Consider the following 230,686-nt stretch of genomic DNA (forward strand, 5'->3'; position numbering starts at 1 on the left):
TTCATAAACTTATTGTTTAATAAAATTAGATGATTGCGGATAATTCTAAAGATTTTGATTTAAAAAGTTTCTTGGCAAACTTAACCACACACTCTGGTGTTTATCGTATGCTTGATAAGCACGGCGAGATAATCTATGTTGGTAAAGCAAAGAATCTTAAGAATCGGGTAAATAGTTATTTTTCTAAAGGCGCGAAAGATAGTAAAACTCTAATGATGGTAGAGCAAGTAGCTAGAATTGAGATAACTATTACTCCTAGTGACTATGAAGCATATTTGTTAGAAAATAATCTCATTAAGCAACATCGCCCTAAATATAATATTTTATTTAAAGATGATAAAAGTTATCCATATCTAGTAATTTCTCGTGATAAATTTCCTAGAGTATCTTTTTATCGTGGTAAATCAGCATATAAAAAAGGTCAATGTTTTGGACCTTATGTATCTATATCATCAGTTAAGAATACTCTAAATATTATCCAAAAAATTTTTCCAATTCGTCAATGTGAAAACTCATACTATAAGTCTAGGGTTAGGCCATGTTTGCAATATCAAATTAAACGCTGTCTAGCACCATGTGTAGGCTTGGTTTCTCAAGAGCAATATGATGAACAGCTAGCTATTTTGAAGAAGTTTTTAGCTGGGAAGTTTAGTAGTGTTTTAGAAGAAATTTCAGCTAAAATGTATCAGGCTTCTGAAGATATGGAGTATGAAAAGGCTCAAGTATATCGCGACCAGTTAGTGATATTACGCAAACTACAGCAGCAGCAAATAGTCGATATTCAAGAAGATAAAACATTTGATGTAATCGGTATCTATATGCAAGATAGCTATGCAAGTATAGCCTTATTACAAATTCAAAATGGTGATGTTGTCGCAGATAGACATTGGAGTATCGATGCCAAAGGGCAGGATAAAACTTCAATAATGCATGCATTCTTATCACATTTTTATTTAGGTGATGAAATTCGTAATATTTGGCCTAAAAATATAATCATATCAAAAGTTGAGTTTGCTGATATTACTGATCTTATGAATAGTATCTCTCAAAAAATTGGTCAAGCCATAAATTGGATAGTTGTACCAGCTGCTGACAATCTTAAGTGGTTGAAATTAGCTGAGGTAAATGCGCGACAAAAGTTAAGCATCTACACAAGTTCAAAATCTCAGTATCAAAAACGCTTAGAATCACTCAAAGAATTTCTTGAGTTAGAAAAAGATATTAAGCGTATTGAGTGTTTTGATATTTCACATTTCCAAGGTGAGGCAACTATAGCGTCATGTGTAGTATATACAGATGAGGGTGAAGATCGTAAATCTCATCGCAGATACAATATCAAAGATATCAAAGCAGGTGATGATTATGCAGCAATTCATCAGGCAGTATCGCGTCGAGTTAGTTCAGGATTAGAAGCTGATAATCTTCCTAATGTTATGATAATAGATGGTGGTAAAGGGCAGATTCATCAAGCAGAAGCAGTTTTTAGAGAGTATGGAATTCAAGATAAAGTCCAGCTTGTAAGTTTAGGTAAAGGTGTTGAGCGTATAAGTGGTAAAGAAAAAATCTACAAAGGTTTTGATGATACCGAATATACATTAGATGAACACAATCCAGGGTTTTTATTATTACGACAAGTTAGGGACTCTGCTCATGATCATGCAATTAAGGGTCAGCGTAAAAAAGTAAGTGCAAATAGACAATCATCAATTATTGAAGAAATAGAAGGAGTTGGACCAAAGCGCCGTAAAGCTTTGATAATGTATTTTGGAGGCTGGCAAGAACTATCTAGAGCTTCTGTTGATGAAATCGCAAAAGTCAAAGGGATTAGTAAAAAACTAGCTCAAGAGATTTGGGAATGTTTTCATTAAAAAATACTAAACATCAGCAACATAATGGCGTAGAATATTCGCATTTTAAAAACTATCAAATTAAAAAAATGAATAAAAAAAGTTTGCTATTAGTTATTTTAGGAATATTTTCAATATTCTTCTGTTATTTCTTTGTCGATAGACAAATTGTTTGGTTTCTATATGAGCATAATTCTCGACAATATACAATTATGAAGTTTTTTTCAGATGATATTATTTCATTTATAAAAGTTTTGGTATTTGTATTTTATGTATACTATTTCATTAAGCTTATACTCAAAAAAGTAGTAGATACTGACACAAAATTTTTGCTAGTAGCTAATGCAATTATAATTGGACAATTTATTAAAGATATTCTAAAGGGGATTTTTGGTAGATATTGGACGGAAACTTTTAAGAACAATCCTTCTTTGATTAGAAATGATTTATATGGATTCAATTGGTTTACATTTGATAATATAAATAATTCTTTTCCATCTGGTCATGCTACATTTATATTTTCATTTAGTGTAAGTATGTGGATTTTATTTCCAAAGTATAGATGGCTTTGGACATTGTTGGCATTTTTAGTCGTGGTTACGCAATTGCTACAATACTTTCACTTTGCTAGTGATTTAATTGCTGGATCAATGCTTGGATCAATAGTTGGGTATTATGCAGCCCAGTCTTATAATCAGAAATTTAAACAGTCTAAATAAAAATACAAATCTTACAAAACTATAGTTATAAAATGTCGATATGTTAGAATTATTACAAATATTTAATATTTGATTTAATTAGACAAAAATAATAATGGAAAAGAAACAAGTTAAAGCAGTATCACTAATCTCTGGTGGTCTTGATTCGATGCTTGCAACAAAGATGATGCTAGAGCAGGGTATACATGTAGAAGGCATAAATTTTTTTACTGGTTTTTGTGTTGAGGGACATACTCACGCAATTCGTAAGCAAGATAAAGAAAAGCAAAAACGTAACAATTCACTATGGGTTGCTGAGCAGTTAGGGATTAAGTTACATATTATTGATGTGATTGAAGAGTACAAAGATGTCTTACTAAATCCTAAATATGGCTATGGTGCGAATATGAATCCATGTTTAGATTGTAAGATTTTTATGGTTCGTAAAGCAAAAGAATGGGCAAAGGAAAATGGCTTTGATTTTATAATTACAGGTGAAGTAATAGGTCAAAGACCAATGTCACAGCGTAAAAGTACAATGCCAGTTGTTCAAAAACAATCAGGAGTAGATGATTTATTACTTAGACCTTTGAGTGCTAAAAACTTACCAGAAACAAAACCTGAAAGAGAAGGTTGGGTTGATAGATCTAAGCTGATGGGAATCAAGGGGAGAGGCAGAAAAGATCAAATGAGAATGGCGCGTGATTGGGGTATAGAAGATTATGCATCTCCTGCTGGAGGATGTTGTTTTCTTACTGATAAACAATACTCTGATAAACTAGTTGATTTATGGCAGGCGCGTAACTCAAAAGAGTATGAATTTGATGATATCATGCTTCTTAAAGTAGGTAGACATATTCGTTATAAACCTGAATATAAACTTATAATCGGTCGTGAAGAAGGTGAAAATAATTATTTAAATGGCTATAAAAATCAATTTACTCATGTATACTGCTCATCTCATCAAGGTCCTTTAATTCTTATTGATGGCGACTTTGACAAGGCTGATGAAGATTTTACGGCACAAATTTTAGGCAGATTTACTCAGGGTAAAAATGCTGAAAGCGTAACAATGGTGTTTAACTATCTTGACAGTACTAGTAAGGAAGTTGTAGTTAAGCCAATGCCTGCTGATGAAATTCAAAAAGAGTGGTATATATAATGCAACAATTAAATTTAGAAAGACTTCTTTGCCCGATGCCAGTTATCAAAACACAAAATACTTTGAAAGCTATGCAGACAGGGGAACAACTAAAAGTAGTTTGTACAGATCCTGGGACTATGCATGATATTCCAGCATGGTGTAAAGTGAATGATTATATACTTGTAAAAGCAGAACAAGTAGCAGATAAATATGAATTTATAATAGAGGTGAAATAGTGGATCATTCAGTTTTAAATGTATTAGTTTGTCCAGTTTGTAACTCAAGCTTACATTATGACAAAGAAAATCAACTCTTAATTTGTAAGGCTGATAAATTAGCCTATCCAATTCGTGAGAATATTCCAGTAATGTTAGTTGAAGAAGCCAAAAAACTAACTCTAGAAGAGGTGAAAAAATATGGTTAATATTCATGTTGTAATCCCTGCTAGGCTTAAATCAACACGCCTACCTGGCAAGATGCTTGCAGATATTGCTGGTAAGCCAATGATTCAAAGAGTATATGAGCAGGTAGCTAAATCAAAATTTAAGAGCATAATTATAGCTACAGACTCTCAAGAAATAAAAGAAGTTGCAGAAAATTTTGGTGCAAAAGTAATATTGACAAGAGATGATCATGAGTCAGGTACAGATAGGATAGCTGAGGCTGTTACTAAGCTAGGTTTTGCTGATGAAGATATTGTTGTTAATGTACAGGGTGATGAACCTTTGATCCCTGTTGAAAATATCGAACAAGCAGCACAATTATTAATCGAAAAGCCAGAAGCAGTTGTCTCAACATTATGTGAGAGAATTACTGAAGCAGAAGATATATACAACCCAAATAATGTCAAAGTTGTTTTTGATAGAAATAATTATGCTTTGTATTTTAGTAGAGCCTCAATCCCTTTTGAAAGAGGTTTTTCAGAGAATCATCAAGTTAGTATATCTGAATTCTTTAGGCATATTGGTATATATACTTATAGAGTTGGCTTTTTGAAGCACTATGCGGAGCTTGCAATATCACCAATCGAAAAATATGAAGCTCTTGAGCAATTAAGAGTATTATATAATGGTTATAAAATTGCTGTTGAACAATCAGCTAAACCAACTCCTGCAGGTGTTGATACGCTTCAGGATTTAGAAAAAGTAAGGAAACTATTTGATGTTTAAACTAGATTCTCGTTTAGAGGCAGATACTTTTGAAGTTTGCGAATACTTAGATTGTAAAATTTTGCTAATGAATAATTCTATAGTACCTTGGTTCATAGTTGTACCATTTACAGATAGAACAGAGTGGTATCAGCTTGATGATTCACAGCAATATAATATCAATAAGATTATTAATAAAATATCTAACTTTATAGTTAACGAATATAAAGTAGATAAGTTAAATGTAGCTACTATAGGTAATGTGGTTAAGCAAATGCATATTCATGTAGTAGGACGTTTCGAAAATGATCCTGTATGGCCAGCTCCTGTGTGGGGTAATATTCAGTCCAAACCATATACTGAGCAAGAAATAATTAAGTTATTAGAAAAAGTCAAAGATATATTCTAGTTAAATTAATCCTTATCTATTACCTACTCTAATTAACATTTAAATTATTAATTAGTTATAATGATAATCAAACATTTTTTATTTTAAATGAGCTTGAATTTCTATGAAATTAAACAAGATATTAATAGCAGTCTCAGTTTTATTTATTCCTATACAGTTTTGTTATAGTTTTGCTCTAACAACTGGCGGGCAAATTAAAGATATTGCTCAAAACTATGCTGAGAAAAAATACGATAGACAATATAAGGTTGAAAGAACATATGATCGAGGGTTATCAGTAGTTCTAGGAGAGTATGTCGATACTGGTTGGCTATCAAGTAAAAAAGTGAATGAGTGTACTGTGTTTGTAGCTAATCAACTTGATAATAATCTTATAAATGCCAATCCAACTGTACCTAGCATAGATGGGAAGTATAATGTAAATAGTGATAATTGTGGCGAGAGTATATTGATGCCCAAGATTGAAAAATACATAGATAGTAATTTTATAGCTAACTACTATGATTTGAATACTGTAAATTTTCGTATAAAGATAAGCTATAACTCATCAGAGGATCATCGTGACTATGAGAGGTTATCATATAATAGTGAGCGAAGTTATGAGATCTTTAATCAAGATAATAACTGGAATTTGAGTGCAAAAGAGTGGTTTGATAAATATAAGGGTCAAATTAAGATTGAAAATGTTGTCATAGATATTTACGATCAACCTGAAAATCCTAAAAGTATAATAAAAGCTATAGAGTTTAGCTACAATCTAGATTCTTATCTACGTTACTTGACAAATAGCAACAATTTAGAAGGAATGTATATTCATGTAACTTCTTTAAGTTCTCAAGAGATAAAAGATAAAGGTGGATCAAAAACTAAAGTTGAGATATCGAAAGAACATCCTAGAGGAGTTATCTATAATTACTATCTAGGGATTGCTAATGCAAAAAATGAGCCACTCACAATTTCAAATATATTTGAACATGCTTATCTTACAGATTCTAATAGTGATACTGGCTATATACTTGTTAAAGATTCAAAATATTACCAGCCAATTCAGAAAATATTAGCTAAGACAATTAATAATTAGTTGTTATTCAACTATTTTTCTTAAATATTATTTATCGGAGATTTTGTGTGTCCCTTGACAAGCTTTTGAAATATAAAAAGTAGGCTTTATATTAAACTTTTTAGAATAGTTTTTTTCTAAGTACTCAGTATAATCCTTCAAAAGTTTGGTTGGCAAAAGGTGTATGGTTGAGCCTCCAAAGCCACCACCGGTCATTCTAGCTCCATATACTCCAGCAAAACTTTGAGATAGCTCGACTAAGTAATCAAGCTCATTACAACTAACTTTATAATCATTTTTTAAAGAGTTGTGAGATTGGTACATTAGTTTACCTAAATTACTCCAATCTTTAGTTGTCATTGCACTAGTAGCATCTACCACTCTTTGATTCTCTGTGTAAACATGTAATGCCAGTTTATAGTCTGCTTCGTTAAAATTAGCTTTAGTATGCTCTAATTTTTCTATATTTAGCTCGCGTAAGGATTTTATATTATTAAATTTAGCTATATCTTCACAGACTTGACGACGTTTATTATAAGCAGAATCTGCTAGATTGTGTTTAATATTTGTATCACAAATAAGCACCGATAGGTTATCAAGCTCAAAAGGTATGTTGTCACAATGATTATCATTACAATCAATCATTGTTGCAGCACTCTGCTTTGAAAATAAACAAGCCATCTGATCCATAATTCCACATTTTGTACCAATATATTCATGCTCAACTTTTTGAGCAATTTTTGCAAGCTCAAGCTTAGATATGTTTAGCTCATAAATCTCATTATAAGCATAAGCTAATGCAGTATTTAATGAAGCAGATGATGAAAGACCAGCCCCGAAAGGTAAATCACTAAAGATATAAATATCTGCTCCTTTGATATCTTTATAGAAATCTAATTTAATTATATTTATAACGCCTTTTATATAGTTTTGCCATGTGTTTGATACTTCTTGCTGTATTTCATTGATATTAAAAGAAGTTGAGTCATCAAGATTTTCACTATAAACATTTACAATATTGTCACTTCTTGTTGCGATAGATATAAAAGTACCTTTGTTGATAGCAAATGGCATTACATAACCATTATTATAATCAGTATGTTCTCCAATTAAATTTACTCTGCCAGGCGAGAAAAAAACTTTGGGGTCTCTATCATAAAGTCTAACGAAACGATTGATTAGATTATCTTTGATACAGTCCATCATAATTATAGCTCTCTTAAAACTTGTGCTGCTAACTCTGGAGTAATATCTCTTTGTGATTCTCCAAGCATTTCAAAACCAACCATGAACTTTTTAACCGTTGCTGAACGTAATAATGGCGGATAGAAATGTGCATGAAGCTGCCAGTAATCAGACTCTGTAGCATTTATTGAACCATGCCAACCCATTGAATATGGGAAAGAGGTATCAAATAGCTTATCATATTTTACTAATAGTACTTTTAGAGCATTAGCAAGTGATTTTCTTTGCAAATTATTCAGATGATTAATATGAGCACATTTGAATTTTGGTAGTAATAATGTTTCATATGGCCATGTTGCCCAAAATGGTACAACAATTAACCAGTCATCATTTTGATAAACAATTCGGTCTTTTTCCTTTATTTCTCTATCGGCGTAATCTATCAGCATACTAGATTTGTTTTTCTCAAAATATTGTTGTTGCGACTCATACTCTTTTTGAGCTTCTGTAGGTAAGAAATCACAAGCCCAAATTTGTCCATGAGGATGAGGATTTGAGCAACCCATAATTGAACCTTTATTTTCAAAAACTTGTACCCACTGATATTTTTTACTGAGTTGATTGACTTCAGTCGCCCATAAATCTACAACTTTAGTTATATCTTCTTCTTGCATTGACGCCATTGTTAGATTATGTTTAGCAGAAAAACAAACAACCTTAGCAATACCTGCAGCACTACTTAATTTAAATAAATCATCATTTATTTCAAGTTTAGGATCTATTTTTTCTTTAGAAAGTGCTGAGAAATCATTCTCAAATACAAAAGTTTCTTTGAAGTCAGGATTTACTTCTCCATTTGCTCGAGTATTAGTTGGACAAAGATAACATTTATCATCATACTCAGGAAGGGTGTTTTTTTGTGTTTCTTCTGATTGACCTTGCCAAGGTCTATTTAATCTGTGAGGGGACACTAATACCCATTCGTTAGTCAAAATATTTTTACGACGATGGGAGGATTTTAGTTGTGAGACTGTAGCTGAAATCTTCATTTATAATTAAAAAAATGTTGTTTTGTATTTTGAGTATAGTATATCATGAGTAACTGGAGTATTTAGTAAAAATTAATATAGGAAGTTTGTATGCAGAGTGAAAAAAAAATTAATTTTGTAGTCATTCGTGTGGCTATAATAGCAGCACTTGCTGGTCTACTTTTTGGTATGGATATTGGCTATGTAAATGGTTCATTACATTTTATATCCCAGACATTTGACTTGAGCGTAGCTGAGAGTGGCCATGTATCTAGTGTGTTATTATTAGGTGCTGCATGTGGAGCATTGTGTAGTGGCTTTTTATCAAAGCATTATGGTCGTAGAAAAGTCTTATTAATTGCAGCAGCTATATTTTCTATATTTACAATTGTGGGAATTTTGGCACCTAATTATGAAGTATTTATTTCATCAAGATTTATTTTGGGTATAGCAGTAGGTATAGCTTCATTTATAGCTCCATTATATCTATCTGAGATAGCACCTAAAGAGTTTAGGGGAGCACTTATAGCCTTGTATCAGTTAATGATTACTATTGGCTTATTTTTGGTTTTCTTGACAAACTCTGCATTAGAAAGTACTGGTTCATGGAGAATAATGTTAGCAGTATTAGCAGTTCCATCTGTGATAATGTTTTTTGGGTGTTTGACATTGCCAAGAAGCCCAAGATGGTTGGTATTAAAGGGTAATAATGAAGAAGCTGCGTTAGTTCTTAAGAAGATAAGATCAAGTGAAGCAGAAGCTCTAGAAGAGCATGAAGAGATTAGACAAACAACTCATACAGGTGTTAGTGTTTTTTCTCTACTAAAGCAAAAGTTTTTTATAAAAGTAGTATTACTAGGTATTGCTCTACAAGCATTTCAACAATTTACAGGTATGAATGCTTTTATGTATTACTCAACTGATATTTTTAAGTTAGCAGGATTTACTAATCCTTCAACATCTACAATAGTAATTGGTTTACTTAATATGTTGACTACATTCTTAGCGATTAAGTACGTTGATAAGTTTGGACGTAAGCCTATTTTATACTTTGGTTTAAGTCTACTTATTACATCATGCCTAGTAGTAGGGTTTATATTTAAAGCTCACTTTGCATATGGTCAGCCAATGGTTTTATCTCAGACACTACAATGGACTGCGTTAATTTTTTGTCTATTATTTATTTTTGGATTTGCGATATCTATGGGGCCTGTGATTTGGATTTTATGTTCTGAGATTCAACCTATTGAGGGTAGAGACTTTGGTGTAACAGCTTCAACTATGAGTAACTGGATTTGTAATGCTATTATTGGTAACTTTGCACTAACTTGGTTAACTTTCCATCCTGATAGTACATTCTTTGGATTTGCTATATCTTGTATAGTTTGCTTACTATTTGTGAAGTTTTTTGTACCAGAGACAAAAGATGTTTCATTGGAAGAAATTGAAAATAATCTAAGAGCTGGCAAGCGTCTAGCTAAGATTGGTAGTTAATTTTGTAAATTATTGAGTAACTAGAGAGGTTGAAATATGGATGCTCATCAGGAATATAAAAAGATAGTCTATCTAATAGCAACAATAGCTGCATTAGGAGGTTTACTATTTGGTTTGGATCAGGGTTTTATCGGTAATGCAGGTGATACTCTTAACAAACTTTATGGTTTGGATGCAAAGGCTGCTGGTAGCTTCAATGCTATATTAGCAACTGGAGGTATATTAGGTACTATTTGTAGTGGTTTTTTTACTAAATTTTTTGGTAGAAAAAACACGCTAATGATTGCAGGATTTGCTTTTCTTGTTGGGGCTTTAGTATCATCATTTTTGCCTCCAATAAACATACTAACATTTTGTAGATTTCTACTTGGTTTTGGTGTTGGTTTAGCATCTTTTGCTACGCCATTGTATCTTGCCGAAACTGCTCCAACAAAGATTAGAGGATCAATTTCAACATTATTCCAGTTGATGATTACTTTTGGTATATTATTAATTTCTCTAACTAACATAATTATCGTAATGTGGTTAGGTCATGAAAAAATTTCATTATCCATGATGTTTAGTGTTATTACTGTTTTTGCATTTTTGATGTTTGTTGGGTGTTTTTTCTTGCCTAAAAGTCCAAGATGGTTATTATCAAGAGGTAGAGACCAAGAAGCTCATAAAGTTCTGACTAAACTAAGAGCTGCTCATGAGATTGATGCTGAAATAGCAGAAACTAAAAAAGTTCTTAATACAGATCATGGCTCTGTAGTAGAAAGTTTAGCTAAGAAATACTTTTGGAAAATACTAATTGTTGGTGTAATCATTCAAATGTTCCAGCAGTTAGTTGGTATTAATATGATGATTTATTATGCACCACATTTTCTATCAGATGTTGGACTTAATGTATTAGTCGCCGCATTAGCAGTATATTTAGTTAATTTCTTATCTACATTCCCAGCTATCAAATGGGTTGAAAAATGGGGTAGAAAAAAACTTTTAACTGTTGGTGCTGTTGTAATGATGTCATCACTAATAGTTTCTGCGGTTTGTTTCTATTTCATTAAACATACTCAAGATCCAGCTGATTTTATTAAGTATGTATTACTTATATCTTGTTTGGTATATATTTTTGGTTTTGCTTGTTCATGGGGGCCTGTTGCATGGACTCTTTGTTCTGAAATTTTCCCTATTAAAACTAGAGAAATAGGTATGACTGTTACAACTGTTGTTAACTGGACGTTTGCAGGAGTTGTGATTGCTAATTCAAATGTTATTATGACTAAAGTAGCATTCGGTGATGTTATTATTTTCTTAGTTTATGCTGCATTCTGTTTAGCTTCTATATTCTTCTTAAGAATGTTTGTACCTGAAACAAAAGGTACTAGCTTAGAGAAGATTGAAGATAATCTTATTTCTGGCAAAAAACTACGCAATTTGGGACAGTAGTGCCCTTTAATAAAGTTGTATATTTTTATCAAATAATGTATTCTTTACTTTGTAATTACTGATAGTTAAATCAAAAAATAAGGAACTATAATTATGAAAGCTTCAGCTAGACATTTATTAGTGCAATCAGAATCTGAGTGTCAACAAATCAAAAAAGATATATCTGAAGGTAAAATAACTTTTGAAGAAGCAGCTAAAAAACATTCTCTATGCCCATCTGGAGCTAGAGGCGGTGATTTAGGCACTTTCTCTCAAGGTCAAATGGTTCCTGAGTTCGATAAAGTTGTATTCAACGATGAACTTCACAAAGTTCACGGTCCTGTTCAAACTCAATTTGGTTATCATTTATTAGAAATTACATCTCGCGGATAATTTTAAATTTCTCATAATTTTCAAATTATTTAAATAAATTTCTCATATAAAAATTTACGGATAAAAATGAATTCTGAAACTAAAAAAGATTTTAGTCAGCTTGGGCTGAATCAAGATATTATAGATACTGTTATAAAATTAGGATACGAAAATCCAACACCAATTCAACAGTATGCTATTCCATATATCTTATCGGGTAGAGATGTGCTTGGTCAAGCACAGACGGGTACGGGTAAAACAGCAGCTTTTGCATTACCTTTAATAAATAATATGGACTTAGAATCTAGAGATAGAGCTCCACAAGTTTTGGTATTAGCTCCAACAAGAGAGTTAGCTATCCAGGTAGCAGAGCAATTTCAAGCTTTTGCTAAGAATATACCAAACCTAGATGTTGCGTGTATCTATGGTGGACAAGAGTATGGTTCTCAAATAAGAGCACTTAAGCAAGGAGTAAAAGTTGTCGTTGGTACTACTGGTCGTGTGATGGATCACATCGAAAAAGGGACATTACAGCTTGATAATCTAAGAGCATTAGTATTAGATGAAGCTGATGAGATGCTTAGAATGGGCTTTATTGATGATGTTAGATATGTTCTAAGTCATGTATCAGATGAATGCCAAAGATTGCTTTTCTCAGCGACTATTCCTACTGATATAGCAGATATTATCCAAGAATATCTAAGAAATCCTTGTAAGATACAAGTAAAAGCAAAAACAAAAACTGCAAATACTGTGACACAAAAATTCATAGTAATAAAAGGCTTTAGAAAGATAGATGCCTTAGATAGATTGCTTGAAGTTGAAGAAACTGATGGTGTTATTATCTTTGTTAAAACTAAGACAAGCACTATTGAAGTAGCTGATAATCTAAAAACTCTTGGCTATAGAGTGGCAGCTATTAATGGAGATATGCAACAATCTCAACGTGAATATATAGTTGATCAATTTAGAAGCGCTAAATCTGACGTTTTAGTAGCTACAGATGTTGTTGCCAGAGGTATAGATCTTGAGCGTATTAGTCATGTAATTAACTATGATATGCCTAATGATTCTGATACGTATGTACATAGAATTGGTCGTACAGGTAGGGCTGGACGTGAGGGTATTTCAATTTCTCTAGTTCCATTAAAGGAAATGAGATTTTTGCGTACTTTAGAGAGATTTACAGGCTCTCCAATGCAAGAAGTGTTTATGCCAAGTGCAAAAGACTTAGCACAAAGTAGAATAGATCATTTCAAGACTCGAATAGCTTCAGCATTAGATAAAAATAAATCTTTGGATAATTATAAAGAAATTATTACAAGTATACGTGATGAGCTAGAGTTAGACTCTGATGAGCTTTTGGCTGTACTTACACTATTAGCTCAAGGTAAGAAATCATTCTTCCCGAGAGAAATCCAAGCTAGAGATGATAGACCTCAAAGAGATAGAAATTTAAGAGGTAACTCTAGAGATGGCGGTAGAAATGATAGGTTTGAGCGTAGAGGTGATCGTAATGATAGAAATAGTCGTTTTGATAGATCTGATAAATTCGACAGATCAGACAGGTCTGATAGAAAGCCTCGTAGAGCTGTAAATATTGATTTGACTACATATAAACTTGAAGTTGGTCGTGATAATGATGTTCAGCCAAGAAATATAGTAGGTGCTATAGCTAATGAAGGAAATATTGATAGCAAGCATATTTGTAATATCTCTATCCAAAAAGATCATACATTAGTAGATTTACCAGCTAATTTATCTCCAAAAGTTATAAGTCACCTTAGAAATGTTTGGGTTGCGGGTAAAAAATTAAATCTTACAGCTCAATAATACTGGTTTCTTATATTCTCAAATAAATAATTTCTTGTGTATTATTCTATTTACCTATCTAAAGTTGTATAATTCATCGAACTATCTATACAATAATTTTTTCTATAAATGAGTAACTATATTTTTATAGTTTCTGCGCCTTCTGGTGCCGGCAAAAGCTCCTTATTAAAAGCTTTTTTAGAAACTGAAATTGGCAAAGAAAATTTTGCTGTGGCAACATCACATACGACCAGAGATCCTCGGATAGGTGAAACCAATGGTAAAGAATATCATTTTGTTTCAATTATAGAGTTTGAAAAGATGCTAGACGCTAATGGCTTTATTGAATATGCTAAAGTTTTCAAAAATTACTATGGCACATCTAAATCTGAAATAGATAAATTACTTGCGCAAGGCAAAAATATAATTCTTGAGATTGATTGGCAAGGTGCCCAACAAACAAGATCTATATATGGAAACAAGGCAAAGAGTATATTTATTTTACCTCCATCTATGGATGAGTTGAGAAAGCGTTTAGAAACTAGAAATACAGACTCTAAAGACATTATAGACTATCGAATGAGTCAAGCAGAGTCTGAAATCTCTCATGCAGATGAATATGATTATCAACTCGTAAATGATGATTTTAGTCAATCATTAGAGCAACTATGTAAATATTTCGAAGAAAATATCCAAAGCTAATAACTAAGGAGACATTTGGATGTTAAATCAAAAACTTATAAAAGACAAAATATCACAAGCTAGACAAGAATTACCTAGTTTGAAAATAAAAGATACTGAAAAGCAACAATATATGCATGAAATACAAGAGCTATTGAAGCAGAATAATGCTTGCTTGGTAGCACATTATTATGTTGATGCAGAAATACAAGAGTTAGCAGAAAAAACTGGTGGTTTCGTTGGAGATTCGCTTGCTATGGCAAAGTTTGGTCTTGAAAGTGAATGTGATACTCTCGTGGTTGCGGGTGTTAGATTTATGGGTGATTCTGCTAAGATCCTTAGTCCTGAGAAAAAAATTCTTATGCCAACTTTAGAAGCTGAGTGTTCGCTAGATTTAAGCTGTAGTAATGATGAGTTTAAAAAGTTTATAGAAGCTAATCCTGATAGAGAGGTTGTTGTGTATGTCAACACATCTGCAGAGATTAAAGCTCTAGCTGATTGGACGGTGACATCATCAAATGCTTTGGAAATATGCTCATATCTGCATAAGCAAGGTAAAAAATTACTTTGGGGACCTGATAGATTTCTAGGAGATTGGATTATAAAACAAACAGGGGCTGATATGCTACTATATGATGGTAGCTGTATAGTGCATGAAGAGTTTAAGGCACAAGCGCTGGATGATCTGATGCTTGAGCATCCCGATGCTGCAGTTTTGGTACATCCTGAGTCACCTGCTGAGATTATAAAAAGAGCAGATGCGGTAGGATCAACTTCTCAATTAATAGCTGCAAGTAAAGAGATGGACAATGATAAGTTTATCGTAGCAACTGATACAGGTGTGTTTTATAAAATGAAACAGTTATCACCTCATAAACAATTTATTCCAGCACCTACTGCAGGTCGTGGTGCAACATGTCAATCATGTGCAAAATGTCCATGGATGAAGCTAAATCAGCTTAAGAATCTAAAAGATTGTTTGATTAATCAAGATAATGAGATATTCGTAGAAGAAACAGTGCGCCAAAAAGCTCTTATTCCTCTAAACAGAATGATAAATTTCTAAGGAAGTATTATGTCTGAAATAATGTTAAATACTAATCAGATTAATAGTGTTCCAGGGAGTGTTATTAAAAAATTAGTAGCAGAATCTTTAGTCGAAGATATTGCTGATGGTGATATTACAGCACAACTTGCCGAAGATGTAGATACGACAGCATTTTGTATTACACGTGAAGATATGGTTTTATGTGGTCAAGAGTTTGCTAATGAAGTTATAAATCAAGTAGATAAAAATATCCAGATAATATGGTTTTATGATGATGCAGACAAAATATCTGCTGGTGAGAAGATTTTTGAGCTTAGAGGTAATGCTCGGAGTATTTTAACAGCAGAGAGAGCAATGCTTAATTTTATTCAGATGCTTTCTGCTACAGCAACAGCAACAAATAATTTAGTTAAATTGATTGCTGATTATAAGACAAAGCTTCTTGATACGCGTAAAACTATTCCATGCTTTCGTATGGCTCAAAAATATGCTGTTACATGTGGTGGTGGATTTAATCATCGCATAGGCTTATTTGACGCATATTTGATCAAAGAGAATCACATCCGCTCAGCTGGCGGCATTGCAAAAGCTGTTTCAAAAGCTGCTGGTTTACAACCTACAAAAACTATAGAAGTTGAAGTGACTAATCTTGATGAGTTAAATCAAGCGATTCTAGCTGGTGCTAATATCATTATGCTGGATAATTTTTCGATTGATGATATAAACAAAGCAGTCGAGATTGCTAAAGATAAGGTAGCGCTTGAAGTATCAGGTAATATAGATAGTAACTCTATAGTCGAAATAGCTAAAACGGGTGTGGATTTTATATCTGTAGGAGCAATTACTAAACATATTACGGCGATAGATTTATCTATGCAGGTTCAATTATAACAATGATTACTAGAAAGCATGATGTAGTTATAGTTGGTGGAGGATTAGCTGGTATAGTAGCCACTATTGAGTTAGCTGAGCATGGATTAAATGTGGCTTTGATTTTTGATCAAAAATTAAGCCATAGCGCAAGCTCGTATGCTCAAGGTGGAATCGCAGCAATAGTTTCTCAAGAAGATACAATACAATCACATGTCAACGATACATATATAGCTAGTGGAAAGATTGCAAATCTTGATAGTATTACAAAAGTAGTGACAGAATCTAACTCCTCAATATCGTGGTTAGAAGAACATGGTGTGGATTTTGATAGAAAGTCAGATGGTAAATATAGCTTACATTTAGAGGGAGGACACTCTTTAGCAAGAATCTTGCATATCAAAGACTATACTGGTCGAGCTGTTATTACTAAGTTATATGAAAATCTAGATAGATTAAAAAATATCACTATATATTCTGAACATAATGTTATTGAATTGATTAAAAAAGATAATAAATGTATAGGCTTATATACTCATGACATAAGTCATAATGTGACTAAGTTTATTGCAAAAAAAGTAATATTAGCTTCAGGAGGTGCTTCAGGACTATACAAATATGTAACTAACGCAACAGCTGGAACTGGTAGTTCTATGATAATGGCTTATGATATTGGTTGTGAGCTTGAGAATTTAGAATTTACACAATTTCATCCAACATGTTTTTTTGCTCGAAATGGAGATCCTGTATTAATATCAGAAGCTATTCGGGGTAGTGGAGCAATACTAGAAACTGAGAAAGGCTTGCGAATAATGAAGTCAGTTCATGAAAGACAAGACTTAGCTCCTAGAGATATTGTTGCACGACAAATATACATAAATATGCAAGCTGGAAGAGATATTTACCTAAATGCTACTCATTTGAGCTCTAGTCAATGGCAAGAAAATTTTCCGTACATATATCAGAAGTTATTAGATAATAATATTGACCCTACAAATGATAGAATCCCAATATCTCCGGCAGCGCATTATAGTTGTGGAGGAATTAGTGTAGATAAATATTCCCAAACAAATATCGATGGACTTTATGCAGTTGGTGAGGTTTCTTGTACTGGTCTTCACGGAGCAAATAGACTTGCGAGTAATTCACTATTAGAATGTATTGTGTATGCACTTGCAGCAAGTAAACATATTTTAATAAATATAAAAGATACTTATCTAGAGGACAATCAACAGTTAAAATTAGTTGAATCTAATTATGATTATACAAAACAAATAACTCATATACGCCAGTTAATGTGGGATAGTGTTGGATTAGTCAGAAAGCAAAACGAGTTAATAAATGTTTATAAAGAGCTAGAAGTATTAGAAAAATCTATTGCCCATAATCATGATTTAGAAAATTACGACCTAAAATTAGAAGCATATCGTAAAGTACTCAAGTTAGCTAAGCTCTCTGTAGAACAAGCAATAAGTAGAAAATATAGTGTAGGAAGCCATTTTCTTAGAGTGTAATATTAGTTACTTTAATAATACCGTATCTTATTTAAATTATTTCTTATTCATTTTCCATAGTAGGCTACTAATGTAAGCTCGTCTATTTTCTTTACAAGCTACCATTAGCAATTTAGTAATTTTTAGATTATGTGCATCAGAAAATAAAATAATCAGCATTTCTCTAATATAGTTAGTATCTAAAGTAATGTAGTTATCCGTACCAATACCTAGTTTGATACCTTTTTTCTCCCACCAGCTGAAAGGGTGGTCTTTGTAGTCTGGGATGGCTGTAGTTAATTTGAGGTTAGAAGAAGGAAGACCAACAACACCAATATTTTTACTGATAATTCTATTTAGAACATCATGTTGATATCTTTCTATTTCAATAGCTGTATGGAATTTTATTTTTGTAAATTCTAAAATTTCATCAGAATTTAGTTTTATTCCATTTGTGATTTTATCTCTAATTGAAGAGTTATTTTCATTCCAATGAATTTCTTGTATCTCTCGATATTCCATAGATTTGTCATCAAGAGGCTGAGAGTTCTGATTAAGTTTTAGAACCTTTTGTAGTAATCTTTGAAAGTAATAGTTCGGATTGATACCAATTGATAGACCATGTTCTAGTGTATCAATATTCCAAATATTTAAAGCATTATCAACTGCTTGCACGCCTTTCTTTAGTGTGTGGAAAGTCTCTCCATGATGTGAGCGAATTTTGAAACCATAATATTGTAGTTTTCTAATTCCTTGTTTTAATGTTTCAAAATGGGCTTTTTTGTAGATATTTTTTTCATCACCAACAGTATCTATATCCTTCATTACATTCTGTAGAAATGGATACTTTTCTAATATATCGATTAGACAATTTACTTGGTATTCAAAACTTTCTTTTTTTGTTTTAAACTTTGTAGCATCAAAAAAATTAGCTTCTTTTCTAAATGATGGAGAAAGCACATAACCAAAATCTGGATATTCTTCTTTGAATTTTTCAAAACCTTCATAAAGTCCAAGAACTACATCTTCTTCTGTTGCCAAGTCCTCATTTAAAATTGCTTCTTTTTCATCACTTGTAGAGCGTGATAGTGTGAATTTAAGTCTAATACTTCCAACATTATATTTATGATATAGTTCACTAGCCATGTGATAAGCGGCATCTATATGATCTTGTTTTGTATTGAGAATAATTTTTGCAAGATACAAAAGATCTAAATATCTTGAGAATTTTTCACCGTCTTTTAAAACTATAAGTTTTTCAACATCTTCTACAGAATTTATTGGTAGTGCATTTTCGCCATAGATATTTACTATTTTTTGACTATAGATATTACCATTTTTACCATCTAAAAGTTTCTTGAGGCGCGTATAAATAAACTCTGCTGAGAGAGAGCCTGTTAGGTGGATATGCTCTTCATGATATTTAAGAGGAAAACTCTTTAAAAAGTCATAAAATGCTATACCAATAGGGTGATTTAGTAAGTCTTCTATATCTAGCTCATCATTATTGAATAATTTGAGTTTTTTTATGAAATCTTGAAGGCATTGCGATTCATGTTCATCTAGATTCTCATAACTTAGTAGTTCAAGGGTGTTAAATATTGATAAACCATTTGTTTCAATAATTATTTTATTTAACTTTTTATTTAGAGAATTAATTTCAGACATTGATTAATTTAGTTAAAATCTTTTTTAATCGTGTAATTATAAAGTTATTTTTATCTATGATAAAGTAGAATTATTAGCAGCGTTTAGTTTGAGTGGAGTTAGACAAATGAAAATAAATTTAAAAGATATCAACCTTGAAGCATTTAAGCCAGGAATTTCTAAAAAGTTATTAGCTAGAGATGATTCAAGAAACTTTCAAATAGACTTTATTAGATTGGAGCCAAATGCAAGATTAAGCCAACATAGTCATCCAGATGTTGAATGGGTATATGTTATAGAAGGTTCTATGTGTGATGAAAGAGGAGAGTTTAGTAAGGGTGATTTTTTTATCAATCCTATTAACTCACAACATTCTGTTGTTTCAGGAGCTAATGGTTGTGATATTTTATGTTGTTGGTGTGGAGAAATTAAAGATTGTTAATATGATTTAAAACTTTTTGGAAAACTTCTTCGATAGATAGGTTGCTAGTATCAACTAAAATAGCATCATCAGCAGGTTTCAAAGGAGCTACTTTTCTATTTCTGTCTTGAAAATCTCTTTGTTCAATATCATTTTTGATTTTATTAAAATCAGGGTTTTCACCTTTTGTCAGTAGCTCATCATATCTTCTTTGGGCTCTAACTTCTGAACTAGCATCTAAGAAGAATTTGTATTTAGCATCAGGGAAAACAACTGTACCCATATCTCTACCATCTGCTACAAGTCCAGCATCAGTTGCAAAAGAGAGCATTTTATCATGTAACATTTGGCGTACTTTTGGATATGCAGAAGTTTTTGATGCTAGCATCCCAGTTTGTTCAGTACGGATAGCTTTAGTCACATCAGCATTATTTAGAAGGACTATTATAGAATCATTTTGAACTTTAAACGATATGTTTAGTGATTCAAGCTTACTACAAACATCATCTTGATTATCTAAATTAGCACCAGCATTGTAGCAGTGTAATGCTGCTATTCTATATATTGCACCACTATCCAAAAGCTTATAGTCAAAGTACTTGGCTAATTTTTTTGATAATGTTCCTTTACCGACACCACTTGGTCCATCTACAGTTATTGTTTTAGAGTTGTTCATTCTCAAAGCCTTGCATAAATTGTATTAATTCTTCAACATCTTCTAGACTAACAGCATTATAAAGACTAGCTCTACAGCCACCGACACTTCGATGTCCTTTTAAGCCATAAAAACCAGCTTTACTAGCTTCACTTAGAAACTTAGCAGTTAAATCTTCGTTTGATAAATGAAATATAATATTCATGTTAGAACGATATTCTGGCTTGATATCATTTTTGAAAATTTTTGAACTATCTATAGCTGAGTATAGTAGGTCTGCTTTTTGGTTACTAAAAGTTTCTACATTTTTCAAATTATCAAATTTGTTAATTAAATATTCTAGAGTCAACTCAAAAGTAACCCATGAGATTACAGAAGGCGTGTTGTAAACTGAATTTGATTTTTTGGTAACTAGATAGTCAAATACTACTGGAATATTATCTTTTGCTTTGATTAAAGAATCTTTGACGATAACTATAGTCAAACCTGGTATACCAGCGTTTTTCTGCGCACCAGCATATATCAAACCGTAATCACTAATATTGATCGGCTTTGATAGAAAGCTTGATGACATATCACAGACTATTTCAGTATTGCAAGACTTAGCAAGTTTGTTAATCTGAAAACCATCTACAGTCTCATTATCTGTGTAATATATATAGTCGTATGTATCAGCTTGGAAACTTTGAGCAATATTATCATCATATTTCACAGCATCTACAGAGATGAATTTAGCAGCTTCTTGAGCAGCTTTTTCTGACCATTGCCCACTACATACATACAATGCTTTATTATACTTATCTGCTAAATTCATAGGTATAGCAGCAAATTGTGCCGTAGCTCCAGCTTGCATCAGAAGCACAGAGTAGTTATCCGGAATATTAAGTAAACTTCTGAGATTTTTTTGAATAGAGGCATGCACTTCATCAAAAACTTTATCACGATGTGAAATAGATAATAAAGATACGCCAGTATTTTTATAATCAATCATCATTTGTTGTAACTGTTCTATTATAGATGTAGGCACAACAGCAGGACCCGCACAAAAATTAATTTTCATAATCTAAAAAAACCTCTAATAATTTGAGCTTATTGTAACATAATTATTTTTACATAAATGATATGTTTTTTACTTGTGAACACTATTTAATCCAATCTCTTGGCTTTATATATTCATATACTTTTTCTTCTTCAGAACCAGGCTCAGGTTGCCAGTTATACTTCCAAGTAGCCATAGGTGGCATTGATGATAGTATTGATTCTGTGCGCCCACCACTTTGAAGGCCAAATATTGTACCTCTATCGAAGACTAGATTAAATTCGACATATCTACCACGACGGTAAAGTTGAAAATCTTTATGCTTTTGTGAATATTCGATATTTTTTCTTTTTTCTACTATTGGTATATAAGCATCTAAGTATGAATTTGCACAATCAGTCACAAATTTAAAACATTCATCAAAAGATTTATCATTTAAATCATCAAAAAACAAACCTCCAACGCCTCTACATTCATCACGATGTTTGAGATAAAAGTATTCATCACACCATTTTTTGAAACTAGGATAGTAGCTAGTGTCATGTTTATCGCAAATATTTTTTGCAGTCTGGTGCCAGTAAATAGCATCTTCCTCAAAAGGGTAGTAAGGGGTTAGATCAAAACCACCACCAAACCACCATATAGGATTATCTGTATCAGCACCAGCAACGAAGATTCTAAAGTTAGCATGAGATGTTGGCACAAAAGGATTGCGAGGATGAATAACTAACGAAACACCTGTGGCAATAAATGATTTACCAGCAAGTTCTTGTCTTTTTGCTGTAGCAGATGGTGGTAAAGCATCTCCGTGTACTCTAGAGAATGCAACGACGCCTTTTTCAAAGATTTCACCGCCCTCTATAATCATAGAGTTACCATAGCCTTTGAGTTTTTGTTCAGGAGTGTTTGGCTTTTGCCATTTATCACTAATAAATTTAGCTGAGCTAGTTTCAGATTGCTCAAGAGTAGATGTGATTTTTTGTTGTAGTTGAGTTAAAAAGTTCTCAAATTGTGTGATTTTTTCTTGCATAAGAGTTATAGCCTTTTATGTTGAGAATTTTATCTTAAAAGAAATATTTAAATATATTATATTTTAACAGTAGGAGTATAAAATTGCTTGTAAAAATATGATTTGAATTTTGATTGTTTATAAGTAGAAGTTAAATTTCACTTTTTGCTTTTTTACGAGCTATTTCTTTTGCTTGTTGTTTTTGTTGTTTATTTAATTTTGCTAATTTTTTGGCATCATCACCAACATGTGAAAACCCTCTTTCAGCAGCTAGTTGAGATTGTTTTTCACGTTCAGCAAAGCGTGCTTTTTGCTCTTCTGTAACTTTATCATAACAATGATGACAGCTTATACCTTTGACATACTCTGGACGTTTTTTGTCCTCTTCGGTGATAGGCATACGACAAGCAAAGCATTGATCATAGCTTCCTTTCTCAAGATCATGATTTACAGCTACTCTTGAGTCAAATACAAAACATTCACCTTCCCACATGGATTCTTCTTTTGGTACTTCTTCTAGATATTTTAAGATACCACCTTTTAGGTGATAAACCTCATCAAAACCTTTAGCTTTCATTAAAGCCGTAGATTTCTCACATCTAATCCCACCGGTACAAAACATAGCTACTTTTTTGTGCTTTTTAGGGTCTAGGTTTTTATCGACATATTCTGGAAATTCTCTAAAAGTCTCTGTACTTGGATTAATAGCATTTTTGAATGTACCTATTTCTATCTCATAATCATTACGAGTATCTACAAGTATAGTCTCTGGATCAGATATAAGAGCATTCCAATCTTTAGGCTCCACATACTTTCCGCAGACTTTATTTGGATCAATTTCTTCGATACCAAGAGTTACAATCTCTTTTTTAAGTTTTACTTTTGAACGATAGAAAGGCATTTCTTGATGATAAGACTCTTTGTAGTCAATATCAGCTAATCTAGAATCAGATTTTAGATATGCTAATAACGCATTTACACCTTCACGAGATCCTGCTACTGTCCCATTAATACCTTCATTAGCAAGAAGTAGTGTACCTTTGACATTGTTTTTTATCATAGTATCAAGCAGAGGCTGGCGCATAGCTTCATAATCTTCAAGCGTTACAAATTTGTACATTGCGCAAACAACTATTTGTGACATATTTATTCCTAGAAATTCATAATTTATATAACTAAAGATTTGCTATTATAACAAATATTACAATTTTTGTTAGAATGAGTTAATAATTGTGTCATCTCATAAATATAGTGTTTGGCTAATACCAGCACAGAAATATCTCCTAGCTCTAGCTAGATGTATAAACTATAATTCTTATATTGCTAGACAACCATCATTTATACCTCATTTGACATTATTTAGCTCTGCTAAAAATATTGTTGAAGATTTTGGGTGTTGGGCGTGTCAGCTTAATTATCAGAATATTTCATTAGATATTGATGATACAACTATAGATAGAGACTCTTATTTTATGAACTATTATCTCAAGTTATCAAAAGCTATACGGCTAGATAATCTTTTTGCTAGTGTAAGAAAATTAGATACAGAAAGTGAGTATAATTTAGATCTTCATGTTAGCTTAGTGTATGGTGCTACTAATCATGACAAGCTTTTGAAATATCAATTTTCTAAAAAAATTATCTTTGACAAAGTAGCTATAATCAAATATCTCCGAGCAGATACAGCAACAACAGTCATGAGTTTTGAGATAGTTAAATCATTTAAACTATTAAATTTGTAGTTTAATAGTTTTACTTTATGATTAGATGTTTTATTATTTTGAGACAGTTTTATTATATTTAATCGTTTTTTATGTTTTTTAAAAATCTTACAGCATTCAAAATTACTGATATTAATATAGATATTTTTGAAGATTCGATGAATAAACTCGCATTTATTCCTTGTAGTAATTCTCAGAAATCTTCGAGAGGTTTTACAAACCCATTTATAAAAGATGAACAATGCCTTTTTAAGTTTAATCATTTAGCTGCATTTTGTTTACTTACTGAAGAAAAAATCCTTCCTGCTCAAGTTATCAACCAACAAGCACAAGAATATATTCAAGAGTTAGAGCTCACTAGATATGTGAGTAAAAAAGAAAAAACACAAATAAAAGAAGATATGGAGCAAAAGCTACTACCTCTAGCATTTAGTAAGTTTAGAAAGATTCATGGCTATTTGGATCTGACTAATAACTATCTAATAATTGATAGTGTTTCAGAAAAGCAAATTACAGAAGTTTTAGATCTATTGCATAGATGTGAAGCAAGATTTGAACCTGTCATCAAAGAAGAGACAGATATTTTAACAGAGTGGCTTGTCGAAGATACTTATCCGGTAGATATTGAAATAGCAGAAAAATGTAAGCTCACAAGTGCTATAGGAGATAGTATTGCAAATATCTCATGTCAAGGTAGTTCGATGTTGAATGATAATATCAAATCATTTATTGATAGTGGAGGGTACATTACAGAGTTAGCTATAACTTGGAAAGAGCAGCTTGCTATGACATCAAATACTAAGTTACAGTTTAAAAGTATTAAATTCTTAGATGGTATAAAAGATCTAAATAAAGAAGATAATGTTGGTCATGAAGTTGATTTATTACTAATGGCAGATATTTTTGCTGAGCTTATTACAGCTATGCAAAGTTGGATCAAAGAAGATGAGAGTTTGTAAATATGACATTAAATGATAATCAATTAAAAGCATACGAATATGGTCTAGCACATCACCCAAGTTTAAAAGAAGGGTGCAAAATTTTTCTAGAAAAAGATTTTTTGAAAGTTCAGCTGACTGAAAATGACGCTACGATAGAAAAAATATTCAATCATGATAATACTAAAGCAGGCTTAGTAGCGTTGCTAAAAAGTGATGAAGTGAAAAATTTATTAGGTTTTGATTTTTCAAATTTGATATCGATTATGTGTATTAGATAGTCGAGATGAATTACTGGTACTCGCAACTGGATTATACCTATTTAGTGAAACCTTTACAAGCAAAGGCTTTGAGCTTTTTTAGAATTAGTTTGGATACCTTCATGGATACCATTAAGAAAATAAATCCTATATTTTAACCTAAATCATCCATCCATGTACAATTTATTGAAATAGCTAAACCTAGAGTATTAGCAAGATATAAAACCTTACCTATTTGAGATGTCTCTTTGCCATTTTCAACCTCGCTAATAAAACGAACTCCTAAACTAGAAATACCAGATACATCTAGTTGCGTTAGCTTTTGGCTTTTTCTGGCTTTTTTTATTATTTTACCTAATTCTTTTATAGATGAGATATTTTGATTCATACAATTTTACCGTACAGTAATATTTATTATCATTTTATATATTTTTCTTATAAATACTACCGATAGGGAATATTTATACCACTCGTCGTTTTAGTCATTTAATTCGTGACACCGTGACAATGCTTAACTTTTCAAATATGTATAGAGGCGTACCCATCAATATAAATATTGTGACAAAACCAATAGCGAAACTTGTGAGAATGTTTGAAATTTTTAATTTCTAATATTCGCAACAAGTAAAGACCGAAGGTCGCTATAAAAAATTAATTTGCTGGAGAAAAATAATATTTTTTTGAGACCAAATCATTTGTTATATAAGGGTTTATTATGTCAATGACAATTTTTTTAAATTTTTTGTCATCCAAATTTTAAAAAAATATTTGCATACTTATCACTGTGATCACAACCATTAGTAATTAACCAAGTCCTAGGCAAAACAAAAGGATTAAAAAATGAAAAAAATAATAAGAATAAAAACAGTAATAGAAATGACAGGATTATCAAGATCAACAATTTATGACTATATGGCAAGAGGATTATTCCCCAGACAAATTACTTTAGGAGAAAATTCTAGAGGCTGGTTATATTCTGAAGTCGATGAATGGCTGGAAACTCGTATTCAAAAAAGAGATCAAGAGGAATGTCATGAGTAGTTTAAAAGAAGCTCAAGTAATATTTGAAGAATTATCTAAATTAGATGATCTTCAATATGAGAGAGTTTATAGAGATAAAGCTAAAGAGCTTGAAGTAAGCACTCAATTTTTAAATAAAAAAGTTGAACAGATTAAAGCTCAATCTGTAAAAGAAAATGATAATATTGTTGAGAGTATTGATTGTTTTGATGGTTCTGTTTGTGGTGTTGAGCTAGCTAATCAAATTGAGAATATATTTGATAGATATGTATTTCTACCTGAGGGTGGTAATACAGCTATTACATTATGGATAATGGGAACTTATGTATTCAATTCATTTAGAATATTTCCAAATTTATCTATTACAAGTCCAGAACGCAGATGTGGCAAAAGCTCAACTCTTGATCTAATTGAGGCATTAGCTAATAAGTCACTATTAACTAGTAACATTACACCAGCAGCTATTTTTCGACTAATAGAAAAATATCAGCCAACTTTACTTATTGATGAAGCTGATACTTTTGTCTCTGGTAGGAACGATGACATGATAGGAATTATTAACTCTGGTCATGCAAAAAATAGAGCTGTAATAATTCGTACAGTCGGAGATAACTACGACTCGAAAAAATTTTCTACATGGTCACCTAAAGTCTTTGCATCTATAAAGCCATTACAAGGAACAGTTATGGATAGATCTATTGAGATAAGACTTCGTAGGAAAACTATCCATGAAATTGTAGATCGGTTACCTGTAAATTTTAAGGATCAATGTTTAGAACTTCGCTCTAAACTTTTAAAGTGGGGAATTGATCATCAAGATGATATTAGCTTTGCCAAAGTATCTTTACCCCGTATTGAAAATGATCGAGCTATGGATAATTGGCATCCACTATTTTGTATTGCTGAAAATTTAAATAGTGATTGGCTTGATAAATGTATCAGGGCTTACAGGGTTATTACATTTAACCGAGATGAAAAAACTCATCAAATACAGCTACTCGAAGATATAGCAGAAATATTTGAAGTTACAAATTATGAGCGTATTTTTACAGCTGAACTAATTTCTCATCTCATACAAATGGAAGAAAGACCTTGGGTTAGTTGGCTCCATGGTAAACCTATAAATGCAAATGCTCTTGCTAAAATGTTAGCAGGATTTGAGATTTACTCTTCAACTCTTAGACGAGATTATAACCGTAAAAAGGGTTATAGGCGTTCAGATTTTGAAGACGCATTTAATAGGTATTTGAGCCGAAATAGCTAGATAAATTAGAAACAAAACATAACAGCAAAGCATTAACTTTGGGTGAGTTTTTAGATGACTTATTATTTTTGTCAAAGTAAGTAAATAATCAAGCTAATTTATTAAGCTATTAAATAAACCCCAAAGGCTAGAGTTTCTCAATATCGTCCGCCCTTAGCTGTAAGCAGGGCGTTAGACAGAGCCGATATTTGATTAACTCTTCGCCGCTTCCCCAAGAATTTGGGGAATGCTCAGCCCACCGTCTGCGCTACGCTTGACCAACGAGTTTCACACGATGGACTAAAGCCGAGCAAAGCACCCTGTCGCAGGCTAAGGGCACAGTAACAAGTTTGCTAGTCTAAGTCCCTCCCGTTTCACTGGCAAAACCCGTTGGTCAACCCTATTGGGCCGACGGTGGGCAAGGCGTAATGCTTCGCATAATTTAATACTTAGAAACGCTATTGTAAAAGATTTATATAACCCAGCGGTCATCTAAATCTACTAGCGTTTCAGATTAGGAGTTAAAAAAATGAAACAACATACATACAAAAGTACAAACAAAAATAGTATCAATATACAACTATTACCATTTATGCTGATTTTATTACCAGTAATATCAGCTATAGCAATTTTGATATCAGCAAGGAGTCAAAACCTACAAGGATTGTTTGCAATTTTGGAGAGAATATCAGGAGGTTTTGGCTTTCATTCTGACTATGGTTGGCTTTGGCGAGCTGTGATATTTTTTCCATTTTTAAGCGTCGCACACTATATAGGTTTTACGATGCTCAAATCTCAGCAACAAACTTTTGGTATTCAGAGTTTAAGATTAGGCATCAGAGCATTATTTATATTTGTTTTCTCTTGCTTTTTAATAGGAGTTGGTTGGGTAATAGCAGTCTATGTATCTAAAGTTATGAATTTTATGAATTTCTACGGAAATATATTCGATAGGGTGGCAACTTTAACAAATCAGTATCCATACATTAAAGCTTACTCTTTGCTAGAGGATTATATATGGGCTAACTTAGTATATTTCTATATGGCACTAGCTATAGTTGCAATAGTTCATGTGATTTTATCTAAAACTGTATATCCTAAAAAGATTGAACCAGTATTTAGTGATTATATTTCAAACATAGCTTCTAGCAATAAAAGAAGTGAAGGATTAACTAGCTCTAAAGATGAGCTTGATGAATTAAAATACAAGCTTGGTAATCTTAAAAACTTTGATCCAAGTAAGTATTTTCAGAATCATCATACTTTCATAGCTAGAGATATAGATAATAGAGCTAAACTTATCTATATCAATGACAGTAAAATTATTAATAGAGAATTACCTCATTTTTCGGTGGTTGGAGCTAGTTCGTCAGGCAAAGGTGTGTTCTCGCAGTCATTTTTGGTGCAAATGATTAATAAAGGTTATCCAGTAATTGCTTTTGATCCTAATAACGATGAGCATGTTATGAAAAACCTAAATTATAACGCTGAAAAGATGGGTAAAAGATTCCACTGGATAAACTTTAAAGACTATAACAGACCGCAAATTGACTTATTACAAAACTGTAGTCCTTATGAGTTTAAAGAGCTAACTAATTTACTATTCCCATCTTTAAAGATCAAAGATACAGATGGTAATTATTATGCTCAATTCTCTAGAGATGCTAGACAAAACTACTATGAGAAAGAGCTAGATGGTGTTAGCTGTATGTATGACCTACACAAGAAAGTATTTGATAAATATGGCGAAGAAGCTTTAAAAGATGATAATGGTAATTTACCTCAATTTGTAAAAGAATTTCTTAACTTTGCAAATATTGAAATGTTTAAAGTTCAAAATAGCTTATCAATAGCTGACGCTATCGAGGATGGAGATGTTATTTATATATCATGCCCAGAAATGTCAGCTGATGATGAAATAACGTATTTATGTAAAGCTTTCTTTATAAGGATTCTACAAATAATTAAAAATAGAAATCCAAATGGATCTAAACATGTCTTTTTGTTTGTGGATGAGTTCGCAGAGTTCGTAAACAAATCTGTCAAATCGGCTATAGAACAAATTAGAAAGAAAGGCTGTACTATGCTAATGAATATGACCAGTTTCGAATCTTTAGAAGGTATAGATTCTGATGTTAATGGTAAATCAGTTATGACAGCTGTAAAAATAAACTCGTTAAAGCTTATTTATCAACAACCACATGAAGAAATATCAGCTAAAGCTAGTAAAATGACTGGCGAAAAAATCATCAAAGTTGAAAGGCAACATATAAAAAGAAATGAAGCCTTAAAAGAGTTAGATCAAATAGCAGAAACTATACAAACATCTCAAAAGACTAGTGTATTTAGCTCAACTCTTTTAGAAAATTTACCAGCTAAAGTAGGTATCTTTATTGGGCAAGGAGAAGCTAAGCTAGTACAAACAGATGTGCTTAGATATCCAAGTGATACCGAATATCCAACTCTTATACAAGCAGAGCCTTATAATTCAAATAAGAATAAACCAACCTCAGAAGATGATAATGATATTATGGGGGCTTTATGATTGAGACTAGAGGTAGAAAAGATCTTATAGAACAAGGCAATAAACGAGTTAAGTTTGCCTTAGATTTCTTAGCTGATGAAGTTTATACTAATAGGCAGATCTTAAAAGAAGTCACTGGTATTACTTCATCTCAAGGTATTGGTGGATTTATCAAAAGGCTAGAAAAACTAGGTTTTGCTAGAGAGATAAATTTACCAAGTGTAGAAGAACCAAATAAAAGTTATAAGATAATAGGTATTACTTCACAAGGTATGGCTGAAACTAATCATCTCGATAGAAGAGGTTTTGAACTAAGCAAATTTAAACATAGTCAACTATTACATAAGTTTCTTTGTCAGCAGATACATTTACAAGCTATTAAACAAAACCACAAATATATTAGTGGCAGATGGTTAACTGATGAATGGTTTGGTGGCAAAAATGTTAAAAGACCTGATGCAATTATCATTACAGAAGATAATCAAAAGATAGCTATAGAAGCTGAGCGAACAATAAAAAGTAAATATCGCTATCAGCAGATAATAGTTCAATATCTGAAAATGATAAAAGCTAATCAGATAACTAAAGTTAGATATGTGATGCCAGATCAAGCTAAGGCTCAAATGGTTGAAAAAGCTATAAAGTCAATAAAATCAGTGACTATTTCAACTAATGGGCAAAAGCGACAATTCAATCTAACTGAAGATGTTTGGAAATGGTTTGAGTTTACACCTATATAAATATGAAAAACTTGAACATTTTATTTTTATCTAATCTTTAAGTTTTTGATTTCTTATATGAGAGTATATTGTTAAATAAAGAAGTCCAAAAATAATAGAAAAGCTGGAAGCTAATAATATAGCAATTTTGATGCTATTCATAAATTGTTCCTGTGAAGCCAGATTGGCAATAAATAGTGCCATTGTGAACCCAGCTCCTGCTAGTATTGCTCCTCCAGTCAATAATCCCCAATTTAGATCAGCTGGGAACTTAGCAATTTTTGTAACTACAGCTAGCCAACTAAATAATAATACACCAATAGGTTTACCTAAGCCAAAAGCTATGAATATAGAAAATATAAGATAGCTATTTATATTCTCAAATGAGAGAGTTATGCTTGCATTTGCTAGTATAAAAAGTGGAAGTATAACAAAATTAACCCATGGATGTAGAGTTACTATTAATCTTTCTATAGGTGATAATGATTCACGAATAGCTATTTCTGCCATATATAAGGTATGCCTATCTTTAGTATCATAACTATTTTCCTTATTTGTAGGATGAGATGTTACATTATTAAGAATATTATATAACCTTGTATCATCAACCCATCTTCTAGAAGGAGTCATTAAACCTAAAATCACCCCTGCAATCGTAGCATGAATTCCAGAGGCATCAAACAAAATCCATATTATACATCCGATTACAAGATATATTTTTAGATCACGAACACCAGTTATAGTCATCAAACGAATTATGATTAATACACTTATTGCTAGTATAATTATCAACCAATATAAATGATGACTATAAAAAAAAGTTACCACAAGTATAGAACAGACATCATCAACAATAGCTAAAGAAAGAAGAAAAATACGTAAGCTATTATTAATTCGAGAACCTAATATTCCCAAAGCTCCAACAACAAAAGCTGTATCTGTAACCATTACAGTAGCCCATGAGGATATTTCTGATCTACCTTGTAGTAGAATAATATAAATTATGACAGGTACTAACATTCCACCGAATGCTGCTAATGTGGCAAACATACCTTCGCGAAACTTGGCTACTCCTCCAAAGGCAAAATACCTTTTTAATTCAAGCGATATGATGAAAAAAAATAGAGTCATTAATCCATCATTAATCCATTCTTTTATTGATTTTGAAAAATCATAAGAACTTATATGAACCCCAAGTTTTGTTTCCCAAATTTGACTAAAACCATTAGCCCAAGGAGAATTTGATAAAATTAAAGCTACTATTGTAGAAAATAATAGTATTAATCCACCTATAGCTTCTATATGTAGAAAGCGAGATAGTGGATTTGATACTTTGTTTATAAATTCTTTAGGTAAGCGTGCTGACTTTACCTCAGAGTCATGTATTTTACTCATGTTTACAACCTTTATATTAATAACTTGCTAGAAGAAAATATGATGACTAAAATGTTGGATTTATTATTGTAGATATAGTGAGTTTTTATAATAAAGTTTTTAGTTTTCTTAAATAATCTTTTGTTTTTCTTAAGCCTTCTGATTGGTTATTACATATCTCTGGTCTCATATTTTGATCTTGTGCATCCATCTCAGAAGAGCAATCTATAGCATTTTGTTCAAGTAAATATATTTTCCTCTTTTTATTAATTCCCATTCTATATATTAGATTTGCTTCTTTTAGCATATTCATTTATTCACCAGCTTAAGGTATCGTTTTGCTAAAGAAAAAAGAATTTTCTTTATTAACCAGAATCATTATGACATGGTACAGTTAGATTCACAAACACACTCACTGCAAAAAACACATAAGTATGTATTATTAAATTTATAGCTTCTAAAAGCTCAATGATATCTACAATAGCTACTAAAAATAGCCACTTCCAACATTCTAACAAACCACACAAAATCTAATCATACCAAGCCCAACAGCACTAACATACCACTACTAAAATCAGTATTTCTAACTTTTAAAAACATCTATCTTTACTAATTCATAAATATCTAGGTAATCACCGTATAGCTTTTGCTAATGCGATGGCTAAAATAAGCTCTTCGTTTGTATTTTTTGACTAATACCTTTTGTCACTGTATTACACCAAACCAGTTTGCCAATACCATATAAAATCAAGGTTTTGCCTGTGAGTTCCACCATGATTTTCTATGTTTTGTAATTGGCTGTCCTTCAAGTTGTTGTAACAGTGAAAGCAAAAGGAGCAAAAAATGACAACAAACTACGAGCCTCAAATTTATATCGCATGTTTAGCAAGCTATAACAATGGTATCTTATACGGTAAATGGATTGACGCAAACCAAGATGTTTCTGTTTTAGAAGAAGAAATCCAAGAGATTTTAGCAGATTCACCTATGCCAGATGCTGAAGAATGGGCAATACATGATTATGAGGATTTTGATAATCTAGGTTTGTCAGAGTATGAAAGCTTAGAAACTATTTCTCAAGTAGCTCAAAACATTGTAGAACATGGTGAGCTTTTTATAGAAGCTTATAAATATACAAACAATATTGATGAAGCTATCGAAATGATAAATGATCGTTTCATAGGTTTATATGACTCAATTGAAGACTATGCAGAAGAAACTACTGATATTTCATCAGTTCCAGAATATCTAAGATACTATATCGACTTTGAATCTCTAGCTCGTGATATTGAGCTATCAGGTGACATCACAACCTTTGAAATTGATAATCAAATCGCTGTTTTTATTTAGCATATTTCTTATAATTCAATCAAAATAATTGCTTTATCTTTTACTTGATTATTCAGTATTGTATATTAGATGTATACGCTCTAAAAAATCATCAAAAATGTTCAGTAACATTAAGTTATTAGATAGTTTAAAACAAGACTTATCTAAAAATACAAAGTTAGAAGTTTTTATAAAAAGTTTAAGCATTTATGGTTTTTACTTACTCAAAGAAGAGTTAGAAAGTGTCAAATCATTAGATATAAATATTGTAAGCGATATCAGTCAAACACAAATATTAACGAATATAGTAGGTACAGACAGAGAACTTGAGCTTAAAAATGAACTTAAACAAAAATATATAGCTAATCTTGCTAAAGAGATTATTTCTAGGGCTACAGTTACATATATACACAAACAACTCCCTGATAATTTTTATGTTATAAATAATGGTTTGTTTAAAAAACTAAAGGCTTATAAGGGATCTCAAGCAAATTTTGATGCTTTAGGAATTGGTTATTTAGCTGATAACTCACTTAGCTCGGTTGATAGTGTAGATGATCAGAGAAGTCTTAAAGATGGTTTGCAGAAAATAAAGCATTATATAGCTGGAGCAAAAAATTTTAAGAATGAAATTATCAATTATTTAGAAGAGCTATCAAAAGATAGAGAGCTGATAGATGTATATGCAATAACACTTTTAAATGTCTTTGATAAAATAGCAGAATCATTAGATGAAGATAATATTATTAACAAATCTACTGGTATAAAAGAAACAACCGTCTGGAATAAACTTTTTGATTTTCAAAAAGATGGTGTACTTGGAGCTATAGACAAATTAGAAAAATATAATGGTTGTATTATTGCGGATAGTGTTGGTCTAGGTAAGACATTTGAGGCATTAGCAGTTATCAAATATTATGAGTTAAGAAACAGTAGGGTACTAGTACTTTGTCCAAAGAAACTTAGAGACAACTGGATAGTATTTAAAGCTAATGATAAAAGGAATTTATTAGTAGACGATCATTTTAGATATGATGTTTTAAACCATACTGATTTGAGTAGAGAAAAAGGTTTATCTGGTGAGATTGATCTTGCTACATTGAATTGGGGTAATTATGATCTTGTCGTGTTAGATGAGTCACATAACTTTAGAAATATACCTACGAAAAAAGAAAAGGAAGAAACTCGATATTCTAAGTTAATGCACCAAATTATCAAATCTGGAGTAAATACTAAAGTTTTGATGCTATCAGCAACTCCTGTAAACAATAAGCTTAGTGACTTAGGTAATCAGTTAGCTATTATTACCAAAGATAATCCTACCGCTTTGCAAAAGCATGGAATAGATAACATAGATAATACACTAAGGACAGCACAAGCACGGTTTAATGACTGGTTAAAGCTTGATGTTGCTACTAGAACAACCCAAGATTTACTAGATAATTTAAATGCTGACTATTTTAATCTTTTAGATACATTCACTATAGCTAGATCTAGGGAACATATCAAAAAATACTATAATAATAGTGCTATTGGTGGTTTTCCTAAGAGACTAGAACCAAAAAATATATATTCAGCAATTGATATCAATAACAAATTTCCAAATCTTGCTGAGATAAATGAGAGTATTACATTTCTAGAGTTACCGATATATTCACCATTGCTATATGTCAAACCTAGCAAGATGCTAAAGTACGAAGAGAAATATGATACTGTTAATTTCAAGCAGGTAGATAGGGAGCGAAGCTTAATTAATCTTATGAGAGTCAATATTCTCAAAAGGATGGAAAGCTCGATAAATTCATTTTACTTGACTGTAAATAATATTCTCAAAAAGACCGAAGATATATTATCTAAATTGGATAAAATTCATGAGTTAGAAGAGCTAGATCTAGAGTCATTTGAGAGTTTGGATTTTGATTCACCACAGTTAGAAGAATATGTTGCAGGTAGTAAAACTAAAGTTTTAATCCAAGATATGGATCTGATTAAATATCGTCAAGCTTTAGAGAGTGATAGAGAAATTCTCGAAGAGTTAGCTACGCAAGCTGTTGATATTGATGCAAAGAGAGATAAAAAACTTCAAGAACTTAAACTAGTTGTTGATCAAAAAATTACTAATCCAATCAATGCTGACAATAAAAAAGTAATCATATTTACAGCTTTTGCTGATACAGCAATGTATTTGTATGAAAATATCCATAGATACTTGTTTGAAAAATATGGTGTACATAGTGCATTGGTAACTGGTAGTGGTCGTAATAAAACTACTATGCAAGGTGTCAAGCCTAATGATCTCAACGAGCTATTGACAAATTTTTCTCCTAAATCAAAATCAAGAGATAAATTAGATCCTAATGAGACAAGAGAGATCGATATACTTATAGCTACGGACTGTATATCAGAGGGTCAAAACTTACAAGATTGTGACTATCTGGTAAACTACGATATACATTGGAATCCAGTTAGAATAATCCAAAGATTCGGTAGGGTGGATCGTATTGGTTCGATAAATGAGCAAATACAGCTAGTAAACTTTTGGGCAGATATGGATCTTGATGAATATATCAATCTAGAAAGTCGAGTAAAAGGGCGAATGACAATGGTTGATGTTACAGCTACTGGTGAAGATAATGTGCTTAGTAATAGTCTTAAAAAAGAGATGCAAGATCTTCAATATCGCAAAAAACAGCTAAAAGAGCTACAGGAAAAAGTAGTAGATTTAGATGAAATAAGCGGAGGTATCTCACTTACTGATATTACATTAAATGACTACAAAATGGATTTGACAGGTATGAAGTCTAAATATACAAATTTAGAAGTATTACCTAAAGGGATATTTAGTGTTTTAGATGCACAACGCTTAGAGTTAAAATCTGGAGCTATTTTTTGTCTCAAAGATTTATCTGGTAAAAACAATCTTGATAACAAATATGCTTTATATCCATATTTTTTGGTATATGTCGCTGATGATGGAAGTATAATTCAAGAGTACAAACATACTAAAAAATCTTTAAATATTATTCGACATATACAAAAAAATGAAACTGGGTTAGATACAAGTGCTATAGCTAAATTTAATCAAAAGACTAAAAAAGCTAGTAATATGAAGCACTACAAAACCCTTATGGAAAAAGCTATTCAGCATATAATAGGTAAGACTGAAGAGAAAGGTATTGATAGCTTGTTTTCGACAACTCCAACAGTCATAGCTAATACAAATGCAAATTATATGAGTGATTTTGAAGTTGTATCGTATGTGATATTTGTATAAAAAAAAGAACAATTATGACTATAGAAAACATCATAGAAAATTTAAATATCCCAACTAGTAGAATATCAAAGCGTATACCAAAAAATAGCTTTGAGGCTAACACAAAGCTAACTACAGCTGAGAAAAAATACTTGGCAAATGATGTCAAGCTAGTAACTCTAGAATATTCTCTAGTTCAAAATAATATCCAAATCCCAGCTATCTTGGATGATGAATATAATTATAGTGCTATAAATATAATTTCAATTCAGTTAAATAATGTTAGAAACTTTAAAAAGATAGCTAGTGTTATAAATAAGAGTATTCCAACAGCAAATTTACTAGTTTTTTATCTAGATGATGAGCAGATACCTATGTACTTGCTACATACTCAAAGTAAGAGAATAAACCAAGCTGATAAGTCAAAAATGGTACTTTTAGAAGAGTATGATAGCAAATGGTTTGATGCTAATAACCATACAAATATTCAGCAAGATTTTCTAAAAAGTATACGATACGAGAACCTTGTTAAATATGACTTAAAAGCAATGTACCAAGATATTATGGATAAAACGGTAGCATTAGAAATAGCAACTAAGCTAGGCTATTTTAGTTTAGATGATATAGTAGAGAAAAAAGAAATCTTGAGACAAATAACAGAGTTAACAAAGCAAAATAATTCGCTAAGAAAAGAGTTTAAAAAAGCTATTAACTTCTCAGATAAAACTAGTTTAAATATGCAAATACAGGCTAATAAAAAAAGTATTGAGGATTTGGAAAATAAATTAAAAGAGTTAAATTCGTAGCCGATAACTATGTATCTAGTACATAGACTTACATCGGCATTTCAATTATTATTATAAGCATAACATTTGCAAAATACAAATATAATTTATGAAGCAAATAAATATACAAAAATTTATAACAGCCAAGAGAATAGCAAAATATTCTAGTTTAGAAAGCTATAAACTTAATATATTAGAGTCTCAAAAGTATTACTCTTCATTATCAATATTGGAAGTTTCTTTAAGAAATGCTATAGATTTTTATTTTACGGAGAGATATGGAGAAAGTTGGACAGACTTATTAGATGTTTTTAGATATAAAGAAATATCTAAAATAGAAGAAGCTAAAAGTTTTCTAAAATTGAAACAAGAAGAATGTACAAAAGATAAAATTGTTGCAGAGCTAAATTTTGGTTTTTGGACAAGCTTATTTTCAAAAACATATGAAGAGCAAATGAGAAAAAATAATCTCATCAAAATATTTAATAATTTACCAAAAAACAAGCAAATAAATAGAGCATATCTATCTAAAAAACTCAATAATATTAGAAATTTTAGAAATAGAATATTTCATTATGAAAAGATAATTAATAAGCCAGAATATTTAAATATTGAAAATGATATTAATGAAATACTAGAGTTTTTAGATAAAGAAATTTTAGGCTTTAGTATTGGTATAAATATATAAAATATAATAAATTCCCCTTCTATGAAGGGGTTGCAGTCGCAGACTGACGGGGTAGTTTTAGAAAGTGACCACCCCACCAACAAGTTGGCACCCCTCCACGGGAGGGGAATTAATAATAAAGGAAACAAATATGCAAAAACAACAACTAGACGGCAAAAGTATGGACATAGTAGAGAGCAACATAGACAAGCTAAAACAACTCTTCCCAGATGTATTTAGCCAAGGGCAGATAAACTTTGAAAAGCTACAAGCCGTACTAGGTGAGCGTATTTGTGAAGATGAAGAACACTACAAATTTACATGGCATGGTAAGAAAAAAGCCGAACATGAAGCGACTAAAACTCGTAGCACTGGCACACTTAGACCCGTAAAAGCAGATAGTAAACATTGGGATAGCACTAATAATATCTTTATAGAGGGTGATAACCTAGAAGTGCTAAAACTCCTACAAAAGAGCTATCACAATAAAATTAAAATGATATACATAGACCCACCGTACAATACAGGTAAGGACTTTGTATACAAAGACAACTACAAAGACAATCTAACCAACTACAAGAAAATCACAGGGCAAGTAGATGGCGAAGGCATGGTAATATCTAGCAATACCGACAAAAGTGGTCGCTACCATACCGACTGGCTAAATATGATGTACCCAAGGCTAAAGCTAGCTCGTAATCTACTCAAAGATGATGGTGTGATATTCATCTCAATAGATGATAACGAACAAGCCAATCTAAAGAAAATGTGTGATGAGATTTTTGGTGAGGATAATTTTGTAGGTAATATTACACGAAAACAAAGTAGTGGCTCTAAAAATGATACGGGCTACAATAAAATAGTTTCAACAACTGATAGTATTTTGTGTTACGCCAGAATGAACTTTGTTTTTTATCCTATCAGAGTTAAACCAAATAAAAAATATCAGTATTCTGATGAATATGGACGATATGATGTACGTGCATTGGAAATGCAAGGCGGTGATGATACCTTGCCGTTACGCAATAAAATGGGATATTCAATATACTATCATGCAGAGATTAAAAGAGTGGTAATAAAACATGATTATGATTTAAAAAATCAAAATGTCTATGAGTATCCTTGTGAAAATTTATTATCACAAGGATATGTATGTTATAGACCGAGAAAAAGAGGTAACGAGTATGGTATATGGCGTTGGGGAAAAGAAACTTTTTTGGATAAATATGCTAGTGGTGATGTGTATTTTGATAATACAAGAGTATATCTGAAAGAAAGAGAGGTTGAGTATATTGATAAGTATCCAGATTCACTTGTAGTAGATTATTTAAATACACATGGAACTAATGAGCTAAAGCATATTTTTAATGGTCGTAAGATTTTCAGTTTTCCAAAACCAGTATCATTAATAAGGTATTTAACATCTTTGTCAGTAAGTAAAAACGACATAATCCTAGACTTCTTTGCTGGTAGTGGCACCACGGGTGATGCTGTGATGCAACTAAATGCAGAAGATGGTGGTAACCGTAAATATATCTGTGTGCAACTTGATGAGCCTATCTGTGAAAAAGACAACAAAGAAGCTTTTAACTTCTGTACAGACCCTAAAAATAACTTTAAACCAGTTATTTCATCTATCACCAAAGAGCGACTTCGCCGTGCTGGTGATAAAATCATCACTGATGCTAAAAAAGAACTAACTGATTTATTAGCAAAATCACGACCAGACGCAGAGAAAATCAAAACAGCACAAGAGAAATTAGCTAGACTTTTAGGAAATTCCCCTTCCGTGAAGGGGTGGATTGCGAAGCAAGACGGGGTAGTTTTAGAAGGTGACCACCCCACCGACAAAGTCGGCACCCCTCCAGCGGAGGGGAATAAGGTAGATATTTCGCTCAGTGACCTTACCCACGACAACACAACAGGCTTAGACATCGGCTTCAAAGCATTCAAACTAGACACCTCAAACATCAAACCATGGGATGGTAAAAATATCTCTAACTTTGGCGACTTAGTAGAAGATATCGAAAACATCAAACAAAGCCGTAGTACAGATGATGTGCTTTATGAAATTTTACTAAAACTTGGTTTAGACCTAGCAGTGCCTATTACAGAGACAAATTGCAATGGCAGTACACTATATAACATCGGTATGGGAGCATTACTTATCTGCTTAGATAAAGCAAATGATGCAGTTATCTCAGAGATTATCAAAATCAAAAATGAAACCGAAAATACCGAGCTAGAAGTGGTTTTCAAAGATAGTGTATTTGAGAGTGATGTTGCTAAGACTAACTACAGCCAACAGCTAGAGTCTGCTGGTATCAAGACTGTGAAGGTACTGTAACTATGTCAAAAAGTGATGAAGATTTCGATATCAGAGATAGGTATTACAGAAATAGTATCTCACCACAATGGTATATGAACCATGCTATGGAAAATCTAGAGTCAGCAAGGATTCTTTCAAGTAATAAAAATGCACCTAAAAATGTTATCTATTTACTTTATGGATATGCTACAGAATTGTTTTTAAAAGCTACTTATTATGCTAAAAATCCAGAAAATAAAGAAGTAAAGAGTACTCATGATTTCGTCTTTTTATCTAAAGAATGTGAAATTTCTTTATCCGAGAATCAAAAGGATATTTTATCATTATTATCCAAATATGTTGTGTTTGCGGGAAGATATCCAGTAGCAAAGGATAAAGATAAACAAGAAGAGTTTGATGAGCTTTTTAGAAAATGCCATACAGAAGAAAGTGCAAAAATAGGCAATCTTTCTTTATTTAAATACACTGATAAAAAAACTAATTCTTTAAATGTCTATAATATAGAAGAGATAATAACTGAAATAGCAACAGAGTTTGATAAATATAGCATATAAAAAGTGATAAAAAATGAAAAAATTAAAATTAGACTTTGATAATAAACAAGCGCATCAATTAAAAGCTATTGATAGCATAATCAAAATTTTTGATGGGCAAACTCGTAGAAATGAGCTATTTACAGTAGAAGCAATCAAAGAAGAATCTGGACAATACTCAACAGATGAAAAATATGGTGAAACTACAGGTTACGGTAACAAGCTATCTATAACTAGTAGCCAGCTTTTAGAAAACTTGCAAAAAGTACAGCTAGATAACTCACTAGATATTTCAAATAACCTGCATAATAATAATTTCACTATAGAAATGGAAACAGGTACTGGTAAAACTTATGTCTACCTTAGAAGTATTCTACAGCTAAATAAGGACTATGGATTTACTAAGTTTATAATCGTAGTGCCAAGTGTGGCAATCCGTGAGGGTGTCAAAAAAACTCTAGAAATAACAGCTGAACACTTCAAAAAAGACTTTGAAAATGAGCCTTATGACTACTTTGTTTATAGTAGTGATAAACTAGGTCAAATCAGAGATTTTGCAACTAATAGTAATATCCAGATTATGGTTATGAATATAGATGCTTTTAATAAAAATACTAATAAAATCTTTGAGCATAATGACAGACTACAGGGTAAACCTATAGATATGATAAAAGGTACAAATCCTTTTGTAATCATAGATGAACCACAAAGTGTCGATACTACAGATAAAGCAAAAAATGCTATAGCTGAACTAAATCCATTATGTACTTTTAGATTCTCAGCAACTCATAGAGATATTTATAACCTTATCTATAAGCTAGACCCGATAGATGCCTACCAGCAAGGACTTGTTAAGCAGATAGAGGTTTTTTCTATTATCGAAGAAGAGAGCTTTAACCAGCCATATATAAAACTTGATAAAGTTAAAGCCACAAAAACAAAAACTACAGCAGATATACTAGTAGATATTCAGCAAAAAAATAATGTCGCTAGAGTTTCTAAAAAAGTAGAAAAAGGCGTAGACTTAGAAGATCTGACAGGTCGTAGTATCTATAGTGGCTATATTGTAGATGATATCTGGACAGAGAAAGACAAAGAATATATTAGTTTCTCTAATGATCAATTTATCCGACTTGGAGATGATAACTCTACTTTAAATCAAGATGAATTAAAAAGATTACAAATCCGTAAGACTATAGATACACACTTAGATAGAGAATTAGAATTTGCTAAAAACGGTATTGATGCTAAGGTTCTTAGTCTTTTCTTCATAGATAGAGTTGCTAACTATCGTGACTATGAAGTAGACGATCAAAAAGGTAAATATGCTAAATGGTTTGAAGAAGAGTATACAAAAGCTATCAAGCTACCAAAATATGAAACACTTTTTGAAAAGATAGATACCAACTTAGAAGCACAGCAAGTGCATGAGGGTTATTTTTCTTCAGATAAAAATGGTCTTAAAGACACTACTGGAATAACCAAAGCAGATGAGTCTACTTATGATCTTATTATGAGAAATAAAGAAAAACTTCTGAGTAAGTCCGAACCAATCAAATTTATATTTTCACATTCAGCTTTAAAAGAAGGTTGGGATAACCCTAATGTATTTCAAATTTGTACCCTAAATGAAACTAAGTCAGAAATGAAAAAACGCCAAGAAATTGGTCGTGGCTTGAGATTGTGTGTTGGTCAAGATGGTAAGCGAATTTTTGATAAAGAAATTAATATGCTAACGGTAATGGTTAATGAGCATTATCATAATTTTGTCGAGACTCTACAACATGAGATAGAAGAGGATGGCAATGTTAAGTTTGGATTATTACAAAGCTTTGATTTTGCTAAAATTCAAATCACAAATGAAGAAGGAAATTTAGTTGATCTTGGTCGTGAGAAGTCCAAAGAAATATTTAAACATTGCCAAGAAAAAGGCTATATCGATAGCAAAGGCAAAATCACAGATGAACTAAAAATAGCAATTAAAAATGATACTCTAGAAGTACCACAAGATATGCAAGAGCATAAGCAAGAGATTACGCAAATCCTCCAAAGCTTGACTAAAAATCTTGATATCAAAAATGCTAGAGCTAGTGTACTGGTCAAACCAAAAAAAGAAGTACTACTAAGCCCAGAGTTTAAACAGTTATGGGATAATATTTGTCATAAAACACAATATAGAGTAAATTTTGATAATCAAAGGCTTATCAATGCTTGTGTTGAAAGTATCAAAGCGAATATCAGTATCCATAAACGCAAAGTAGAAACTCTTAAAGCTAAGGTAAATGTATCAAAAGCAGGTACTGAAGCTACAGAGGTCGCCAAAGATAATTTGATAGTTAATTTTGGTGACCAACCATTACCAGATATTCTGACATATCTACAAAATGGTACAGGGCTCAAAAGACAGACTATTGCAGAGATACTTTCAAAATCAAATAAATTCAAAGATTTCCAGAATAATCCTCAACAGTTTATGGATGAGGTAAAAGCTGACATCAACAAAGTTAAACAGAAATTCATTGTTGATGGTATTTCTTACCATAGCACTGGCGATAAGTATGACCAAGAGTTATTTTTAAACCAAGAGATTAAAGGTTATTTGGATAACAATATGTATTCTGTAAATGGTGATAAATATCCTTTTGATCATGTTGTTTATGACTCTCAAACAGAGAAGAGTTTTGCTCAAGAGTGCGAGAAGCATGAAAAAGTAAATAAATACATTAAACTACCTAACTGGTTTAAGATACCAACACCATTGGGTAACTATAATCCAGATTGGGCTTTGTTTATTAAAGATGATGAAAATTCTGAAAAACTATACTTCATAGCAGAGACCAAAACCGATAAAACTACTCACTCTATAAACTCAAGTGAGCATGCAAAAATCAAGTGCGGTAGAGAACATTTTAAAACAGTTAGTAAAATCGCCAAGGATACAGTTTTTTATGATCAATGCGGTAACCTTGCTGATGTATTTAATCGTATTGAGAGTGAGAAGTAGGATTAATTATTAATTATTTATTAAATATTTCTTGAAAAAATAATATCTATCTCCATATATATCGATGAACAAATAGTTTTACAATCATTATACCATGGAGAATAATATGACAAAGATATCATTATCACATTTAACATTTTTATCTAGGCAAATTAATTCAGCTATTTCTGATGGGCATATTGCGTCTTATAGTTTCGAAGATATATACAATGCTATAGAATATAAAAACCTTGAAAAATTAGTTACAAATGAGGTTGCAGATTTTAGTATATTAAGCACAATACAAAAAGACGAGCTGGCATGGTTATATCAACAGCTTGCAAACGAGGCTAAATATTTTAGTGATGCTGGTAATGAAAGAGCTAAGTTAGGTCTTCATAATGATAATCATGGACTATTGCTATTGCAAGGTATGATTCTTGAGATTATTCAAAAGCATTATGAGTAATTTATTGAGGTAAACTATGCAAAAATGTAGTCTTGTTGGTTGCAATAGAGAGATATATCACCCATCATCTGATGACATCAAAGAATACTATAAAGATACTACTAAATGTATTCTTCATTGTGATAAATCTCACAGAATGAAATCAAATCACAGAACACAAATGGAGATTGATTTTAAAAAAGCCTTTACAGATTACATAGAAATTAATAATAGTAACAGTAGTGATATTACTATTATAGATATTCATTTCCCAGTTAATTATGATAAGTATGAAGATATATACGAGTACTTGTCATTATTAAATGACTATGACAAAATTCACTTTATAAACTGTTACTTTTATATGGAAAGTAATGGTCACTTTAATTTAGGAGATAAAACGGTATTATTTGATAGTTGTATTATTAAAGGTGATTTTTGGCAACTACATGATTATAAATCATTTTATAATTATGACAATGACTCAAAACATCTAAAACATATTTATCAGTACTGTATATTTGAAGTTAAAGAAATTTTTAACTCTTGTAAAGAATTAAATAGTAGTCAATTTTTTAGTTGTTCCTTTAAGGATCTAAGTTTGGAAGGCTGTTTAATTAATGAACCTTTATTTATATATAGAAATGATCACGGAGAAACTCAAAAAAGTGGTTTAAAATTTGAAAATATCAAGCTTAAAAACTCTAATTTTGATAGTCGCTTTGAAATAAATGAGTATAAAGATAGTGGTGGTGTATATATTGATGAGTGTTACTTTCAGCAAAAGTTTAATTTCAAAAATAATGAAGTATCTCATATTGAAATTAATGATACTAATTTTTCAGGTATTCTAGATTTGTTCAAAACAAGATCTGATTATATATTTATGCGCAAATGTACTCTAAATGAGATGGCTTTTTTTGAAGAATGTGAGTTTAGTATAAACAAAAAGGCATGTTTATCGAGCTATGAACATGTCACTTTTAAAGAGTTTGTAGGCTTTAGAAATACTAGTTTTTATAGTGGACTTGATATATCTAAATCGAACTTTTACAATAAAGCTAACTTTTTGAATATCAAAATAGAACCTAATATTTCAAATAATCAGAAAAAAAGCAATAGAGAAACACTAAGGATAATAAAAAATAGTTTTGATGATATTGGAAATCATATTGATGCCAATGATTATTTTGCTGAGGAATTAAGACAGCGAAAGATAGAACTATATAATTCTAAAAAAAATTTTGATAAAAAATTTATATTTGTTTTTAATGATCTAATATCAAAGTTTGGTCAGAGTTATTTCAGACCATTTATATTATTGCTTTTGAGTATTATTTACTTTCACATATTGACTAGTGAGGATATTACTAATTGGTATAAAAATATTGAATCAATAAAGTATATATTTAGCGCTCTAAATAGCATAATTAGAGATGCTACTTTTCTATCTGTTGTAATCAAAACCAATGATGGCTTAGCATTTATTAGAGCTATTTTCTATATTTGGTATGGAATCCTTATATGGAACATAATCATCGCAGTCAAGCGCCATGTAAAAAGATAAATATACTATGGATAGGTATGCTATTACATGTATATTTTCATTTCCTAAAAAATAATCATCAAAATTTACATTAAGCAGAGATGAAAAAAAGAAAATTTGTTAAATTTTATTGCTATTCAATATGTGGTATTTTATTATGTATTACATAAATAAATACTTAGTAATTAAACAATGAAATATCAATATGCAATATTATTTGATGAAACTTATCAAGATATGAACGATCAGCTAAAACTAATCGATGGATTATCCAAACAATATGAATGTGACATTAGTGATAAATCAAGCTGTAAATATACCTACTATATCTTTGCTAAAAATAAAAAATCTAAAGAAACATTTATTGAGAAGTATCAGGAACTTTTAGATAATGGGTTAGTAACACCATTTTCTCTATTTACTAGGCAAGTTAAAGAGCCTGCAATTATGAAGTTATTAGCAGATTCTAAAGATGATAAGGTCTTACATAGGCAGATATCAGCATATCCTAGAATTAAAAAACTAGTAACAGGAATATTAGAGAATTTAGATATTAGCAGAAAAGATTTATCACGATTAACATGTAGTACTCTCCAAGATATATATAATTGGGAGGCGATGAATGCGCTTCCCGATAAGCTAAAAACAAGGCTTATAGAATATTTATACTCTATAGATGACATTAACAAAGATAAGTTTATTAAATATTTAATGAGTACTTATGAAGAAATTGGATATAAAGTTGAAGTTTTATCTTGTGCTACTAAATTAGTTATTCCAGAGTTTAATAAAATATTTAAAAATAAGTCTGAGGCTAAGCATCATATACATGGGATACGAGAAAGGTTACATGGATTAAACTGTATCATTAGATTATCTGATTTTGATGATAATGAGTTAGAGACTCATAACACAAGAGATTGGAGCTAAATAATGAAAGAATTAGTAAATAAAGATGATGAATATTTGATTAACAAATATGAAAATAAAAAAATAATTTCAGATTTATTTAAATCTGGAAAAGAAGTGAAACTATTTTCATTAAAAACACAGGTTGAAACAGTTGATAATTTGCCAGATCCTTATATAGACATTTTTTCTTACAGCTTACCTGATATTACTGGAATATCAGAGGTGATGTTGGACTGTGAAGATATTCCCAATATAAGAAAATTTAATACAGAAGTATTTATTGAGCATTATGAACAAATAAAAAAACAAATCAAAGAGAAAGGTGTTGATGATAAATTTGATTATCTAGCTAAATTCTGTTTTAGATATTCAATTAGATCAGCCATATACTTCATTATTCTAAAAGTAACATGCTTCCATAAAAAGATTAACATACCGCTAGTCTTAGAGAGATATTTTATCGATGAATTTGAGAAAAACTCGATTTTCATTGAGCTATTCAAAGAAAACTATAAAAGTTTTGATATATATTTGGTTGATAAAGATAGAGAATTAGACTTTTCAGACTCTCATATGATGATTTATGATTCTATAGTACAGTTTGAGAAGTACTGGCATTATCATAGAAATATTAAAGATAAAAAAAACTACAACTATATTTACCTTATTTAACAACTATCAAAATGTTTCTTACCTCAAGAGTCAAAGAACCTTAATTAAAGAGCCATCGGCTAAGTACCTTAGTTTGTTTAAGATCACGGTTCCTAGAATTATTTTATACTCTGATAATGGTAGTAAGATATTTGATTTTTCATCTAAATACAATTTATCATATGAAGATTTTAAATTTCCTGATATTGACAAGTATAGAAATATTGATATCAATATAAGTGCTAAACAATTAGCTATTGCAAAATTCCATAGGTTAAGTGCTTTAGCAAATTTGAAAAAGTTGTGTGAATTTGCAGAAAGTGTAGGTATTGACTTATCAAAAAAGAGAAAATCAAAAAAATTTATACCATGTAGTGTAATTGATTTAACCGATAATGATCGAATGGTTATGATGCTATATAATTTTCAAAAGCCTATATTTAATATTTTAGATTTTGTAAGAGATCTTTATACAGACCCTATAAATGCAGAATTTAAACAAGATGATATAAATACCGATTATTTACTTAATCCTCTAGGTGTCGATAATAATAACCTACAAGAGATGATACTAGCTATTTTCGGACATGAAAAAAATATGAATTATGCTAGTTTCTGTTGTCTTTTAAATAGTGTAAGCAGAAATAAAATAAGCATACCAAAGTCAACTGATTACAACTCAGTATGCAAGGAAATACTTGAAGATATAGTACCATCAAAATTTCAGAGACTAAAATATGAAAAATTGCCTTATAGAGAATATGCTCAAGATTGTGACAGTGATCTTTTAGATAACTGGTTATTCTGTAATGATTGGCTATATATACTTGATGTTATGATTTTATGTACAATGTTTAATGTTAGGTTACCAAATCCAAGGCATATGAGGAAATTATTAGGTAAAAACAAGGATAGTAAAGTTTTTACAGGCTTGGGGTATAAGAGGTTGATTATAAGGTTTAATTACATGGTAGTATTATGGAGTAGTTACCTAGGCGAATACATAAAGATAAAAGAAGATAAAAATAAAAATGAAAAATTAGATACCACCCACCCCTAGCTAGAATAGCAGGGCGTTGAAGCAAATTGGTATATTTTAATTCTTCTTAGGTAGCTCTCAAAATCTAAACTAAAACATCACGAAAAAACAATATTTTTAGATGAGTTTTAAGCTTATTTATTACTTTTGTCTAAGTAAGTAAATAATCAAGCAGATTTATCAAGCTATCAAATAAACCCCAAAGGCTAGAGTTTCTCAATATCGTCCGCCCTTAGCTGTAAGCAGGGCGTTAGACAGAGCCGATATTTGATTAACTCTTCGCCGCTTCCCCAAGAATTTGGGGAATGCTCAGCCCACCGTCTGCGCTACGCTTGACCAACGAGTTTCACACGATGGACTAAAGCCGAGCAAAGCACCCTGTCGCAAGCTAAGGGCACAGTAACAAGTTTGCTAGTCTAAGTCCCTCCCGTTTCACTGGTAAAACCCGTTGGTCAACCTTATCAGGCCGACGGTGGGCAAGGCGTAATGCTTCGCATGATTTAATACTTAGAAACGCTATTGTGAAAGATTTATATAGCCTCAGGGCTATCTAAATCAACTAGCGTTTCAGTCAATACTTTCAAAACATTTGTTTGTTTTGAAAAGAAATTGTTTATTTTAATGAATTCTATGGAATAGCTTTAAAAATTAGACCTAGTGACCCTTATATGCACCTTGATAATTCATAGCATTTTGGAGTGGAGGGCTAAAAGTATTGATTTTATTGGTACTCGCAACTGGATTCGAACCAGTGACCCCTACCATGTCAAGGTAGTACTCTAACCAACTGAGCTATGCGAGTATTTAGAATAGATATTATAATTTTATATCTTATAAAATCAATAGATTTTCGCTTATTAATTGTTATTTATTGGAATTAATATATCATTTAACACATATTTTATATTTTATAATTTCTTATGCAAAATTTTACATTTTTCGCTAGCTGTGCAAAGGGTATCGAGCTTTTATTAAAAGATGAGCTAGATGCGTTAGGCATATCATCATCTGAAAAACTTGCTGGAGTTGAGTTTGAGGGATCTTTTGAAGATGCCTACAAAGTTTGTATTTACTCTCATCTAGCAAGCCAAGTTATGCTAAAAATAGCTACTCAAAAAGTTACAAATCAGCAAGCTTTATATGATTTTATATCATCAATAAATTGGTTAGATTACTTTGATGTTAACACAGCTTTTAAAATCATAATCTCAGGTAAGCATTATGATTTCAATAATACTATGTTTGTTTCGCAAAAAACAAAAGATGCTATAGTCGATCAGTTTCGTAGAGAAACTAATGAACGACCAAATATTGATACTGATAATCCAGATAATATAATAAAATTACATTTACATAAGCAGTATGTGAATGTGTTTTTATGCTTAAATATAGAGAGCTTACATAAGCGTAGTTATAGACAGTTTCAGGGACAAGCACCTCTAAAAGAGTCTTTAGCAGCAGCGATACTTATCAAAGCAGGGTGGTTAGATGAGCTTAAAAAAGAGCAACCTATATTGATTGATCCAATGTGTGGTTCTGGGACTATTCTTATTGAAGCTGCTCTTATGGCAAAAAATATAGCTCCTGTCTTGTTGAATAAAGAATTTAAACTATTCAATTCAAAGCTTCATGATCAAGACTTATGGAATAACTTATTAGAAATAGCAAAAAAAGCTCAAAAGCCAACAAATGCAATTATTCAAGGCTATGATATTGATAATAATGTTTTAGATAAGGCTGATAGAAACATTTATCAAGCAGGTGTTGAAGATGTTGTTAATATCAAGCGACAAGATATCCGTGATCTTGAAAATGAGTTTGAAAGTGAAGGTTTGATAGTTACAAATCCTCCTTACGGTGAGCGTTTATATGGTGATCAACTTGATGAGCTTTTAGACATATTTAATGGTTTTGGTGATAGATTATCTCAAGATTTTTATGGTTGGAAAGTTGCTATTTTGACAAGTTTTGATGAATCAATTAAAGAAATGCAGCTACGTACTACCAAGAAGAATAAATTCTATAATGGCGCTATTGAAACGGTATTATATCAGTTTGATATAAATGAGCATGCAAGATTTAAATATGAAAGCCAGCTTGAGAAAAATATTCGTTTAGCTGAAGCAAGTGCACTAAAGTCAGATGAGCATATAGATTTTTCTAACAAGTTAAAGAAGAATCTTAAAAACTTAAAACCATGGTTAAAGCAGTCGGGAGTAGAGTGTTATCGTTTATATGATGCTGATATTCCAACTTTTGCTGTAGCTGTCGATATATATGGCGAGCATGTGTTTTTACAAGAGTATCGTGCCGATGCTACTATCGATCAAAATATGGCTAAACAAAGATTCTATCAAGCTATATATCAGATACATAAAACTCTCGATATTCAATATGAAAATATACATACAAGAGTCCGTCAGCGTCAAAAAGGCAAAGAACAGTATCAAAAAAATAATGACAAAAATAACTTTCACGTTATTAATGAATTTGATGCTAAATTTTATGTGAATTTTGATGACTATTTAGATACTGGTATTTTCTTAGACCACCGTAAAATTAGACAGCTTGTGGCAAAAGCTTCAAAAAATAAGACTTTATTGAATTTATTTAGTTATACATGCACAGCTAGTGTTCATGCTGCTTTAAAAGGAGCAAAAACTACAAGTGTAGATATGTCTAATACTTATCTTGAGTGGGGTAAGAATAATTTTGAGCTAAATAACTTAGATATTAAAAAGCATAATTTTATTCAGGCAGATTGTATTAGTTGGTTAAAATCTAACAGCGAGAAGTTTGATGTGATATTTTTAGATCCACCAACATTTTCAAACTCTAAGCGTATGGATGATATTCTTGATATTCAAAGAGATCATGAGTTACTTATAAATTTAGCTATGGACTCTCTCAAAAAAGATGGAGTATTATATTTCTCTAACAATTATCGTCGTTTCAAAATGTCACAAGAAATAATAGCTAAGTTTAATTGTGAGAATATTGATAAAGTCTGTTTATCAAGAGACTTTTTATCTAACAAAAATATCCATAATTGCTGGGAAATTAAATACAAGAAATAAATATTATAAACTTAATGCATAATAGTCTTTGAATATGCACAAATAATAATAGTTCCAATAAGTATAAACGATGTTCCTAAGACAAATGGTAAATCTAACTTTTGCTTAAAAAATAGATATCCTATAATTCCTATTAAAATAATTCCAAATGCTGACCATATAGAATACGCAAAAGCAATATTCATATATTTTAATGTTAATGATAAAAAGTAAAATGAAAGTCCATAAAATATCAAAACAAATAGTGAAGGAACAATCCTTGTAAAACCATTGCATAATGGTAATGAAACTGTTCCAAGGACTTCAGTGATTATAGCTATAGTTAAAAAAATATATGACATAAATATAAACTGTGTCAAAAGAGTATTTAAATAATAAGCTAGAAGTTAATAAATTGAAATATGTTTATTATGAACATATGTTACCATCAGCATCGATTACAAGTTGTCCATCTTCTTTGTAGAAAGGCATTGGTGGCAACTTATCTAACATGCTAAGAACTACTTCACTAGGTCTGCAAAGTTTAACACCTTTAGGGCAACAAACAAAAGGTCTATTAACTAGTATAGGATTATTGATCATTGCTTCAATAATTATGTCATCACTTATATTATCATCTAATAATCCCAACTCTTTAGCTGGAGATTTAGTTTTTCTAAGAGCCTCTTTTGGAGTTAAATTTGCAGCGGCAAAAAGTCCTAATAGTTGTGCTTTTGTCCATCCTTCTTTTAGATATTCTATTACGATTGGATTGTATCCAGCAGCTTTAATAATATTAAGTACATTTCTAGATGTTCCACATTCATCATTGTGATATATTACAATCATTTAAATTTTCCCCTTATTCAATTAAAATATTTTTTATTCAACCACAAAGCCACATTTACTAACCCAATCAAAACTGGCACCTCAACCAGAGGACCAATTACACCGACAAAAGCTTCAGTAGAGTTTATGCCAAATACTGAGATTGCAACTGCTATAGCTAACTCAAAATTATTTGAAGCAGCTGTGAAGCTCAAAGAAACGGCTTGCTCATAAGTTGCTTTAGCTTTATATGACATAAAAAATGATATGCTAAACATTATCAAAAAATATATCAAAAGCGGAATAGCAACCTTGATTACTTGAAATGGTAGGTTAATTATTTCATTTCCTTTTGTAGTAAACATCAGCACTATAGTAAATAGTAGGGCGATCAATGTCAGAGGTGATATCGCTGGAGTGAATTTATCTATATACCATTGTTCACCTTTTTTAGAGATTAAGATAGCTCTAGTTAATATTCCAGCTACAAAAGGTATTCCTAGATATATTCCGACACTTTTTGCTATATCTAACACTGATATATTTATATTGATGTTCGTATCAAATCCCAGTAGTTTTGGAATAACTGTAATAAATATATATGCGTAAGCAGCATAAAATATTATTTGAAAAATAGAGTTAAATGCAACTAGTCCAGCACAATATTCTCTAGATCCTTTGGCTAGATCATTCCACACAATTACCATAGCAATACATCTAGCTAACCCTATTAAAATTAGTCCTATCATAAAGCTAGGTTGATCATGAAAAAAAATAACTGCTAATATAAACATCAGAATAGGACCAATCAGCCAGTTTTGAATTAAAGATAAAAGCAAAATTTTAGTATCATTAAATATTTTAGGCATTGTTGAGTATTTAACTTTTGCTAGTGATGGATACATCATCACAATTAGACCTAGTCCAATTAACCAATTACCTGATCCATTATCAAATTCAGATATAAAATTTTTAGCTTCTGGTAGAGTATATCCAATAATGATACCCACAATCATAGCTAAAAAAATCCATAAGGTCAGAAACTTATCGAGAAACTTTAATTTCATTTATTACTCCTTAAATTTTACAAATCTCAGAAATTTCTAGTTTAGATATTATTTGTTGAACTTCTTCGTCTTTATCTATTTGTTTGAAAAGCTCATTTAAAATGTTTAATTGATATTCTGGAATATTTTTATCTAGTTTATAAAATACCCATTTGCCTTGCTTAAAAGACTCTAGCAATCCAGCAGTTACAAGATTTTTTAGCTGTATTGATAACGCTCCTTGAGTTAATAAGATAAGTTTTTGGATATCACATACGCAAAGAGTATTTTTGTTTAATACATATAAAATAATTAATCTATTTTTATCAGAAATTACTTTTAAAAAATTTGTGATAGATGACATGTTAAAATAAATATATATTTAAATTTGTAAATATAATAATGGTTTTAATTATGATTTTCAATTTGTTTCTAATGTTTATCTGGATAACTTAATATTTAGCCAATATAGGCTAGATGTGTTAAAATCTAGCTAGTTTAGAGTAATATTTAATTTTTAATGAGTCGATTCAGTCAAAATTTAATGTACGCTGGTATATTGTTTATAGTTTTTATATCTTGTATATATTTTTTTGTTTCTAAGAATACCCCTGAACCAAAAGGTGTATATTTACCTAAATATAGTGCAAAATTGCCAGCTACAGATCCAAAACAAGTCAGAATATTTAATCTGCGTTATCAAACAGATACACAAGATAGCATAGGTGAAATAAGAGTAGTTATAGGCGTAGATCAAGAGAGAGATTTCCAAAAACTATGTAATGAAAATATTAGAGAAGCTGTAAAATTAGCTGCTCAAAATGGCGCGCATGAGATAAAATATGTTTGTCTATTCCCAGAGGGTCAAATTACTGAATTAAGTAGTGTTCAATTACGTGGATATGCTTTTAGAGATTAAATAAATGAAAAAATTAAATATAGTTTTTGCTGGAACTCCTGATATTTCAGCACAAGTTCTAAAAGACTTATATCAATCAAAGCATAATATTCAAGCGGTGCTTACTCAGCCAGATAGAGCAAAAGGGCGTGGTAAGAAGATACAATTCTCACCTGTCAAAGACGTCGCTATAGCCAACAACACACCAGTGCTTCAACCATTATCTTTTAAGAAAGATCCTCAAGTATTTGAGCAAATTAGAGAACTAAAACCAGATGTCATAGTTGTGATAGCCTACGGAATTATAGTACCTCAAGAGTTTTTGGATATTCCCAAATATGGTTGTTTAAATATTCATGTTTCACTACTTCCTAAATGGCGTGGCGCAGCACCTATCCAGAGAGCAATCCAAGCAGGAGATTCTAAAACTGGAATCTGTATAATACAAATGGATGCTGGACTTGATACTGGAGATATATTAAACACTCTAGAGATTGAGATACAAGATACGGATACATCACAATCACTACATGATAAATTCGCTAAACTATCAATAAAACCATTATTAGAAACTCTAGAAAATATTGATACGATCAAACCGCAACCTCAACAAGGCGAGCCTACTTATGCACATAAGATTACTAAGCAAGAAGGTCTTATAGATTTCACAAAATCTGCCAAAGAAATTAGTTGTCATATTAGAGCATTTACTCCATGGCCATCAGCATTTTTTATGCTAGAAGGTGAGCAAGTCAAAGTAGGTGATTTTGAGATACTTGAAAAATCGGCAAATGATGAAGTTACAGCAATTATGGATATAACTAAAAATGGTTTTGACATTGCTACAAATGACAAGATAATCAGATTTAAGCAATTACAATTTCCCAACAAGAAAATGTTAAATATTGCAGATATTTTGAATGGTAAAGATTTAGATAAATATATCGGGTATAAAATAGGATAAATAATGAAAGTAGGATTTATAATAGATAACTTAAACTCTTTTAATATTTCAAAAGATAGCACATATATGATGCTACAAGCAGCTCAAGATAAAGGCTGGGAAATTTATACTTTTTATTTAAATGATTTATCTATAATCAATGGTAAGCCAAAAGGCGATGCACTTAAGATAAAAATCCATAAAGCAAAAGAGTCTTGGTATGAAATATTATCTCAACATCATGATTTATCACTGTTAGATCTTGATTGTATATTTATGCGCAAAGATCCACCATTTAATATGGAGTATATATATGTGACATATATGCTTGATTTGGCAAAAAAACATGGGGTGTTAATCGTAAATAATCCACAAGCACTTAGAGATTTTAATGAGAAAGTAGCTATTTCAAATTATCCTAAATTTGCACCAAACACTCTGATAACTAGAAGCTATAAGCAGATTAATCAATTTTACGCAGAGCATAAAGATATTATTGTTAAGCCTCTTGATGGAATGGGTGGCAGCTCTATCTTCAGGATCAAAGATGGCGATAAAAACAAAAATGTTATCCTTGAAACGCTAACTCATCATGAAACCAGATATATAATGGTACAAGATTATCAAGAAGCAATCAAAGATGGTGATAAAAGAATTTTGATAGTAAATGGAGAACCTATTAAATATCTCTTAGCTAGGGTTCCTAGTGATAGTGATAATCGTGGTAACTTGGCAGCTGGAGCTAGAGCTGAAGTAAGGGAACTTCAGGAGCAAGACTATAAAATAGCTAAAAAAGTTGCTAAAAAGCTGAAAAAAGAGGGGGTAATGTTTGCTGGTTTAGATGTGATAGGAGATAAACTAACAGAAGTTAATATTACTAGTCCAACTGGTATTCAAGAGATCTATAAAGCTACCAAAGTTAATGCTGCAAGCTTACTAATGCAAGCAGTCGAGAAAAAAATAAATAAAATGAGACAGGAACAAGAACATGGAGAATAAAATTAACTCTCAAAGTTTATTCCAAGAAGCCCTACAATATATACCTGGCGGAGTAAACTCTCCAGTCAGAGCATTTAAGAGTGTTGGGCAAGAATTTCCAAGATTCATAAAATCAGCAAAAGGTGCTTATTTATATGATGTTGATTGGAACAAATATATAGATTATATCGGATCGTGGGGACCAATGATTTTGGGGCATGGCGATGATGATGTTCTTGAGGCTATACAATGTCAGCTAAAAAATGGTCTAAGTTATGGCGCTCCTTGTAAACAAGAGATTGAACTTGCTAAAAAAATAGTAGAGCTTATGCCAAATATTGAACAAGTTAGATTCGTAAATTCGGGTACTGAAGCGACAATGAGTGCTATTAGATTAGCAAGAGCATATACAGGTAGAAATAAAATTATAAAATTTGAAGGCTGCTATCATGGACATGCGGATGAGTTTCTTGTAGCTGCTGGATCTGGAGCACTATCATTAGGTCAGCCAAATTCTCCGGGTGTACCAGAAGATGTAGTTAAGGATACTTTAGTTGCTAGTTTTAATGATATAGAGTCAATACAAGCTCTCTTTGAAAAATACAAAGATGAAATTGCTTGTATCATAGTTGAGCCAATCGCGGGTAATATGAATATGATTTTCCCACAAGATGATTTCTTAGCTAAGCTTAGAGTGGTATGTGATGAAAATAATAGCTTACTTATCTTTGATGAAGTAATGACTGGTTTTAGAGTTGCTTTGGGTGGTGCTCAAAGTATTTATAATGTGAAGCCTGATTTAACAACATTAGGTAAAGTGATTGGTGGTGGTATGCCAGTAGGCGCATTCGGTGGTCGCAAAGAAATTATGCAAGAAGTATCTCCGGCTGGACCAGTATATCAAGCTGGTACTTTATCAGGTAATCCAATTGCTATGGCGGCTGGTATCAAAACATTAGAAAAAGTTTCGCAAGATGATTTTTTTGTTAGATTAGAAGCTAAAGCTAAACAGTTAGTTGATGGATTGAATGAGGCTGCTAGAGTTTATGACTTTAATTTCCATGCGAAATATTTAGGTGGAATGTTTGGACTATTTTTCTGTAATGAAAAGGTTGCTGTCAATACATTTACAGATTTAGGTAAAAGTAATCTTAAAATGTTTAATAAATATTTTGCATATATGCTTGATAATGGAGTATATCTCGCTCCATCTGCTTATGAAGCAGGCTTTATATCAATTGCTCATAGTGATGAAGATATCGAAAAAACTATTTGTCTTACTAAAAAATTCTTCCAAGAAAATCAAAACTAATTAATCACAATGAATAACAAATTTAAAGATATTTTGCTAATTTTAGCTACAATGATTGTAGCTTTTTGTATGTATGGTGTAGCTAATTTTTATGCTCCTGATGAAACTAGATATTCTGAAGTAGCAAGAGAGATGCTTGCAAATCATAACTTTATAGTTCCATATATTGATGGAATGATATTTTTTCATAAGCCTCCCCTAGCATATTGGATTACTTGTATATTTATGAGCATATTTGGCGAGAATACATGGGGAGCAAGACTTGTAAATCCTGTATTACTAGGCATATGTTTAATTTTTACATATATAGTAGTACGCAAAGTATTAGAGTGCCGTCAAACAGCATTATTATCAGTAGCAGTAAGTTTAAGTACAATTTTATTTCTATTTGTTGGTAGATATTTGAACATGGACTTAGCAATAGCTGTATTTTTAAATATGACTATGCTTAGTTATTGGATAAGCCTTAAATATGATGATGACTACAAGAAAAGTACGTATTGGCTTATTTTAGCATTTATATTTGCTGGTTTAGCTGTTATGACTAAAGGACTAATGGGAATAGTTTTTCCTATGGCTATAGTAGGTTTATATTCTGTTATTATGGGACAGTATAAAAGGTTACTTGATATTAGGCTTTACCTAGGTTTGATAATTGTAGCAGTTATTTCGTTACCATGGATATTTGCAGTTGAACAGTATCATCCTAATTTTGCTTATTATTACATAGTAGTACAACAGATACTTAGATATTCTACAGATGAGCAAAATAGAGAAGTTTCTAAAATTATTTATTTGTTAGCAATTATGGGAGCTTTTTTTCCTTGGACTCTGTTTTTACCTAAAATTCTTAAGAGTTTCTTCTCAAAAAAAGCCTTCAAAAATCGTAAGCAAAATTCAGATAAGTGGTTTTTATTTAGTTGGGCGACATTTATATTTATATTTTTTGGGATTTCTAAATCTTTCTTATTTGGTTATTTAGCACCATTAATATTACCATTATCAATACTTGTAGCTATGCACTTTAAGAGTGTAGACTTACAAAAGTTTGATAAGTGGGATAGTATAAGCTTTAAATTTATTATCCTTATTTTTGCTTTGCTACCTATCGTTGCTGTGGCTCTTTTATGTCTTCCTCAGTATTGGAGTTTTGGCTATAAGTATTTCTTAATCTTATTAGCAATTGCAATAATAGCTACTGTAATCACAATCAAATTAATCAAAGAATTAAATACTTTTTCAGTAAATAAATTAGTTGCTTATATTTGTATTATGATGATGACTATTGCAAATTTAGGTTATGTACTAGGAGATTATTTTGATACAAGCTCTAAATATAAGACAGCCCAAGAAATATCTAAAATATATCAAAAATATCCAAATGCTCAAGTTTTTGAGAGTGATCGCTTTTATGACATTATCTTCTACACTAAACATAATGTAATTATTATTAATGATGAAGGTGAGTTAGATGATGTTAGAGAGTTCCCTAAATCAAATGTAGATAAATATTTAATGAAATTTGATAAATTTGTTAAATATTGGAATAACTCAAATCAGTTAAATATTCTTGTTGTAAAAAATAAGCCTAAAGAGCATAGTCCTCTAGCTTTTGCTGACTATAAAAAACAACTTAATCCAAGTAAGTTTTATGTAATCTCTAGTCAAGATAATGCTACGATAGTTGCTAGCGAAAATATAAAAATATAGTTTAAAGACTTATTCGTTATTTTGATTTGGGGGCATGATATTGCATATATCAATAAATCTATAGTCATTTAATCGTGCTATAAAATCATTGCTTGCTTGATTTAGTATAAATTTGAGTTTACAGTTCGGTATTAATGGACAGGTTGCTTTATCCTTATCAAAGCATTCTACAATGTTCATTGGTTCTAGTTCTTTGACAATAGTTGATAATTTGATATTGTATGTAGCTTGCGAAATTGATACACCACCAAATCTACCTTTATATGATTCTATATAGTTCAGATTGGATAATTTATTAATAATTTTAGTAGCATGATTAAGTTTAATATCTAATATTTCTACAAGATCCTTAGTTTTATATTTTTGTTTAGGATTTGATCCTAAAATTATTAATATTCTGAGAGAGTAATCAGTAAAAGAAGTTAAATTCATACAAAATATTTTAGTAAAGATGTCTTCAAAGTATAAGATAAATTTGTATAAATTATAATATGCATATATAATGCATATTATAATTTGAGTATATGGAGATATCTTATGTTAAGTCAAAAGAATATAGATACAATAAAAGCAACAATTCCTGTTTTAGAAGAAAATGGAGTTGCTTTAACGAGACATTTTTATGATAGAATGTTTAGACATAATCCTGAAGTTAAAAAGTTTTTTAATACCTCAAGACAAAAAAACTCATCTCAACCAGAAGCTTTAGCTGCAGCAATTTTAGCTTATGCAAAAAATATTGAGAATCTTGAAGTTTTAGGTAATGCAGTAGAGCTAATAGCTCAAAAACATGCATCATTACAAATCAAAGCGGAGCATTATCCAATAGTAGGGTCTAACTTAATCGAATCAATTAAAGAAGTCCTAGACTTAAATGATAATGATGACATAGTTATAGCTTGGAGAGAAGCCTATAATTTATTAGCTGAAATTTTGATTAATCATGAAAAGAGTATATACGAAGAGAATTTAGAGCATTATGGTTGGGATAATTTTAAAGAGTTTGAGGTAATCAAAAAAGAAAATGAGAGTATAAATACATATTCTTTCTATTTTAAAAATGATCTTTTCAGAAGATATGATTTTAAACCAGGACAATATATTACTGTTAGAGTTCCATATAATGGAATGACTACTATGAGAAATTATAGTATTTCTTCAGCTACTGCCGAGGATTATCTAAGAATAACACTTAAACAAGAGGGTCAAGGTTATGTATCTCAATACCTATCGCATGAGATAAAAGTTGGTGATAAAATAGAAATAGCGCCTCCTTGCGGCGAATTTTTCTTGGAAGTAAATAAAAATCTTGATAAACCGATAGTTTTAATTTCAGCAGGAATCGGTATTACGCCTTTAATGAGTATGCTTTTATCAGAGCTAAAAACACAAAATCAAAGACAAGTACTTTTTGTCTGTGGTAAAAAAAATAAAAATGAACATCCTTTTGCTAAGCTGTTAGAAAAACTATCAAATGAGAACCCAAGACTTAAAACTATTTTCTTTTACGAAGATAATTCTGAATCTGATGCAAAGCAAGGACTAGTCTGTATACATACTGTCCAACAACAGCTTAGTGAAGACAAAAATGATGCTCAATACTTCTTTTGTGGACCTAAAGAATTTATGCTTTCTATACATGAAAAGTTATTAAAAAATGGTGTTAGAGAAAAAAATATTCACTATGAATTCTTTGGCTCAAAAACAGCTTAAGACATTAAATTTGAACAGGCAATTTTCCTATTAGGATATTATCACTAAAAATATTTTCTAATGCTGCTTGAATATTAATCTTTAGTGAAGTCTTTGTATAATTTGTTTGATCCATAGAAGTCGCACCATAAATACAAACATAATTAATAATATTATCGATATAGTTAATATCATAAGGACCAAGTGCTGCGATATTTATAGTTTGCTCTGGCTTTATAGAAGTTACATAACTATAAGCCTTATTGTATTCACGCAGGTTTGCTGAGATTAGCAAAATTAAATCAGCATTCTCGATACTATTTTTTATATCTTGATTATCAATATTTTCAGAGTTTATTATAGTAGTATAGTTGTTTTTTGATACTATTTTTTGTAATTCATTATGAAAATCTGCCATACGTTGGTTATCACTATCTACAATCAAGATATTTTTTAGCTTATTGAGATCACATGGAATAATACCTGAATTTTTAACTACAGTTGTACTTTGCTTGGCTATATCTAGAGATATTTGTTGATGTTTACTACAATTAACTATTTGATTAGCATATTTTAATTGCCCATCGTGTGAGAGCTTGAATATTAAACTTTTATCGAGTTTATGTTTTGCTTTGAAATCAGTAATATTCGTGTAGGCATTATCAACTGCATTAGCAAAATTAGGATTTTGATTATATTCTTTTTCTAGTTCACAAAAAAGCTCTTCTAACTTATAAATATCATTCTCTGACCATACTCGAATAGGCATTAATAAAATATCTATACCAGCTAAGATAGCTAGTTTAGAAGCTTCAATAGTTCCAAAGTGTTTAGCAATAGCGTGCATATCCATAGCATCAGATACTACTAGACCATCAAATTTCAATTGTTGTTTTAGTAATTTAGTTATTATCTTATAAGAAAGAGTAGTTGGCACATAAATATTCTCGCTTGTTGAAACTGATTGATATAGAGTATCATCTAAGGCTGGTACACTAATATGTGCTGTCATTATCATACTACAATCTCTAGCAAGTTTACTAAAGGGTAGTAGCTCTGTTGTCTGTAATTCTTTCAAAGTTTTATCTAAGATTACATTACCTAAATGACTATCTGTTGCAGTATCACCATGACCAGGGAAGTGCTTGATGCAGTCTATGATTTTAGCATCATGACAACCATTTATAGCATTTTTGGCATAGTCAGTAACTACATTGGGATTATCTGAGTAAGATCTTACACCAATAATAGGATTATTTTTGTTAGAGTTGACATCCACAGCTGGAGCAAAATTAATATTGATACCTAAAGAATATAATTCATCACCAATTATTTTAGCCATAGTATAGGCATTATGAGGATTATCTGTTGCAGCTAGTGCCATATTACCGCAACCACTAGTACCTTGTTGTAAGCGATTAACTCTGCCACCTTCTTGATCTGTAGCGAAAAATATTGGTGTATTGGTGTTAGCTTGAAGATCTCTTAATAGAGAGATAACTTGCTCATTATTTTGAATATTCTCTCTAAAAAGGATAAAACCACCTAAATTATAGTCTTTAAAGATCTTATCGACGATATCATTGGTTTTTGTAAAAGGTATACGTTGATTATTTGAATCTTCACCCCAATAGCGAAAATCCATCATAATTAGTTGACCTAGCTTTTGTCTTATATTTGAGTTTGTAGGCATCTACAGTTTAGAATAATATTAATATAAGAATAAATATACCACAGAAGTATTAGCTTTGTTTACATTCCCCAACCATGACTTACCAAAATTTTCTGACCAGTTAATGCATTTGTTTTAAATCCTGCTAAAAATATTGCAGTATCAGCAATATCTTGAACAGTTGTAAATTCGCCATCAACAGTACCACCAAGCATAATGTTTTTTACAACTTCTTCTTCACTGATATTTAGCTCTTTTGCCTGTTCTGGAATTTGTTTTTCTACTAATGGTGTCATCACAAAACCTGGACCAATTAGGTTAGATGAGATATTGTGCTCAGCACCTTCTTTTGCTAAAGCTCTTACAAAACCAACTTGTGCGTGTTTAGCTGCTACATAAGCTGCTTTATTTTTTGATGCAAGAACTGAGTGAACAGAACCTACAACTATAATTCTACCACCAGTTTTTAGTTCAATCATATGTCTCATAGCTGCTTGAGTTACAAGTAATGTACCAGTCATATGGATATCAAATAATTTTTTCCAAGCTGATACACTAAAATCTACTATAGGTGATATTATCTGAATACCTGCGTTATTAATCACAGTATCGATACGACCAAATTTTTTGACAGTTTGATCTACACCTGATTTTACTTGGTCTTCATTTGTAACATCCATTTGTACAGCTAAAGTTTCTACAGTATATTTATCTGCTAAATCTTTTGCTACAGCTTGTGATTTTTCTAGATCTAAATCTGCGATTACTACTTTAGCGCCTTGTTTTGCAAATTCTGTCGCCATACCTAGTCCAAGACCTGATGCAGCTCCAGTAATTAAAGTCACTTTATTTTTAACTGACATTTAAAATCTCCTTGAAATATTTTATTTAAGGTAATCAAATACTACTTCACCGAAACCTAATGTGACATCAGCGATAAAGTGAGAACCTTTGACAATTTCTAAAACAGGTAAATGATGAAGAGCTGCTTGAACATGGTTAAATACTTGTAAATCTACAGGCCCAGTCCATGCACCTTTTACAGTTACATCTTTAACATGGTACTTTACAAGTTCACAAATACTTACATCTCTACCATTAACATGAGGTATGGTTTTAAGTAAGAAGTTAGGGGTTTCTTCTAGCGATTTTTTGATAGCATCTTTATCGAGCTCTTGATATTTATATCCCATTGTTCCAAAAGCCACATCAACACTGTTATATTTTACTGTACCTAGTAATGTATCAGAATCTACTGTAAGAGTAGGGTGGGCATATTTTTTTGGAAAGCCCCATATTTCACGTCCTGCAGCAATTGATGGTAAATTATCTAGTAGCATGATGTGGGAATATAAGCCTTTCTTACCCTCAAATTCAACTTCAATAAGTTGACCAGCTTCATTAAAACTACCAAAACCATTTGCATCATGCATTTTCATGAATTCAAATTTTACTAGACCAGTTGGTTTAAGAGGCTCTGGTACATATTTTTTTAGGATTTCTATATCTGCTATATAGTCGATTATGAAATATTCTCTATTTGTAAATTTATAAGCTATTCTATTTGCTGTAGGCGATACTAGTGGCATCGAAAAAACATTTTTTTTAACATCTTCTATTTTCATTTAGATCTCCAGAATTGTTTTTGTTCCAGTTAACATTATAAGCTTTAATATTTTTTTTAGTAATAGTAATAACTCAAAGATGTTTGATTAAAAGCATATTTACTATTTTTTTGAATTTAAAATACTCAATAAAAATATCTATTTAATAGTATAAAGTTGAATTATGTATTATATTTGTTAAAAGTAAGCTTTTGATTATCTTATGCTTTTATTAAGTGGTAATTTAAGGCTACGGGTTCATACTTAGAAATTTTTTGAGGCAAATTTTATGAAAAAAAACTATTTAATAGTATCTGTGGTGATGATTGGCTTTTTTGCTGTATCATTTGTGACTAATATTCTAGGACCTATAATCCCAGATGCAACTAATGATCTGCATTTGACACTTTCGCAAGCTGGGGTTTTACCGTTTGCATTTTTTATAGCTTACATTATTTCAATTCCTGCAGGCTATGCGCTAGAGAAATATGGATCTAAGAAGATGATCTTATTTGCCTTTTTATTGGGCTCTCTGGGTTCAATTTTATTCTGTCTAAAAGTTAGCTATCTTACTTATATTGTAAGTTTATTTACAGTTGGTACAGCTGCTGCGATATTGCAAGTTGCTTTTTGGCCTTTATTAAGAGTTGCTGGTGGTGAGGAGAATTACTCATTTTTCTCTGTATTACAGCAAGTATTTTTTGGCGGAGCATCATTTGTTAGTCCATTTGTACTATCGTATCTAGTTATGAATCTTCCATATTCTGGAGATAGTAATTATTTTTTACTATTTTTTAATAAGCTAACAGGGACAAACTTTAGTTGGGTTGCTATTTATTGGTTCAATGCAATTGTAATGTTTTTGCTAGTAATATTTATTGCTTTAATTAAGTTTCCAAAAGTTGAGTTGAAAGAAGATGAGAAATTAGAGGGTTTTGCTACTGTATTACATCTTTTAAAGAATAAAGTCGTAATAATATATTTCTTAGCGATCTTTGCTTATGTTGGTCAAGAACAAGGAATTAGTGTCTGGATTTCTAAATTCTTGAGTGATTATCATGGCTTTAATACCGAAACTGTAGGCAATACTACAGTAGCATTATTCTGGATCATGCAATGTGTTGGCGGTATTTTAGGTATAGTTTTATTGAAGTTATATAATGTCAAAAATATTTTGAAAGTATTTCTAATCTTACAACTAATATCATTGTCTCTAGCATTGTTTGGATCGGCTACTATGGCTTTGATATTTTTCCCTGTTTGTGGTTTTTTGACATCGATAATGTATGGAGGAGTTTTTTCATTAGGAATGAACTCCCTAAAATCACATCATGGAACAGTATCAGGAATATTCTGTACGGGAATAATCGGTGGTGCTATAGTGCCATTAGTGGTTGGTAATATTGGAGATATCTTAGGCTTAAGAATAGGAATGTGTTTTGTATATCTAACTATAATATATATTTTATATGTAGCCATAACAGCTAAGCCATTAATTGATAATAAAACTATAAAGCTAACAGAATTATTTAAAAAATAAGTTGAAGTGATATGAGTAAAGAAATTCAAATTAAGAATAGAACTGTGGTTGGTGTTGATATCGGTGGCACTAAAGTGAATGCTGGTAGGGTATGTGGAGAAAATTTATTAGACTCTTACTTGAGCAAAATTCCGCCAGATGCAGAACATAATGCTCAATCTGTTATTGATGTTGTAATAGATACTATAGCAAAAGTTTTCACTTCTGAAGTAGAGGGCATAGGCGTTGGTATTCCTAGTGTTGCAGATCGAGAGAAGGGAATTGTATATGATGTACAAAATATTAAATCATGGCAAGAGATTCATCTAAAAGAAATACTAGAGGCAAAGTTTAAAGTACCAGTTTTTATAGATAATGATGCTAATTGTTTTGCTATAGGTCAAAGACTATATGGCAAGGGCAAAGAGCATGAAAATTTCGTTGGTATTACAATAGGCACGGGTATTGGTGGCGGTATTATCAATAAAGGCTCTTTACTAAAAGACTCTAATTGCGGAGCAGGAGAGTTTGGCATGTTACCATATTTAGATGGAATCTTAGAGGATTATTGTAGTGGCCAATTCTTTATAAAAAAGATAGGTATTGAAGGTGTTGAGATCCTTAAACGAGCAAGAAATAATGATAGCGATGCTATAGACATCTATAAGCAATTTGGTAAACATCTTGGAGTAGCAATAAAGTCTATAATGTATACTTTAGATCCAGAGGTGATAATAATTGCAGGATCAATAATGTCAGCTAGAGAGTATTTTGAAAAAACAATGTGGGATGAGATTAAAACATTTGCCTTTACTCAGTCAGCTAAAAAAATTAAAATAGAATGGTCAGAAACGGAAGGTGACTTCCAAGTTTTTGGTGCTGCAGCTGTTTATTTGGATAGAAGTAGCAATTTATGATTTTGTTAAAAGAGCAAGGTTAAATGAACAAAACTCAACAGCAAATATTAACCTTTTTAGATGATAAAAAATATGTAAGTGGCGAAGATATTGCACAGAAACTAGGTATATCAAGAGCAGCAATTTCAAAAAATATCAAAGCACTTAAGGATAACTATCAAATAATAGTATCTTCTAACTCCAGGGTTGGATATCGACTCCAAGAAAAATTAGAACTAATCAAAGTTGATGAATTAATCAAAGTTTTTAACAATATAAATTATTTTTATTCTATAGATTCAACATCAAAATATGCAATAGAAAATCAAGCTAAGTATAGTGAGAATGCAATTTTTATCTCAGAATTTCAAACAGATGGATTTGGACGATTTAAACGTAAATGGATTTCACCATTTGGTAAAAATATCTATTGTACTATGCTTGAAATAGTTGAGCTAGATATATCGAAACTTAATGGATTATCCTTAGTTGTAGGAATCAGTATTGCAAGAGTTCTAAAAAATATTAACTTAGATGCTAAATTAAAATGGCCTAATGATATCTATGTAGATGATAAAAAGATAGCTGGTATTATTATAAATGTTAGTGCTGAAATTAATGGTAGAGCGAAGCTATTTATAGGTTTTGGTATAAATGTTAATATGCAATATAATGAAGAAATATCTAAAGATTGGACATCAATAAAGTTACAATCTCAACGCCATGCTAATCGAACTAACCTAACTATACAAATTATCAAGGCTATTAAAGAAGATTTAGCAGTTTTTATTAATAAAGGTTTTACATATTTTAAAAATGAATTTGAATCACTTAATTATCTAAGAGATAAAGAGTTTTCATTGGCTTTAGTTGATAAAACTTATAATAACTGTAACTATGTTGGCCTAGCAAATAATGGCGAAATTCTTATTAAGAATAGCAAGGGGAACTATTCATTTTCTTCTGGCGATATTAGTATCTTGGATAAATCTATAAAATCTAAATAATCAGCATTTTGAGAAATTTTTGCACTACACTTATATCCTGATAGCTCTTCCATAGTATTTATTTGTTCATCAATGTATTGGATATTTGAGTCATTACAATTAGCAATCCAACCAGCTAATTTAATATTATGACGATTTAACTCATTTATAGTTAGTAAGGTATGGTTTATGCAACCAACTTTTATAGCGGATACTAGTAGTACTGGTATTTGCAGAGCCTTTATTAGATCAAACTGGGTAGCATGATTTGAGTATGGAGTTAATAATCCACCAGCTCCTTCGATAAAGAGAATATCTAAATCTTGACGAGTATACTTATCTTCAATAAATTGTTTGAGATTTTCAATTGAAATATCCACTTTTGATTTTGCGGCTATTATGTGTGGGGCAACTGCTTCACTGAATGAAATTAGGTTTACTTCATCTGCTGTAAATTTGTTCTTATAAGCATTTAGAATATTCTCTACATCTTCACACAGTTCTGAAAATTGACTTTGTCCAGACGCTACAGGTTTCAAACAAAGTGATTTAATATTTTCATACTCACAAGCTTCGATAAGTTTAGTTGATATATATGTTTTACCTACTTCGGTATCAGTACCAATTATAAAAAACTTTTTCATAAACTATTCCTTAAAACATATAAATAAACCAATATGATAACTAAGGTTTATACGGTCAGTATTTGTAAGAAACTTTTTGATATTTGAAAAGCTAGGTTTATTATTGCTTCCTGTATAAGTATTAACTCCCGTAGATTTTAGGTGATTTGTTAGTTCTTTAAAGTTATTGAATTTAATATCTAAATATAAATCTTCATGATGTAGACAATTTAAGTCAGATTTTTTGATAAATTCTAAAATGCTAGAACTACTGTGCATTTTATTTATTCTTAGTATGTCTTTTACTTGATGAAAATTGTTATCCAAAACAGTGCTAAAGGCTAAAATTGCACGATTATTTAATTTTTTTGCTAGATTTTTAATTAATGTTTCTATGTCTTGACTCCATTGAAATGACATATTTGAAAATATTAAATCATAGCTATTTTTAAGCAGACGTAGATCTGTATCAAAATTAAGTTTTAGTGTGTTTATATTTGTATATTTTGAGTTTTTTGTTAAAGCAATATCGCAAGCATCTATTTGCTTTGCTGAAAATATCCTATTAAGTTCTAATGGCTCTGATAAGTCGCGTACTCCTAAATTTAGAATATTGTTAGTATGATTGTAGCTGACTAGTCTTGAGTAGTTTAGTGTCTGCTCTAAAAGTAATTGGCGTACTTGATTTTGGATAGTTGAGTTTTTAGAGTAATCTGTAGCTTTTGCAAAGTTACTTTTAACTTGATCATATATGTTCATATTTGACCTCTTTTGAGATAATTTCTAAAGCCTGATGAATTTGGTCAAAGGTATTATTACTATGCAGTGAAAATCTCAATATAGCTTGATCTTTAGGTACTGTAGGATATCTAAAGCAAGACACTATTATTTTATTTTCAAAGAGCTTATCCTTTAATCTAATCGCTAGATTAGCATCATTTAGTTGGATACTTCTAATAGGTGATAAATCTTTAGACACTAGTTCAAGATCTTTATCATCACATAGTTCATTAAAAAAAATGATATTTTGTTGAAGTTTTGCTCGATTATCATTAGCCTTTTCAAGGTTTTTTAGTTGTATCAAAGCAGCTTTTAATATCATTGGTGGTAATGCTGTTGTATAGATATAGTTACGTGCAAATTGTATTAGGTATTCTGCAATTGCTTCTGTAGTACAAACTACAGCACCGACTCCACCAAATGCTTTACCAAGAGGAAAAATACAGATAGGACAATTTTTATAACTTATTTGAAAGCTGTTGATTGCGCCACGACCATTTTTACCTAAAACTCCAAAACTATGAGCCTCATCAACTATAAGCTTTTCTGGTGTGATTCTAGCAAGCTTATCAAGTTGAGTAATTGATCCTGAAGTACTAAAGACTCCTTCTGTAGTAGTGAAGCTCTTGCCATCATATATATCTTGAAGGTGACCTAATTGTTGATGTTTATATCTTTTTAGTTTAGCTTTTGAAAGTTTAATTCCATCAATAATAGACGCATGGATATACTTATCTGCAAAGATACTATCATGCTTACTAAATAGTGTTGAATAAATTGCTAAATTTGCCATAAACCCTGAACTAAAAAATATAGCTCTAGGATAGTTAACAAATTTTGCAAACTCATATTCAAATTGCTGTGTCTCATCGGTGTAACCACAGACTATATTAGATCCCTTACTTCCAAAACCATATTTATCAAAACCAGTTACTATGGCATCTTTAAGATTGTGTGCTGATGATAGATCTAAATAGTCACTAGTTGTAAAATCTATAATAGAGTCATCTTTTATAAAAGGAGTTAACTCTCTTAATAAATTATCCTTTTGATATTGAGTATATTTGTCTTGTAGGTTTAACATAATTCGACATTTGATTCCAAACCAAGCTTAGCTAATAAAAAATTATCAGAATTAACAGTAGCATTATTTTCTGTTAATAACTTATTACCATAAAATATTGAGTTAATACCAGCAAGAAAACATAGAGTCTGAGTCTCTAAAGACATATTCTCTCTACCTGCTGATAATCTCAAGCGTGCTTGAGGAAATAGTATTCTTGTAGTCGCTATAAATCTTACTAATTCAAAGCTATCAATTTGAGCATCTGTATACTTATCTCCTAGAGGAGTTCCTTTAACAGGTATTAATGTATTGATAGGAATACTTTTTGGAGCAGCGGGTAATTGTAATAGCTCAAGTAATAAATTAAATCTATCATCTAGAGATTCGCCCATACCCAATATACCACCACAACAGACATTTATATCGGCGTTAGCAACATTTCTAATAGTTTCAATTCTTTCTTCAAATTTACGTGTGGTAATTATTTCTGGGTAAAATTCTCTTGAAGTATCAAGATTATGATTGTAGTAATCCAGTCCTGCTTCTTTTAATTTAGTTGCCTCCTCAACGTTGATACTTCCGAGAGTCACACATGTTTCTAAGCCAAGATTTTTGACTTCAGTGATGATCTCAGCTACTTGATCAAAGTCTTTTTTGGGAATGTGCTTCCAAGCAGCACCCATACAGAATCTTTTTGATCCTGCATCTTTCGCATTTTTTGCTTCTGCCAATATACTATCTTTATCTAATAGTTTATGCTTTTCGATACTAGTATTATAATGGCCACTTTGAGGACAATATTTACAGTCTTCTGGGCAAGTACCAGTTTTGATACTTTTTAGTGAGCATAACTCAATATCATTACCAAAGTTTTTGTTGTGAATTTCTAAGGCTTGTAAAATTAATTCTGTTAATGGTCTTGAGTAAATTTCTTTGATTTGTTCTAATGTCATTTTTTATAAAAAATTGTTTTAAAGTTGTAAAGTATTTTATATCTTGTGTACAATTTATGTCAACTTAATATTTTACAAAAGGTTTACAATATGTATAGCTCAAATATATGGCATCCATGCACGCAAATGAAAGACTTTGAAAAATCACCTCCTATGAATATTTCTAAAACAGACGGTAGGTATATCTACACAAAAGATAATAGAAAGCTTTTTGATGTTACATCAAGTTGGTGGTGTAAATCTCTTGGACATAGACATCCATACATAATACATAAGCTTAAGACACAACTTGATAAATATGAGCATACGATATTTGCAAATACTACAAATGATGAAATAGATAGGTTTAGTCAAAGAATTTGTAATTTGACAGGTATGGATAAAACTTTATACGCAAGTGATGGATCTTGTGCTGTAGAGATAGCTCTAAAAATGACGACACACCTTAGAAGCTTTCAAAATCAGACTAAAAAAACTAAGTTTGTTTGTCTTGAAAACTCATATCATGGTGAGACATTGGCAACTATGAGTGTTAGTGATTGTGGTTTATATTCTGATCCATATAAACCATTATTATTTGATAGTTTTAAGTTAAAAAATATTCCGTATGTTAGTGGCAAAAGTGATCCACTATGGGCAAATGCTGAAGTCTATTGGAGTAAATCGCAACAATATCTTGAGCAACACAAAGAATTTATTAATGCTTTAATAGTAGAGCCAATTTGTCAAGGTGCTGGAGGTATGTTGATTTATAGCAAAGATTACTTAAATAGACTTTGTAAGTGGTGTAAGGAAAATGATGTTTATATTATTTTTGATGAGATAATGACAGGAGTAGGGCGACTGGGTAAATTTTTTGCTTATGAATATCTTGATATTAAGTCTGATTTTTTGTGTGTATCAAAAGGATTAACCTCTGGGATTATACCTTTTAGTATTGTTTTGACAAAAAATCAGTATTATGAGATGTTTTATGATGATGAGTTAACTAAAGCTTTTTTACATTCACATACTCATAGTGGTAATGTTTTAGGAGCTGTAGTAGCAAATGCAGTATTGGATATATTTGAAGAAGAATATATACTTAACAATGTTAAAAATCTTGAAAAACAATTTAGTGAATCTTTTCTTGAGCTACAAAAGCAATTACCGATTATAAAAAATATCAGAGGTATTGGAGCAATTATTGCAGCAGATTTAAATATTGATAAAAAAAGAGCAGGCTTAGATGTTTATCGAGAAGCTATAAAATTAGGCGCATTATTAAGACCACTAGGAAATACTATCTACTGGCTACCACCACTAAATAGTACACAACAAGAAATTGAGTTGTTAAAGAACGCAACAAGACAATCTATATTAAATACATTTAGTTAAACTACTTTTTACGATTATTGAAATACTCTCGATCGGCAATATATATAGTTTTGGTTGCTTCAGCATAAATATTATTATCAGTATCTTGATAGCAGACTGGTAAACTAATTACAGATTTATTTTTGGTTATAACATCTTGCTTTATTTTATTGATAATCTCTTGTGATAGTAGAAATCTTGCATAAACATGATGTGTAATTGGTCTAAGATAATCTATATTAGCTGATAAATCCCAAACCACATAATCATCACCAAGAATATTACATAACTGTAATGGATAAATTGGATCTAGTGATGAGTATATAGCTCCACCAAAACCAGTACCATGATAGTTTTTAGTGTTATCTGTCAAATTAAATCTTAGATGTACTTCATGAAAATCGTCTGAGACAAAAACTATTTCTCCACCAGTTGCGACAAAAGCAGGTAGGTCATTAAATTTTTTAATAAGTTCTTCTGATTTTTCGCCAGATTTTTTATCAGTTTTAAAAAATGGAATCATATAATTTAACCAGTATTTATCTTTTATTTATAAACTCAATTATTTTATCTAAAGCTATTTTAGGATTTTCAAATGGAACTACACCAAGTCCTCCAATAAAACCATGATACATTTCATCATCATAGTGAGTTTCAACATAAGTACCTTGTTGTTTTAGCTTCTCTTCATAAGCATAAATCCCATCTATAAGGATATCATGAGTAGCCGCTACAATTAGTGTATCAGGTTGTTTTGTATCTTTATAAAATAATGGAGATATTGTAGGTTGTCTAAGTTTTTTAGGCTCTGACATTATGTCTTCACCTATATATGCTTTTAGAAATAGCTCGCACCATTCGGTAGTTAGGTGATATTTATACTCATCAAACTTAGTATTACTATCATATTTAGTATACATATCGACAGCAGGATAAACCAAAATTTGTGCTTTTGGTATATTTTCTTGACGTTCATGGCATATTATAGTTACAAGATTTCCACCAGCACTATCGCCCATTACAAAGATATTTTCAGTAGATAAATTAAACTTAGTAATATTTTCATAAAGCCAGTCATAAGCATATAGCGCATGATTAACAGCAGCAGGATACTTATCTTCAGGGCCTAAGCCATACTCTAATGAGAAAATATTTAAATTACCTTGATCACATAAGTATCTACATACGTGATCATAAGTATCTATAGAGCTCAAACACCAACCACCACCATGAATAAAAAGTACAGCTTTATCAGATGCTTTTTTAGGTTTATAGTGTCTTAATATAGTATCATTTTCTAACTTAATATCTTCTTCGATAATATCAGGGCGAGGTAGGCGCTTGATTTGTGCTATTGAAAGATCTGCAAATATCTTACGCTGATCTCTTAAATCTAATTTTTTTATTTTTCTTATTTCAGGAGTATCTAATAGCGACTCTAATGCTGGATGGTATGGCATAATTTTTCCTTACTAAATTTTATGTACTCTTATAATATCAATATTGAGTTTTTCTAATTTTCTTGAAAGTTCTCTTGTAGCACTATCTAAAGTACTGATGTGACTATCTTTAGGAATACCTAATACAGATGGTTTACGTGAATGTCCAACTAGTGCTTTTAGATTTAGTTTTTGTTTTATATTAACAATATTTTCTAATAAGTATCTTGCAGTATCTGTTTTTTTACCAAAACCAAAGCCTACATCAAAATATATATTTTGTTGCTCTACACCATGGTTTAGGAGAATTTGTTTTTTGTTTTCAATAAATTCACATACTTTATCTATAGCATCTTCTTTATCTAAATATTGATTCCTATTTGTGATGCATAAATTATGAGTTATTACATATTTCTTTTTATATTTAGCTATAAGTTGAGCTTTTTTCTCAATATCATTACATTCAACATCATTTATCATCCAGATGATATCATGATGTTTTTCTAAGATTTTACTTATGACTTCAAATCTACGTGTATCAATACTTACAAGAGGTTTATAATTCAAATCATTAAGTTGTTCTTTAAGATATTCTAAGAACTCATCTAATTTATTAAACTCTTCATCTACACTAGTAGCAGTAGCATTAGGCTTAGTCGATTCAGCACCAATATCAATAATTTCAACACCATTATTTATTAGCTCAATAAAATTTGATTTACGCTGAGTATCATCAAAATCTCCGTCTGAAAAAGACTGATCTGATAAGTTAACTATACCCATGCGCATTGTATTTGATAGTGTTTGATTAAGTTTTTCAATTGGTTCTAGCTCTTTTAGTCTTAGGCTTAGATTCCATTCAACATATTTTGGATGGTGCCAACCTTTGGATAGTTCTAGTAATGGAGCTAGAGCAAAGCTACGGTTTATTAATTCTTTGTGAGGAATTGTAAGTTTAGCTGTATCTACTACTAAATCCTCAGCTGATAGTATATCTAAATCAATAAGCCTAGGAGACCAAATCGGAGCATTAAGATCTCTACCAATTTTTTCTTCTATATCTTTTAAAACTATCAACAAATCTTGAGGTTTGAGAGACGTACTAATTTTTACAGCGGTATTTAAAAATGTAATATCCCATTCTTTTGGGGCATTTTCTTTAAGTAATGCCTTACTACTGTATAAGCTAGCTTTTCTAATAATTCTTATGTTCTGGTGTGATGCTAGAGCATCTAACGCAAGATGAATATTCTCGATAGTAAAACCAATATTTGTTCCAATCCCTATAATATATTGCACATTAATTCCTAATAATAAAAGAAGCAGAACCTATCTGTGAAACTGGGGGCTTTTTGTTAAGTTTCAAGTATTTGATTGTTATATCTCTATGTTTTTCTCCGATAAACAGATAAATTTGCTTAGCTAAGTACTCTATAAGATTACAGCTAACGTTATCACAAAAGCGTTGAATATTATTTCTCAGAGTATAATAACAAATAGTTTCTTCAAGATTATCAGAATTACTTGCGCTATAGTTTTGGCTAAACTCAAGTTCTAAGTCTAGAGTTATCATTTGCTTGTGAGATCTTTCCTCTTCAGAGCAGCCAAGACTTACATATATTTCCATATTAGATAAAAACAGAGATTGTTTCATTTTGTTAGATAAACTAGAGTAAATTTTGTTATTTAATATATCATATTGGCAAATGCTTAGATAACTTATTGTTCGCAAATATGCACCAACTTAGAGATTTTTTAGCAAATATAGAAAAATATGGTAAAGATACTTATATATATTTTGATAATACTAAATATAGCTATTATGAAATTTTGCAAAAATCATATAGTTTATCTAGATTCTTAGAGTCTTGTAGTTATAGGAAAATATACTCAAATCTAAAAAACTCGCCATTATCTGTAAGCTTATATATAGCTAGTTGGATAGCAGATATAGATATTTTTGTGCCAATTAATCCAAGATTAGTTGATAATGAGCTAGTAGCGATAATTGAAGATGATAGTTTATTTATTACAGATAAAATATGTAGTCTTGAAGTAAATAAATTGTATATAGAAAATCCGACATCGTTTTTTGAAAGTCTTGAGTATACGCAAGATTATTCGATTTATGCTAGATCTCTAACAGCGCATGTAAGTTCTGGAACAACAGGATTTTATCAAAAGCATTTTCATGATATTAATCAAATAATCAAATATGCTAATGATAGAATTAATGATTTAGGTCTTAAACAAAATGACCACTTATTAGTAGCATTATCAATAAATCATGCTTTTGCTTTTTCTTATCAAATCTTACCAGCATTAGCTATGGGTTTAAATATAACAATTATCCGTGAATTTGATGCAAGATTAATAGCAGAGATTATTAACCAAAATAATGTAACTGCTTTAGCACTGTTACCAACAATGTATCATTTTTTGTTAGAGCAAAATATTCATAGTAACAATAATTTATGCTATCTAAGTGTTGCTGGTGATATAGTTAGCGAAAGTTTAGCAAATCAAGTTGAAAATAAACTTGGTATACCACTGCTAAATGGTTTAGGTATGACAGAGGTTTTTGGATATGGTCAAAATATATCTGCTAATAAAGTTAATAAAGTTAAAGTTTTTGCAGATACTCAAGTAAAAATAGTTAAATTTGAAAATAGTGATTATGGTAAAATTTTCATCAAAAATAATATGCTACCTCTAAATATCCAAACTGAATGGCTAGAAACAGGAGATATAGGTAGTTTCGATGCTCAAAGCCATGAGCTTAGTTTTTATGGGCGTTATAAAGATATAATTATAAAAGGTGGCTCAAATATATCTCCAATTGAGTTAGAAGCAGCGATTTTGAAAATACCAAATATTGATAATTGTATAGTTACATCTAAAAAAGATAAAATATGGGGAGAAACTATCTGGGCATATTTGGTGGCATCTGAACAATACTCATTAGAGTTTATAAATAATAAGCTAGGTAATTACATAGCTGAATACAAAAAATTAGATGGAATTATTTATATTGATGAAATTCCAACTACTACAACTGGCAAAACTGATAGAAAAAAACTAAAAGAAATGATTAATCATGAGTAATACCCAATTACCACAATTTGCAATTCTTGAAGATACTTTAACAAATAACCAAAGTTACTATTTTTACAATCCGGTTGCAGAAGTTATAGCTAATGATAATGAATCACTTGAGTTAGCTTTTGGGCAATTGGAAGAACTGCAGCAACAAGGCTTATATCTAGTTGGGTATTTAAGTTATGAAGCTAGCTATTATCTTAATAACAATCTTTATGATTTATGCGATCATGACAATACTAAATTACTTCATTTTGTCGCTTTTAGTAATTATTCAAATGAAATCCCCAAGAATATAGTTTCAGATAAAAATATAGATCTAATGATAGATAGTCTTAATTTTGCAGATTATCAAAAAAGCTTTGATGAAGTTCAACAAGCACTTATCAATGGTGAAAGCTATCAGATTAACTTAACTAAAAATATCTTAGCTACTACAAAGCTTACTAGCTATGAGTTGTACAATAAGCTCAAACAACAATCAGTTAAATATGCTGCATATTTACCATTTTTAAACCCAGATATAATATCAATATCACCAGAACTTTTCTTTAAAAAGGATGCTGAAAATTTGATTGTTAACCCAATGAAAGGTACAGCAAGGCTTACAGGTAATGATTCAGAAGATCAAAAGATATATCAAGAATTATCATCATGTGATAAGAATAGGGCAGAGAACTTAATAATTGTCGATCTTCTACGTAATGATTTATCCGCTATTGCAAAAACTCATACAGTTAATGTAGATAAACTTTTCTCAATAGAAAAATACAAAAATCTACTACAAATGACTTCACAAATCTCAGCAAAAGTAGATAAACAAATATCTTTTAGAAAGCTTTTAGATGGCTTATTTCCATGTGGTTCGATTACAGGAGCTCCTAAAAAACGAACTATGGAACTAATCAAACAAATAGAGAAAGATAAAAGGGGAGTTTATACCGGAAGCATTGGCTATATTATGCCAAATAATGATATGTGTTTTAATGTTGCTATTCGGACTATTCAAAAATATCGTGATAACTTACAGATTGGTGTCGGTGGTGGTATTACTGTTTATTCAGATGCACAGTCAGAATGGCAAGAAATGAATACCAAGATAAACTTTATACGCCAAATTTACCAACCAGATTTTTGCTTAATTGAGAGTATTTATTACCATAATAAATTTAGAAATTTAGAGTTACATTTAGAAAGATTTGAAAACTCTGCTAGGCAATTATTCTTTGATGTTGATATTTGCAAGATTAGAGATCAACTATATGACTATGTAGAGCAATTAACTGATGATAAAGAGTATAAAATCCGTTTAGAATATCATTATGATAAGTCTATAAATATCGAGCATACTGAAATTAATACTACCAACCAACAAGCTATTAAACTAAAAATTTGCCCTGAGAAAATAAATTCAGCTAATAAATTATTTCAGCACAAAACTACACATAGCTCGACACGAGGCTTTTATACTCAAATGCATCACAAATATATTCATGAAGATAATTGTGAGCTTATCTATCTAAATGAAAAAGGTAATATTACTGAAACTAGGTTTCATAACATAGTTATTGAGAAAAATGATAAACTTTATACACCAAAATTAGAAGATGGTGTCTTAGCAGGTGTTGCAAGAAAATCTTTAATTTCTCAAGGCAAACTGCAATCCAAAAGCCTAAATTTTGATGATCTAAAAACTGCTGATAAAATATATCTTATCAATAGTGTCAGAGGCTTAATACCAGCGTATTTGGAGATTTAAGGTGGTTTTATATATTGATCATTATGATTCTTTTAGTAATACAATTATTGATTATATAACTTATCTTGGCTATCAAGTATCAATGCTAAAAACTGATGAGCAAATTGATAATATTGAGCAATATTCTCATATTATTATTGGCCCAGGACCAGGTCATCCAGATGAGCTCAAAAATATCTATCCAATCATTGAGTATTGTCAGCAAAGTAATTTGCCTTTGTTAGGAATATGTTTAGGTCATCAGCTTATTGCTCAATATTATGGTGCAAAAATCATAAAAGCTAAACAAATATACCATGGTAAACTCTCTGAGATTAAACAACTTCAATCATCTGTATTATACAAAGATCATCCACTGAAATTTGCTGTAACACGTTATCATTCTTTAACTGTTAATGATATTAAAGAGCCTTTGATTACTTTAGCCTCAACCGAGAATGATGAAATTATGTCTTTTGCTCATCGAAATGCAAATATTTTTGGTGTTCAATATCATCCAGAAGCATATTTGACCGAATACGGTTTATTAACTTTAAAGAATTTTTTAGCTCTTTGATTATATTTTTTGAGGTTTTATATAAAAGCTTAAAATATTAGCAATAATCAATAATCCCAAGAATAAACCATAAGTTATTTTATAACTCAAAAAGGTAGCAAAACCATAATCTACTAAAGCTTTTTGGATATATGCAGCCAGTGGGTTAATAATACTATTTAAGATATATTCAACCAAAAATAGTAGTGATAATATACTAACAAGATAGCTTTGTTTGCGTTTATTTGCAGTATCAAAAACTATACCTGTAAAACCAAAACCAATACCAAAAAACAATGCAGCCAAACTAAGTATATAAATATTACTGATGTTGGTATAAAAGATCATAATAACTGAAATACTAGCTAGAGATGTAAAAATAAAAATATGACTTCTTTTAAGAAATTGAGTGGCAATAATTAGACCAACAACGATTGAAGCTATACCAGAAGCAAGTGATGCAATGCTATTACCTATTAAACCAGCTTGTTGGCTAGCTAGCTTAGTATTTAATAAAATAGTATTTCCCCAATAGCCAATAGTGTTGAAAAATACACAGGTAAAAAGACTAGCATAAAGTATCGTAAAGATTATTTGTCTATCTTTGAAAATATCTTTAATACCAGCAAAATAATCACTAAATGATTTGATATCATCGCTTCTAGGAATCCTACCATACTTAAATCTGCTAATAGAGTAGAGCATCAATATAACAAGCATAATACCTGCTAATGTCAAAACTATGTAAGTATAATTGTATTGCTTAACAGCATAATTTAGTGGCGCTCCTGAAATAGAAACTGCCAACGAGCCAAAGAAATAAATAAAACCTGTCGCAATTGCAAATAGACGCTTACTAAGAATAATGCTAGTCAGTCTATAAGCACTCATCATAGCAAAAGCCGTGCCAATACCTATAATAAATCGTGAAGTCAGTAGAGTCGTTGAGTTAGTAGGAAACGCAAAAATTATAGTTCCAACTAGAACTATTGTCATCGCAATCATTACAGGGATATCAATACCATATCTATCAACTATAACTCCAACAGGTATTTTCATAATTAGCATTGCGATGCTGTATATTGATATAGCAAAAGCAATGTCAATACTAGAAAATCCATATTGATTTATCAATGGTATAGAAAATGCTGAAAGTGAAGTATTTATCATGCGAGTATACATATAAAACGCTACGGCACTTAGCCATATTAAGATTAGGAAGATTTTTTTGGACAATGTTTTGAACCTGTATTAGAACGGTATTGGATATTTTCTTCTAACTTTTTCGATATCTGCTAGTACTTCAGCTGACAATTCAAGATTTACAGCATCAATATTAGTCTTTAGTTGTTGCATAGTAGTTGCCCCAATTATACTAGAGCTCATATATTCTTTTCTAATTGTGAAAGCTATCGCCATTTGGCAAACATCTAGATTATGTTTCTTAGCGATTTCTAAATATTCTTCAACAGCCAAGTCAACTGTAGCATTTTGTCTAGTTGCAAATCGAGCTTTCTGTTCAGGCGATCCCATAACCTCATCAGACATTCTACTTCCAGCGGGGATATTACCATCTAAGTACTTACCACTTAAAATTCCCATTTGTAGTGGTGACCATGCTAGATAAGATATATCTTCAATAGCACAAGTCTCCATTACATCAGTTTCATCTCTTCTTCTAAGTAAGTTATACTCATTTTGTAAACTAACTATTCTTGGTAGATTATGTTCTTCGGCTAAGTTAATAAATTGATTTAGACCCCAAGCTGAATCATTTGATAATCCAATATGTCTAATTTTCCCAGCTTTAATAAGTTCATCACATGCTTTAAGTGTTTCAAAAATATTATCTTGTATTTGTTGTTTAGCATTAGCACCCTGAGCTGGTTCAAATGACCACCAATCTGCAAAATGATAGTTCGGTCGATTTACAGTCCAGTGAAATTGATATAAATCGATATAGTCTGTCTTTAATCTTCTAAGACTATTATCAACAGCTGAAATAATATTTTCATGATTTATCTGAGGATTCTCCTCATTTCTAGCCCAAGGTATAGGGGAGAATTTTGTGGCTAATATAACATCCTGTCTTTTTTGTCTAGAAGCAAACCAGTTACCAATTATTTCTTCTGTCTTACCATAAGTATCAGGTGTTGGTGGAACAGCATATAGCTCAGCAGTATCCCAAAAATTAACTCCTTGAGAAAAAGCATAATCCATTTGTTCAAAACCTTGATCTTGAGTATTTTGTGCCCCCCAAGTCATAGTTCCAAGGCAGATTCTACTTATATCAATGTTAGTTTTACCTAGTTTTGTATATTTCATATTTATCTTTAATTATTTAAAACTGTGAAAATTATAACAAATAATAGCTAAATTTTGATTTGTATTTAGTTTTTCTAAAATGGGACAGGATATTTTCTTCTAACTTTTTCAATATCAGCTAAAACCTCATCAGAGAGATTTAGATTAATAGATTCAATATTTGTTTTTAGTTGATCCATAGATGTAGCTCCAATTATGCTACAACTCATATAGGCTTTTCTAATTGTAAAAGCTATAGCCATTTGACATATATCAAGATTATGTTTTTCAGCGATTTTGATATATTCAGTGACAGCATCATCATTAGTAGCAAATCTAAAAGCATAACGATCTTCTTGTCCATCTAGAATTTCAGCAGACATTCTAGTACCAGCAGGGCGAGCACCATTGCGATATTTACCCGTTAAAACTCCTTGTTCAAGTGGTGACCATGCAAGATATGATATCTCTTCAAGAGCACATGTCTCCATGATATCCGTTTCATCTCTACGGCGATTCAGATTATATTCATGCTGAATACTTGCAAGACGTGGTAGATTATGTTTTTCTGCTAAGTTAATAAATTGATTTATCCCCCAAGCTGAATCATTTGACAGCCCTATATGTCTAATTTTTCCAGCTTTAACTAACTCATCGCAAGTAACTAAAATTTCATAGATATTATCAACTATACGTTGTTTATTTTGTTGACCTGCTAAAGGTTCAAAATCCCACCAATTACCAAAATGATAGTGAGGTCTATTTGTCGGCCAATGGAATTGATATAAATCTATGTAATCGGTTTGTAAGCGCTTTAGACTATTATTTACAGCATCAATGATGTTTGTCTTATCAGTAATAGGATTTTGCTCATTTCTAGCCCATGTCATAGGCGAAAACTTAGTCGCTAATACTACATCATTTCGTTTCTGCCTTGTTTTAAACCAGTTACCGATTATTTCTTCAGTTTTGCCATAAGTCTTAGCAGTAGGGGGGATTGCATACATTTCGGCAGTATCCCAAAAATTAATACCTTGTGCAAGAGCATAATCCATCTGCTCAAAGCCTTCATCTTGAGTATTTTGACGTCCCCAAGTCATAGTACCAAGACATATCCTACTAACATCAATATCAGTTTTACCAAGTTTAGTATACTTCATAGCTAATTTTTAAATTTAAATCTGTATAGAAATTATAGCCTAAAACTTAAGTTATTCTATTGAAATCTTTCTATTGAGCTATAGATACTGATTTAGTCGATAGTGTTGGATTATATTTAATATCTGCATTAGGGAATGCATCATAATTTTTACGAGCTTGGTGTAATTTTGTAATATCTAGTTTTTCGACAACTACATCTTCTTTATTGAAATTACCCATATTTAAATGATTGAGTTTAAAAGCTTTATTCTGAGGAGATGTAAAAATTATTTGACTTACTCCATCAACTCCTTGGGTATTTTGTTTATCTAAGCCTGAAGCCATACCTACTACCATACCATATGCAAAATTTTGAATAGATAGCATTTTCATTGCAGTATGAACTCTATTTAAACCATACAAATCATTGGTGTAAGATGGTGCGATTATAATATCTGGCTTAACTTTTGAGAGTTGTTCAGAGACATTCGGAAATTCACTTGTATAACATATTACAACAGCAATTTTAGTGCCTTTATAATCTAGTACTAATATATTTTTACCAAACTTATTATAGCCAACATTTCTTTCTTCTGGAGTTAGATAAATTTTATCATTTTCTATTACTTGACCGTTGGGCAAACCTACTAAAACAGTATTAGATATCTTATCTTTGTTATTTTTAGCAATAGTTCCACCTATAACAATTATCTGGTACTTTTTAGCTAGATTAGCTATTAAGTTTCTAGTTTGACTATAATACTCGCTAAGTTTGATTATGCTTTGCTTATTCCATGGTAAATCATCAATTAAGTTTACTGAGTTATCTTCCGGAAAAACTACAATTTCAGCTCCTTGGTCTTTAGCTTGCTTAGTTAGTCTATTCATATCATTGGCAAACTCATCAAAAGACTGTTGTTTGATTAGCATCTGCGCAGCAGCAATATTAATTGTTTGGCTATATCCATAACTGCTAATAGATATAATAATTATTATTAGATATTTTAGATGTTTAATCATTCTAATTACTCTCCTGTAAAAGTAATTAACTTTTTAGATCTTAAGATGCTTGAGATTGAATACTTAAATATTCTGATTTAGTTTGATAAACTCTAGAACCGTTTTTCATTAATTTAAGAAAAGCTTTTACATCTTTATTTTTAAGAGCTTGATTCATAGCTGTATGAGCATCATCTATAGATTTCCATTCGATGATATCAACCCATTCATTTGGGTTTTTAGTATTTTGTGTTAGGGTTCTCTTTATGAATCCCTCGTAGTTTTTTAAGTCTTGAGTTACTTTATTAGATAAATCTAGTACTTGTTGAGTAGAAGTATCTTTAGAGGTTTCGAACGAGACTATCTCTAAAATAGGTGGATTGCTTACAGCATGAGCATCAGAAGTATCTAAAAGCAAAAAAAGCATACCAATGGTCAGACCAAATATAATTGCGACTTTCAGTAACATTTCTTTGAACATATCATTCCACAATATAAAATTATAACATTTATACCATTATATAGTTTTAAAATCTTTCTTCAATCTTGGGTTGATATTTTAAGCAATTAAAGATATTTTTTATTTAAAGGTTAAGTAAAATTTGACTATACCTAAATACTCATGAATTATTACCTGTGTTATATAAAAATTATATGCACAAGGCAAAAAACTTATTTCGGGAGCTAATTTAGATGAAGCTATGTTTATTGTATTTATATTGAAGCTATCAAAAATTAATTTAGCTCTCTGGTAATGGATACCTCCAGTGATTAAGCAATATGTATTATTGTGATCGCTTAAAATCTTTTTGGTAAATTGAGCATTCTCGTAAGTGTTTTTAGATTGTTTTTCTAATCTTATTTTTGATTTAGGAATTCCTAACTTATAGAGAATATCAGCATAAACTTCAGCTTCTGATAACTTATAACCAGATGGAGAGCCACCACTTATTATGATATCTTGAGGATATTGGTTATAGACCTCAGCAGTCTTAAGAATACGATCATAAGCACTGAGGCTAGGTTCTAATTTATCAAATGCTTGATTGATACCAGCCCCTAATAATATTATAGCTTTGGTATTCGCACATTGTTTAATATCTGTAGATTCTAATCTAATAGGTTTAGCCAAGATATTACCAATAACGCCATTACCCACAAGATAGTAGATAATTGTTACAATGATAACAAAATATCTAAGATAGCCTGTTGCAAATATACAAACAATTATTAGGATAATAAAAAATAAAAATCCAATATCTAATAAGCTACTCATTTTAGAATCATTCTTTTTTAGCAAAGACACCACCAAGCATTTCGGTGTATGTTTCAGAGTTTTGATTATTTGTACCTCTAAATGATACACAAGTGTGTTTTGCTTTTATCTTTACACTTACATCATCTGTTGAGAGGATGAATTTTAGAGTTTCAAATATTTGAGCAGTCATTCTTTCTTGTATTTGTGGACGTCTTGAAAAAAAGTTGCAAATACTATTGATACGACATAAGCCTATAATATTATTATTTTTAGGAATAAATGAAACTTCAGCAATACCTTCAAATGGTACAAAATGATGCTCACAAAATGACATTATAGTTATATTTTTTTGTGTAAGTATTCCTTCATACTTAAATTCATTCTCATATAATGCACAAGCTGGAAAATTAGCATAATCTAAGCCATTGAATATTTCTTGAGTAAACATCCTAGCTACTCTAAAAGGTGTTTTTTCAAATTCATGTGTCTGTAAGCCTAGAGCATCTAATATTTCACTATATGCTTTTGAGATCTTAGCAATTTTAGCATCGTTATCAAGTTCAAAATTTCTAGCTTGTTCTAGACCTAATTTTATGAGATGTTGTTGTACATCTCTACCTAGCTTAGAACAGTATTTATCATTCATATTTTATTAGCTTTAGATTTAATTAAATGGGCTTTAAGTATTATATTATTTAATAACTCATCTTTATAGAGTAAATAGATGCTATTAGTGTTAATATAGCTATGCAAAAAAATACCGGAAATAAAAAATTCATGCAATTCTCAGATTTAGGTTTAAATCCTTTAATATGTAGCGCTTTAGAAAAAAAAGGCTATACAAAACCAACTCCAATTCAAGCCAAAGCGATTCCATTAGTTCTAAAAGGTAATGATGTCATGGCATCTGCCCAAACAGGAACAGGCAAGACAGCAGGCTTCACATTACCGATTATCCAAAGACTTCTTGATCAACCAAAAGCTCAAGCAAATCGAATTAAAACTCTAATCCTAACTCCAACAAGAGAGTTGGCAGCACAAATACAAGAACAAATTCAAATATATGCAGCGAATACTCATATTCGTTCAGCAGTGGTTTTTGGTGGTGTTAGTATCAATCCTCAAATGATGAAGTTACGCAAAGGAGTTGAGATTTTGATAGCTACTCCAGGTAGATTGCTTGATTTATATAGTCAAAATGCTCTCAAATTTGATAGTTTAAATACATTTGTTTTAGACGAAGCAGACAGAATGTTAGATATGGGTTTTATTAATGATTTAAAAAGAATCCATAAGCTTTTACCAAAAAAGTTACAAACATTAATGTTCTCAGCTACATTTTCACCAGAAATAACAAGTCTTGCAAATGAGTTTCTTGATAATCCTCAATCAGTATCAGCTGATGTTGTAAATACAACAGTCAAAAAGATTACTCAGAAAATTTATACACTAGATAAATCAACTAAGATTAATGCTTTGATTTCACTAATAAAAGATCAAGATCTACATCAGGTTTTGGTTTTTTCACGTACAAAGCATGGTGCTAATAAGATATCAGAGAAACTAAATAATGCTGGTATAACAAGTAGTGCAATACATGGCAATAAAAGCCAGACAGCTAGAACAAAGGCATTAGCAGATTTCAAATCCAAAGATATAAATGTCTTAGTTGCAACTGATATCGCAGCACGAGGAATTGATATCGCGCAACTGCCATGTGTGATCAATCTTGATTTGCCAAATGTTGCTGAAGATTATGTCCATAGAATAGGCAGAACTGGTAGAGCAGGGCAAGATGGTCTAGCTATTTCTTTAGTAAGCGCAGATGAAGTTGAATCACTATCAAATATAGAACATTTAATTGGGCATTTATTACCACGAGAAGAGTTAGAAGGTTTTGAGGCTACTCATAATGTGCCTATTACAAGTATGTCGCGCAAAACTAAGGCTAAAAAAATTGATGAAGTTAAAATAATAGCTGCAAAGAGAGCAAATAAAAATAATAAAAACACTAATCAAAAGAAAAGCTCAAATCATAATAAAGATTTTGCAAAAAAAATAAAACAAAAAATTCATCAGAATAAAAGTGTCAGAAAGCCAAAGGCTCAAGATTAATTATTTTGTAGGTAATACCGCAGTCTCTTCATGCATTCCATGAGTGTTCTCAGATACGAAATGTACTCTCGTACTTTCGATGATAGAGTTTAACCATCCGCGAGCAATCCACATAATAGCTGCGATTACTGCTACAAATACTCCTATAGTTAAAAATACATGTCCATAGACTGCTAGACCTTCTACTTTTGTAAATACAATACCCTCTGCAGGAGCAGTCAAGGCACCTACATAACCACCAATAGGACCAGCGACCATTGTTGTTAGAGCCCACATTCCAAGAGCAAAACCACTCATTTTACGAGGGAATAGTTCAGCAACCATAGATAATCCCAACGCTGAGATTAAAAGCTCTCCAGTAGATTGGAAGAAATAACTAGCAACTAACCACCATCCGGATACAATGCCATCAGTAGCTGTAAACTGTGGAAAGTATAGTACTAAAAATGCCATAGCACATAGTGTCATACCAAAACAGAATTTTGTTACATGCGTACCAGGTATTTTCTTATATATTACAGATAATAAAGGTGACATTAATACAATCACTAATGGATTAAGTACCTGCCATTGTTCACCATGAACAGTCATACCTAAGAAGTGAGGGTTAACATTATTAACGGCAAAGAAATTAAGTGAAGTAGGCATCTGTTGGTATAGTACGAAGAAGATAATTCCTTGAACAATCAATATTAGAGCTACTAACATTCTTTTTCTTTCATGCTCAGACTGTTTGAACATTTGCATAAAGAAGTATATTAGTGCTAGTATCGCGATTACAACAACTATACTAGTACATAAAGTAGTATCTTCTAGAATATTACCTGTAATAAATATAGCTATACAAGCTCCTATAATGACTACAAAGACTTTCATCCATGACATCTTTTGCTTACCAGCCTCTGTAGCAATTCTTTGAATTTTTGGATAGAAGACAGTATAACTAATCAAACCAAGAAACATCCCAAATGCTGAACATAAGAAAGCATGAAGATAACCATATTTTGCTGCTAATACTGGTGTTATAAGCATAGATACAAATGAACCAATATTAACCGCCATATAGTATAAAGTCATAGCACCATCTAGAGCTGGATCACCTTTTTCAAATAATTTTGAAATTAAAGAAGTAGGGTTGGCTTTAAATAATCCGCCACCAATAGCAACACCTGCTAATGAATACATTACTATAGTTTTTTCTGTACTACCTAATAAATCAGCTATAACTGCACTAAAACTAAGAGATAAATATGATAAAAATAAAAATCCTGCACCAATAAATATTGTACGCTTAGCACCTAAATAATTATCTCCAATCCATCCACCAATTAATGGACCACCATATAATAATGCTGAAAAAGAACCAAAGATCAACATCGCTTCAGATTCACTGAAGCCTAACTTCTTAGCGAAGTATATAGCTAATATTGCCTGTAGACCATAATAACCAAATCTTTCCCATAACTCTAATGTCCATAGAACCCAAAAAGGGGTAAGATTACTTTTTTTCGAATGACTCACATCATTTATAGTCACAATTATTCTCCTATTTTGAACAATATAAATAACCTTTGAAAAAGGTCAAAAATTCATCATAGAATATTTAAGCTGTAAAAACAATAATAAATAATAGGAAGGATTATATTTTTATTCAACATGACTTAATATAGGTTTAATATATTACCTGATAACAACAGCAGTACCATAGCAAAAGACCTCTGTACCACTAGTAGTTCCACCTAAACTACTTGAGTCATATCGAATAGCTACTATAGCATTAGCACCTAACTCTTGAGCTTGATTTATCATCTCTTGCTCAGCATGTAATCTAGCTTCTTTACAGACATTAGTATAAGAGGTATTTTTTCCTCCTATTATATTTTTTAGTCCACCCAATATCCCTTGAGTTATAGTTGGAGTTCGCACAATTATCCCTGTAACTAAACCCTTATATTCTATGATTTCTCTTTTACCAAGAGTATCAGCTGTAGTCAATATCATAGATTTCCTTACATAGTTACAAGCTCTTCTGAGCTAGTAGGGTGGATAGCTATAGTATCATCAAAATCACGCTTTGTAGCGCCCATATTGATAGCTACTGCAAATCCTTGTAGCATCTCATCAACATTTATACCAATCATATGACATCCAACAACTCTTTCATTATCACCTGTTACAACTAGCTTCATAACGGTTGGCATTCTATGACCCGAGATAGCACAATATAGAGCTGTAAAGCGAGATTTGTATATCTTTACATTATCATCACCATATTTATCTCTAGCTTCTTTTTCAGTTAATCCTACAGTACCAATAGCAGGGTGTGAGAAGATCACAGTTGGGATGTATTCTAGATTAGCTTTTAGATTAGTTTCACCATTAAATAATCTACGAGCTAGATATCTACCTGTTTTGATAGCTACAGGTGTAAGTTGTGGCACGCCTGAAGCATCACCTAAAGAGTACACCCCTTTAACATTTGTTTCAGACCATTCATTAGCAGGAATTATACCTTTATCAGTAATTTCTATATCGGTGTTTTCTATACCTGAATTATGAGTATTTGGCGCGCGACCAGTTGCCCATATTAGAGTATCAACATTTTCTAAAACCTTACCTGTATCAGTAGTAATCTTTAGAGTACTACCAGCTTTTTCAACCTTAATGATATTTGTATGATTCATGATATTTAGGTTTGTCATTTGCATACATTCAACCAGAGCATCACTAATACAATTATCAAACTCCATCAATGGCTTATCTCTACGCACCATAACAGTTGTATCTGTACCGTGAGCATTTAGCACTCCAGCGATCTCAACACCAATATAGCCACCACCAACGATTACAGCTTTTTTTGGAGTTTCTTCTAATTCAAAAAACTCATCAGATGTGATACCAAGTCCAGAACCTTCGATATTTTTTGGCACAATAGGGTAAGCACCTGGAGAAATAAAGATATGATCTGCTGTCAGTTCTGTACCATCATCAAGTACGATAGTTTTGTTATCTTTAAACTTACCCCAATTATTAAAATGGGTAATGTTCCATTTATCTAATAGCCTGTCATAGAAACCATGAATATTACCTATGTAAGTAGCTCTTTTTTCTTTAAGCTTTGCCCAGTTAAATCCTTTAACTTCAACGTCAAAACCATAGCCTGCGACATCATGTTTCAAAGCTTCTGCTAGATTAGCTCCATACCACATAGCTTTTTTAGGTACACAACCTCTATTTACACATGTACCACCGAGTTCACGTTTTTCGATAATTGCAACTTTTTTACCAAACTTAGCAGCTTGTACAGCAGAAGCTATACCACCAGAACCACCACCTAAACTTATTACATCAAAATGATTATTACTCATTTTATTTCCTTACTATTTATTTTATTAATACAATTTTACTTATTTAGTTTGTAAATATGTAGAGTTTTAGTTACTTGTCCATTTTCATCTACTTCACCAAAACCGATTGCTTTAATCTTAAAGCTAATTGGTTTTAATTTCGTATCTTTGATAATCTCATTAAAATCTTTGTCAAAGCTATCTCTTTCTTGATCTGTTTGTAAATTAGCAGCTAATATACTTATATGAGGATTAAATTCTGCAAAAGCATTTGGTGAACCATATTTTTCAAAAGATACTAATTTACTTGGATAGAATTTAACCCAACTTGGGGCAGGATAGTCTTTATCTCTGTACTTTGCTAAGTTACTTATTGCAGAGTTTGATAATCGCTGTAATGATTGAGAATTTTTGATATCAAGCATTACAAAGCCACTTTTACCAGCACTAAACCCAGTAGTTTCTATATAAAATGGTTCTGTATTCTTAGCAAGCTCTGCTAGTTGACTCTCAATATCATTAATATATTTGCTTTGAAAACTTGTTAAATACAATGTTAAATGTACTGGATGGTTTTTGATAAAAGGAGTAGTTTTGTATTTCTCTAGTACATCTGTTTTAGCCAAAGAATTATCAAATTCTTTAACATATTTATCAGCTGTAGTATCTGGGATTAGATAAACATTATACTGTTTGAAACTCTCTGCAAAGCTATCTAGTGTGATAAATAGAAATGCAAATAAAATAAACAACTTATAAAATAATTTATGTTTCATTAATATTCCTCGAGTTGATTTATAAGTATATTAAACGATTCTATGATATCAGTTTCTGCGGTATCAATTCTAACAATCTCATCTTTCCAATATTCGTAATCTCTATCTAAGACATTCTGCCAAGTAGGGTACTTATTCGGGTTTGATTTATATCTAGTTTCTATTCTATTTTGATGAGCTTGTTTATCACTACAGATGATTTCTATATTTATCACTCTTGTATTATTTATCTGTGATAATGAGTTCCAAAATTCTCGGGACTCTAAGATAGGATTGCAACAATCTATAATTACACTTTTACCAAGCTCAAGGTTTTCCTTAGCTTGATAATAAACTATTTCATAGCCTTGTTTATTTAGCTCTTGCAAATATGCTTTTTTGAGATAGTACTCAACAGTATCTACTCTAAAGTAGGCTGCATTAGTCAGTGCTTGAGCTAACTGCTTAGCTAAAGTTGTTTTGCCTACTCCTGGTAGACCTGAGAAGATGTAAGCTTTTGGCATATTAATTATTTTAAGAGTATTATTTTTTTCCGACTATCTTTATATCATGTCCATTAACTTCTATTGCTTCTGTATTACTTATTGGAATCAAATTAAGCTTATCTCTATAATCATTTAATATCTCATCAACAACTTCTTTAAATGGATTATTTGTATGATGTGGTACAGGATAGAAATCAATCAAATTTAAAGCATTGTAATTATTTAAACTAGTAGCTTTATTTTTATCATCCATTTTTTCTGTATAGGTAATACTTTGAGCCATAATAATAGAACCCGCTGAAGCCCCAATATATGGTTTTCCTTTTATTACCTCTTCTATTATGACTTTATCAGCACCAGATTTTTTTAGCTCTTGGAGTAAATAGAATGTATTTCCACCTGAAACGTATATAAAGTCTGAATCCTTGAGTATTTTTTTAATTAATTTTTTAGAAGAAGTTGATACTTCCAACTCTTTAATAATTAATCCTAATTTTTCAAAAGCTTTTCTATCATTTTCAACATAATCTTTATAGTGTTCAGGAAGGCTTGCTGTTGGAATAAATGCTATTTGTTTATTTATTAATTTTTCATCAATAAAATTTTCTAATAAATGTGATACATCAACAAAAGAAGATGTAAGTAAAAGTTTTTTCATTGTTTACCTTTCCTTATATTTTATAATCATAACTAATAGTCAGTGGGGCATGATCTGAGAACCAATTTTCTTTGTAGACATAATCAGACTCTGGTACAACTTTATCCTTTAGAGCAGACGTTGAAATATGATAATCAATTCTCCAGCCGACATTATTTGCTCTAGCCTGACCACGGTTTGACCACCAAGTATATTGTAACGGCTCATGATTAATTACACGGAAAGTATCAACCCAACCTAAATCATCAAAAATATGATCTAACCAAGCTTGCTCTTCTGGTAATACCCCAGATGTCTTGCCATAATTAGATTTCCAGTTTTTGATATCTATCTCTTTATGCACGATATTAAAATCTCCGCAAACTATAAAATCTCTACCAGATTCAGTTTGTTCTTTTAGTATTTCTTTGTATTTTTCAAGAAACTGCATTTTATACTCTTGGCGAACATCTCCACTAGAACCACTTGGTAGATATAAACTTGCAATACTAAAGTTTTCATAGTCAAATTGAATATATCTGCCTTCATCATCTGCCCAATCTAAGCCAAGCTCTTTGATTACCTTTAGAGGCTTCTTCTTAGCGTAAATAGCTGTACCACTGTAGCCTTTTTTAACAGCATCTTTAAAATCATAGTAATAACCATCTGGGAAATGCTGTTCATCTTTTTCTAATTGATGAAATTGTGCTTTTGTTTCTTGGATGCATAAGAAGTCTACATCCTGCGTTTTAAACCATTCCCAAAATCCTTTACGAGCCGCCGCACGTATACCATTAGCATTGAATGTCATTACTTTTATCATCAGATTATTACTAAGTTTTAAGATTTATTGAGACATTTTAGCATTTTAGAACTAGTGGTGTAATAGTAAATACTTATTGAGTCAATAAATGTTTTTGATAGTAAATGTTCTTATAGTACAAGTTTTATATTGCTATAATTACGTAATCATAAAAAATTGAATTAGCATTATGTCTAACTATATTTCCAAACAAAAAATCAAAGTAAGTCAATCATCAACAGGTGAAGATATTCATGTAGAGAAAATAACTATCAAAGGCTCTAATTCATCAGCACCAAGTGTATATATGCAAGCAAGTATGCACGCTTCAGAATTACAGGGAAATGCTGTAATGGTTGAGCTTCTTGAGTATTTCAAAAAGCATCAGCCCAAAGGTGATGTTTATCTAATCCCTCAATGTAATCCTATCGGTAAAGATGTATTTATAGGAGCAGGGCACCAAGGTAGATTTGACTCAGCAACAGGAGATAATTTTAATAGATACTATTTCTACCCATCTATCGATTATTCTGGATTTGTCAAAGAACATATCAACTCAACTACAGCAGAGTATAAGCAAGCTTTTGAAAATCTTTTACAACAAGAGTTAGATAAAGAGTTATCTAATGAATGGGAGCTATCTAGAGCAAAAAGATTAAATCTTCTAGTCCAAAGAGAAGCTCAAAAGGCGGATTATGTCCTTGATTTACATACTGATACAGATGCTACTACATATTTATATACTGCAGAGTTTGCAAAAGAAATTGCAGAAAGTTTTGGCTATAAAGATATGTTAATCATTAATAATGATAAAGCTGGCGGCTCCCTTGATGAAGCTATATTTTGTCCATGGTGGCACCTATCTCAAGAGTTTAGAAAACAGGGTAGAGATGAAAAAGTACTAAAAGAGGGTTACACACTTGAATTAGGCTCTGAAGAGTATATAAATTTCACAAATGCTAAAATGCAAACTCAAGGAATTCTTAATTACCTGAAGCACAAAGATATTATTGATTCACCTTTTGATACTGATTTATTAAATACGGACATTAGACACCATGTCTATGGGCCTAACTACAAACACCTAAAAGCAATTGAAGGTGGATTATATGAGTGGTTTATTAAACCAGGTGATATTTTCAAAGCTGGAGATGTAATTGGTCAATATATCCAAACATCTACTATGCAAAAGAAAGACTTGGTTCTGCCTTATGGTGGTGTTGTAATCAGTATTCATAATACCGGTGCAGTCTGTCAAGGAAGCCAATTGATTAACTTGGCTATTATCTAATTATTACCGGCAAAACATATGAAAAAAATATTATTAATTAATGGAAAAAAGGAATTTGGGCATTCAAAAGGTACTTTGAATCAATATCTAAATGATATCGCTGAGAATCATCTTAAAAGCTTTGGTCATGATGTCAAAGTTACAGTTATTGATAATGGTTATGATATAAATGAGGAAATTCAAAACTGGCTTTGGGCTGATACAGTAATTTATCAAATGCCAGGTTGGTGGATGGGTCCACCTTGGATTGTTAAAAAATATATCGATGAAGTATTCACCACAGGTCATGGTGTTATGTATGCTAGTGATGGTCGATCTAGACATGATGCTAGCAAAAAATATGGTTCTGGTGGTTTACTTCAGGGTAAAACATATATGCTCTCATTAACATGGAATGCTCCATTAGAGGCTTTTGTGGAGAAAGACCAGCTTTTTGAAGGTGTTGGAGTTGATGGGGTATATCTACACTTTCATAAAGCTCATGAATTCATAGGTATGAAAGGATTACCAACATTTATTGCAAACGATGTTATTAAAGATCCTAAAATTGAGGAGTATACTGAGAATTATAAAAACCATCTAGATAAAGTTTTTAACAAATAGGAAAACGTCATGAAAAAAGTATTAATGGTTACAACTAGTCATAGCAAAATGGGTGATTTAAATGAAAAAACTGGATTATGGCTATCAGAGCTTACTCACCCATATTACAGTATTCTTGATGAAAATATCATAATTGATATTGTGTCAATTACTGGTGGAGAAATCCCTATTGATCCTAATAGTGTTGCTGAAAAAGATCTTTTAAATGATAGATTTTTAGCCGATGATAATTTGAAAAATATTATGAAAAATAGCACTAGTCTCAGAGATGTAAATATCAAAGAATATGATGCAATAGTATTTGCTGGTGGACATGGGACAATGTGGGATTTCCCAAATGATTCTAATGTACAGAATAAGATTTTAGATGTTTATTCTAGAAATGGAGTAATTGGCGCAATATGTCATGGTGTAGCAGCTCTGATAAATGTTAAAGATAATGATGGGCAAAATATTATTAGAGATAAAGAAGTAACAGGCTTTAGTAATAATGAAGAAAAAATTGTCGGTTTAACTGATGTTATGCCTTTTTCTCTAGAGGATAGTTTAGTCAAAGCTGGTGCTAAATATAGTAGTGCTTTGGAATGGCAATCTTGTGTGAAAAATGATGCTAAAATTATTACTGCGCAAAATCCTCAATCAGCTACAGACTTTGGTAAACAGATAAAACATACATTAATTAATAACTAATAACTTTCCTTTTTATTTATTACTCTGCAAGAATCATTACTGGTGCTGGGAATACCGCATTATTTGAAAAACTATTCATTTGATGTAATGGACTTCCTAAAACAATGTTCGCTAGACTTAATAGTATTGATGCTATAATTATTTTTTCATTTTTATACCTTATTTGGAATTCTTATATATTTTCTGTGAGTATTATGACAAATAAATAATATGAAGTTAAATATATTGATTTTATGAAGTGTATAATATTTTCTTATGACAATGGTTGACTGCTATTTACAATAAATGGCTATACTACGTGGCGTATATATTCCAAAAGTAGCCCATGCTATGACTAAATCTGAAGTTGTTTGCTCAGAATCAACTTTATAAATATTGTTACTACCATTACATATTTTACTGGCATTTATATCTGTTGAGGGTCCCATACCTAACAAAAAGGTGTCTTTTTTATAATAAGTAGGCTTTTGTAATACTTGTTTAGGTTTTTCAAAATTTACAGTTTGTGTTGCACAACTTCCTAAGAATAAGCAAATAAGTATAACTACTATATTTTTCATAAACTTACACACAATAAACATAAGTATGTCGAGGTGTTACAATACCTAAAGTTATCAAAGATATTAATCCATCCCAAATAAATGGTTTTGTAAAAGTAACTTTTGCAACTTTCTCTTGATGCTCATCACAAATGTCAGCAGGAGTTACCTCTGATGTTTGTCCCAATCCACCTAGTATATAGATATTAGGAACTTTACCAATAATTAGTTGCTTATCTGGAGGAATATTTTTAAAAGTAACACTTTGATCCGCACAATTAGAAAGTAATAATATACTGAATCCTATTAAAAATATCTTAATATATTTTAGAATAAAGTATCTTATATTAATAAAAATATTTATAGTAATGAAAATTGAGACTCTTCTTTAGCTTCTACTTTTTCTTGAGAATTACGTCTAGCTTTAACTGCATCGGCTAACATTTCAAGCATTTTGATTGTTTCATCAAAATCAACACACTTATCTGTTACACTTTGTCCGTAAGTTAGAGGCTTACTATTAATATCTTGATTTCCAGCTACAAGGTTACTTTCAATCATTATTCCAAATACATCATTACTAGTTTTGATTTGCTCACAAATATCTTCTAATACTGCGATTTGCTTAGTATGATCTTTTTTGCTGTTACCATGACTACAGTCAATCATAACTTTAGTATCAATTTCAGATTTTTTAAGCTTTTCGATACAGTCATCAACATGTTCTTTGCTAAAGTTAGGTCCTGAAGCGCCACCACGAAGAATTATGTGACCGTTTTGGTTGCCTTTAGTTGCAAAAATTGCTGTAGAGCCAGATTTTGTAGTACTTAAGAAATGATGAGGATAAGTAGCTGACTTAATAGCATCGACAGCTACTTGGATATCTCCATTTGTAGCATTCTTGAAGCCAATAGAAGCAGAAAGGCCTGAAGCAAGCTCTCTATGAACTTGGCTCTCAACAGTTCTAGCACCAATAGCTCCCCAAGTAATAAGTTCTGCGAAATATTGAGGAGTGATTACATCTAAAAACTCTGTTCCACAAGGTAATCCCATACTAGTAATATCAGATAGTAGGGTACGAGCCATACGAAGCCCCTTATTGATATTATAAGAATTATCAAGATCAGGATCATTTATAAGTCCTTTCCAGCCTATAGTTGTACGAGGTTTTTCAAAGTATACTCGCATAATTATAAGAATTTCTTTTTGGAACTTTTTGACTTGTTCTTTTAGTTTCTTAGCATATTCTATAGCAGCTTCTGTATCATGAATTGAGCAAGGGCCAACAATAACAGCGACTCTATCATCTTTACCATGAATAATTTCAGCTATTTCTTTTCGCGATTTCCTAACTGTTTCAAAAGAAGTCTTTAAAAGAGGTATATCTTGAATTAGAACTTCAGCTGGAATCAATACTTTTTCCTTTTTAATATTTATATTAGAAACTTTATCAAAGTTTTTATCACCTATCATTAGAGATTTCCTTATATTTTATATTCTTACTTTCTTTTACCAAAAAGACCCGGCATATTACCCATACCTTGCATAGCTGACAACCTTTTCATCATGTTAGCCATACCTCCTTTTTTACCAACTACACTTTTCATCATTTTTTTCATTTGTGTATGTTGCTGTAGAAGTTTGTTAAGGTCCTGTATTGTAGTTCCTGATCCCTTTATAATTCTTTGCTTTCTGCTATGTTTGATTAACTCTGGCTTCTTTCGCTCAAGCGGAGTCATTGAGTCTATCATGGCTTCAATTTTTTTAAACATATCATCACCAACATTGCCTGGTAAATTTGCAGGCATATTTGGTAATTTAGACATAATTGAGCCAACACCACCCATATTCTTCATTTGTTGTATCTGACTTTTAAAATCTTCTAAGTCAAAGCTTTTGCCACTTTTAAGCTTTTGGGTAAGTTTTTCAGCAGATTTTTTCTCTGTTTTTTGTTCAATGCTTTCGATTAAACTAAGCACATCACCCATTCCTAGTATTTTAGAGGCTACTCTATCAGGGTGGAATGGCTCTAATGCATCTGTTTTTTCTCCAGTACCTAAGAATTTAATCGGTTTACCTGTAATCTCTCTAATCGAAAGAGCAGCTCCACCTCTAGCATCACCATCAGTTTTTGTAAGAATCACACCTGTTAACTCTAAAGCATCATTAAATGCTTTAGCAGTAATAGCGGCATCTTGACCTGTCATACTATCTACAGTGAAGAATGTTTCTATTGGATTTGCAATTTTATGGATTTGTTTGATTTCATCCATCATATTACTATCAATATGCAATCTACCAGCGGTATCTATTATCAGAACATCTATTAATTTTGTTTTAGCAGCTCTAATAGCTTCTGTAACAATATAGTCAGGCTTTTGAGATGTGTCAGATTCAAAAAACTCTATGTTCAAACTATTTGCAAGAGTTCTTAACTGATCAATAGCAGCAGGGCGATAGACATCGGCACTGACTACCATTACCTTTTTCTTATGCTGCTCTTTTAAATACTTAGCAAGTTTAGCTGTAGAAGTTGTTTTACCAGCACCTTGCAAACCAGCCATGAGTATAATAGCTGGAGGTTGTGTTTTTAAGTTGATAGGTACAGCTTCTTCACCTAATACTCTTTCTATTTCTTTTTTTACAAATGAAATAAATGTTTGATCTGGTGTAAGACTTTTTTTGACTTCTTCACCTATAGCTTTTTGCTTTATATTTTCTATAAATTTTTTGACTACTGGTAATGCAACATCAGCCTCTAGTAGAGATACTCTAATGTCACGTAAAGCTGACTGTATATTTTCTTCTGTTAAAGACGTTTGTCCCTTTATCTTCTTAAAAGAAGATTGTAATTTATCTGATAAACTAGTAAACATATTTCAATAAGTTTTCAGCCCTTATGAGCACAATTATCACAATAGACAAAATATTAACATTTTTAGAATAAATATACTATCTAACAGACTATACTAACGGCTATTATTAGGAATAATAGTAAGCATATTAGCATGTAAGTGTAGTTTTTTGCTTTTATAAAAAAGATAAATTCTAAAAGAATCCTTAACACAGGCGTTATTATTATTAAAAAAATTCCAAGATTAACAATATTTTTTGCAATATATGGACTTCCAAAAATAGCATCTACAGCACCTAAGCATATTATAAAAACAGCCAATGATAAGTTTAACTTTATAACACGATATATGACATTATCTTTGATCATATTAATCCTTTAATTATCATTTGTAATGCTGAGATAAATAAAACTATAAAAAATGTAAGTCTTAAAACTCTTGTTGAAATATGAGGCATAATTTTAGAGCCTATAGTAGCCCCTAATAAAGTACCTAAAGCAACAGGAGCAGTTATCGAGCTATCTATATATCCTGCGAAATAATATGTTGAAGTCGCTGCAAATGCTGTAATACCCATAATAAAATTACTAGTAGATGCACTTACCTTAAAAGGTATCTTCATAACCTTATCCATCGCTATTACTTTAAAAATACCAGCACCAATACCAAGTAACCCTCCAATAAACCCAGCTCCAGACATAAATATAAAACCAAGAATAGGATGTCTGACATTATATTGCTGTTTTACCTTATTTACAGTGATTGAATCATTAAGCTGAAGTTTTTCAGCAATAACCGACACTTTGGTAGACTCTTGAATAGTGCTATTTTGTTTCTTTTTTACAAAACTTAAAACAGCAACTACAAATAATATTCCACCAAATATAAGAAATAATGCTTGCGATTTTAGTGTTAAAGCTAGTTTAGCTCCAAATATAGCCCCAATAGCAGTAGCTAATGCTAAAAACATTCCTAATTTTTCTTTAGTCAATCCATGAGATTTTAAAGAAACAAGAGAAGTTGCTGTTGATGTACAGATTATTGCTACTAGTGATGCTCCAATAGCATAGTGAAGAGGTACATCTAATATCGTTGATAGTAAAGGAGTTATTACCAGTGCTCCCCCAATACCTATAATAGCTCCTATGCCACCACCTAAAATGGCTACTAGAAAGATTATTAATTCAAAGAAAAAAACTTTTTCCACTATGGAATACTTAAAATATTGGGATTTTGATAATGAATTATAACCTTTTCATAAGTATTTTTTCAAAAGATTTGAGTTTTTAAATAATTCCTTTTAAAATAGATGCTGTTTTATGTAATTATTAAAAACTAATTTAACCGGAGATGAGGCCAATATGGCAAAAGAAGATTGTATAGAAATGGAAGGTGTTGTTTTAGAAGCTCTTCCAAACACAATGTTTAGAGTAGAACTTGAGAATGGGCATGTTGTAACAGCGCATATCTCAGGTAAAATGAGAAAGAATTATATTCGTATATTAACTGGTGATAAGGTAGTAGTTGAAATAACTCCTTATGACTTAACTAAAGGTCGTATCAAATTCCGTAGCAAATAATTTTTTCATTATCTTTACTTAATCCATTCATAAGAGATAAATCTCATAATATTAGAATATTTTTTTAGATTAGTTATAAAATTATATTTTCTAACACGAGAAGAATTGGAGTTATAATAGTCATCGTTAAGCCAATAGTTATAGCTAATGAAACTATTTTATTACCATAATTATTTCTAAGTATGGGTAAGCAGAAATCCATAGCAGTATTTGCGGCATATCCGACCATCTCTACAGAAAAATATCGTTTGAGTAATGGTACCATCGCAATCACTAATATTTCTCGTAAAAAATCAACCATAAATGTTATCATTCCATAATATTCACCAATGAAGTCAGTATTTAAGACAACTGATAAAGAGTACCAGCCTAAGCCTGAGCTGATCATAATACTTTGCTTGACTGGTATATTAATCATATAGCTGATCAAAATAGCTGAAATTATCGATGTTGCAATAACTATAACAACCACGGACATAGCTAATTTATTTTTAAAGAGACTTATTAGTGATATATTTTCAAATCTTAATAAACCACCAATAATTAGCATAAGAAGTAATAACATCACAAATACAATGTCATTTATAAATGAAGTAATATTTATATTAATAATTTCGCCTAATATATAACCTATTATTAGATATATTAAGTACTTACTTGCTTTAAGAATTGTAATAAATAGATTTTCTTTAGTTTCACTTATTTTATCAGATTTAAACTGAGCTTTTATATTAGGATCTTTTTTACAAAAAATAAAAATCCCCAATATATTAGCAACTGTAATAATTGTAATATATATCAAACTTATACCTATAACCTCTAGAACTATGGTATTTGTATTAGTAAATATACTAAAGTTATAGCCCAGTAAAAAAATTATAGAAATTACAATAAAATCTAATGATAAATTTATAAGTTTTATAATTTTTAATGATTGTGAGAAATTAAAAATATAATAGCCAATAATTAGGAATATAAAGAGAATTAGTGATTCAAGCATTAGATATTTTTAAGTTTGATCCTTCTATAAATCATGAATAATACTACAGGAACGATTGATAATACAAAACATATTGATAACATTTGAATAAATTCAAAAGGATTTTCATATAAATTATCAGGAGGAATAAAACCAACTATTACACAAGAGATTGTTCCTACAATACCTAAGATACAAACAAAAACCATACCAAATTTACCACCAGGTATATTAAAATCTTCATTGTTACGAGTGGATTCCTTATTTGTAAGTTTTAGTTTGAGTGCTGCAAAGAACATCATTAAATACATCAAAGAGTAAATTTGAGTACTTAAAGCAGTAAGAAGCCAATAGTAAGCTTGAACTGATGGCACAAGCTCTAATAAAAGACATATAATAGTCATGATGATTGCTTGTAATATAAGAATCCCACTGGGTACATCATGTTTATTTGTTTTATCTAAAGCATCAGGCAAAAAATGATCATCTGCAGCTTGTAACAAACCTCGAGCAGGTGAAATCATCCAATTGATCATCGATCCTATAGAACCTATGAAGATCATCAATCCTAGAACATAATAGAAAAACATAGGTATACCTAAGCTTTCTAGATAAACTTTAAAAGTCTTAATTGTTCCATGTACAACATCTATTTCAGATTGAGGGAATATGATCGCTACTGCTAAAGCACCTAATACCATCGTAAATACTATAAAAATCACTGAAATTAATAGTGCTAATGGAAATGTTTTTTTAGGGTTTGCTACATTTCTTATGTGAACTGTTGCTAATTCAAGCCCTAAGAAAGATGCGATTATCGCTGTCAGACCCATCCAAGACTCGGTAGATGTGAAACTAGGGATTAAATTGCCTAATTCAAAATGAATGTTTATAGTATAGCTATTGAGTAACCATATTAATGCAAAAATAACCATAAGTAGCATTGGAACAACCATGCCAAAAAATGTGCAAGCACTTGCAAAAATCGCAGAGACACGTAAACCTTTGAGGTTTAAAATAGTTAAAGACCAAAAAACTACTGTAATAAAAATAATAGTGAATTTAATATTTTGAGCAAAATCTGGATTAAATAGATATGCAATAGTTCCTGCAATAAATGTCAGTATACTTGGGAACCATATTAAGGTGTTAATCCATTGAAACCAGATTGCTAGCATAGCTATGTTAGGTCCAAAAGCTTTTTTAACCCAACCATATACACCTTCTTCACCTTTGGCTGTATATGTTGCAGTCATTTCTGCAGATACTAAGGCTACAGGAGCTAGAAATAACAAAACCGCAACAGCAAAAAAGAAAAATATATAGGTGCCTGATGTGGCAGTAGAGGGGAGATTTCTTATATTATCAATTGCTCCAGTCATCAATAATATAAGTAAAATTAAGCCAATTTTTTCTTTTCCTGTTGAGTTTGATACCATGAGTTATACTTATGAGTAAATTTTATGATAGATTTATCATAACCTAATTTCTCGTATTTTAGCAATCATTTATGCAATGTATAAAGGCATTACTTGAAAAAGTTTTTCGAGTGTCTGCAGAGCACTTTTGTTATCAACTTTGATTATAATTCTATCTCCATCACTGACAACAGAATTATCAGTAAAGAATCTAGGAATATTGTCATCCTTCATAATAGCTAAAATTTGTAAACCATTTGGCAATTTCAGATCAGATATTTTTTTACCGATTACTGTAGACATATTCTCTTGACCATGAACTTTTAACTCAACAAACATTTCTTCACTATCTTCAACCTCATACATTTTAAGCATATCAACTTGGGTTAAAAATGCTTTGATTGTTGTGTATGAAAAATTATGTGGAGAAATTGATATATCAATAAGCTTAAGATCTCTAGTAATATCGTAATATTCTGAACTATTTACTGTTGCTACAGTTTTTCGGGCACCAAGTTTTTTGGCTAAAATAGATGACATTATGTTAATCTCATCTGAATTAGTTAACGCGAAAAACATATCAGCTTCGTCAATACCTTCAGCAACTAATAAATTATTATTTACTGGATTATAGTGCAGAATTGTAGACTTTGATAACTCATTTAAAGCAAATTCACATTTTTCAGCATTTGGATCAATCATCTTTATAATATAACCTTTATTTTCTAGTGATTTTGCAAGAGTAATACTCGCGTAATTAATCCCGGCAATAAAAATTTTTCTAATATTTGCTTTTTTAGGCTGAAATATTGATAGAATTTGGGATGAATATGCTTTTTCTGATAAGTACATAACCCTATCGCCAGGTTCAACTAAAATATCAGTATCATTAATATCTAGCTTATTCCCACCCCTATGAACTGAAATTATATCTACTTTTATATCTCCTAAGCCGAGATATATATCTTTAACAGACAAACCAATAAGTGATGAATCTTGTGAAACCTCAACTCCAACTAATTGCACACGTTTATCAAAAAATGTTGATATAAAATAAGCTCCAGATAAAAAAATCAATTGTTCTAATCTTTTTGTAGTTTCAAAAAAAGATTTGATAACCAAGTCTATATTATTAAGTAATTTTGGAAATCTATTATATTCTGTATCACGAATTCGCGCTATTTTATATGGTGTTTTATATAGCTTGTAAGCCATATCACATACTGCTATATTGGTAGTATCATTAGATGTTACAGCAATAATCATATCAGTATCTTTAAAATTAGCTTCCATCATTATATTAGGTTTTGTTACATCTCCAATTATCGTTTGGACATCAAAAGCAGAAGATATAAACCCAAGTTTTTCTTCATCTAAATCAATTATAGAAACTTGATGATCTAGACTTAATCGTTGAGTCAAATAAACTCCTAATTGTCCTGCACCTAAAATAGCTATTCTCATGATTAATTGTTATAATAACGCTTGTAGTGGTTAACTATTTACAAATACTATTCTAAGGTTATAAAATAATCAAATTTTTAATTTACATTGAGCATCATAAATATTATTATATCTACTATATGATACTAAATTAGTATAGATTAGAGTTAATTATGCTTAAAATAAGTAAATTACTCGACTACGGTTTACTTGTGGTTGTAACAATTGCTGAAAATAACTTAAATCCCTATAGTGCTGCAAAAATTGCTGAAACTACTGGGCTGAATATTCCTACAGTTAGAAAACTGTTAAATCAGCTTTCAATATCAAATATTGTAGTATCTAAGCGCGGTATAGAGGGTGGCTACACATTAGTTGATGATCCACAAAATATTACTGTTCTGGATGTCGTTAAAGCTGTAGAGAAAGATGTGAATCTTACAGAATGTTGTGATTTACATAAAAAATGTAGCTTGGGAAGCTGTATGGTAAGTAGTTATTGGAGAGTTTTAAATAGTCAATTGCTAGATCTACTTTCAAAAACATCAATCTATGATATTGTCAACAATAAGGGCAGAAGTTAAAGTATGAGCGAAAATTTAGATAAAATCATTGAGCAAGATTATGAACATGGTTTTGTAACTGAAATAGAAGCTGAGACTATCGATGCGGGTCTTAATGAAGATGTGATACGCTTGATATCTGCAAGAAAAAAAGAGCCTGAATTTCTATTGGAATGGCGTTTAAAAGCATATAAAAAATGGTTGGAGATGAAGTCACCTGAGTGGGCTGATTTGAGTTATCCTGCTATTGATTTTCAAGCAATAAGCTATTATTCTTCGCCAAAATCATTAAAAGATCATCCTAAAAGTTTAGATGAAGTTGATCCTGAGATTATAGAGACATATAACAAGCTTGGTATTCCTCTGCATGAGCAAGAAATGCTAGCTGGAGTTAAAAATATAGCTGTTGATGCGGTGTTTGACTCAGTTTCAGTTGTAACAACTTTCAAAGAAAAACTAGCTGAAGCGGGAGTTATTTTTTGTCCCATATCAGAGGCAGTACAGAAGTATCCAGAACTAGTTCAAAAGTATTTAGGCTCTGTAGTTCCACAGGGTGACAACTTTTATGCAGCACTTAACTCTGCTGTATTCAGTGATGGTTCATTTGTATATATTCCTAAAGGTGTTACTTGTCCAATGGAATTATCAACGTATTTTAGAATAAATGCGATGAATACTGGACAATTTGAAAGAACATTGATTGTCGCAGATGAAGGAAGTTATGTTAGTTATTTAGAAGGATGTACAGCACCAATGCGTGATGAAAATCAGCTTCATGCAGCAGTGGTTGAGCTGGTTGCTTTAGATGGGGCTGAAATCAAGTATTCTACAGTACAAAATTGGTATCCAGGAGATAAAGAAGGTAAGGGTGGTATATATAACTTTGTTACTAAGAGAGGTGTTTGCCATAAGAACGCAAAAATCTCTTGGACACAAGTTGAGACAGGATCTGCAATTACATGGAAATACCCTTCAGTAGTATTACGTGGAGATAACTCAATTGGTGAATTCTATTCTGTAGCTTTAACTCGTCATGCTCAACAAGCCGATACTGGTACAAAAATGATTCATCTTGGTAAAAATACTAAGAGTACGATTATCTCAAAAGGTATTTCTGCAGGTAAAGCTTCTCAAGCCTATAGAGGGCTTGTGAGAATATCACCTAATGCCTCTAATGCTAGAAACTTTTCTCAATGCGATTCATTACTCATAGGGCATAATTGTGGTGCACATACATACCCGTATATAGAAAATAAGAGTAATTCATCTCAAATTGAACATGAAGCTACAACTTCAAAGATCTCTGATGATCAGCTTTTCTACTGTAAGCAAAGAGGTCTTTCGGAAGAAGATGCAATTGCTATGATTGTTAATGGTTTTTGTAAAGAAGTATTTAAAAAGTTACCACTTGAGTTTGCAGTTGAAGCTCAAAAACTAATGGAAGTTAGTTTAGAAGGTGCTGTTGGTTAAACTTTAGAATTATATAAGTTAAAAGGTTAATAAAATGTTATTAGAAATTAAAGATTTACATGTAAGTGTTGGCGAACAAAAAAAACAGATTCTAAAAGGCTTAAATCTAAAAGTTAACAAAGGTGAAGTCCATGCAATTATGGGACCTAATGGAGCTGGTAAAAGTACTTTAAGTAATGTTTTAGCTGGTAAAGATGGCTATGAGATTACTCAAGGGGCGATAACATTTAACGGTAAAGATTTAGATGATCTATCTATATCCGAAAGAGCTGCAGCAGGTATCTTTTTAAGCTTACAGTATCCTATTGAGATTCCTGGTGTTAGTAATGTTCAATTTTTAAAGACAGCTGTAAATAGCATTAGAAAGCAAAATGGCGAAGAAGAAATCAATGCTATAGATTTCATGAAAAAGCTAAAAGCAAACATGCAAGTCTTAAAGATAGATCAAAAATATATGTCGCGTGGAGTTAATGAAGGCTTCTCAGGTGGTGAGAAGAAGCGTAATGAAATGCTACAACTAATGATGCTTGAGCCAAAGCTTGCTATATTAGATGAGACTGATTCTGGATTAGATATTGATGCTCTTCAGGTAGTATCTCAAGGCGCAAATACTATGAGATCTCCAGAGAGAAGCTTCTTAGTTATTACACACTACCAAAGACTTTTAGATCATATACAACCTGATTTTGTCCATGTTTTAGCTGATGGTAAAATTGTCAAAACAGGTGGTAAAGAGCTAGCTCTTGAGCTAGAAGAAAAAGGTTATTCTTGGTTAAATAGCTAAAGGTTGATTAAAAATGTTAATAGATAATAAATCGCTACCAACTACTAAACAAGAAAGCTGGAAATATACAAACTTAGCTACTATTTATAGTAAAAGTGGTATATCTGAAATGCTTAAAGATTCTCCTAAGTCTAAGGATTATTTAGAAGGCTTTAAATTTGATACTGAAGAAAATGTTGTAATAATTCTAGATGGTGTTTTGGCTATTGATTATAACAAAAAATTGAACCATATTAGCGCTCTAGAGCTACATAGAGATGATAGAACTATGTCTAGATTAGCTATCGAAAATTCTAAGCACTTTGCAATAAATATACCTAAAGATACTAAAGACTCTCTTAGCCTTATATTTATAAATACAGATATGGCTAAAAATAAGCTAACTAATATCTCATTGAAGTTAGATGTCGATATGTTTGCAAATCTAGATTTGGATATTGACTTTGTAAGTCTTACTGAAAATTCTGCTATCAATTTGTTTTTGGATGTGAATGTCGCAGAATCTGCTAAGGTAAACTTTACAAATAATGCAGATAACCCAAATAACACCCAGTTAATTACTACTGCTAATTATTTGATTAATTTAGATCGTGCAGCGGAGTTTAATGGATTTAGTTTGCTGAATAAGGATGGACTACTTAGAAATGATTTCGTAGTAAATCTAAATAAGCCACATTCAAGATTTGATATCAGAGGATTATATCTAGTTGCAGATAATGCTATTGCTAATGCATGTTTTTTAGTTAATCATAATGCATCTCATACATATAGTAATGTAAATTTCCGTGGTGTAGCTAATGGTAGCTCTAAAGCATGGTTTAATGCAAAAGCAGTAGTTAACAAAGGTATAGAGCAAATACAAGCTTTTCAGAACAATAAAAATATTCAGTTAAGCAATAAAGCTGAGATTAATACAAAACCAGAATTAGAAATCTTCTCTGATGATGTAGTGTGCACTCATGGTGCAACAATAGGGGAGCTTGATAAAGATGCTCTTTTCTATTTACAGTCAAGAGGACTGACTTTAGAAAGCGCTCAGCATCTACTTCTAGAGAGCTTTGTAAAATCTCAACTAACGTCTGATGATTTCCCATTTGAAAATGAAATTAAAGAACAAATTTTAGAATCATTAGATGATATTCTTCATGATATAATATAATTGTTAGTAACAATTGCTGAAATTGGGCCTGCTTAATATTTTAATATCTGCTAAACTGAATTTATAGAAATATTTCTTAGAGGATGTAATATGAAGAGATTAATCCCATTTTGTTTAATAGGGCTTGTTGGTACAGTATCTTTTGCAGTAGCAAATTCGGATAATTGTGTCGAGTACAATACTATCAAGTATACAACTCAAGCTGAAACCACTATAAAAAGTGATAGTATACTTGTCGAAGTAACTGGCTATGCAACAACTACTTTAGATAAGCAAAATAGTATAGAAAATCAAATTACAGATAGTATAAACAACATTGTAAAATCCGACTGGAAAGTCAAAAATATTGAGCAAAATACTAGTAATAGTGGTGCTATCAATATTACGATACAACTTCAATCTAGAATATCTCAAGGTGATTTAAATAAATTACAGCAAGCAATTGAAAATCAAGACAGATCTTCTGGAAAGAGATTAGCTGTAAAAGTATTAGATTACAATCCTCCTGCTAAAGAAGTAGAAGCTGCAAAACAGCAGCTTATGATACAACTTTTTAAGGATACAAAAGACTACCTTACTAGTTTTAATAAACAAACTAATAGCAACTATACTATTCAGTCAGTACAATATATTGATATAGATGGCTATAAGCCTAGAAATACGGTTATGTTAATGAAATCAGCAGCTTATAATGAAAGTGATGCAAGTAGCTATAGTCCAGTATCTGTATCTCAAGATATTAATATAAGAGCAAATGTAACATTTATGGAGAAATAAATATGGCATTAAGTAAAGTAATAAAAACAGATGAAGCTAATTTTGATAAACTAATAAATAGTTCTACAAAACCTATATTAGTAGATTTTTATGCTGACTGGTGTGGTCCTTGTAAGACTTTATCGCCGATACTTGATCAGCTATCAAAAGATTATGCAGGAGCTGTGATTGTCAAAGTTAATGTCGATGATAATCAAAGTCTAGCAGCTAAATTTGGTATAAGAAGTATACCAACTATGATAATTTTCAAAGCAGGTCAGCCTGTAGAAACGCTTACTGGTGTCCATACAGGTAGCCAATTAGAGCAAAAACTAAAGGCTTATGAATAATAGTTCTAATTTAGATCTTTGTGAATGGTATTTTACAACTAAATTTGAAGTTCCTATATTACCTAGCAGGTATCCTAACAAATTTGCGATTATTACAGCATACAATCCATTTAATCAGCTTCTTGAAGATCAAGAAAATTTAGCTAGAAATCAAATATTAAGAAATCAACTAGAAAAGTCATATAGCTGGGTCTATGAAATTAATGGTTTTGATAAGTCATCTAAGCACAAAGAAAATGGTTTTATGTTTGATGCTAAATCGCTTAATGATGCTTGTAATTTAGGTGAGGAATTTTCGCAGGATGCGATCTATTATGTAATTAATGATACTTTATATGTTTCAAAATGTGAAAAATCAAAAAGAAAGCTCATAGAAGTTGGATATTTTTTTCACAAGATAATAATTTTTTAGAAATTTTATGTCTGACATTCATGTAATTATTTGTTAATTCGTCTTTAAAATATATTTGATTGCAATATGATTCAAAACTTATAAAACTAGTAGACTCTAACATAAGTTGCTAGATAACATCTTTTATAAGCATCGCTGAATATGTAATATTAATATGTTACATATGACTTGGTTGGAAGGATGAAAATTAATGATAACTGGTTTGTAAAAAGATTTAAGCGAACAGAAAATTTTCTAGAAACTAGTTATAAATGTGCACGTAATACTTTTATAAAAACTACAAGGAAAAGAATTACATTAACTGACAACAAGGATTATTTGGAATTTATCTCATGTTCTTATCTAGGTTTACACAATGATAAAGAGATTATAAATGCTATCAAAAATAGTACAGATTTAGACTTACAAGGTTTTTTATTTTCAAGTTCAAGAACACGTGCGGTATCTCAATTAGAAAATAGTGTATTAGAAAAATTATCCAAAATTTTCTATCCATATTCACCATTGTTATTTCAGAATTTACATACGGCACATCTTGGTGTTATACCTTTATTAGTTTCTCAAATATTTCCTAAAATGCGAACAGATAAAAAAATACACTGTATATTAGATAAACACTCACACCAATCTTTGAAAATTCTACAGGGAATTATAAAGCAATTTTGTGACATCGAAGTACTGGACACTTCTAATATTTATGAATTAGATTTGTATATGGAAAAAATAAATCTAGATGATAAAACCCCATTTATAATTATGGATAGTGTTGGCTCTATGGGAAAGATTTATCCTATTAAAGATATAGTGAAATTAGTCAATAAATATGAAGGATATGTATATTTCGATGATGCTCATGGAATGTCAATCACTGGTAAACATGGCAGTGGTCATGTTATGCAAGAGCTTAAGTACAAACTAAATGATAGGGTTTTTATATCTACTTCATTAACAAAAGGCTTTGGAGGGCAGGGTGGCATAATACTTATGCCTTACATAGAGCAAATTGACTTTTTGTTGCAATATTGTACTACGTATACTTTTTCTGGTCCTTTATCAATTCCAACATTGGAAGTGATAAATAAGAGTTGTGATATTCACCTATCAAAAAAAATAGATTTGTTACAACAAAAATTACGTAATAATTTAGAGTATTTTGATCACCAAATTACAAATATAAAATTAAATAAACTTCGTAATAGTTTTTTGCCTTTTAGAATTATTTATATTGGTAACGAAGATGACGCCATAAAATATTATAAGATTCTAAAGACTAGTGGAATACTTGTAACTTGTGCGGTCTATCCTGTTGTCGAGAAGTCTCAAGCAATACTAAGAATTACTTTTTCAGCAACACATGAACTTGATGAAATTAAGTTGTTGGCAGAGAATTTAAAAAAATATCTTAAGGAATTATAAATGTACGACTATTTATCTAAATCCATTTCTTCTCCAATATTTCAAGCAATAGCAAATATTAATCGTGATGATCTTTTTTTATACGTTAAAAATATAGATTCTAAATATATTTTTTTAAGTAAGAATATTTGTAATCTTAGTAAAATTGAGTATGAAGATGCCATTGGAAAATGCGATGATGATTTTAACTGGGGGAAAGAGCAGGCAGATGCTTTTAAAAGTGATGATTTATATGTTTTCACTACTAAAAAGTCTCACACTTCAGAATATTTGCTATCTATAAATGGAGGTTTTTTATGGATAGAAACAGAAAAAATACCTATCATGACAGAAAATAATGAAGTTATTGGTATACTTGGAATAGCTCAAGATGTAACGTATAGAAAAACGCTAATATCATCACAATACAAAAAAAATAATAGTAGTACAAGTCAGCGAGATAAAACTTCAATTGTAGAATCATTTAGAGAGTATTTAAAAGATAATGATGATGTTCAACAAAATAAAAACCAGGTAGAACAATTATTTACTAGAAACTCTTTAATTGAACAATTATATAATCGGCTAATTAAGCAAAGTAAATTCAGCATTAATGATTTTGTTAGCTTAAATAAAGAGTTAACAAAAGTATTCTCGCAACTTATAAGTAAAGAACTTATAATTATTAGTGCTGCTGAAGAGATAGAAACAAGGTATTATAATTACTTGGTTATCTGTCTATGTACTATGGAACTACTTAAAAACAAGACTTTTAGTGAAAAAATACTAATAAATATAGATAAAAATGAAATTAAAATGATGATAAATAGAGCTGGTGAAAAGCATAAAATCAACATGGATAATACTAAATTTTTAACAAACTATATTACTTCTGATATAATCAACGTTCTTGATTTAAAATTAGATGTTTTTGTGATTAATGATTCTTTTTTGCCTGTAGCAATAACCATAACGTTAAGTGATAAAGATACGATTTATTAAATATCAAAAGCATGGAGTTCAATAAATAGTAATAATGATACTAAACTCTATATCTCTAGAAACAATGATGCTCATTATACAAATATGTATAGTGGCTTTAATAATTACATCTTTGATTGTTTCAGTTTTATTTATTTTATCGCAACAAAAATTAGCAAAAGCTTTAGTTACTGTAAATAGTGGTGAACAAATACATCCAGCATGGTTATGGACTCAACTAATACCAATATGGTCATATATAGCATTAGTGGTAACAGCTGTGAAATTAGATGATCAAAGTAAATTATATAATCAAACTCACGAAAAAAAATTAAAATTTAAAGCTTCACTTGTATATTGGTATGTGGGATTGACTTTATTGAATATAGTTCCTGTAATCAATATAATAGCAGGCATAGCAACAATTGTTATATTTATAATAATTTGGGCAAATATAACTAAATCATGTAAGGTTATTACTGTGGAATAATAAAATATGTAAATTCGCATAATATATATTATGTTAAATTTCATGCTTATCTTCTAGATCATTAATTTATATTCTAACCTTTTCACAAAATGCTTAATTATTGACTGATACTAACTATCATATGAGTAATCTTGTTGTAACATCGTTATTACTTCTAAACTTGCGGGAAGAAACTTATAATTATTAAGCTCTAGGATGTTTATACATTTTAATTGCTGGTTTTCCTTAGCATAAGGTTTACCTTCATAATCCTTAATTATAAAAAACTCTAGATTAACTTCATCGTTATCTTTATTTATATGTTTTTTGCGAAAATAAAAACTTACTGATTTAGCTATTATACCAACTTCTTCATAAACCTCTCTTCTTATACATTGTTCAAAAGTTTCATTTTTTTCTACTTTACCACCAGGAAATTCCCAATAGTTACTATATGTCTGAAACTTTTGTCTTAGACTTATATAGACTTTAGCATTCTGTTCATCTAAAATTATTGCCACTGCAGCATTTATTTTTGCCATTTTTTACAAAAAATTTTTATACTTAAGAAATATAATATGTTCCAAAATCATAAAAGTGAAATTTTATTAGCAACTCCACTTATCAAAGATGATGCTATATTTACTAAATCTGTAATCTATCTATGCCAAAATGATCGTCATGGTGCTATGGGTTTAATTATTAACAAACCTTTAAGTGATACATTAAGAGATGTTTTTGAAGAACTAGAAATTTCTCATCATAACACTTTTAATGAAATTTTAGATTACCCTCTTTATATGGGCGGTCCTATTAGTCCCCATAAAATCATGATTTTACATACTACCAATGGTAGAAACTATAGTTCCACAATCAAGCTAGATGAAGGTCTTGCTATAACTGCTTCTATGGATATTTTAGAAGATTTAGCCAATAATATTTTACCTGAATATTTTCTGCCAGTAGTTGGCTATAGTTGTTGGACTGCTGATCAACTTACAGACGAAATAAAGTCTAATGATTGGATCGTAACAAATAAACTAAGCAAAAAGATACTATTTAATCACGAGAACAAAGTAAAGTGGCAAAATCATATTGAACATGCAGGATATACTCTACAAAGTTTAGATAGTTTATTCAAAAATATAGGAAATTGTTAATGTTTCAATCTTTAATAGCAATAGATTATGGTAAAGCCAGAATTGGTTTAGCTAGTGGTCAAATGATTACCAAAACAGCAACTCCTATTGGCACTGTAGAAGCTTATGATGGTGTACCTAACTGGATCGAGCTTGATAAGATTGTTAAACGTTGGAACCCTTCTGATATAGTCATTGGATTACCGCTAGATACTCAAGATTTTGAGACAGATATTACAAAAGCTGCTAAAGATTTTGCTAAAGAAGTTAAAGAACGCTATAAAAGAAATGTTCATCTCATTAATGAAGCATATTCTACTCGTGAGGCAAGATGGCGCTTAGAAGAAGTAAAAAGTAAAAAAGTATCTCATATAAAAGTAGATGCTTTGGCAGCTTGTGTGATTTTAGAAACTTGGATGGCGGAAAATTAAAATATATTTTTAATAATACTCTTAGATATTTCTTTTTGGCTAAGTAAATACTTTATCATAATAAACTTCCTAGATATTTTACTCATTTTCAAATAAAATTAAGCAATTATATTTTCAATAAATTATTAACTGGAATTAATATCTAAATGAGCGAATATAACTTTACTCAGATTGAGCAACAGGCTCAAAAATATTGGCGTAAAAATAATTCTTTTAAAGCTGTAGAAGATAAAAATAAAGAAAAATTCTATTGTTTGTCAATGTTACCATATCCAAGTGGTACCCTCCATATGGGACATGTGCGTAATTATACGATTGGAGATGTAATTGCAAGATATCAAAAGATGCAAGGTAAGAATGTCCTTCATCCTATGGGTTGGGATGCATTTGGATTACCTGCAGAAAATGCTGCAATAAAACACAAAAAATCTCCTTATGAGTGGACAAAAAGTAATATTGCATATATGAGATCGCAGTTGGATTCTCTTGGGTTTAGCTTTGATTGGTCTAGAGAAATAGCGACTTGTGATGAAAGTTATTATAAATGGGAACAATGGTTCTTTATCCAACTTTACAAAAAAGGCTTGGCATATCGCAAAAACTCAGTTGTAAACTGGGATCCTGTTGATCAAACTGTTTTAGCGAATGAGCAAGTTGTAGATGGTAGAGGCTGGAGATCTGGAGCCCTAATTGAAAAGAAAGAGATTCCACAATGGTTCTTAAAAATAACTGATTATGCAGATGAGCTTCTAAAAGATATTAATCAATTAGATGGTTGGCCAGAAGCTGTGAAGACTATGCAGACTAACTGGATTGGTAAATCAAAAGGTCTGACTGTTAAGTTTAAAATTCAAAACTCTGATAAAGAAATTGAAGTATTTACAACTCGTCCAGATACTCTTATGGGAGTTAGTTATCTAGGTATAGCACCTGAGCACCCTCTTGCTCTTGAAGAAGCAAAAACAAACTCTCAATTAAAATCATTTATAGATGAGTGTAAAAGAATCTCTACTATGGAAGCTGATTTAGCAACTCAAGAAAAGAAAGGCTTTAAAACTTCAATACAAGCAATCCACCCTATCTCAGGAGAAACAGTTGATGTTTGGGTAGCAAACTTTGTACTTATGGGATACGGTTCTGGAGCTGTAATGTCAGTCCCAGCACATGATCAAAGAGATTGGGAATTTGCACAAAAATATAATATTGCTTTAAAACAAGTTATTAAGCCTAGTGATAATAAGTCAAAATTAGACTTAGATAAAGAAGCATTTACTGAAAAAGGTATTTTGATTAATTCAGGTGAATTTGATGGTTTAAATTTTAAATTTGCTTATCAAGCGATTAAAAAATATCTTTTTGACAATGATAAAGGTTATGAAACTACAAATTTTAGAATTCATGATTGGGGTATTTCACGTCAAAGATATTGGGGATGCCCTATTCCTATGATCCATTGTAATGATTGTGGATTAGTACCAGAAAAAGAAGAAAATTTACCAGTTAAATTACCAACTAATGTAACTCTTACAGAAGCAGGCTCTCCACTTAAAGATATACCAGAATTTTTAAATGTAGCATGTCCAAATTGTGGTAAACCAGCAACTAGAGAAACAGATACATTTGATACATTCTTTGAATCATCTTGGTATTATGCAAGATATACATGCCCTACTGCTGATAAGATGTTAAGTGAAGAAGCTAACTATTGGCTACCAGTTGATAAGTATATTGGTGGTATTGAGCATGCTATTATGCATCTATTATATGCAAGATTTTTCCATAAATTAATGAGAGATCAAGGACTAGTTTCATCTGATGAACCATTTAAAAACTTACTTACTCAAGGTATGGTGCTAAAAGATGGTGCCAAAATGTCTAAATCGAAAGGAAATACTGTAGATCCCCAAGAGCTTATCGATAAATATGGTGCAGATACTGTTAGATTATTTAGTATGTTTGCAGCACCTCCTGAGCAATCACTTGAGTGGTCTGATACTGGAGTTGATGGTGCTAATAAGTTTTTGCGTAAAGTATATAATTATGCTTATACAAACAAAGAAATCTTAGCTAAAAATATAACTATAGATGTAACTAAATTATCAAAAAATGATAAGAAAGCTCGTTATGAGATATATGCTAATTTAAAACAAGCTATTTTTGATTTTGATAAAAGTCAGTTTAATACAGTTGTTTCAGCATGTATGAAAATTTTAAATACGCTTAACAATTATGATAATTTATCTGATAGTGTTAAGTTAGAGGGTTTTAGTATTTTATTAAGAATATTATCACCTTTTACACCACATATTTGTCATTATTTATGGCAAGAAATTGGCTTAGGTGAAGATATTTTGCATACACAATTTCCTACTGTTGATGACATAGCTCTTGAGAAGGACGAATTTTTATTAGTTGTACAAATTAACGGCAAAGTTAAAGTAAAACTTGAATTAGATGCCTCATTAACAAAAGAGCAAGTTGAACAAGAGGTATTATCTGATGAGCATATTAAAACTTTTATCGAAGATAAACAAATAGTCAAAGTTATATATGTGCCTCAGAAATTAATTAATATTGTAGTCAAATAGGTATATACAATGATAAAAAACTATACCAAAACTTTATTTTTATTAGTAATAGCTGCATTTTTATCTAGTTGTGGTTTTCACCTACGTGGAGATCTTGCAGATGGTAATGCTGGAAATTTTAGCAGCTTAGTTGATACTAAGTTTTATATCTATAATGCAGGTGGTGCACCTCCAAGCTTAATTAATGAATTAAGACGTAGACTAATTGGATACCAAGCTATTGTATTAAGAAAGTCAACTCAAATGAAAGAAGCTGATTATATAATAAATATTCAAGGAGCTACGAAAAATACTCAAATGACTAGTGTTGTGGGTGGTGCATCGAATAATACCTTCCTTGCTATTTATACGATAACATATAATGTTGTTAAGCCTAAGGTTAAAACTCCTGTAGTTCCTGATAGTACTGTTAATGCTCAGATGTTCTGGCAATCAAACGCAAGTACTCAATTAGCACAAAATAATGAATTATTAAGAATTTGGGATTATCTACAATCTGACTTATTAACAAGAATAGTCCTTCAAATAGCAGAGTTATTACCAAGTAAAGAAACTAAATAGAAACTAAAGGAATTAATATAATGGATTTGTTAAAAGCGTACTATATGGAATTAATTAATAATTCAACATCAGTAGCTATATTGATTTTTATAGTATTTTTGTTAGCCATTTTATTATTTTCTTGGATAATAAATAAGATAATTAGTAAATATATATCATCATTAGCAGAAAGAATTTTTTTTAAAGCAAATTCATCATTGGGTAAGTCACTTATCAAAAACAAAATTTTTGATAAGTTAGCACATATAGCCCCTGCTGTTTTTATATATATTGTAATTGGATTTTTAAGTAGTACTACTTACCCATGGATTGAACAATTAGTTTCTTTTATCCAGCTGATAGCTGAGGTATATATTACAATATCAATAATTTCTTTTTTCATATCCTTGATTGACGCTATTTTTAGCTATTTTCAATCCTTGCATGAATTTAAATATTATTCTCTAAAAAGCTATGCTCAAGTAGTAAAGATCTTATTATATCTAGTGGGTACAATATTAATAATATCACTGTTACTAAATAAATCACCTATTGCTTTCTTAACAGGTTTAGGCGCACTATCAGCTGTATTAATGCTAGTGTTTAAAGATACAATTTTGGGTTTTGCTACTAATATACAAGTAGCTGCTTTAGATATGGTTAGAGTCGGTGATTGGATAAGTATACAGTCATTAGGAGTTGAAGGAACTGTCCAAGAAATATCTATTAATACTGTAAAAATTAGAGGATTTGATAAGACAATTTACAATATCCCTACTTACTCATTAATCACAAATAGCGTCAAAAATTGGCGTGGAATGTTTGAAATGGGTGGTAGACAGATCAAAAGATCTTTTAATATTGATATTGATAGTATCAAGTTTTGTGATGCAGAAACTCTTGATAATTTAAGAAAACTAAATTACATGGATGATATTATAAACTCTTGTAATAAGGATGAATTAATTAATACAACATTGTTTAGAAAATACTTAGAACATTATCTAAAAGATCATCCAAAAATTCATACAGAGCCCGGTTGGTTATTTATTGTAAGAGAATTACAACCTACAGAGAAAGGTTTACCAATCCAGCTATATATGTATACAACAGATACAGTATGGGCTAACTATGAAGCGATACAAGCAGGAATCTTTGATTATATTTATGCAAGTATGCACTTATTTGGCTTAAGAGCATTCCAAGATATTAGAGGTAGAATAGATAATCTAAAAGCCTAGAATTTAACTAAAACAAAATCTTTTTTACAATTTAATATTAAATATAATTAATACAAACATTATTCAAGGTAAATATACTTATTGTTACAATTAATAGTAGACTCGTTTGATATGGAGTTCGTTATTAAAGGATATACTCTTCTCAAATTGATTGTGATATTAGCTATAATAGGAATATTATTAGCAATGCCTGCAAAGATTTATAACGACTATATTTCAAGAGCACGAATATCAAATCTATTAAGTGGTATAGGATCTGAAAAAATTAGAGTAATGGAAGATATTAAAAAAACAAGAAAAGTTAATGACCGACATAATATAGTAATTGATACTAGCAATATAGAAGACAAAAGTATGTTGGTATTAACTCCAATAATAATTAATGATAATGTATATTGGGGGTGTAATAGGATAGGTTTATCAGTTTCTCAAGTCCCACATTTTTGTAGATTAAATGATTTTACGACACCACCACAACTAGAAGTAAATACTAATACCGCAGTAAAATGTGAGATCAGTCAAGGAATTACCTATAACCAAAAGACCAATATGTTTGATGTCAATATTAGAATAGAAAATGAAGTTATAACTATAGGTAACTTTGATAATATAAAAGAGGCTTCAAACTCCTTTTTAGATTATTTAAATATATGAAAAATATAAACTAGGATACTTTTCAAACTTAACACTTAGGCAATGTAACACCAACCTGACCTTGGTATTTGCCACCCTTATCTGCATAAGAAGTTTCACACTCTTCATCTGATTGGAAGAATAACATTTGAGCAACGCCTTCATTTGCATATATCTTTGCAGGAAGTGGCGTAGTATTTGAGAACTCTAAAGTTACATACCCTTCCCATTCTGGTTCAAGAGGAGTTACATTAACAATAATTCCACATCTAGCATAGGTAGATTTACCTAAGCAGACTACTAGAGTATCTCTTGGGATTTTGAATTTCTCAACTGTACGAGCTAATGCAAATGAATTAGGAGGAATAATACAAACATCTCCTTTAAAATCGACAAAATTTTTATCATTAAAATTTTTAGGATCAACTATTGAAGAGTTTATATTTGTAAATATTTTAAACTCATCAGCACAACGTACATCGTATCCATAACTTGAAGTTCCATAAGAAACAATTTTTTGGTTATTTGAAACTTTAATTTGTCCTGCCTCAAAAGGTTCTATCATATTATGCTCTTGAGACATTTTTTTGATCCATTTATCTGATTTTATAGTCATTACTATTATTTCTCTCTTAATTTTCTAATTTAACACCAATAGAATCTAAACTACTCGCTTTAGGTAGTTTTTCAATTTCATTTATAATATTTTCAGCAACAGTCATATAGCTAGTATTGATAGCATCATCTTTATCTAAACTGACATATGGTTTTCCATTGTCAGCATTTTCACGGATGGATTTATGCAGTGGTAAATTTCCTAAAAATTCAATGTTATTTTTACCACACAATAGATGAGCACCATCTTCACCAAAAATATGATCATTATTACCACATTTCGGACAAATATAGTAACTCATATTCTCTATGACACCAAGAGTTTTTATATCAACTTTTTGAAACATTGCTAACGCTCTTCTTGCATCAATTAGTGATAAGTCTTGTGGTGTCGTAACGATTACAGCTCCTGTTACAGGCATATTTTTAGAGATAGTAAGCTGGATATCTCCTGTTCCAGGTGGCAAGTCTAAAAATAAATAATCAAGATCTCCCCAGTCAGTATCATTCAAAAGTTGCATCAACGCTCTAGATACAATAGGACCGCGCCAAATTACTGCTGATTCAGGGTCTATTAGATTTCCTATAGAAATCATCTTAACTCCGTATTTTTCCAACGGAATAATCTTTTTCTTATCTGTCGTATTAGGGTTCTGTTTCAGACCAAATAATGTTGGTTGGCTAGGACCATAGATATCAGCGTCTAATATACCAACACTAGCCCCCATCTTTGCGAAACTAACTGCAAGATTAGCCGTAACAGTCGATTTACCAACACCACCCTTACCAGATGCAACCAAGATTATATTTTTTATATTAGGCAAAAGCTTCTGTCCTTTTTGGACTTTCCTTTTAGCGACATTTTCAATTTTCATGATTTCAAATTACTAGCGTTTTCGCTATCATAGATACAATTTGACTCTAATTATACTTAATTAAATATGCTTAAAAAAGATGATTTTAAAACGATTTTGCTAACAAGCATTGGTGGAATGTTAGAATTTTATGACTTTGTCATATTTGGTATGTTTGCAATCGTCTTAGGCAAGACATTTTTCCCACCAGAAGGATCTCCTGCATTACAAGCGCTCTCTGCATTTACAGTTTTTGCAGTAGGTTATTTTGCTAGGCCATTTGGTGGAATATTATTTGGACATATCGGTGATAAATATGGACGTAAAAAATCATTTATTCTTACAATACTATTTATGGGTCTAGCATCTTTTTTGATAGCATTACTACCTTCATATCAGAATGCAGGTATATTGGCTACATTACTATTTGTAGTACTACGAATTATCCAAGGAGCAGCAATTGGTGGCGAAATTCCAAGTGCTGTAGTTTTTGTGAAGGAATCTTTAGTTAAAAATGGCGGTCTTGCTTGTGGAATTATTTTTTGCTTTATTAACTTTGGTATTTTCTTTGCAGAGATTACAAAGATTATAACAACTCATTTTCTTACTGATGATTATGCTTGGCGCGTAGCTTTTATGTTTGGTGGCCTTGCTGCTATTATTAGTTATTTTTTTAGAAAAGAGATACATGAAACCAACACTTTTTTAAATAAGAAAGATCATCACAAAGTTCCATTAATTGATTTATTCAAAACAGAAAAGCTCTCAATCGTAAGAGCAACAGCTGCAGTCTCAATATTTGCTATGGTAGTTGGTTTTTTCTCATTATATTTACCAACTTACTTTCAGCTAAATCATATAGAAAATGGACCTAGTTTAATACTTATTAATCTTTTTGTTTTTTCAGTAGTTTCTATACCTGCAGGATATCTCGCTGATAAATTTACACCTTTACGTATACTTTTGATTGGTGCTTTAGGCTTAATGATATTTGGAAGCTTTTTCTACTATAGTGTTATAACTAATTCAAAATATCTTTTAGAAATAATGCTTATTAACAATATTTTTATGGGACTTGTTGTTGGAGTAGCATCTAATTATGCGAGCACTTTATTTACGCCAGGAGTACGAGCTAGTGGATTAGGTTTTAGTTATAATATTAGTTTTGCAGTGTTTAATGGTGCTTTTTTGGCTTTAGCGAGCTTAGGTATTGCTAAAGGATACATATTAACGCCTCTATATCTAATATTAACCGTAGTTGTTATTTCCATTATAATTTTACTTATCACTAAAAAATTTGGTCAACATAACATAGCTATATAGATTGCTATCATTATGATAAAATTTTTCTTATATTTCTTTTATTTAGTTTTACCATGGAAAACTTCCTAAATAGTCTGGTATATATTTTAGAAGCAAATACAATTTTGTTTATATGCCAAGCTTTTACTATTTTTGTAGTCTTAAAACTTATTGTTGACAAAAAATCACCATCAAATATATTAGCATGGCTATTAGCTATACTTTTTATTCCTTACATCGCGATTCCATTCTTTTTTATTTTTCAGCGCAAGGATAAGCGTAAATTTTGGCAAAAAAATGCTATGAGTATGGATGATACCGAATCATTTGATAAATCATGTATATATCAAAATAGTTGTCAGGACTTACCTGTTAGTGTCATTAGAACATTTTCAAATCTTGAGTTGTCTACTCTAACTATGAAAAACTCGTTTGATATTTATACTGATGGAACAAAGTCATTTGAAGTATTTATAGAGGCTATAAAATCAGCCAAACATAGTATTTATATTCAAACATATATTATCAAAAATGATACTACATCAAAGCTAGTAATAAGAGCATTAGAACAAAAAGCAGCTGAGGGTTTAGATATTAAAATATTAATAGATTCATTAGGATCATTTTATGTTTATCGTCATAACAAAAGAATATTTAAGAATCTAAGAAAACTAGGCGCTAAAGTAGTATTTTTTATGCCTATAATATCTAATCCTTTGCGTAATTATATAAATTATCGCAATCATCGTAAAATATTCATTTTTGATAATAATACCGTTTTTAGTGGTGGAATAAATATAGGTGATGAATATATGTCACCGACTAAGCATAATGGAATGTGGAGTGATTTATTGTTCAAAATTGAAGGAGAATCTGTAGTCCACTTTCTGAAAGTTTTTTGTTCAGACTGGCACTTTGCAACATCAGAAGAACTAAACTTCAAAATTGAAAGTCAAATCACAACTGAGTGTTTCGCTCAGGTAATACCTTCTGGTCCAGATATGCATAAAAATCAGCTTTATGCTGGATTAATTACTGCCATAAACTCTGCTCAACATAGGTTATGGATTATAACACCATACCTAATCCCATCACTTGATTTATTACAATCAATACTATTAGCAAAATGTCGTGGAATAGATGTAAAAGTAATCACACCTAAAAACTCTGACCATAAAATAATTAATCGAGCTAGATCCAGCTATATTAGAGATTTACTCGAATGTAACATAGACGTATATTTTACTGAAAACATGCTACATGCAAAGGCTGTACTTGTTGACTCTAACATAGCTATTTTAGGTTCAGTAAATTTAGATAATCGTAGTCTATTTTTGAACTATGAAGTAGCAACTTTTATATATTCACCTAAACAAGTTAAGAAATTATATAAATGGGCAGAAACTGTAATAGAAGGCTCAACACAAGATGCATCTCACCTACCAACGAAACGCACAAGTTTAATAGTTGAAAGTATAATGAAAATATTGACACCATTAATGTAAATTACCTATAAAATTGAGGCTGTGTTACAATCTAGCTTAATAATTTGTTATCACCATATAAATAAATGGAAAATTTCTTACTACATTTACTATACATCCTGGAAGCAAACATCATTTTATTTGTATGCCAGGCATTTACAATATTAATTGTTCTAAAATTAATAGTTGATAAGAAGTCTGCTTCTAATATATTGGCGTGGTTACTTGCTATACTTTTTATTCCGTATGTAGCTATACCTTTTTTCTTTATATTCCAACGCAAAGATAAGCGTAGCTTTTGGCAAAAGGAAAATATGGATATTAGCGAATCAAGCTTACAATCATTTTGTATTAATGATAGTGATAGTTGCAAAAATTTGCCGATAGAAACAATAAATGTTTTTACAAATATGGATCTACCAACCTTAACAAGTAAAAACTCTTTTGAGATGTATACTAATGGGGTTAAGTCATTCGAAGCTTTTATGGAAGCGATTAAAGCTGCAAAGAAAAATATCTACATTCAAACGTATGTATTTAAAAATGACACAACATCTAAACTTGTAATCAGTGCCTTAGAAAAAAAAGCTGCTGAAGGTGTTGAAGTTAAAATGATGATAGATTCTTTAGGATCATTCTATATATATCGCCATAATAGAAAAATCTTTAAAAACTTACGTAAATTAGGTGCTCAAGTTGTATTTTTTATGCCGGTAATATCAAACCCATTGCGTAACTATATTAACTACAGAAATCATCGTAAAATATATATTTTTGATAATCAAACTGTATTTAGTGGTGGTATGAATATAGGTGATGAATATATGTCGCCAATTGAGCATGAAGGAATGTGGGATGATATTTTGTTTAAAATACAAGGAGATTCATTAGCATATTTTCTTAAAGTTTTTTGCTCAGACTGGCACTTTGCTACAAGTGAAGAGCTTGAATTTAAAATTGAAAACACTATTTCTCAGGAAGGTTTTGTTCAAGTAATACCTTCAGGACCAGACTTACAGGAAGATCAACTATATTCTGGTCTTATTACAGCTATTAATTCAGCCAAAGAAAAGCTCTGGATAATAACTCCATATCTAATACCATCTGCTGAACTATACCACTCAATTATACTAGCAAAAAAGAAAGGCATAGATGTCAAAATTATTACACCTAAAAAATCTAATCATCAATTAGCTGATCGTGCTAGAGCTAGTTATATAAGAGATTTTCTAGCAAATGATATTGATGTTCATTTTACAAAGAATATGATCCATGCAAAAGCCGTGTTAATAGATAATAACATCGCTATGCTTGGTTCTGTTAATTTAGATAATCGTAGCTTATTTTTGAATTATGAAATTGCTACTTTTCTATATAGTCACAACGATGTCGAAAAAATATATCAGTGGGCTGATAAAATATTAGCTGACTCTACTCAAAGCACACAGCATATGACCACAAGCAGAGGTAGCCTGATCGCAGAAAGTATTCTTAAAATACTTACTCCATTAATGTAACCGTAGATCATAACACTTATTTGCTATCCTTTAAATAGACTTTTGTTGATATTTTTTTATTTGATAAAAGCTGGTTAATCTCTTGAATTTGTAAATTATTATGTCCTTGTTTTTGATTTATTTTAGTTAAACCAAGGAGATATACTATTATGCAAAAACTTAAAGCCACATCGAAAGCATTGTTAATACTAGGATTAGGCATAACAATATTGACATCATGTTCAAATAATGATGACAAAAGCAATGTTGATCCATTAGAACTTTATAGCAAAATTACACAGCTTGAAGCTGCTTTTGATGAGCAGTATGGCGATACATTCAAATTACCCCAAAATGCTAAACAATGTACTACAAATATTACCAAAAACTCAGATGTATTTAAGTATATGGATAGCAAAACAGGTTATGATTATACAGATAACTCTCAATATGCCCAAACAGCAAAAAAATTAGTAGATAGTTTAAATAATCTAATGTACGAATTTAAAGATATTGGCTTTATTAAAGCTATAGAGAAAAATGGTAAACACCCTGCTATTATGTTCGATATTGATAACACTCTTGAGTTAACTTCTTTTAATGATGATTACGATAGCAAAGGTACCAAAGCAACTCCATATATTACTGACTTTGTCAAAAATCAATGTTTTAAAGATGGTGTTAATTGCTATTTTATAACTGCTAGGTATTGTAATACTGCCTCAGCAACTACTACTGCAAAATGGCTAAAAAGTAATCTCAATCTTACAGATAATCAGATTAATAAATATGTGTTTTTGTCAGGTTCAATTGAAAATAGTCTTTGTGCATCAAGTGCAAATGATAAAGTCGCTTATAAAGATTCATTTAGACAAGCCCTATCAGAGCAAAGAAATGTATATTGGCTTATGTCTATTGGTGATCAAATGACTGATTGGTACGGCTCTCATAGTGGTTTAAAAGTCAAATTCCCAAATCAGCTATTCCAAAGTAATATAGTACCTAATAACTATGATAACCCTAGCAACTGTATGTTGATGACTGTTACTGCTCCTACTCAAAGTTGCTATGATAGAATTAAATCAGGAATATTAGAGCATGGTACAATTAATTATTGTAAGAATTTCAAAGATAATAAATATTATAGTGGTAATTAGAGTCTAAATTATTGTTAATTTCTAAGTCCAAATAGCGACTATTGCCATAATTGCAAAGCCAATAATTACAAAACTATATTGCTTTGTATTACAACAGTCTTTAACAAGTACAGATCTATCTAAACCATGTAAAGTTCCCATATATATAAAAGTACCTGCTGCTATAGCAGTAAATGTGGGCTCAACAAATGGATTTGTGACATAATTATGCGCAGCTTGTCCAAAGATTATTCCTAGTGGAGTCATTATTACAAATACTATAAAAAGCATAAATCTAGTTATAAAGCTCATATTTGTTTTATTTATATTTATAGCTAATGCAAAACTTGCTGCCCATTTATGTGCAATAATTGCTAAGAATATCACAAGTGCTACACTTAACTCTTCAGATAGACCTAAAGCAGCACCTTCAAAAAAACTATGTATAGATAGCATTATTGTTGCCATTATAGCCATAAAAGATAAGTTGCCTTTATTGCTCTTTGATAATGCTCCACCGATATGTTCTAACAACAAAAAGAGTAAAATAGTTATCCCTGCTATCAAAAATGGAAATGGATAATCTATATTTAGTTCTGAAAAATCTCCAGCTGAATCACCCAGCATATGAATTAGTCCAGCCCCTAAAAATACTCCACTTGCTAAAGCTTCACCAATGGGAAAATGAAAACCATTCGGATTATTTGCTTTCTTTACAAAAGGAAATATACCAGAGATTGCTGTTACGAATAAAATCACAAGCAAAATTGTTAATTGAAAATTACTCATCTTTAGACCTCTTCATCATCTGATTCAAACCAGCTAGGAAATGGATCTGCTAAATTAGTGTATTTTTCTGGATTATCCCAATAGTCATTTATTAAGCATTGATCCAAAGCTGCTTTGATTTGATCATCATCCATTTCGTCTTTTAAGCCAATAAAGACTATCTCTTGTCTTCTATCACCACTGATATCATTCCATCTATCTTTTAGCATCTGTTGAAATTCTGGAGTATTTGGCCATTGCTCTTTGTCCATGCTAGCCCACCACATACCCATACCTTGATGTCTAACTAATGCACCTGCTTGAGAAACTTCTCCAACATAATCAGGTCTAGTAGCTAACCAGAAAAAGCCTTTTGCTCTGACTACTCCTGGCCAGTCAACATTATCAAAAAAATTCATTATCTTAACAGGATCAAAAGGATTTATTGAGTTATAAACAAAAGATCTAATACCATATTCTTCAGTTTCTGGTACATGCTCTTTGAAATTATAAAGCTCTTTGCTCCACAACGGATGATTTTCAGCTTCTTCTAAATTAAATTTCTTGGTATTTACTACCTTATTTATATCAACTTTTGAAAAATTTGTTTCTATAATTTCTGCATCAACATTTAGTCCTTTGATTATAGATTTGACAGTCTCTTTTTCTGCCGTCGAGCATTCATTAATTTTGTTTAATATTATGATATTAGCAAACTCTATCTGCTCTACCATAAGATCAACTATTGCTCTATCATCTTCATCCCCTAAGCTCTCACCAGTATTTTTTAGATATTCACAAGAGCTGTAATGACTCATAAAATTAACACTATCGACTACCGTAACCATTGTATCTATATAAGCAACATCTGCAAGACTCTTGCCCTCTTCATCTCTAAACTCAAAAGTTGTCGCAATAGGTAATGGTTCTGAGATACCAGTGCTTTCAATAATTAAATAATCATATTTTTGTGATTTTGCTAACTGCTCTACTTCTATTAGCAAATCTTCACGTAGTGTACAGCAAATACAGCCATTACTAAGCTCAACCATCTTTGCTTCAGTTTTTGAGATATGTGAATCATGATTTTTGATTAGCTCAGCATCAATATTTATTTCATTCATGTCATTAACAATCATAGCAATTTTTAAACCATTACTATTATTGAGAATATTACTTAATAAAGTAGTCTTACCGGCCCCTAGAAAGCCAGATAAAACTGTAACAGGTAATTTTTTCATATATAGAGTTTTTTTGTAGTTAAATTTTGATTGATATAATACACAAACATACAATATGTTACAATATAACAGTTTATTAAATAATAAGAAATGAGTTATACTTTGTCGAGTAAATTAAACAAAGTTTGACTTCTATTAATGAGTAAAAGTATACAAATAGCTAAAAATTTCTGTGAAAAGAATAAATACAGATTTACTAAACCTCGAGAACAAGTGCTCCAAACTATTTATAATCAAAACACTCCCCTAAGTGCTTATGATATTTTAGAGATCCTTTCAGCAAAAAAACAAACAAATCCTCCTACTGTATATAGAGCAATAGATTTTTGGTTAAAACATGGTTTTATCCATAGGATAGAAAGTCAAAATTGTTATGTAAAATGTAAAGAAAATCACAAGCATCAAGGCTTTGAAGTATTTGTTTGCCAAAATTGTGGTTTTGTTGATGAATCACATTTTTGTAATCTAGATATTTTTAAAGAGTTTCAAAAACTTACACCTTATCAAATTGAGAGTTGGAATCTTGAGTTAAGAGGATTATGCGATAAATGTCTCAACAAAGGTTAGTGTAATATTAGTTTTATAGCACTAAATTAATTATAATTTCAACTTGCTCCAAGATTATTGATACATCTAAAATTTTAACAATAAAAAGGAATTATCATGAAATTTCTACATTATAAGTATAATAATGATATTTATCCATGCATCTTATCAAAAGATATTTTATACAATATTAAAGATTTCGTATCAGATATTTCACCCAAAAATATTGTTATACTTACCTCTATAATAAGCAATATTGATATAAATACTTTACCTGTATTAACAAAAAATATAAACGAAAATAATATAACTAGCTGCATTAATAACCCTGGAAAAATAGTCGCTATAGGAATGAATTATTTAGATCATTTAGAGCGAGTCAATTTTCTTGGTGGACCTAAAATTAAACCAACTAATTTTATATTTTTTCAGAAACCTTCAAGTAGTATCACAGGACCTTACGATCCTATATATATCCCCAAAAATTGTAATAAACTAGATTATGAAAACGAACTTGCTGTTGTTATTAGTAAACCTGCGAAGAATATCAAAGTATCTGATGCCTATGAATACATATTTGGATATTGTATAGCTAATGATGCTTCTGAAAGAGGACTACAATTTCAACAACCTGGGCAATATAATATGGGTAAAAGCTGTGACTCTTTCTGTCCACTAGGACCTTATCTTGTTAGCAAAGATGAGATTAACCCAGATAATCTTTACATAAAAACTAAAGTAAATAATCAAATCATGCAAAATGGTTCAACTAAAACAATGATTTTTAAAATCCCAACATTAATAGCTAAATTAAGTGAGTATTTTACCTTAGAAGCTGGAGATGTTATTTTAACAGGAACTCCTCAGGGAGTTCAGCTTGAAAATGAAATTCTTGGATTAGAAACTAGTTATTTACAAGAAAATGATGTGCTTGAGTTAGAAATAGAAGGTTTAGGAATACAACGAAATTTAATTTTGAAAGCTTAATTATCCAATCATTATGGCTAATATAATAACTAAAAATATAAAATATATAACATTTTGGACAACATGCGGTATTACAGATGATAGTCTAGTACCAATTGGGGCTCCGAGCAACGAACCAAATATCATACCAATAGCCGCAGGGATATATACATATCCAAGACAGAACTTAGGCAATGCTGATTCAGATAAACCTGTGATTATATAGGTATTAGCACCAAGTAATGCAATAAATGGTGTTACGGCAGCGGCTATAGCAGCAGCCTGACCCATAGTAAAGTTTTTATGTTTTAGAAAAGGTACTATCATTACGCTAGCACCTATACCAAGAAGTACAGCTATGGCGCCAGTAAAGCCACCATAAATGACCGATATTATTTTTTTTGGGTTTAGTCTATTAGCATTATTGTTATTAGTACTTTTTTTTGCAAAAGATTTGATAGCCCATTTAACTATTGTATATATAAGGAATATTATGAAAAATATCTTGAGTATGTTACCAGGTAAAAAACTAGCAAAAATTGCTCCTAGTACGGCACCAATTATAACTCCAAATTTCAGAGGAATAGCTACTTCCCATATTATATTATTAGATTTATGATGAGAATAAGTCGTAATACTAGATGTAAATATCATTACAAAAAGAGAAGTTGCAATAGCAACATGCATAGCATTAGAACTATATGCAGGTTCATAAATTGTCATAAAAGTCATCATCAAAGGTACTATTGTTAAGCCACCACCAAGACCAAAAAGTCCTGAAAGAATGCCAACGATAACACCCGTAATTATGAAACATATAGCTAGAAATAACATCTACTCATCCTTTAGAGTATGACTGTATTATTTCATTCTATCATAAAATTAAACTCTTTGTTCTGCACCAAACATATCTCTTAGAATAGATAAAGCAGAATCTACAGCTTGGTTTATAATTATATCATCTAAAGTTTTATCATTATCTTGGAAAAGCATACTTAAGGCTATACTCTTTCTTGCATTTTCTTCAGACTCGTAGATATCAAAAATATTTAGATCTTTTAGTATACTTATATTAAGGTCACTTATAGCTTTGATAATATCTCCAGCAAGTACAGATTTATCAACTAAGAATGATATATCTCTTGATACTGATGGATATTTAGAAATTTTTTCAAAACTAGGTATTTTCTTGTTAACTAAAACATCCAAGTCTAATTCAAATACTATAGGAGCTTTTGCTTTGATTTGGAAAGTTTTTAAAACTGATGGATGAATTACCCCAATAACACCAATCTTATTATTGCCAGCAAGTATATAAGCTGATTGGCCAGGGTGTAGCCAATTAACATCATCACATACTTTAAAGTTTAGATCGGCAATGTCGACACAAAGCGCCTCGATATCAGCTTTAACATCAAAGAAGTCTACTTTTTTTGTACTAGACCAATTTGGATTTAGTAATTCTCCATACGCTAAGCCAGCTATTTTATCAAATTGAACTCTTTGATTATTTTCTAACTTGAAACAAGCACCCTTCTCAAATATTCTTATTCTATTTTGTTGACGTGATGTGTTTGCTTTAAATGAATTGATCAATCCAGGTATCAAAGATTGTCTCATTACAGATAAATCTTGAGAAATTGGATTTCTAATAGCGATACCCTTTTGCTCAAAGAAAAAATCATCAAACTTAGGATCTATAAAGCTATAATTAATAGCTTCATGATAGCCTCTATCAACTAACCTAGAGTTTAAAACATCATAAGATTGCTTTGTTTCTGAAATATTTATCTTAGTTGCCGCATACTTAGGCATAGTTTCTGGCAGTTTTGAATAACCATATACACGAGCAACTTCCTCTATTAGATCCTCAGGTATTTCCATATCAAAACGATATGAAGGAGGTAATACTTCTATACAATTACTATCAAAGCTTGTTTCTACATCCATGTGTAATGCTTTGAGAACTTCTGTTACATATTCTATATCAAAATCAGTACCTAATACACGATTTAGTTTTTTAATAGAAAGAGTAATTTTGTTTTGCTTATTTAACTTTTCTAAATCTTCTGCTCCATGAATTGGAGCAACTTCACCACCTGCAATTTCATTTATTAATTTGATAGCTATTTTCATCGCTTTTTTAGCTAGTTGCGGGTCAACTCCACGCTCAAATCTATGTGATGAATCAGTATGTAGATTATATTTACGTGCTTTACCAGCTATTTTTTCTGGTACAAAGAATGCACTTTCTAAGAATATACTAGTAGTGCTATCAGTTATTGATGAATCTAAACCGCCCATTACACCAGCTATAGCTAGAGCTTTTGAATCATCTGCTATTACTAAAGTATCTGATTGTAATTTAACTTCTGTTTCATCTAAAAGTGTCAGTTGTTCATTATTATCTGCATAGCGAACATTTATACTGCCATCTAGCTTATCTAAGTCAAAAGCATGCATTGGCTGACCCGTTAGTAACAACACATAATTTGTTACGTCCACAAAAAATGAAATACTACCAATACCACTTCTCCTTAGCTTTTCAACCATCCATAATGGAGTTTGGACATTATTATTTACATTTTTGATAATACAACCATAATATGCATAACATGCATCTGTTGCAGTAATATTGACATCTTTAGTATCTGTAATAGTTACTTTAGGCTCTAGTATTTCTAGATCTCTAAGCTCTGCTTTTGTAAGAGCTGAAACTTCACGGGCTATACCGTATACACTCAAACAGTCAGCTCTATTCGGAGTTAGATCAACTTCGATAATATTATCATCTAAATTTAGATATTTATTAATATCAATACCAACTGGAGCATCTGTAGGTAGATCCATTAAGCCATCAGCTTTTTCAGCTAAGCCCAGTTCTTCTTCAGAACACATCATCCCAAAAGATTCTTGTCCTCTTAGCTTTGATTTTTTGATTTTGAAATCACCTGGTAAAACAGCTCCAATTTTTGCAACTGGTGCTTTCATACCTTCATATATATTACTAGCACCACAAACTATAGTTAGAAGCTCACCTTCGTCTACATCTACACTACAAATATTGAGCTTATCAGCATCAGGATGTTTATTGATAGTTTTGATCTGACCAACCACAACACCGCTAACTTTATCTGTGACGACTGGTTCAATTGCATCTACTTCTAAACCAGCTAAAGTTAAAGTATCTGCCAAATTTTGGCTATTTTGAGTATCACCTAGATATTCATTTAACCAATTATGTGAAAATTTCATTTATAAACCTCAAATAATAATTAAAACTGTTTCAAAAATCTTAGATCATTCTCAAAGAACATTCTTAAATCATCAATACCATATCTAAGCATTGACAATCTCTCAACACCCATACCAAAAGCAAATCCTTGGTAATTTTCAGAATCTATATTTCCTGCTTTTAGAACTTTTGGATGCACCATACCACAACCAAGAACCTCTAACCAACCAGTGTGTTTACAAACTCTACAACCTTTACCATCACACATTACACACTCCATATCAGCCTCTGCAGATGGCTCTGTGAATGGGAAATATGATGGTCTAAATCTTACTTTTAGATCTTTTTCAAAGAATGAGTTAAGAAAAGCATGTAACAATCCCTTAAGATCAGCAAATGAAACATCTTTATCTACAAGCAACCCTTCGACCTGATGAAACATAGGTGTATGTGTAATATCAGAATCACAACGATATACTCTACCTGGAGCTATAATCCTAATCGGAGGCTGTTGCTTTTCCATAGTTCTAATCTGAACACCTGAAGTATGAGTTCTAAGTACATGAGTATCATCAATATAAAAAGTATCATGCATAGCACGAGCTGGATGATGCGACGGTATATTTAGAGTCTCAAAATTATAATAATCACTTTCAATCTCAGGTCCTACTTCTACTGCAAAACCATTTTGCTTAAAGAAAGCTTCAATACGATTAAGTGTTTTTGTTACAGGATGAAGTGAACCTTGATTTTGCCCTACTCCTTTTAATGTAACATCAATTTTTTCACTTGCTAATTTCTCATTCAATTCTGCTTCTTCAAATTTTGCTAATTTTTCATTAATAGCATTTTGAAGTGCTTCTTTTGCAATATTAACAGCTTGACCAAGCTTTGGCTTTTCTTCATTAGGTAATGTAGCTATTAGCCTCATCATACCTGTTAGCTCACCTTTTTTACCAAGATATTTTACTCGAATATCATCTAGAGATTTTTTATCTTTGACAAGATTTAACTCTTCAAGAGCCTGATCTCTCATTTGATCAACTATTTGCATATTTATCCTTTATTTAAAAACTTGCAGATATTATAGACAAAAAAGATTTTTATTAAAATGTGGTAAGACAAACAATTTAGGAGTTTTAGTTAGTTTTTTTATTTAAGCCATATTTACTAATTACAAATGCTCCTATAACACTTATTATTCCTCCAACTATCGATATATATGCTTCTGTCTCTCCCAAGAGAATCCAACCTAAGAATAAAGAAATTATAGGCATAAAATATAATGAGCTAATAGCAACTGTTGCAGGAATATTTCTAAAAGCATAACCCCAAAATAAATAACCCATTGCCCCAGGAAATACTCCTATATAAATTACAACAAAAATACTTGTGAAATTTGCTGTAGATAATTCCGCATAAGCCTCATTAGAATATACCATCAACATAATTGTGCCAAACCAAATACAATAGGTAATAGCTTCAATTGGATGAAACTTTATAAATAAACTTTTCTGGAAAACTGAGTAAATGGCACCTGAAAAACAAGCTCCATAAACTAAGCAAATACCAATAAACTCAAATGATGTATCATTCTTTGAACAAAAAATGACTGCAGCACCTATAATGGCTAAAATAAATCCAAAAACACCATATTTATTAATTTTTTCACCCCAGAATATAAATGCAAATACAGCTACAATTATAGGAGCCTGAGCTATAATAAAATTAGCACTAGATGCCGTAATTCTAGATTCTCCTGAATTTAACAATACATTATATGCAAAGAAACCAAAGAAGCCTAAAATAGCAAATCTCAACAAATCTTTTAAATTAGGCTTAGTTTTATTTTTTTGTCTAAAAAATATTATAAGCATAACTATACTAGCTATACCATATCTAGCTAATGATAAGCCTCCAGCACTAAATCCATTTAACATCAAATAACGGATTCCAATAAAAGCCGTTGACCACATTGTTATAGTCATTAGTAATAAAATTAATGCTTTTTTAGTAGACAACTGATTATGCATAGCTAGGTAATATAATTTAATCTTCGATCATTTTATTAAGTTTTTTGCCAATTACAAAAGCAATTATTGCAAAAACTATCGCAACTAGAGAAACATATCCAAATAATTCCTGGTATTTATGGAAACTACTTATCGTCATTTGAATATCAAAGCCTTTTGATTCATCATACTGTATACCACTTGAAACTGCTTGAGCAATTGTTGTACCAATCTTAATACCAATAGCTGATGTTATAAACCATGTTCCCATAGCAAAGCCAGTTATCCTTTGAGGTAATAATTTAGCCATTAAAGACAATCCTAGAGCTGAGATTAATAATTCACCAGCTGAGAAAAACACTGTTATTGCTAAAACTTCCCAAAGTATACTAACTTTAGCTGTAGGGTCATTAATCATACAAGCTAAAAACATGCTACCATATGCAAAACCACAGAATAGAATTCCTAAAGCAAACTTAAATGGTAAGCTAAAATCTTTTGCCCCTAGCTTTGTGTATATAAAAGCTAATATCGGGGACAATATAATCACACCAGCTGTATTCAACACCCCTGGTATACTCTGAGGATTAACACTATAACCAAATAAATTTAAATTGACATGGTGGACGTTAAACAAGAAAAATGAGGTCGATTTCTGCTGATATATTATAAAAAACAGTACCGCATAAACTAATAAAATTATCGCAGCTACTATCTTTTTTCTTGAGCTAGGATCTTTCTCAACATAAATCTGAAAAGCAAATACTCCAAAAATAAGTCCTGCACCAAACCATAAAATATAATTAATAGTATCATTAGCTTGTAAAATTATACTAAGCCCTATGATAGCAATGATAAAAATTAACACGATGAGGATAGTTTTTAGATATCCCATGTTTTTAAAATCAACCTCATTACCAATATTTTTGATACTAGAATAACTCAATATACTATTTAATATACCTATTGCAAAACCTACAGAACATACTCCATATGCAGCAGTATATCCATACTTTGTTGCTAAAATGGGTATCAAAAGAGATGCAGATAGTGATCCTAAGTTTATTGACATATAAAAGTATGTATAGACAGAATCTAATTTTAGTTTATCTGTATACATTCTAGAGATTAAGTTTGTTGGCGCGGGTTTGAATAATGAAGATCCAACAATAATACAAGCTAAACTTATATAAACATAATTATCAATAGTTACAAAATAAGGACTTAATGCTAAGCTAAAATATCCAATTAAAAGAAATATAGCTCCTAAGAACATAGTTCTTTTTATACCAAAGACTTTATCTGCGACATATCCACCAATAGCATTAAAAACATATGTTAATGAAGCAAAGCCTCCAAATAGGAGTACGGCTTGTTTTTCTGTAAAATCAAAACCATACTGACTCATAAAAAATAGAATAGCTGTGTAACTAAAGCCGTAGTAACCAAATCTTTCAAAAAATTCGAAAAAACATAGCAAAAAGAATGAATTTTGCTTTCTAATATTCATCAATTTTATCCATAATAATTTTTATTTTAAATTCGATTATAGCTAGTATTGATTGTTATGATAAGCAAAAATTTTACTTGAAGTAGAATTTTGATTATTCAAATTGTTATTTTAACTATCCATTTATAATAATGATAAATTATTTTTAACCTAAACTAATTTAGCAATGGTGATATCATATATAGTAAATACAGATCTTAAATTCATAATATGCAGATAAAAAAATCAGATATATTTAACTATGCATTTATAGCTTTTCCAGTAGCCTTTGCTAGTATTCCTATATATATATTTATACCAGAGTATTATCATTCAAGCTTTGGAATGAATCTAGCTGTTTTAAGTGTAGTCCTTTTTATTTTAAGAGCACTAGATGCTATATTTGATCCTATAATAGGCTGGTATTGTGATAAATTTCATTATCTTAGTAAAATTAGTTTGATAGCTATAGTCGCTATATTCATAACTGGTGTTTATATTATATGTACTCCTGTATTTACAAATATTATAGTCAATCTTGCTGTTGGAATTTTTTTATCTACACTGGCTTTTAGCTATATTACAATATTTTCAACTACTAAAGGTGCTCTTTGGTTGAAAGATGATAATAGTAAATCAGAAGTAATTTCAGCCCGAGAAATTTCTAATATTTTAGGAGTGTTGGTAGCTTCTTTATTATTATCTATTTTTTTATCTTCAATGCCACACCAGAATGGTTATTTTTTATATGCTATAGTTGCAATAATATTAATTGTTATATCTAGTATATTTTTCTTAAAATGGATAAATAAAGTTAATCTAGAAGATAAATCTAAGCACGTAATATATAGCTTTAACATCAAAAACTATATAAATCATCTAGATAGTGATGGTGTATTTCTATTTGTAGGATATACAATTAGTGCTATAGGTTCTACCTTACCAGCCGTGACTATTATTTTCTTTAGTAAATATATTCTAAAAACCCCCGAGTTAACAGGATTATATATATTTGCATATTTCTTAGGAGCGATAGTATTTATTCCTATAATGAAGAAAATATCACTAAGATTTGGAATTATTAAAACGTGGGGTTATGCCCTTCTATTTTATGCCAGCATATTTTCTTTTGTTTTTGCATTATCAGATGGTGACTATATCCTTTTTACTATTATTAGCTTTATCTCTGGTGCAGGACTTGCTACCGAGCTAATTCTTCCAAGTATTCTTTTAGCTAAATGGATAGATAGTTATCCGGAACGAAAAGAACTAGGAAATGGCTATTATGCTATGCTTACTTTTATTGCTAAATTCAGTTATGCAATAGCAACTATAATAACATTTCCTATCATAAACTCTTCTTTTGCTTCTGACTCTGCTAATCTTGAGATATCTCTTAGATTTGTCTACTGTATTTTACCTTGTCTTTTTAAACTAGTAGCTGCTGGGGTTATATTTTTGTGGTTTCGCAAGCTATATAAAAATCAATGATATCTGTAATTACTTTTTAACTTTTATGTATATTCTTCCTGCAACTAAATCATATATTGCTTTTTTTGTATGTAATTCATCATATCCCAAGATACATACCACTCCTAAAAATTTACTCATCGACTCAATATTTGCAGCAGTTGCATCTAGATTTACTAGTTGGATTTTATTTTGGAAAAACAAATTCATAGGATTTAAGATTAGGTTCTTGATTTTAATATCTGCGACTGTCAATGTTCCATCTGTTGCTTTAATTGTTTTCTGAGGTTTAGTTGGTGCTAAGTCTATGCTCTTCAGATATTTATCTGAAATTGTAAAATTAGAAGTTCCTGTATCAAGTAAGCAATTAACCGGGTGATTACTATCTATTGATATGGCAATTGTCTGATGCTGAGATAATAATTTAGTTAAGCTAATTAATAAATAATTTTCTTTATCTAATACTTGTCCTATTTCATAGTGTTTTTTAGCTGTTAGGTTATTTTTATTTAAGTATATTAAGTTCTCTGAAAAGTCAAAAATCGCATTATATCTAACTAAGAAATCTGTTCCAATAACAATTACCGGATATTGTTTTCTTTTAGGCTGGTTAGTAATTTTGGCTTCGACATTTTTAAGGAGAATGTCCCCTATCTGAATTTTATTTAATAGTACATTTTGATTTTTAATTTTTTGTCCTACCATATTTGATGAATATCCAGAACCACTTTCCTGATTAAGTCCTAATTGATCAACTGAGTGGTTAAAAATACTTATTCCTTTTGATCCGGAATCAAAAATCACATAAGCAAATCTATTGTTTACCTTTGCAAGTATATATGGTGCTTTAAACTCTTTTTTATTTTCTAGCTTCAATGCTTTGTAAGCATATTCTTTCAAAATATCTTGTAAATTATTAGCAACCGATAAATTCATGAATAAACAAAAGCTAAATATTATTAAAATTTTTCTAAACATATTTTATTTTCCTTCATTTTTTTGATATTCTCACAAATAAATTACTGTTTATCAATAACTAATTATTGATAAACGATAAAAATAATATAAAATAGATATCATATCTCTAAATACACAAGGAATAAAAGTTATGCAAAATTTAGAAAAAATTAGTAAGTTCTATAAAAATATTTTTAGAATAGTTTTTGTATTGATAGTAATATCTGTTCCAACATTTTGGGCTTTTGCACAGAGCGAATATATACCTAATGTCACAGATACAGCACAGCATTATATCGATCAAATGTCACAACCAATTGCTTTAGATACTAGAATTATAGGTCTTTTAGTTAGCTTGATACCAGTTTCAGTAATACTTTATATAATTGCTCTTTTAATCAAATTATTTACGTGTTATGAAAAACTTTAGGTTTTTTCTTCTAGAGTAGTTTTGATATACAAAAGATTAGGATGGGGATTGGTATATTATTTTTTTGCTCAAATCATTTTTGAGCCTTTAATATCATTGACTCTAAGTTATCATAATCCTGTAGGTGAACGTTTCGTAAGTGTATCAATCGGTACTAACGAAATTCTAGCATTATTATGTGGTGGAGTGATTATAACAATATCAAAAGTTATGCAAAAAGCTCACGAACTTGCTGAAGAAAATGATTTAACAATTTAAGGGTATTTAGATGGCTATAAGAGTTAACCTAGCTAAAATTATGACTGCAAAACAAATAAAATCAAAAGACTTAGCTAAAGCTATTGGAATTACTGAGCAAAATTTATCTATTTTAAAAAATGAAAAGGCAAAAGCTATTAGGTTTTCTACTTTAGAAGCAATTTGTGAATATCTAAATTGTCAACCTGGTGACATACTAATTTATGAAGATTAAAATCTTGTAGAATTTAGATATACAAGTATTTTGTATATCTTGTTACAATTGTATTTAAATAAAATTAATCTTAGATAGTATAAATTATGAATAAAATAAATTTAGGTAAGTATTTTTTTGTTTTAACTATATTTTTCATAAATATAAGTTTTGCAAGTTCTGATAAATATCACTTAGAAACCCCTCCGATACCAGCAGGAACTTATAAACCTGACTTTAGAGATATCAAAGATGTATCTGAAAAGAAAAAAATCTTTATAGAGTTTATGTCAAAAGAAATAGATGAGGCTAATCAAGAGTTATGTAAACAAAGACAAACTATTTTGAAACTACAAGAAATTCTTAATGACAAACAAGATTTAGATGAAAATCAAAAAACAAAAGTCAAAAAATATACTTCATTCTACAAAGTATGGAATGCTAATACTTTACAAGAACAAGTTAATGCTTTAGTTACAAAAGTTAATATCGCCCCTAAAAGTCTAGTAATTGCTCAAGCAATTCTTGAAACTGGCTGGGGAACATCTAGATTTGCAGTTGACTATAATAATTATTTTGGATTACATTGTTTTGAAGAAAACTGTGGTATCAAGGCTAAAGATTCAGATGTCCAAGTAGAGACTTTTAAAGATGTTGGAGATAGTATTCTTGGATACTACTTTAGATTAAATACTGGAGAAAAGTTTGCTAAATTTAGACAAGTAAGACAAGCTAATGGCGATACTTCTCAACTCATTAATACTCTGACAGAATACTCTGCGTTAGAGGGAGATGAATATCAAAATAGATTAAATAGTGTAATTAAATCAAATAATTTAGATAAGCTTAAAGCTTCTTGTTAAAGAATAAGTTCTAAATTAAAGAGATAAGTTCTGTTGTTGATCTGATGATAAACTATCTGGTATTTTTAATTTAAAATGATTGTATGCTAGTAAAGTTGCAATACGTCCTCTTGCCGTACGCATGATATATCCTTGCTGAATTAGATAAGGTTCTATAACATCCTCAATAGTTCCCTTTTCTTCACTAAGTGCAGCTGCCATCGTATCTAATCCTACTGGACCACCACCAAATTTTTCCATTAATGTGAGTAGATATTTATGATCCATATGATCAAATCCTACAGGATCAACTTTTAGCATTGTAAGAGCTTTATCAGCAATATCATAAGATATAACTCCAGAAGCTTTAACTTGAGCATAATCTCTAACTCTACGTAGTAATCTATTTGCTATTCTTGGTGTACCTCTTGAACGTTTAGCAATTTCGTTGGCACCATCGTCTGTAATATCTAGATCTAAAAGCTTAGCCGAACGATAAACTATCTTAGCTAGATCGTCAACTGAGTAGAATTCTAGCCTTTGAATTATACCAAACCTATCTCTCAAGGGTGAAGTCAGAAGCCCTGCTCTAGTTGTAGCTCCTACTAATGTAAATGGAGGTAAATCAATCTTGATTGATCTTGCTGCGGGACCTTCACCAATCATAATATCAAGCTGATAATCTTCCATAGCTGGATATAATATTTCTTCAATAACAGGACTTAAGCGATGTATTTCATCGATAAATAATACATCGTTCTCTTCTAAGTTAGTCAAAAGTGCTGCCAAATCTCCAGCTTTTTCTAAAACTGGACCACTTGTTTGCTTAAGTTCCACTTCCATTTCATTGGCAATAATATTTGATAATGTTGTTTTACCTAAACCTGGGGGCCCAAATATAAGAGTATGATCAAGGGCATCATTTCGAGATTTTGCAGCTTGAATAAAAATCTCCATTTGTTCGCGTACTGCAGGCTGACCTTCATATTCAGCTAAAGTTTTTGGTCTTATAGCTCTATCGATGGAATTTTCATCCTTAGTTTGTACAGTATTTGCTGAAATTATTCTATCTGTCTCGATCATACTTTAATCTTCTAATAAAAATTTAGTCTATTATAACATTTTTAGTGTTTTTAATATTAACTTATAGCTACTATTATTATTTGCTCTAGCCCGTTCTAAATGCTTAGAATTGAATAATTTTACCACCTTAACTATTTATACTAAAAATATTGATTGATAAACTTTGAAAAAGATAAATGTTTTGTCTAAAATCTATTTATAAAATCGACATTAATATATGGAGAAAATAGTGGATTTAAAAGACTTTAAACAAATAGAGCTTTCTCACTTTACCGATACTAAATCAATAAACTATCTTAGAGATGATGCTAGCCATCTTCTTTACTTAGAAAGTTCCGCTTTAGAGGTCTTTAGGGATTATAAGGATCATGATGCTTTGACAGTCAGAGCAGATCTAAATATAAAAGATGTGAAAACAAAAATAATTGATAATCATAAAGATTTTGCACTAGTCATTAATGCTGAAGATAAAGTTGTAGGGACGATTGCTCTTCATTATATAGAAAGTCAAGCACTTCAAGAAAGAGCTAGAAGCTCAGGCACAAAACCCGCTGATTTAGTTGCACATGATATTATGTTACCAATTGCTAAGGTAAATGCTGTATCTTACTCTATTATAAAAAATACTAAGATTGGTCATATCCTTAATACTTTGATTAATTCGGATTACCATCATATAGTAGTGTATGATAAGAATGAAAACGGCGAAAAATATATTCGTGGTTATTTCTCTTTACCATACATTAGAAGAAAGCTTGGCTTAGATGTCTATCACGTCTATCAAAAAGAAGGCGTTTCTAATCTTAATAAAGGTATCTAACTGTTTTAATACTAATCAATATATCCTTCTATAACGTTATAAAATTGATTTGCCATAATTGTATATCCTTTTGCATTAGGGTGCACAGCATCAACCATTAAATCTTGGTGGCCGATAATTCCTTCTAAAACATTAGGAACTAACAAACATCCATTAATTTTTGCAAACTCGATATAGTCTTCAGCATAATCATTTTTATAGTATGGTATGTCTAAACCTCCAATAACAACTAATGCTCCATTTGCCTGTAGTATATTTACTATACGTCTTAAATTTGCAAAAGCTTGAGCTGCAGGAATTCTTTTTCTGAGATCATTTGCTCCTAGTGATACTATTACTATTCTAGGATTAGCTTGTACAACATCTTCAATTCTTAATAGTGCTTGACCTGTTGTTTCACCAGATACTCCCATATTTATTACAGGTTCACCAATCATTCTTGATAATTGAGATGGATAGTTGTCATATTTATCGACACCGTATCCAGCTGTTAAGCTATCACCAAAAGCAATAATAGTCTCGCCCTGTGGCTTTTGATTAACAATCGGCCAATTATTATAGCTTTGGTAGATAAAATAATAGTATGACAATGCTAATAAAAGTATCAAAAAAATGACAAGAAGTATTTTCTTCATCAGATGAGTATCACCAAAAATAAATATGCTAGAAATTATAAAATAGTAACTCTCAAAATACTATATATAGAAGATTAATAGCAACTATAATTAAATTTTAGATATAGATTTTATAATAATTATTTTTTGTGACTTAAAAGCTTCTCTAAAACCTCAGCTATTTTATTGAAAGAAAGATTTGAATAATCTAGCAGAAGATCTTTTGTACCATGAGTTAAGAACTCATCCTTGAGACCAAAGTTTCTGACAATCGTATTTTTACTTAGATCGCTAGCAAGTATATACTCATTAACCGCAGAGCCAGCTCCTCCGGCTATCGAATTTTCCTCAAATGTAAATATAATATTATGGTTTTGACATATTTCATCAATCAGTTGTTCATCAAGAGGTTTTACAAATCTCATATCAACTACAGTAATATCATATTTATCAGCTAGCTGGTTAGCAAGTGGTAATAAAGTTCCAAAATTTAAAATAGCGACTCTTGAACCTTTTTTAACAAGCTTTGCTTTGCCTAATTCTATATCAAGATTATCAGTAATTTCAGCACCAATACCTGCTCCACGAGGATAGCGTACCATTGCAGGTCCCTTGTATTCATATCCAAGTTCAAGCATATGATATGTCTCGTTTTCATCACTTGGAGTCATAATTACATGATTTGGAATACAACGCATAAATGATATATCAAAACTACCATCATGAGTTGCGCCATCGGCTCCAACAAGACCAGCTCTATCAACAGCATATAAGACATCTAAATCTTGTAATGCTATATCATGTATAACCTGATCATAAGCTCTTTGTAGAAATGTTGAATAAATAGCAACTACAGGCTTAAGTCCTTGGCATGCTAAACCACCTGCAAAAGTAACTGCATGCTGCTCAGCAATAGCCACATCAAAGTATCTATTTGGATATTGTTGTGAAAATCTAATTAAATCAGAGCCTTCCTTCATAGCTGGAGTTACACCTACTAAGCGCTCATCTTTAGCTGCTTTTTGACAAATCCAGTTACCAAATATATTTGAGTAAGTTGGCTTAGAAGCTTTTGATTGAGCATCTCCACTATGAAAACTTGGTGCAACATGATGAAACTTAATTGGATCAGATTCTGCCTTAGTATAGCCTTTACCTTTTTTGGTAATTACATGTAAAAGTTTCGGACCTCTGTGATCTTTTAAAATTCTTAAAGTCTTTACTAACTCTACAACATTATGCCCATCTATTGGCCCTACATAATAAAAACCTAAATCTTCAAAAAAATTTGCAGGGACAAACATTCCTTTAGTCTGTGTTTCTATCTTTTTCACGAACTCAAACATCGGTGGAATATTTTTAAGAACTTCCTTTCCTTTTTCACGAATTGAGTTATAAAAGCCACCTGAAATAATCTTGCTAAAATGAGCAGAAAGACCACCAACATTATCAGAAATTGACATTTCGTTGTCATTGAGAATAACTAAAATGTCCTCTTTAATTCCCCCAGCATGATTAAGTGCCTCAAATGCCATACCACCAGTTATAGCACCATCTCCAATTACAGCAATTGAGCTAGAGTGTTTACCTTGTAGTCTATCTGCAATAGCCATGCCAAGTGCTGCACTTATCGATGTACTTGAGTGCCCTACTCCAAAAGTGTCATATTCACTTTCAGATCGCTTTGGAAAACCCGAAATTCCACCATCTTTTTTGATAGTAATAAGCTTATCTTTTCTACCTGTCAAGATTTTATGAATATATGTTTGATGTCCAACATCCCATACAATATTATCGTAAGGTGTATTAAAAACATAGTGTAGCGCTACTGTAAGCTCTGTAGCACCAAGACTACTTGCAAAATGTCCACCACTTACATCCAATGTATCTACCAAAAAAGTTCTTAACTCAGATGCTAGTTCTTTAAGTTGTCCCTCGGGTACAAGCTTAAGATCTGCAGGGGTATTTATCTTATCTAAAATAGTATATTTCGACATAGTATAAAATCTTCATCTAACCCAAAAGTACAATTCTAAAGAATATATACTTTAATAAATTAAACATTTCGTCAGCTAGTGGTTATTCCCACTCAATTGTTCCAGGTGGTTTACCTGTTACATCATAAACGACTCGTGATACTTGTTTAACTTCATTTACAATTCTATTTGAAACTATAGATAAGAAGTCATAAGGCAAATTTGCCCATGTTGCAGTCATAAAATCAATACTAACCACAGCTCTTAATGCTATAACATATTCATATCTACGCTGATCCCCAACAACCCCAACTGACTTAACTGGTAAGAAAACCCCGAAGGCCTGAGAAATATCATGATACAAATTATGCTTATAGAGCTCTTCAGTAAAGATAGCATCTGCTTTTTGTAGAGTTTCAACATACTCTTTCTTAATTTCACCTAATATACGCACACCAAGACCTGGACCTGGGAACGGATGTCTATAAAGCATATTATACGGCAAGCCTAAGCCCAGTCCTAATTTACGCACCTCATCTTTGAATAACTCTCTTAGAGGTTCTAATAGCTTAAGCTTCATCTCTTTTGGCAAACCACCAACGTTATGATGAGATTTAATAACATGAGCTTTAGACTGGCTATTACCAGCTGACTCAATTACATCACTATAGATCGTGCCTTGAGCAAGCCATTTCGCATTTTCGATTTTAGCTGCTTCTTCATCAAAAATATCAACAAAAAGCTTACCTATGATTTTACGCTTTTCTTCAGGATCACCAATACCCTTTAGAGCATCTAAAAATCTATTTTTAGCATTTACACGAATAACATTAATATCCATATGCTCTGCAAATACTTCCATCACTTGGTCGCCTTCATTAAGACGAAGTAGTCCAGTATCTACAAATATACAGGTAAGTTGATCGCCAATAGCTTCATGTAATATTGCTGCTACTACAGATGAGTCAACACCACCTGATAAGCCTAAAATTACTCTATCACTTCCAACCTGTTTTTTTATTTCTTTGATATCGTTTTCAATAATATTTTCGATGTTCCAAAGAGCATCACATTTACAGATATTTAAGGCAAAATTTTCTATAATCTGTTTACCGTTCTCTGTATGAGTAGTTTCTGGATGAAACTGTACTCCATAAAAAGGTTTACTCTTGTGAGCAACAGCTGCAACAGGAGCATTAGTTGATGATGCTATTACTTCAAAATGTTCGCCAGTTTGAGTAACTTTATCACTATGACTCATCCATACAGACTGCTCTGTTTTGAGATTAGAAAATATATTTTCTGATGATTTTAAGATATTAATGATCGCTTTACCAAACTCACTTTGATCAGCTCCTTTTACCTCTCCACCATGCTGCATTACCATTGTTTGCATACCATAGCAGATACCCAAAACAGGAACACCTAATTCAAAGACTATTTCCGGAGCCTTAACATCTGAATCATATACAGACTCAGGACCACCAGAAAGAATTATACCTTTAGCATGATAATCTTTGATAAAATCATCTGCTATGTCGTGAGGAAATATTTCGCAAAAGACACCAACCTCTCTCACTCTACGAGCGATAAGTTGAGTATATTGCGAACCAAAATCTAAAATCAAAATCTTATGATTATGTATATCTGTCATTTTTATAGAAATAAATATTTTCTTAAAAGGATATTTTAACCTAAATGAATTTGATTGTAATTAGCTTTTAGTGATAAAAATAATATTAAATATATAGTCGTATAAGACTTTCATAGAAAACTAAATTATTAGACTAATAAAAAAGCTCTGTGACTCGACGTCTAAAGCTAAACTCAGGATACTCAACTCCAACAAAATATAGACCGTGTGCTTTAGCTGTTTCAGCGGCTTTTGTCCTATCCTTAGCTTCTAATACTAGCTTAATCCATTCTGGAGATTCAAATTCTAAACCTACTTTTAGTAAGGAGCCTATAAAATTTCTAATCATATGGTGCAAAAAAGCATTGCCAACAACCTCAAATACTATAAAATTTCCCTGTTTAATAAACTCAGCTCTTTGAATATTTCTAAATGGCGTGTTTGACTGACATTGAGATGATCTAAAAGATGTAAAATCTTGCTCACCTAATAAGTATTTACAAGCTTGATTCATTTTATCTATATTTAGCTGACGATTTTCCCACAAGCAGTGTTCTGCGAATATTGGTGAGCTAATTGCAGAATTATAGATAATATAATTATAGGTTCTATTTGTTGCTGTAAATCTAGAATTAAAATCATTACCAACTTCTTTAATATCTAGTATTTTAATATCCTGTGGTAAAAGAGCATTCGTTCCCCTCATCCAAGAACTAAGATTTCTATCTGCATCTGAATGAAAGTTAACAACTTGCGAAGTCGCATGTACTCCGGTATCAGTTCGCCCTGCACAAGTAACTTCTATATTTTGATTTGCAATTTTTGAGAGTGCTTTTTCTAGCTCTTCTTGAATACTTGGTGAATGAGACTGTCTTTGCCAGCCACAATAGTTTTTACCAAAGTACTCAATTTGTAGTAGATAATTTTTCATAATTAGCCAAGAAATTTAACAACTCTAGAATGAAGTATTTCCATCTCTTTTGGAATCAATTTTGAGAAATTGATAAAACCATGTACTAAACTATCAAAGTGATAATGTTGTACCTCAACATCATGTCTAAGAAGTCTTTCAGCAAATAATAATCCCTCATCTTTTAAAGGGTCATAGCCTGCTGTCATAACTAAAGTTCTCGGCATATTATCCAATTCTTTAATATAAAATGGAGATATTTCTGGAGAACATTTGTCCATACCTTCAGGCACGTATAACTCAGAATACCATTTTGTTTTTGCTTTAGTTAAAATATAGCCACTAGAATAGTCTTCAAGCGATTTCGTAGGCATATGCGATAAATCTACAGATGGATATAGGATAATATTATTCCCAATTTTAACACTACCTTTCTGAAGTAGATTATAAGTTGCCAAAACTGTCAAATTAGCTCCTGCGCTATCACCCATTAAAGTAAATTTCTTACGAGAAACTCCTAGCCTTTTAGAGTGCTGATAAACATACTCTGCAACAAACTCGACATCATTTAGACCAGCTGGAAATTTATGTTCAGGTGCAAGACGATAATCAACCGCAAAAACAATCCTATTAGTAGTCAATGCAAGCTTACGACAAAAAGCATCAAATGAATCAAGTGTACCAGATACAAATCCTCCGCCATGAGAAAAAATTATTACCTTAAGTTTCTCATCAACTTTAGGATTATATACTCTAACAGGGATATTGTGACCATCATTATGTGTAATTTCAATATCTTCAACACTCTCAAGATCTACTTTAGGATAACTATATAACCCTAGTGATGCAGCAGCCTTTCTTGTGGTATCAATATCTTGACGATTGCCATCTCTGTCAAACTTACTAATGAAAGTTAATAAATCCTGTAGTTTAGCAGGTATAGTCTTGATACCACCATATAAGTCTGGAACTTTTTTAAGAATTTCAGCTTCAAGAGCTTCTTCATGTTCAGAATTATCTCTAGCTATGACTTTAAGCCATTCTTTTTTATTTGGAGATAACGACTCAATAGGTGTTGATAAATATCGAGCAATACCAAGCTCATGACAATCATTTTCAGCATAAAAAGGTAAATTATTTACTAACCACTTAACTAGTTTTTCTGCTTTCAGATTATTTGTTTCTCTTATCTCTAAAACGTTATAGAGATTTCTAACATCATAAGACCACGGCACGTAGTCAACGATAAAGTTACAGCTAATATAGTTAAGCCCAGCTTCTCTTGCTAAAGCAAACTCTGGAAATGCTGTCATACCTATGACACCACCTCCCATACTCTGGAAGCATTTAGCATCTATTATAGTAGGGAACTGTGGTCCCTCTATACATACGTAGCTCTGCTTAAAATGAATATCAAAATCAAATTCTTGTTTTTTTGCTCTAATTTCTTCAGCTATACTCTCTGTTATAGGTTTTGAAAGAGATACATAGTTAAGTAGTCCCTGCTCACAAAAAGTAAATTCTCGTAAAGATTTTGTTCTATCAATGAACTGATATGGAATAACCATATCTCCAGGTTTTAACTCTTCTCTTAAACTTCTAACTGAAGATAAGGCAATTATAGAAGTAGCACCATATTTTTTCAAAGCATATATATTCGCTTTGTAGTTTATTTGATGTGGTAATATATTCTGACCTAAGCCAGTTCTATTTAGGAATAATGCTTCTTTATCTTCTATTTTTATTTTAAAGAGGCCATTTGAGCACAACCCAAATGGAGTTTCTCGTGATAATTCCTCTATAATCTCAAAATCATCAAAAGATTCAAAACCACTGCTTCCTACAATTGCCCACATATGTTATTTATCCAAAAGTTGTTTCTAATATTTTTCTATCTTTACAAAAGAGTTCTATTCTAAATTTATCATCCTCATTTACTACTCCAACACCTTTGGGTGTTCCTGTCATTAGTAAATCATTTTCAGCCACAGATATCTCATTTTGCTTTAAAAAATCTATAATTTGTTGAGGTTTATAAATCATTAAATCGTAGCTACCTTGCTGAATTAAGGAGTTATTTTTATACGCTTTAAAGTTTAGAAACTCAATATCCTGATTATTAATCTTAACAAACTCGCTAATCACAGCGCTATTATCAAAGGCTTTAGCTAATTCCCATGGTAGTCCTTTGGCTTTAAGTTTTGATTGTAAATTTCTATCAGTTAAATCTAAGCCTAAACCTACTGCTTTTATATTTGAATCATGATCAAATGCAAAAACTATCTCACATTCATAATGAATTTCTCTAGCTGATGATAATCTAAGATTTTTAGATATGCTCGAATTAGGCTTGATAAATATGACTGGGCTCTCTGGAACTTCATTATTTAGCTCATGAATATGTTCAACATAATTCCTACCAACACAAACTACTTTTGATTTTGTCAGATCAATTTGCATAATTTATTTCCTATTATGAATCATGTAATCAATTACAATTTAAAATCTTCTCCAAGATATACTTTTCTAACGGTCTCATCAGCTAAGACTTCTTCTGGTGAGCCAGCAGCTAGCATATTTCCAGCATTCACAATATATGCTCTTTCACAAATATCAAGCGTCTCACGTACATTATGGTCTGTAATTAATACACCTATCCCTCTATCTTTAAGATGTCTTACAACTTCTTTAATTTCAATTACAGAAACTGGGTCAACCCCTGCAAATGGTTCATCGAGGAGAATAAACTTAGGGTCCATAGCTAGAGCTCTTGCAATTTCAACTCTTCTTCGCTCTCCACCAGATAAACTCATACCCAAACTTTTGCGAATATGTTGAATACTAAACTCATCTAAAAGTTCATTAAGTTTTTCTTCAATTTGGACTTTATTAAGCTCTTTACGAGTTTCTAATATAGCTATAATATTATCTTCTACACTTAGCTTTCTAAATACAGAAGCCTCTTGGGGTAAATATCCCAACCCTCTTCGTGCTCTTAAGTGAATTGGCATTTTTGTTACATCTTCATCACCCATGCGTACTTTGCCACGTGTAGCAGCGACAAGTCCAACAATCATATAGAAAGACGTAGTTTTTCCTGCACCATTAGGACCTAGTAATCCAACAATTTCACCTGTTGAAACTTTCATAGACACATTATTTACTACCCAGCGAGCACCATACTTTTTACCCAATCTTTTTGCTTCTAATGTATATTTTTCCATTTTAAACCACTCTTAAAATTATGTACTGGTGTTATAAGTGTTCAATCCTGTTACACTTCCTTTTTGTCTATCTTTACCATAATCGCTAATAGGTGTAAGCCCAGTATCAATTCTAGTCTGTTTCTGTACCCCATCTAAGATTATTGTAGATCTTCTATTTTCACTACCTGGAATAGATATTAAATCGTGATCAATATCAAAGATTACTTTTTCACCTTTGTAAACATTATCATTTTGATAAGCTACAGCCTTTCTATACATTTCTAGATGCTTATCATTCACATGATAAATTACCATCTTTGATTGACCTTCAACAGGACCCCTAGTCGCAGTCTTGACTGTATTATAATCAGGATTCGAGTTTGTAGGATAAGTATAAAATTGAGAATTATGATTATCATCCGAAATCATAGTGAAGGTTTTTAGCTTCTTTTTATCATCTAAATTTATTACTAGTCTTTGACCAGATATAAAGTTACACTCTTTTTGCTCAGCACAAAGTTTTTTAGCTGTTGTTAGCCAACTTTGTTGTAATTGTTCTAGAGTTAGTGAAGGATCTCTTTCGAAGTAAACAATATTATCTTTGGGAGTTGTAGGCTTATGACAAAGAATATGATTATTATGAACTTGCATCACAAAAACATTGCCTAAATAAGTAATAACACGTTGATCATCAACATAAGCAACACTATCAGCACATATAGTTATTGGACCATACTCCTTTAGACTATTAGCTGCTGAATTATCTTCTTTTTCATTATTAGCAACATTATCTTCTTGAATCTCAGCATTATACATTGGCAAACTATTATCAATTTGATTTTCACTTACATCTGAAAAGGCATATGATGTAAGCGAGAGAAAAATTGCCGCAACCAATCTAACTCGACGCATAATAGCTCCTTACATTTTGTCCTAACTGAATAACTTTTGCAGCTGAATTGCCAGATAGCCCTATACCCGTTGTATTATTACCAGTTTCAGGATCATATATTCTTGTAAATCTTGCATTATAAAAGTCTTTTGTAGCTGAGTTATAAAACATCTCTGACGTTTTAATAAAAATCTTATCTAAAGATGTTGAATCAGACTTTTTATTATTTTGAGAGTCTACTGAGTTGTCATTAGTGTATATAATAGAGTCAACACCATCATATAAGTGAGTCAAGTTCTGCCCTGTAAACTGTTGAATATAACCATGTTTAGATTTAACTTGCCATTGTAGCTTACCAGTTTTACTATCATAACTTTTTTCAGTAAGATCAATCATAAATAAATCTTGATTGATATAACGCCTTAGCTCTTTAGAAAAAAAGTTTGTTGCTAAATTACCTTTTACATCATACTTATTATAAGTAAAATCAAATGCCTTTAATTCAACTCGATTTTTTTGTTGGTTGCTTTTAAGAGGTTTTGCACCATCTAGAGCATTATAGCTTATATAAAGCATAGCAAATATAATAATTATTATTGAGAGTACATTCGCAAATAAAGAATACTTAGTGAAGAACTTCATCTTTATCCTTATTTCACTCCGCCAAACTCTAAAAAGTCATTAATAATTTTATTATGTAATCCCATATGCTTGATAATATAGTCACAAAACTCTCTAACTGCAGCATTACCACCATTATTTTGACAAACATAATCTGCATATTCTTTTACTATTGCTATAGAGTCAAAAGGTGTTGCTGATAGGCCTACTTTATTCATCAAAATAAGATCTGGAAGATCGTCACCCATATAAGCAATATCTTGATCATTTAAATCATACTTATTTTTTAAGCTTTCGTATGCTTTAACTTTATTTTTTTGCCCTTGGTAAATATCTTCAGCATCCAGACCTAAACTTATAAATCTATCATGAACAATCTTTGATTCTTTGCCAGTTATAATAGCTACTCTAATACCTAACTTTTGAAGCAGGACTAAGCCGAGTCCATCTTTGACATTAAAGTTCTTAAATTCATTACCATCATTTGAAATTATTATTCTACTATCAGTGAGAACACCATCAACATCAAAAATTGCTAATTTAATATTTTTCTGTTTATCTATTTTCATTATTAAGCTTAAAAAGAATATTTGATTCAATTAGAAATATTATCACAAATGATCAGAGACTAAAATATTTAAAACAAATGAAGAAATTATTTATAGTTACTGACAGATTTTTTAATTTCTTGCTTAGCAAAAGCAGCATTATCCCAACCATCAACTTTTACCCACTTACCTGAATCTAGATCTTTATAATGAGTAAAGAAATGTTCGATTCTTTGTTTTAACGTCACTGGTAAGTCATCAACATCATTAATGTGATCATATTCTTTAGTTAGCTTAGAGCTTGGTACTGCAATAATTTTTGCATCAACACCGCCATCATCTTCCATTTTGAAAACACCAACAGCTCTACAGTTGATCACACAACCTACTGCCAATGGATATGGAGCTAAAACTAATACATCAATAGGATCTCCATCATCATAAAGAGTGTTTGGAACAAAACCATAGTTACAAGGATATCTCATTGTAGATGACATAAATCTATCAACTACAATCATATTACTATCTTTGTCAAATTCATATTTTATCGGATCACTATCTTGAGGTATTTCAATTACAACATTGAAATCATTAGGAACATCTTTTCCACAAGGTATATTTTTTAGCATAACAATTTCTCCTATATTTTTGCTAAAGCATAAACGCTTGATACACTACAAAACAGTCTATCATAAAAACCTTTGTATTTATAACCTATAAATATTAAAATGTTGTGAGATATTATCTACAAATTACACTTTAATAAGATTTTAAAGAGGAAAATTATGAAATTTAAAAAGATAGCTTTGTTGACGGCTAGTTTAGTGGCCACTACTGCTTTTGCAGCTCCAAATATTTCATCCAGTTCAGACCCTTATTTTAATGGCGGTAATGGACTAGCACAAAAAGACATAATAGTTAGACCAGTCAATATTGAATTAGACGCACCAGCATGGGTAGCTATGAATTATCGTACTGGAGATATTGTTAGTCAAAAGAATATGGATGTTAGAAGACCTCCAGCTAGCTTGACTAAAATCATGACATCATATATTGTTGCCAGTGAAATCAAAGCAGGAAATCTTAGTTGGGATACTATGGTACCAATAAGTGAGAAAGCTGCTTCTACTGGTGGATCTAAAATGTATGTAAAAGCAGGTGCTAAAGTTTCTGTCAAAAACTTAGTTACAGGCATGGATGTAGTCTCTGGTAACGACGCTACTATTGCTCTTGCTGAGTATATTGGTGGAACAGCCGAAGCATTTACAGATTTAATGAACCAAACAGCTAAAGCAATTGGCATGAACAATACTCATTTTGCCAACCCAGATGGATTACCAGGTGGTGAGCAGTATACAACTGCTCATGATATGGCGCTTTTAGCAAGATCTTACATATATAATTTCCCAGATGCATATAAAATATATGATGATAGAGGCTTGGTATGGAATGCTACACAGCAGGAGTCTGTAAGCATTGCAGATCGCAAACAATGCTTACCAAAATTTGATCGTTCTAGTGGTAATGTATTAGAAAGCTTCTCTGCTAAAGGATTGGATTCTCAAGCGCAGGATAAGTGTTCTAAATTATTTCCTAAAGGTGACAATTTTGTCCTTCAAAATAATAGAAACAGACTTCTATTTACTTTTGATGGTGCTGATGGAATGAAAACTGGTCATACGGACGCGGCTGGTTACTGTCTAGTTTCTTCTGCGAAACAAGATGGTGAAAGATTCATTTCTGTAGTTCTTGGTACTAGCAGTTCAGCTAAGAGAGACTCAGAATCATCTAAACTGCTAAGATATGCTATAAGTAAATATGAAAATGTTCTGCTATACAAGGCTAACTCACCTGTTACGATAAGTGCAGATAATATTCCTAATGCTAAAGCCGGACAAAAAATAACAGTCGCTTCAACTCAAAATATATACCAAACAGTGCCTAAAACATATATACCATTCTTAAAACAAGGTATAGTCTTCACGCCAGGTATAAAAGCTCCAATTAAAAAAGGACAAACTGTAGGCGAACTTGTAATAACTCTTGGTGATACTAAAGAAAAAATAGCAAGTGTTCCGGTAGTATCTATGAATGATATATCACAAAGAGGTTGGTGGTAATTTTATAACCAAAATAGAGGATTTATGATGTCTGAAGAAAATAATAATAATCAACCAGAAACTTTTTTTGAATTTCCTTGCCAGTTTCCAATTAAAATAATGGCAAACCCTCAAAAAGAAACTGTAGAAGCTATTCTTAAAGTTTTTGAAAAATATGTACCTAAACATAGTGAAATTGATTTTAATACTAAAGAAAGTAAAACTGGAAAATATATATCTATAACAGCAATATTTACAGCTGATAGTAAAGAGCAATTAGATAATATTTATAAAGAAATATCAAGTCATCCAGAAGTTCATATGGTTCTATAAAAAACTCATATTTATGAAAGAAAATATCATAATAAAGAATTTAAGTTTACAACCGTATTCAAAAGTTTTTAAAGATATGGTTGATTTTACAAATAAGCGTAGTGATATTACTAAAGATGAGATTTGGCTTGTTGAGCATCCTAGTGTCTTTACACAAGGTAAGCATGGCAATCCCGAACACATTCTAAACACACATAACATTCCAATTGTTGAAACTGATCGTGGTGGACAAGTTACTTATCATGGTCCTGGTCAGGCTGTAATATATTTTTTGCTAGACATAAAAAGAAATAAACTTGGCGCAAAAAAATTGGTTGATATAGTTGAGCAAGCTTGTACAAATATACTTCAGAAGCATTATAATCTCAATTCGCATACTATTGAAAATGCTCATGGCATATATATAAATAACAAAAAAATAGCTTCTCTTGGCTTAAGAATAAAGCAAGGTAAAAGCTACCACGGCATTGCTATAAATACTAAAATGGATCTTACGCCATTTAGTTATATAAATCCATGTGGTTATACAAATTTACAAATGTGTCAATTATCTGATTTTTCTGACAAAGTAAATGTTGAGACACTACAAAAGCAATATGTCGATGAGTTTATAGAGTTAATCAAACTATAAACGATTTGTAAGAGAAATTTTTCTAACTGTAATTCTTATGCAAGTTTGACTTTACATTTTCGAGGAATCTTTTTGACTGAACTTTATCGCCAAATATATCATATTTAATAGTTAATGTTGATGAATTATCAGCTATCCTAGCTACACTAATATTGAATGTACCTTTAAATCTCTTTGAATTTACACTACCATCAATCTCTGATGCTTGATTGGTTATAATGTTTTTAGTTATGGTTACACCTGGCATTTTTGCTAAAGTATCTAGAACAGCCTTATTAACTTCTACAACTGAGTAATCAAGATTCTCTGAATATGATGCTGCCTGATCAACACCATACACTCCAGCACCAATCAGTAGACAACTATTAAGAGCTAAAGTACTAAATATCAATATAAAGAAAGACACTATTTTTTTCATTTTAAATACTTAATAAATAAAATTTAGCAAGAATATATCATACTAAATGATAAAAAGCTATTTTGGAAAATAAGTTTTAGTGCTAGGCAATAAAGATTATAAAAATGTCTTCAAAAATGCTGATCTAGATGGATGCTTAAGCTTTCTAAGAGCTTTTGCTTCAATCTGTCTAATACGTTCTCTAGTAACATTAAACTGCTTACCAACTTCTTCTAAAGTATGATCTGTGTTCATACCAATACCAAAGCGCATCATAAGAACCTTTGCTTCTCTCTCAGTTAAACCAGTATCAATAAGCTCCTTAATTGCTTCTCTTAGATTTTCTAAATTTGCAGCCTCTATTGGAGAATAATTATTTTTATCTTCAATAAAATCACCAACTGTAGAGTCTTCATCATCACCAATTGGGCTTTCCATAGAAATTGGAGTATGAGATATATTAAGAATTTTCTTAAGCTTATCCTTAGTCATATTAGGAGTATACTCAATAATCTCTTCTTCGGTAGCCTCACGACCTTTTTCTTGAAGAATTTGACGTTTAATTCTATTAACCTTATTTATAGTTTCTATCATATGTACTGGTACACGAATCGTTCTTGCTTGATCCGCGATTGATCGAGTAATAGCCTGACGAATCCACCAAGTTGCGTAAGTTGAAAACTTAAAACCTTTACGATAATCAAATTTATCTACGGCTTTCATCAATCCGATATTACCTTCTTGAATAATATCTAAGAAATGTAATCCTCTATTAGTATATTTTTTAGCCTCAGAAACAACTAGTCTCAAATTTGCTTCAATCATTTCCTTTTTAGCTTGAGTAATTTTTGCTTCACTCTTAGAAATTTCAACATTAACTTTCTTAAGCTCTTCAATTTTCATCATCATCAAATTCTGAAATTGATTAATTTGCTTTGTCAAGTTGTGAATTTCTTTGACAGTATTATCTGTAAATTTATATTTTTTAGTCAAAGATGGTAGCCACTCAATAGAGCCTATTTCATACACTTTTATAAACTCTTGGCGAGGAGTCTTTGACCTTTCCACACATAATCTAAGAATTTTTCGCTCAAACTCCTTAACCCTTGCATAAGGAAGCCTAATATAGTCAACTAATTTCTGTAAGTGAGATGTAGATAACCTCAAACACTCAAATTCTTTAACTATTTTACTATAAAGTTTCTTATTTGGCTTTTCTTGAAATTCTTCAAACATTTTCTCAAGATTTACAAAAAATTCATATGCTCTTTGAGTATCAATCTTTTCATCATGATCGTCTTCTGCAACTTTTTCTTCAGTTACTTGCTCATCACTAAATCCAGCCATAATTTCATTAAAGCGGATATACTTAGCAACAGGCTCATCTTCGATATCTTGAGAAGTCATATAGTCAACAGCCTTCTCTTCTAACTCACGAAAACGTTCAATATAAGTCTTAACAACTATTGGATAACTCAAAATAGTGCTAAAAACCTCAGTAGTGCCTTCTTCAATTCTAATAGCAATATCCGTCTCGCCTTTTTTATCTAAAAGGTCGACTATTCCCATTTCACGCATATACATACGAATGGGATCAGATGTTTTACCCTTTAAATCATCTAAGTTAGCTTCACTTACTTTTCTTTCATCATCATCTTCGTCTAATTCAGGAGTTCTATCATATACATCAATACCTGCATCTATAAGGATAGCTTCAATTTCCTCATATTTTTTTGGATCTTCTGATACATCTCCTGGCAACGCATCTAAAATATCTGCTCTGGTCAAATAGCCTCTTTCTTTACCATCAACCATAAGATCTTTCAGATCAGAAAGTAAATCTTCTCTTGTCATCTACTCATACTCCAATAGATTTTTTTATATTTTATTACTTAATTTTGCTACTAAATACTTACGTTCCATCTCTTGAACATCTGTTCTAAAAGGTAAAGACCCTAAATAGTTAAGCTGTTCTTTTACACTATTAGCTTCAATTCTCTTCAAATCTTTTAAGATCTGCTCACAATATTGCTCGCCATCAGATTTTTTTCTAGCTTTACTGATGCCTTGACTTAATAACTCAAAAAAATACTCTCTATAGTCAGGATAGTCCTCTGCCAACAACTGTATCAATATTACAGCTTCTATTTCATTAGATGAGTCTTCTTTGAGAATTTTCAAGCTTTTAACAAGAATATCAAGATTTTTTGAAGTAGCAAATATTTCAAAGTTATTTTCTTTTAATAACATACGAAAATCAGCAATATTGACAAAAATTTCAGCCAATATTACTTCCTCAAGCAACATACTTTTTGAGAGTCTTTTTTGTCTATATTTATAATTATCAATATCTAAATTAACTATATTAGACCTCTGCTTTCCTAATTTTAGTAATTTTTTTATTTGATTAGTATTAATATTTATCTTCTCAGCAACTGTTGAAATGAGACTCTCTGTATAAATGTTTTCATCAATATCTATCAAAAATTCTTTTAAGTTTTCTACTATTTCTGATTTGCATTCAGCTTTAGAAATATCTTTATTATTTATGATATAGTTTATTATGAAGTCTAAGACAGACTGAGACTTCTTTAATGAATTATTGAAATTGTCTAATCCATATTCTTTAATATAATCATCTGGATCTTTACCATATTCTAAGGTAAGTATCCTAAGCTTTTTATTTCCATCTAAAATAGGAAGAATTATTTTAATAGTTCTAACTACTGCTTTTTGACCAGCACTATCTCCATCGAAACATAAGACAATAGAATTACTTTCACGAAATAATATTTTTGCATAATTCTGAGAGAACGCCGTTCCTAATGTAGCCACAGCAGAATAGAAGCCATATTTTGCTAAGCCAATAACATCCATATAGCCTTCAACAACAATAAGACTTTGATTTGCCAAGTCAGGATATTGTTTTTTCTTTTCTCTATATTCATAAAGCCCGTATAAAATATTATTTTTCTGAAAAACTATAGTCTCAGGAGAATTTATATATTTAACACCATCTGAATCATGTATTACTCTGCCTCCATAGCCAATTACATTACCTTGAATATTTCTAATTGGGAACATTATTCTATTACGAAAGCGATCATAAACATTCCCTTTATCATTTTTTATTGCAAGTCCTGTATCAATTAATATATCTTCTGATACATTTACGGATTTAGCTAATTGAGTAAGATTATTCCAACCTTCTGAGGAGTATCCAATGCCAAAAACTTTAGCTAAATCACTATCAATTCCTCTTTTTTTAAGGTAGCCAATAGCCTTTTCCTTTGAAGCGGAATTACCAAGATTCCAACGGTAATATTTTTGGGCAATTGCTAAAAAGCCAATACACTTGTTAAATAGTTGTTCTTTATGTAAATCTTCCTGAGAATAATTTTCATACTCAACTGGTTTGCCTACAATTTCAGCAAGAGTTTTAACAGCCTCAACGAAATCTAAATTATTAATTTTCTTTACAAAGGTTAAGGCATCACCAGACTCATGACAACCAAAGCAATGAAAGAACCTCTTTTGTGAATTAACAAAGAATGATGGTGTTTTCTCATTATGAAACGGGCAACAAGCTTTATAATTTTTTCCAGATTTAGTTAAATTAACATATCTAGACACGACATCAGCAATATCAGCATTTGCAACAAGCTCTTTTATAAAGTTATTAGATATCTTTTTTGCCATACTGATTAAATCTAGAACTTAAGCTAAGTTTGATTTTACTATAGCACTAACTTTACTCATATCTGTTCTACCAGCAAGCTCTTTCTTTACACTTGCCATTATCTTGCCCATCTCTTTCATAGATGTAGCTCCCACAGATTCTATTGCTTTTTGAACTATAGTTACAACTTCTTCATCACTTAGTTGTTTAGGCATATATTTAGTTAAGATCTCAATTTCTTTTTTCTCGCCTTCCGCAAGCTCGGCTCTATCGGCTTGCATATATTGAGTGAAAGAATCTTGTCTTTGCTTAATCATTTTTGCTATTACGGCTATAGCAACTTCATCTGTTATCTCAACCTTCTCATCAATTTGCTTTTGCTTAATAGCAGACATAGCCATACGAATAGTAGTTAATCTATTTTTATCTTTATTTTTCATTGACTCTTTCATATCAAGGGTCAATTGATCAAAAATCTGTGACATTTTAAAAAAGAATTCCTAGTGAAAGGGAGAGTTAAACTCTCAACGGTGAATTAAATGATTTACTACCTTCTAGCGATTATATTGCTTTTATAAGCTCTTTTAACCGCGGCAGCTTTCTTTCTTTTACGTGCCCAAGTTGGCTTTTCAAAGTACTCTCTACGACGTAGTTCAGATACTATTCCAGCCTTCTCACAAGATCTTTTGAATCTTCTAAGAGCAACATCAAAAGGTTCTCTTTCTTTAATTCTAACGCTTGGCATACCCTCTCACCTCACTTAAATGCCAGTTTAATAAACCCAACAAACCAGAACTTTATAAGTCCTGTAACAAAATTATAGGCTACAATTTTATCACATAACATTATAAATGCAAGATACCTTATAACAAATGACTTAGACATAAAACCTTACCGACTATTGCATCGTATCCTACTATATTTATATTTTATAAAATGCTATTATTCCAAGTTAAGAATTTTAGAAACTTACAACACAGGTTTATCGCTTTGAGAAAAGGAAATAAGCTCCTAGTAGCTCTATCTATATTTATAATTAGTTTAAATGCTTCTTACGCATCTACCCGAAGTGAAATTCAGTCTCTAGTAAAAAAATATAATTTAACTGATGCCAAAATTGCTATAGCTACTCAAAGAACTATGACAGGCAATGATTTATATTCTTATGCTCAAAATAGGTCTATGAAACCCGCAAGTAATAATAAGGTATTCACTATTGTCTCTGGATTACTCTCTATTCCTGATGATTTTAGATTTACTACTACAATTTTATATCCATCCAATAGAGTAAATAATAATATTCTGCATGGAGATATGTATATTAAATTTACTGGTAATCCAGCACTTACGGGAGGACAATTAAGCTCACTAATCAAAAAAATTAAAACAGAAAAGGGAATATCCAAAATAACCGGAGATGTATATCTTGTTGGAGTATTCTCAGGTCCTTATACTCCAGAAGGTTGGTCAAAAGAAGATAGTACATTATGTTATGGTGCTCCAGCTTCTAGTTTTACATTAAATAGAAATTGCACAGTTATAAAATTGGTTAAAAACCCAAATAGCATGACAACCAGAGTTGTTGAATTAAGTAATGCTAGCAATATTGGTATAAAAAATTCAGCAACATACACTAGTGCCTCAAAAGCAACCATAATATCAATGAATGATAATAATGTCTTATATATCAGTGGCTACTTATCAAGGACTGCTGAAAAAATGTTTAAACTTGCAATTAAGAATCCTGCTCTTAAAACAATCGATACAGTTAACGACTTCTTAAGTTCAAATGGGATAAAACATGGCAATGTAATTATTACTGGTAATATCCCAGCTGGTTATGACACACAACTAGTCACCAAATCAGCAACTATAGGTCATTTTTTTGATCAAACACTTAAGCATTCTGATAATTTGTATGCAGAAACTATACTAAATACAATTGGCTTAAAAGAAAAAGGAATTGGCTCAACTAAAGCAGGTACAGAAGCCGTCCAAAGTATATTGTATAAAAAATTAGGCTTAGATACCTCTGCTTTGACTATGTATGATGGATCTGGACTATCACATCTTGATAGAGTTACACCAGAATTTATGGTGGATTTTTTGACCAAAACTTACAATAGTGAAGTTGGTAAACAATTCTATAACTACCTTCCAGCATCTGGAATAAGTGGTACAATATCATACAGAATGGGTGGTAAATTACTAGGTAGAGTTCATGCAAAAACAGGTACTTTAGCAGGAGTATCAACACTATCTGGATATGTCTTAACAGCAAAGAACCATCGTATATCATTTTCTATTATGCTCAATGATCTTAATCACTCTGATCGCTATAACGCTCGAAGATTCCAAGATAAAGTTGTAGATGTTTTTTATAGGAATTTATAATGAAAAAAATACTAAAATTAATCTCTATTATGGTAGCCGTAATTCTTTTAGGCTCATGTTCAACTGAACCACCCAAAAATATTAATAATGCATGTAGCATAATTCATCAATACCCAGACTGGTATTATGACATGATGGATTCCTATGATCGCTGGGGAATACCTTTGAATGTCCAAATGGCTTTTGTGCGCCAAGAATCATCTTTTAGGGCTGATGCACAACCTTCAATGCAGTATTACTTTGGATTCATCCCTAAAGGTAGAGCATCTAGCGCATACGGTTATGCACAAGCTCTAGATGGAACATGGGAACATTATAAGAAAGAAACTAAGCAGTCTTTTGTTTCAAGATCTGACTATGCTGATGCCGTAGACTTTATTGGTTGGTATTTGAATAATGTTCATAACAAAACTGGTATAAGCAAAACAAATACTTATGATCTATATCTTGCCTATCATGAAGGTATTGGCGGATATAAAAGAGGTAGCCATAGAAATAACTCATTCTTAAAGAACTATGCTCGTAAAACTGCAGATGTTGCCCAAAAATATGCAGTACAACTACAAAACTGTGAAGTACCACGTAAACCTTTACTTTCATATATTTTCTAAAGGTAAGTTATGGAATCAAATATATTTAAACATATCGTAAATATTCGTTTTGCTGACACTGACAAATATGGACATGTAAATAATTGCACCTACTTTAACTACTTTGAAGAAGCCCGAACAACTTGGGCATATGAAAACACTGAATTAATGAGTTGGGCTACACAAAACTCAATTCAACTAGTAATCACAGAACAAACTTGTAAATATATACTTCCCCTACTACACCCTAATAGAATAGAGGTAACACAATATATATCAAAAATAGGAGCAGTAAGTCTTGAATTTGAATATGAAATACGTCTAGTAGGTGATGAACAAATTATTACAAAAGCAAATACAAAACTTGCCTGCTATAATTCAAAAACACATAGATTACAAAAAATACCTAGTGAACTAAAAAAAATGATTTTAGAAAAAAATGATAGAAATAAATAAACAAGCTCTAAAAAAATTAGAAAAACAAATTCTAAGAAAAACCGCTCAAGCTATAAATCAATACAACATGATTGAAGATGGCGATAAAATAATGGTTTGCCTATCTGGAGGTAAGGATTCGTATTGTCTACTTGAGATGCTACTTCTTCTTCAACAAAAGGCCCCTATAAAATTTGATATTGTAGCTGTAAATCTAGATCAAAAACAGCCCGGTTTTCCTGAAGAAGTTTTACCTAATTATCTTAAAACTAAAAATATAGAGTTTCATATTATTGAAAGAGACACTTACAGTGTTGTCAAAAGAGTGATACCTGATGGCAAAACAACATGTGGATTATGCTCGAGAATGAGACGTGGTATTCTATATGATTTTGCTGAGCAAAATAATATTACTAAAATTGCTTTAGGGCACCATCGTGATGATATTATAGAGACATTTTTTTTAAATCTCTTTTATAACGGCTCTATTAAGTCGATGCCAGCAAAGCTCTTAAGCGATGATAAACGCAATATTGTAATTCGTCCTCTTGCTTTTGTGAGTGAAAAAGAAACATTAGAGTACTCTCAATTAAAAAACTTCCCGATAATACCTTGTAATCTATGTGGCTCTCAAGATAATTTGCAAAGAGTATTCATAAAAGATATGCTTAACAGATGGGAGAATAATAATCCTGAAAGAAAAAATGTTATATTCAAAGCTCTATCAAATATTTCTCCATCTCAAATGTTAGATAAAGAGCTTTTTGATTTTTTTAATATCACAAAAGATGATATTCGAAGATAAATAAGGAGATAAGATGAAACTAAAAAAAATAGTTGCAATAATGTCGTGTACTGTCCTAGGAGTAGCAATAGGTTCATGTTCTACCAAAGAAACAACTAATGAGACCAAGCCTCAAGCTACAGCAACCAATACTCAAAGCGTAGTAGCCCAAACGCAATCAAACGATACAACAAAAAGTAGTTTAAAAATGAATGCTGATGCTAGTTATGTAGTAGGTTATCAAGTTGGATCTGGTATTGCTAGACAAGATTTTGGATTGTATGACAAACAAACAATTGCAGGTTTTGCTGATGCTATCAATGGTGATAAACCTAGAATTTCTGAAAGTCAAATTAGAAGAAATATGGAAACTCTAAAAGATAGGATGATTAAAAAGCAGCTAGATATAGCTAAACTAAATAAAGTCAAATCAGATGAGTTCATGTCACAAATTGCTAAAATGGATAATGCTGTCAAAGTAAATGATGGAGTTTACTATCAAATGATTAAACAAGGCGATGGCAAAAAACCTTCTGCAGATAGCACAGTAACTATTGCTTATAAAGGAACAACTCCTGTAATAGCATATGAAGATGATAAATCTAAGCTTAACGATGTAAAAGAAGCTAAACTTATTGGACCAAGTTTTGATTCGAGTGAGAGTGCTACTTTCCCTCTTAGAAATCTAATAGAATGTTGGAAGGATGCTATTCCTAAAATACCTAATGGCTCTACATTTGTATTATACTGTGCGCCAAATAAGGCATATGGAACTAGAGCTCCTGCAACAATAGGACCTAATCAGGCGTTAGCTTTTGAAATTACGCTTAAGGATTTTAAGTAATATAATATTCTTTAAATTATTAACTTTTTCTTTTTACTGCTAGATCACATAGTAAGATCATAGCTTGTTTATACTCTGATTCTGGCAAGAAACTTATTGATTCTTTTGCTTTATCAGCATATTGACATGCAACTTGATAAGAGTATTCAACTGCTCCACTACTTTTGACGATATTAATAATTTCGTTTATATCATAATGTCCTTTTTCAATGGCATCTTTTATTTTCTTTTGTTCAGCACTTGAAGTATTTGCTAGGGCATAAATTGTTGGTAGCGTCATTTTTCCCTCATCAAGATCATCACCAATATTTTTACCAAGGCTTTCTGCATCAGAAACATAATCTAATACATCATCAGCTATCTGAAATGCATTTCCTAAGTAAACACCATAGTTTTTAATACTATTTTGAAGTTTACTATAGCTTTGCTTATCAAGACTAATTACTCCTGCTAACTCACATGCAGCTTCAAATAGTTTAGCAGTTTTACAATATATTACATTAGTGTAATCTTCTTCTGACAATTCAATATTTCTAGCGTTTAATAATTGAAGTACTTCTCCTTCAGATATTTTATTAGTAGCATCTGCTAATATTTGCATAATTTGCATATTATCTAGACCCACCATCATTTGAAAAGCTCTAGAATATAAAAAATCTCCAGTTAGTACACTTGCAGCATTACCAAAAACATTATTAGCTGTCTCTTTGCCACGACGTAAGTGTGAGTCATCAACCACATCATCATGTAGTAGAGTTGCTGTATGAATAAACTCTATAATTGCAGCACATGCTAGATGATCATTACCAGTATAATTTAATGCTCTAGAAAATAGCATTACTAACAAAGGTCTAAGTCTTTTGCCACCACTATTTATGATATAGTGACTAATTTGATTAATAAGAACCACTTCTGATGAAAGTGAATTAATTATAAACTGATTATTATTTTCAATATCTTGTTTAATCAAGTTCTGAATATCTTTTAAGCTTTGCATTTATTTATAATTTTAAGACTTTTGGTTAGTTAGATTTAAGAATAAAGTAGCAGAATATATTTATCAACTATATTTACTTGATATTATCTAGTTGTCTTCATCTTTTGAAACCCTAAAGTGTTTTAATATCTCTTTATCTTCTGAGGTTAAAGACTGATCTTTACTATTAGCGCCATCATTAAAACCTTTAATAAACTCTTCACAATTTAATTTATTTATAGCAATCATTTTTTTAAGTTTTGTTTTATATTGAGTTGCAATAATCATTCCAACTTCATAGGAATCTTTATCTGAAATTTTATTTATATCAGGTTTATGATCTAAAATATTATCATCAAAGCCAGAGATGAAGTCTTTTTTAATAATTTCTTGATTCATAGCACTAAAGCTTTTATGTGAAGCTTTACCTAGTGCATCACCAATTGAATAAGCTGTATATGTTTTTGAGGTATTATCCACTGCAAATACCTGAGAACTAGCACCTAAAGCTAAGATACACACTAGATATCTAATAATTTTTTTCATGTTTAAACTTTTTTCTAAAAAATACTAATCACTAATTCTAACATAAAAAATATACTAGCCTATAATTCTAGTTCATAGAAGTTTTTAATATTTGCTTTGATATCACTCCTTTATAATAAAAATATTGAATAATTTGTATAGATACTAAAACAAGTAAACAACTAGATACTATTACAGATACAATAGGCCATCCTAAAAATATAGCACTATTTATATCACACATAAGACTAAGCACTGAAAGCCCTAAGTAGAAGATACTAAATCCTTCAGCTTGTTTTTGGCGAAAATTTTTATATATCTGAGGTATCCAATATACATTGTATATAACACCACTAATTGACCCACTCCATAACAAAGTTTGTTGACTTAGTGATACAAACTTACCTATATATATGATCATTAATAAAAATATCAAAATGAAAATAGTATGTATAAGTATATTCTTCTGTCTTCTATCATTAAGAATTTGAAATTGTTGAATAGTTAAAAAACTTAAAAGAATAATATCAACCAAAATATATTGCCACTGCATATTAAACCCTACTGCGTATATAAGATCTAGAGAGTTAGCAAAAATCATTAAAGAATGAGTCCAGAGACTAATTTCAAACGTTTTATGTTTAAACTGATTATGGATAGTTTGTGGTAAAAAATGAATAAAATATATTACTAATGATATGTTTAAAGTTATGTAGCCTAAATATTCCATGATTAATCTCCTATTATTTCAAAAATAAATAATAAGAGTTTGAGTGATATTTCTTATATAAAAAAATAATCAAACAAACTCCCTACGCTAATACTAATTAGATCAGGTACAAAGGGTTATTTTCTCAGCTATTCTTTTTTTATAAAGATAGCACCCCTGTTGTCTTCAAGGCATTAATATAGCATAGTCAAGGTTAGTTTGATATATCTAATCGGCAGATTAAGGCATCATTTAGACTACCATCAGTTTTTTTATAATAATTTTTACGCTGTGATACTTTAATAAAATTGAGTTTATTATATAGAGATATAGCTTTGGTATTATTTATATCAACCTCTAAAAATAATTCTTTAACTTCTTTTTTTGCAAGATGATTAATTGAGTATTTCAAAAGCTTAGATGCTACCCCTCTACTTTGCATAGCAGTATCAACACATATATACAAAAGTTCTGCTGTTTCAAATATATAGTTAAAAATAGCAACAGCAACAAGCTCACTATCAATCATTAAACCTAAAACGGTGTCATTAATTAATGAATCTTCGATTTGTTTATATGACCAGCTAAAATCTTTATCAGTAGCTCTTACTAGCTGAATGGTTTTTGTTAGAAATGTAATATCAAGCTCTAAAATCTGCATACTTGTATAAGTTTGATAATATTATTTTTTTATTTTGGATATCTAATAACTTATAATCGTTACTTATAAAATCATTTTCAGCAATATTAATTCCTTCTAAACTATGGAAAGAATTAATATTGTTCGTTTTATATATACATACATTAGATTTAAAAAATAAATTAGTAACAATTTGTTTTAAAAAGCTAATATCTAATTTATCAGTTAATAGAATATTTATTATCTTAGGACTATCTACTTCATTTGAGTAGATAATCTCCAAGCTTTTTTCTAAAGATTTTGTGTCTTCTAATTTTTCAGTTATTATTTGTGTTTCAATCTGCTGTGTAAACCTATACTCTGGCTTCAACTCCCAGACATCAATACCAAAAATATCTTCTAACTGACGTACAAAATCCATTATTTTTTCTCTAATCTCTCAACTAATTTTTTAGGGAAGCTATATTCTTTTAATTTAACAGACTTTCTTAGTCTATTAACTTCAGAAGGATTAAGCTCCAATGTTTTTCCTCGAGAAACGAATTTAGGCAAAATAATATCACCGAATCTAATTCTTGTCAGTCTACTAACAGTAACACCAACCGCTTCAAACATTCTTCTGACTTCTCTATTACGTCCTTCAGACAAAGTTACATAATACCAAAGATTTGCACCCTCACCGCCAGAGAATTTTATATTATTAAATTTCGCCATGCCATCTTCTAATTGTATGCCCTCTTTAAGTTTATTTAAAGTTTCATCTGATAACTCTTGACCATAAACGCGTACAGCGTATTCTCTTTCAATTTCATAGGATGGGTGCATCAGTCGATTTGCTAAATCTCCATCTGTTGTGAAAAGTAACAATCCTGTAGTATTTATATCCAATCGCCCAATCATTATCCAACGTGATTTTGCTAGCTTAGGCAATGAATCAAAGACAGTTTTTCTATCTTTCTCATCTTTACTAGTGCAGACTTCCCCTTCTCTTTTATGATAAATAATAACTCTTGGTCTAGTCATAGGTTGACCATAAGAGTGTAGAGCCTTTCCATCAAAGCTAATTTTATCTTTGTCTGTCGCTTTATCGCCAATAGTTGCGACTTTACCATTAACTCGCACTCTTCCTTGTTCAATAAACTCTTCAATTTTTCTACGTGAGCCAATGCCATATTTTGCTAATAGCTTTTGTAGTCTTTCTGGAGTGTTTTCAGTATTTTGATTAATTCTACGCATTTTTATCGATATCCTTTTGATCTGCTGCTGAGAAGAATTTATCTATATCTTCATCATTATAGTTATTAGAAGATAAAACTAATCTTACAGCTGCAGCTTCATTTTTATTGTTAGCGTACTCTGCTAACTTTAACCTCATGTCTAAAACAAGTTTATTATTAAAGAACTGAGGATCATTCTTCATGCTGTAAATGACTTTATAGCATTCTTTATATTCACCTCTTTCAAAATACATCTGTGCTAATCTTAATTTAGCAGCTTTATAGTCTATTCTAAATTTGTCAGCTCGTTGCATATATGCTAAAGCATCATCTTTCTTGCCTTGTTTATACATACATTGAGAATATAAGAATAGTGTTTGAGCCATATCATTATTATTTGGCATAAATAAAGCTTTCTCAAAAAGTTCTTGCGCACGACTATAATCTTCCTTTTCTGTACACAAAAATTGTGCATAAAAGTTCATTGCTTCATAGTTCTTTGGATGATTATCAAGAGCTTTTTGATAATATTTTTCAGCAATAGAGTTTGCTCCAATGCTTTGATAATAATATCCTCCAGCATAATCTACAATAGCTAAGTTTTGATTATGATTATTTGCTAGTTCTTGTGCTTTTATAAGTTTAGTCTTCGCCCTTTCAAGATAACCTTCTATTGAATAAATTATAGCTAATTCAGAATTAATTTTAGTTGCTTCTTCATAGTTAGCCTGAGGAAAAGAACCGCCTGTAACTGAATACTCCGCTTGTTCTGCATTCTGATTTTTTACTTCATTCTGATTTTGTGAACTAGGATTTTTATTATTCACATTACTAGAAGTCATACATGAAGCTAGCATTCCTGATAATATAGTTGTAGCTAAAATCTTTTTAAAATTAGACCGCATTTTTATCACCAAGCTTCTTTAAATATCTTTCTTTTCTTTTTGTTTTATCCATGACATCGCCAGCTAACTGTCCACAAGCAGCATCAATATCATCTCCCCTAGTTTTTCTTACTGTAGTAACAAAACCATTGTGTTGTAAAAACTCTTTAAATCTATGAATACGATTGTTGCTAGGTTTTTTATATGGTGTACCCGGATATGGATTAAAAGGTATCAGATTAATTTTAGCTGGTACTTCACGAGATTTTAATAACTCAACTAATTGTTCAGCATCTGATAAATTATCATTGATCTCTTCCATTAATGTATATTCGAATGTTATGTGTTTATGCGGGCCTTTTTCAGCATAAAGTTTGCACGCTTCTAGAAGCTCATCTATATTATATTTTTTATTAATAGGTACGATTTCATTACGTAAGGAGTCTGTAGGTGCATGTAATGATACAGCCAAAGAAACTCCAGATTGTTCAAGTAGATCATATATTCTTGGAACAACACCAGATGTACTAAGAGTAACTTTGCGGCGTGATAGTCCGTATGCTAAATCATCCATCATAATATCCATTGCAGGGACTACATTTTCAAAATTCATCAATGGTTCGCCCATCCCCATCATAACTATATTTGTCACGCTAAAGTCATGCTCACCATTATTTTTTGATAGTGTTCTAGCTGCTATCCAAAGCTGTGAAATAACTTCAGCTGATGAAAGATTTCTATTAAATCCTTGTTTACCAGTAGAGCAAAAACTGCAATTTAAAGTACAGCCAACTTGTGATGATACACAAAGAGTACCTCTTCCTTCTTCAGGTATAAAGACTGTCTCAACTGCACTTCCACCAACATCAATAAGCCACTTGTGAGTACCATCTTTTGATGCTTTATTAAATACAACCTTAGGAATGACTATTTCAGCATTTTCTCTTAATTTATTACGTAAATTCTTTCCAAGATCAGTCATGCTATCAAAGTCAATAACACCCTTTTTATGAATCCACTTAAAAACTTGTCTTGCATGAAACTTCTTCTCACCTATCGAAATAAAAAAGTCTTCTATAGCTTTTTGATTTAATCCAAGTAAGTTTATTTTATCTTGTTGCATTGAACTTCTCTTTTGTATATAAAATTATTCGTTATACCCTATATCACCAGGTAAAATATTATCATTTTCGCGTGTCAAATTAGCAAAACTTGCAAATTGGCCATCAAAGCGGACATGTACAGTACCTATAGGGCCATTACGCTGTTTACCAATAATTATTTCACCTAGATTTTTATTATCTTCTTTATCTTTATTATAAACTTCATCACGATAAATAAACATAATCAAGTCAGCATCCTGCTCTATCGCTCCTGACTCCCTAAGATCTGACATCATCGGGCGTTTATCCTTACGGTCATCAACAGCCCTATTAAGCTGAGAAAGTGCTATAACTGGTATATCAAGCTCTTTAGATAAAGCTTTGAGTGACCTTGATATCTCAGATACTTCAAGTGTTCTATTAGTTTCGTACCCTGGTATTTTCATCAATTGAAGATAATCTATCAATATCATAGAAAGACCACCATGCTCATTATACAATCTCCTTGCTCTTGAGCGCATTTCAGCAGGAGTAAGACTTGATGTATCATCAATGTATAATGGCATCTCACTTAAAGACTTCATAGCACTAGTAATCTTGACCCAATGAGCATCATTTAGACGATTACATTCTTTCAACAAACTCATCTCTACACGTGCTTGAGAAGCTAACATTCTTGTTACTATATCTTCAGATGGCATCTCTAAACTAAAAACTAATACAGGCTTATCTGCAATTTTTGCAACATTTTGGGCTATATTAATACCTAGTACAGTCTTACCCATTGAAGGTCGGGCAGCAATAATACCCATGTTAGCTCTTTGTAAGCCTGATGTCATTTTATCAAGATCAATAAACCCAGTAGATATGCCAGTCAACCCGCTTCCTGAATCTACAATAGCACTCATTCGATCAACTAGTTTAGGTATGACAGATTTAATTGATTCAGGTCCTTTTACTAAAGTCTCTCTCTCTTTAGCTACATCAAGTATTCTACTTTCAGCATAGTCAATAACTTCATCAGGATTTTTTGAGTCTGAAGAGTATATTTTTTGAACTATGTCATTAACACTAGCCTGTAGACTTCTTAGCTTAGCTTTGTCCTTAACTATATTTGCATAGGTCTTAATATTTGAAACTGCCGGTGTATTTGTTGCCAAGTCAATAATATATGACTCGCCTCCAGCTTCAGATAATAGACCTTCAGTAGCTAAATATTCGCTTAAGATTAAAACATCAAACGGTGTGTTTGATTGATTCAAAACAGTAATTTGTTTGTAGATAATTTTATGCCTTTTATCAAAAAAATCATCAATCAAAAGAAAATCTTCAACTAGCTCTATATTATCATTATTTAGAAGAATATTTCCTAATATTGCTTTCTCAGCATCAACTGAATATGTAGTTTCAGCAACCTTAAATTGATAATCCATTGACATCAAGACCCTTATATACAAAAAAACCATGCCTAACACATGGTTTTTATATTAAATATAGATATTGTGTTAGTTTATATATTATAAAACTATGCTTCAGAAGCTACAACATTTACTTTGATATCAGCATCTACATCAGTATAAACATGAATAGTAAGTTCAAACTCGCCAATAGATCTAATCACACCTTCTGGCATACGAACTTGACTCTTCTCAATCTCTTTTCCAGATGCTTGCGATACAGCTTCAGCAACTTCAGCAGTACCAACAGAACCAAATAACTTACCACCTTCACCAGCTTGAGCTGCGACTGTGTAAACCTTGTCTTTGATAGCTTCAGCAGTAGCAACAGCTGCATCAAATCTTGCTTTTTCAGCTTTTTCTAATTCAGCTTTTTGTGCTTCAAAAGTTTCAATATTAGCTTTAGTAGCTTGAACAGCCTTACCAAATGGGATAAGGAAGTTTCTAGCATAACCTGGCTTAACGTTTACGATATCACCTAATACACCAAGGTTTTCAACTTTCTCTTTTAAAATAACTTGCATTGTAATCAACCTCCGGTATTAGTTAAAGTGACGATCACAGTAAGGTAATAATGCTAAGAATCTAGCTCTTTTGATAGCTGTTGCAAGCTGTCTTTGATACTTAGCTGATGTACCAGTCACACGACTAGGTACGATTTTACCTGTTTCAGTAATATAAGCTTTTAACTTATTTACATCTTTATAATCAATTTCTTTTACACCATCAACAGTGAAACGGCAAACTTTACGACGACTCATCTTAAAATCCCTCTATTAAATTACTTCTTTTTCATTAGTTTCCATCATAATTGATGGCTCTGTAACAGCTTCTTTCTTAGAAATTACTAAACGACGTAAAACTGCATCGTTGTACTTTAAGTTTTCCTGAAGCTTCTCTAGAGACTCAACATCACATTCAACATTGAATAACACATAATGTGCTTTATGAAGTTTCTCGATAGGATAAGCTAGTTGACGACGTCCCCAATCTTCAAATCTATGGATTTTTCCGCCTTTCTCTTCAATGATTCCACGATATTTGCTAAGCATTGCATCTAGCTGCTCAGATTGATCTGGATGAATCATTAACACGATTTCATAATGTTTCATTTTGTAAACTCCTTCCGGTTTATCATTGTTAGTTTTTTACTGATAAGCTATACAAAATTATCTTGCATAGCAAAGAGCAAGTCATTATTTTACTACTTTAGCTAACTAATAACAATAGCAATTTGTAGATTATTACATTCTTACATCGCACTTTTCACAAAGTTTCTAAAAAGTAATTCTAAAAAGTTTTAATTATTATATTAAGTCACTTGAATTAGATTTAACTTTATTAGATAATACTAATATAATAAGTTGATTAAGGAACTCAGATATGAATAACGATAGCCCAATACTACCTTTACTTGGAGATATTTTTCCAAATCTTGGTAGTGTACAAACAACTCATGGCATTATGAATATCCCTGAAGATTTGAAAGGACAATGGTTCATACTATTTAGTCACCCAGCAGATTTTACACCTGTATGTACTACGGAGTTTGTTGCTTTTCAAAAAAGATTCAGGGATTTTGAGCAACTAAACTGCAAATTAGTTGGTATGTCGATAGATCAGGTTTTTTCACATATAAAGTGGACTCAATGGATACATGAAAATTTAGACATTAAAATACAATTTCCAATTATCGCAGCAAACGATTCTCTTGCTATGAAACTAGGTATGCTACACCCTGGAAAAGGAACTAATACGGTAAGAGCTGTATTCATAGTTGATCCACAATCTAAAGTAAGATTAATTATGTACTATCCTCAAGAAGTAGGTAGAAATATGGATGAAATTGTTAGAAGTGTCAAGGCTTTACAATTGGCTGATAAACAAGGTGCAGTTCCAGCTGGCTGGCCTAACAATGAGCTGATTGGAGATAGAGTTATAATACCTCCTGCCAATAATGAAAAAACTGCTCAAGAAAGACTCGAAAGTTCGGATTGTTATGACTGGTGGTTCTGTCATAAGCCACTAGAAAAATAAAAAAGATAATATATCTTATCCGTTTAAATATATACCACTCTCTCTAATTATTATCTTTTTCTTCTTCAATAAGGTTCCGATAGCTCTTTTGAAAGCAGCTTTGCTAATTCCAAACTCACGCACTATATCATCACGGTTAGATTTATCGTTAAAAGGAGCAGAACCATTATGCTCAATCAGGTATTTTTCTACTAACTCTGCATTTTTATCTAGATCTTTATGCACCAGCTGTAAAGACAAATCTATACGACCATCATCACGGATGTTTTTAATATATCCTTTGGTAGATTGTCCAAAACTCAATCTTCTAAACACTTCTGAAGAATATAATATACCCCAATAACTATTATTAATGATCGCTTTATAACCTATATTTGTTGAGTTAGCAATTACAAGATCTACTTCTTGATTTGGTTTTAATTCATCGTCAGCATAATCTGTAATAAATTTATTAACTTTTGATGATGCTGTAATACGACCACTAACTTTATCAAGATACAAATAAACAATATATGACTTACCGACTTCTAAAGGTCGATGCTGTTCTGCTAATGGTACAAAAAGATCTTTTTCTAATCCCCAGTCTAAAAAAGCGCCAATTTTTGTAATACTTTTGACTTGCAAATAAGCAATTTGACCAACTGTTGGGACTTTTTTTGTAGTTGCTACAAGCTCAGACTTAGAGTTATGATATAAAAAAACCTCTACAATATCATCAACACTTACTGTATCTCTAAGCTCCGAACTAGCAATACTTGCTGTACCAAGCTCTAAAGCATCTAAAACAAATCTATCTCGTGCTTTTTCAAGAATTTTTAACTTAGAATATTTTCCTATTGAAATCAAAATGCATACCTTTAATTTAAAACAATTCCAATATTATCATAGATCTTAGTATTTAATAACTGTTTACTAAATACAGTTATATGATTAAAACCCATATAATTATTAAAAAATTCTAAATTATCCAAACATATCTTTAAGTGCGGATATATTCTGTTTAGAATTTTGCTGACGAGTTTCTGCACATTCTTTTTCTGTGCCGACCCAATATAGATCGGATTCTGGTAATTCGTCAATAAATCTACTTGGAATAGATATCTGTTTTTCGCCAAACTTTTTACGATGTTTTGTCATTGTTATAGTCAAATTTTCTCTAGCTCTAGTAATCGCCACATATGCAAGCCTACGTTCATCCTCTATAGAGTCCTCTTCAATACTTTGTTGATGTGGCAAGATTCCTTCTTCCATACCCATTATATAAACTTTTTTGAATTCCAAACCTTTGGAAGCATGCATAGTTATAATTTGAACCTGATTATCATTTTTATCTTCATTATCTCTATCTAAAATATCTATGAGTAACATTTTATTAAGAACTGAAGCTAGCGATTCAAGAGCATTATATGACTCACCTTCAAGCTGATTGACAATCCATTTAGTAACCTCTATGACATTCGCATATCTAAACTCTGCTTGTTTCTCTGAGGAGCTAGAATCTATAAGCCACTGTCGGTATGAAATATTATCAATAAAATTATTAATTATATTTTTTAGCTCTTGAGCAGATATACTTGAATTTATCTCCTGCTGCGCATTAAGTATCAAATCTTTAAAAGATGATAATTTTTTTTTGGTAAAATCGCGTATTTCAAACTTTTCTAAATTATATAAAGTATGAAAAAAGCTACAGTGATGTTCACTTGCGTATTCTCCTAATTTATGAATAGTTGCACTACCAACTTCACGTTTAGGAGTATTCACAATACGCAAAAATGCTCTATCATCGTCCGGATTAACTATCAGCCTTAAATACGAAATGATATCTTTGATTTCTGATTTGGAAAAAAAAGAACTTCCCCCGCTAATTGTATAAGGAATTTTGTGCATTTGCATATATCTTTCAAGTAAGTATGCTTGATAATTACTCCTTATCAATATTGCATAATCAGAGTTTTTAGATTTTGTTTTTACCCTATCAAAGAAAATATCACTAGTTATGAATTGTGCCTCATCTTCATCGTTTGTAAGACTAATAACCTTAATTTGCTCACCATAATCTTTATTTGACCAAAGTTTTTTGTCAAAAATATGGCTATTATTTTCAATAAGCTTATTTGCAACATTAAGTATTCTACCTGTGGAACGATAGTTTTGTTCTAACTTAATAACTTTTAGGTCTTTGAAATCTTCTTGCAAATGGCGTAAATTTTCTGGTCGAGAGCCTCTCCATGCGTATATAGACTGATCATCGTCTCCTACAACAGTGAATTTATTTTTGTCCTGTGTCAAATACTTCAAAAGTTGATATTGTGATTCATTAGTATCTTGGTATTCATCTATGAGAATATATCTAAATTTATCTGACCATAATTTTTGAATACTTGAGTAATTTTTAAATAACTGTATTGGTTGAAATATAAGATCATCAAAGTCAAAAGAGTTATAAGATTTTAGATATTTTTGATATTCTTTATATATTAAAGCTGCTTGCTCTTCAAGATCATCCTTAGGTTGTATTTCATCAGGTGTGAGTAGAGCTGACTTCCAAAATGATATTTTTGACTGAATAAATCCTGCATTTTGTTTGGGTAACTGATACTCTTCATATGCAATATCGTATATTAATGCAAGTGAATCATGACTATCGAAAAGTGTAAAATTTTTCTTATATCCTAAATCAGAAAAATGCCTTTTTAAAATAGATAAGCCAAGAGAGTGAAATGTCGAAATCATTAAACCTTTTGATTTTTCTTTATCAAGTCTTGATTTAACACGCTCTTGCATTTCTTTGGCTGCTTTATTTGTAAAAGTAACTGCTAAAATACTTTTAGCAGGATACAAAAGTTGTTCTATTAGGTAAGAAATCTTTTCAATAATTACACTAGTTTTGCCACTGCCTGCCCCTGCTAATACTAATAAAGGTGTACTAGTATACTTAACAGCTTGTTGTTGCTGTTGATTAAGATTATTTAGCATTTAGTTATGATTACTTCATTTTCTAGCTGATATTCAACTTCTGTTGCTTCTTTATGAAACACTACCAGCATATAGCAAACATCCTCAATATAAACCCTATTTACAACATTTGCTAGAGGTTTGCCATCACTAGTTTTTAAATCAAAATCTTGAATATTTGTATCAGATTTAACAACCGCTAATTCTTTTTTTAACTTAGCTTTATAGTGCATCCTCGCTATCACCTCTTGACCCATATAACAACCTTTGGTATAGCTGACAACTTTTTCTATATTATCAAGATCTAACTCTGCTGGAAGAAATTTCTCTACATTAGCTTGATCTATAATTGCAAGCTTGTTTAGGATATTGATCTTTTGTATTTGTTCATATGCTATTTCAGACTTTAAAGCATCTTTGACTAAAATATCATGATTTAAAAACCCATTATCGGTAAAAAACAATGAATAATCTTCATTAACAGCAAAACTAACTTTAGAAAACATACCATACTTTTTTAACCAAGAAAGTAGATTATCTATAACAGTTTGCTCAACTGAGAGTAACAATTTCTGACTAGAAACATATTTCACAAAACATAAAGAAATAATTCGTCCTTTTAAATTAGCAAAAGTAGTCATCAATAAATTATTATCATCAGATAGCTTAGTTAAATCAGATGTTACCAAACCTTGAAGAAATTTTATGGTATCTATTCCACTTACTTCTAAAATTTTAAAATTGTTGTATTGAAAATTCATTGGGAACCTAAACTAATTAAATAATTGAACTAGTAGATTTTATTATATTTAGATAATGTTAGCAATTATGTTTCTAACTAGAAGTTAGCACTAGAGCCGCCGATACCTCTTGGCTGACTATTTTGAAAACCACCTTTAGGACCAGACAGCATCATCTGTCTATTTAATGCCCTATCATCATCACTAATTGCCAAATTACTATGAATATTTTTAGGTGCTGGAGTAGCTAGATCAGATAAATTAGGATTATCATCATCAGAGTCTTCATCACTCTTTGATTTTTTTTCCTGTGCGTTAGTACTTCCCCAACCCTTTTTAGTACTCATATTACGAGATTTACTGCTTGATTCACCGGGAATTCTCATATCTTCCTCTGTGATACCTAGTTGATGTTTTTTAGGCATTTGTGAAGCTTGACTATTTTTTTGATTAATCATTTGACGTTGAGAGTGTAGTTGCGTCTCACTTCTAGGATTTAAGTACTCTTGATCATCATTAGCAAAAGAAACAAATGGAGCCATAAAAATAGAACTCAATGCTGATACTAATAAAGTTTTTTTCATATTAACCTCTTAATTATAGATATTTTGTTATTATATTTTCTAATTCAACGGTGTCTTTTGCGAACTGTCTAATTCCTTCTGCTAACTTATTAGTCGCCATAGGATTTTCATTCATCTGCCAGCGGAAATTAGACTCGGTAATTTGTGGTACTTGTGTACTTACATCATTAGATTTTTTTAACTTAACTTCTAATTTCTCGAAATTATTTTCAAGCTCTTCAAGTAATACCGGTGATATAGTCAAAGCATCACAACCAGCAAGAGCAACTACTTGATTAGCACTTCTAAAACTTGCTCCCATAACGATTGTTTTAAACCCACAATCTTTGTATAGCTTATATATCGATTTTACAGAGTTAACACCATCATCGTCATTCACATCAGGAAAAGCATCAAGTTTGTTTTGTTGCATTTGCCAATCTGTAATTCTTCCTACAAAAGGTGATACCAAATAAACTCCAGCCTCAGCACAAGCCTGTGCTTGAACTTTATCAAAAATAAGTGTCAAATTACAATTGACACCTTCTTTTTGTAAAAGTTTAGCGGCCTTTATACCTTCCCAGGTAGCTGCTATTTTTATCAAAACTCGATCTTTTGATATTCCATGAGATTCATATTTTTTGATTATTTTTCTAGCATAATCGATTGTTTCTGCAGAATTAAAAGATACTCTTGCATCTACTTCACTAGATACTTTGCCGTTAATCACATCCAATATTTTTATTCCAAAAAACACCAGTATCTCGATAGCAATCTCTCTAATAAGCTCATCCCTCTTAAGCTCAGGATTATTCTGCTTAAACTTATCTATAGTATCTATAACTAATTTAGAGTATTTTGGATCTTTAACAGCTTTAAGTATCAAACTAGGATTTGTAGTAGCATCAACAGGTTTGTATTTCTTAATCAACTCAAAATCACCAGTGTCAGCGACTACCATAGTTACTTCTTTAAGCTGTTCTAATAACGATTTTTGCATAGTTTTTTTAATAAGATTTTTACACTTCATTAGTAAAGTATACAACTTCAAGAGTATTAGTAAATAAAGTAAATATTAATTATTTAAAATTTATTTGCTGTATTTCTCTTCCAACATTTTAAACATTGCTCTAACACCCATCATTTCTCCACCTTTTGGTTTACCTGGAGAGTTAGCAACATTCCAAGCCATTATGTCAAAATGAATCCAAGTGGGAGCATTCTCAATACCTACAAAATGCTCCATAAATAGTGCTGCCTTTACGGCTCCAGCAAAAGTTGACAGTTCACAGTGTGATATATCTGCGAATTCTGTTTCAAGATTTTTTCTATAACAATCAGCTAATGGGAGTCTCCAAGTCTGATCTTGCTCGATTTCCCCATAATTATAAATATCTCTTGCAACATCATCATTATTACAGAAAAATGCTGAAATTTTATCACCAACAGCCACTCTTGCAGCTCCTGTTAGAGTTGAAAAGTCTATTAAATATTCTGGATTTTTAGTAGCCTCTTCATGTAGTGGTTCAGCTAAAATCAATCTTCCTTCAGCATCAGTATTTGTAACTTGAACAGTAGTTCCATTTTTCATTTTAATGATATCACTAGGGCGATATGACTTCGCATCTACAGCATTCTCAACTGTAGGTATTGATAGAGTTAACCTTAATGGGAGATTATGTTTCATAATCATATAAGCAAGACCTATAGCGTTTGCAGCACCACCCATATCTTTATGCATCAGTAACATAAATTGCGATGCTTTTATATCAAGCCCACCTGTATCAAAAGCAACACCCTTTCCCACTATAGAAACTTTAGGGTGATTTTCATTACCCCAATTTAATTTAACTAATCTTGGGGGCCTATGACTTGCTTTGCCTACAGTATAAATACCCATATACCCTTGATTTTTTAGCTCTTCTCCAACTATTTCCTTAAAGCTGGCATCAAATTCTTTAGCAATAGATTTGATAATATTAGAAATATCTTCAGGACCCATATCTTCAGCAGGTGTTGTAATCATATCTCTAACAATAAAAGCTGCTTCGACTGTTGTTAATATGTGCTTATATTGTATTGGTAAAAATAATTTTACATCTACACCTTGTTGATTAGACTTATATTTTTCAAACTTGTAACTTGATAACCCGAAACCAATATAATGCAATGATAAATCAGAAATTTCTGAATATTCTATATGATAATTACCTTTGCTTAACTGACTAGACAAAGATGCTAAACTATACATATTTTCACAAACAATACAGATAATCTTTTGAATACTTCCCGATTCACCAGGTATAGCTATTATTTTCTTATCAGCAAACTGTTTGATGAAATTTTGACTAAAAGAATCTTGCTGACTAAGCCAGTTATCAAAATTAGCCTTGTGTATTAGATAAATAGGCTTAGAATCAAATTCTTTTTGTAAAGAAAAACATTGTAATCTCGTTGAAATATGCATAACTTTATAGCTCCACATCTTGATTTAGTATTAGCCAGTTATTAAAATCTTGCACTGTACTTGATGTAAAAATACCGGCTGTTTTATATAAGCTCAAAAAGCCCATAATATAATCAAACTCAGTATTATTTAACTGAATTAGAAACTGATAATAATTGTTTAAAAGTATAAAATACTGAGTAATAGTTGTTGTTCCTTGATCATACCTTTCTTTATATTTTTCATACGCAATTTTTGCTGCTGCAACAGACTTACGCAATGATTCTATCTCTTTCTTTTTAAGCTCAACAAATCTAAAAGCATACATAGCATCATTTTGAGCGACCCTTCCTGTTTGAATCATATCAAATTCTGAGGACTGATAATCATACGCGGCTTTTTTTAGTTCAGCATAGTTGGTACCACCAGCAAAAATATTCCAAGTAAGATTAATACCGAAATAAAAAGCATTAACAGTACCTTTTGATGGTAAGAAATTATCAAATACTGGATTACCTAGTGAACTAACATCATTAAAACCAGGAGAATATTTAACTTCAAAATTAACTTTAGGCATAAATGAGCTAGTGGCTGACTGATAATTATAGTAATTACTTTCTTTTGTATGCATAGAACCTAAGTATGATGGACTACTACGCATTGTAAGCTCTTCCCAACCTTCCTCGGTATTAGGTGATGGCTCTTTTATTTTAAAATCATTACTATACAAGACAACATCATCATCATTATTAGTAAACTTACGTAATTCAGCACGTGCAACTCTTTCTTCTCTCTGAGCAGCTGCATAACTAGCTTCTGCAATATAATAGTTTGCCTTTACTGTTTCGTAATCCGCAATATCAGCCGTGCCTGCTTTAAATTTACTCTCTAACTCATTTAGGCTTTGTTTGTTGGCTTTTAAATTATATGAAGTATATTCAACATTTTTTATCGCCTTAGCTAAGTTAAAATAGGCATAGCTTGTATCATACAAGAATTGTTGATAATTTGTTCTATAGTCTTGTTGAGCAAACTGAGCTACTTCCTGAGCTGACTGAAGATCTTTGTAAGCTCCATAATCATATAAAGGTTGTGTCAACGAGACAAGCCCTTTAATTGAATCAAAGCGACCACCAGCAATATCACCGTCGGCCATAGTTCTTTGATCTAGTATATTTGTAGCTTTTATAGATCCTCCAATATCTATACTTGGTAATAATCTTCCAAGTTGAATGGCTGGATTCATCTGTCTAGAATCTAATTGAAACCCTATAAACTTATATTGCGGTGAATTTTGTATAGACTGTTTTACTGTATCTGTATAGTCAGCTACAGTATTAGCTGCAGCACTAATACACGAGCCAAAGATTCCAATAAATACCAATAAATGTCTATACAATCTTTTCAAGAGCAAACTCTACTTTTTTATGTTAATTGAAATATACTTTTCTAAATCACTTAGAGCTTTATCAATATTGGTAGAGTTATTACCGCCACCTTGAGCCATATCTGGGCGACCACCACCTTTGCCATCTATATAACCACTAAATTCCTTAGCTATATCTCCGGCTTTGATTAATGATGTTATAGATTTACTAACTCCAATTACAAACTGCACTTTATCAGCATTTATAGTACTTAACACTGCTACCATCTTATCATTTTTTGACTTGTAATCATCAATTTTTTCTCGCAGTGTTTTGATATCTACACCTTCTAAATTAGCTATTATTAATTTGATACCGTCTATTGAAGACTCTTTAATATCGCTATTTGCTCCTGATAAAATATCTTTTTTAAGTTTAGCAATTTCTTTTTCTTGATTCTTAAGCTGCTCTAACATTGACTGTAGTTTATCTAATAGGTTAGAGTCATTTGACTTGGTAATTTCTTTTATTGCTGCTAGTTTATTTTCGATAGCAAAAGTATGCTTTATAGCTTTATTAGCTGTTATTGCCTCTATTCTTCTGATACCAGATGCAATACCACTTTCTGACACTATCTTAAATAAACCAATATCTCCAGTATATGCAACATGAGTTCCTCCACAAAGCTCAATAGAGAAATCTCCCATTGAAATCACTCTGACAATATCTCCATATTTCTCACCAAATAAAGCTTCTGCTCCTAGAGATTTGGCTTTTTCTTGAGATGTTTCTATAGTAGCAACAGGATAGTTAGCTCTGATTTGTTGATTAACTAGAGTTTCGATCTGTTCAATTTCAACACGTGATATAGCCTTATCATGCGTAAAATCAAATCTTAATTTATTATCATCAACAAGTGAGCCTTTTTGCTCAGCATGACTACCTAAGACAATCTTTAAAGCTTTATGTAATAAATGTGTAGCACTATGATTAGCAGCAGTAGCAAGTCTTACTGAATCATTGACCCTCGCGGTTACTTCATCATAAGTATTTAGTATACCCTTAGATAGTTTACCAATGTGTAAAACTGCTTCACCAGATTTTTGCACATCCTCAACTATAAATTCAACACCGACACCTTCTAAAACACCTTTATCACCAACCTGACCGCCAGATTCAGCATAAAACGGTGTTCTGTCAAGAACTATAACAGCCGTGCTTTCAGCTTGAATTGTATTAACAGGTTGTCCATCTTGATATATCTCAAGTACTTTAGCATCTTCAATTAATGTCGAGTAGCCTCTAAAATCTGACTTTGCTTGTGAATTAATAATGCTGTTATAATCAACATTGAACTTCCCTGCTTCTTTTGACCTTTGCTTTTGTTTTAGCATTTGCTCTTTAAATGCTTCTTCATCAACTTTTAGACCTTTCTCGCGAGCCATATCAGCAGTCAAATCCAAAGGAAAACCATATGTATCATAAAGTCTAAATGCTATATCTCCAGAAATAGTATCACCTTTTAGACTCGCAATTTCTGTATCAAAAATTTTGATACCATTTTCAATAGTCTTTAGGAACAACTCTTCTTCTTTTATAAGAGTCTTTTCAATAAGTTCTCTCTTATCTATTAATTGAGGATATGCTTCACCCATTTGGTTAATAAGCTCTGCTAGTAATTTGTAGAAAAATATATCCTTAGCGCCTAGTTTATTACCATGACGAATTGCTCTGCGAATAATTCTTCTTAGAACATATCCTCTACCTTCATTCGATGGCAAGACTCCATCTGCAATTAAGAAAGCACATGAACGTATATGATCTGCCACCACTTTTAAAGAAGGTGAATTTATATCATCAGCATTAGTTACTTCTTGAGCTTTTTTAATCAACGCTTGAAATAAATCTATATCATAATTACTATGAACATCTTGTAGTACTGCTGCTATTCTTTCTAAGCCCATTCCAGTATCAACAGATGGTTTAGGTAAATCCGTAACTGTACCATCAGCATGACGATTAAACTGCATAAATACTATATTCCAGATCTCGATATATCTATCTCCATCTTCATCTGGAGTGCCAGGCAATCCTCCTGCAACCTCTTCACCATGATCATAAAAAATCTCAGTACATGGACCACAAGGGCCAGTATCACCCATTGACCAAAAGTTATCATTTGAGTCTATACGAATAATTCTTTCTTTTGGTAAACCAATATGATTGTGCCATACATCAAATGCTTCATCATCTGTTGCATATATAGTTACCCATAATTTCTCAACAGGTAATTTGATCTCTTTAGTCAAAAATTCCCATGCAAAGCTGATAGCATCTTTTTTGAAATAATCACCAAAACTAAAATTACCTAGCATCTCAAAAAAAGTATGATGTCTAGCTGTATAACCTACATTATCCAAATCATTATGCTTACCACCAGCTCTAAGACACTTTTGAACTGTAACAGCTCTAGAAAAATCTCTTTTTTCTAATCCCAAAAAAACATCTTTAAATTGCACCATTCCAGCATTCGTAAATAATAAAGTATCATCACCAAATGGTATTAAAGATGAACTTGGTTGATGCGAGTGGTTTTTAGACTCAAAATAGCTTATAAATTTATTACGTAACTCTTTAGTAGAAATCATAGTTTACCTTCCAGTAGATAGCGCTACAGATATTTAAATTAAATTCAAAACAGCTAGTATTATAAACCATTTTAGTAAACAAAATAAACTCTACCAATCGCATTTGAATATAAATAAGTATATAATCGTAAATAAGTTGTTGATTTTGTGTAAGTTTTAAAATGAAAAAAAAGATATTTATCTTTTCAGTAATTATCAGTGTAGTAGTAGCAGTATCTGGTATTGTATACTATTTTCACTATCAGTCTGAACTTGAAGAAAAAGCAGCTGAAGCAGCCGCAAAAGAAGCGGAAATGCCAAAACCTCATGACTACTGTTTAATCACGTATTTAGAATCTTCTGATAATGGTAAAACATGGCATAAGACTAATGTAACAACAGGCAAAAAGCCTATGTTCAAAGCGCAATGCTGGAAGAAGTATATCCAAATTCTAGATGGTTTCTCAGCTAGTATAGACAAAAATGGCCAATGGTGTAACAAAATTGATGATAATAAAATAATAGCTCACCCGGCTATGTACTTCTCAGATCAACCTTTTGAGTCTAAAGATGAGTTAGCGCCGAAAGTAGATACTCCAAACGAAACATTACAAGATAATAAGGCTAATTAATTCTATTTTGATAAACTCTCATAATAACGCTTAAATATCTTGTTAGAAAATTTATTATCCTCATTAGAGATATTGTTAATAATCTCTAGATGATTTTGACAATCTATTAAGTTGCCTTCATACAAAAATCTTAAACTATTTTTACATTTCAAATCTTTCGGATAGGTATTTTTTTTGATCTCATACCATGATGATAAACGATTAATATCATCTGATGATACTATGAACAAATGTTTCTTGACTCGTGTAATAGCAACGTAGAACAATCTTCGCTCCTCTTCGATTGTTTCATCACAAGCCTTAGAGTTTTTTTCACCGAAAAAGCCACCTTCTGTAGCATCATGTACAACAACATAATCCCATTCTAAACCTTTGGCTCTATGCATTGACATGATCTGGATCTGATTCGGATCATTTTCACCCTGCTGGTTTGATTTTATGTATAGCTCATATAAAAGTTCAATAAATTTTGATAATGAACTTTTCTTACCTTTAGCAAAACTACTCATTCCATCTATAATTTGTAATTTAGATTTGCTTGAGTGCGTCTCTCCAGAGACTTTAGAAATTTGTTTTTCGAGATCTAAAGTTTCTAATATAAAACTTATAGCTCTTTCTGACTTTTTAATCCGAGTATTATTAAAAATAGCTCTCCAACTAGCCGATACTGCTAATATATTTTTTTCTTTAAATGGTTTATCAACTGTTTTGGTCAATTCTGAAATTATATTCATGCTAGCTGAAATATCTTGAGCTATTTTATTTGCCAAATTTTGTTTAACATCTTTTTTTAGATATAGTGACGGATAATCAAGCATAGCTTTTATAAACTCAATTCGTTGATCGATAGTGTGTTTAGCAAAACCCCTACCCTTGTTAAATAGCATCAAATACCCATATATAGCTTTAAATAGATTTTCACTAAAAATATTCTTATCTGCAACCACGCTATAAGCTAGATCATGATACAGGCAGCTTAACTCAAATACCGTTGTTGAATTATACTTACGCACAAGAATAGCTATATCGCTAGCTTTGACACCACTATCAATCAATGCTTTAAGTTTAAGGACAACTTTATCACTACTATCGAGGATACTAATATCAGTTGTTTTATTTAATTTAGGGTATGTAATACATAGATTATCATGGCGTTTTTTATTATTAGTAATAATATTATTTGCCATCAAAGATACTAAATCACCATATCTAAATGTGTAAGATAAGCAATATTGTTTTACATTTTTAAAATCTTTTTTGAAACCTTCTAACATGTAATATGGAGTAGAGCCACGCCATTGATATATTGTCTGATCAACATCTCCTACGGCCATAACATAAGTGTTTTGTCCAACTAAACACTTCAAAAAAAACTGTTGTGCCTGATTGATATCCTGATATTCATCTATGATTATATGAGAATATAAGCTACTTGCTTGAGCTATGCTATTTTTATCTTTTTCAAAAAGCTTTGCTGGAAGGTAAATCATATCATCATAAGTAATAGCTTTTTGATGCTCACATTCTTTGCTAAAGTCTAAAAACACTTTATCTAAAAGTTTTTTCTCTTTAGTATTAAGTTCACTGAGTTTTTTGTTAGTAAGAGATAAGTCTGATTTCAATAATGAAATATATTCTTTAAATGTTTCAACTCTTTCGTTATCAATATCTTTAGTTATTTTAAATTCTTTTTGATATAGCTTAAGTAGCTTTGAAATAATTGCATCTATTTCATACTCTTTAAGAATCTTATCTGCCTTAACAAATCCTGCTTTTGCAAAAGCTTGTAAGAAACTATTTCCTAATGAGTGCATTGTTCTTACGTTAACTAACCTTGCAATATCAGCTTTAATAACCTTTTTAAGTCTCTCTGCAAAATCAAGTTGAGCTGATTTGTTATACATTAGAACCAATATCTTATTTGGTGGAACTTTATTGTCAATTAGATATTCAATTCTTGCTATTAAAGTTTGAGTTTTTCCACTCCCAGCAACTGCAGAAACTAAGGCATGTTTATCTAAATCATGAGTTATTATTTTTTGTTGTTCAGCTGTATATTGCATTTAAAAATTCGAATTTGATTATTTTTCTTGTAGATCTTTGGCAAATAATCGAGAGACAAGATATACCAAGGTTAAGACTGCTTGCTTAACTATATTAACTATTATCTTAACTATTTCTAGAATAGTTATACCTAAGTATTTGAAATAGTTGAGCATATTTACTTTTGCTTTCTTATCTTTGATAAATTTAAAAGGCGCAAATACAAATAACAATATTGCAATCATTACAATATAAGAAAATATACTCCCTAATATCTGCTCATACCATTGAGCAAACCTATAAAATAAAACCAAAACTATCACAGTTAAAATAACTAAAAGTACGAATAGAAATAGATTCTTATTCTTCATCTATGATCTCCTGAAACTATTTGTTTATATAATGATATCATTATTTAAGCTAACTTATGTTATAATCTTAGTCCAAATTTATGAAACAATAATTAAAATAATTCATGACGACTGATCAAAGACTACAAATCGTTCTAGAAGCTTTAGATAATTTAAAAGGCCAAGATATTCAATCTATTAACGTTGAGCATCTTACTGATATGATGGATAACATAGTAATTACTACAGCATCATCTACTACTCATGCTAAATCACTAGCAAGAAATCTAGAACAAGAACTTAAAGATAACAAAATTACAATACTAGGTATTGAAGGCGATAATAAATCTGACTGGGTTTTAGTTGATATCGGTGACATTGTTGTACATATAATGCTAGAAGAAACTAGGGAACTTTACGCACTAGAAAAACTTTGGGATATCAAACGCAAAGAAGACTAATAATGAAGCTAAAGCTTTCTGCAATGCAGTGGCAACAAGTACAAAATTTTGCTACTGATAGCCTTGGTTTATCATCTATATCTAAAGCTGACTGCGATTTATCTGAATATATTCCTTACTATAACAAATGGATAGAAAATAACTATCATGCAGATCTTGAGTACATGATAAAGCATGGCTCAAAGAGATTTGTTCCAAATGAATTAGTACCTGGCACTAATAGCGTAATTGTTGCCACATTAAACTATCTTAACAGAACTATAGCTATCAAAAATGAAGTTAAGAGATTAAAATCCTCAACAGATATTGCAGAAATATCTATATATGCTCACGGTAGAGATTATCACAAGGTAATGAAGAAAAAACTTCAACGATTAGGTGAGTATATAAATGAGCTTACAGGTGATCATCAATTCAGAGTTTTTACAGATAGTGCTCCAGTACTTGAACGTCCGCTAGCTGAAAAAGCAGGATTAGGCTGGCAAGGCAAAAGCTCTATGCTTATGAATAAAATACAAGGTTCATTTTTCTTTATTGGTGTAATTTATAGTAATCTTGATTTGTCAGATTTACCTACTCTTCCAAAGCATCAAGATTCTTGTGGCAAATGCCAAGCATGTATCAAACTATGTCCAACTGGAGCAATTCAACATGGTAAAATGATTGATTCGCGAAAATGTATCTCGTATCTAACAATAGAAAACAAAGGATCTATACCTCTAGAGCTTCGAGATAAAATTGGCACAAGAATATACGGTTGTGATGATTGTCAATTAGTTTGTCCTTTTAACAATAATGCTCCCATAACTAGAGAAAAGGATTTCCAACAGAGAGATTTTTTAATAAATAAACCTCTTCTTGAACTATTCTCATGGACTAGAAAAGATTTTGATAAATATACACAAGGTTCGGCAATCAGAAGAATTGGTTATGATGCTTGGATAAGAAATATAGCTATTGGTATCGGAAACTCACCATATAAACTAGAAAATATACTATCATTAGAAAATAAGAAAAATGAATTTCTAGACAAAGAAATTGTCTTGGAACATATAAAATGGGCTTTAAATAAACAAATTAATCTAAGTAAAATAGATAAATGATTGTGATTTAATGCCGGTTTGTTAGAATAACTTAGGATAGACATTTCCAAACTAAAGGAGAAATTAAATAATGAAATTAACTAAAACTCTATTTTTAGCACCATTAGTTGCTGGTTCACTTATTGGTGGTGCTTTCGCAGCAGCAGATAATCAAGATGATCTTAGCTACTCTGTTGGCTATACTATGGGACAAGCTTTAAAAACTCAAATGGATCAAAACAACATAACGACAGATAACCAAGAAGTGGTTAGTGGTCTAACAGATGGAATATCTGGAAGCAAGTCTAAACTTACTCCAGATCAAATGCAAAATGCAATGTTACAATTTCAACAACAAGCAGTAGCTGCTCAGAAAAAATAATTAAGGGAGCTAATTATAATGACTAAAAAGAAATTATTAAAGGCTTTGGCCGTTGCTGCAATTGCAACAAGCTTGGTTGCATGTTCAGATAGTTCAAGTAAAGATAAGTCAGCTAAGGATGCTGCTACAAATTCTGGATCTTCTGTAGCTACTACAGCTCCGGTTGTGCAAGGTACTGATACTGTTACAAAAAATGCTAGCTATACTATTGGTTATGGCATGGGTGCAACTATCGAAGCTGATAAAAATGTAAAATCATACAATCTAAACAATGATAAAATTATTGAAGGTTTTTCTGACGCTTTAAATGCAAAAAAACCAGCTATATCTCCAGAAGAAATAGCAAAAAACATGGATAATCTACGTAATAAAGTACAACAGAAAATGAGTGAGGAAAGAGTTTCTAGCTTCCTAAAAGTTAAAGATAGCATTTATGGCTCTGATCTTACACCTAAATCTGATGTAAAAGATCCAGAAGTAGTTGTATATGAGTTCTTTGATTATCAGTGTATGTACTGCTCAAAACTTGCTCCACAAATTGAAAAAGTAATGCAAGATAACAGTAACGTACAAGTAGTTTTTGCGGAATTCCCTATATTTGGTGAAAGAGCTCCTGCTTCTGAATATGCTGCTGAAGTAGGTACTGCAATATATAAATTATATGGTGCAGATGCTTATGTTAAGTATCATAATGGTATCTTCGCTACAGGTGAAGATGAGGGTAAACTAAAAGACTCTACTATTGATAAGGTTGCAGTTCAATGTGGAGCTGATTTAACTAAAGTTAAAAAGGCTATCAAAGATGATAAAATTGCTGATCATCTAAGAGATACTTTAAAACTAGGTTTTGAAAATCTAGGCATTCAAGGTACGCCATTCTTAGTGATTGCTCCAGCTGTCAATGCTAATGCTGATAATACAACTGTAATAGGTGGTTATACAGATGCTGATAATATCCAATCTGCGATAGATAAAGCTAAAACAGCTCCAAAAACTGTAACTGCTACAAACAATACTACAGTAGTTACAACCCCTACTGCTACTGCTGCAGTAAATGATACTCAAGCTCAATCAAACGTAACAGAAGCTCCAGTAACAGATTCTGGTAGCTCAGTAACAGCAGATCAATCTAATAATCAAGATGATATTGAGGCATAATTAATCTTACATATTCTTTATATTACTTCTATTCTTAATCATGATATGTAACTACTAAATATTACCGACTTTATCTGTTAAAATATATCATCAAAATTAATCACTATAATTCTTATGTTTCAAATTAGAAAAGGTAGCAAATATCTTGTTTTCTTTGTTGTAATCTTTGTGGCACTACCACCCTTTGCTATAGATGCTTATATTCCTGCTTTTGGTAATATTGGTAGTTTCTTTAATGTTGATGTAAATAAGCTCGCTATTACTATATCTACATACTTTATAGGTTTTGGTGTAGGTATGTTTTTTTGGGGTGCATTATCAGATAGTTTTGGTCGTAAAAAAATACTTATTATTGGTATGCTTATTTATATAGTAAGTACTATCTTATGCTCATTTACACATAGCTTTGATACTTTGATATTAATGAGATTCTTACAAGGTCTTGGAGACTCTCCAGCATCTGTTGCAGCTATGGCTATACTAAAAGACTGCTATAGAGGTCAAAGGTTAGTAAAAACTGTAGCAACAATGGTTATGATATTTATGATTGCACCAATAGTTGCACCTATAATAGGCAGTATTATTATTTACACAACTGGAAGATGGCAAGATATTTTCCATTTCTTAACTATCTATGGTGTTATTTTGTTGGTTATTACAATAGTTATGCCAGAAACTCATCCTATACATAAACGCTCTAAGAGCTTAGCTAGAAGCTTTAAGGTATATCTCATTCATATAGCTAACTTACCATTTGTCATCGCAGCTCTGACGGGAGCCCTATGTTTTGGTGCATTGTTTAGTTTTATTAGTACATCATCAAATCTAATTATTGAATATTTTCATCTTGGGTATACTCAATACTGTATATTGTTTGCATTAAATATGTTTGGAATAATCTTTGCTGGTAACTTTATCAAAAGAAAACAGACTGCGCATAATCAAAGAGAGCTTATTATTATTGGTTATTACTTGGCTATAATAGTAATATTACTTAATATATTAAACTCTTATTTCTTGAATGATATTTACATATTTATTGTATTAAACGCTCTAGCAACAGGCTGTTTTGCACTAGTGAATATTATAACAACATCAAAAGCCCTTGATATTCTCAAAGAAGGTTATGCTGCTGGCAATGCGATAATTAGACTAGTTAAATTTATGGTTGCTGCTTTGGCGGGTTTTTTCTTAAGTTTTCTATCAATATCAAAGCTAATGGTCGGTATCCCTGTTCAACAATTAGCATTTATAGTAATTTCAGTTGTCATATTCATGGGTATTAAAAATAGACTTTTCGCCAATTAAAGATGTGTAATAATTTGATTTAAAATATTTTTTTACGAGTATGACAATATGGTAGTGTCCCTTTCTTCATATAGTAGTCTAGATGATAGTCTTCCGCTACATAATAAGGTTTAGCCTCTCTAATATCTGTAGCTACCTTGTAGCCTTTATCACTAAGTTCAGATTTTATATCTTCTGCAATCTGTTTTTGTTTATCATCATAATAAAATATAGCCGATTTATATTGCTCGCCAATATCTGGACCTTGGCCATCAACCTGCTCAAAATCGTGTATTTCAAAGAAATACTTTAAAACTTCTTCTAAAGATATTTTTTTCTTCTCAAAAATTATTCTAACAACTTCTAAATATCCAGTATTCCCTGCACAAACTTTTCTATAATCAGGATTTGGCTGATCTCCACCACAATATCCAGATTCTGCAAATACAACTCCATCAAGTTTTTTCATGTAATATTCTACACCCCAAAAACATCCTGCAGCTACAATAATCTCTTCTGTTTCTCCCAGACTTTCTACTGGTACAAAATCTACAGATGCTGAATTCACACAGTAACGTGTATTTAACTTAGTATATCCTTCTCCATGAAATATATGTCCAAGGTGGCCATCACAATTATTACATAGAATTTCTGTCCTTCTGCCATCAGCATCGGGTAATTGTTTTACATTATTATCAATATGAATATCATAACTTGGCCAACCGCAAGTTGAGATGAATTTGCTATCAGCCTTGAATAACGGCGTACCGCAATTACGACAGATATATGTACCCTTTTGATCTAGATCATTATATCTACCTGTAAAAGGATGCTCTGTATCTTTGTTAATTATTATCTCGTATTGATGTGGTGTTAAGCTCTTCGTTTTTAACATTATAATATTCCTAGCTGTTAAATATTGTTAATAATTATCATATAAACTCAAAAAAATGTATATTCTAATCTACAATATTTATATGATATTAAAAGCTATTTTTTAGCACAATATTGGAGAAATTGGTATGAATTGTAATATAAAAAATAAAGACTACATCTCACTCGCTGCATTCATAATAGTTATTTTGGGTATAGGTATGTCTGTTGGGGCTTTAACCGCAACAAGTATTCCAACATGGTTTGCAAAACTAAAATATCCCTTTTTTGCTCCGCCTAACTGGATATTTGCTCCAGTTTGGACGATTTTGTATATTATGATTGCAATATCTGGATGGCTAGTATTCAAACAAAAAGCTCTTAGAGAAAAGGTATTTATTATCTACGCAATACAGCTAGGTTTAAACTTCTTATGGAGCTTTATATTTTTTTGCTGGCATAATATTGATTTAGCTCTTTTAGAAATTTCTATTTTATGGATATTTATTGCATGGAATCTTAAAATATTTATGGATATAAATAAAGTTGCTGGATATTTGCTTATACCATATCTTTTATGGGTAGGTTTTGCATGGATACTTAATCTTAACTATGCGATGCTTAATTAACAATATCCTTATCTGCAACAACTAGGTGCAAATAGTGCAAATGCTTATCATATTGGTTGACAATATCTGCAATGACTTGGTCTTTTGAATACCCCATAATATCATAATACTGACCTCCATGACTTAGAAGTACTTCTACCCTATTATAATTACCTAATTTTGACTGATATGATCTTAGCATCACACTATATATAAAATCTTCATTACCTTCTATTGAAATAGCTAGTTGGATATGATCATGGTCTTTAATCACTTCTGTATTAATACCATTTTTTTCCATTTCAGTTGCAACCTCAATTATGGCTGTTGTAACATCTTTTTGTAAAAACTCTATAGCCTGATCTTTTGATGGTTTATGAGCAATAGCTTCTAATCTTTTCTGCCAAGATGTGTTTGCTTTTGCAAATTGAACAACAGTTGAATGTGTCTCAATACTTTTAAGCCTTAGATAATCTAATCTTAAAGATTTAATTAGTGAAACACACATCAAAAATAAAATAAACAACAATGGAAAAGCACTAATTATAGTAGCTGATTGTAAAGCTTGTAAACCACCTGCTAAAATTAATGATATTGCAAGTAAACCGCTAAGTACTGACCAAGCAATACGCTGTAATGTTATTGATTGTTTGGCATTACCTGTAGCTAAAATATCTATAACTAAGGCTCCACTATCAGCAGATGTTACAAAAAATGTCACTATTAAAAATACTGCCAAAACTGATAATAGTGTTGAGAATGGAAAATGTTGTAAAAATTCAAATAATGCTACGGGTATATTATTATTCGCGGCATCTATCAAAGCTTCACCATTACCATTCATAGCTATTTCAATAGCAGAATTGCCAAAAACAGTCATCCATAAAAATGTAAACCCAACAGGGATAAACAATACACCTATAGTAAACTGGCGAATTGTTCTACCTCTAGATACTTTGGCAATAAACATTCCAACAAATGGCGACCAAGCTATCCACCATCCCCAATAAAATAATGTCCAACTTTTTAGCCATTCTTGATTTTCTTGATTGTAAGCATACAAATTAAAGGTCTGATTTACTATAGTACTTAGATAGTAACCAATATTTTGAATATAATCGCGTACCAATACTGATGAATTACCCAACAATAGTATAAAAACTAGTAATAATACTGCCAATATAATATTAAAATTACTTAGTGCCTTAATGCCTTTTTCAAGTCCTAATCCTACAGATATTGTTGCTAATGCGACTATAACTACGATATAAATAACTTGCATATTTACAATATCTGGTAAACCTGTCAAAAAGCTCATCCCCGCACTCACCTGCATTGCACCAAATCCTAGAGATGTTGCTACACCAAACAATGTTCCTAGTACTGCAAAAACATCAATGGCATGACCTAAGGGACCATATATATGTCTGCCTAATATTGGATAAAGTACCGATCGAGGTAATAAAGGTAAATCATGTCTATAAGCAAAATATGCTAATGATAAACCTACAATTGCATATACTGACCATGCTTCTATACCCCAGTGGAAAAATGTTGTATTCATAGCTTCTTTAACAAGTACTAACTCATCTGAAGACATATTAGGAGGAGCTAAAAAATGCTTCAATGGTTCTGCTACTCCATAAAACATCAAACCAATTCCCATACCCGCTGCAAACAGCATAGCAAACCATGAAATATTAGAGTACTCAGGTAAATCATGTTCTTGACCTAACTTGATATCACCAAAGCGACTGAACATTAGGATCAAACATAAACATAAAAAAACACTCATTGCCAATATATAAGCCCAACCAAATTTTTCTAGAATTAAATTTTGTAGATTTTGGATATGACTAGCAAATTGATTCGGATAAAAAATTCCTGACAATGACAGGACAATAGCTAAAATAATAGCAGGATAAAAAACTGGAGCATAAGCACCTTTTTCTCGTTGCATAATATTCCTATTTTTTGATAACAGTTGTATTACCTTAACATTTATAACTACCTATATCAAAAATACATACCGTAACTATTTATTCTAAGTACTAAAAAACATACAATATCTAGCAAAATATTATAGCTAATAGCTTAATGAAAAATCTAAGTCAAAAATTAATCAAAGAAATAAAGAAGCTTCACTCACCTCAAGGTAGAAAAAAATCTATCTACTATGTTATAGAAGGATTAAGATGCTGTGATGAAGCCTTATCAAGATTACCTAAAGAAGACTTGATTGCACTATTGACAACAGAAAATACTGATAGCATTAGCTACCCTGTAGATAAAAAATATATTCTCTCTGAAAAAGATCTTAATGAATTGACACAAACACAAAACTCTCAAGGAGTGCTAATCTTAGCCAAGAAAAAAGATACATCATCTGATTTTGAATTTAAAGATGATTTCATACTAGTGCTAGATAGAATACAAGATCCTGGTAATATTGGTACTATATTGAGAACTGCTATAGCAGTTGGTTTGACAGAGATTGTACTTATAGATGGTACCGTAGATCCTTTTAACCCCAAAGCTATAAGAGCCGGTATGGGCGCACAATTTAGTCTGAAATTCAGATATTTTGAAAATCTAAGTGCTGTAAGAAATCACCCCACACTAAAAGAACGAAAAATTTGGCTGACAACACCACATGAGGGAGTTTCTTGTTATTCTGAAGAATTTAAGTTGAGTAACAGTGTCTTAGTCTTTGGAGAAGAAGCCAATGGTATAGAGGACTTTTCAGTAGGTGAAAAGACAATGATTCCTACTCTAAGTAATATTGAATCTCTAAATGTAGCTCAAGCGGCTACGATATATTTATTTGAGGGTCTAAGGCAAAAAATGCTAAAATAAATGTACAAAACTAAAGAGGAGAAGTGCCATGAGCAAATGTAAAACACATCAAAACCACGAACATAAACACCAAGATAACTGTGGTCATACAAGAATCAAACATGGCGATCATTACGACTATCTACACGATGGTCACCTTCATCATGAACATAATGGGCATTACGATGAACACACTCTAGATGTCACAACTAAGAATCCTGATGAATGTAAACCAATCAAAGATGAATGCTGTGATCACGTACATGGTCCGGATTGTGGTCATGAAGCAGTACCACATGGTGATCACATAGACTATATTGTTGATGGTAGATTACATCATCGTCATGGTAATCATTGTGATGATCACGGTCCAGTTGAGGTTATTAAAAATAATAAAAAATAATTTAGAACCTTACTTTAAATTAAGCTCTCAATATTATCAATCTCGAAATCATTATACTTATCAAATATTTCAACCAGTTCTGTTGGGATTTTTGCAGGTCTGCCCTTCTGAGCATTTATCATTACCCACAGAGTATCTGCTTTACACAGTAGAGCTTTATCTGACTTTCTATAAATATGATATTTTCTAAATGTAGAAATTTTAGTAATACTCTCTACCCACGTAACTACAGCGATATCATCACCTAAAAATCCTTGCGATAGATACTCTATAGTATGCTTCTTAGCAAACCATGTAAGTCCTTGAGACTCCGTTAAGTCAAAAACCTTATTAGCCTTGACATGCTCAATAGCCACATCCTGCATCCATTGAAGATAGACAATATTATTAAGATGATTATTTGGATCGATATGTTCAGGTAATACCTTAGTTGACAAAACAAAGTATTTTAACTGCTGATTCATTTCTGACCTAAGAACTCAAGCAAATCACTATAACCACCAATCTGTTTATCATCAATAAATATTAAAGGTGTAGTTTCTAAATTATACTTATGTTTAAAAGCATCTGTTTCAGCTCTAGTTTTTAAAATATGGTCTTCAAAACACCAACCCTTTTCTTCAAATAACGCTTTTGCTTTTAAACCATACGGACAAGTTTTTTCTGGTGTTACCATTCTGTATAAAACAATCTTATTAAACTGTTGAGTCATTCTCTTATATTCCAAAATAATGTAGTATTAATATTGTAAGTATAGCACCAGCAATGAAATTTGAAAGGTAAGATTAATATGTGTACTAATGTTTTTATAAATAAAAATCAATACAAAATCGAAGCAAGATCTATGGATTTTCCAATAAATATTGCCTTTAAAAATGGTTGGGGTTATGTCGGTATTGAAAATGTAACAGATGTTGTAATAGATGCTGATAAAATTCCTGAAAGCAGAATCGCTAAGTGGACTTCAAAATATGGTTACTTTTGTAGATTAGGATTTGAGAGTTATGTAACAGATGGTTTAAACACTCAAGGCTTTTCATATAGTATCTTGTATTTAGATGGTACGGTATATCCAAGTTATGATGATAATGATAATAGGCCTGCACTAGCGGTGTATGAGTTAGGTAATTTTTTGTTAGCTATGGCAAAAGATGTAGCTGATGCTCTTAAATTAATATCTGAGTATCAGATAGTGAATAGTGCTGTAAAGTTAAAAGATGGCATATATATAAAAAATATTCCTCTTCACATGTGTCTAAGAGATGCTAATGGCAACAGTGCTGTGATAGAGTTTATTGACGGTAAAATGTACATTCATAAAAATGCTGGTAATGTCTTAACTAATGCACCTACTTACGAATGGCATCTAAGCAATATTGAAGAATATAAATCACTACTACAGCCATTAGTAAATAATAGTAATCCTAAATTTAGTGATAGAGTTATTAATTATGCTGATACAATTTCAAGCTCTCGTCCAGAAGTAGCTCAATTAGTTGGACTACCTGGAGATTTTAGTGCAGCTGCAAGATTTGTTAGATCTTATATATTATCTGAACTGATGCTTGAGCCAAAATCTAATAGAGAAGCTATATTTCATGCAGCATCAATTATTGCCAATGCTTCTGTACCACCTTATGAGAAATCTATGACACTATGGACAACTATTAAAGACCTCAAGAATCTAACTGTAGCATATAAAGATAATGCTGTATATCAAGGCACAGGTCCTGTAGGAGTTTATGCTATGAATATAGATAACGGTTATGTTACTTATGATCTAAATGCGATGAACTTCTATGCTATCCCGCCAGCTGAGCAAGATTCTGGGCTAAAAGTAACATCTCCGAATGAAATCAAACAGATCATAGATATGTCAGCTGTTGTTGGTTTAGAAAGACAGTAACTTCAAGATTTATTTGCGATACTTGGCTTTAATGACTTATTTATTTTTGTTGTTTTCTGATTGTTTCAGCTTAATTGGCATATGATTACAAAATGGCTCTTCTGCTAAATAGCTACCATGGATATTATAAGCTCTAGCTCTACAACCTCCGCAAATTTTGATAAATTCACATGAACCACATTTACCTTCATAAACACTAAAATCACGCATATCATGCATCACATCACTATTTTGCCAAATATCTGCAAATGATTTCTCTTTGACATTACCTGCACTCACAGGTAAATAGCTACATGGGTAAACGTTACCATCAACATCTAGCAAACAAATACTTTGACCAGCTATGCAACCTTTGCCACCACCAGTACCAAAGCTAAGAGCTCGTGATCGAACTTTTGCATTATCTTCCTTATTACGCTCAAATCTAATGCGATAATAGTGTGGCGCACAAGTTGGACGCACAAGCATATCTTGCTCATCAGCTTCCATATCATAGTGCCAATTTAGGATTTCTTGATAATCATCGACATCTATTAACTCTTGCATAAGCTCTTCGCCACGCCCTGTTGGCACTATCATAAATAGATACCATGCCGTAGCTTCAAGAGATTTTGCTAGTTTATAAACATCTTTGATTTCATGTTGATTGCGTTTGGTAAATGATGAATTTATCAAGAATGGTATACCATGTTTTTTAAATACTTTCGCAGCATTTACAGTTGCTTCAAAGGCGCCTTTTTGGCTTCTAAAATCATCATGTGTCTCAGCTGTAGCACCATCTATACTCAAAGATACTATACTTATCCCTGAATTTTTGATTTTTTCACAAATCTCATCAGTAACTAATGAACCATTAGTTGCTAGTGCCATACGTAAACCTTTATTAGCACCATATTTTGCTAGCTCAAAAATATCTGCTCGCAAAAGTGGCTCTCCTCCAGAGAGTACCAATACAGGGTTAGCAAATTCCACTATATTATCAATGATTCTAAAGCCTTCCTCAGTAGAGAAATCTGGATGTCCTACTACTTCACATTCTGAAGATGAACGACAATGCACGCATTTAAGATTACAACGTCTAGTTGTCTCCCATGCCATCCATTTAAGTTGATGTTTCACTATAGTTGCCTATCTAGGTATTATGAAATATTATAACAAATAAAAAACATCTCTAGAAAAGTAATTTTTAGTACTATAATATATATAGAAAATTTAATATATCAATAATAAGTTATGAAATTAAAAAAAGTTTTATTTGCTTGCTCAATTGCTATATGTTGCATCAGTTTAAATAGTTGTATATTAAAACTTCCTTTTCAAATTGTAGATGATGTTTTCCACGATATTACACCTTTTTAATTTAAGCTGAGAATTACTATAAGCATCTATTCAGATACGAATAAGATTATTAATATTTGTTAATTTTTATAATTTACTTATCTATAAGTCTAGTATATTAAGGTTATATATGTAATATTAATAATACTTAGTTTAAAACTAAATTTATGAAAATTATACAGGAGAAATGAAATGTTAAAGAAAGTCGCGATTGCTACAAGTATATTAGTTAGTGGATTAGTTTATGCTGCCCCTTCAGCAGACTTTGCTAAAGTAGAAGAACAGCTAGTTAAAAATGATAACTACTCTGGTCACTTCATCCAATCACGCAAAATTCAAGGTTTAGATAAGCCTATTCTTGCATCTGGTGAATTTGAGCTATCTAAGAAAGATGGTTTAGAGTGGAACCAAGAGAAACCGTTTAAATCTTCTCTAAAAGCAACAAAAGATACTATCACAATTAAGACTGCAGATAGTCCAAAATCTGTATTTGGTGAAGAAGATAGCCCAATGGTGTTCTCATTCACTAAGATATTCTTGTCTGTATTAGAGGGTGACTCAAAAGTAATCTACGATAATTTCAATACTAAATTCAGCGGTACTACAGATAATTGGACATTAGTACTAACTCCTAAGACTGAATTACTATCAAAAGCTCTTAAAGAAGTAACTCTAAAAGGTGGTGAAACTATAACTTATGTAGAAGTAGTTGATGCTCAAAATAACGTTATGGACATACAGTTTAGCGATATCGAAATTGATTCTTAATTAAATCTCATGCTAAAAACTAAGTTTTTTCTTAGTTTCGTTTTATTTTCTATATTTACAACAGTTTTTACTTTTAGTATGTCAAATGCTCAAAATAGCAAAAACTCATCTAAAATTATCAAAGAAACGGCTAATATTTCTCTAAATATTGCTGGCTCCAACTACGATATTTTTTATCAAAAATCTAATCGAAGTTTACCAGTAGTTATCGTAGTACATGGTTTCTCAAGATCAAAAGATAATATGTCTGGTTGGGGGAGTTTCCTTGCAGATCATGGATATTTTGTAGTAGTACCTAATCTACCATTTTGGGCTAATCATAGTAATAATGCTGAGTTTATATCTGAGCTAATAAACTATATCTATAGCAATAGCGATTATAAGAGCATTATAAATAATGATCTTGCTTTGGTTGGTTTCTCTGCTGGAGGATTAGCTACTTTGATAGCGACATCAGAGAATACTAGGGTCAAGCTTTGGATAGGATTAGACCCTGTAGATGTAGGCAATCTTGGCTCTCAAGCCGCCAAGAATATAAATTGCCCAACCTATATAATAGCTGCCTCAGCAAGCGCATGTAATGCCAATAATAACTACAAAGACTTCATAATAAGTCTAAAAGATAATACTCTTGTCAAAATTGATGGAGCTGTCCATGTCGATGCTGAATGGCCAACTAGTAGATTCGCTGAGTTGTTCTGTGGTAAATCCACCCAGCAAAAAAGAGAAAGATTTCATGATGATGTGTTGACGATTTTGGATAGAAGTTTTGAGAATAAAAGTTAAACATAAAACTCAAAAAGATATTAATAAGTTTCAGTAGCTAGAATATTTGGTATACTACTGTTGGCAAAATTATTAGTAACGTAATTATTAATAATGTCTGTTTCAGTAGCTAGAATATTTGGTATACTACTGTTGGATAAAAGTAGATATCAATTTGCACAAATCAAAGGGTTTCAGTAGCTAGAATATTTGGTATACTACTGTTGGTGTTCGACATCTAAATAAATTTCTTTTTGCTCAAAGTTTCAGTAGCTAGAATATTTGGTATACTACTGTTGGAGAATTGGTTTAGATCTTAAGGATTTGAGCGTGTGTTTCAGTAGCTAGAATATTTGGTATACTACTGTTGGCGTTAAATTTTACCTAGCCCACAAGGGGCAAATAATGTTTCAGTAGCTAGAATATTTGGTATACTACTGTTGGTCAAAATTTATGGGAAGTATTTATAAATTTAGGGTCTAGATAACTTTAGCACTAAATTTTCTTACTAAAGTACACATGATTTTATATAAATCATTATCTTTGTTATTCCACCTAAATTCACACTCTTTTAAATGTAAAACAAACTTATCATCACTTAATCCGTTAAATTTTGCAAGTCTTCTTTTAGAGAAAGACCAAAATGACTCTATACCATTAACATGGTTTTTACCACGAGCAAACTCATTGTGAGAGTGATAAATACGATAGTGATCATAACCGTTTAGAATAAGCCCATCATATGCTTTCCAGCCATCAGTATAGATTGTGCTGCTTTCGAGTATTTTGCCTTGTATTATAGGCATTAAGGACTCTTTAGAGCAGTTTGGTACAATAGAAACGTAGACTTTATTATGTTCATCGCGTTTTAAAACACCGAATACTGGTGTTTTACCAACTGCACCACGACCACGTTTACCTCGTACTCGTTTAGCTCCAAAATAAGACTCATCTAGTTCAAACTCTCCAGTAGATGCTAAGAATTTTTCATCAGATAATAGAATTATTTTACGAAATCTATCAAAATAGCGGTTAATTGTTACTCTGCTAACATTAGTTATTTTACTCGTATTTGTCGCTGTTAAATCCAAGCAGAAACACTTCAAAATCTCTCTAATTTTAGCATCTGAAATATGCGAACGTTTTTTATACCTTCCAAACATAGATAAAATATAGCTCCATCAATGATTTTTGACAAGCTAAAGTTATCTAGACCCTAAATTTATTAAGTTTCAGTAGCTAGAATATTTGGTATACTACTGTTGGTTGACATAACGGGAATAGCAAAACATGCCCTTCCAGTTTCAGTAGCTAGAATATTTGGTATACTACTGTTGGAATGGTACTATTGTAGGTGCTACTCAAGTATCTGAGTTTCAGTAGCTAGAATATTTGGTATACTACTGTTGGTTATCATCGCCATATAAAAAATCTTCATCGTTTTGTTTCAGTAGCTAGAATATTTGGTATACTACTGTTGGTTTTTCCTAAATATAGTGAAAAGGATTCTCCATTTTGTTTCAGTAGCTAGAATATTTGGTATACTACTGTTGGAATTTTGAAAAACTTGTTATTGACTTATTTTTAGAGTTTCAGTAGCTAGAATATTTGGTATACTACTGTTGGAGGAATTATTTCTAATAATAGTATCAAGTAAAGGGGTTTCAGTAGCTAGAATATTTGGTATACTACTGTTGGTTTCTACCAAGCTTGAATGTATTAATGCTTAAACAGTTTCAGTAGCTAGAATATTTGGTACACTACTGTTGGGAAAAAAGAAGAAAATCATACATTTGGATTTGATGGTTTCAGTAGCTAGAATATTTGGTATACTACTGTTGGGGTTTAGGTGTGGGAAGTGCTACGCTACACGCTAAGTTTCAGTAGCTAGAATATTTGGTATACTACTGTTGGAAACTAAAAAATTGGAAAGCTTCCGAGTAATCAAGTGTTTCAGTAGCTAGAATATTTGGTATACTACTGTTGGCTTGTACAGAACCTGTTACAAAAAAAACAGTGTCGTTTCAGTAGCTAGAATATTTGGTATACTACTGTTGGAACGTACTTAGTTATGATCCCAATAACATCCCTAGGTTTCAGTAGCTAGAATATTTGGTATACTACTGTTGGAGAGTTTGAGAAGTAAAGAAACACTAAGAAATAAAGTTTCAGTAGCTAGAATATTTGGTATACTACTGTTGGCTCATTTGAGCCAATTAAAAAAGGTAGAAACCTTGAGTTTCAGTAGCTAGAATATTTGGTATACTACTGTTGGTATTGAAAGGGTTTGTGATAATACTTGGCGAAATTGTTTCAGTAGCTAGAATATTTGGTATACTACTGTTGGGTCAATACCAATCTTTAATTATTTTTTATTTTTTTGTTTCAGTAGCTAGAATATTTGGTATACTACTGTTGGCATAAAAGCATCTATCTTTAATTGTTTGTTTTTAGTTTCAGTAGCTAGAATATTTGGTATACTACTGTTGGAACGACCCCACCAATTCCAACGATCGCAACTGTTGGTTTCAGTAGCTAGAATATTTGGTATACTACTGTTGGTTTAGCTGTGTTATAGCTTATTCGCTGAGATAAAGGTTTCAGTAGCTAGAATATTTGGTATACTACTGTTGGCAGAATTAATGCCATAAAAGAATTGAATAAGATGCAGTTTCAGTAGCTAGAATATTTGGTATACTACTGTTGGTGTGATCATTCCGGCGGTGCTGTACAAGGTTTTTTGTTTCAGTAGCTAGAATATTTGGTATACTACTGTTGGAGATCGCCTTTTGTTATAGCATCTGTGTTGTCTGAGTTTCAGTAGCTAGAATATTTGGTATACTACTGTTGGTTCCAAAAAGCAATCGCACAACAGGACACTATCACGTTTCAGTAGCTAGAATATTTGGTATACTACTGTTGGTTTTGGCAGAAATTATAGGAACTCAGGCGGTGGTGGGTTTCAGTAGCTAGAATATTTGGTATACTACTGTTGGGTATTCAAGCAAATGCGACTGATGCTGAAACGATCGCGTTTCAGTAGCTAGAATATTTGGTATACTACTGTTGGATTCATACAACAGAGAGAAACAAAACATAACAACACGTTTCAGTAGCTAGAATATTTGGTATACTACTGTTGGTTCAAGACAAGTAATAATTAATTCAGGAGCTAACTGTTTCAGTAGCTAGAATATTTGGTATACTACTGTTGGTTTTTTGATTCGACAATGTCGAACTCTTCGACATCGTTTCAGTAGCTAGAATATTTGGTATACTACTGTTGGCACTTCATTACGTATTGGCGATGGAGGCTTATTCCTGTTTCAGTAGCTAGAATATTTGGTATACTACTGTTGGGTTCTATCCAGTAATAAATAATCAAATACAACCAGTGTTTCAGTAGCTAGAATATTTGGTATACTACTGTTGGACAATTCATGCTGGCGGTGCAAACGCTAGTGGAGCGTTTCAGTAGCTAGAATATTTGGTATACTACTGTTGGTATGGAAAATCCTAAGTTATCTATGGGACTGGTTGCGTTTCAGTAGCTAGAATATTTGGTATACTACTGTTGGCTCAAGGAAGAAATTCAATTACTTGTTCTGCCTGGTTTCAGTAGCTAGAATATTTGGTATACTACTGTTGGGTAAAGATTATGAAAATGAATTATTGTTACTTGGCAGTTTCAGTAGCTAGAATATTTGGTATACTACTGTTGGAGCCAAAATAAACCTAGTGTTTATAAGGCTTTGGGAGAATTATTGACTGGTATTTTTTCGCAAATGCCCTACTTGTCAAAAAAAGTAGACATTTTGCGAAAAAGTATCTAAAATAGATTTTGTACCAAATATTTAATGCTCTGTAATCATTTAAAAGTATTTTGAACGGACCTCTGTCTGACACGTCTGATTAATTTGAAAGCAAAAATTGCCACATAAGTGGCTTTTTTTGTTTGTGTAAATATGGATTTGATAGATATCCAATCAAGTTGGGTATTGCGAATGAGTTAATCATAAATACATCGAAATTCCCATGAAAATGGGAATCTTATAATTATAGAGATACCCAGTCAAGCTGAGTATTGCTGATTAGCTTTCCCTATACTTTACAATATTGGCACCTCGACAGGCTCGGTGATCTTTTAACAAGATGGCTGAACTCGGCGAACTTTTATATTTTAGCGATCATTACAAAAATTAAGATACTCGCATTGTATACATTGATGATCTGATGCCGATGAATCAGGCTTATTGCCGTTATCTAGTGTATTTATAATATCATCAATCACTCTATACAGCTTTTCAATTAAATCTTGAGTTATCTCTATTTCATAAGAGTTTTTATCAGATGCCAAAAATGCTATTTTGGATGGTTTATCAAAATATTCTTGTGCTAATAAAGCATAAGCCGCTATTTGTAGTTTATGTCCTAAACTATTTGGATTAGGGTTTGTCTTATACTCAACTACATATACATGATCATCTGTTTCTAACACCCAATCGACTATGCCATGTATACGGTATTTTAAGCTTTTTAGACTTAGATTAAAATGTCGTGTAGCACTATCTAAATTGTATCTTTTAAAGCTTCGTCTTTTTTCAAGATGTTCAACTTTCTTGTGAAAATCTTCTCCTTGAACTACCCATAAAGGTTTTTGAGTTTTAATATTTAAAAGTTCTTGATAATAAACAATTCTAGGACAAAAACACCACTGCCTAATTAGATTAATAGGCAAAGATAAATCGCTATCAAATATGTCCATATTCATCCCAATCTTTGAAAGTTTTTTCCTCATAACCAAAACTATAGTCTAGCTTTTGCTCTTGCATATTGACCCTCACTATAAACACTTTATCAAATGTATCTAAAGAGCTATCAAACATTCTTTTGACTGCATTTAGTTCAGCGATACTAATACAGCCCCAAAATACTGATTTTTGTACTGCTTTTAGTCCATACGCTAGAAGTTGTTTATAGATAGTCGTTCTAGTTTTGTTATCTTCTATATCGTATGCTATTAAATATTCTTTTCTTAGTTGCATAGTTATATCTTAAGATGACTGAGCATGTCGAAGTCATCATTTGTACATCCACCTGCACCTCGACAAGCTCTCTGACCTTTTACCAAGATAGCTGAACTTGACGAAGTCATCTACTTTTACATAAATTTACTAATAGATCAAAATCACCACTAATAAGAGCTTCTTTCTTTTTATGACTCCACCCCTGTATTTGTTTTTCCCTATAAAATGCTTCATCAACCCTCTCAAATTCTTCTAAGTAAACTAATATAACAGGCAATCTTTTTTTTGTGTAATTAGAACCTTCGCCTATACTATGTTGATAAACTCTAGTTTCAATACTATTGGTACTTCCAGTATAAAAAGTACCATCATTACATTTCAGTATATAAACATATCCTTTTTTCACTATGCATACCTCATGTAGGCACCTCGACAGGCTCGGTGATCTTATTTCTAATTTCGACTGTCTCAATAAACTTGTAATTCTACCACTTAAAAATATAAGGCTTGTAAATATGCTCCCCCGCAAACTCACCAGATAATCGATATACTTGTCGTTGGATTATATGTTCTAATTTCAGCCTCTTACCTTTATAGATATATTTCTTCGCTATGGTGGCTTGTATCTGAGATATCAAAGCTGACTTAAGCTTGGTATCCATATATTTTTTATTGTTATATTGCTCTCGTAACTTAATCACAACCCTATCTACTACCCAAGCTCGATACTCTTCCATAAGATCTAGAACTAATGACATCTTACCGGGGCGTTTTTGATGCAAAAAGCCCAAATATGGCTCAAGACCAGCATTTGTGACAGCATTGAGAATATAACTAGATAAAATAGCATAGCCAAAATTTAGCATACTATTTGCAATCTCTTGAGAGCCTCTTCCTTCTCTATTTGCAAAGCTCTCTGCTAGGAATTTATCCTTAGCTAAACTTGAGAAATATAGATTAGCTGCATATCCTTCGTAGCCTAGCACATCATTTAGAGTTTTAGCATTTTTGATAATTTGTGTAGTTCGTTTAAGCTCATCTATAGCATATTGTAAGTTTGCAGATTTATGATGCTTGTTAAAATAGCTAAGGGTTGCTCGCTGATTCTTTATCTTGGCTGCAATCAACCTGACTGAGATATCTAGAGCATTTGTTTCAATATACCTATATTGATTAATACGTGCTTGGACAACTGCGTGCTGATTTGCACCAACTAGCATAGAGTGTGCTACTCCCCTAAAATCCAAAAAGAAAAGCTTGATACCCCTAAGAGAAAACTGCTCTATCAAATCACTAGAAAAGCTAATACCTTTTTTAGCGATAGAAACAGTTGCTAGGCGATTTAGTGGAAAGTATTTTCTATCTTCTTTGTTTTTTACAACTAATCGTCCTGCTTCTAAACCTAGATATATACCGTAATCACTAACTATTAGGTGTTTCATTTTTTAGCCATTGCTTTTCTTTTTTACCTTTAGATGAAACAAACTCTAAAATATAGCTATTACCAATTTTATCAATAGACAGCGAAGCTTTAGTTTTACCACTATCAAACATTAAAGAGAAGTCTTTAAGCCAATAGAAATCTTCTTTTTTAATATAAAATTTATCTCCTTTAATAATATTAGGTTTATCTTTATCTCCAGCATATACAATATTTCCTAACCAACTATCTTCTTTAAGACAAATATTATCTAATGAGCTTAACTCTACTTTAATACTAACTTGACCAGCAGATCTATTCTTTATTTGGGCACTAATTATACTGCTATCAGTCAAATTGTCTATATCTAAATTAATCCACGATAATGGCTCTATAAGAACTACTTTTTCTTTACCATTATAGTACTTAATAGGAACTGAATTTCTTGATAAAATAGTTTTAGGTCTAACTGTCCCATCAAAACCATATTTTGCTAGGCTTTCATCTCCTGTAACTTGATATATATCGCTACCATCCCATGATTTTCTTCTAATTCTGATAGTTCCTATTGTTGAAACAACTGGTAAAGAGAAATTCTTTCTAACCTTTTGATGCTTATTTTTAAAGTTAGTGGTTATAAAATACATAGATAAGAAATCATGTAGATTTTGATTCATATCAGCTTTTTGCATAGCTTTTTTTAACTTAATCCAATCATTATAAACGGGCAACAATATTTCAGATTTCACAAAGTTAATTAACTTATTTTTTTTGCCTGTTTTAAATACTAATTCATCAATTACATCTAAAGCATCACCTACAGTATCTGGTGTTTTATTTGCTTTAGCCAAGATACTAGTTATTTCTTTTTTGATAGTAGTATAACTAAGCTTATCAAGTAGTTTAGCTATTTTTTCCTGCTGTTTATCCGCTCCAACATAGCCTATGTTTATTAGAAATTCTTGAGCTTGCGTTTTATTTACAATCCATACAGTATAATCTTTATATTCTTTAGATTTGGTTAAAAACTCTTGTATTAGTTCAATATCTTTTTTAGGTATATCAACTGAATTATCTAGAGTAAATCCATATTTCCATTTATCTTCAGATATTTGTAATAATGGGAAAAATCTCTCTGCAGAAAGACTATCAATATGTATTTTATATGGTATAGATTTCTTAAAATCTCCTCTAGATTGAATTTCTTGCCTAATATTAGTTTCAACGGTATATGCCTTTCTCCTAGCTAACTTACTCTCACCAAACTCACTATCTGCTACTTTGATTTTTCTAAAGATATCATCATCGCACCAACTTAGAATTTCTCCAGTATTTTCATCATATTTATCTGGTGTTGGGAATAGTCCACCTTGATTGTCCATCTCTAAACCAATGCTACCATCATTTTTATGCTCATCTGCAGCAACACAAAAAGCTAACATTGCATCTATCAAATGTGAATAGCTATCTTGAGGTTTATCACCTTTTGCATAGGCTTGTATATCACTATCTATAACTTCATATAGCTTACGAATATCTGCAATACCTCGCCCACTACTATCTGTAGTTGGCACACCAAAATAATCAAATGATATTTTGTTAGTATCTAAATTTTCTTTTTTTGCTCTTAGATAGATGTTATTAGCTAGCACTTCTGCAAAATATCTTTGTGTACCATTTACAAATGTACGATTGCGATTATCTATCGCCTTGATAACTGCTTGCTTGATAGGATTTTCATCTGCTAAAAATAAAGCATGCCTAAAAGCTATCTGCTCTTCTGGTGTTAGATTAATAAAGCTACGATAGTTACCAAATTTGAAATCTTGCTTTTCAGCATCCCAAATTTTTTCAGCTATATATTTTTCAATTTGTGAATTATCAGTAGTACCAAATTGCTTGGACTTATAATTTGGTTTTAAATCACTCAAATATACAGCTTTATTACCCCTTTTTTGGTTATCATCACGAGTTACACAAATTAAATTTGCTTCATCATTTAAAGTACCGTATTTTTTATGTGAGCGAGGAATTATATGGTCAAGCTCTTCTTTTGATCCGTCATAATCACCATCCGCTAAAATAGTATCACTATATGCGGATATGCCTTTGGAAAAGTTTTTGATTCTATTTTCTTTTTTTGCAAATAGCTCTTGTGATGATATTCTATCTTTTTTCTTAGTGCCTTTTATCTCTGCCAAACTAGGCTCAAACTCAAAAGCATTTGACTCTGTGATAATAGGTATATGTAACTGTTGCTTGTCATACAAAGCCTGCTTGATGTTATGCCAATTATCATCAACTATATTTCTAGCTAATATAGTTGCTATTTTCTTAACTGCTCCATCAACTATCCTAGTTGGTATAGCTGGTAATCTTTGGGCTTTAGCTCCCAAAGATGATTGAGCTTTGTCGAAATCATTTGGAGTATTATCTGTTTTCACTTCGACAAGCTCAGTGACCTTATTATGTGATATGTTTGTTTTATCTAAGATGGCTGAGCTTGTCGAAGCCTCAACATTACTAGTTTGAGTATCGCATTTCGACTGGCTCAATGCGCTTATAATTTGCATTCTATGAGCATTATCGGCACTACACACCGCACAAGTATTAGCGTTACCATTCCGCTCTGCAAAAGCTATTTGTTGAATTTGCGCAAAACTATAAATTGAGTTGAATTTAGCTATTTGCTTATCACCTAATCCCAGATTTTCGCCGATTTTTTGAGATGATTTGGCAATATTTTCAACTAGTTTTACTAGCTTATTCTCATCAGAAGTAAGAGCTTTTGCATTTTTATATTTTTCTACAAGTGCTTTTTCTTCATCACTGGCTTTTTTATTTTTCTTTATAATTTCTAATCTTTGTTTAAATATAGCTGTTTGGGCTACATTTTTTAGTGTACCACGATATTGTTTTTGCATATCTACAGCAGCTTTGCAATAACTTGCAACCTTGAAGTTTTTCAACCACTCTATAATTTGTAATTCATCATCAGAGCCAATTTTATCTTTCAATAGATTTGGAGATACTTGCAACACTCCTGCTATATCATTCAGAAGCTGATATCTCTTCTGCCTTGGTTTATGATTACAGTATGTTAGTAGCTGATTATCATCATCAAATCTGCCAGTATTGTTATATTTATCTAATTTTTTATCATGACGATACTCTGGCATGATATATAGTCTAGAGTCTCGCGCTCGTTGTCTTTGTTTATAGTATTTGCAAACTAAATGTAAAAAAGTACCCTGCTCAAAAATATCATTTTTCAGATCACTGAGCTTGTCGAAGTGTCCTTCAGGCTTTAACTCATTTGATAAATGACTATCTAGCAATACTGCTTTTAGATTATTAAAAGCTTTTTGTTTATCTTGTTCTGAACTAGCATTTTGCTTCACTTTTTTTGCTTGAGAATATATTTCATTTAATAGTAAGTCATCGCTAGCTTTTACTCTATCAAATATAAACTGCAAAACTCTAGCATCTAGGTCTTTTTTGTCTCTTTGACCACTTGCAATCTGTTTATTTGAGCTTTTAGTCTCTATAAAATATGGTTGTCCTTTACCTGTCTTTAGATCCTTTAAATCATCCTCAAAGATAGCTAAGTATTCTTTAACACTCTGTATGCTTTTTAGCTTATCTAACCATGATTGCCATTCTGGATATTTAGTATCTAAGAATTTAGGATTCAAGATCAAACTTTGGCATTTTGGTGGCTTACGATTATTATTATCTTGATATGGTGGTATAGTTCTGCAAGGATCTAGATCTGCTAGAAATTCTATTATACTACTCTTAATATTTTGAGTTGTACCAACCTCTCGTTTTAAATCATTGCATAATTCTTTATAGCTATATTTAGCACCATCTTTTTTATCTTTGTCTTTGCTACCTACTCGCCACTCACCTAGTATCCAACGGCAATAAGTTTGAGCAAATTTTTGTTCATCCCAATAGTCAGCTTGCGTATGAGCTTTATCATTAAAATATTTTCTTAGTGGTTTTAGTTCTAAGTTGCTTAGATTACCAATCAGATTTACTAATTTTTTAACGTTTAGATTTATATATTTTCCAGCATGTAAGTTTTGACAAAAGCTTCTTAGGTATTCTTCTTTATGATTTTGCTCTAATAGTACACTTGCAACCTCTTCAAAATATTTGCTACGGTGTCTAGAGCCTTCATCAAGTTCTTTTTTGATATTCTGAAGTGCATATCCTAGATGATGTAGATGTGCTGATATATCACCTGCTTCTAACTTCTCAATTAGTTTCTCATTATCTAAGTTAAAATTAGAGATATTGAAATTCCAAACACTATTTTTATACTCATTGAGATCTATAGTAGCTAAACTTTTTCTTAGAGCCTCTAGTTGATCATTTGATAAAGAGTTTAAATAGTTAAATATATTTTTTGAATAATTATCAACATTATCTATATAAGCAAATATTTCTGAATCAAAAATATCTTCGACAATCCACGAAGATACTTTCTTTAATTCATCAAATTTATTTTGCTTTGTTGACTCAATTTTTCCTTTTGAAACTTTATCATCAATAGCTGATTTTATTATATTTATAATGTTAGCTTTAACAATATTCTTTTTTACTTGTTTTATATTATTTTCAATTTCAACAAATACATCTTTGAATGTGTCATTTTCAAGAGTTTCAAAAATTTTGCTATTAAGATCATATTTTTCATCAGAACTTTTATCTAATCTTAATTGTTGTGGCAGTAATTCAATGGCTTCTATAGGAAATTTCTCAAAATAACTAGCATCATGCTTCTCTTCTAAAAAACTAAACCCTCTACGATTAAGCAAAAAACTAATAGCTTGTTGAGTATTTTTATCCCATTCTAAATTTAGCTTTTCATTCCAGATCAGCCTAAAAAGTCTTTTGACTAACTGTTTTCTATCTATACCTCTTCTTTGGTGTCTTTTAGCCGTTCTGTTATTCATTAACAAAGTATAAGAATCTTTTGATAACTCATAAACTTTGCCTGCTTTATTGTTTAAGTTTTCAAGCTTTAGACCCTTATCATAAAAAGCACTAAAAACGCCCGTATTTTTTGCACCTAAATCAATAGCAATTGGTAATATTTTGATATTCATAAAGTGTCCTTATTCAATTTTGAAAAAATATAATAATCTGAATTATATATTCAAGGTAACTATGTTTTAATTATATCTATAATTTAAATAATATCTTTTCTAACATTAAATCAAGACTTCTGACCAAAATCAATTTAAAAAATTCAAAATCTCACAAACTTCCTCAGCTACTCTACTAGAAAATATCCCAACATAGCCACCTAGTTTTTTAGCTAGATTATCTCCAGCTAGACCATGGATATATACAGCTAATCTACTTGCTGATAGAGTATCTAAACCTTGAGCTAAAAATGCTCCTATGATTCCAGATAATACATCTCCTTGCCCTGCTACTGCCATACCTTGATTTCCTGTAGTATTTATATAAATTTCATAATCTTTACAAATTAGGCTTCCAGCTCCTTTTAGTACTACTGTGGAGTTATACTTTTTAGCTAATGCTCTAACTGTAGCAAATCTATCATCTTGGACTTCCTTGGTAGTGCAACCAAGTAGTCTTGCTGCTTCTGCGGGATGTGGTGTTATTATTTTATTTTCTAACCGGATAAATTTTTCTCTAATTTGTTGATTAGTTGAGATTATATTTAGGGCATCTGCATCAAAAATTGCTGGTTGAGTTAAATTATCAATTATTAACTGCAAAACTTGTTGAGAGTCATCAGTTGTATCAAAACCAACACCTACTACCAAAGCTGAGAAAGTATTTAGATTTTTAGGAATATCTTCTAGAGATTTTGTCATTAGCTCAGGTATAGACATATCGGCACGAAAGTCTTTATCTAAAGATATCATCGAGACCTTACCACAGCCACTATATAGCGAGCTTCTACCAGCTAATTGCAAAGCTCCATTCATACCAATATTACCACCTATTATAGCTAGATTTCCATAAGTACCTTTATTGGTATTTTTCTTTTTCCTAAGGATATTATCAAGATTTATATCTTGAATATCATTTTTATAAACTTGATACTCCGATTGAGTAATATTGATATTTTGATTATCAATCAGCTCTTTGACAGTTACCTGACCAGCATAATCTAAACCATCGCCAGTATGTAGCCCTTGCTTATCAGCTAAAAATGTGATTGTCTCATTGGCTTGGATAGCCTCACCATATACTTTGGCATTAAAAGCACCTAATCCACTTGGTACATCTATAGCTAATGTGTATTTTGAATTTTGATTTATAACTTTAACAAGTTCTAAAATATCACCTTGTAAATCTCTATCTAATCCTATACCGAATATTCCATCGATTACGACATCATAATTATTAATATCCGGCAATTTATCTAAAGGAGTCTTTAACTTTAAAAACTCTTGATAATAATTTTGATTATCTAGATTGCCTTTTGGAAAAACTCGATAAACATCAACCTCATATCCTAAACTAAATAACTTGATAGCTGCAGCAATTCCATCACTGCCATTATTGCCAGAACCCGCTATTACTAAAACTTTACTTTGTTTATCAAACTTATTACAGATAAGTTTAACAATTTCATCTGAAGCATTTTCGATTAGATTTAATCCTTGAGTAATAGCATACTCTTCAATTTCACGGTTTTGTTTTTCTGTTAAAAATTGCACGTTAAAACAATTAATTTAATTACTACAGTCTATAATAAGATAAAATTATCTTTATACCCAACACAAATTACATGACAAAATTCACATAAAGCAAATTTTAGAAGTTAGAAAACACTATGTATATAAGTATATCTTATATATAGTATAAAAATCATTAGTTTTACATATATGAATTACCTGACATAATAGCTACGAAATTAAAATTTGATGGAAATAATATGAAAAAAACAACTCTGCTAATAGCCTCTTTAATCTTATTTAATCTAGGATTCTCAATACACACTAATGATAACAAATTCTTTGAAGCTACTCAGTTTAACAACAAAAATTGTCGATACGCTCATGAGGTAGGTCACAATTCATTCTCAGAGCCAGAAATGAATCTGGCATGTAAGCCTCGTTCTGAATAATATGCATATAAATTATTTTTTAAGATAGAAACCTACCTGTCTTCAAGAAAAATGATACTTTAGTAAGAGTTTCTTCATCATGATGAATTTGACTATGATTTTTATTTAGAGTAATTCTGTCAAGACTGTTTATAGAAAATACTGATGATACTTCTACCAAACCATCATGCTCATTTCTCAGACATAGTCTTGCTAAAAAATTAAGTTTAGAATACTTATTACCAGCAATAAGACCTACTGATACTTTCTCTGCTACTCTATTGCAGATTTCTAAATACTTGTCTGTTACTTTGAGATCTTTATTTGGTTTTAGCACTCTAGAATAAAAAGGAATCCTATCACCAAAATCTGCGACTCTTGAGCCAGCAAATGGAGAAGCTATAAATACACATTTTTCAACATTCGTAAGCTGTAATTTATCAATAGTCATACATGATATTATCCCACCCATACTATGAGCTACAAATATCAACGACTTTGATGGTGGAATATTTTTTATAATTTGACATAGTTTATTAACTGCCACATCAACACTTACAAATGTTGTTGGTAAGTCAACTGCTATAACCTCATCATAACCATCTTTTAAAAAATTAGCTAAAGATGACATGTCTTTACTATTTTTAATAAAACCATGTACCAAAATTACAACTTTATCTTTACTCATCGTTATATGTATTACTTAGAGATTAAAACCAAAACCATTTAGATTATCTTTTAGAATAATATTAGGCTCATTAAATGTAATATAATCACTATACAAATCTTTAGCTACCCAGTCTAAAGGATCAAGATCAGCTACTGTAATATCTTCTGCTAATGCAAAACTCGCTGTAGCTAAAATACCTGCTGGTGACTCCATCATACACCCCACCATACATGATATACCTGCACTGTCTGCTAATTTCTTGATTTTTTGAGCTTCTAAAATACCACCTGTTTTTGTAAGTTTAATATTAATCATGTTACATGCTTGTTCATCTATAACTCGTTCTGCATCTTTGGCATCAAATACTGACTCATCTGCAACTACAGGAATATTACTAAATTTAGTAATCTCTGCCATTGCTTTTATATCGTAATATTTAACAGGTTGCTCGATTATCTCTACATTTAAACTATATTTGTTTATCTCCTCGATAAACTGCTTTGTTTGTGCTAGATTCCAACCTTGATTAGCATCAAACCTAAATTTAATGTTTTTACTAAACTCATTATCAAGAGCTTTAAGCAACTCGATATCCCTATTAAAATCAGCACCTGTTTTAACCTTAATAGCCGTAAAGTTAGCTTCGACACCATTTTGAATATTTTGTATAGTTTCTGCAACATTTCCACAACTTATAGAAACATCAGTTACTATAGAATTTGCTTTAGCTCCAAGTAATTTAGCAACAGATATATTTTGTTCTTTGGCTAATAAATCATGATACGCCAAATCTATAGCCATTTTAGCAGCGGAGTTAAACATCACTTTTTTAAAAGCTAGTTCTAAAGTTTGTTTGTAATCAGATAAATCTGAGCCAAGTATCACTGGAGCAAATATCTCACGAATAATATATTGCATACCCTGCAACGTATCTCCAGTAATCGCTGTGGTTGCTGGAGATACACCATAACCTTTAACTCGATTATCTAAAGTTAACTCAACTGCTAAGGAATCAATATGGTTTGTACTTCGTACAGCTGTTATAAATGTTCTTTTAAGAGGTATCTTGATGATAGATGTTTTTATATCAATTATCTTACTCATATTGCAAATCCTGAAAGTATCTTAGCTACAATTAATCCACCTTGGGTACCAATCAAAAACCCAAGTAAAGCCATAACAACTGCAATAGATACCAAACTTCTAGTATATGCACTTGCTAATATAGGTGCTCCTGCTATTCCACCAATATTTGCTAAAGAGGCAATAGAGCACATTGCTAAGTTTAGCCTAAATATCTTGGCAATTATTATCATAAGTATAGCATGAATAACAAGAACCATAAGTCCACAAACTATGTATATCGGTGCTTGAGAAAACCCTTTGAAACTTGAGCCTGATGCTATAAGTGCGACCAAAAAATATAAGAAGATACTTGCAATAATACTATCACTTCTAATTTTGGCTAATGGAGTCATAGCACCTACAAACCCAAATAGTGTTACTAGCAATATTGTCCAAGTCTTAGCAGATATTAAATCTGTTGCTGGTAAATAACTTGATAAAATCTTTGCTATATTAGTAGCAGTAAATGCCATTGCAATTAATACAAATATTCCAACAAAGTTAATATCGCCTTTGACATCATAAGGATTGTTAATATCAACTTTACTTATATGCTCTTCAATACAACCTGCTTTAGTCCATTTATCAAATATATTTGCTCGAGAAATAAGCGCAAACAGAAAAGCAAACCAAATAGAATAACTAATAGAATCTGTCAATAGTATATAGCCCATCTGATTATCAGGAGTACTAAGAGCTTGCTTAACAGCTATCATATTACCAGTACCACCCATCCAACTTGCTGATAAAGCTGAGAATCCTTTCCAAGCATCTGGCGATATATACTTACCAACAGTCAAATACATTATGACAAAAGCTATTATGATACTTACTGTAGCTCCAAAAAATGCTATAAGTAATTTTCTACCGAGCTTTATAACGACTCTAATATCACAACGAATAAGCATCAAAAATAACATCACAGGCAATATTAAGTCTTGAAGCTGTAATCTTGTTTGAATAATTTCTGAAGATTTTGAATCCCAAAATCCCATAGCTGAAAGTACTACTATGACAAAATAAATAATTACAATCGCTGGAAAATATTCAAATAATTTTGATTTTGACTTACTTGATAGCAAAACTATAAGACTACATATAAGTAATAAAGATGATATATAAGATAATGAAGTTGAAATCATATTTTAGAATTTAAAACAGAGATAAATAAATTATACAGATTTTTGGACTTAATCTTTAAGAAAATTCTCGATATCAGATATTAGATCTTCAGGAATTGTTTTAGGTGCATACCTAATGACAGTCTCACCATCTTTTGATACTAAAAATTTTGTAAAGTTCCATTTTATAGCTTCGGTACCAAGCACACCTTTTGCTCTTTCTTTAAGATATTCAAATAATGGTTCTGCATCTTTACCATTTACTTTTGTCTTTTTCATTATTGGAAATGTAACATCATAGTTAGTTTCACAAAAACTTTTGATTTCTTCATCACTACCAGGTTCTTGTCCGCCAAATGAGTTACATGGAAAAGCCACTATCTCTAGATCAGGATATAATTTATGTAAATGCTGAAGTCCTTTATATTGCTTAGTAAATCCGCACTTACTTGCAACATTAACTATCAAAAGAACCTTATTATTAGGTAAAGAATATTCTGAGCCATCATTCTTAGTTAATTTAAAATCATAAATTGACATTGTATTACCACCTCTTATAAACTTTATTTAAAATATTATTTTGCTGGTTTTTGAGCCGAAGAATTTAGAATATCAAATACTTGATCGACCAGCTTAGGGCTTACATTATACTGTATTGCAAAGTTAGTACGCGTAGCTGCCAAGTCTTTATCTTCAAATGGATCATTACTAGGTAACTTCTGATTTTTCTGAAGATCTAACATTTGATTTCTTAACTCTTGACGCTTTGCTATGAACTTTATGATTTGTTCATCTGCATCCATAATTTCAGATTCATATTTTTCTGAAGTTGGTTTAGCGATAAAGCTACTTGGACTCATAGCAAAAGATAAACTAAAAGTAGCTACACTGAGTAAGATTAATATGTATTTTTTCATAAAGTACAAAATTTATGGTTCGATTTTAATACTATAATGTTTTATAAAAACTTTTGAAAGTCAATAGTATATAAAATTTCATTTAATAGTTACTATTAAAAAATAAAAACTTATTTTATATCACAGCTTTATTTTGAGTTATTTCCGCTAATGTCAGATAATCTGAATAAAAATTATTTCTAACTACATATTTTGAAGGGCTTTTTCGACCTTAACTCTATAGTTTTTATCAGCTTGAGCAAACTGGTCAAGCATTATTTCTTGAATCTCTTGACTAGCATGTACCAACCCTTCTGCAATATTATTAGCTAACTGTTGCTGCTGAGATTCGCTCATTAATCTAAAAAGATTTCCAGCTTGTGAGTAGTTATCTTCGCCTTGTGCATCATAATAAGCAATATAACCCTCTATTTCTAAAGGTGGCTCTATATATTGCTTAGCATCTGAAGGAGAATCAGAATGCGCATTTGGATAAAAATTAGGCGTTTCATTCTGTGATACATTAAGAGCTGTACCAGCCATTGCTCCATCACGCTGATAATTATGCATGGGACATTTTGAAGCATTTACCGGTATATGACTTGCATTTACACCTACTCGATATCTATGAGCATCTTGATAAGCTAATAGTCTAGCTTGTAACATCTTATCTGGAGATGCACCAACACCAGGCACTAGATTATTAGGAGCAAAAGTAGCTTGCTCTACTTCAGCGAAATAATTATTAACATTACGGTTTAACTCTAAAACACCTATTTTTTGAAGTGGAAAATCTTTATGAGACCAAACCTTAGTTAAATCAAAAGGATTTATACTGTATTGCTTTGCTTGGTCTTCAGTCATAATTTGCAATTTAACATCCCACTTTGGATAGTTACCACTCTCTATAGCATCAAACAAATCTTTTTGAGCTCCATAGCTTGGCTGCCTAGATGCTTCTTCATTTGTGAGATTTTTAATTCCTTGTTGTGTTTTAAAATGCCACTTAACCCAAAAACGTTCACCATTTTCATTATAAAAGCTAAGTGTATGAGAACTAAATAAATGCATATGCCTATAGTTCTTTGGGATACCTCTATCAGACATCAATATTGTCATTTGATGCAAAGATTGTGGGTTTCTTGACCAAAATTCAAACTGGGCCGCAGGATCTGGTAGGTTAGTTTGAGGATTCTTTTTTTGTGAGTGTACAAAATCTGGGAATTTATTAGGATCTCTTATGAAAAATACTGGTGTGTTATTTCCTACAATATCAAAATTACCTTGCTTGGTATAAAATTTGATAGCTGCACCACGCACATCTCTAACATAATCACTAGAATCTTGACCTCCACCAACAGTAGAAAATCGTACAAAAACATCAGTCTGTTTATTCTGATCTCTTAAAAAATCAGCTACTGTCAAATCTGATAAGTCTTTTTCAAGAGTGAACGTACCATACGCTCCTGTTCCACGTGCATGTACTACACGTTCAGGGATTCTCTCACGATTAAAATGAGCTAGTTTTTCAAATAATCTAAAATTATCAAATGTTAGCGAACCATTTTTACCTGCACTAATACTTGTATTATCATTAGGTACTGGAGCACCATTTGCTGTAGTTAGTATCTTATTCATGTTCTCTCCTCATTGAAATAAATATCAATCATTATTAAGCGCAACAATACTTATTGAATGCAATCTTAAAATAGATACTTAAATAAAATAGTATATATATAAATAGAGTTGGTCAATATTATTAGGAAATTAAATGTAGAATAGTTTTTTGATAATTATAAATTAATAACCGGCTTTTATAATACTACCATTAACAATCCCTGCTACTGACTTAAGATATGCATTAGCTACTTTTTCTGCTTCTATAGGTTCATAGCCTACAAAGAATGGCCCATACTTTGCTAACGCCTCTTTGACTACAGTTGGACTAACAGTATTTATACGGAAATCTTTATATTCAAGAGTTGCTGCTTTTACAAATCCTTCTACTGCAGCATTTACTGTAGCTGCTGCAACACCCAAAGCAATTGGCTCAACATTCAATATTCCAGTAGTCAATGTAAATGAACCGCCCTTATTGATATACTTTGCACCAATTTGCACTAGATTAATTTGTCCAAGTAGCTTATTTCTAAAACTAAAACTCCAGTCTTCTTGAGTTAGTTCATCAACAGCTTTAAAAGCTACTTTACCAGTAGTAGATACTAAAGCATCAAAAGAACCTACTTTTTCAAAGAAATTTTCGATAGATTCTATATCCTCTATATCAATACGGTGTGAACCATTGCTTCCACTAAATGTTGCTGAAATAACTTCATAACCTGCATTTATAAATTTATTATAAGTTGCTGATCCTATTACTCCACTTGCACCTATTAGAACTACTTTATTGCTCATTAGAGACTCCATTTATCGCTATTTAGCTTCTAAATATTTTAGAAGATTCTCAGGAGAAGACTCTCCGTAAGGATCATCTTCAGCATTATCACGCTTACCTGGCTCTACAAACATCTTTTCGATTTCGTGATTGTTAACGATCATCGCATATCTCCAAGACCTCTTGCCAAAACCTAGGTTTGATTTGTCTACTAACATATCTAAAGCCTCTGTAAACTCTCCATTACCATCAGGAATAGGTTTAATATTTTTTACATCTAGTGCTTGTATCCACTTATTCATTACAAAGCTATCATTTACAGATAAAACATAAATTTCATCTATTCCTAGCTCTTTAAACCTAGCTGCATTATTTTCAAAACCAGGTAGTTGATAAGTAGAACAAGTCGGAGTAAACGCTCCAGGTAATGAAAAAACAATTACTCTTTTGTTATCAAAAATATCAGCAGATGTTACATCTTGCCATCTAAATGGGTTTGATCCACCGATACTTTCATCTCTTACTCTAGTCTTAAAAGTTACATTAGGAACTCTTTTAGTCATGTCTAACTCCTTGTGTTTTGTTAAGTTACACTGTTATTGTATTGCTTTAATAAATAATTTAAAATATATTATATTTATACTAGCTATAAGATTTACTTATATGAATACTCGTACTCTTGAATATATCATTTCTGTATATGAAACTAAAAGCTTTATTACAGCATCAGAAAAGTGCTATGTTAGTCAACCAGCCCTAAGTATGCAGATAAAAAAATTTGAAGAGCTTATAGGTATACAAATTTTTGAAAGAGGTACAAAACAAGTACTTATAACAAAAGCTGGTATGAAAATAGTTAATCAAGCTTATAAGATCTTAGATGAAGTAAAAAACTTAAAAAAGATATCCGAACTACATTTAAATAATGGAAAAATAAGCATATCAATAGGTGCTTTCCCAACATTATGCCCATATTTAATGCCAAAGGTTTTGCCTGAAATCAAAAAAGAATTCCCTAATTTAAGTATATCTATAATTGAAGAAAAAACTGATACTCTTGTAAATATGCTTGACCAAGGTAAGATCGACTTTGCTCTTTTGGCGACTCCTACGGATAACTATCAATTTAAAAGAAAAAAAGTTTTTGATGATAAATTTTATGTAGCTGTTGCAAAAACTAATCCACTAGCAAAAAATAAAAAAATCTGTATAACTGAAATTGTTAAACAAAATCTTATGTTGCTTGATGAAGGACACTGTCTAAGAGACCAAACTTTAAGATTATGTTCATTAAAAGATTTTAATAATAATGACTTTAAAGGCAGTAGTTTAGAAACTCTAAGACAGATGGTATCTATTGATGAAGGTATTACATTAATTCCTAAAACAGCTTGTACAAAAACTGAAAATGTTAAATATATAGATATTGATAATGGTGACTTCTTTAGAGAAATAGATTTAGTCATGCGTAAAAGCTCAATTTATGAAGATTTATTTCTCAAAGTTAGTGAAATAATCTCAAAAAACTATAAATAGATTATTTAGCATTTGTACTTTCAAATATTTTATCTGCTGATTTGGCTACAAATCCTTGATACAGCTTACCACTATTATCAGGATAGCGTTTTGCAAACTCATAGTAGCAACAAGGAATCTCTTTCTTGCCTTCTATAAATTTAACTTCTGATTTTCCAGAAACTGTACTTGATTGTTCTAAATAATCTGCTGGTGACCCTTTGATTTCTCCACCTGAAGTATTTAATACAAAGCCATTTAATTTTAGAAAATCATTAACTTCAGAAACTTCACTAAATTTTTTCAAATCATTGATAAAAACAGTAAAATGATTTGCTCTAAAACCAAAAGCATAAAACCAAGCAGCATACTCAGACTCTTCGAGAAGCTTTTGGTAAGTTTTGTAACTTATAAAACTCCAACTTGCACCTGATGTTAACAAAGCTTCAGGATTCTTTAGTAAACTGTTAGGTATAGCTTCTACACAAGCTTCCATTGTTTTTTGTAAAAACGGGCTAAATTCACTAACTAGAAGCTGACTAATGAACACTTTAGGCTGACTAGGATCACTGTGCTCAAGATGTATCGCTTTTAGCTTCTTAACCTCAAAGTCATAATGTCCACATACTTTATATCCAATATTTATAAAGGGTTTTGATAATACATTTATATCTATCTTTGGATTGTCTAAGGTTCTTAATGCTATATGATCATTGACAGGCTTTTCACCTTCCTCTACAAATGCCTCATAAACTTGCTTAACATGTGGATTAGTCTCAATATACTGATCCCAAAGTTTATCTATAATATTAAAACTCATAACTAATCCTCCAGATTAAATTTGATTCCTTGTGCTAATGGTAAATCTTTACCATAATTAATCGTGCTAGTTTGACGTCGCATATATACCTTCCACGCATCCGAACCAGCTTCACGACCGCCTCCAGTATGCTTTTCACCACCAAACGCGCCTCCAATTTCAGCACCTGATGTACCAATGTTTACATTAGCAATACCACAATCACTACCTAAACTTGATAGAAACTTCTCAGCATTTTGGATATTATCAGTAAATATAGAGCTTGATAAACCATATCTAACACTATTGTTGAGTTTGATTGCTTCATCAATATCTTTGAAAGACATTATGTACAAAATAGGACAGAAATTCTCTTCTGCTACTATTGGCATATTAGCATTTGCTTCAATTATTGTTGGCTCAACAAAGAAACCAGCTTTTGCGATTTTTTTACCACCAGTTAAAATTTTACCGCCTTCTATTGTAGCTTGATCTACAGTTTTTAAGAAATTATCAACTGATACTTGATCTATAAGAGGTCCCATAAGATTTTTTTGATCTAGCGGATCTCCAACTGTAACTTGTTTGTAGGCATTGACCATTTTATCTTTGACCAAATCATAGATTGATTCATGCACAAATAGTCTTCTTAGAGAAGTACATCTCTGCCCTGCTGTACCAACTGCTCCAAAAACAGCTGCTGGTATTGCTAATTTTAGGTTAGCTGATTCATCAATAATTGTAGCATTATTACCACCTAGTTCTAAAATTGACTTACCAAATCTTTTAGCGACTTGTTGTCCAACATCTTGACCAACCTTTGTAGAACCTGTGAAAGATATTAGATTTACCCTTTCATCATTAACTAATGCTTTTGAAACCTCAATGTCTTTAGAAATTATTGTATAAAAAATTTCAGGATAACCATGCTCTTGAATTACTTTTTGACATATATTGTGTACAGCAATTGAGCATAATGGTGTCTTTTCTGAAGGTTTCCACACTACAGTATTACCACAAATGACAGCTATAAAAGCATTCCAAGACCACACAGCTACTGGGAAATTAAATGCAGAAATAACTCCAACTACTCCTAATGGATGCCATTGCTCATACATTCTATGATCGTGACGCTCAGAATTCATCATCACACCGTATAACATACGTGATTGTCCTACAGCAAAATCTGCCATATCAATCATCTCTTGAACTTCACCATCACCCTCTTGCTTAGATTTACCCATCTCAAGAGACACTAAACTTCCTAGATGATCTTTATTTTTACGGAGCTCTTCGCCAATAAGTCTAACTAACTCGCCTCTTTTAGGTGCTGGAATTTGACGCCATTGTTTAGCAACCTCCGCAGCCTTTGTAATAGCATATTGCATATCATCTAAGTTTTGATTTTTAACTTTAGCTAAAAGCTCACCAGTTGCTGGACTTAAAGTTTCTATAACATTTTTATTATCATCAGTTATATGTGCTTCTAAACCTAAATTTAATTCTTGTAAAATACTCATTATTTCCCCCTAGATTAATCTGCTTGTATCAAAAGTCCTGAATTTCTATAGTACTTACCAAATCTATTATCATAGAACTCTTGTAAACATATAGACTCTTGGTTTATAAATCCTGTAGGATTATCTTTAGAGTTAAGCAATAGATCTATACTTACACACAAGCTTGTTGCAGTAGTTAATTGTAATGCTGAGAAATATTTACCAAACATACGTTTTGAAGGATATTTTTGCGCAAAATGACGCTCTGCTTTTAAGCCTTTTCGGATACCATCTACTGATACATATATAAGAACTACATCTTGATTAATTCTTGGAATTGCTCTCTCCATAATCTTAACCATAGTATCCAAATCTTCGCCTAGCTTCATATCTTGCATTAAGAATTTCATCTTATCACAATGCCCTGGATGACGGATACTTTTGTAGTTTATGTTTTTAACCTTACCTGCATAAGTCTCGATCATCGAACCAATACCACCAGAGGTATTAAAAGCCTCATAAGTAAGTCCATCTATTTTTATTTCTTCAACATCAGCTAATGGAGCTAGAGTTCTTTTTTCACCATCAACGACTCCTTCGCAAGGCTTCGCATATTCATTTATTAGACCTTCTGTAGACCAAGTCAAACCATATTGAAGTGTATTCGAAACATTTAAAGGCAAAGCTCCTACCCTCATACGTACGGTATCAATTGAGTCAAACTCTTGCATAAGATTATTAGATACAATACTTATAAATCCTGGAGCTAGACCACATTGCGGTGCAAAGAAACTATTTTCTGCTTTATCTGCTATACTTTTGATATAGTTAGTAGCATCTACATCTTCTGTCAAATCAAAATAGTTAAGCTCTAACTCGCCTGCTATCTTAGCTATATCTTTATTAAGAAAAAACGGTAAACATGAAACTATAGTTTTTATATCATTCTGCTGCACATAGTTTTTTAAGTCTGAAGAGTTAGTGGCATCTAGTTCCACGTATATCAAATTATCTACATTTTTTTCTAAAACTGGTTTGTCATGAGGAATGTATCTATCAATTAAATGAACAGTATAATCACCACTTTCAACCAGTAAGCAACTAACTAAAGACCCGACTCTGCCGGCACCAAGTATTACGATATTTTTCATAAATACCTCAAAATTACGCCTTTTGTACTTTAATTTATATCACTTGGACTGCTATGAGTAAATATAATTCGTATTGGATTTATTAGTTATTTTGAAGATATCTGATAAATAAATCTTAAAAATAGAAATGATTAATTAATTTAAAACTATGAGAAGACTAACTTTATAATCTAAAAAATGAAATAGTATACTTTCTTAAACTTCCCAATATCTACAATCCATAATAAAGTAGTTCTACCTTGCTTTACATCTATCTTCTGACGAACATTATTAACTTGAATTGTATAATTACCACTATCAATTTGCTGTTCAAATAAATCAATACTATTTGGTAATAATAGCCAAGACCTCATATCTGCTCTTTTAGGATCTGTATTTGACAAATCAAACTTAAGATGACTTCCTAAAATACCTCCTAAAGGGAAATTTTTATCATAATCATACTTGAATGCCTCAATCACAACATTCTGAGTAACAACCTTTGAATAACTCTCGATGAGAGACTTCATAGCATACAAAGTTGTATCTAGTAGAGTTTCTGTGTAGGTATCGACTAATGTACTCTTACCTGAAGAAATTGTTACTCTCTTGGGATCAAAAAAGCTATATTTAGTTTTATATACAGGAAACTCCATCTTTCTGATACCAATATTTCCTAGATCAAGATTAGCTTTAGCTGACTTGCGAATATTAACAAGTCCCTGCTCATAAAAAACTACAATCCTACCCATCCCCATAGAAAAAGGCGATATTTGACCAATTACTGCAGATCGATATTCATTTGCAGTTTGATCAAGATATCTATTACCAACTGTATACTTTTGAGCATTTTCAAGGTCATTTAATGACTCTTGATAATTTTTTGAAACTGCTGAATCTAATAAACTTTTTAGATAGTAAGTCATTGGATTACCATAAGCATTTGGAATCACTGCTGAAAATTCAAGCATTGACTTTAATGATTTGAAACTATCTAAACCTAAGTTATCATTAGTAATATCATTCCTGTCAAGATCTTCCTTAGCAAGTTCTTTCATACCACCTGCTATTAACTCTTGTTCATCACGCCATATCTTAGCAGTATCCAAACTATCTAGTGACTTAAGAGCTTGATTAACATCATTTGTTTTTAAATAATTTAGAGCTTGGTATGTATATAAAAAACTTATAGCATAGTCTGGTATATTATATGCTGTTTTAATATCATAATAATTGTATGTATTTTTGTCTAATAAGATTTTTTTTGCTTGCTCTAATGATTCTTCTTGATTTTTGGGTATAGATTGAATTGCTAGATCATAGAATTTTATTGATTCTGGATAATTATCATTAAGCTGAAGCAATCTTCCTGATTCAAGATAGTTAAGATTTTTTAGCTGCTTTATATTGGCAATATTATTATTTTTGTTTATTGCTCCAGATATATTATTTTCTACAAGATCTTTTCTTACAGGAGCAAATATCCAAGGATAGTCATAAGAAGCAAATTTTATTTTTGTCACTTCTTTGTTTGGAGTTGTGCATGAACTTAAAAAAACTATAGATACAAATAGTATTAGGAGTTTATTTACTTTACTTCTCTTCATTTTGATAACACCAATGCCAAGGTTCATAAATGTATCCATATTCATTATCACGAGGAAAACTCATTTTAAATCCAAATCTATGAGCATTTTTACTTAACCATTTAAAAGCTAATGTATCCTCAAACAACTCTGTTAAGACCTCTTTTTCGTCATCAGTAGTTAAATCAATTGCCCTACCTGTGTGATGTTCACTTTCTCCTGGCAATGCATTCACCTTCATGATTTGTTCTAGAGTTTGACCACTAGCTAGTTTTCTATCTATTATTTTTTGCTGATACTCATAGCTTCTAAAACCTGATACTACATATAAACAAACACCTTCATTTTCTGCAGCTTGTTTTAGTTTCAACCATGCTTGATAAGTAGTCTTTTCCAAAAAAAAATCTCTAGAAAAAAAATCCTCTCCCACATAAGTAAGATCTTCTTTATCGGCTTCAGGAAATATTATCTTTTTTACCATTTAGCAGACTCTTCTAATTTCAATATATTACAAAGATACTTATCATGTTCAGATATATTAATAATGGTTTCATTAGCTGAACGTAATTTTAATTTATCAAAATCTATATCTATAGTATCCTTACTAGCATTTTTTGTAGTTTGCAAGACAAGATTAGTCTGTCCACCAGTCATAGCAAGATAGACATCCGCTAACAATTCACTATCTAATAAAGCTCCGTGAAAAGTACGATGATCATTTCTAATGTGATATCTCTTACAAAGAGCATCAAGATTATTTTTTTGAAGAGAATGTTTTTTTCTAGCAAGTTCTAAGCTATCAACAATTTTTGCAACATGTTGCTCTAATGTGCCGTATTTATTGTTTTTTAGAAGCCCAAGCTCCCAGTTTATAAATGGTACATCAAATGCTGCATTATGTATAATAATCTCAGCACCTCTAAGAAAATCTATCATTTGGTCAACATTTTCTCCAAATGATGGTTTATCTGCTAAAAATTCGTTAGTCAAACCATGGACAGCTAAGGCACCTGCTTCTACTTCATAATTAGGATTACAATAGAAATGCAGATTATTACCTGTAACTTTTCTATCGATAACTTCAACTGCTCCAAATTCTATGATCCTATTACCAATCTTATAATCAAAACCAGTTGTCTCTGTATCTATAAAAACTTGCCTAGACATCAAAAAAACCTCATTAACCTTACTAACGTTTAATTATAACAGTGCAGGTCTATAAGTATATAGTGTAGTTTAGAGAAAGGTAATTCTGTCGTTCCCTAAAATTACTACTGCGTGAATAAATATTTGTATAATCCAAACCCAACCAGGAACCATAAAAAGCGTTATATCTTAAACCTGCACCATACTGATAAGCAAAATTTGATTTATTTTGCAAAACCTGTGAATAGTCAATATATGGAATAAGTCTTTTGCCATATACTGTTGCTGTATAGCTTGATTGTAAAGACCAGGAACCTACATTTTCTCCTGTACCTAAGAAATTGTCATATATCAGTGCAGCACTAGGTCTTACTGAGCCAAAAAATGGAACTCCTGCAATATTATTTGGGCTAACAGAGGAAGAGTTGTTAATACCCCCAACTCCTTTATCTGTCAAAAGAGCCTCAGCTTCAAAGTTTATATCTGAAATAGCAAGACCATAGTTAATATCAAATGCACCAACATTTCCACCATTTTTGGTCTGAAAACCTGATACATTAGAATATGCTGCTCCAAGATATTGATAATCTCCAACATCCCCCATCTCATAAACATATTTACCATTTAGAGAGAATCCAACTCCACTTTTACTAGCAGCATTTGTAACAC

General features: G+C 31.3%; 230 protein-coding genes, 1 tRNA gene, 1 pseudogene, 2 CRISPR repeat arrays and 1 riboswitch (1 of these 235 running past the window's edge). Of the genes and pseudogenes, 105 read left to right on the forward strand and 127 right to left on the reverse strand.

Translation table 11 applies throughout. The annotated features are described in order from the left end of the window. The first annotated feature begins 29 nt into the window (after window positions 1–29). From uvrC to IMS64_RS03890, 8 genes are all read left to right on the forward strand, one after another. Window positions 30–1,868: an excinuclease ABC subunit UvrC gene (uvrC, locus tag IMS64_RS03855; RefSeq protein ID WP_211490952.1), complete on the forward strand. Its 1,839-nt coding sequence runs from the start codon at window positions 30–32 to the stop codon at window positions 1,866–1,868. Window positions 1,869–1,936: 68 nt separating this feature from the next. Beyond that, entirely contained in the window at window positions 1,937–2,566 is a 630-nt protein-coding gene (locus IMS64_RS03860; protein WP_211491085.1) for a phosphatase PAP2 family protein, read from the forward strand. A gap of 94 nt (window positions 2,567–2,660) precedes the next feature. After that, on the forward strand, window positions 2,661–3,707 hold the full coding sequence (locus IMS64_RS03865; protein WP_211490953.1) for a tRNA (5-methylaminomethyl-2-thiouridylate)-methyltransferase: 1,047 nt from the start codon (window positions 2,661–2,663) through the stop codon (window positions 3,705–3,707). Further along, window positions 3,707–3,925, forward strand: coding sequence for a sulfurtransferase TusA family protein (locus IMS64_RS03870; protein WP_042523174.1), 219 nt, complete (start codon window positions 3,707–3,709; stop codon window positions 3,923–3,925). The genes IMS64_RS03865 and IMS64_RS03870 overlap by 1 nt, the downstream gene beginning before the upstream one ends. Next, a complete protein-coding gene (locus IMS64_RS03875) occupies window positions 3,925–4,113 on the forward strand; it encodes a Trm112 family protein (RefSeq protein WP_013923253.1) in 189 nt (62 codons plus the stop codon). The genes IMS64_RS03870 and IMS64_RS03875 overlap by 1 nt, the downstream gene beginning before the upstream one ends. After that, complete coding sequence (kdsB, locus tag IMS64_RS03880; protein WP_211490954.1) at window positions 4,106–4,858, forward strand: 3-deoxy-manno-octulosonate cytidylyltransferase; 753 nt, start codon at window positions 4,106–4,108, stop codon at window positions 4,856–4,858. Before IMS64_RS03875 ends, kdsB begins: the two co-directional genes overlap by 8 nt. Then, window positions 4,851–5,246, forward strand: a complete 396-nt coding sequence (locus IMS64_RS03885) for an HIT domain-containing protein (RefSeq protein ID WP_211490955.1) — start codon at window positions 4,851–4,853, stop codon at window positions 5,244–5,246. Before kdsB ends, IMS64_RS03885 begins: the two co-directional genes overlap by 8 nt. Window positions 5,247–5,349: 103 nt before the next feature. Then, window positions 5,350–6,327 (forward strand): hypothetical protein, encoded by a 978-nt coding sequence (locus IMS64_RS03890; RefSeq protein ID WP_211490956.1) that lies wholly within the window; start codon window positions 5,350–5,352, stop codon window positions 6,325–6,327. A 27-nt stretch (window positions 6,328–6,354) separates the two neighbouring features. Here IMS64_RS03890 and IMS64_RS03895 read toward each other — a convergent pair whose 3' ends face one another. Together IMS64_RS03895 and IMS64_RS03900 are read right to left on the reverse strand one after the other, a co-directional pair. Beyond that, on the reverse strand, window positions 6,355–7,512 hold the full coding sequence (locus IMS64_RS03895; protein WP_211490957.1) for a galactokinase: 1,158 nt from the start codon (window positions 7,510–7,512) through the stop codon (window positions 6,355–6,357). Between the two features lie 2 nt (window positions 7,513–7,514). Continuing rightward, complete coding sequence (locus tag IMS64_RS03900; RefSeq protein ID WP_211490958.1) at window positions 7,515–8,540, reverse strand: UDP-glucose--hexose-1-phosphate uridylyltransferase; 1,026 nt, start codon at window positions 8,538–8,540, stop codon at window positions 7,515–7,517. 90 nt (window positions 8,541–8,630) lie between these two features. On the opposite strand from IMS64_RS03900, the gene IMS64_RS03905 reads away from it, so the two are divergent. The 8 genes from IMS64_RS03905 to nadB all read left to right on the forward strand — a co-directional run bounded on the left by IMS64_RS03905 (window position 8,631) and on the right by nadB (window position 17,720). Next, window positions 8,631–10,013: a sugar porter family MFS transporter gene (locus IMS64_RS03905; protein WP_211490959.1), complete on the forward strand. Its 1,383-nt coding sequence runs from the start codon at window positions 8,631–8,633 to the stop codon at window positions 10,011–10,013. 36 nt (window positions 10,014–10,049) lie between these two features. Then, window positions 10,050–11,444 (forward strand): sugar porter family MFS transporter, encoded by a 1,395-nt coding sequence (locus IMS64_RS03910; protein WP_211490960.1) that lies wholly within the window; start codon window positions 10,050–10,052, stop codon window positions 11,442–11,444. A 93-nt stretch (window positions 11,445–11,537) separates the two neighbouring features. Continuing rightward, window positions 11,538–11,816, forward strand: coding sequence for a peptidylprolyl isomerase (locus IMS64_RS03915; protein WP_004287850.1), 279 nt, complete (start codon window positions 11,538–11,540; stop codon window positions 11,814–11,816). Window positions 11,817–11,882: 66 nt separating this feature from the next. After that, complete coding sequence (locus tag IMS64_RS03920; RefSeq protein WP_211490961.1) at window positions 11,883–13,628, forward strand: DEAD/DEAH box helicase; 1,746 nt, start codon at window positions 11,883–11,885, stop codon at window positions 13,626–13,628. Between the two features lie 108 nt (window positions 13,629–13,736). Further along, window positions 13,737–14,309 (forward strand): guanylate kinase, encoded by a 573-nt coding sequence (gmk, locus tag IMS64_RS03925; protein WP_042518566.1) that lies wholly within the window; start codon window positions 13,737–13,739, stop codon window positions 14,307–14,309. A 19-nt stretch (window positions 14,310–14,328) separates the two neighbouring features. Continuing rightward, entirely contained in the window at window positions 14,329–15,354 is a 1,026-nt protein-coding gene (gene nadA, locus IMS64_RS03930; protein ID WP_211490962.1) for a quinolinate synthase NadA, read from the forward strand. A 9-nt stretch (window positions 15,355–15,363) separates the two neighbouring features. Beyond that, window positions 15,364–16,227, forward strand: a complete 864-nt coding sequence (nadC, locus tag IMS64_RS03935) for a carboxylating nicotinate-nucleotide diphosphorylase (RefSeq protein WP_211490963.1) — start codon at window positions 15,364–15,366, stop codon at window positions 16,225–16,227. Window positions 16,228–16,229: 2 nt separating this feature from the next. Further along, window positions 16,230–17,720 carry an L-aspartate oxidase gene (gene nadB, locus IMS64_RS03940; protein WP_211490964.1) on the forward strand — a complete coding sequence of 497 codons (1,491 nt, stop codon included), beginning with the start codon at window positions 16,230–16,232 and terminating at the stop codon, window positions 17,718–17,720. Window positions 17,721–17,756: 36 nt separating this feature from the next. Here the strand turns inward: nadB and IMS64_RS03945 are convergent, their stop codons facing one another. After that, window positions 17,757–19,367, reverse strand: coding sequence for an amidohydrolase family protein (locus IMS64_RS03945; RefSeq protein WP_211490965.1), 1,611 nt, complete (start codon window positions 19,365–19,367; stop codon window positions 17,757–17,759). A gap of 106 nt (window positions 19,368–19,473) precedes the next feature. Between IMS64_RS03945 and IMS64_RS03950 the strand changes: the two genes are divergently transcribed. After that, a complete protein-coding gene (locus tag IMS64_RS03950; protein ID WP_035736024.1) occupies window positions 19,474–19,788 on the forward strand; it encodes a cupin domain-containing protein in 315 nt (104 codons plus the stop codon). Here IMS64_RS03950 and cmk read toward each other — a convergent pair. From cmk to trhO, 4 genes are all read right to left on the reverse strand, one after another. Then, window positions 19,775–20,443, reverse strand: a complete 669-nt coding sequence (cmk, locus tag IMS64_RS03955) for a (d)CMP kinase (protein WP_211490966.1) — start codon at window positions 20,441–20,443, stop codon at window positions 19,775–19,777. The two genes, IMS64_RS03950 and cmk, sit on opposite strands and share 14 nt — an antisense overlap. Further along, complete coding sequence (serC, locus tag IMS64_RS03960; protein WP_211490967.1) at window positions 20,430–21,482, reverse strand: 3-phosphoserine/phosphohydroxythreonine transaminase; 1,053 nt, start codon at window positions 21,480–21,482, stop codon at window positions 20,430–20,432. Before serC ends, cmk begins: the two co-directional genes overlap by 14 nt. 82 nt (window positions 21,483–21,564) lie before the next feature. Continuing rightward, window positions 21,565–22,491 (reverse strand): oxygen-dependent coproporphyrinogen oxidase, encoded by a 927-nt coding sequence (gene hemF / locus IMS64_RS03965; protein WP_211490968.1) that lies wholly within the window; start codon window positions 22,489–22,491, stop codon window positions 21,565–21,567. 130 nt (window positions 22,492–22,621) lie between these two features. After that, the gene (gene trhO, locus IMS64_RS03970; RefSeq protein ID WP_004287839.1) at window positions 22,622–23,614 is read right to left on the reverse strand and encodes an oxygen-dependent tRNA uridine(34) hydroxylase TrhO; all 993 of its coding nucleotides are present in this window, start codon (window positions 23,612–23,614) and stop codon (window positions 22,622–22,624) included. 88 nt (window positions 23,615–23,702) lie between these two features. On the opposite strand from trhO, the gene IMS64_RS03975 reads away from it, so the two are divergent. The 3 genes from IMS64_RS03975 (at window position 23,703) to IMS64_RS03985 (ending at window position 25,410) form a co-directional block, all read left to right on the forward strand. Next, complete coding sequence (locus IMS64_RS03975; RefSeq protein ID WP_211490969.1) at window positions 23,703–24,212, forward strand: hypothetical protein; 510 nt, start codon at window positions 23,703–23,705, stop codon at window positions 24,210–24,212. Window positions 24,213–24,283: 71 nt separating this feature from the next. Continuing rightward, window positions 24,284–25,150: a recombination-associated protein RdgC gene (locus tag IMS64_RS03980; protein ID WP_211490970.1), complete on the forward strand. Its 867-nt coding sequence runs from the start codon at window positions 24,284–24,286 to the stop codon at window positions 25,148–25,150. Window positions 25,151–25,152: 2 nt separating this feature from the next. Continuing rightward, window positions 25,153–25,410 (forward strand): hypothetical protein, encoded by a 258-nt coding sequence (locus IMS64_RS03985; protein ID WP_211490971.1) that lies wholly within the window; start codon window positions 25,153–25,155, stop codon window positions 25,408–25,410. Window positions 25,411–25,543: 133 nt separating this feature from the next. Here the strand turns inward: IMS64_RS03985 and IMS64_RS03990 are convergent, their stop codons facing one another. Continuing rightward, window positions 25,544–25,777, reverse strand: coding sequence for a helix-turn-helix transcriptional regulator (locus IMS64_RS03990; RefSeq protein WP_211490972.1), 234 nt, complete (start codon window positions 25,775–25,777; stop codon window positions 25,544–25,546). Between the two features lie 452 nt (window positions 25,778–26,229). Here IMS64_RS03990 and IMS64_RS03995 point away from each other — a divergent pair, with 452 nt between their 5' ends. The 4 genes from IMS64_RS03995 (at window position 26,230) to IMS64_RS04010 (ending at window position 30,916) form a co-directional block, all read left to right on the forward strand. Continuing rightward, the gene (locus tag IMS64_RS03995; RefSeq protein ID WP_211490973.1) at window positions 26,230–26,430 is read left to right on the forward strand and encodes a helix-turn-helix transcriptional regulator; all 201 of its coding nucleotides are present in this window, start codon (window positions 26,230–26,232) and stop codon (window positions 26,428–26,430) included. After that, window positions 26,423–27,673 carry a DUF3631 domain-containing protein gene (locus tag IMS64_RS04000; protein ID WP_211490974.1) on the forward strand — a complete coding sequence of 417 codons (1,251 nt, stop codon included), beginning with the start codon at window positions 26,423–26,425 and terminating at the stop codon, window positions 27,671–27,673. The genes IMS64_RS03995 and IMS64_RS04000 overlap by 8 nt, the downstream gene beginning before the upstream one ends. A 508-nt stretch (window positions 27,674–28,181) precedes the next feature. Then, the gene (locus IMS64_RS04005) at window positions 28,182–30,197 is read left to right on the forward strand and encodes a type IV secretion system DNA-binding domain-containing protein (protein WP_211490975.1); all 2,016 of its coding nucleotides are present in this window, start codon (window positions 28,182–28,184) and stop codon (window positions 30,195–30,197) included. Beyond that, window positions 30,194–30,916, forward strand: coding sequence for a TriL protein (locus IMS64_RS04010; RefSeq protein WP_211490976.1), 723 nt, complete (start codon window positions 30,194–30,196; stop codon window positions 30,914–30,916). The genes IMS64_RS04005 and IMS64_RS04010 overlap by 4 nt, the downstream gene beginning before the upstream one ends. Before the next feature lie 30 nt (window positions 30,917–30,946). Here the strand turns inward: IMS64_RS04010 and nhaA are convergent, their stop codons facing one another. Beyond that, window positions 30,947–32,290: a Na+/H+ antiporter NhaA gene (gene nhaA / locus IMS64_RS04015; protein ID WP_211490977.1), complete on the reverse strand. Its 1,344-nt coding sequence runs from the start codon at window positions 32,288–32,290 to the stop codon at window positions 30,947–30,949. Between the two features lie 85 nt (window positions 32,291–32,375). Continuing rightward, window positions 32,376–32,582, reverse strand: coding sequence for a hypothetical protein (locus tag IMS64_RS04020; protein ID WP_012281109.1), 207 nt, complete (start codon window positions 32,580–32,582; stop codon window positions 32,376–32,378). A 530-nt stretch (window positions 32,583–33,112) separates the two neighbouring features. Here IMS64_RS04020 and IMS64_RS04025 point away from each other — a divergent pair. From IMS64_RS04025 to IMS64_RS04090, 12 genes are all read left to right on the forward strand, one after another. After that, the gene (locus tag IMS64_RS04025) at window positions 33,113–33,619 is read left to right on the forward strand and encodes an antirestriction protein ArdA (protein ID WP_211490978.1); all 507 of its coding nucleotides are present in this window, start codon (window positions 33,113–33,115) and stop codon (window positions 33,617–33,619) included. A 97-nt stretch (window positions 33,620–33,716) separates the two neighbouring features. Continuing rightward, the gene (locus IMS64_RS04035) at window positions 33,717–36,872 is read left to right on the forward strand and encodes a helicase-related protein (protein WP_244972918.1); all 3,156 of its coding nucleotides are present in this window, start codon (window positions 33,717–33,719) and stop codon (window positions 36,870–36,872) included. A 14-nt stretch (window positions 36,873–36,886) separates the two neighbouring features. Further along, on the forward strand, window positions 36,887–37,657 hold the full coding sequence (locus IMS64_RS04040) for a DUF4391 domain-containing protein (RefSeq protein WP_211490979.1): 771 nt from the start codon (window positions 36,887–36,889) through the stop codon (window positions 37,655–37,657). An 88-nt stretch (window positions 37,658–37,745) separates the two neighbouring features. Beyond that, the gene (locus IMS64_RS04045) at window positions 37,746–38,324 is read left to right on the forward strand and encodes a hypothetical protein (protein ID WP_211490980.1); all 579 of its coding nucleotides are present in this window, start codon (window positions 37,746–37,748) and stop codon (window positions 38,322–38,324) included. A gap of 130 nt (window positions 38,325–38,454) precedes the next feature. Beyond that, window positions 38,455–40,650, forward strand: a complete 2,196-nt coding sequence (locus IMS64_RS04050; RefSeq protein ID WP_211490981.1) for a site-specific DNA-methyltransferase — start codon at window positions 38,455–38,457, stop codon at window positions 40,648–40,650. Window positions 40,651–40,652: 2 nt separating this feature from the next. Then, window positions 40,653–41,186 carry a HEPN domain-containing protein gene (locus IMS64_RS04055; protein ID WP_211490982.1) on the forward strand — a complete coding sequence of 178 codons (534 nt, stop codon included), beginning with the start codon at window positions 40,653–40,655 and terminating at the stop codon, window positions 41,184–41,186. A 13-nt stretch (window positions 41,187–41,199) separates the two neighbouring features. Then, window positions 41,200–44,169: a restriction endonuclease gene (locus IMS64_RS09820; RefSeq protein ID WP_244972919.1), complete on the forward strand. Its 2,970-nt coding sequence runs from the start codon at window positions 41,200–41,202 to the stop codon at window positions 44,167–44,169. A 106-nt stretch (window positions 44,170–44,275) separates the two neighbouring features. Further along, the gene (locus IMS64_RS04070) at window positions 44,276–44,617 is read left to right on the forward strand and encodes a hypothetical protein (RefSeq protein ID WP_211490983.1); all 342 of its coding nucleotides are present in this window, start codon (window positions 44,276–44,278) and stop codon (window positions 44,615–44,617) included. A gap of 16 nt (window positions 44,618–44,633) precedes the next feature. Beyond that, window positions 44,634–46,163, forward strand: coding sequence for a hypothetical protein (locus tag IMS64_RS04075; protein ID WP_211490984.1), 1,530 nt, complete (start codon window positions 44,634–44,636; stop codon window positions 46,161–46,163). A 171-nt stretch (window positions 46,164–46,334) separates the two neighbouring features. Continuing rightward, on the forward strand, window positions 46,335–47,072 hold the full coding sequence (locus IMS64_RS04080) for a hypothetical protein (protein WP_211490985.1): 738 nt from the start codon (window positions 46,335–46,337) through the stop codon (window positions 47,070–47,072). 3 nt (window positions 47,073–47,075) lie between these two features. Then, on the forward strand, window positions 47,076–47,726 hold the full coding sequence (locus IMS64_RS04085; RefSeq protein ID WP_211490986.1) for a hypothetical protein: 651 nt from the start codon (window positions 47,076–47,078) through the stop codon (window positions 47,724–47,726). A 73-nt stretch (window positions 47,727–47,799) separates the two neighbouring features. Next, window positions 47,800–48,765: a hypothetical protein gene (locus IMS64_RS04090; protein WP_211490987.1), complete on the forward strand. Its 966-nt coding sequence runs from the start codon at window positions 47,800–47,802 to the stop codon at window positions 48,763–48,765. Between the two features lie 704 nt (window positions 48,766–49,469). Here IMS64_RS04090 and IMS64_RS04095 read toward each other — a convergent pair. Next, window positions 49,470–49,546: transfer RNA gene (locus tag IMS64_RS04095), tRNA-Val, on the reverse strand. Window positions 49,547–49,664: 118 nt separating this feature from the next. Between IMS64_RS04095 and rlmKL the strand changes: the two genes are divergently transcribed. After that, a complete protein-coding gene (gene rlmKL, locus IMS64_RS04100; RefSeq protein WP_211490988.1) occupies window positions 49,665–51,821 on the forward strand; it encodes a bifunctional 23S rRNA (guanine(2069)-N(7))-methyltransferase RlmK/23S rRNA (guanine(2445)-N(2))-methyltransferase RlmL in 2,157 nt (718 codons plus the stop codon). A gap of 11 nt (window positions 51,822–51,832) precedes the next feature. Here the strand turns inward: rlmKL and IMS64_RS04105 are convergent, their stop codons facing one another. The 4 genes from IMS64_RS04105 to IMS64_RS04120 all read right to left on the reverse strand — a co-directional run bounded on the left by IMS64_RS04105 (window position 51,833) and on the right by IMS64_RS04120 (window position 54,038). Next, window positions 51,833–52,162 (reverse strand): DMT family transporter, encoded by a 330-nt coding sequence (locus IMS64_RS04105; protein WP_200160108.1) that lies wholly within the window; start codon window positions 52,160–52,162, stop codon window positions 51,833–51,835. Between the two features lie 67 nt (window positions 52,163–52,229). Beyond that, the gene (locus IMS64_RS04110) at window positions 52,230–52,649 is read right to left on the reverse strand and encodes an arsenate reductase family protein (protein WP_211490989.1); all 420 of its coding nucleotides are present in this window, start codon (window positions 52,647–52,649) and stop codon (window positions 52,230–52,232) included. Window positions 52,650–52,666: 17 nt separating this feature from the next. Continuing rightward, window positions 52,667–53,695, reverse strand: a complete 1,029-nt coding sequence (arsB, locus tag IMS64_RS04115) for an ACR3 family arsenite efflux transporter (RefSeq protein WP_211490990.1) — start codon at window positions 53,693–53,695, stop codon at window positions 52,667–52,669. A gap of 10 nt (window positions 53,696–53,705) precedes the next feature. After that, window positions 53,706–54,038 (reverse strand): ArsR/SmtB family transcription factor, encoded by a 333-nt coding sequence (locus IMS64_RS04120; RefSeq protein ID WP_211490991.1) that lies wholly within the window; start codon window positions 54,036–54,038, stop codon window positions 53,706–53,708. A 156-nt stretch (window positions 54,039–54,194) separates the two neighbouring features. Between IMS64_RS04120 and fvfA the strand changes: the two genes are divergently transcribed. Genes fvfA through IMS64_RS04145 form a run of 5 tightly spaced genes read left to right on the forward strand, consistent with a single transcriptional unit; the run spans window position 54,195 to window position 59,515 of the window. Further along, complete coding sequence (gene fvfA / locus IMS64_RS04125) at window positions 54,195–54,593, forward strand: Francisella virulence factor A (RefSeq protein WP_211490992.1); 399 nt, start codon at window positions 54,195–54,197, stop codon at window positions 54,591–54,593. Window positions 54,594–54,597: 4 nt separating this feature from the next. Continuing rightward, window positions 54,598–55,536, forward strand: coding sequence for a methionyl-tRNA formyltransferase (gene fmt, locus IMS64_RS04130; protein WP_211490993.1), 939 nt, complete (start codon window positions 54,598–54,600; stop codon window positions 55,534–55,536). Window positions 55,537–55,539: 3 nt separating this feature from the next. Then, a complete protein-coding gene (gene gshB / locus IMS64_RS04135; RefSeq protein ID WP_004287829.1) occupies window positions 55,540–56,514 on the forward strand; it encodes a glutathione synthase in 975 nt (324 codons plus the stop codon). Beyond that, window positions 56,504–57,805 carry a glutamate-1-semialdehyde 2,1-aminomutase gene (hemL, locus tag IMS64_RS04140; RefSeq protein ID WP_211490994.1) on the forward strand — a complete coding sequence of 434 codons (1,302 nt, stop codon included), beginning with the start codon at window positions 56,504–56,506 and terminating at the stop codon, window positions 57,803–57,805. The genes gshB and hemL overlap by 11 nt, the downstream gene beginning before the upstream one ends. A 9-nt stretch (window positions 57,806–57,814) precedes the next feature. Next, window positions 57,815–59,515 carry a phospholipid carrier-dependent glycosyltransferase gene (locus IMS64_RS04145; protein ID WP_211490995.1) on the forward strand — a complete coding sequence of 567 codons (1,701 nt, stop codon included), beginning with the start codon at window positions 57,815–57,817 and terminating at the stop codon, window positions 59,513–59,515. A gap of 9 nt (window positions 59,516–59,524) precedes the next feature. On the opposite strand, the gene IMS64_RS04150 is transcribed toward IMS64_RS04145, so the two are convergent. After that, entirely contained in the window at window positions 59,525–59,947 is a 423-nt protein-coding gene (locus IMS64_RS04150; protein ID WP_012281087.1) for an Rrf2 family transcriptional regulator, read from the reverse strand. Window positions 59,948–60,052: 105 nt separating this feature from the next. On the opposite strand from IMS64_RS04150, the gene hmpA reads away from it, so the two are divergent. Then, window positions 60,053–61,228 carry an NO-inducible flavohemoprotein gene (hmpA, locus tag IMS64_RS04155; RefSeq protein WP_211490996.1) on the forward strand — a complete coding sequence of 392 codons (1,176 nt, stop codon included), beginning with the start codon at window positions 60,053–60,055 and terminating at the stop codon, window positions 61,226–61,228. Between the two features lie 4 nt (window positions 61,229–61,232). Here hmpA and IMS64_RS04160 read toward each other — a convergent pair whose 3' ends face one another. The 3 genes from IMS64_RS04160 to IMS64_RS04170 are packed head-to-tail and all read right to left on the reverse strand — an operon-like array spanning window position 61,233 to window position 64,504. Continuing rightward, window positions 61,233–62,900, reverse strand: a complete 1,668-nt coding sequence (locus IMS64_RS04160) for a glycoside hydrolase family 3 protein (protein WP_211490997.1) — start codon at window positions 62,898–62,900, stop codon at window positions 61,233–61,235. A 59-nt stretch (window positions 62,901–62,959) separates the two neighbouring features. Then, entirely contained in the window at window positions 62,960–63,742 is a 783-nt protein-coding gene (locus IMS64_RS04165) for a 3-hydroxybutyrate dehydrogenase (protein WP_003033673.1), read from the reverse strand. 21 nt (window positions 63,743–63,763) lie between these two features. After that, entirely contained in the window at window positions 63,764–64,504 is a 741-nt protein-coding gene (locus IMS64_RS04170; protein WP_012281083.1) for an acetoacetate decarboxylase, read from the reverse strand. Window positions 64,505–64,772: 268 nt separating this feature from the next. Between IMS64_RS04170 and IMS64_RS04175 the strand changes: the two genes are divergently transcribed. The 3 genes from IMS64_RS04175 to IMS64_RS04185 are packed head-to-tail and all read left to right on the forward strand — an operon-like array spanning window position 64,773 to window position 67,905. Then, window positions 64,773–66,023 carry a sugar MFS transporter gene (locus IMS64_RS04175; protein WP_013923071.1) on the forward strand — a complete coding sequence of 417 codons (1,251 nt, stop codon included), beginning with the start codon at window positions 64,773–64,775 and terminating at the stop codon, window positions 66,021–66,023. 11 nt (window positions 66,024–66,034) lie between these two features. Beyond that, a complete protein-coding gene (locus IMS64_RS04180) occupies window positions 66,035–66,919 on the forward strand; it encodes an ROK family protein (RefSeq protein WP_211490998.1) in 885 nt (294 codons plus the stop codon). Between the two features lie 23 nt (window positions 66,920–66,942). After that, complete coding sequence (locus IMS64_RS04185; RefSeq protein ID WP_211490999.1) at window positions 66,943–67,905, forward strand: biotin--[acetyl-CoA-carboxylase] ligase; 963 nt, start codon at window positions 66,943–66,945, stop codon at window positions 67,903–67,905. Here the strand turns inward: IMS64_RS04185 and bioD are convergent. From bioD to bioB, 4 genes are read right to left on the reverse strand one after another with little or no spacing between them, the layout of a single operon-like run. Further along, a complete protein-coding gene (gene bioD / locus IMS64_RS04190) occupies window positions 67,848–68,528 on the reverse strand; it encodes a dethiobiotin synthase (protein ID WP_211491000.1) in 681 nt (226 codons plus the stop codon). The two genes, IMS64_RS04185 and bioD, sit on opposite strands and share 58 nt — an antisense overlap. Before the next feature lie 3 nt (window positions 68,529–68,531). Then, a complete protein-coding gene (locus tag IMS64_RS04195) occupies window positions 68,532–69,266 on the reverse strand; it encodes a methyltransferase domain-containing protein (RefSeq protein WP_211491001.1) in 735 nt (244 codons plus the stop codon). After that, window positions 69,253–70,371, reverse strand: a complete 1,119-nt coding sequence (locus tag IMS64_RS04200; protein ID WP_211491002.1) for an aminotransferase class I/II-fold pyridoxal phosphate-dependent enzyme — start codon at window positions 70,369–70,371, stop codon at window positions 69,253–69,255. Before IMS64_RS04200 ends, IMS64_RS04195 begins: the two co-directional genes overlap by 14 nt. Continuing rightward, window positions 70,365–71,306, reverse strand: a complete 942-nt coding sequence (gene bioB, locus IMS64_RS04205) for a biotin synthase BioB (protein WP_211491003.1) — start codon at window positions 71,304–71,306, stop codon at window positions 70,365–70,367. The genes IMS64_RS04200 and bioB overlap by 7 nt, the downstream gene beginning before the upstream one ends. A 90-nt stretch (window positions 71,307–71,396) precedes the next feature. On the opposite strand from bioB, the gene bioA reads away from it, so the two are divergent. Further along, window positions 71,397–72,683, forward strand: a complete 1,287-nt coding sequence (bioA, locus tag IMS64_RS04210) for an adenosylmethionine--8-amino-7-oxononanoate transaminase (protein ID WP_211491004.1) — start codon at window positions 71,397–71,399, stop codon at window positions 72,681–72,683. Window position 72,684: 1 nt separating this feature from the next. Here bioA and IMS64_RS04215 read toward each other — a convergent pair whose 3' ends face one another. Genes IMS64_RS04215 through IMS64_RS04230 form a run of 4 tightly spaced genes read right to left on the reverse strand, consistent with a single transcriptional unit; the run spans window position 72,685 to window position 75,755 of the window. Beyond that, entirely contained in the window at window positions 72,685–73,185 is a 501-nt protein-coding gene (locus IMS64_RS04215; protein ID WP_044526149.1) for a PaaI family thioesterase, read from the reverse strand. Window positions 73,186–73,201: 16 nt separating this feature from the next. Next, a complete protein-coding gene (gene bioJ, locus IMS64_RS04220; protein WP_211491005.1) occupies window positions 73,202–74,122 on the reverse strand; it encodes a pimeloyl-ACP methyl ester esterase BioJ in 921 nt (306 codons plus the stop codon). Between the two features lie 12 nt (window positions 74,123–74,134). Continuing rightward, window positions 74,135–75,400: a 2-amino-4-hydroxy-6-hydroxymethyldihydropteridine diphosphokinase gene (folK, locus tag IMS64_RS04225; protein ID WP_211491006.1), complete on the reverse strand. Its 1,266-nt coding sequence runs from the start codon at window positions 75,398–75,400 to the stop codon at window positions 74,135–74,137. Window position 75,401: 1 nt separating this feature from the next. After that, on the reverse strand, window positions 75,402–75,755 hold the full coding sequence (locus tag IMS64_RS04230; protein ID WP_004287809.1) for a dihydroneopterin aldolase: 354 nt from the start codon (window positions 75,753–75,755) through the stop codon (window positions 75,402–75,404). A gap of 80 nt (window positions 75,756–75,835) precedes the next feature. Here IMS64_RS04230 and IMS64_RS04235 point away from each other — a divergent pair, with 80 nt between their 5' ends. Genes IMS64_RS04235 through IMS64_RS04245 form a run of 3 tightly spaced genes read left to right on the forward strand, consistent with a single transcriptional unit; the run spans window position 75,836 to window position 79,515 of the window. Next, on the forward strand, window positions 75,836–77,206 hold the full coding sequence (locus tag IMS64_RS04235) for a class I adenylate-forming enzyme family protein (protein ID WP_211491007.1): 1,371 nt from the start codon (window positions 75,836–75,838) through the stop codon (window positions 77,204–77,206). Beyond that, window positions 77,199–78,959 carry an aminodeoxychorismate synthase component I gene (gene pabB / locus IMS64_RS04240; RefSeq protein WP_211491008.1) on the forward strand — a complete coding sequence of 587 codons (1,761 nt, stop codon included), beginning with the start codon at window positions 77,199–77,201 and terminating at the stop codon, window positions 78,957–78,959. Before IMS64_RS04235 ends, pabB begins: the two co-directional genes overlap by 8 nt. 1 nt (window position 78,960) lies before the next feature. Next, window positions 78,961–79,515 (forward strand): anthranilate synthase component II, encoded by a 555-nt coding sequence (locus IMS64_RS04245; RefSeq protein WP_211491009.1) that lies wholly within the window; start codon window positions 78,961–78,963, stop codon window positions 79,513–79,515. On the opposite strand, the gene IMS64_RS04250 is transcribed toward IMS64_RS04245, so the two are convergent. The 7 genes from IMS64_RS04250 to folE all read right to left on the reverse strand — a co-directional run bounded on the left by IMS64_RS04250 (window position 79,516) and on the right by folE (window position 85,841). Then, window positions 79,516–80,676 carry an MFS transporter gene (locus IMS64_RS04250; RefSeq protein ID WP_211491088.1) on the reverse strand — a complete coding sequence of 387 codons (1,161 nt, stop codon included), beginning with the start codon at window positions 80,674–80,676 and terminating at the stop codon, window positions 79,516–79,518. Window positions 80,677–80,745: 69 nt separating this feature from the next. Further along, window positions 80,746–81,819 carry an aldo/keto reductase gene (locus IMS64_RS04255; RefSeq protein ID WP_211491010.1) on the reverse strand — a complete coding sequence of 358 codons (1,074 nt, stop codon included), beginning with the start codon at window positions 81,817–81,819 and terminating at the stop codon, window positions 80,746–80,748. A gap of 74 nt (window positions 81,820–81,893) precedes the next feature. Continuing rightward, window positions 81,894–82,958 (reverse strand): aldo/keto reductase, encoded by a 1,065-nt coding sequence (locus tag IMS64_RS04260; protein WP_211491011.1) that lies wholly within the window; start codon window positions 82,956–82,958, stop codon window positions 81,894–81,896. Between the two features lie 70 nt (window positions 82,959–83,028). Beyond that, window positions 83,029–83,958: a nitrilase-related carbon-nitrogen hydrolase gene (locus IMS64_RS04265; protein ID WP_211491012.1), complete on the reverse strand. Its 930-nt coding sequence runs from the start codon at window positions 83,956–83,958 to the stop codon at window positions 83,029–83,031. A 40-nt stretch (window positions 83,959–83,998) separates the two neighbouring features. Continuing rightward, complete coding sequence (locus IMS64_RS04270; RefSeq protein ID WP_012281065.1) at window positions 83,999–84,418, reverse strand: antibiotic biosynthesis monooxygenase; 420 nt, start codon at window positions 84,416–84,418, stop codon at window positions 83,999–84,001. 99 nt (window positions 84,419–84,517) lie between these two features. Then, a complete protein-coding gene (locus IMS64_RS04275) occupies window positions 84,518–85,213 on the reverse strand; it encodes a YdcF family protein (protein ID WP_211491013.1) in 696 nt (231 codons plus the stop codon). A gap of 7 nt (window positions 85,214–85,220) precedes the next feature. Then, window positions 85,221–85,841 (reverse strand): GTP cyclohydrolase I FolE, encoded by a 621-nt coding sequence (gene folE / locus IMS64_RS04280; RefSeq protein ID WP_211491014.1) that lies wholly within the window; start codon window positions 85,839–85,841, stop codon window positions 85,221–85,223. A gap of 131 nt (window positions 85,842–85,972) precedes the next feature. Between folE and IMS64_RS04285 the strand changes: the two genes are divergently transcribed. After that, window positions 85,973–87,310 carry a DEAD/DEAH box helicase gene (locus tag IMS64_RS04285; RefSeq protein WP_035737760.1) on the forward strand — a complete coding sequence of 446 codons (1,338 nt, stop codon included), beginning with the start codon at window positions 85,973–85,975 and terminating at the stop codon, window positions 87,308–87,310. Here the strand turns inward: IMS64_RS04285 and IMS64_RS04290 are convergent, their stop codons facing one another. From IMS64_RS04290 to IMS64_RS04320, 7 genes are all read right to left on the reverse strand, one after another. Beyond that, window positions 87,311–88,846, reverse strand: a complete 1,536-nt coding sequence (locus IMS64_RS04290; RefSeq protein WP_211491015.1) for an oligopeptide:H+ symporter — start codon at window positions 88,844–88,846, stop codon at window positions 87,311–87,313. A gap of 144 nt (window positions 88,847–88,990) precedes the next feature. After that, entirely contained in the window at window positions 88,991–89,311 is a 321-nt protein-coding gene (locus IMS64_RS04295) for a YbjQ family protein (protein WP_004287795.1), read from the reverse strand. An 8-nt stretch (window positions 89,312–89,319) separates the two neighbouring features. Then, window positions 89,320–90,678: a glutathione-disulfide reductase gene (gene gorA / locus IMS64_RS04300; RefSeq protein ID WP_211491016.1), complete on the reverse strand. Its 1,359-nt coding sequence runs from the start codon at window positions 90,676–90,678 to the stop codon at window positions 89,320–89,322. A 35-nt stretch (window positions 90,679–90,713) separates the two neighbouring features. Beyond that, a complete protein-coding gene (locus tag IMS64_RS04305; RefSeq protein ID WP_211491017.1) occupies window positions 90,714–91,433 on the reverse strand; it encodes a 2'-5' RNA ligase family protein in 720 nt (239 codons plus the stop codon). Continuing rightward, the gene (locus IMS64_RS04310) at window positions 91,433–91,936 is read right to left on the reverse strand and encodes a P-loop nucleotide/nucleoside kinase family protein (protein ID WP_211491018.1); all 504 of its coding nucleotides are present in this window, start codon (window positions 91,934–91,936) and stop codon (window positions 91,433–91,435) included. Before IMS64_RS04310 ends, IMS64_RS04305 begins: the two co-directional genes overlap by 1 nt. A gap of 19 nt (window positions 91,937–91,955) precedes the next feature. Next, window positions 91,956–92,576, reverse strand: a complete 621-nt coding sequence (locus IMS64_RS04315) for a Type 1 glutamine amidotransferase-like domain-containing protein (protein WP_211491019.1) — start codon at window positions 92,574–92,576, stop codon at window positions 91,956–91,958. Between the two features lie 13 nt (window positions 92,577–92,589). After that, on the reverse strand, window positions 92,590–93,378 hold the full coding sequence (locus IMS64_RS04320; protein WP_211491020.1) for an exodeoxyribonuclease III: 789 nt from the start codon (window positions 93,376–93,378) through the stop codon (window positions 92,590–92,592). A 169-nt stretch (window positions 93,379–93,547) separates the two neighbouring features. Between IMS64_RS04320 and IMS64_RS04325 the strand changes: the two genes are divergently transcribed. Genes IMS64_RS04325 through IMS64_RS04335 form a run of 3 tightly spaced genes read left to right on the forward strand, consistent with a single transcriptional unit; the run spans window position 93,548 to window position 95,941 of the window. Further along, a complete protein-coding gene (locus tag IMS64_RS04325; protein ID WP_211491021.1) occupies window positions 93,548–94,648 on the forward strand; it encodes a M14 family zinc carboxypeptidase in 1,101 nt (366 codons plus the stop codon). Between the two features lie 18 nt (window positions 94,649–94,666). Further along, window positions 94,667–95,251 carry an NAD(P)H-dependent oxidoreductase gene (locus IMS64_RS04330; protein ID WP_211491022.1) on the forward strand — a complete coding sequence of 195 codons (585 nt, stop codon included), beginning with the start codon at window positions 94,667–94,669 and terminating at the stop codon, window positions 95,249–95,251. Between the two features lie 24 nt (window positions 95,252–95,275). Further along, the gene (locus IMS64_RS04335; RefSeq protein ID WP_211491089.1) at window positions 95,276–95,941 is read left to right on the forward strand and encodes a type 1 glutamine amidotransferase domain-containing protein; all 666 of its coding nucleotides are present in this window, start codon (window positions 95,276–95,278) and stop codon (window positions 95,939–95,941) included. Window positions 95,942–96,213: 272 nt separating this feature from the next. Here the strand turns inward: IMS64_RS04335 and IMS64_RS04340 are convergent, their stop codons facing one another. The 6 genes from IMS64_RS04340 to IMS64_RS04365 all read right to left on the reverse strand — a co-directional run bounded on the left by IMS64_RS04340 (window position 96,214) and on the right by IMS64_RS04365 (window position 100,542). Continuing rightward, window positions 96,214–96,501 (reverse strand): Bor/Iss family lipoprotein, encoded by a 288-nt coding sequence (locus IMS64_RS04340; protein WP_211491023.1) that lies wholly within the window; start codon window positions 96,499–96,501, stop codon window positions 96,214–96,216. 4 nt (window positions 96,502–96,505) lie between these two features. Continuing rightward, complete coding sequence (locus tag IMS64_RS09825) at window positions 96,506–96,667, reverse strand: Bor family protein (protein WP_244972921.1); 162 nt, start codon at window positions 96,665–96,667, stop codon at window positions 96,506–96,508. A gap of 173 nt (window positions 96,668–96,840) precedes the next feature. Beyond that, window positions 96,841–97,953 carry a 3-deoxy-7-phosphoheptulonate synthase gene (locus IMS64_RS04350; protein WP_042518397.1) on the reverse strand — a complete coding sequence of 371 codons (1,113 nt, stop codon included), beginning with the start codon at window positions 97,951–97,953 and terminating at the stop codon, window positions 96,841–96,843. 26 nt (window positions 97,954–97,979) lie between these two features. Continuing rightward, window positions 97,980–99,356: a signal recognition particle protein gene (gene ffh / locus IMS64_RS04355; RefSeq protein ID WP_042518395.1), complete on the reverse strand. Its 1,377-nt coding sequence runs from the start codon at window positions 99,354–99,356 to the stop codon at window positions 97,980–97,982. Between the two features lie 80 nt (window positions 99,357–99,436). Continuing rightward, complete coding sequence (locus IMS64_RS04360; RefSeq protein ID WP_042518394.1) at window positions 99,437–99,703, reverse strand: DUF1634 domain-containing protein; 267 nt, start codon at window positions 99,701–99,703, stop codon at window positions 99,437–99,439. Continuing rightward, complete coding sequence (locus IMS64_RS04365) at window positions 99,700–100,542, reverse strand: sulfite exporter TauE/SafE family protein (protein ID WP_044526178.1); 843 nt, start codon at window positions 100,540–100,542, stop codon at window positions 99,700–99,702. The genes IMS64_RS04360 and IMS64_RS04365 overlap by 4 nt, the downstream gene beginning before the upstream one ends. 154 nt (window positions 100,543–100,696) lie before the next feature. Between IMS64_RS04365 and infA the strand changes: the two genes are divergently transcribed. Next, complete coding sequence (gene infA, locus IMS64_RS04370) at window positions 100,697–100,915, forward strand: translation initiation factor IF-1 (protein ID WP_004287780.1); 219 nt, start codon at window positions 100,697–100,699, stop codon at window positions 100,913–100,915. A 73-nt stretch (window positions 100,916–100,988) separates the two neighbouring features. Here the strand turns inward: infA and IMS64_RS04375 are convergent, their stop codons facing one another. From IMS64_RS04375 to trkA, 3 genes are all read right to left on the reverse strand, one after another. Next, window positions 100,989–101,717, reverse strand: a complete 729-nt coding sequence (locus IMS64_RS04375) for a LysO family transporter (RefSeq protein ID WP_244972922.1) — start codon at window positions 101,715–101,717, stop codon at window positions 100,989–100,991. 197 nt (window positions 101,718–101,914) lie between these two features. Beyond that, window positions 101,915–103,333 carry an APC family permease gene (locus IMS64_RS04380; protein ID WP_004287778.1) on the reverse strand — a complete coding sequence of 473 codons (1,419 nt, stop codon included), beginning with the start codon at window positions 103,331–103,333 and terminating at the stop codon, window positions 101,915–101,917. A gap of 69 nt (window positions 103,334–103,402) precedes the next feature. Next, window positions 103,403–104,776, reverse strand: coding sequence for a Trk system potassium transporter TrkA (gene trkA, locus IMS64_RS04385; RefSeq protein WP_042518392.1), 1,374 nt, complete (start codon window positions 104,774–104,776; stop codon window positions 103,403–103,405). Between the two features lie 152 nt (window positions 104,777–104,928). On the opposite strand from trkA, the gene IMS64_RS04390 reads away from it, so the two are divergent. The 10 genes from IMS64_RS04390 to IMS64_RS04435 all read left to right on the forward strand — a co-directional run bounded on the left by IMS64_RS04390 (window position 104,929) and on the right by IMS64_RS04435 (window position 113,115). Next, on the forward strand, window positions 104,929–105,339 hold the full coding sequence (locus tag IMS64_RS04390) for an SUF system Fe-S cluster assembly regulator (protein WP_035735801.1): 411 nt from the start codon (window positions 104,929–104,931) through the stop codon (window positions 105,337–105,339). Between the two features lie 3 nt (window positions 105,340–105,342). Continuing rightward, complete coding sequence (sufB, locus tag IMS64_RS04395) at window positions 105,343–106,788, forward strand: Fe-S cluster assembly protein SufB (RefSeq protein ID WP_004287775.1); 1,446 nt, start codon at window positions 105,343–105,345, stop codon at window positions 106,786–106,788. A 34-nt stretch (window positions 106,789–106,822) separates the two neighbouring features. Continuing rightward, entirely contained in the window at window positions 106,823–107,572 is a 750-nt protein-coding gene (gene sufC / locus IMS64_RS04400; protein WP_042518389.1) for a Fe-S cluster assembly ATPase SufC, read from the forward strand. Window positions 107,573–107,585: 13 nt separating this feature from the next. Further along, complete coding sequence (gene sufD / locus IMS64_RS04405; RefSeq protein WP_004287773.1) at window positions 107,586–108,731, forward strand: Fe-S cluster assembly protein SufD; 1,146 nt, start codon at window positions 107,586–107,588, stop codon at window positions 108,729–108,731. 90 nt (window positions 108,732–108,821) lie between these two features. Then, entirely contained in the window at window positions 108,822–109,508 is a 687-nt protein-coding gene (locus IMS64_RS04410; RefSeq protein WP_211491025.1) for a hypothetical protein, read from the forward strand. A 2-nt stretch (window positions 109,509–109,510) separates the two neighbouring features. Further along, the gene (gene trxA / locus IMS64_RS04415) at window positions 109,511–109,837 is read left to right on the forward strand and encodes a thioredoxin (protein WP_004287771.1); all 327 of its coding nucleotides are present in this window, start codon (window positions 109,511–109,513) and stop codon (window positions 109,835–109,837) included. Continuing rightward, window positions 109,830–110,249: a DUF3293 domain-containing protein gene (locus IMS64_RS04420; RefSeq protein ID WP_211491026.1), complete on the forward strand. Its 420-nt coding sequence runs from the start codon at window positions 109,830–109,832 to the stop codon at window positions 110,247–110,249. The genes trxA and IMS64_RS04420 overlap by 8 nt, the downstream gene beginning before the upstream one ends. 180 nt (window positions 110,250–110,429) lie before the next feature. Continuing rightward, a complete protein-coding gene (locus IMS64_RS04425; RefSeq protein WP_211491027.1) occupies window positions 110,430–111,665 on the forward strand; it encodes an aminotransferase class I/II-fold pyridoxal phosphate-dependent enzyme in 1,236 nt (411 codons plus the stop codon). Then, the gene (locus tag IMS64_RS04430; RefSeq protein ID WP_211491028.1) at window positions 111,666–112,646 is read left to right on the forward strand and encodes a PAS domain-containing protein; all 981 of its coding nucleotides are present in this window, start codon (window positions 111,666–111,668) and stop codon (window positions 112,644–112,646) included. 34 nt (window positions 112,647–112,680) lie between these two features. Next, window positions 112,681–113,115: a hypothetical protein gene (locus IMS64_RS04435; RefSeq protein ID WP_244972923.1), complete on the forward strand. Its 435-nt coding sequence runs from the start codon at window positions 112,681–112,683 to the stop codon at window positions 113,113–113,115. A 110-nt stretch (window positions 113,116–113,225) separates the two neighbouring features. Here IMS64_RS04435 and IMS64_RS04440 read toward each other — a convergent pair whose 3' ends face one another. Further along, on the reverse strand, window positions 113,226–113,636 hold the full coding sequence (locus tag IMS64_RS04440) for a (deoxy)nucleoside triphosphate pyrophosphohydrolase (RefSeq protein WP_004287767.1): 411 nt from the start codon (window positions 113,634–113,636) through the stop codon (window positions 113,226–113,228). A 36-nt stretch (window positions 113,637–113,672) separates the two neighbouring features. On the opposite strand from IMS64_RS04440, the gene IMS64_RS04445 reads away from it, so the two are divergent. From IMS64_RS04445 to IMS64_RS04470, 6 genes are all read left to right on the forward strand, one after another. Next, window positions 113,673–114,254 (forward strand): YqgE/AlgH family protein, encoded by a 582-nt coding sequence (locus IMS64_RS04445; RefSeq protein WP_004287765.1) that lies wholly within the window; start codon window positions 113,673–113,675, stop codon window positions 114,252–114,254. Continuing rightward, the gene (gene ruvX / locus IMS64_RS04450; protein ID WP_004287764.1) at window positions 114,254–114,664 is read left to right on the forward strand and encodes a Holliday junction resolvase RuvX; all 411 of its coding nucleotides are present in this window, start codon (window positions 114,254–114,256) and stop codon (window positions 114,662–114,664) included. The genes IMS64_RS04445 and ruvX overlap by 1 nt, the downstream gene beginning before the upstream one ends. Before the next feature lie 146 nt (window positions 114,665–114,810). Then, window positions 114,811–117,252, forward strand: a complete 2,442-nt coding sequence (gene leuS / locus IMS64_RS04455; protein ID WP_211491029.1) for a leucine--tRNA ligase — start codon at window positions 114,811–114,813, stop codon at window positions 117,250–117,252. Between the two features lie 9 nt (window positions 117,253–117,261). Beyond that, window positions 117,262–117,813, forward strand: coding sequence for an LPS-assembly lipoprotein LptE (locus IMS64_RS04460; protein WP_211491030.1), 552 nt, complete (start codon window positions 117,262–117,264; stop codon window positions 117,811–117,813). 20 nt (window positions 117,814–117,833) lie between these two features. Next, window positions 117,834–119,033 carry a mechanosensitive ion channel family protein gene (locus IMS64_RS04465; protein ID WP_211491031.1) on the forward strand — a complete coding sequence of 400 codons (1,200 nt, stop codon included), beginning with the start codon at window positions 117,834–117,836 and terminating at the stop codon, window positions 119,031–119,033. An 81-nt stretch (window positions 119,034–119,114) separates the two neighbouring features. Further along, entirely contained in the window at window positions 119,115–119,687 is a 573-nt protein-coding gene (locus tag IMS64_RS04470; protein WP_088821220.1) for a pilin, read from the forward strand. 28 nt (window positions 119,688–119,715) lie between these two features. On the opposite strand, the gene dcd is transcribed toward IMS64_RS04470, so the two are convergent. Beyond that, window positions 119,716–120,282 (reverse strand): dCTP deaminase, encoded by a 567-nt coding sequence (gene dcd / locus IMS64_RS04475; RefSeq protein ID WP_004287760.1) that lies wholly within the window; start codon window positions 120,280–120,282, stop codon window positions 119,716–119,718. Between the two features lie 16 nt (window positions 120,283–120,298). Next, window positions 120,299–121,159 (reverse strand): Mrp/NBP35 family ATP-binding protein, encoded by an 861-nt coding sequence (locus IMS64_RS04480; RefSeq protein ID WP_211491092.1) that lies wholly within the window; start codon window positions 121,157–121,159, stop codon window positions 120,299–120,301. Between the two features lie 63 nt (window positions 121,160–121,222). Here IMS64_RS04480 and IMS64_RS04485 point away from each other — a divergent pair, with 63 nt between their 5' ends. The 4 genes from IMS64_RS04485 to IMS64_RS04500 all read left to right on the forward strand — a co-directional run bounded on the left by IMS64_RS04485 (window position 121,223) and on the right by IMS64_RS04500 (window position 126,574). Beyond that, on the forward strand, window positions 121,223–122,458 hold the full coding sequence (locus IMS64_RS04485) for an MFS transporter (protein ID WP_211491032.1): 1,236 nt from the start codon (window positions 121,223–121,225) through the stop codon (window positions 122,456–122,458). A 53-nt stretch (window positions 122,459–122,511) separates the two neighbouring features. Beyond that, window positions 122,512–123,942, forward strand: coding sequence for a cardiolipin synthase (cls, locus tag IMS64_RS04490; RefSeq protein WP_012281022.1), 1,431 nt, complete (start codon window positions 122,512–122,514; stop codon window positions 123,940–123,942). A 65-nt stretch (window positions 123,943–124,007) separates the two neighbouring features. Further along, complete coding sequence (gene cls, locus IMS64_RS04495; protein WP_211491033.1) at window positions 124,008–125,438, forward strand: cardiolipin synthase; 1,431 nt, start codon at window positions 124,008–124,010, stop codon at window positions 125,436–125,438. Between the two features lie 149 nt (window positions 125,439–125,587). Beyond that, window positions 125,588–126,574 (forward strand): HAD family acid phosphatase, encoded by a 987-nt coding sequence (locus tag IMS64_RS04500; protein WP_211491034.1) that lies wholly within the window; start codon window positions 125,588–125,590, stop codon window positions 126,572–126,574. A gap of 21 nt (window positions 126,575–126,595) precedes the next feature. Here the strand turns inward: IMS64_RS04500 and IMS64_RS04505 are convergent, their stop codons facing one another. Continuing rightward, window positions 126,596–127,342: a ZIP family metal transporter gene (locus tag IMS64_RS04505; protein WP_003036485.1), complete on the reverse strand. Its 747-nt coding sequence runs from the start codon at window positions 127,340–127,342 to the stop codon at window positions 126,596–126,598. Between the two features lie 2 nt (window positions 127,343–127,344). Next, entirely contained in the window at window positions 127,345–128,562 is a 1,218-nt protein-coding gene (locus IMS64_RS04510) for a GTP-binding protein (RefSeq protein WP_211491035.1), read from the reverse strand. 138 nt (window positions 128,563–128,700) lie between these two features. Between IMS64_RS04510 and IMS64_RS04515 the strand changes: the two genes are divergently transcribed. Continuing rightward, the gene (locus IMS64_RS04515; RefSeq protein WP_200149485.1) at window positions 128,701–129,129 is read left to right on the forward strand and encodes a Fur family transcriptional regulator; all 429 of its coding nucleotides are present in this window, start codon (window positions 128,701–128,703) and stop codon (window positions 129,127–129,129) included. A 96-nt stretch (window positions 129,130–129,225) separates the two neighbouring features. Further along, complete coding sequence (locus tag IMS64_RS04520; RefSeq protein ID WP_211491036.1) at window positions 129,226–130,095, forward strand: fumarylacetoacetate hydrolase family protein; 870 nt, start codon at window positions 129,226–129,228, stop codon at window positions 130,093–130,095. Here IMS64_RS04520 and IMS64_RS04525 read toward each other — a convergent pair whose 3' ends face one another. The 5 genes from IMS64_RS04525 to IMS64_RS04545 form a co-directional block, all read right to left on the reverse strand. Continuing rightward, window positions 130,096–130,908, reverse strand: a complete 813-nt coding sequence (locus IMS64_RS04525; RefSeq protein ID WP_211491037.1) for a sulfite exporter TauE/SafE family protein — start codon at window positions 130,906–130,908, stop codon at window positions 130,096–130,098. A 48-nt stretch (window positions 130,909–130,956) separates the two neighbouring features. After that, entirely contained in the window at window positions 130,957–133,329 is a 2,373-nt protein-coding gene (gene pheT, locus IMS64_RS04530; RefSeq protein WP_211491038.1) for a phenylalanine--tRNA ligase subunit beta, read from the reverse strand. Between the two features lie 20 nt (window positions 133,330–133,349). Further along, window positions 133,350–134,363 carry a phenylalanine--tRNA ligase subunit alpha gene (gene pheS / locus IMS64_RS04535; RefSeq protein WP_211491039.1) on the reverse strand — a complete coding sequence of 338 codons (1,014 nt, stop codon included), beginning with the start codon at window positions 134,361–134,363 and terminating at the stop codon, window positions 133,350–133,352. Window positions 134,364–134,448: 85 nt separating this feature from the next. Beyond that, complete coding sequence (locus IMS64_RS04540; RefSeq protein ID WP_211491040.1) at window positions 134,449–135,342, reverse strand: DMT family transporter; 894 nt, start codon at window positions 135,340–135,342, stop codon at window positions 134,449–134,451. A gap of 16 nt (window positions 135,343–135,358) precedes the next feature. Further along, window positions 135,359–136,834 (reverse strand): peptide MFS transporter, encoded by a 1,476-nt coding sequence (locus IMS64_RS04545; protein ID WP_211491041.1) that lies wholly within the window; start codon window positions 136,832–136,834, stop codon window positions 135,359–135,361. 207 nt (window positions 136,835–137,041) lie between these two features. On the opposite strand from IMS64_RS04545, the gene IMS64_RS04550 reads away from it, so the two are divergent. Continuing rightward, complete coding sequence (locus tag IMS64_RS04550) at window positions 137,042–138,301, forward strand: MFS transporter (RefSeq protein ID WP_211491042.1); 1,260 nt, start codon at window positions 137,042–137,044, stop codon at window positions 138,299–138,301. A gap of 9 nt (window positions 138,302–138,310) precedes the next feature. On the opposite strand, the gene IMS64_RS04555 is transcribed toward IMS64_RS04550, so the two are convergent. Further along, complete coding sequence (locus IMS64_RS04555; protein WP_211491043.1) at window positions 138,311–139,258, reverse strand: retroviral-like aspartic protease family protein; 948 nt, start codon at window positions 139,256–139,258, stop codon at window positions 138,311–138,313. 130 nt (window positions 139,259–139,388) lie between these two features. Here IMS64_RS04555 and IMS64_RS04560 point away from each other — a divergent pair. The 3 genes and pseudogenes from IMS64_RS04560 (at window position 139,389) to IMS64_RS04570 (ending at window position 140,981) form a co-directional block, all read left to right on the forward strand. Further along, window positions 139,389–139,925, forward strand: a pseudogene (locus tag IMS64_RS04560) (DUF2975 domain-containing protein). Window positions 139,926–139,935: 10 nt separating this feature from the next. Further along, window positions 139,936–140,139, forward strand: a complete 204-nt coding sequence (locus IMS64_RS04565) for a helix-turn-helix domain-containing protein (RefSeq protein ID WP_004287730.1) — start codon at window positions 139,936–139,938, stop codon at window positions 140,137–140,139. A gap of 86 nt (window positions 140,140–140,225) precedes the next feature. Further along, a complete protein-coding gene (locus tag IMS64_RS04570) occupies window positions 140,226–140,981 on the forward strand; it encodes a glucosaminidase domain-containing protein (RefSeq protein ID WP_244972924.1) in 756 nt (251 codons plus the stop codon). A gap of 15 nt (window positions 140,982–140,996) precedes the next feature. Here the strand turns inward: IMS64_RS04570 and ruvB are convergent, their stop codons facing one another. Then, window positions 140,997–142,043 (reverse strand): Holliday junction branch migration DNA helicase RuvB, encoded by a 1,047-nt coding sequence (ruvB, locus tag IMS64_RS04575; protein WP_088821237.1) that lies wholly within the window; start codon window positions 142,041–142,043, stop codon window positions 140,997–140,999. A gap of 229 nt (window positions 142,044–142,272) precedes the next feature. On the opposite strand from ruvB, the gene IMS64_RS04580 reads away from it, so the two are divergent. Then, window positions 142,273–142,863: a CBS domain-containing protein gene (locus tag IMS64_RS04580; protein ID WP_173405546.1), complete on the forward strand. Its 591-nt coding sequence runs from the start codon at window positions 142,273–142,275 to the stop codon at window positions 142,861–142,863. 11 nt (window positions 142,864–142,874) lie between these two features. Here the strand turns inward: IMS64_RS04580 and IMS64_RS04585 are convergent, their stop codons facing one another. From IMS64_RS04585 to ppa, 11 genes are all read right to left on the reverse strand, one after another. Continuing rightward, window positions 142,875–143,498, reverse strand: a complete 624-nt coding sequence (locus IMS64_RS04585) for an arylesterase (protein WP_211491044.1) — start codon at window positions 143,496–143,498, stop codon at window positions 142,875–142,877. A gap of 119 nt (window positions 143,499–143,617) precedes the next feature. Further along, on the reverse strand, window positions 143,618–145,474 hold the full coding sequence (dxs, locus tag IMS64_RS04590; RefSeq protein WP_211491045.1) for a 1-deoxy-D-xylulose-5-phosphate synthase: 1,857 nt from the start codon (window positions 145,472–145,474) through the stop codon (window positions 143,618–143,620). A gap of 82 nt (window positions 145,475–145,556) precedes the next feature. Next, complete coding sequence (guaA, locus tag IMS64_RS04595) at window positions 145,557–147,107, reverse strand: glutamine-hydrolyzing GMP synthase (protein ID WP_200147630.1); 1,551 nt, start codon at window positions 147,105–147,107, stop codon at window positions 145,557–145,559. 133 nt (window positions 147,108–147,240) lie between these two features. Beyond that, on the reverse strand, window positions 147,241–148,017 hold the full coding sequence (truA, locus tag IMS64_RS04600; RefSeq protein ID WP_211491046.1) for a tRNA pseudouridine(38-40) synthase TruA: 777 nt from the start codon (window positions 148,015–148,017) through the stop codon (window positions 147,241–147,243). A gap of 2 nt (window positions 148,018–148,019) precedes the next feature. Then, window positions 148,020–149,852 carry an alpha/beta hydrolase fold domain-containing protein gene (locus tag IMS64_RS04605; RefSeq protein WP_042523338.1) on the reverse strand — a complete coding sequence of 611 codons (1,833 nt, stop codon included), beginning with the start codon at window positions 149,850–149,852 and terminating at the stop codon, window positions 148,020–148,022. Between the two features lie 7 nt (window positions 149,853–149,859). Next, window positions 149,860–150,456 carry a fumarylacetoacetate hydrolase family protein gene (locus IMS64_RS04610; protein ID WP_042523340.1) on the reverse strand — a complete coding sequence of 199 codons (597 nt, stop codon included), beginning with the start codon at window positions 150,454–150,456 and terminating at the stop codon, window positions 149,860–149,862. A gap of 32 nt (window positions 150,457–150,488) precedes the next feature. Further along, entirely contained in the window at window positions 150,489–151,220 is a 732-nt protein-coding gene (gene lptB, locus IMS64_RS04615; protein ID WP_004287720.1) for an LPS export ABC transporter ATP-binding protein, read from the reverse strand. An 18-nt stretch (window positions 151,221–151,238) separates the two neighbouring features. Then, complete coding sequence (locus tag IMS64_RS04620) at window positions 151,239–152,114, reverse strand: LptA/OstA family protein (protein WP_211491047.1); 876 nt, start codon at window positions 152,112–152,114, stop codon at window positions 151,239–151,241. Then, window positions 152,101–152,736, reverse strand: coding sequence for an LPS export ABC transporter periplasmic protein LptC (lptC, locus tag IMS64_RS04625; RefSeq protein ID WP_211491048.1), 636 nt, complete (start codon window positions 152,734–152,736; stop codon window positions 152,101–152,103). Before lptC ends, IMS64_RS04620 begins: the two co-directional genes overlap by 14 nt. Before the next feature lie 8 nt (window positions 152,737–152,744). Continuing rightward, window positions 152,745–153,284: a KdsC family phosphatase gene (locus IMS64_RS04630; RefSeq protein WP_042518324.1), complete on the reverse strand. Its 540-nt coding sequence runs from the start codon at window positions 153,282–153,284 to the stop codon at window positions 152,745–152,747. An 86-nt stretch (window positions 153,285–153,370) separates the two neighbouring features. Beyond that, on the reverse strand, window positions 153,371–153,892 hold the full coding sequence (ppa, locus tag IMS64_RS04635; protein WP_004287716.1) for an inorganic diphosphatase: 522 nt from the start codon (window positions 153,890–153,892) through the stop codon (window positions 153,371–153,373). A 156-nt stretch (window positions 153,893–154,048) separates the two neighbouring features. On the opposite strand from ppa, the gene IMS64_RS04640 reads away from it, so the two are divergent. Genes IMS64_RS04640 through lipB form a run of 3 tightly spaced genes read left to right on the forward strand, consistent with a single transcriptional unit; the run spans window position 154,049 to window position 156,326 of the window. Beyond that, window positions 154,049–155,383, forward strand: coding sequence for a D-alanyl-D-alanine carboxypeptidase family protein (locus tag IMS64_RS04640; RefSeq protein WP_004287715.1), 1,335 nt, complete (start codon window positions 154,049–154,051; stop codon window positions 155,381–155,383). A 27-nt stretch (window positions 155,384–155,410) separates the two neighbouring features. Then, window positions 155,411–155,695: an HP0495 family protein gene (locus IMS64_RS04645; RefSeq protein ID WP_004287714.1), complete on the forward strand. Its 285-nt coding sequence runs from the start codon at window positions 155,411–155,413 to the stop codon at window positions 155,693–155,695. Between the two features lie 13 nt (window positions 155,696–155,708). Then, window positions 155,709–156,326: a lipoyl(octanoyl) transferase LipB gene (gene lipB / locus IMS64_RS04650; RefSeq protein ID WP_200155660.1), complete on the forward strand. Its 618-nt coding sequence runs from the start codon at window positions 155,709–155,711 to the stop codon at window positions 156,324–156,326. 22 nt (window positions 156,327–156,348) lie between these two features. Here lipB and IMS64_RS04655 read toward each other — a convergent pair whose 3' ends face one another. The 5 genes from IMS64_RS04655 to rpsU form a co-directional block, all read right to left on the reverse strand. After that, a complete protein-coding gene (locus IMS64_RS04655) occupies window positions 156,349–156,744 on the reverse strand; it encodes a DUF3568 family protein (RefSeq protein ID WP_088821246.1) in 396 nt (131 codons plus the stop codon). Window positions 156,745–156,840: 96 nt separating this feature from the next. Continuing rightward, entirely contained in the window at window positions 156,841–158,577 is a 1,737-nt protein-coding gene (gene rpoD / locus IMS64_RS04660) for an RNA polymerase sigma factor RpoD (protein ID WP_042518316.1), read from the reverse strand. Between the two features lie 24 nt (window positions 158,578–158,601). Next, window positions 158,602–160,422, reverse strand: a complete 1,821-nt coding sequence (gene dnaG, locus IMS64_RS04665) for a DNA primase (RefSeq protein WP_211491049.1) — start codon at window positions 160,420–160,422, stop codon at window positions 158,602–158,604. A gap of 18 nt (window positions 160,423–160,440) precedes the next feature. Further along, the gene (locus IMS64_RS04670) at window positions 160,441–160,887 is read right to left on the reverse strand and encodes a GatB/YqeY domain-containing protein (protein ID WP_211491050.1); all 447 of its coding nucleotides are present in this window, start codon (window positions 160,885–160,887) and stop codon (window positions 160,441–160,443) included. A gap of 62 nt (window positions 160,888–160,949) precedes the next feature. Further along, window positions 160,950–161,147: a 30S ribosomal protein S21 gene (gene rpsU / locus IMS64_RS04675; RefSeq protein WP_004287708.1), complete on the reverse strand. Its 198-nt coding sequence runs from the start codon at window positions 161,145–161,147 to the stop codon at window positions 160,950–160,952. 245 nt (window positions 161,148–161,392) lie between these two features. On the opposite strand from rpsU, the gene dacB reads away from it, so the two are divergent. Genes dacB through IMS64_RS04700 form a run of 5 tightly spaced genes read left to right on the forward strand, consistent with a single transcriptional unit; the run spans window position 161,393 to window position 165,449 of the window. Next, window positions 161,393–162,796 carry a D-alanyl-D-alanine carboxypeptidase/D-alanyl-D-alanine endopeptidase gene (dacB, locus tag IMS64_RS04680; RefSeq protein WP_211491051.1) on the forward strand — a complete coding sequence of 468 codons (1,404 nt, stop codon included), beginning with the start codon at window positions 161,393–161,395 and terminating at the stop codon, window positions 162,794–162,796. Continuing rightward, window positions 162,796–163,407 carry a transglycosylase SLT domain-containing protein gene (locus IMS64_RS04685; protein WP_004287706.1) on the forward strand — a complete coding sequence of 204 codons (612 nt, stop codon included), beginning with the start codon at window positions 162,796–162,798 and terminating at the stop codon, window positions 163,405–163,407. The genes dacB and IMS64_RS04685 overlap by 1 nt, the downstream gene beginning before the upstream one ends. A gap of 9 nt (window positions 163,408–163,416) precedes the next feature. After that, complete coding sequence (locus IMS64_RS04690; protein WP_211491052.1) at window positions 163,417–163,842, forward strand: acyl-CoA thioesterase; 426 nt, start codon at window positions 163,417–163,419, stop codon at window positions 163,840–163,842. Beyond that, the gene (gene ttcA, locus IMS64_RS04695) at window positions 163,826–164,626 is read left to right on the forward strand and encodes a tRNA 2-thiocytidine(32) synthetase TtcA (protein WP_211491053.1); all 801 of its coding nucleotides are present in this window, start codon (window positions 163,826–163,828) and stop codon (window positions 164,624–164,626) included. Before IMS64_RS04690 ends, ttcA begins: the two co-directional genes overlap by 17 nt. Window positions 164,627–164,639: 13 nt before the next feature. Beyond that, window positions 164,640–165,449, forward strand: a complete 810-nt coding sequence (locus tag IMS64_RS04700) for an FKBP-type peptidyl-prolyl cis-trans isomerase (protein ID WP_042523356.1) — start codon at window positions 164,640–164,642, stop codon at window positions 165,447–165,449. Window positions 165,450–165,468: 19 nt separating this feature from the next. Here the strand turns inward: IMS64_RS04700 and IMS64_RS04705 are convergent, their stop codons facing one another. The 12 genes from IMS64_RS04705 to rpsF all read right to left on the reverse strand — a co-directional run bounded on the left by IMS64_RS04705 (window position 165,469) and on the right by rpsF (window position 174,072). Then, window positions 165,469–166,446, reverse strand: coding sequence for a polyprenyl synthetase family protein (locus IMS64_RS04705; RefSeq protein ID WP_211491054.1), 978 nt, complete (start codon window positions 166,444–166,446; stop codon window positions 165,469–165,471). 87 nt (window positions 166,447–166,533) lie between these two features. Then, window positions 166,534–166,971, reverse strand: a complete 438-nt coding sequence (locus tag IMS64_RS04710) for an FKBP-type peptidyl-prolyl cis-trans isomerase N-terminal domain-containing protein (RefSeq protein ID WP_211491055.1) — start codon at window positions 166,969–166,971, stop codon at window positions 166,534–166,536. 67 nt (window positions 166,972–167,038) lie between these two features. Further along, window positions 167,039–167,680 carry a PQ-loop repeat-containing protein gene (locus tag IMS64_RS04715; RefSeq protein ID WP_088821254.1) on the reverse strand — a complete coding sequence of 214 codons (642 nt, stop codon included), beginning with the start codon at window positions 167,678–167,680 and terminating at the stop codon, window positions 167,039–167,041. A 61-nt stretch (window positions 167,681–167,741) separates the two neighbouring features. Beyond that, window positions 167,742–167,848: riboswitch (TPP riboswitch) on the reverse strand. 25 nt (window positions 167,849–167,873) lie between these two features. Then, window positions 167,874–168,320 (reverse strand): GNAT family N-acetyltransferase, encoded by a 447-nt coding sequence (locus IMS64_RS04720; RefSeq protein WP_211491056.1) that lies wholly within the window; start codon window positions 168,318–168,320, stop codon window positions 167,874–167,876. After that, window positions 168,301–168,720, reverse strand: coding sequence for a chloroquine resistance protein (locus IMS64_RS04725; RefSeq protein WP_211491057.1), 420 nt, complete (start codon window positions 168,718–168,720; stop codon window positions 168,301–168,303). The genes IMS64_RS04720 and IMS64_RS04725 overlap by 20 nt, the downstream gene beginning before the upstream one ends. Further along, the gene (gene rluB, locus IMS64_RS04730; RefSeq protein ID WP_200150603.1) at window positions 168,720–169,535 is read right to left on the reverse strand and encodes a 23S rRNA pseudouridine(2605) synthase RluB; all 816 of its coding nucleotides are present in this window, start codon (window positions 169,533–169,535) and stop codon (window positions 168,720–168,722) included. The genes IMS64_RS04725 and rluB overlap by 1 nt, the downstream gene beginning before the upstream one ends. Next, on the reverse strand, window positions 169,528–170,421 hold the full coding sequence (locus IMS64_RS04735) for a CDC27 family protein (protein WP_211491058.1): 894 nt from the start codon (window positions 170,419–170,421) through the stop codon (window positions 169,528–169,530). The genes rluB and IMS64_RS04735 overlap by 8 nt, the downstream gene beginning before the upstream one ends. Beyond that, complete coding sequence (rlmN, locus tag IMS64_RS04740) at window positions 170,411–171,523, reverse strand: dual-specificity RNA methyltransferase RlmN (protein WP_211491059.1); 1,113 nt, start codon at window positions 171,521–171,523, stop codon at window positions 170,411–170,413. The genes IMS64_RS04735 and rlmN overlap by 11 nt, the downstream gene beginning before the upstream one ends. A 24-nt stretch (window positions 171,524–171,547) precedes the next feature. Then, window positions 171,548–172,942 (reverse strand): replicative DNA helicase, encoded by a 1,395-nt coding sequence (gene dnaB, locus IMS64_RS04745; protein WP_012280981.1) that lies wholly within the window; start codon window positions 172,940–172,942, stop codon window positions 171,548–171,550. An 86-nt stretch (window positions 172,943–173,028) separates the two neighbouring features. Further along, window positions 173,029–173,484 (reverse strand): 50S ribosomal protein L9, encoded by a 456-nt coding sequence (gene rplI, locus IMS64_RS04750; RefSeq protein ID WP_211491060.1) that lies wholly within the window; start codon window positions 173,482–173,484, stop codon window positions 173,029–173,031. 18 nt (window positions 173,485–173,502) lie between these two features. Beyond that, the gene (rpsR, locus tag IMS64_RS04755; RefSeq protein ID WP_004287690.1) at window positions 173,503–173,721 is read right to left on the reverse strand and encodes a 30S ribosomal protein S18; all 219 of its coding nucleotides are present in this window, start codon (window positions 173,719–173,721) and stop codon (window positions 173,503–173,505) included. A 15-nt stretch (window positions 173,722–173,736) separates the two neighbouring features. Further along, window positions 173,737–174,072 carry a 30S ribosomal protein S6 gene (gene rpsF / locus IMS64_RS04760; protein WP_012280979.1) on the reverse strand — a complete coding sequence of 112 codons (336 nt, stop codon included), beginning with the start codon at window positions 174,070–174,072 and terminating at the stop codon, window positions 173,737–173,739. A gap of 271 nt (window positions 174,073–174,343) precedes the next feature. Between rpsF and IMS64_RS04765 the strand changes: the two genes are divergently transcribed. After that, window positions 174,344–174,997 carry a peroxiredoxin gene (locus tag IMS64_RS04765; RefSeq protein WP_035735658.1) on the forward strand — a complete coding sequence of 218 codons (654 nt, stop codon included), beginning with the start codon at window positions 174,344–174,346 and terminating at the stop codon, window positions 174,995–174,997. Between the two features lie 15 nt (window positions 174,998–175,012). On the opposite strand, the gene IMS64_RS04770 is transcribed toward IMS64_RS04765, so the two are convergent. The 8 genes from IMS64_RS04770 to alaS all read right to left on the reverse strand — a co-directional run bounded on the left by IMS64_RS04770 (window position 175,013) and on the right by alaS (window position 185,719). After that, complete coding sequence (locus tag IMS64_RS04770; RefSeq protein ID WP_211491061.1) at window positions 175,013–175,843, reverse strand: CvfB family protein; 831 nt, start codon at window positions 175,841–175,843, stop codon at window positions 175,013–175,015. 117 nt (window positions 175,844–175,960) lie between these two features. Next, the gene (locus IMS64_RS04775; RefSeq protein ID WP_211491062.1) at window positions 175,961–177,976 is read right to left on the reverse strand and encodes a UvrD-helicase domain-containing protein; all 2,016 of its coding nucleotides are present in this window, start codon (window positions 177,974–177,976) and stop codon (window positions 175,961–175,963) included. Then, complete coding sequence (gene ygfZ / locus IMS64_RS04780; protein ID WP_211491063.1) at window positions 177,970–178,716, reverse strand: CAF17-like 4Fe-4S cluster assembly/insertion protein YgfZ; 747 nt, start codon at window positions 178,714–178,716, stop codon at window positions 177,970–177,972. The genes IMS64_RS04775 and ygfZ overlap by 7 nt, the downstream gene beginning before the upstream one ends. A 77-nt stretch (window positions 178,717–178,793) precedes the next feature. Then, entirely contained in the window at window positions 178,794–179,279 is a 486-nt protein-coding gene (locus IMS64_RS04785) for a hypothetical protein (RefSeq protein ID WP_035735649.1), read from the reverse strand. Between the two features lie 13 nt (window positions 179,280–179,292). After that, window positions 179,293–180,258: a transaldolase gene (gene tal / locus IMS64_RS04790; protein WP_211491094.1), complete on the reverse strand. Its 966-nt coding sequence runs from the start codon at window positions 180,256–180,258 to the stop codon at window positions 179,293–179,295. A 90-nt stretch (window positions 180,259–180,348) separates the two neighbouring features. Continuing rightward, window positions 180,349–181,725 (reverse strand): M17 family metallopeptidase, encoded by a 1,377-nt coding sequence (locus IMS64_RS04795; protein ID WP_211491064.1) that lies wholly within the window; start codon window positions 181,723–181,725, stop codon window positions 180,349–180,351. A gap of 4 nt (window positions 181,726–181,729) precedes the next feature. Next, entirely contained in the window at window positions 181,730–183,112 is a 1,383-nt protein-coding gene (locus IMS64_RS04800; protein ID WP_035735643.1) for a TolC family protein, read from the reverse strand. 9 nt (window positions 183,113–183,121) lie between these two features. Then, a complete protein-coding gene (gene alaS, locus IMS64_RS04805) occupies window positions 183,122–185,719 on the reverse strand; it encodes an alanine--tRNA ligase (RefSeq protein ID WP_211491065.1) in 2,598 nt (865 codons plus the stop codon). A 161-nt stretch (window positions 185,720–185,880) separates the two neighbouring features. Here alaS and IMS64_RS04810 point away from each other — a divergent pair, with 161 nt between their 5' ends. Then, window positions 185,881–186,330 (forward strand): hypothetical protein, encoded by a 450-nt coding sequence (locus IMS64_RS04810; protein WP_211491066.1) that lies wholly within the window; start codon window positions 185,881–185,883, stop codon window positions 186,328–186,330. A 2-nt stretch (window positions 186,331–186,332) separates the two neighbouring features. Here the strand turns inward: IMS64_RS04810 and IMS64_RS04815 are convergent, their stop codons facing one another. After that, complete coding sequence (locus tag IMS64_RS04815; RefSeq protein WP_211490014.1) at window positions 186,333–188,393, reverse strand: ATP-dependent helicase; 2,061 nt, start codon at window positions 188,391–188,393, stop codon at window positions 186,333–186,335. 18 nt (window positions 188,394–188,411) lie between these two features. Continuing rightward, window positions 188,412–188,744, reverse strand: a complete 333-nt coding sequence (locus tag IMS64_RS04820) for a hypothetical protein (RefSeq protein WP_211490015.1) — start codon at window positions 188,742–188,744, stop codon at window positions 188,412–188,414. 104 nt (window positions 188,745–188,848) lie between these two features. Here IMS64_RS04820 and rsfS point away from each other — a divergent pair, with 104 nt between their 5' ends. The 5 genes from rsfS (at window position 188,849) to IMS64_RS04845 (ending at window position 193,114) form a co-directional block, all read left to right on the forward strand. Continuing rightward, entirely contained in the window at window positions 188,849–189,184 is a 336-nt protein-coding gene (gene rsfS, locus IMS64_RS04825) for a ribosome silencing factor (protein WP_004287676.1), read from the forward strand. Between the two features lie 2 nt (window positions 189,185–189,186). Further along, the gene (queG, locus tag IMS64_RS04830; protein WP_211490016.1) at window positions 189,187–190,287 is read left to right on the forward strand and encodes a tRNA epoxyqueuosine(34) reductase QueG; all 1,101 of its coding nucleotides are present in this window, start codon (window positions 189,187–189,189) and stop codon (window positions 190,285–190,287) included. 70 nt (window positions 190,288–190,357) lie between these two features. Next, complete coding sequence (locus IMS64_RS04835) at window positions 190,358–190,648, forward strand: FKBP-type peptidyl-prolyl cis-trans isomerase N-terminal domain-containing protein (protein WP_004287674.1); 291 nt, start codon at window positions 190,358–190,360, stop codon at window positions 190,646–190,648. Window positions 190,649–190,666: 18 nt separating this feature from the next. Next, the gene (locus IMS64_RS04840) at window positions 190,667–191,806 is read left to right on the forward strand and encodes a DsbA family protein (RefSeq protein ID WP_211490017.1); all 1,140 of its coding nucleotides are present in this window, start codon (window positions 190,667–190,669) and stop codon (window positions 191,804–191,806) included. A 114-nt stretch (window positions 191,807–191,920) separates the two neighbouring features. After that, window positions 191,921–193,114 carry a multidrug effflux MFS transporter gene (locus IMS64_RS04845; RefSeq protein WP_211490018.1) on the forward strand — a complete coding sequence of 398 codons (1,194 nt, stop codon included), beginning with the start codon at window positions 191,921–191,923 and terminating at the stop codon, window positions 193,112–193,114. Between the two features lie 19 nt (window positions 193,115–193,133). On the opposite strand, the gene IMS64_RS04850 is transcribed toward IMS64_RS04845, so the two are convergent. After that, on the reverse strand, window positions 193,134–193,988 hold the full coding sequence (locus IMS64_RS04850) for a bifunctional methionine sulfoxide reductase B/A protein (RefSeq protein ID WP_035735621.1): 855 nt from the start codon (window positions 193,986–193,988) through the stop codon (window positions 193,134–193,136). Between the two features lie 127 nt (window positions 193,989–194,115). On the opposite strand from IMS64_RS04850, the gene IMS64_RS04855 reads away from it, so the two are divergent. Beyond that, window positions 194,116–194,595 carry a TspO/MBR family protein gene (locus IMS64_RS04855; protein ID WP_012280962.1) on the forward strand — a complete coding sequence of 160 codons (480 nt, stop codon included), beginning with the start codon at window positions 194,116–194,118 and terminating at the stop codon, window positions 194,593–194,595. Here IMS64_RS04855 and IMS64_RS04860 read toward each other — a convergent pair. Next, window positions 194,588–196,534 carry a BCCT family transporter gene (locus IMS64_RS04860; protein WP_211490019.1) on the reverse strand — a complete coding sequence of 649 codons (1,947 nt, stop codon included), beginning with the start codon at window positions 196,532–196,534 and terminating at the stop codon, window positions 194,588–194,590. The two genes, IMS64_RS04855 and IMS64_RS04860, sit on opposite strands and share 8 nt — an antisense overlap. A gap of 137 nt (window positions 196,535–196,671) precedes the next feature. Between IMS64_RS04860 and IMS64_RS04865 the strand changes: the two genes are divergently transcribed. Then, window positions 196,672–197,430 carry a TrmH family RNA methyltransferase gene (locus IMS64_RS04865; RefSeq protein WP_088821275.1) on the forward strand — a complete coding sequence of 253 codons (759 nt, stop codon included), beginning with the start codon at window positions 196,672–196,674 and terminating at the stop codon, window positions 197,428–197,430. Window positions 197,431–197,458: 28 nt separating this feature from the next. Beyond that, window positions 197,459–197,812 (forward strand): hypothetical protein, encoded by a 354-nt coding sequence (locus IMS64_RS04870; RefSeq protein ID WP_088821276.1) that lies wholly within the window; start codon window positions 197,459–197,461, stop codon window positions 197,810–197,812. A 14-nt stretch (window positions 197,813–197,826) separates the two neighbouring features. Here the strand turns inward: IMS64_RS04870 and IMS64_RS04875 are convergent, their stop codons facing one another. Together IMS64_RS04875 and IMS64_RS04880 are read right to left on the reverse strand one after the other, a co-directional pair. Then, on the reverse strand, window positions 197,827–198,276 hold the full coding sequence (locus tag IMS64_RS04875; RefSeq protein WP_004287666.1) for an acyl-CoA thioesterase: 450 nt from the start codon (window positions 198,274–198,276) through the stop codon (window positions 197,827–197,829). Then, window positions 198,273–198,524 carry a glutaredoxin domain-containing protein gene (locus tag IMS64_RS04880; RefSeq protein WP_042518253.1) on the reverse strand — a complete coding sequence of 84 codons (252 nt, stop codon included), beginning with the start codon at window positions 198,522–198,524 and terminating at the stop codon, window positions 198,273–198,275. Before IMS64_RS04880 ends, IMS64_RS04875 begins: the two co-directional genes overlap by 4 nt. Before the next feature lie 78 nt (window positions 198,525–198,602). On the opposite strand from IMS64_RS04880, the gene IMS64_RS04885 reads away from it, so the two are divergent. Then, on the forward strand, window positions 198,603–199,718 hold the full coding sequence (locus tag IMS64_RS04885; RefSeq protein ID WP_211490020.1) for a linear amide C-N hydrolase: 1,116 nt from the start codon (window positions 198,603–198,605) through the stop codon (window positions 199,716–199,718). A 36-nt stretch (window positions 199,719–199,754) separates the two neighbouring features. Here the strand turns inward: IMS64_RS04885 and IMS64_RS04890 are convergent, their stop codons facing one another. Further along, on the reverse strand, window positions 199,755–200,837 hold the full coding sequence (locus IMS64_RS04890; RefSeq protein ID WP_211490021.1) for a radical SAM/SPASM domain-containing protein: 1,083 nt from the start codon (window positions 200,835–200,837) through the stop codon (window positions 199,755–199,757). Window positions 200,838–201,248: 411 nt separating this feature from the next. Here IMS64_RS04890 and IMS64_RS04895 point away from each other — a divergent pair, with 411 nt between their 5' ends. Both IMS64_RS04895 and IMS64_RS04900 read left to right on the forward strand, forming a co-directional pair. Then, window positions 201,249–201,824 carry a LolA family protein gene (locus IMS64_RS04895; RefSeq protein ID WP_035735605.1) on the forward strand — a complete coding sequence of 192 codons (576 nt, stop codon included), beginning with the start codon at window positions 201,249–201,251 and terminating at the stop codon, window positions 201,822–201,824. A 78-nt stretch (window positions 201,825–201,902) separates the two neighbouring features. After that, entirely contained in the window at window positions 201,903–202,610 is a 708-nt protein-coding gene (locus tag IMS64_RS04900) for a dienelactone hydrolase family protein (protein ID WP_244972885.1), read from the forward strand. 27 nt (window positions 202,611–202,637) lie between these two features. Then, window positions 202,638–203,034: a CRISPR direct-repeat array (repeat unit 37 nt; unit sequence GTTTCAGTAGCTAGAATATTTGGTATACTACTGTTGG). A gap of 34 nt (window positions 203,035–203,068) precedes the next feature. Here the strand turns inward: IMS64_RS04900 and IMS64_RS04905 are convergent. The 7 genes from IMS64_RS04905 to IMS64_RS04935 form a co-directional block, all read right to left on the reverse strand. Continuing rightward, entirely contained in the window at window positions 203,069–203,752 is a 684-nt protein-coding gene (locus IMS64_RS04905) for an IS1595 family transposase (RefSeq protein WP_200404587.1), read from the reverse strand. Window positions 203,753–203,818: 66 nt separating this feature from the next. Next, window positions 203,819–206,311: a CRISPR direct-repeat array (repeat unit 37 nt; unit sequence GTTTCAGTAGCTAGAATATTTGGTATACTACTGTTGG). A gap of 458 nt (window positions 206,312–206,769) precedes the next feature. Next, on the reverse strand, window positions 206,770–207,354 hold the full coding sequence (gene cas4, locus IMS64_RS04910; protein WP_211491095.1) for a CRISPR-associated protein Cas4: 585 nt from the start codon (window positions 207,352–207,354) through the stop codon (window positions 206,770–206,772). After that, window positions 207,341–207,634 carry a CRISPR-associated endonuclease Cas2 gene (gene cas2 / locus IMS64_RS04915; RefSeq protein ID WP_211490023.1) on the reverse strand — a complete coding sequence of 98 codons (294 nt, stop codon included), beginning with the start codon at window positions 207,632–207,634 and terminating at the stop codon, window positions 207,341–207,343. Before cas2 ends, cas4 begins: the two co-directional genes overlap by 14 nt. Window positions 207,635–207,740: 106 nt before the next feature. Then, a complete protein-coding gene (locus tag IMS64_RS04920) occupies window positions 207,741–208,022 on the reverse strand; it encodes a GIY-YIG nuclease family protein (protein ID WP_211490024.1) in 282 nt (93 codons plus the stop codon). 79 nt (window positions 208,023–208,101) lie between these two features. Next, complete coding sequence (gene cas1 / locus IMS64_RS04925) at window positions 208,102–209,058, reverse strand: type II CRISPR-associated endonuclease Cas1 (protein ID WP_211490025.1); 957 nt, start codon at window positions 209,056–209,058, stop codon at window positions 208,102–208,104. Further along, a complete protein-coding gene (gene cas9 / locus IMS64_RS04930; RefSeq protein ID WP_211490026.1) occupies window positions 209,039–214,153 on the reverse strand; it encodes a type II-B CRISPR-associated RNA-guided endonuclease Cas9/Csx12 in 5,115 nt (1,704 codons plus the stop codon). The genes cas1 and cas9 overlap by 20 nt, the downstream gene beginning before the upstream one ends. 129 nt (window positions 214,154–214,282) lie before the next feature. After that, window positions 214,283–215,746, reverse strand: coding sequence for an NAD(P)H-hydrate dehydratase (locus IMS64_RS04935; protein ID WP_211490027.1), 1,464 nt, complete (start codon window positions 215,744–215,746; stop codon window positions 214,283–214,285). A 218-nt stretch (window positions 215,747–215,964) separates the two neighbouring features. On the opposite strand from IMS64_RS04935, the gene IMS64_RS04940 reads away from it, so the two are divergent. Continuing rightward, the gene (locus IMS64_RS04940) at window positions 215,965–216,156 is read left to right on the forward strand and encodes a hypothetical protein (protein ID WP_211490028.1); all 192 of its coding nucleotides are present in this window, start codon (window positions 215,965–215,967) and stop codon (window positions 216,154–216,156) included. A 19-nt stretch (window positions 216,157–216,175) separates the two neighbouring features. Here the strand turns inward: IMS64_RS04940 and IMS64_RS04945 are convergent, their stop codons facing one another. The 8 genes from IMS64_RS04945 to IMS64_RS04980 form a co-directional block, all read right to left on the reverse strand. Beyond that, on the reverse strand, window positions 216,176–216,823 hold the full coding sequence (locus IMS64_RS04945) for an alpha/beta fold hydrolase (RefSeq protein ID WP_211490029.1): 648 nt from the start codon (window positions 216,821–216,823) through the stop codon (window positions 216,176–216,178). 15 nt (window positions 216,824–216,838) lie between these two features. Continuing rightward, window positions 216,839–217,909: a dipeptide epimerase gene (locus IMS64_RS04950; RefSeq protein ID WP_211490030.1), complete on the reverse strand. Its 1,071-nt coding sequence runs from the start codon at window positions 217,907–217,909 to the stop codon at window positions 216,839–216,841. Next, window positions 217,906–219,072, reverse strand: coding sequence for a DUF819 family protein (locus IMS64_RS04955; protein ID WP_211490031.1), 1,167 nt, complete (start codon window positions 219,070–219,072; stop codon window positions 217,906–217,908). Before IMS64_RS04955 ends, IMS64_RS04950 begins: the two co-directional genes overlap by 4 nt. Window positions 219,073–219,120: 48 nt before the next feature. Further along, window positions 219,121–219,591, reverse strand: a complete 471-nt coding sequence (locus IMS64_RS04960) for a glutathione peroxidase (protein ID WP_004287655.1) — start codon at window positions 219,589–219,591, stop codon at window positions 219,121–219,123. Window positions 219,592–219,626: 35 nt separating this feature from the next. Further along, entirely contained in the window at window positions 219,627–219,968 is a 342-nt protein-coding gene (locus IMS64_RS04965; RefSeq protein ID WP_004287654.1) for a chorismate mutase, read from the reverse strand. Between the two features lie 183 nt (window positions 219,969–220,151). After that, window positions 220,152–221,585: a catalase gene (locus IMS64_RS04970; protein WP_211490032.1), complete on the reverse strand. Its 1,434-nt coding sequence runs from the start codon at window positions 221,583–221,585 to the stop codon at window positions 220,152–220,154. 162 nt (window positions 221,586–221,747) lie between these two features. Next, window positions 221,748–222,362, reverse strand: a complete 615-nt coding sequence (locus IMS64_RS04975; RefSeq protein WP_211490033.1) for a short chain dehydrogenase — start codon at window positions 222,360–222,362, stop codon at window positions 221,748–221,750. A gap of 18 nt (window positions 222,363–222,380) precedes the next feature. Further along, window positions 222,381–222,905, reverse strand: coding sequence for a peroxiredoxin (locus tag IMS64_RS04980; RefSeq protein ID WP_004287651.1), 525 nt, complete (start codon window positions 222,903–222,905; stop codon window positions 222,381–222,383). 100 nt (window positions 222,906–223,005) lie between these two features. Here IMS64_RS04980 and oxyR point away from each other — a divergent pair, with 100 nt between their 5' ends. Next, a complete protein-coding gene (oxyR, locus tag IMS64_RS04985; protein WP_042519237.1) occupies window positions 223,006–223,878 on the forward strand; it encodes an oxidative stress transcriptional regulator OxyR in 873 nt (290 codons plus the stop codon). Between the two features lies 1 nt (window position 223,879). On the opposite strand, the gene IMS64_RS04990 is transcribed toward oxyR, so the two are convergent. The 7 genes from IMS64_RS04990 to IMS64_RS05020 all read right to left on the reverse strand — a co-directional run. Further along, entirely contained in the window at window positions 223,880–224,677 is a 798-nt protein-coding gene (locus tag IMS64_RS04990; protein WP_088821289.1) for a DUF1338 domain-containing protein, read from the reverse strand. A 2-nt stretch (window positions 224,678–224,679) separates the two neighbouring features. Then, window positions 224,680–226,176: an L-piperidine-6-carboxylate dehydrogenase gene (gene amaB / locus IMS64_RS04995; RefSeq protein WP_211490034.1), complete on the reverse strand. Its 1,497-nt coding sequence runs from the start codon at window positions 226,174–226,176 to the stop codon at window positions 224,680–224,682. A gap of 14 nt (window positions 226,177–226,190) precedes the next feature. After that, window positions 226,191–227,306 (reverse strand): saccharopine dehydrogenase family protein, encoded by a 1,116-nt coding sequence (locus IMS64_RS05000; protein ID WP_211490035.1) that lies wholly within the window; start codon window positions 227,304–227,306, stop codon window positions 226,191–226,193. A 170-nt stretch (window positions 227,307–227,476) separates the two neighbouring features. Beyond that, window positions 227,477–228,919, reverse strand: coding sequence for a COG3014 family protein (locus IMS64_RS05005; protein WP_211490036.1), 1,443 nt, complete (start codon window positions 228,917–228,919; stop codon window positions 227,477–227,479). Next, window positions 228,879–229,352, reverse strand: coding sequence for a M15 family metallopeptidase (locus IMS64_RS05010; protein WP_211490037.1), 474 nt, complete (start codon window positions 229,350–229,352; stop codon window positions 228,879–228,881). The genes IMS64_RS05005 and IMS64_RS05010 overlap by 41 nt, the downstream gene beginning before the upstream one ends. Beyond that, window positions 229,346–230,038, reverse strand: a complete 693-nt coding sequence (dnaQ, locus tag IMS64_RS05015; RefSeq protein ID WP_211490038.1) for a DNA polymerase III subunit epsilon — start codon at window positions 230,036–230,038, stop codon at window positions 229,346–229,348. The genes IMS64_RS05010 and dnaQ overlap by 7 nt, the downstream gene beginning before the upstream one ends. A gap of 49 nt (window positions 230,039–230,087) precedes the next feature. Then, window positions 230,088–230,686: the 3' portion of a hypothetical protein gene (locus IMS64_RS05020; RefSeq protein ID WP_211490039.1), read on the reverse strand. Its footprint extends 943 nt past the window's final position; the window shows 599 of its 1,542 coding nt (coding positions 944–1,542); the start codon falls outside the window, past its right edge; its stop codon occupies window positions 230,088–230,090.

It is taken from the genome of Francisella philomiragia, from assembly GCF_018135955.1.
In the GTDB taxonomy this organism is placed as follows: Bacteria; Pseudomonadota; Gammaproteobacteria; order Francisellales; family Francisellaceae; genus Francisella; species Francisella philomiragia.

Coding starts and splice junctions, on each gene's coding strand:
- queG (WP_211490016.1), top strand. CDS start 189,187: ATGAAGCTAAAGCTTTCTGCAATGCAGTGGCAACAAGTACAAAATTTT.
- lptC (WP_211491048.1), bottom strand. CDS start 152,736: ATGAAGTTCTTCACTAAGTATTCTTTATTTGCGAATGTACTCTCAATA.
- IMS64_RS05010 (WP_211490037.1), bottom strand. CDS start 229,352: ATGGTAAAAAAGATAATATTTCCTGAAGCCGATAAAGAAGATCTTACT.
- IMS64_RS04460 (WP_211491030.1), top strand. CDS start 117,262: ATGATAAAAAACTATACCAAAACTTTATTTTTATTAGTAATAGCTGCA.
- IMS64_RS04795 (WP_211491064.1), bottom strand. CDS start 181,725: ATGCATATTTCAACGAGATTACAATGTTTTTCTTTACAAAAAGAATTT.
- bioJ (WP_211491005.1), bottom strand. CDS start 74,122: ATGCCATACCATCCAGCATTAGAGTCGCTATTAGATACTCCTGAAATA.
- rplI (WP_211491060.1), bottom strand. CDS start 173,484: ATGCAAGTTATTTTAAAAGAGAAAGTTGAAAACCTTGGTGTATTAGGT.
- ppa (WP_004287716.1), bottom strand. CDS start 153,892: ATGCTAAAAAATATACCTTGTGGAAAAGATGTTCCTAATGATTTCAAT.
- IMS64_RS04020 (WP_012281109.1), bottom strand. CDS start 32,582: ATGAATATGCTAAAAGAAGCAAATCTAATATATAGAATGGGAATTAAT.
- pabB (WP_211491008.1), top strand. CDS start 77,199: ATGAGTAATACCCAATTACCACAATTTGCAATTCTTGAAGATACTTTA.
- gmk (WP_042518566.1), top strand. CDS start 13,737: ATGAGTAACTATATTTTTATAGTTTCTGCGCCTTCTGGTGCCGGCAAA.
- cmk (WP_211490966.1), bottom strand. CDS start 20,443: ATGAACAACTCTAAAACAATAACTGTAGATGGACCAAGTGGTGTCGGT.
- IMS64_RS03950 (WP_035736024.1), top strand. CDS start 19,474: ATGAAAATAAATTTAAAAGATATCAACCTTGAAGCATTTAAGCCAGGA.
- IMS64_RS04940 (WP_211490028.1), top strand. CDS start 215,965: ATGAAAAAAACAACTCTGCTAATAGCCTCTTTAATCTTATTTAATCTA.
- IMS64_RS03905 (WP_211490959.1), top strand. CDS start 8,631: ATGCAGAGTGAAAAAAAAATTAATTTTGTAGTCATTCGTGTGGCTATA.
- IMS64_RS04965 (WP_004287654.1), bottom strand. CDS start 219,968: ATGAAAAAATACATATTAATCTTACTCAGTGTAGCTACTTTTAGTTTA.
- IMS64_RS04705 (WP_211491054.1), bottom strand. CDS start 166,446: ATGCAAAGCTTAAAAGATATTCAGAACTTGATTAAACAAGATATTGAA.
- tal (WP_211491094.1), bottom strand. CDS start 180,258: ATGCAAAAATCGTTATTAGAACAGCTTAAAGAAGTAACTATGGTAGTC.
- nhaA (WP_211490977.1), bottom strand. CDS start 32,290: ATGAGTAAAATACATGACTCTGAGGTAAAGTCAGCACGCTTACCTAAA.
- pheT (WP_211491038.1), bottom strand. CDS start 133,329: ATGAAATTTTCACATAATTGGTTAAATGAATATCTAGGTGATACTCAA.
- rpsR (WP_004287690.1), bottom strand. CDS start 173,721: ATGAGTCGTCGTAAAGTTTGCCGTTTCACTGTTGATGGTGTAAAAGAA.
- hemL (WP_211490994.1), top strand. CDS start 56,504: ATGGAGAATAAAATTAACTCTCAAAGTTTATTCCAAGAAGCCCTACAA.
- IMS64_RS04235 (WP_211491007.1), top strand. CDS start 75,836: ATGCACCAACTTAGAGATTTTTTAGCAAATATAGAAAAATATGGTAAA.
- IMS64_RS04710 (WP_211491055.1), bottom strand. CDS start 166,971: ATGAAAAAAATTATTAGATATCTAGTGTGTATCTTAGCTTTAGGTGCT.
- ffh (WP_042518395.1), bottom strand. CDS start 99,356: ATGTTTACTAGTTTATCAGATAAATTACAATCTTCTTTTAAGAAGATA.
- IMS64_RS03985 (WP_211490971.1), top strand. CDS start 25,153: ATGACATTAAATGATAATCAATTAAAAGCATACGAATATGGTCTAGCA.
- IMS64_RS04845 (WP_211490018.1), top strand. CDS start 191,921: ATGTTTCAAATTAGAAAAGGTAGCAAATATCTTGTTTTCTTTGTTGTA.
- arsB (WP_211490990.1), bottom strand. CDS start 53,695: ATGAAATTAAAGTTTCTCGATAAGTTTCTGACCTTATGGATTTTTTTA.
- IMS64_RS04005 (WP_211490975.1), top strand. CDS start 28,182: ATGAAACAACATACATACAAAAGTACAAACAAAAATAGTATCAATATA.
- rpsF (WP_012280979.1), bottom strand. CDS start 174,072: ATGAAACATTATGAAATCGTGTTAATGATTCATCCAGATCAATCTGAG.
- IMS64_RS04035 (WP_244972918.1), top strand. CDS start 33,717: ATGTTCAGTAACATTAAGTTATTAGATAGTTTAAAACAAGACTTATCT.
- IMS64_RS04305 (WP_211491017.1), bottom strand. CDS start 91,433: ATGAAACATAAATTATTTTATAAGTTGTTTATTTTATTTGCATTTCTA.
- IMS64_RS04055 (WP_211490982.1), top strand. CDS start 40,653: ATGTCAAAAAGTGATGAAGATTTCGATATCAGAGATAGGTATTACAGA.
- IMS64_RS04325 (WP_211491021.1), top strand. CDS start 93,548: ATGTCTAACTATATTTCCAAACAAAAAATCAAAGTAAGTCAATCATCA.
- IMS64_RS04250 (WP_211491088.1), bottom strand. CDS start 80,676: ATGTATACTCGCATGATAAATACTTCACTTTCAGCATTTTCTATACCA.
- IMS64_RS04765 (WP_035735658.1), top strand. CDS start 174,344: ATGAATAACGATAGCCCAATACTACCTTTACTTGGAGATATTTTTCCA.
- IMS64_RS09820 (WP_244972919.1), top strand. CDS start 41,200: ATGAAAAAATTAAAATTAGACTTTGATAATAAACAAGCGCATCAATTA.
- hemF (WP_211490968.1), bottom strand. CDS start 22,491: ATGCAAGAAAAAATCACACAATTTGAGAACTTTTTAACTCAACTACAA.
- IMS64_RS04980 (WP_004287651.1), bottom strand. CDS start 222,905: ATGACTAAAAGAGTTCCTAATGTAACTTTTAAGACTAGAGTAAGAGAT.
- IMS64_RS03900 (WP_211490958.1), bottom strand. CDS start 8,540: ATGAAGATTTCAGCTACAGTCTCACAACTAAAATCCTCCCATCGTCGT.
- bioA (WP_211491004.1), top strand. CDS start 71,397: ATGTATAGCTCAAATATATGGCATCCATGCACGCAAATGAAAGACTTT.
- IMS64_RS04550 (WP_211491042.1), top strand. CDS start 137,042: ATGCAGATAAAAAAATCAGATATATTTAACTATGCATTTATAGCTTTT.
- trkA (WP_042518392.1), bottom strand. CDS start 104,776: ATGAGAATAGCTATTTTAGGTGCAGGACAATTAGGAGTTTATTTGACT.
- cls (WP_012281022.1), top strand. CDS start 122,512: ATGGAAAACTTCCTAAATAGTCTGGTATATATTTTAGAAGCAAATACA.
- rlmKL (WP_211490988.1), top strand. CDS start 49,665: ATGCAAAATTTTACATTTTTCGCTAGCTGTGCAAAGGGTATCGAGCTT.
- oxyR (WP_042519237.1), top strand. CDS start 223,006: ATGAATACTCGTACTCTTGAATATATCATTTCTGTATATGAAACTAAA.
- bioD (WP_211491000.1), bottom strand. CDS start 68,528: ATGAAAAAGTTTTTTATAATTGGTACTGATACCGAAGTAGGTAAAACA.
- IMS64_RS04670 (WP_211491050.1), bottom strand. CDS start 160,887: ATGTCACAGATTTTTGATCAATTGACCCTTGATATGAAAGAGTCAATG.
- IMS64_RS04620 (WP_211491047.1), bottom strand. CDS start 152,114: ATGCGTCGAGTTAGATTGGTTGCGGCAATTTTTCTCTCGCTTACATCA.
- IMS64_RS04430 (WP_211491028.1), top strand. CDS start 111,666: ATGTACGACTATTTATCTAAATCCATTTCTTCTCCAATATTTCAAGCA.
- IMS64_RS04840 (WP_211490017.1), top strand. CDS start 190,667: ATGACTAAAAAGAAATTATTAAAGGCTTTGGCCGTTGCTGCAATTGCA.
- IMS64_RS04335 (WP_211491089.1), top strand. CDS start 95,276: ATGGTTACAACTAGTCATAGCAAAATGGGTGATTTAAATGAAAAAACT.
- IMS64_RS03990 (WP_211490972.1), bottom strand. CDS start 25,777: ATGAATCAAAATATCTCATCTATAAAAGAATTAGGTAAAATAATAAAA.
- IMS64_RS04215 (WP_044526149.1), bottom strand. CDS start 73,185: ATGATTCCATTTTTTAAAACTGATAAAAAATCTGGCGAAAAATCAGAA.
- IMS64_RS03890 (WP_211490956.1), top strand. CDS start 5,350: ATGAAATTAAACAAGATATTAATAGCAGTCTCAGTTTTATTTATTCCT.
- IMS64_RS04425 (WP_211491027.1), top strand. CDS start 110,430: ATGAAAATTAATGATAACTGGTTTGTAAAAAGATTTAAGCGAACAGAA.
- trxA (WP_004287771.1), top strand. CDS start 109,511: ATGGCATTAAGTAAAGTAATAAAAACAGATGAAGCTAATTTTGATAAA.
- IMS64_RS04875 (WP_004287666.1), bottom strand. CDS start 198,276: ATGAATCAGCAGTTAAAATACTTTGTTTTGTCAACTAAGGTATTACCT.
- IMS64_RS04950 (WP_211490030.1), bottom strand. CDS start 217,909: ATGAGTAAGATAATTGATATAAAAACATCTATCATCAAGATACCTCTT.
- trhO (WP_004287839.1), bottom strand. CDS start 23,614: ATGTCACAAATAGTTGTTTGCGCAATGTACAAATTTGTAACGCTTGAA.
- IMS64_RS04085 (WP_211490986.1), top strand. CDS start 47,076: ATGAAAGAATTAGTAAATAAAGATGATGAATATTTGATTAACAAATAT.
- fvfA (WP_211490992.1), top strand. CDS start 54,195: ATGAGTCGATTCAGTCAAAATTTAATGTACGCTGGTATATTGTTTATA.
- hmpA (WP_211490996.1), top strand. CDS start 60,053: ATGTTAAGTCAAAAGAATATAGATACAATAAAAGCAACAATTCCTGTT.
- IMS64_RS04185 (WP_211490999.1), top strand. CDS start 66,943: ATGAACAAAACTCAACAGCAAATATTAACCTTTTTAGATGATAAAAAA.
- IMS64_RS04360 (WP_042518394.1), bottom strand. CDS start 99,703: ATGATCAAAGATAATGTCATATATCGTGTTATAAAGTTAAACTTATCA.
- IMS64_RS04630 (WP_042518324.1), bottom strand. CDS start 153,284: ATGAAAATAGATAAACAGAAAAATATTAAATTAGCAATTTTTGATGTT.
- IMS64_RS04685 (WP_004287706.1), top strand. CDS start 162,796: ATGAAAAAAATACTAAAATTAATCTCTATTATGGTAGCCGTAATTCTT.
- IMS64_RS04080 (WP_211490985.1), top strand. CDS start 46,335: ATGAAATATCAATATGCAATATTATTTGATGAAACTTATCAAGATATG.
- alaS (WP_211491065.1), bottom strand. CDS start 185,719: ATGATTTCTACTAAAGAGTTACGTAATAAATTTATAAGCTATTTTGAG.
- sufB (WP_004287775.1), top strand. CDS start 105,343: ATGAGCGAAAATTTAGATAAAATCATTGAGCAAGATTATGAACATGGT.
- IMS64_RS04160 (WP_211490997.1), bottom strand. CDS start 62,900: ATGCCTACAAACTCAAATATAAGACAAAAGCTAGGTCAACTAATTATG.
- IMS64_RS04735 (WP_211491058.1), bottom strand. CDS start 170,421: ATGCGGTCTAATTTTAAAAAGATTTTAGCTACAACTATATTATCAGGA.
- IMS64_RS04390 (WP_035735801.1), top strand. CDS start 104,929: ATGCTTAAAATAAGTAAATTACTCGACTACGGTTTACTTGTGGTTGTA.
- IMS64_RS04165 (WP_003033673.1), bottom strand. CDS start 63,742: ATGTCAGTTAAAAATAAAGTGACTTTAATTACTGGAGCTGCATCAGGT.
- IMS64_RS04040 (WP_211490979.1), top strand. CDS start 36,887: ATGACTATAGAAAACATCATAGAAAATTTAAATATCCCAACTAGTAGA.
- IMS64_RS04285 (WP_035737760.1), top strand. CDS start 85,973: ATGCAATTCTCAGATTTAGGTTTAAATCCTTTAATATGTAGCGCTTTA.
- IMS64_RS03995 (WP_211490973.1), top strand. CDS start 26,230: ATGAAAAAAATAATAAGAATAAAAACAGTAATAGAAATGACAGGATTA.
- IMS64_RS04265 (WP_211491012.1), bottom strand. CDS start 83,958: ATGATTAAACATCTAAAATATCTAATAATAATTATTATATCTATTAGC.
- IMS64_RS04860 (WP_211490019.1), bottom strand. CDS start 196,534: ATGCAACGAGAAAAAGGTGCTTATGCTCCAGTTTTTTATCCTGCTATT.
- IMS64_RS03895 (WP_211490957.1), bottom strand. CDS start 7,512: ATGATGGACTGTATCAAAGATAATCTAATCAATCGTTTCGTTAGACTT.
- IMS64_RS04540 (WP_211491040.1), bottom strand. CDS start 135,342: ATGCATAATCAGTTGTCTACTAAAAAAGCATTAATTTTATTACTAATG.
- sufD (WP_004287773.1), top strand. CDS start 107,586: ATGTTAATAGATAATAAATCGCTACCAACTACTAAACAAGAAAGCTGG.
- rsfS (WP_004287676.1), top strand. CDS start 188,849: ATGACGACTGATCAAAGACTACAAATCGTTCTAGAAGCTTTAGATAAT.
- gorA (WP_211491016.1), bottom strand. CDS start 90,678: ATGAGTAATAATCATTTTGATGTAATAAGTTTAGGTGGTGGTTCTGGT.
- serC (WP_211490967.1), bottom strand. CDS start 21,482: ATGAAAATTAATTTTTGTGCGGGTCCTGCTGTTGTGCCTACATCTATA.
- cls (WP_211491033.1), top strand. CDS start 124,008: ATGGAAAATTTCTTACTACATTTACTATACATCCTGGAAGCAAACATC.
- IMS64_RS04715 (WP_088821254.1), bottom strand. CDS start 167,680: ATGGAATATTTAGGCTACATAACTTTAAACATATCATTAGTAATATAT.
- truA (WP_211491046.1), bottom strand. CDS start 148,017: ATGAAAAATTATCTACTACAAATTGAGTACTTTGGTAAAAACTATTGT.
- IMS64_RS04420 (WP_211491026.1), top strand. CDS start 109,830: ATGAATAATAGTTCTAATTTAGATCTTTGTGAATGGTATTTTACAACT.
- dxs (WP_211491045.1), bottom strand. CDS start 145,474: ATGTCGAAATATACTATTTTAGATAAGATAAATACCCCTGCAGATCTT.
- IMS64_RS05005 (WP_211490036.1), bottom strand. CDS start 228,919: ATGAACCTTGGCATTGGTGTTATCAAAATGAAGAGAAGTAAAGTAAAT.
- IMS64_RS04700 (WP_042523356.1), top strand. CDS start 164,640: ATGAAACTAAAAAAAATAGTTGCAATAATGTCGTGTACTGTCCTAGGA.
- dnaQ (WP_211490038.1), bottom strand. CDS start 230,038: ATGTCTAGGCAAGTTTTTATAGATACAGAGACAACTGGTTTTGATTAT.
- IMS64_RS03920 (WP_211490961.1), top strand. CDS start 11,883: ATGAATTCTGAAACTAAAAAAGATTTTAGTCAGCTTGGGCTGAATCAA.
- leuS (WP_211491029.1), top strand. CDS start 114,811: ATGAGCGAATATAACTTTACTCAGATTGAGCAACAGGCTCAAAAATAT.
- IMS64_RS04200 (WP_211491002.1), bottom strand. CDS start 70,371: ATGTTAAACCTACAAGACAAATATACTCAATATCAAAAGGATAATTTA.
- IMS64_RS04120 (WP_211490991.1), bottom strand. CDS start 54,038: ATGTCATCTATCACAAATTTTTTAAAAGTAATTTCTGATAAAAATAGA.
- nadC (WP_211490963.1), top strand. CDS start 15,364: ATGTCTGAAATAATGTTAAATACTAATCAGATTAATAGTGTTCCAGGG.
- infA (WP_004287780.1), top strand. CDS start 100,697: ATGGCAAAAGAAGATTGTATAGAAATGGAAGGTGTTGTTTTAGAAGCT.
- IMS64_RS04175 (WP_013923071.1), top strand. CDS start 64,773: ATGAAAAAAAACTATTTAATAGTATCTGTGGTGATGATTGGCTTTTTT.
- IMS64_RS04275 (WP_211491013.1), bottom strand. CDS start 85,213: ATGAGTAGCTTATTAGATATTGGATTTTTATTTTTTATTATCCTAATA.
- IMS64_RS04340 (WP_211491023.1), bottom strand. CDS start 96,501: ATGAAAAATATAGTAGTTATACTTATTTGCTTATTCTTAGGAAGTTGT.
- ruvB (WP_088821237.1), bottom strand. CDS start 142,043: ATGATCGAGACAGATAGAATAATTTCAGCAAATACTGTACAAACTAAG.
- ttcA (WP_211491053.1), top strand. CDS start 163,826: ATGATAGAAATAAATAAACAAGCTCTAAAAAAATTAGAAAAACAAATT.
- IMS64_RS04610 (WP_042523340.1), bottom strand. CDS start 150,456: ATGCAAATTGATCTGACAAAATCAAAAGTAGTTTGTGTTGGTAGGAAT.
- IMS64_RS04855 (WP_012280962.1), top strand. CDS start 194,116: ATGAATTGTAATATAAAAAATAAAGACTACATCTCACTCGCTGCATTC.
- ygfZ (WP_211491063.1), bottom strand. CDS start 178,716: ATGAATTTTCAATACAACAATTTTAAAATTTTAGAAGTAAGTGGAATA.
- rpsU (WP_004287708.1), bottom strand. CDS start 161,147: ATGCCAAGCGTTAGAATTAAAGAAAGAGAACCTTTTGATGTTGCTCTT.
- IMS64_RS04180 (WP_211490998.1), top strand. CDS start 66,035: ATGAGTAAAGAAATTCAAATTAAGAATAGAACTGTGGTTGGTGTTGAT.
- IMS64_RS04110 (WP_211490989.1), bottom strand. CDS start 52,649: ATGATTGTAATATATCACAATGATGAATGTGGAACATCTAGAAATGTA.
- IMS64_RS04150 (WP_012281087.1), bottom strand. CDS start 59,947: ATGAATTTAACTTCTTTTACTGATTACTCTCTCAGAATATTAATAATT.
- IMS64_RS04775 (WP_211491062.1), bottom strand. CDS start 177,976: ATGCTAAATAATCTTAATCAACAGCAACAACAAGCTGTTAAGTATACT.
- IMS64_RS04485 (WP_211491032.1), top strand. CDS start 121,223: ATGCTTAAAAAAGATGATTTTAAAACGATTTTGCTAACAAGCATTGGT.
- IMS64_RS04820 (WP_211490015.1), bottom strand. CDS start 188,744: ATGAAGAATAAGAATCTATTTCTATTCGTACTTTTAGTTATTTTAACT.
- fmt (WP_211490993.1), top strand. CDS start 54,598: ATGAAAAAATTAAATATAGTTTTTGCTGGAACTCCTGATATTTCAGCA.
- IMS64_RS04500 (WP_211491034.1), top strand. CDS start 125,588: ATGCAAAAACTTAAAGCCACATCGAAAGCATTGTTAATACTAGGATTA.
- IMS64_RS03870 (WP_042523174.1), top strand. CDS start 3,707: ATGCAACAATTAAATTTAGAAAGACTTCTTTGCCCGATGCCAGTTATC.
- rlmN (WP_211491059.1), bottom strand. CDS start 171,523: ATGCAACAAGATAAAATAAACTTACTTGGATTAAATCAAAAAGCTATA.
- IMS64_RS04025 (WP_211490978.1), top strand. CDS start 33,113: ATGACAACAAACTACGAGCCTCAAATTTATATCGCATGTTTAGCAAGC.
- IMS64_RS04525 (WP_211491037.1), bottom strand. CDS start 130,908: ATGTTATTTCTAGCTATATGTTTCATAATTACGGGTGTTATCGTTGGC.
- IMS64_RS03865 (WP_211490953.1), top strand. CDS start 2,661: ATGGAAAAGAAACAAGTTAAAGCAGTATCACTAATCTCTGGTGGTCTT.
- IMS64_RS04725 (WP_211491057.1), bottom strand. CDS start 168,720: ATGGATTTTGTACGTCAGTTAGAAGATATTTTTGGTATTGATGTCTGG.
- IMS64_RS04975 (WP_211490033.1), bottom strand. CDS start 222,362: ATGAGCAATAAAGTAGTTCTAATAGGTGCAAGTGGAGTAATAGGATCA.
- IMS64_RS04865 (WP_088821275.1), top strand. CDS start 196,672: ATGAAAAATCTAAGTCAAAAATTAATCAAAGAAATAAAGAAGCTTCAC.
- IMS64_RS04870 (WP_088821276.1), top strand. CDS start 197,459: ATGAGCAAATGTAAAACACATCAAAACCACGAACATAAACACCAAGAT.
- IMS64_RS04170 (WP_012281083.1), bottom strand. CDS start 64,504: ATGAAAATAGAAGATGTTAAAAAAAATGTTTTTTCGATGCCACTAGTA.
- IMS64_RS04905 (WP_200404587.1), bottom strand. CDS start 203,752: ATGTTTGGAAGGTATAAAAAACGTTCGCATATTTCAGATGCTAAAATT.
- lptB (WP_004287720.1), bottom strand. CDS start 151,220: ATGGAAAAATATACATTAGAAGCAAAAAGATTGGGTAAAAAGTATGGT.
- lipB (WP_200155660.1), top strand. CDS start 155,709: ATGAAAGAAAATATCATAATAAAGAATTTAAGTTTACAACCGTATTCA.
- IMS64_RS04435 (WP_244972923.1), top strand. CDS start 112,681: ATGATACTAAACTCTATATCTCTAGAAACAATGATGCTCATTATACAA.
- IMS64_RS04570 (WP_244972924.1), top strand. CDS start 140,226: ATGAATAAAATAAATTTAGGTAAGTATTTTTTTGTTTTAACTATATTT.
- pheS (WP_211491039.1), bottom strand. CDS start 134,363: ATGCAAATAGTTGATCAAATGAGAGATCAGGCTCTTGAAGAGTTAAAT.
- IMS64_RS04900 (WP_244972885.1), top strand. CDS start 201,903: ATGTCAAATGCTCAAAATAGCAAAAACTCATCTAAAATTATCAAAGAA.
- amaB (WP_211490034.1), bottom strand. CDS start 226,176: ATGAGTATTTTACAAGAATTAAATTTAGGTTTAGAAGCACATATAACT.
- IMS64_RS04960 (WP_004287655.1), bottom strand. CDS start 219,591: ATGTCAATTTATGATTTTAAATTAACTAAGAATGATGGCTCAGAATAT.
- gshB (WP_004287829.1), top strand. CDS start 55,540: ATGAAAGTAGGATTTATAATAGATAACTTAAACTCTTTTAATATTTCA.
- IMS64_RS04315 (WP_211491019.1), bottom strand. CDS start 92,576: ATGAAAAAACTTTTACTTACATCTTCTTTTGTTGATGTATCACATTTA.
- IMS64_RS04270 (WP_012281065.1), bottom strand. CDS start 84,418: ATGTTCAAAGAAATGTTACTGAAAGTCGCAATTATATTTGGTCTGACC.
- bioB (WP_211491003.1), bottom strand. CDS start 71,306: ATGACATTAGAACAAATCAAAGAAATTTACTCAAGACCATTAACAGAA.
- IMS64_RS04885 (WP_211490020.1), top strand. CDS start 198,603: ATGTGTACTAATGTTTTTATAAATAAAAATCAATACAAAATCGAAGCA.
- IMS64_RS04835 (WP_004287674.1), top strand. CDS start 190,358: ATGAAATTAACTAAAACTCTATTTTTAGCACCATTAGTTGCTGGTTCA.
- rluB (WP_200150603.1), bottom strand. CDS start 169,535: ATGCGTAGAATTAATCAAAATACTGAAAACACTCCAGAAAGACTACAA.
- nadB (WP_211490964.1), top strand. CDS start 16,230: ATGATTACTAGAAAGCATGATGTAGTTATAGTTGGTGGAGGATTAGCT.
- IMS64_RS04515 (WP_200149485.1), top strand. CDS start 128,701: ATGAGTAAAAGTATACAAATAGCTAAAAATTTCTGTGAAAAGAATAAA.
- IMS64_RS04070 (WP_211490983.1), top strand. CDS start 44,276: ATGACAAAGATATCATTATCACATTTAACATTTTTATCTAGGCAAATT.
- dnaG (WP_211491049.1), bottom strand. CDS start 160,422: ATGGCAAAAAAGATATCTAATAACTTTATAAAAGAGCTTGTTGCAAAT.
- rpoD (WP_042518316.1), bottom strand. CDS start 158,577: ATGACAAGAGAAGATTTACTTTCTGATCTGAAAGATCTTATGGTTGAT.
- folE (WP_211491014.1), bottom strand. CDS start 85,841: ATGAATGATAAATACTGTTCTAAGCTAGGTAGAGATGTACAACAACAT.
- IMS64_RS04505 (WP_003036485.1), bottom strand. CDS start 127,342: ATGAGTAATTTTCAATTAACAATTTTGCTTGTGATTTTATTCGTAACA.
- IMS64_RS04895 (WP_035735605.1), top strand. CDS start 201,249: ATGTTAAAGAAAGTCGCGATTGCTACAAGTATATTAGTTAGTGGATTA.
- IMS64_RS04640 (WP_004287715.1), top strand. CDS start 154,049: ATGAAATTTAAAAAGATAGCTTTGTTGACGGCTAGTTTAGTGGCCACT.
- IMS64_RS04440 (WP_004287767.1), bottom strand. CDS start 113,636: ATGGCAAAAATAAATGCTGCAGTGGCAATAATTTTAGATGAACAGAAT.
- IMS64_RS04555 (WP_211491043.1), bottom strand. CDS start 139,258: ATGTTTAGAAAAATTTTAATAATATTTAGCTTTTGTTTATTCATGAAT.
- IMS64_RS04465 (WP_211491031.1), top strand. CDS start 117,834: ATGGATTTGTTAAAAGCGTACTATATGGAATTAATTAATAATTCAACA.
- IMS64_RS04945 (WP_211490029.1), bottom strand. CDS start 216,823: ATGAGTAAAGATAAAGTTGTAATTTTGGTACATGGTTTTATTAAAAAT.
- IMS64_RS04330 (WP_211491022.1), top strand. CDS start 94,667: ATGAAAAAAATATTATTAATTAATGGAAAAAAGGAATTTGGGCATTCA.
- IMS64_RS03945 (WP_211490965.1), bottom strand. CDS start 19,367: ATGTCTGAAATTAATTCTCTAAATAAAAAGTTAAATAAAATAATTATT.
- IMS64_RS03860 (WP_211491085.1), top strand. CDS start 1,937: ATGAATAAAAAAAGTTTGCTATTAGTTATTTTAGGAATATTTTCAATA.
- IMS64_RS04195 (WP_211491001.1), bottom strand. CDS start 69,266: ATGAACATATATGATCAAGTTAAAAGTAACTTTGCAAAAGCTACAGAT.
- IMS64_RS04075 (WP_211490984.1), top strand. CDS start 44,634: ATGCAAAAATGTAGTCTTGTTGGTTGCAATAGAGAGATATATCACCCA.
- cas4 (WP_211491095.1), bottom strand. CDS start 207,354: ATGGACATATTTGATAGCGATTTATCTTTGCCTATTAATCTAATTAGG.
- IMS64_RS04970 (WP_211490032.1), bottom strand. CDS start 221,585: ATGAATAAGATACTAACTACAGCAAATGGTGCTCCAGTACCTAATGAT.
- IMS64_RS04510 (WP_211491035.1), bottom strand. CDS start 128,562: ATGAAAAAATTACCTGTTACAGTTTTATCTGGCTTTCTAGGGGCCGGT.
- IMS64_RS04310 (WP_211491018.1), bottom strand. CDS start 91,936: ATGCCAAAAGCTTACATCTTCTCAGGTCTACCAGGAGTAGGCAAAACA.
- IMS64_RS04955 (WP_211490031.1), bottom strand. CDS start 219,072: ATGATTTCAACTTCATTATCTTATATATCATCTTTATTACTTATATGT.
- IMS64_RS04815 (WP_211490014.1), bottom strand. CDS start 188,393: ATGCAATATACAGCTGAACAACAAAAAATAATAACTCATGATTTAGAT.
- cas9 (WP_211490026.1), bottom strand. CDS start 214,153: ATGAATATCAAAATATTACCAATTGCTATTGATTTAGGTGCAAAAAAT.
- dcd (WP_004287760.1), bottom strand. CDS start 120,282: ATGACTATAAAATCAGATAAATGGATCAAAAAAATGTCTCAAGAGCAT.
- IMS64_RS04605 (WP_042523338.1), bottom strand. CDS start 149,852: ATGTGGGCAATTGTAGGAAGCAGTGGTTTTGAATCTTTTGATGATTTT.
- IMS64_RS04145 (WP_211490995.1), top strand. CDS start 57,815: ATGAATAACAAATTTAAAGATATTTTGCTAATTTTAGCTACAATGATT.
- IMS64_RS04295 (WP_004287795.1), bottom strand. CDS start 89,311: ATGATATTGACTACAGCTGATACTCTTGGTAAAAGAGAAATCATAGAA.
- IMS64_RS04230 (WP_004287809.1), bottom strand. CDS start 75,755: ATGAAACAATCTCTGTTTTTATCTAATATGGAAATATATGTAAGTCTT.
- IMS64_RS04320 (WP_211491020.1), bottom strand. CDS start 93,378: ATGATAAAAGTAATGACATTCAATGCTAATGGTATACGTGCGGCGGCT.
- IMS64_RS04520 (WP_211491036.1), top strand. CDS start 129,226: ATGAAATTTCTACATTATAAGTATAATAATGATATTTATCCATGCATC.
- IMS64_RS04720 (WP_211491056.1), bottom strand. CDS start 168,320: ATGCAGATTTTAGAGCTTGATATTACATTTCTAACAAAAACCATTCAG.
- IMS64_RS04010 (WP_211490976.1), top strand. CDS start 30,194: ATGATTGAGACTAGAGGTAGAAAAGATCTTATAGAACAAGGCAATAAA.
- IMS64_RS03980 (WP_211490970.1), top strand. CDS start 24,284: ATGTTTTTTAAAAATCTTACAGCATTCAAAATTACTGATATTAATATA.
- ruvX (WP_004287764.1), top strand. CDS start 114,254: ATGTTTCAATCTTTAATAGCAATAGATTATGGTAAAGCCAGAATTGGT.
- IMS64_RS04785 (WP_035735649.1), bottom strand. CDS start 179,279: ATGAAAAAAACTTTATTAGTATCAGCATTGAGTTCTATTTTTATGGCT.
- IMS64_RS04410 (WP_211491025.1), top strand. CDS start 108,822: ATGAAGAGATTAATCCCATTTTGTTTAATAGGGCTTGTTGGTACAGTA.
- IMS64_RS04045 (WP_211490980.1), top strand. CDS start 37,746: ATGAAGCAAATAAATATACAAAAATTTATAACAGCCAAGAGAATAGCA.
- IMS64_RS04260 (WP_211491011.1), bottom strand. CDS start 82,958: ATGAAGTATACTAAACTTGGTAAAACTGATATTGATGTTAGTAGGATA.
- IMS64_RS04690 (WP_211491052.1), top strand. CDS start 163,417: ATGGAATCAAATATATTTAAACATATCGTAAATATTCGTTTTGCTGAC.
- IMS64_RS04645 (WP_004287714.1), top strand. CDS start 155,411: ATGTCTGAAGAAAATAATAATAATCAACCAGAAACTTTTTTTGAATTT.
- IMS64_RS04585 (WP_211491044.1), bottom strand. CDS start 143,498: ATGAAGAAAATACTTCTTGTCATTTTTTTGATACTTTTATTAGCATTG.
- IMS64_RS04445 (WP_004287765.1), top strand. CDS start 113,673: ATGTTCCAAAATCATAAAAGTGAAATTTTATTAGCAACTCCACTTATC.
- IMS64_RS03885 (WP_211490955.1), top strand. CDS start 4,851: ATGTTTAAACTAGATTCTCGTTTAGAGGCAGATACTTTTGAAGTTTGC.
- IMS64_RS04850 (WP_035735621.1), bottom strand. CDS start 193,988: ATGTTAAAAACGAAGAGCTTAACACCACATCAATACGAGATAATAATT.
- nadA (WP_211490962.1), top strand. CDS start 14,329: ATGTTAAATCAAAAACTTATAAAAGACAAAATATCACAAGCTAGACAA.
- IMS64_RS04000 (WP_211490974.1), top strand. CDS start 26,423: ATGAGTAGTTTAAAAGAAGCTCAAGTAATATTTGAAGAATTATCTAAA.
- IMS64_RS04990 (WP_088821289.1), bottom strand. CDS start 224,677: ATGAGTTTTAATATTATAGATAAACTTTGGGATCAGTATATTGAGACT.
- dnaB (WP_012280981.1), bottom strand. CDS start 172,942: ATGTCAATGGATTATCAATTTAAGGTTGCTGAAACTACATATTCAGTT.
- IMS64_RS03915 (WP_004287850.1), top strand. CDS start 11,538: ATGAAAGCTTCAGCTAGACATTTATTAGTGCAATCAGAATCTGAGTGT.
- uvrC (WP_211490952.1), top strand. CDS start 30: ATGATTGCGGATAATTCTAAAGATTTTGATTTAAAAAGTTTCTTGGCA.
- IMS64_RS04105 (WP_200160108.1), bottom strand. CDS start 52,162: ATGTCATATATTTTTTTAACTATAGCTATAATCACTGAAGTCCTTGGA.
- IMS64_RS04255 (WP_211491010.1), bottom strand. CDS start 81,819: ATGAAATATACAAAACTAGGTAAAACTAACATTGATATAAGTAGAATC.
- cas2 (WP_211490023.1), bottom strand. CDS start 207,634: ATGCAACTAAGAAAAGAATATTTAATAGCATACGATATAGAAGATAAC.
- IMS64_RS04380 (WP_004287778.1), bottom strand. CDS start 103,333: ATGGTATCAAACTCAACAGGAAAAGAAAAAATTGGCTTAATTTTACTT.
- IMS64_RS04880 (WP_042518253.1), bottom strand. CDS start 198,524: ATGACTCAACAGTTTAATAAGATTGTTTTATACAGAATGGTAACACCA.
- IMS64_RS04810 (WP_211491066.1), top strand. CDS start 185,881: ATGAAAAAAAAGATATTTATCTTTTCAGTAATTATCAGTGTAGTAGTA.
- guaA (WP_200147630.1), bottom strand. CDS start 147,107: ATGACAGATATACATAATCATAAGATTTTGATTTTAGATTTTGGTTCG.
- IMS64_RS05000 (WP_211490035.1), bottom strand. CDS start 227,306: ATGAAAAATATCGTAATACTTGGTGCCGGCAGAGTCGGGTCTTTAGTT.
- sufC (WP_042518389.1), top strand. CDS start 106,823: ATGTTATTAGAAATTAAAGATTTACATGTAAGTGTTGGCGAACAAAAA.
- kdsB (WP_211490954.1), top strand. CDS start 4,106: ATGGTTAATATTCATGTTGTAATCCCTGCTAGGCTTAAATCAACACGC.
- IMS64_RS04565 (WP_004287730.1), top strand. CDS start 139,936: ATGGCTATAAGAGTTAACCTAGCTAAAATTATGACTGCAAAACAAATA.
- cas1 (WP_211490025.1), bottom strand. CDS start 209,058: ATGAAACACCTAATAGTTAGTGATTACGGTATATATCTAGGTTTAGAA.
- IMS64_RS03910 (WP_211490960.1), top strand. CDS start 10,050: ATGGATGCTCATCAGGAATATAAAAAGATAGTCTATCTAATAGCAACA.
- IMS64_RS04655 (WP_088821246.1), bottom strand. CDS start 156,744: ATGAAAAAAATAGTGTCTTTCTTTATATTGATATTTAGTACTTTAGCT.
- IMS64_RS04050 (WP_211490981.1), top strand. CDS start 38,455: ATGCAAAAACAACAACTAGACGGCAAAAGTATGGACATAGTAGAGAGC.
- IMS64_RS04350 (WP_042518397.1), bottom strand. CDS start 97,953: ATGATAGGTGATAAAAACTTTGATAAAGTTTCTAATATAAATATTAAA.